The sequence below is a fragment of the Yinghuangia aomiensis genome (assembly GCF_039542225.1).
In the GTDB taxonomy this organism is placed as follows: Bacteria; Actinomycetota; Actinomycetes; order Streptomycetales; family Streptomycetaceae; genus Yinghuangia; species Yinghuangia aomiensis.
Genome location: NZ_BAABHS010000015.1, coordinates 1 through 226,724, shown reverse-complemented (window position 1 = coordinate 226,724; position 226,724 = coordinate 1). Strand labels below are relative to the sequence as shown.

Annotated in this window: 203 protein-coding genes; 104 read left to right on the top strand and 99 right to left on the bottom strand. The window is 72.4% G+C overall.

The features are described from left to right. Positions 1 to 641 precede the first annotated feature (641 nt). Positions 642 to 896, top strand: coding sequence for a hypothetical protein (locus tag ABEA93_RS22140; RefSeq protein WP_345677417.1), 255 nt, complete (start codon positions 642 to 644; stop codon positions 894 to 896). Between the two features lie 298 nt (positions 897 to 1,194). On the opposite strand, the gene treZ is transcribed toward ABEA93_RS22140, so the two are convergent. Both treZ and treY read right to left on the bottom strand, forming a co-directional pair. After that, positions 1,195 to 2,952 (bottom strand): malto-oligosyltrehalose trehalohydrolase, encoded by a 1,758-nt coding sequence (gene treZ / locus ABEA93_RS22135; protein ID WP_345677416.1) that lies wholly within the window; start codon positions 2,950 to 2,952, stop codon positions 1,195 to 1,197. A 108-nt stretch (positions 2,953 to 3,060) separates the two neighbouring features. Beyond that, complete coding sequence (gene treY, locus ABEA93_RS22130) at positions 3,061 to 5,499, bottom strand: malto-oligosyltrehalose synthase (RefSeq protein ID WP_345677415.1); 2,439 nt, start codon at positions 5,497 to 5,499, stop codon at positions 3,061 to 3,063. A gap of 348 nt (positions 5,500 to 5,847) precedes the next feature. On the opposite strand from treY, the gene ABEA93_RS22125 reads away from it, so the two are divergent. Continuing rightward, positions 5,848 to 6,978, top strand: a complete 1,131-nt coding sequence (locus ABEA93_RS22125) for an Rv3169 family protein (RefSeq protein WP_345677414.1) — start codon at positions 5,848 to 5,850, stop codon at positions 6,976 to 6,978. A gap of 89 nt (positions 6,979 to 7,067) precedes the next feature. Here ABEA93_RS22125 and ABEA93_RS22120 read toward each other — a convergent pair whose 3' ends face one another. The 3 genes from ABEA93_RS22120 to ABEA93_RS22110 all read right to left on the bottom strand — a co-directional run bounded on the left by ABEA93_RS22120 (position 7,068) and on the right by ABEA93_RS22110 (position 10,503). After that, positions 7,068 to 7,934 (bottom strand): DUF4189 domain-containing protein, encoded by an 867-nt coding sequence (locus tag ABEA93_RS22120; RefSeq protein ID WP_345677413.1) that lies wholly within the window; start codon positions 7,932 to 7,934, stop codon positions 7,068 to 7,070. Between the two features lie 93 nt (positions 7,935 to 8,027). Further along, positions 8,028 to 10,154 carry a glycogen debranching protein GlgX gene (gene glgX / locus ABEA93_RS22115; protein WP_345677412.1) on the bottom strand — a complete coding sequence of 709 codons (2,127 nt, stop codon included), beginning with the start codon at positions 10,152 to 10,154 and terminating at the stop codon, positions 8,028 to 8,030. Positions 10,155 to 10,284: 130 nt separating this feature from the next. After that, positions 10,285 to 10,503 (bottom strand): hypothetical protein, encoded by a 219-nt coding sequence (locus ABEA93_RS22110; RefSeq protein WP_345677411.1) that lies wholly within the window; start codon positions 10,501 to 10,503, stop codon positions 10,285 to 10,287. A gap of 630 nt (positions 10,504 to 11,133) precedes the next feature. Here ABEA93_RS22110 and ABEA93_RS22105 point away from each other — a divergent pair. After that, positions 11,134 to 12,618 carry an SAV2148 family HEPN domain-containing protein gene (locus ABEA93_RS22105; protein WP_345677410.1) on the top strand — a complete coding sequence of 495 codons (1,485 nt, stop codon included), beginning with the start codon at positions 11,134 to 11,136 and terminating at the stop codon, positions 12,616 to 12,618. 58 nt (positions 12,619 to 12,676) lie between these two features. Here ABEA93_RS22105 and ABEA93_RS22100 read toward each other — a convergent pair whose 3' ends face one another. The 12 genes from ABEA93_RS22100 to ABEA93_RS42155 all read right to left on the bottom strand — a co-directional run bounded on the left by ABEA93_RS22100 (position 12,677) and on the right by ABEA93_RS42155 (position 23,457). After that, complete coding sequence (locus tag ABEA93_RS22100) at positions 12,677 to 13,150, bottom strand: winged helix-turn-helix domain-containing protein (RefSeq protein WP_345677409.1); 474 nt, start codon at positions 13,148 to 13,150, stop codon at positions 12,677 to 12,679. Positions 13,151 to 13,474: 324 nt separating this feature from the next. Beyond that, positions 13,475 to 14,371 carry a phosphotransferase gene (locus ABEA93_RS22095; protein ID WP_345677408.1) on the bottom strand — a complete coding sequence of 299 codons (897 nt, stop codon included), beginning with the start codon at positions 14,369 to 14,371 and terminating at the stop codon, positions 13,475 to 13,477. Between the two features lie 71 nt (positions 14,372 to 14,442). Further along, positions 14,443 to 15,231 (bottom strand): sirohydrochlorin chelatase, encoded by a 789-nt coding sequence (locus ABEA93_RS22090; RefSeq protein ID WP_345677407.1) that lies wholly within the window; start codon positions 15,229 to 15,231, stop codon positions 14,443 to 14,445. 12 nt (positions 15,232 to 15,243) lie between these two features. Beyond that, a complete protein-coding gene (locus tag ABEA93_RS22085) occupies positions 15,244 to 16,179 on the bottom strand; it encodes an ABC transporter permease (RefSeq protein WP_345677406.1) in 936 nt (311 codons plus the stop codon). Beyond that, the gene (locus ABEA93_RS22080) at positions 16,166 to 16,975 is read right to left on the bottom strand and encodes an ABC transporter ATP-binding protein (protein ID WP_345677405.1); all 810 of its coding nucleotides are present in this window, start codon (positions 16,973 to 16,975) and stop codon (positions 16,166 to 16,168) included. The genes ABEA93_RS22085 and ABEA93_RS22080 overlap by 14 nt, the downstream gene beginning before the upstream one ends. Before the next feature lie 86 nt (positions 16,976 to 17,061). After that, positions 17,062 to 18,192 (bottom strand): ABC transporter substrate-binding protein, encoded by a 1,131-nt coding sequence (locus ABEA93_RS22075; protein WP_345677404.1) that lies wholly within the window; start codon positions 18,190 to 18,192, stop codon positions 17,062 to 17,064. Positions 18,193 to 18,286: 94 nt separating this feature from the next. After that, positions 18,287 to 19,642 carry a sulfate adenylyltransferase subunit 1 gene (locus tag ABEA93_RS22070; RefSeq protein ID WP_345677403.1) on the bottom strand — a complete coding sequence of 452 codons (1,356 nt, stop codon included), beginning with the start codon at positions 19,640 to 19,642 and terminating at the stop codon, positions 18,287 to 18,289. Then, positions 19,643 to 20,566 (bottom strand): sulfate adenylyltransferase subunit CysD, encoded by a 924-nt coding sequence (gene cysD / locus ABEA93_RS22065; protein WP_425585041.1) that lies wholly within the window; start codon positions 20,564 to 20,566, stop codon positions 19,643 to 19,645. 85 nt (positions 20,567 to 20,651) lie between these two features. After that, entirely contained in the window at positions 20,652 to 21,350 is a 699-nt protein-coding gene (locus tag ABEA93_RS22060; protein WP_345677402.1) for a phosphoadenylyl-sulfate reductase, read from the bottom strand. Then, entirely contained in the window at positions 21,347 to 21,556 is a 210-nt protein-coding gene (locus tag ABEA93_RS22055; RefSeq protein WP_345677401.1) for a hypothetical protein, read from the bottom strand. Before ABEA93_RS22055 ends, ABEA93_RS22060 begins: the two co-directional genes overlap by 4 nt. Next, entirely contained in the window at positions 21,553 to 23,238 is a 1,686-nt protein-coding gene (locus ABEA93_RS22050; RefSeq protein ID WP_345677400.1) for a nitrite/sulfite reductase, read from the bottom strand. The genes ABEA93_RS22055 and ABEA93_RS22050 overlap by 4 nt, the downstream gene beginning before the upstream one ends. A 135-nt stretch (positions 23,239 to 23,373) precedes the next feature. Then, on the bottom strand, positions 23,374 to 23,457 hold the full coding sequence (locus ABEA93_RS42155; protein WP_358358745.1) for a putative leader peptide: 84 nt from the start codon (positions 23,455 to 23,457) through the stop codon (positions 23,374 to 23,376). Positions 23,458 to 23,683: 226 nt separating this feature from the next. On the opposite strand from ABEA93_RS42155, the gene ABEA93_RS22045 reads away from it, so the two are divergent. Further along, a complete protein-coding gene (locus ABEA93_RS22045; RefSeq protein WP_345677399.1) occupies positions 23,684 to 24,229 on the top strand; it encodes a MarR family winged helix-turn-helix transcriptional regulator in 546 nt (181 codons plus the stop codon). Positions 24,230 to 24,255: 26 nt separating this feature from the next. On the opposite strand, the gene ABEA93_RS22040 is transcribed toward ABEA93_RS22045, so the two are convergent. After that, a complete protein-coding gene (locus ABEA93_RS22040; RefSeq protein ID WP_345677398.1) occupies positions 24,256 to 25,890 on the bottom strand; it encodes an acyl-CoA dehydrogenase family protein in 1,635 nt (544 codons plus the stop codon). Between the two features lie 18 nt (positions 25,891 to 25,908). Here ABEA93_RS22040 and ABEA93_RS22035 point away from each other — a divergent pair, with 18 nt between their 5' ends. Next, positions 25,909 to 27,195: a YihY/virulence factor BrkB family protein gene (locus ABEA93_RS22035; RefSeq protein ID WP_345677397.1), complete on the top strand. Its 1,287-nt coding sequence runs from the start codon at positions 25,909 to 25,911 to the stop codon at positions 27,193 to 27,195. Between the two features lie 404 nt (positions 27,196 to 27,599). Then, positions 27,600 to 28,634: a ribosome small subunit-dependent GTPase A gene (gene rsgA, locus ABEA93_RS22030; protein ID WP_345677396.1), complete on the top strand. Its 1,035-nt coding sequence runs from the start codon at positions 27,600 to 27,602 to the stop codon at positions 28,632 to 28,634. 322 nt (positions 28,635 to 28,956) lie between these two features. On the opposite strand, the gene ABEA93_RS22025 is transcribed toward rsgA, so the two are convergent. Further along, complete coding sequence (locus ABEA93_RS22025) at positions 28,957 to 29,676, bottom strand: hypothetical protein (RefSeq protein WP_345677395.1); 720 nt, start codon at positions 29,674 to 29,676, stop codon at positions 28,957 to 28,959. A gap of 443 nt (positions 29,677 to 30,119) precedes the next feature. On the opposite strand from ABEA93_RS22025, the gene yidD reads away from it, so the two are divergent. The 3 genes from yidD to ABEA93_RS22010 all read left to right on the top strand — a co-directional run bounded on the left by yidD (position 30,120) and on the right by ABEA93_RS22010 (position 34,248). Next, positions 30,120 to 31,019 (top strand): membrane protein insertion efficiency factor YidD, encoded by a 900-nt coding sequence (gene yidD / locus ABEA93_RS22020; protein ID WP_345677394.1) that lies wholly within the window; start codon positions 30,120 to 30,122, stop codon positions 31,017 to 31,019. Positions 31,020 to 31,516: 497 nt separating this feature from the next. Then, on the top strand, positions 31,517 to 32,695 hold the full coding sequence (locus ABEA93_RS22015; RefSeq protein ID WP_345677393.1) for an acyl-CoA dehydrogenase family protein: 1,179 nt from the start codon (positions 31,517 to 31,519) through the stop codon (positions 32,693 to 32,695). Positions 32,696 to 33,009: 314 nt separating this feature from the next. Beyond that, positions 33,010 to 34,248: a cytochrome P450 gene (locus ABEA93_RS22010; RefSeq protein ID WP_345677392.1), complete on the top strand. Its 1,239-nt coding sequence runs from the start codon at positions 33,010 to 33,012 to the stop codon at positions 34,246 to 34,248. Positions 34,249 to 34,303: 55 nt separating this feature from the next. On the opposite strand, the gene ABEA93_RS22005 is transcribed toward ABEA93_RS22010, so the two are convergent. The 3 genes from ABEA93_RS22005 to arfB form a co-directional block, all read right to left on the bottom strand. After that, the gene (locus tag ABEA93_RS22005) at positions 34,304 to 34,846 is read right to left on the bottom strand and encodes an ATP-binding protein (RefSeq protein ID WP_345677391.1); all 543 of its coding nucleotides are present in this window, start codon (positions 34,844 to 34,846) and stop codon (positions 34,304 to 34,306) included. A 268-nt stretch (positions 34,847 to 35,114) separates the two neighbouring features. Beyond that, positions 35,115 to 35,546 carry a DUF6086 family protein gene (locus ABEA93_RS22000; RefSeq protein WP_345677390.1) on the bottom strand — a complete coding sequence of 144 codons (432 nt, stop codon included), beginning with the start codon at positions 35,544 to 35,546 and terminating at the stop codon, positions 35,115 to 35,117. Positions 35,547 to 35,714: 168 nt separating this feature from the next. Continuing rightward, positions 35,715 to 36,137, bottom strand: coding sequence for an alternative ribosome rescue aminoacyl-tRNA hydrolase ArfB (gene arfB / locus ABEA93_RS21995; protein WP_345677389.1), 423 nt, complete (start codon positions 36,135 to 36,137; stop codon positions 35,715 to 35,717). 969 nt (positions 36,138 to 37,106) lie between these two features. Between arfB and ABEA93_RS21990 the strand changes: the two genes are divergently transcribed. The 10 genes from ABEA93_RS21990 (at position 37,107) to ABEA93_RS21945 (ending at position 46,354) form a co-directional block, all read left to right on the top strand. After that, positions 37,107 to 39,218: a S9 family peptidase gene (locus ABEA93_RS21990; RefSeq protein WP_345677388.1), complete on the top strand. Its 2,112-nt coding sequence runs from the start codon at positions 37,107 to 37,109 to the stop codon at positions 39,216 to 39,218. Positions 39,219 to 39,472: 254 nt separating this feature from the next. After that, positions 39,473 to 39,775 carry an urease subunit gamma gene (locus ABEA93_RS21985; protein ID WP_345677387.1) on the top strand — a complete coding sequence of 101 codons (303 nt, stop codon included), beginning with the start codon at positions 39,473 to 39,475 and terminating at the stop codon, positions 39,773 to 39,775. Between the two features lie 122 nt (positions 39,776 to 39,897). Further along, a complete protein-coding gene (locus tag ABEA93_RS21980) occupies positions 39,898 to 40,260 on the top strand; it encodes an urease subunit beta (protein ID WP_345677386.1) in 363 nt (120 codons plus the stop codon). Beyond that, entirely contained in the window at positions 40,257 to 41,972 is a 1,716-nt protein-coding gene (locus ABEA93_RS21975; protein ID WP_345677385.1) for an urease subunit alpha, read from the top strand. The genes ABEA93_RS21980 and ABEA93_RS21975 overlap by 4 nt, the downstream gene beginning before the upstream one ends. 155 nt (positions 41,973 to 42,127) lie before the next feature. After that, the gene (locus ABEA93_RS21970) at positions 42,128 to 42,817 is read left to right on the top strand and encodes an urease accessory protein UreF (protein WP_425585039.1); all 690 of its coding nucleotides are present in this window, start codon (positions 42,128 to 42,130) and stop codon (positions 42,815 to 42,817) included. A 75-nt stretch (positions 42,818 to 42,892) separates the two neighbouring features. After that, the gene (gene ureG, locus ABEA93_RS21965) at positions 42,893 to 43,627 is read left to right on the top strand and encodes an urease accessory protein UreG (protein ID WP_345677384.1); all 735 of its coding nucleotides are present in this window, start codon (positions 42,893 to 42,895) and stop codon (positions 43,625 to 43,627) included. A 69-nt stretch (positions 43,628 to 43,696) separates the two neighbouring features. Continuing rightward, entirely contained in the window at positions 43,697 to 44,512 is an 816-nt protein-coding gene (locus tag ABEA93_RS21960; protein ID WP_345677383.1) for an urease accessory protein UreD, read from the top strand. Between the two features lie 104 nt (positions 44,513 to 44,616). Next, complete coding sequence (galE, locus tag ABEA93_RS21955; RefSeq protein WP_345677382.1) at positions 44,617 to 45,564, top strand: UDP-glucose 4-epimerase GalE; 948 nt, start codon at positions 44,617 to 44,619, stop codon at positions 45,562 to 45,564. Between the two features lie 170 nt (positions 45,565 to 45,734). Further along, the gene (locus ABEA93_RS21950; RefSeq protein ID WP_345677381.1) at positions 45,735 to 45,941 is read left to right on the top strand and encodes a type II toxin-antitoxin system VapB family antitoxin; all 207 of its coding nucleotides are present in this window, start codon (positions 45,735 to 45,737) and stop codon (positions 45,939 to 45,941) included. Further along, entirely contained in the window at positions 45,938 to 46,354 is a 417-nt protein-coding gene (locus ABEA93_RS21945; protein WP_345677380.1) for a PIN domain nuclease, read from the top strand. Before ABEA93_RS21950 ends, ABEA93_RS21945 begins: the two co-directional genes overlap by 4 nt. A gap of 31 nt (positions 46,355 to 46,385) precedes the next feature. On the opposite strand, the gene ABEA93_RS21940 is transcribed toward ABEA93_RS21945, so the two are convergent. Together ABEA93_RS21940 and ABEA93_RS21935 are read right to left on the bottom strand one after the other, a co-directional pair. Next, positions 46,386 to 48,056, bottom strand: a complete 1,671-nt coding sequence (locus tag ABEA93_RS21940) for an N-acyl-D-amino-acid deacylase family protein (RefSeq protein WP_345677379.1) — start codon at positions 48,054 to 48,056, stop codon at positions 46,386 to 46,388. After that, on the bottom strand, positions 48,053 to 49,240 hold the full coding sequence (locus tag ABEA93_RS21935; protein ID WP_345677378.1) for an amidohydrolase family protein: 1,188 nt from the start codon (positions 49,238 to 49,240) through the stop codon (positions 48,053 to 48,055). Before ABEA93_RS21935 ends, ABEA93_RS21940 begins: the two co-directional genes overlap by 4 nt. Positions 49,241 to 49,378: 138 nt before the next feature. Between ABEA93_RS21935 and ABEA93_RS21930 the strand changes: the two genes are divergently transcribed. From ABEA93_RS21930 to ABEA93_RS21920, 3 genes are all read left to right on the top strand, one after another. Continuing rightward, positions 49,379 to 50,008, top strand: coding sequence for a TetR/AcrR family transcriptional regulator (locus tag ABEA93_RS21930; protein ID WP_345677377.1), 630 nt, complete (start codon positions 49,379 to 49,381; stop codon positions 50,006 to 50,008). 168 nt (positions 50,009 to 50,176) lie between these two features. After that, the gene (locus ABEA93_RS21925) at positions 50,177 to 51,343 is read left to right on the top strand and encodes an aromatic ring-hydroxylating oxygenase subunit alpha (RefSeq protein WP_345677376.1); all 1,167 of its coding nucleotides are present in this window, start codon (positions 50,177 to 50,179) and stop codon (positions 51,341 to 51,343) included. Positions 51,344 to 51,553: 210 nt separating this feature from the next. Further along, positions 51,554 to 52,444, top strand: coding sequence for an alpha/beta fold hydrolase (locus ABEA93_RS21920; RefSeq protein WP_345677375.1), 891 nt, complete (start codon positions 51,554 to 51,556; stop codon positions 52,442 to 52,444). Between the two features lie 35 nt (positions 52,445 to 52,479). Here the strand turns inward: ABEA93_RS21920 and ABEA93_RS21915 are convergent, their stop codons facing one another. Beyond that, on the bottom strand, positions 52,480 to 52,890 hold the full coding sequence (locus ABEA93_RS21915) for an ATP-binding protein (RefSeq protein ID WP_345677374.1): 411 nt from the start codon (positions 52,888 to 52,890) through the stop codon (positions 52,480 to 52,482). Between the two features lie 362 nt (positions 52,891 to 53,252). Between ABEA93_RS21915 and ABEA93_RS21910 the strand changes: the two genes are divergently transcribed. The 3 genes from ABEA93_RS21910 (at position 53,253) to ABEA93_RS21900 (ending at position 57,973) form a co-directional block, all read left to right on the top strand. After that, positions 53,253 to 54,128: a helix-turn-helix domain-containing protein gene (locus ABEA93_RS21910; RefSeq protein ID WP_345677373.1), complete on the top strand. Its 876-nt coding sequence runs from the start codon at positions 53,253 to 53,255 to the stop codon at positions 54,126 to 54,128. Further along, entirely contained in the window at positions 54,125 to 54,388 is a 264-nt protein-coding gene (locus ABEA93_RS21905; protein WP_345677372.1) for a DUF397 domain-containing protein, read from the top strand. The genes ABEA93_RS21910 and ABEA93_RS21905 overlap by 4 nt, the downstream gene beginning before the upstream one ends. A 198-nt stretch (positions 54,389 to 54,586) precedes the next feature. Continuing rightward, positions 54,587 to 57,973 (top strand): AfsR/SARP family transcriptional regulator, encoded by a 3,387-nt coding sequence (locus ABEA93_RS21900; protein WP_345677371.1) that lies wholly within the window; start codon positions 54,587 to 54,589, stop codon positions 57,971 to 57,973. 122 nt (positions 57,974 to 58,095) lie between these two features. On the opposite strand, the gene ABEA93_RS21895 is transcribed toward ABEA93_RS21900, so the two are convergent. The 3 genes from ABEA93_RS21895 to ABEA93_RS21885 all read right to left on the bottom strand — a co-directional run bounded on the left by ABEA93_RS21895 (position 58,096) and on the right by ABEA93_RS21885 (position 60,533). Then, entirely contained in the window at positions 58,096 to 58,938 is an 843-nt protein-coding gene (locus tag ABEA93_RS21895) for an ABC transporter permease (RefSeq protein WP_345677370.1), read from the bottom strand. A 48-nt stretch (positions 58,939 to 58,986) separates the two neighbouring features. Next, a complete protein-coding gene (locus ABEA93_RS21890; RefSeq protein ID WP_345677369.1) occupies positions 58,987 to 59,961 on the bottom strand; it encodes an ATP-binding cassette domain-containing protein in 975 nt (324 codons plus the stop codon). Between the two features lie 308 nt (positions 59,962 to 60,269). Further along, entirely contained in the window at positions 60,270 to 60,533 is a 264-nt protein-coding gene (locus tag ABEA93_RS21885; protein WP_345677368.1) for a hypothetical protein, read from the bottom strand. Positions 60,534 to 60,698: 165 nt separating this feature from the next. Between ABEA93_RS21885 and ABEA93_RS21880 the strand changes: the two genes are divergently transcribed. The 8 genes from ABEA93_RS21880 (at position 60,699) to ABEA93_RS21845 (ending at position 72,220) form a co-directional block, all read left to right on the top strand. Continuing rightward, positions 60,699 to 62,051, top strand: a complete 1,353-nt coding sequence (locus ABEA93_RS21880) for a hypothetical protein (RefSeq protein WP_345677367.1) — start codon at positions 60,699 to 60,701, stop codon at positions 62,049 to 62,051. Next, entirely contained in the window at positions 62,048 to 63,094 is a 1,047-nt protein-coding gene (locus ABEA93_RS21875) for a glutamate ABC transporter substrate-binding protein (RefSeq protein WP_345677366.1), read from the top strand. Before ABEA93_RS21880 ends, ABEA93_RS21875 begins: the two co-directional genes overlap by 4 nt. After that, positions 63,091 to 64,440: a hypothetical protein gene (locus ABEA93_RS21870; RefSeq protein WP_345677365.1), complete on the top strand. Its 1,350-nt coding sequence runs from the start codon at positions 63,091 to 63,093 to the stop codon at positions 64,438 to 64,440. Before ABEA93_RS21875 ends, ABEA93_RS21870 begins: the two co-directional genes overlap by 4 nt. Further along, positions 64,427 to 66,679 carry a serine/threonine-protein kinase gene (locus ABEA93_RS21865; RefSeq protein WP_345677364.1) on the top strand — a complete coding sequence of 751 codons (2,253 nt, stop codon included), beginning with the start codon at positions 64,427 to 64,429 and terminating at the stop codon, positions 66,677 to 66,679. Before ABEA93_RS21870 ends, ABEA93_RS21865 begins: the two co-directional genes overlap by 14 nt. A gap of 5 nt (positions 66,680 to 66,684) precedes the next feature. Then, entirely contained in the window at positions 66,685 to 68,031 is a 1,347-nt protein-coding gene (locus ABEA93_RS21860; RefSeq protein ID WP_345677421.1) for a protein phosphatase 2C domain-containing protein, read from the top strand. A gap of 6 nt (positions 68,032 to 68,037) precedes the next feature. Then, positions 68,038 to 69,363 (top strand): VWA domain-containing protein, encoded by a 1,326-nt coding sequence (locus ABEA93_RS21855; RefSeq protein WP_345677363.1) that lies wholly within the window; start codon positions 68,038 to 68,040, stop codon positions 69,361 to 69,363. 135 nt (positions 69,364 to 69,498) lie between these two features. Further along, positions 69,499 to 70,368: a double zinc ribbon and FHA domain-containing protein gene (locus tag ABEA93_RS21850; protein WP_345677362.1), complete on the top strand. Its 870-nt coding sequence runs from the start codon at positions 69,499 to 69,501 to the stop codon at positions 70,366 to 70,368. Positions 70,369 to 70,603: 235 nt separating this feature from the next. Next, the gene (locus ABEA93_RS21845) at positions 70,604 to 72,220 is read left to right on the top strand and encodes a beta-N-acetylhexosaminidase (RefSeq protein WP_345677361.1); all 1,617 of its coding nucleotides are present in this window, start codon (positions 70,604 to 70,606) and stop codon (positions 72,218 to 72,220) included. Between the two features lie 184 nt (positions 72,221 to 72,404). Here ABEA93_RS21845 and ABEA93_RS21840 read toward each other — a convergent pair whose 3' ends face one another. Then, the gene (locus ABEA93_RS21840) at positions 72,405 to 73,130 is read right to left on the bottom strand and encodes a DsbA family oxidoreductase (RefSeq protein WP_345677360.1); all 726 of its coding nucleotides are present in this window, start codon (positions 73,128 to 73,130) and stop codon (positions 72,405 to 72,407) included. 185 nt (positions 73,131 to 73,315) lie between these two features. On the opposite strand from ABEA93_RS21840, the gene ABEA93_RS21835 reads away from it, so the two are divergent. Further along, positions 73,316 to 73,957 carry a methyltransferase domain-containing protein gene (locus ABEA93_RS21835; RefSeq protein ID WP_345677359.1) on the top strand — a complete coding sequence of 214 codons (642 nt, stop codon included), beginning with the start codon at positions 73,316 to 73,318 and terminating at the stop codon, positions 73,955 to 73,957. Here the strand turns inward: ABEA93_RS21835 and ABEA93_RS21830 are convergent. From ABEA93_RS21830 to ABEA93_RS21795, 8 genes are all read right to left on the bottom strand, one after another. Next, a complete protein-coding gene (locus ABEA93_RS21830; protein ID WP_345677358.1) occupies positions 73,932 to 75,185 on the bottom strand; it encodes an MFS transporter in 1,254 nt (417 codons plus the stop codon). The two genes, ABEA93_RS21835 and ABEA93_RS21830, sit on opposite strands and share 26 nt — an antisense overlap. Beyond that, positions 75,182 to 76,342 (bottom strand): PLP-dependent cysteine synthase family protein, encoded by a 1,161-nt coding sequence (locus ABEA93_RS21825; protein WP_345677357.1) that lies wholly within the window; start codon positions 76,340 to 76,342, stop codon positions 75,182 to 75,184. Before ABEA93_RS21825 ends, ABEA93_RS21830 begins: the two co-directional genes overlap by 4 nt. Before the next feature lie 66 nt (positions 76,343 to 76,408). Continuing rightward, the gene (locus ABEA93_RS21820; protein WP_345677356.1) at positions 76,409 to 77,362 is read right to left on the bottom strand and encodes a hypothetical protein; all 954 of its coding nucleotides are present in this window, start codon (positions 77,360 to 77,362) and stop codon (positions 76,409 to 76,411) included. Positions 77,363 to 78,104: 742 nt separating this feature from the next. Continuing rightward, positions 78,105 to 79,250, bottom strand: coding sequence for an RNA polymerase sigma factor (locus ABEA93_RS21815; protein ID WP_345677420.1), 1,146 nt, complete (start codon positions 79,248 to 79,250; stop codon positions 78,105 to 78,107). An 8-nt stretch (positions 79,251 to 79,258) separates the two neighbouring features. Then, positions 79,259 to 79,666 carry a YciI family protein gene (locus tag ABEA93_RS21810; protein ID WP_345677355.1) on the bottom strand — a complete coding sequence of 136 codons (408 nt, stop codon included), beginning with the start codon at positions 79,664 to 79,666 and terminating at the stop codon, positions 79,259 to 79,261. A 137-nt stretch (positions 79,667 to 79,803) separates the two neighbouring features. Further along, positions 79,804 to 80,433 (bottom strand): MarR family winged helix-turn-helix transcriptional regulator, encoded by a 630-nt coding sequence (locus ABEA93_RS21805; RefSeq protein WP_345677354.1) that lies wholly within the window; start codon positions 80,431 to 80,433, stop codon positions 79,804 to 79,806. Positions 80,434 to 80,505: 72 nt separating this feature from the next. Continuing rightward, positions 80,506 to 80,826, bottom strand: a complete 321-nt coding sequence (locus ABEA93_RS21800; RefSeq protein WP_345677353.1) for a type II toxin-antitoxin system PemK/MazF family toxin — start codon at positions 80,824 to 80,826, stop codon at positions 80,506 to 80,508. Positions 80,827 to 80,840: 14 nt separating this feature from the next. Continuing rightward, positions 80,841 to 81,182, bottom strand: coding sequence for a hypothetical protein (locus tag ABEA93_RS21795; RefSeq protein WP_345677352.1), 342 nt, complete (start codon positions 81,180 to 81,182; stop codon positions 80,841 to 80,843). A 289-nt stretch (positions 81,183 to 81,471) separates the two neighbouring features. On the opposite strand from ABEA93_RS21795, the gene ABEA93_RS21790 reads away from it, so the two are divergent. From ABEA93_RS21790 to ABEA93_RS21750, 8 genes are all read left to right on the top strand, one after another. Continuing rightward, positions 81,472 to 82,668 carry a homogentisate 1,2-dioxygenase gene (locus tag ABEA93_RS21790; protein ID WP_345677351.1) on the top strand — a complete coding sequence of 399 codons (1,197 nt, stop codon included), beginning with the start codon at positions 81,472 to 81,474 and terminating at the stop codon, positions 82,666 to 82,668. After that, a complete protein-coding gene (locus tag ABEA93_RS21785) occupies positions 82,665 to 83,600 on the top strand; it encodes a hypothetical protein (protein WP_345677350.1) in 936 nt (311 codons plus the stop codon). The genes ABEA93_RS21790 and ABEA93_RS21785 overlap by 4 nt, the downstream gene beginning before the upstream one ends. Beyond that, positions 83,597 to 84,829: a fumarylacetoacetase gene (gene fahA / locus ABEA93_RS21780; RefSeq protein WP_345677349.1), complete on the top strand. Its 1,233-nt coding sequence runs from the start codon at positions 83,597 to 83,599 to the stop codon at positions 84,827 to 84,829. The genes ABEA93_RS21785 and fahA overlap by 4 nt, the downstream gene beginning before the upstream one ends. 236 nt (positions 84,830 to 85,065) lie before the next feature. After that, positions 85,066 to 85,833, top strand: a complete 768-nt coding sequence (locus ABEA93_RS21775) for a CoA transferase subunit A (RefSeq protein WP_345677348.1) — start codon at positions 85,066 to 85,068, stop codon at positions 85,831 to 85,833. Then, entirely contained in the window at positions 85,833 to 86,474 is a 642-nt protein-coding gene (locus ABEA93_RS21770) for a CoA transferase subunit B (protein WP_345677346.1), read from the top strand. Before ABEA93_RS21775 ends, ABEA93_RS21770 begins: the two co-directional genes overlap by 1 nt. Before the next feature lie 64 nt (positions 86,475 to 86,538). Next, positions 86,539 to 87,042, top strand: a complete 504-nt coding sequence (locus tag ABEA93_RS21765) for a DUF4265 domain-containing protein (protein WP_345677345.1) — start codon at positions 86,539 to 86,541, stop codon at positions 87,040 to 87,042. Positions 87,043 to 87,255: 213 nt separating this feature from the next. Continuing rightward, positions 87,256 to 89,286 (top strand): S9 family peptidase, encoded by a 2,031-nt coding sequence (locus ABEA93_RS21760; RefSeq protein WP_345677344.1) that lies wholly within the window; start codon positions 87,256 to 87,258, stop codon positions 89,284 to 89,286. A 438-nt stretch (positions 89,287 to 89,724) separates the two neighbouring features. Next, a complete protein-coding gene (locus tag ABEA93_RS21750; protein ID WP_345677343.1) occupies positions 89,725 to 90,138 on the top strand; it encodes a hypothetical protein in 414 nt (137 codons plus the stop codon). A 177-nt stretch (positions 90,139 to 90,315) separates the two neighbouring features. Here the strand turns inward: ABEA93_RS21750 and ABEA93_RS21745 are convergent, their stop codons facing one another. Beyond that, positions 90,316 to 91,866 carry a hypothetical protein gene (locus ABEA93_RS21745; RefSeq protein WP_345677342.1) on the bottom strand — a complete coding sequence of 517 codons (1,551 nt, stop codon included), beginning with the start codon at positions 91,864 to 91,866 and terminating at the stop codon, positions 90,316 to 90,318. A 238-nt stretch (positions 91,867 to 92,104) separates the two neighbouring features. Between ABEA93_RS21745 and ABEA93_RS21740 the strand changes: the two genes are divergently transcribed. Continuing rightward, positions 92,105 to 92,608, top strand: coding sequence for a DUF4265 domain-containing protein (locus ABEA93_RS21740; RefSeq protein WP_345677341.1), 504 nt, complete (start codon positions 92,105 to 92,107; stop codon positions 92,606 to 92,608). A 313-nt stretch (positions 92,609 to 92,921) separates the two neighbouring features. Here ABEA93_RS21740 and ABEA93_RS21735 read toward each other — a convergent pair whose 3' ends face one another. Next, positions 92,922 to 93,113 carry a DUF397 domain-containing protein gene (locus tag ABEA93_RS21735; protein ID WP_345677340.1) on the bottom strand — a complete coding sequence of 64 codons (192 nt, stop codon included), beginning with the start codon at positions 93,111 to 93,113 and terminating at the stop codon, positions 92,922 to 92,924. Beyond that, the gene (locus ABEA93_RS21730; protein WP_345677339.1) at positions 93,110 to 93,925 is read right to left on the bottom strand and encodes a helix-turn-helix domain-containing protein; all 816 of its coding nucleotides are present in this window, start codon (positions 93,923 to 93,925) and stop codon (positions 93,110 to 93,112) included. The genes ABEA93_RS21735 and ABEA93_RS21730 overlap by 4 nt, the downstream gene beginning before the upstream one ends. A 164-nt stretch (positions 93,926 to 94,089) precedes the next feature. Between ABEA93_RS21730 and ABEA93_RS21725 the strand changes: the two genes are divergently transcribed. After that, complete coding sequence (locus ABEA93_RS21725) at positions 94,090 to 94,602, top strand: ATP-binding protein (RefSeq protein ID WP_345677338.1); 513 nt, start codon at positions 94,090 to 94,092, stop codon at positions 94,600 to 94,602. Here the strand turns inward: ABEA93_RS21725 and ABEA93_RS21720 are convergent. Beyond that, positions 94,571 to 95,596: a glycoside hydrolase family 113 protein gene (locus ABEA93_RS21720; RefSeq protein WP_345677337.1), complete on the bottom strand. Its 1,026-nt coding sequence runs from the start codon at positions 95,594 to 95,596 to the stop codon at positions 94,571 to 94,573. The two genes, ABEA93_RS21725 and ABEA93_RS21720, sit on opposite strands and share 32 nt — an antisense overlap. Before the next feature lie 121 nt (positions 95,597 to 95,717). On the opposite strand from ABEA93_RS21720, the gene ABEA93_RS21715 reads away from it, so the two are divergent. After that, entirely contained in the window at positions 95,718 to 96,380 is a 663-nt protein-coding gene (locus tag ABEA93_RS21715) for a TetR/AcrR family transcriptional regulator (RefSeq protein ID WP_345677336.1), read from the top strand. Positions 96,381 to 96,582: 202 nt separating this feature from the next. Here the strand turns inward: ABEA93_RS21715 and ABEA93_RS21710 are convergent, their stop codons facing one another. Beyond that, positions 96,583 to 98,904 carry an ArnT family glycosyltransferase gene (locus tag ABEA93_RS21710; RefSeq protein ID WP_345677335.1) on the bottom strand — a complete coding sequence of 774 codons (2,322 nt, stop codon included), beginning with the start codon at positions 98,902 to 98,904 and terminating at the stop codon, positions 96,583 to 96,585. Then, positions 98,904 to 100,187 carry a bifunctional glycosyltransferase family 2/GtrA family protein gene (locus ABEA93_RS21705; protein WP_345677334.1) on the bottom strand — a complete coding sequence of 428 codons (1,284 nt, stop codon included), beginning with the start codon at positions 100,185 to 100,187 and terminating at the stop codon, positions 98,904 to 98,906. Before ABEA93_RS21705 ends, ABEA93_RS21710 begins: the two co-directional genes overlap by 1 nt. A gap of 189 nt (positions 100,188 to 100,376) precedes the next feature. Between ABEA93_RS21705 and ABEA93_RS21700 the strand changes: the two genes are divergently transcribed. After that, on the top strand, positions 100,377 to 101,639 hold the full coding sequence (locus tag ABEA93_RS21700) for a hypothetical protein (RefSeq protein WP_345677333.1): 1,263 nt from the start codon (positions 100,377 to 100,379) through the stop codon (positions 101,637 to 101,639). A 5-nt stretch (positions 101,640 to 101,644) separates the two neighbouring features. Next, complete coding sequence (locus ABEA93_RS21695; protein WP_345677332.1) at positions 101,645 to 103,009, top strand: ABC transporter substrate-binding protein; 1,365 nt, start codon at positions 101,645 to 101,647, stop codon at positions 103,007 to 103,009. Between the two features lie 56 nt (positions 103,010 to 103,065). Here the strand turns inward: ABEA93_RS21695 and ABEA93_RS21690 are convergent, their stop codons facing one another. The 3 genes from ABEA93_RS21690 to ABEA93_RS21680 form a co-directional block, all read right to left on the bottom strand. Next, a complete protein-coding gene (locus ABEA93_RS21690) occupies positions 103,066 to 104,460 on the bottom strand; it encodes a HAMP domain-containing sensor histidine kinase (protein WP_345677331.1) in 1,395 nt (464 codons plus the stop codon). Further along, positions 104,460 to 105,209 (bottom strand): response regulator transcription factor, encoded by a 750-nt coding sequence (locus ABEA93_RS21685; RefSeq protein WP_345677330.1) that lies wholly within the window; start codon positions 105,207 to 105,209, stop codon positions 104,460 to 104,462. Before ABEA93_RS21685 ends, ABEA93_RS21690 begins: the two co-directional genes overlap by 1 nt. 241 nt (positions 105,210 to 105,450) lie before the next feature. After that, positions 105,451 to 106,623: a S1C family serine protease gene (locus ABEA93_RS21680; RefSeq protein WP_345677329.1), complete on the bottom strand. Its 1,173-nt coding sequence runs from the start codon at positions 106,621 to 106,623 to the stop codon at positions 105,451 to 105,453. 225 nt (positions 106,624 to 106,848) lie between these two features. Between ABEA93_RS21680 and ABEA93_RS21675 the strand changes: the two genes are divergently transcribed. The 3 genes from ABEA93_RS21675 (at position 106,849) to ABEA93_RS21665 (ending at position 109,805) form a co-directional block, all read left to right on the top strand. Then, positions 106,849 to 107,955, top strand: a complete 1,107-nt coding sequence (locus ABEA93_RS21675; RefSeq protein WP_345677328.1) for an alcohol dehydrogenase catalytic domain-containing protein — start codon at positions 106,849 to 106,851, stop codon at positions 107,953 to 107,955. Between the two features lie 83 nt (positions 107,956 to 108,038). After that, positions 108,039 to 108,956 (top strand): cyclase family protein, encoded by a 918-nt coding sequence (locus ABEA93_RS21670; protein WP_345677327.1) that lies wholly within the window; start codon positions 108,039 to 108,041, stop codon positions 108,954 to 108,956. Between the two features lie 369 nt (positions 108,957 to 109,325). Further along, positions 109,326 to 109,805, top strand: a complete 480-nt coding sequence (locus ABEA93_RS21665) for a MarR family winged helix-turn-helix transcriptional regulator (protein ID WP_345677326.1) — start codon at positions 109,326 to 109,328, stop codon at positions 109,803 to 109,805. A 72-nt stretch (positions 109,806 to 109,877) separates the two neighbouring features. Here ABEA93_RS21665 and ABEA93_RS21660 read toward each other — a convergent pair whose 3' ends face one another. Next, complete coding sequence (locus ABEA93_RS21660; RefSeq protein WP_345677325.1) at positions 109,878 to 110,693, bottom strand: SDR family oxidoreductase; 816 nt, start codon at positions 110,691 to 110,693, stop codon at positions 109,878 to 109,880. 92 nt (positions 110,694 to 110,785) lie between these two features. Between ABEA93_RS21660 and ABEA93_RS21655 the strand changes: the two genes are divergently transcribed. Together ABEA93_RS21655 and ABEA93_RS21650 are read left to right on the top strand one after the other, a co-directional pair. Next, positions 110,786 to 111,688, top strand: coding sequence for an enoyl-CoA hydratase/isomerase family protein (locus ABEA93_RS21655; protein ID WP_345677324.1), 903 nt, complete (start codon positions 110,786 to 110,788; stop codon positions 111,686 to 111,688). Between the two features lie 49 nt (positions 111,689 to 111,737). Beyond that, the gene (locus ABEA93_RS21650; protein ID WP_345677323.1) at positions 111,738 to 112,778 is read left to right on the top strand and encodes a TIGR03617 family F420-dependent LLM class oxidoreductase; all 1,041 of its coding nucleotides are present in this window, start codon (positions 111,738 to 111,740) and stop codon (positions 112,776 to 112,778) included. Positions 112,779 to 112,844: 66 nt separating this feature from the next. Here ABEA93_RS21650 and ABEA93_RS21645 read toward each other — a convergent pair whose 3' ends face one another. The 10 genes from ABEA93_RS21645 to ABEA93_RS21600 form a co-directional block, all read right to left on the bottom strand. Beyond that, a complete protein-coding gene (locus ABEA93_RS21645) occupies positions 112,845 to 113,045 on the bottom strand; it encodes a hypothetical protein (RefSeq protein WP_345677322.1) in 201 nt (66 codons plus the stop codon). Between the two features lie 141 nt (positions 113,046 to 113,186). After that, positions 113,187 to 113,759 (bottom strand): hypothetical protein, encoded by a 573-nt coding sequence (locus ABEA93_RS21640; protein ID WP_345677321.1) that lies wholly within the window; start codon positions 113,757 to 113,759, stop codon positions 113,187 to 113,189. Beyond that, positions 113,756 to 114,997 carry a hypothetical protein gene (locus ABEA93_RS21635; protein WP_345677320.1) on the bottom strand — a complete coding sequence of 414 codons (1,242 nt, stop codon included), beginning with the start codon at positions 114,995 to 114,997 and terminating at the stop codon, positions 113,756 to 113,758. Before ABEA93_RS21635 ends, ABEA93_RS21640 begins: the two co-directional genes overlap by 4 nt. Further along, a complete protein-coding gene (locus tag ABEA93_RS21630; RefSeq protein ID WP_345677319.1) occupies positions 114,994 to 115,404 on the bottom strand; it encodes a hypothetical protein in 411 nt (136 codons plus the stop codon). Before ABEA93_RS21630 ends, ABEA93_RS21635 begins: the two co-directional genes overlap by 4 nt. 55 nt (positions 115,405 to 115,459) lie before the next feature. Beyond that, a complete protein-coding gene (locus ABEA93_RS21625; RefSeq protein WP_345677318.1) occupies positions 115,460 to 118,462 on the bottom strand; it encodes a GAP1-N2 domain-containing protein in 3,003 nt (1,000 codons plus the stop codon). A 154-nt stretch (positions 118,463 to 118,616) separates the two neighbouring features. Beyond that, positions 118,617 to 119,753, bottom strand: coding sequence for a hypothetical protein (locus ABEA93_RS21620; RefSeq protein ID WP_345677317.1), 1,137 nt, complete (start codon positions 119,751 to 119,753; stop codon positions 118,617 to 118,619). Positions 119,754 to 119,757: 4 nt separating this feature from the next. Continuing rightward, positions 119,758 to 122,415: a SaeA-related protein gene (locus tag ABEA93_RS21615; RefSeq protein WP_345677316.1), complete on the bottom strand. Its 2,658-nt coding sequence runs from the start codon at positions 122,413 to 122,415 to the stop codon at positions 119,758 to 119,760. Between the two features lie 3 nt (positions 122,416 to 122,418). Beyond that, positions 122,419 to 123,948 (bottom strand): Hsp70 family protein, encoded by a 1,530-nt coding sequence (locus ABEA93_RS21610; RefSeq protein WP_345677315.1) that lies wholly within the window; start codon positions 123,946 to 123,948, stop codon positions 122,419 to 122,421. Beyond that, a complete protein-coding gene (gene grpE, locus ABEA93_RS21605) occupies positions 123,945 to 124,523 on the bottom strand; it encodes a nucleotide exchange factor GrpE (RefSeq protein ID WP_345677314.1) in 579 nt (192 codons plus the stop codon). Before grpE ends, ABEA93_RS21610 begins: the two co-directional genes overlap by 4 nt. A 108-nt stretch (positions 124,524 to 124,631) precedes the next feature. After that, the gene (locus ABEA93_RS21600) at positions 124,632 to 125,429 is read right to left on the bottom strand and encodes an SDR family oxidoreductase (protein ID WP_345677313.1); all 798 of its coding nucleotides are present in this window, start codon (positions 125,427 to 125,429) and stop codon (positions 124,632 to 124,634) included. Between the two features lie 420 nt (positions 125,430 to 125,849). Here ABEA93_RS21600 and ABEA93_RS21595 point away from each other — a divergent pair, with 420 nt between their 5' ends. Continuing rightward, a complete protein-coding gene (locus ABEA93_RS21595; protein WP_345677312.1) occupies positions 125,850 to 127,532 on the top strand; it encodes an MFS transporter in 1,683 nt (560 codons plus the stop codon). Positions 127,533 to 127,604: 72 nt separating this feature from the next. Here the strand turns inward: ABEA93_RS21595 and cysC are convergent, their stop codons facing one another. The 5 genes from cysC to ABEA93_RS21570 form a co-directional block, all read right to left on the bottom strand. Beyond that, the gene (gene cysC / locus ABEA93_RS21590) at positions 127,605 to 128,195 is read right to left on the bottom strand and encodes an adenylyl-sulfate kinase (RefSeq protein WP_345677311.1); all 591 of its coding nucleotides are present in this window, start codon (positions 128,193 to 128,195) and stop codon (positions 127,605 to 127,607) included. 106 nt (positions 128,196 to 128,301) lie between these two features. Continuing rightward, positions 128,302 to 128,913 (bottom strand): Uma2 family endonuclease, encoded by a 612-nt coding sequence (locus ABEA93_RS21585; protein ID WP_345677310.1) that lies wholly within the window; start codon positions 128,911 to 128,913, stop codon positions 128,302 to 128,304. 73 nt (positions 128,914 to 128,986) lie between these two features. After that, positions 128,987 to 130,456: an MDR family MFS transporter gene (locus ABEA93_RS21580; RefSeq protein ID WP_345677309.1), complete on the bottom strand. Its 1,470-nt coding sequence runs from the start codon at positions 130,454 to 130,456 to the stop codon at positions 128,987 to 128,989. A gap of 203 nt (positions 130,457 to 130,659) precedes the next feature. Next, entirely contained in the window at positions 130,660 to 130,974 is a 315-nt protein-coding gene (locus tag ABEA93_RS21575) for a DUF2470 domain-containing protein (protein ID WP_345677308.1), read from the bottom strand. 52 nt (positions 130,975 to 131,026) lie between these two features. Then, positions 131,027 to 131,725 (bottom strand): neocarzinostatin apoprotein domain-containing protein, encoded by a 699-nt coding sequence (locus ABEA93_RS21570; protein WP_345677307.1) that lies wholly within the window; start codon positions 131,723 to 131,725, stop codon positions 131,027 to 131,029. A 259-nt stretch (positions 131,726 to 131,984) separates the two neighbouring features. Between ABEA93_RS21570 and ABEA93_RS21565 the strand changes: the two genes are divergently transcribed. The 6 genes from ABEA93_RS21565 to ABEA93_RS21540 all read left to right on the top strand — a co-directional run bounded on the left by ABEA93_RS21565 (position 131,985) and on the right by ABEA93_RS21540 (position 138,575). After that, the gene (locus ABEA93_RS21565) at positions 131,985 to 132,668 is read left to right on the top strand and encodes a biliverdin-producing heme oxygenase (protein ID WP_345677306.1); all 684 of its coding nucleotides are present in this window, start codon (positions 131,985 to 131,987) and stop codon (positions 132,666 to 132,668) included. A 119-nt stretch (positions 132,669 to 132,787) separates the two neighbouring features. Beyond that, positions 132,788 to 133,747 (top strand): ABC transporter permease, encoded by a 960-nt coding sequence (locus ABEA93_RS21560; RefSeq protein WP_345677305.1) that lies wholly within the window; start codon positions 132,788 to 132,790, stop codon positions 133,745 to 133,747. Continuing rightward, positions 133,740 to 134,783, top strand: a complete 1,044-nt coding sequence (locus tag ABEA93_RS21555) for an ABC transporter permease (RefSeq protein WP_345677304.1) — start codon at positions 133,740 to 133,742, stop codon at positions 134,781 to 134,783. The genes ABEA93_RS21560 and ABEA93_RS21555 overlap by 8 nt, the downstream gene beginning before the upstream one ends. Further along, positions 134,780 to 136,414: an ABC transporter substrate-binding protein gene (locus ABEA93_RS21550; protein ID WP_345677303.1), complete on the top strand. Its 1,635-nt coding sequence runs from the start codon at positions 134,780 to 134,782 to the stop codon at positions 136,412 to 136,414. Before ABEA93_RS21555 ends, ABEA93_RS21550 begins: the two co-directional genes overlap by 4 nt. Before the next feature lie 83 nt (positions 136,415 to 136,497). Then, on the top strand, positions 136,498 to 137,541 hold the full coding sequence (locus ABEA93_RS21545) for an ABC transporter ATP-binding protein (protein ID WP_345677302.1): 1,044 nt from the start codon (positions 136,498 to 136,500) through the stop codon (positions 137,539 to 137,541). Then, positions 137,538 to 138,575: an oligopeptide/dipeptide ABC transporter ATP-binding protein gene (locus ABEA93_RS21540; RefSeq protein WP_345677301.1), complete on the top strand. Its 1,038-nt coding sequence runs from the start codon at positions 137,538 to 137,540 to the stop codon at positions 138,573 to 138,575. The genes ABEA93_RS21545 and ABEA93_RS21540 overlap by 4 nt, the downstream gene beginning before the upstream one ends. A 36-nt stretch (positions 138,576 to 138,611) precedes the next feature. Here ABEA93_RS21540 and ABEA93_RS21535 read toward each other — a convergent pair whose 3' ends face one another. Together ABEA93_RS21535 and ABEA93_RS21530 are read right to left on the bottom strand one after the other, a co-directional pair. Then, positions 138,612 to 139,175 (bottom strand): Uma2 family endonuclease, encoded by a 564-nt coding sequence (locus ABEA93_RS21535; protein WP_345677300.1) that lies wholly within the window; start codon positions 139,173 to 139,175, stop codon positions 138,612 to 138,614. 116 nt (positions 139,176 to 139,291) lie between these two features. Next, positions 139,292 to 139,708, bottom strand: a complete 417-nt coding sequence (locus ABEA93_RS21530) for a pyridoxamine 5'-phosphate oxidase family protein (protein WP_345677299.1) — start codon at positions 139,706 to 139,708, stop codon at positions 139,292 to 139,294. A gap of 595 nt (positions 139,709 to 140,303) precedes the next feature. On the opposite strand from ABEA93_RS21530, the gene hpnC reads away from it, so the two are divergent. From hpnC to ABEA93_RS21495, 7 genes are read left to right on the top strand one after another with little or no spacing between them, the layout of a single operon-like run. Then, positions 140,304 to 141,110, top strand: coding sequence for a squalene synthase HpnC (gene hpnC, locus ABEA93_RS21525; RefSeq protein ID WP_345677419.1), 807 nt, complete (start codon positions 140,304 to 140,306; stop codon positions 141,108 to 141,110). A 9-nt stretch (positions 141,111 to 141,119) separates the two neighbouring features. Further along, positions 141,120 to 142,040 carry a presqualene diphosphate synthase HpnD gene (hpnD, locus tag ABEA93_RS21520; protein WP_345677298.1) on the top strand — a complete coding sequence of 307 codons (921 nt, stop codon included), beginning with the start codon at positions 141,120 to 141,122 and terminating at the stop codon, positions 142,038 to 142,040. 35 nt (positions 142,041 to 142,075) lie between these two features. Further along, positions 142,076 to 143,464: a hydroxysqualene dehydroxylase HpnE gene (gene hpnE, locus ABEA93_RS21515; protein ID WP_345677297.1), complete on the top strand. Its 1,389-nt coding sequence runs from the start codon at positions 142,076 to 142,078 to the stop codon at positions 143,462 to 143,464. Beyond that, complete coding sequence (locus tag ABEA93_RS21510; RefSeq protein ID WP_345677296.1) at positions 143,461 to 144,486, top strand: polyprenyl synthetase family protein; 1,026 nt, start codon at positions 143,461 to 143,463, stop codon at positions 144,484 to 144,486. Before hpnE ends, ABEA93_RS21510 begins: the two co-directional genes overlap by 4 nt. A gap of 2 nt (positions 144,487 to 144,488) precedes the next feature. After that, positions 144,489 to 146,393, top strand: coding sequence for a squalene--hopene cyclase (gene shc, locus ABEA93_RS21505; RefSeq protein WP_345677295.1), 1,905 nt, complete (start codon positions 144,489 to 144,491; stop codon positions 146,391 to 146,393). Then, positions 146,390 to 147,187: a phosphorylase family protein gene (locus tag ABEA93_RS21500; protein WP_345677294.1), complete on the top strand. Its 798-nt coding sequence runs from the start codon at positions 146,390 to 146,392 to the stop codon at positions 147,185 to 147,187. The genes shc and ABEA93_RS21500 overlap by 4 nt, the downstream gene beginning before the upstream one ends. Then, positions 147,159 to 148,535 carry an aspartate aminotransferase family protein gene (locus ABEA93_RS21495; RefSeq protein WP_345677293.1) on the top strand — a complete coding sequence of 459 codons (1,377 nt, stop codon included), beginning with the start codon at positions 147,159 to 147,161 and terminating at the stop codon, positions 148,533 to 148,535. The genes ABEA93_RS21500 and ABEA93_RS21495 overlap by 29 nt, the downstream gene beginning before the upstream one ends. Before the next feature lie 100 nt (positions 148,536 to 148,635). Here ABEA93_RS21495 and ABEA93_RS21490 read toward each other — a convergent pair whose 3' ends face one another. Next, entirely contained in the window at positions 148,636 to 149,532 is an 897-nt protein-coding gene (locus ABEA93_RS21490) for a hypothetical protein (RefSeq protein WP_345677292.1), read from the bottom strand. A gap of 23 nt (positions 149,533 to 149,555) precedes the next feature. Further along, positions 149,556 to 150,068 (bottom strand): SigE family RNA polymerase sigma factor, encoded by a 513-nt coding sequence (locus tag ABEA93_RS21485; RefSeq protein ID WP_345677291.1) that lies wholly within the window; start codon positions 150,066 to 150,068, stop codon positions 149,556 to 149,558. A gap of 161 nt (positions 150,069 to 150,229) precedes the next feature. Between ABEA93_RS21485 and ABEA93_RS21480 the strand changes: the two genes are divergently transcribed. The 5 genes from ABEA93_RS21480 to ABEA93_RS21460 all read left to right on the top strand — a co-directional run bounded on the left by ABEA93_RS21480 (position 150,230) and on the right by ABEA93_RS21460 (position 154,357). Beyond that, entirely contained in the window at positions 150,230 to 150,796 is a 567-nt protein-coding gene (locus tag ABEA93_RS21480; protein WP_345677290.1) for a hypothetical protein, read from the top strand. A gap of 59 nt (positions 150,797 to 150,855) precedes the next feature. Continuing rightward, a complete protein-coding gene (locus tag ABEA93_RS21475) occupies positions 150,856 to 151,770 on the top strand; it encodes an amidohydrolase family protein (protein WP_345677289.1) in 915 nt (304 codons plus the stop codon). Further along, positions 151,767 to 152,960, top strand: a complete 1,194-nt coding sequence (locus tag ABEA93_RS21470) for an amidohydrolase family protein (protein WP_345677288.1) — start codon at positions 151,767 to 151,769, stop codon at positions 152,958 to 152,960. Before ABEA93_RS21475 ends, ABEA93_RS21470 begins: the two co-directional genes overlap by 4 nt. Positions 152,961 to 152,971: 11 nt before the next feature. Next, entirely contained in the window at positions 152,972 to 153,787 is an 816-nt protein-coding gene (locus ABEA93_RS21465) for an SDR family NAD(P)-dependent oxidoreductase (RefSeq protein WP_345677287.1), read from the top strand. Between the two features lie 81 nt (positions 153,788 to 153,868). Further along, positions 153,869 to 154,357, top strand: coding sequence for a nitroreductase/quinone reductase family protein (locus ABEA93_RS21460; protein WP_345677286.1), 489 nt, complete (start codon positions 153,869 to 153,871; stop codon positions 154,355 to 154,357). Between the two features lie 148 nt (positions 154,358 to 154,505). Here ABEA93_RS21460 and ABEA93_RS21455 read toward each other — a convergent pair whose 3' ends face one another. Both ABEA93_RS21455 and ABEA93_RS21450 read right to left on the bottom strand, forming a co-directional pair. Beyond that, positions 154,506 to 155,255 (bottom strand): class I SAM-dependent methyltransferase, encoded by a 750-nt coding sequence (locus ABEA93_RS21455; protein ID WP_345677285.1) that lies wholly within the window; start codon positions 155,253 to 155,255, stop codon positions 154,506 to 154,508. 88 nt (positions 155,256 to 155,343) lie between these two features. Next, a complete protein-coding gene (locus tag ABEA93_RS21450; protein WP_345677284.1) occupies positions 155,344 to 155,760 on the bottom strand; it encodes an SRPBCC family protein in 417 nt (138 codons plus the stop codon). Positions 155,761 to 155,952: 192 nt separating this feature from the next. On the opposite strand from ABEA93_RS21450, the gene ABEA93_RS21445 reads away from it, so the two are divergent. Continuing rightward, positions 155,953 to 156,294 carry a VOC family protein gene (locus ABEA93_RS21445; RefSeq protein WP_345677283.1) on the top strand — a complete coding sequence of 114 codons (342 nt, stop codon included), beginning with the start codon at positions 155,953 to 155,955 and terminating at the stop codon, positions 156,292 to 156,294. Positions 156,295 to 156,308: 14 nt separating this feature from the next. Here the strand turns inward: ABEA93_RS21445 and ABEA93_RS21440 are convergent, their stop codons facing one another. Both ABEA93_RS21440 and ABEA93_RS21435 read right to left on the bottom strand, forming a co-directional pair. Beyond that, positions 156,309 to 157,715, bottom strand: a complete 1,407-nt coding sequence (locus ABEA93_RS21440) for an acyl-CoA synthetase (RefSeq protein WP_345677282.1) — start codon at positions 157,713 to 157,715, stop codon at positions 156,309 to 156,311. Between the two features lie 85 nt (positions 157,716 to 157,800). Next, positions 157,801 to 159,396 (bottom strand): MFS transporter, encoded by a 1,596-nt coding sequence (locus ABEA93_RS21435; RefSeq protein ID WP_345677281.1) that lies wholly within the window; start codon positions 159,394 to 159,396, stop codon positions 157,801 to 157,803. A gap of 86 nt (positions 159,397 to 159,482) precedes the next feature. On the opposite strand from ABEA93_RS21435, the gene ABEA93_RS21430 reads away from it, so the two are divergent. Together ABEA93_RS21430 and ABEA93_RS21425 are read left to right on the top strand one after the other, a co-directional pair. Next, positions 159,483 to 160,181, top strand: coding sequence for a TetR/AcrR family transcriptional regulator C-terminal domain-containing protein (locus ABEA93_RS21430; RefSeq protein WP_345677280.1), 699 nt, complete (start codon positions 159,483 to 159,485; stop codon positions 160,179 to 160,181). A gap of 98 nt (positions 160,182 to 160,279) precedes the next feature. Then, positions 160,280 to 161,122, top strand: coding sequence for a hypothetical protein (locus ABEA93_RS21425; protein WP_345677279.1), 843 nt, complete (start codon positions 160,280 to 160,282; stop codon positions 161,120 to 161,122). A 6-nt stretch (positions 161,123 to 161,128) separates the two neighbouring features. On the opposite strand, the gene ABEA93_RS21420 is transcribed toward ABEA93_RS21425, so the two are convergent. Beyond that, the gene (locus tag ABEA93_RS21420; RefSeq protein ID WP_345677278.1) at positions 161,129 to 161,938 is read right to left on the bottom strand and encodes a (2Fe-2S)-binding protein; all 810 of its coding nucleotides are present in this window, start codon (positions 161,936 to 161,938) and stop codon (positions 161,129 to 161,131) included. A 205-nt stretch (positions 161,939 to 162,143) separates the two neighbouring features. Here ABEA93_RS21420 and ABEA93_RS21415 point away from each other — a divergent pair, with 205 nt between their 5' ends. The 4 genes from ABEA93_RS21415 (at position 162,144) to ABEA93_RS21400 (ending at position 170,615) form a co-directional block, all read left to right on the top strand. Then, entirely contained in the window at positions 162,144 to 162,725 is a 582-nt protein-coding gene (locus tag ABEA93_RS21415) for a TerD family protein (protein WP_345677277.1), read from the top strand. Positions 162,726 to 163,011: 286 nt separating this feature from the next. Beyond that, on the top strand, positions 163,012 to 165,582 hold the full coding sequence (locus ABEA93_RS21410; protein WP_345677276.1) for a glutamate--cysteine ligase: 2,571 nt from the start codon (positions 163,012 to 163,014) through the stop codon (positions 165,580 to 165,582). 255 nt (positions 165,583 to 165,837) lie between these two features. Continuing rightward, positions 165,838 to 169,224 carry a pyruvate carboxylase gene (locus tag ABEA93_RS21405; protein ID WP_345677275.1) on the top strand — a complete coding sequence of 1,129 codons (3,387 nt, stop codon included), beginning with the start codon at positions 165,838 to 165,840 and terminating at the stop codon, positions 169,222 to 169,224. Between the two features lie 323 nt (positions 169,225 to 169,547). Beyond that, entirely contained in the window at positions 169,548 to 170,615 is a 1,068-nt protein-coding gene (locus ABEA93_RS21400) for an RNA polymerase sigma factor SigF (protein ID WP_345677274.1), read from the top strand. 89 nt (positions 170,616 to 170,704) lie between these two features. Here the strand turns inward: ABEA93_RS21400 and ABEA93_RS21395 are convergent, their stop codons facing one another. The 11 genes from ABEA93_RS21395 to ABEA93_RS21345 all read right to left on the bottom strand — a co-directional run bounded on the left by ABEA93_RS21395 (position 170,705) and on the right by ABEA93_RS21345 (position 182,650). Then, the gene (locus tag ABEA93_RS21395) at positions 170,705 to 171,565 is read right to left on the bottom strand and encodes a PaaX family transcriptional regulator (protein WP_345677273.1); all 861 of its coding nucleotides are present in this window, start codon (positions 171,563 to 171,565) and stop codon (positions 170,705 to 170,707) included. Positions 171,566 to 171,616: 51 nt separating this feature from the next. Continuing rightward, the gene (locus ABEA93_RS21390) at positions 171,617 to 172,411 is read right to left on the bottom strand and encodes a maleate cis-trans isomerase family protein (protein ID WP_345677272.1); all 795 of its coding nucleotides are present in this window, start codon (positions 172,409 to 172,411) and stop codon (positions 171,617 to 171,619) included. A 16-nt stretch (positions 172,412 to 172,427) separates the two neighbouring features. Next, positions 172,428 to 173,324, bottom strand: coding sequence for a fumarylacetoacetate hydrolase family protein (locus tag ABEA93_RS21385; protein WP_345677271.1), 897 nt, complete (start codon positions 173,322 to 173,324; stop codon positions 172,428 to 172,430). Positions 173,325 to 173,346: 22 nt separating this feature from the next. Continuing rightward, positions 173,347 to 174,468: a cupin domain-containing protein gene (locus ABEA93_RS21380; RefSeq protein WP_345677270.1), complete on the bottom strand. Its 1,122-nt coding sequence runs from the start codon at positions 174,466 to 174,468 to the stop codon at positions 173,347 to 173,349. Further along, on the bottom strand, positions 174,465 to 175,517 hold the full coding sequence (locus ABEA93_RS21375; protein WP_345677269.1) for a carbon-nitrogen hydrolase family protein: 1,053 nt from the start codon (positions 175,515 to 175,517) through the stop codon (positions 174,465 to 174,467). Before ABEA93_RS21375 ends, ABEA93_RS21380 begins: the two co-directional genes overlap by 4 nt. A 37-nt stretch (positions 175,518 to 175,554) precedes the next feature. After that, positions 175,555 to 177,924, bottom strand: a complete 2,370-nt coding sequence (locus ABEA93_RS21370; protein WP_345677268.1) for a bifunctional salicylyl-CoA 5-hydroxylase/oxidoreductase — start codon at positions 177,922 to 177,924, stop codon at positions 175,555 to 175,557. 64 nt (positions 177,925 to 177,988) lie between these two features. Beyond that, entirely contained in the window at positions 177,989 to 178,462 is a 474-nt protein-coding gene (locus ABEA93_RS21365) for an acyl-CoA thioesterase (RefSeq protein ID WP_345677267.1), read from the bottom strand. Positions 178,463 to 178,515: 53 nt separating this feature from the next. Next, positions 178,516 to 180,138, bottom strand: coding sequence for an AMP-binding protein (locus ABEA93_RS21360; RefSeq protein WP_345677266.1), 1,623 nt, complete (start codon positions 180,136 to 180,138; stop codon positions 178,516 to 178,518). Between the two features lie 128 nt (positions 180,139 to 180,266). Further along, on the bottom strand, positions 180,267 to 180,599 hold the full coding sequence (locus ABEA93_RS21355) for a protein kinase family protein (RefSeq protein WP_345677265.1): 333 nt from the start codon (positions 180,597 to 180,599) through the stop codon (positions 180,267 to 180,269). Positions 180,600 to 180,689: 90 nt separating this feature from the next. Then, positions 180,690 to 181,004, bottom strand: a complete 315-nt coding sequence (locus tag ABEA93_RS21350) for a protein kinase family protein (protein ID WP_345677264.1) — start codon at positions 181,002 to 181,004, stop codon at positions 180,690 to 180,692. A 122-nt stretch (positions 181,005 to 181,126) separates the two neighbouring features. After that, the gene (locus ABEA93_RS21345) at positions 181,127 to 182,650 is read right to left on the bottom strand and encodes an MFS transporter (RefSeq protein WP_345677263.1); all 1,524 of its coding nucleotides are present in this window, start codon (positions 182,648 to 182,650) and stop codon (positions 181,127 to 181,129) included. Between the two features lie 258 nt (positions 182,651 to 182,908). Here ABEA93_RS21345 and ABEA93_RS21340 point away from each other — a divergent pair, with 258 nt between their 5' ends. Then, a complete protein-coding gene (locus ABEA93_RS21340; RefSeq protein WP_345677418.1) occupies positions 182,909 to 183,373 on the top strand; it encodes a MarR family winged helix-turn-helix transcriptional regulator in 465 nt (154 codons plus the stop codon). 608 nt (positions 183,374 to 183,981) lie between these two features. Here ABEA93_RS21340 and ABEA93_RS21335 read toward each other — a convergent pair. Continuing rightward, positions 183,982 to 184,548, bottom strand: coding sequence for a hypothetical protein (locus ABEA93_RS21335; RefSeq protein WP_345677262.1), 567 nt, complete (start codon positions 184,546 to 184,548; stop codon positions 183,982 to 183,984). A gap of 317 nt (positions 184,549 to 184,865) precedes the next feature. Here ABEA93_RS21335 and ABEA93_RS21330 point away from each other — a divergent pair, with 317 nt between their 5' ends. The 3 genes from ABEA93_RS21330 (at position 184,866) to ABEA93_RS21320 (ending at position 187,469) form a co-directional block, all read left to right on the top strand. Next, a complete protein-coding gene (locus ABEA93_RS21330; protein ID WP_345677261.1) occupies positions 184,866 to 185,876 on the top strand; it encodes a WD40 repeat domain-containing protein in 1,011 nt (336 codons plus the stop codon). A 158-nt stretch (positions 185,877 to 186,034) separates the two neighbouring features. Beyond that, a complete protein-coding gene (locus ABEA93_RS21325; protein WP_345677260.1) occupies positions 186,035 to 186,580 on the top strand; it encodes a DoxX family protein in 546 nt (181 codons plus the stop codon). Positions 186,581 to 186,794: 214 nt separating this feature from the next. Continuing rightward, positions 186,795 to 187,469 (top strand): uracil-DNA glycosylase, encoded by a 675-nt coding sequence (locus ABEA93_RS21320; RefSeq protein WP_345677259.1) that lies wholly within the window; start codon positions 186,795 to 186,797, stop codon positions 187,467 to 187,469. A gap of 101 nt (positions 187,470 to 187,570) precedes the next feature. On the opposite strand, the gene ABEA93_RS21315 is transcribed toward ABEA93_RS21320, so the two are convergent. Next, positions 187,571 to 188,809, bottom strand: coding sequence for a cytochrome P450 (locus ABEA93_RS21315; protein WP_345677258.1), 1,239 nt, complete (start codon positions 188,807 to 188,809; stop codon positions 187,571 to 187,573). A 435-nt stretch (positions 188,810 to 189,244) separates the two neighbouring features. On the opposite strand from ABEA93_RS21315, the gene ABEA93_RS21310 reads away from it, so the two are divergent. Beyond that, positions 189,245 to 189,439 carry a DUF2304 domain-containing protein gene (locus ABEA93_RS21310; RefSeq protein ID WP_345677257.1) on the top strand — a complete coding sequence of 65 codons (195 nt, stop codon included), beginning with the start codon at positions 189,245 to 189,247 and terminating at the stop codon, positions 189,437 to 189,439. A gap of 99 nt (positions 189,440 to 189,538) precedes the next feature. Here ABEA93_RS21310 and ABEA93_RS21305 read toward each other — a convergent pair whose 3' ends face one another. Together ABEA93_RS21305 and ABEA93_RS21300 are read right to left on the bottom strand one after the other, a co-directional pair. Continuing rightward, the gene (locus tag ABEA93_RS21305; RefSeq protein ID WP_345677256.1) at positions 189,539 to 190,429 is read right to left on the bottom strand and encodes an NAD(+)/NADH kinase; all 891 of its coding nucleotides are present in this window, start codon (positions 190,427 to 190,429) and stop codon (positions 189,539 to 189,541) included. 6 nt (positions 190,430 to 190,435) lie between these two features. Beyond that, positions 190,436 to 191,602: an SPFH domain-containing protein gene (locus ABEA93_RS21300; protein WP_425585042.1), complete on the bottom strand. Its 1,167-nt coding sequence runs from the start codon at positions 191,600 to 191,602 to the stop codon at positions 190,436 to 190,438. Between the two features lie 146 nt (positions 191,603 to 191,748). On the opposite strand from ABEA93_RS21300, the gene ABEA93_RS21295 reads away from it, so the two are divergent. From ABEA93_RS21295 to ABEA93_RS21280, 4 genes are all read left to right on the top strand, one after another. Continuing rightward, entirely contained in the window at positions 191,749 to 192,684 is a 936-nt protein-coding gene (locus ABEA93_RS21295; RefSeq protein WP_345677254.1) for a universal stress protein, read from the top strand. Positions 192,685 to 192,764: 80 nt separating this feature from the next. Then, positions 192,765 to 193,409 carry a TetR/AcrR family transcriptional regulator gene (locus ABEA93_RS21290; RefSeq protein WP_345677253.1) on the top strand — a complete coding sequence of 215 codons (645 nt, stop codon included), beginning with the start codon at positions 192,765 to 192,767 and terminating at the stop codon, positions 193,407 to 193,409. Beyond that, positions 193,406 to 194,614 carry an NADH:flavin oxidoreductase gene (locus tag ABEA93_RS21285; protein WP_345677252.1) on the top strand — a complete coding sequence of 403 codons (1,209 nt, stop codon included), beginning with the start codon at positions 193,406 to 193,408 and terminating at the stop codon, positions 194,612 to 194,614. Before ABEA93_RS21290 ends, ABEA93_RS21285 begins: the two co-directional genes overlap by 4 nt. Before the next feature lie 147 nt (positions 194,615 to 194,761). Next, positions 194,762 to 195,562, top strand: a complete 801-nt coding sequence (locus tag ABEA93_RS21280) for a thioredoxin-like domain-containing protein (RefSeq protein ID WP_345677251.1) — start codon at positions 194,762 to 194,764, stop codon at positions 195,560 to 195,562. Positions 195,563 to 195,635: 73 nt separating this feature from the next. Here the strand turns inward: ABEA93_RS21280 and ABEA93_RS21275 are convergent, their stop codons facing one another. Beyond that, positions 195,636 to 196,094 (bottom strand): MaoC family dehydratase, encoded by a 459-nt coding sequence (locus tag ABEA93_RS21275; RefSeq protein WP_345677250.1) that lies wholly within the window; start codon positions 196,092 to 196,094, stop codon positions 195,636 to 195,638. A gap of 809 nt (positions 196,095 to 196,903) precedes the next feature. Here ABEA93_RS21275 and ABEA93_RS21270 point away from each other — a divergent pair. Beyond that, positions 196,904 to 197,326 (top strand): STAS domain-containing protein, encoded by a 423-nt coding sequence (locus tag ABEA93_RS21270; RefSeq protein ID WP_345677249.1) that lies wholly within the window; start codon positions 196,904 to 196,906, stop codon positions 197,324 to 197,326. On the opposite strand, the gene ABEA93_RS21265 is transcribed toward ABEA93_RS21270, so the two are convergent. After that, positions 197,213 to 198,226: a sigma-70 family RNA polymerase sigma factor gene (locus tag ABEA93_RS21265; RefSeq protein ID WP_345677248.1), complete on the bottom strand. Its 1,014-nt coding sequence runs from the start codon at positions 198,224 to 198,226 to the stop codon at positions 197,213 to 197,215. The two genes, ABEA93_RS21270 and ABEA93_RS21265, sit on opposite strands and share 114 nt — an antisense overlap. A 94-nt stretch (positions 198,227 to 198,320) precedes the next feature. Continuing rightward, the gene (locus ABEA93_RS21260) at positions 198,321 to 199,127 is read right to left on the bottom strand and encodes an SDR family NAD(P)-dependent oxidoreductase (RefSeq protein ID WP_345677247.1); all 807 of its coding nucleotides are present in this window, start codon (positions 199,125 to 199,127) and stop codon (positions 198,321 to 198,323) included. A gap of 188 nt (positions 199,128 to 199,315) precedes the next feature. Between ABEA93_RS21260 and ABEA93_RS21255 the strand changes: the two genes are divergently transcribed. The 4 genes from ABEA93_RS21255 (at position 199,316) to ABEA93_RS21240 (ending at position 202,831) form a co-directional block, all read left to right on the top strand. Beyond that, positions 199,316 to 200,098 carry a FadR/GntR family transcriptional regulator gene (locus tag ABEA93_RS21255; RefSeq protein WP_345677246.1) on the top strand — a complete coding sequence of 261 codons (783 nt, stop codon included), beginning with the start codon at positions 199,316 to 199,318 and terminating at the stop codon, positions 200,096 to 200,098. 88 nt (positions 200,099 to 200,186) lie between these two features. Beyond that, the gene (locus ABEA93_RS21250) at positions 200,187 to 201,098 is read left to right on the top strand and encodes an alpha/beta fold hydrolase (RefSeq protein ID WP_345677245.1); all 912 of its coding nucleotides are present in this window, start codon (positions 200,187 to 200,189) and stop codon (positions 201,096 to 201,098) included. Positions 201,099 to 201,206: 108 nt separating this feature from the next. Beyond that, a complete protein-coding gene (locus tag ABEA93_RS21245; protein ID WP_345677244.1) occupies positions 201,207 to 202,505 on the top strand; it encodes an amidohydrolase family protein in 1,299 nt (432 codons plus the stop codon). Further along, positions 202,502 to 202,831 (top strand): hypothetical protein, encoded by a 330-nt coding sequence (locus ABEA93_RS21240; protein WP_345677243.1) that lies wholly within the window; start codon positions 202,502 to 202,504, stop codon positions 202,829 to 202,831. Before ABEA93_RS21245 ends, ABEA93_RS21240 begins: the two co-directional genes overlap by 4 nt. 103 nt (positions 202,832 to 202,934) lie before the next feature. Here the strand turns inward: ABEA93_RS21240 and ABEA93_RS21235 are convergent, their stop codons facing one another. Then, on the bottom strand, positions 202,935 to 205,196 hold the full coding sequence (locus ABEA93_RS21235) for a beta-propeller domain-containing protein (RefSeq protein WP_345677242.1): 2,262 nt from the start codon (positions 205,194 to 205,196) through the stop codon (positions 202,935 to 202,937). 109 nt (positions 205,197 to 205,305) lie between these two features. On the opposite strand from ABEA93_RS21235, the gene ABEA93_RS21230 reads away from it, so the two are divergent. The 9 genes from ABEA93_RS21230 to ABEA93_RS21190 all read left to right on the top strand — a co-directional run bounded on the left by ABEA93_RS21230 (position 205,306) and on the right by ABEA93_RS21190 (position 215,344). Further along, a complete protein-coding gene (locus tag ABEA93_RS21230) occupies positions 205,306 to 206,457 on the top strand; it encodes an acyl-CoA dehydrogenase family protein (protein ID WP_345677241.1) in 1,152 nt (383 codons plus the stop codon). 74 nt (positions 206,458 to 206,531) lie between these two features. Further along, entirely contained in the window at positions 206,532 to 207,806 is a 1,275-nt protein-coding gene (locus tag ABEA93_RS21225) for an FAS1-like dehydratase domain-containing protein (RefSeq protein ID WP_345677240.1), read from the top strand. Beyond that, complete coding sequence (locus tag ABEA93_RS21220) at positions 207,803 to 208,624, top strand: enoyl-CoA hydratase/isomerase family protein (RefSeq protein WP_345677239.1); 822 nt, start codon at positions 207,803 to 207,805, stop codon at positions 208,622 to 208,624. Before ABEA93_RS21225 ends, ABEA93_RS21220 begins: the two co-directional genes overlap by 4 nt. A 6-nt stretch (positions 208,625 to 208,630) precedes the next feature. Further along, complete coding sequence (locus ABEA93_RS21215) at positions 208,631 to 209,923, top strand: acyl-CoA dehydrogenase family protein (protein WP_345677238.1); 1,293 nt, start codon at positions 208,631 to 208,633, stop codon at positions 209,921 to 209,923. Between the two features lie 5 nt (positions 209,924 to 209,928). After that, positions 209,929 to 210,654: an enoyl-CoA hydratase/isomerase family protein gene (locus tag ABEA93_RS21210; RefSeq protein WP_345677237.1), complete on the top strand. Its 726-nt coding sequence runs from the start codon at positions 209,929 to 209,931 to the stop codon at positions 210,652 to 210,654. Next, positions 210,651 to 211,550, top strand: coding sequence for an enoyl-CoA hydratase/isomerase family protein (locus ABEA93_RS21205; RefSeq protein WP_345677236.1), 900 nt, complete (start codon positions 210,651 to 210,653; stop codon positions 211,548 to 211,550). Before ABEA93_RS21210 ends, ABEA93_RS21205 begins: the two co-directional genes overlap by 4 nt. Further along, complete coding sequence (locus ABEA93_RS21200; RefSeq protein WP_345677235.1) at positions 211,547 to 213,121, top strand: class I adenylate-forming enzyme family protein; 1,575 nt, start codon at positions 211,547 to 211,549, stop codon at positions 213,119 to 213,121. Before ABEA93_RS21205 ends, ABEA93_RS21200 begins: the two co-directional genes overlap by 4 nt. Continuing rightward, positions 213,118 to 214,686 (top strand): FadD3 family acyl-CoA ligase, encoded by a 1,569-nt coding sequence (locus ABEA93_RS21195; protein WP_345677234.1) that lies wholly within the window; start codon positions 213,118 to 213,120, stop codon positions 214,684 to 214,686. The genes ABEA93_RS21200 and ABEA93_RS21195 overlap by 4 nt, the downstream gene beginning before the upstream one ends. Before the next feature lie 250 nt (positions 214,687 to 214,936). After that, entirely contained in the window at positions 214,937 to 215,344 is a 408-nt protein-coding gene (locus tag ABEA93_RS21190) for a DUF3052 family protein (RefSeq protein ID WP_345677233.1), read from the top strand. Positions 215,345 to 215,359: 15 nt separating this feature from the next. Here the strand turns inward: ABEA93_RS21190 and ABEA93_RS21185 are convergent, their stop codons facing one another. Next, positions 215,360 to 216,535: a hypothetical protein gene (locus ABEA93_RS21185; protein ID WP_345677232.1), complete on the bottom strand. Its 1,176-nt coding sequence runs from the start codon at positions 216,533 to 216,535 to the stop codon at positions 215,360 to 215,362. Between the two features lie 503 nt (positions 216,536 to 217,038). Here ABEA93_RS21185 and ABEA93_RS21180 point away from each other — a divergent pair. Next, positions 217,039 to 217,542, top strand: coding sequence for a DUF6891 domain-containing protein (locus ABEA93_RS21180; RefSeq protein WP_345677231.1), 504 nt, complete (start codon positions 217,039 to 217,041; stop codon positions 217,540 to 217,542). Here ABEA93_RS21180 and ABEA93_RS21175 read toward each other — a convergent pair. From ABEA93_RS21175 to ABEA93_RS21165, 3 genes are read right to left on the bottom strand one after another with little or no spacing between them, the layout of a single operon-like run. Next, complete coding sequence (locus tag ABEA93_RS21175; protein WP_345677230.1) at positions 217,521 to 218,174, bottom strand: LuxR C-terminal-related transcriptional regulator; 654 nt, start codon at positions 218,172 to 218,174, stop codon at positions 217,521 to 217,523. The two genes, ABEA93_RS21180 and ABEA93_RS21175, sit on opposite strands and share 22 nt — an antisense overlap. Then, entirely contained in the window at positions 218,159 to 219,493 is a 1,335-nt protein-coding gene (locus ABEA93_RS21170; RefSeq protein ID WP_345677229.1) for a sensor histidine kinase, read from the bottom strand. Before ABEA93_RS21170 ends, ABEA93_RS21175 begins: the two co-directional genes overlap by 16 nt. Positions 219,494 to 219,518: 25 nt before the next feature. Then, positions 219,519 to 219,884 carry a hypothetical protein gene (locus ABEA93_RS21165; protein ID WP_345677228.1) on the bottom strand — a complete coding sequence of 122 codons (366 nt, stop codon included), beginning with the start codon at positions 219,882 to 219,884 and terminating at the stop codon, positions 219,519 to 219,521. 669 nt (positions 219,885 to 220,553) lie between these two features. Between ABEA93_RS21165 and ABEA93_RS21160 the strand changes: the two genes are divergently transcribed. Continuing rightward, complete coding sequence (locus ABEA93_RS21160; RefSeq protein WP_345677227.1) at positions 220,554 to 221,138, top strand: hypothetical protein; 585 nt, start codon at positions 220,554 to 220,556, stop codon at positions 221,136 to 221,138. A gap of 23 nt (positions 221,139 to 221,161) precedes the next feature. Here ABEA93_RS21160 and ABEA93_RS21155 read toward each other — a convergent pair whose 3' ends face one another. Both ABEA93_RS21155 and ABEA93_RS21150 read right to left on the bottom strand, forming a co-directional pair. Further along, positions 221,162 to 221,473: a metal-sensitive transcriptional regulator gene (locus ABEA93_RS21155; protein WP_425585034.1), complete on the bottom strand. Its 312-nt coding sequence runs from the start codon at positions 221,471 to 221,473 to the stop codon at positions 221,162 to 221,164. A 120-nt stretch (positions 221,474 to 221,593) separates the two neighbouring features. Further along, a complete protein-coding gene (locus ABEA93_RS21150) occupies positions 221,594 to 223,399 on the bottom strand; it encodes a glycoside hydrolase family 3 protein (protein ID WP_345677225.1) in 1,806 nt (601 codons plus the stop codon). A 151-nt stretch (positions 223,400 to 223,550) separates the two neighbouring features. Between ABEA93_RS21150 and ABEA93_RS21145 the strand changes: the two genes are divergently transcribed. Continuing rightward, complete coding sequence (locus tag ABEA93_RS21145; protein ID WP_345677224.1) at positions 223,551 to 224,258, top strand: TVP38/TMEM64 family protein; 708 nt, start codon at positions 223,551 to 223,553, stop codon at positions 224,256 to 224,258. On the opposite strand, the gene ABEA93_RS21140 is transcribed toward ABEA93_RS21145, so the two are convergent. From ABEA93_RS21140 to ABEA93_RS21130, 3 genes are all read right to left on the bottom strand, one after another. Continuing rightward, on the bottom strand, positions 224,230 to 224,769 hold the full coding sequence (locus ABEA93_RS21140; RefSeq protein ID WP_345677222.1) for a potassium channel family protein: 540 nt from the start codon (positions 224,767 to 224,769) through the stop codon (positions 224,230 to 224,232). The genes ABEA93_RS21145 and ABEA93_RS21140 overlap by 29 nt on opposite strands. A 118-nt stretch (positions 224,770 to 224,887) precedes the next feature. Then, positions 224,888 to 225,730 (bottom strand): aldo/keto reductase, encoded by an 843-nt coding sequence (locus ABEA93_RS21135; RefSeq protein WP_345677221.1) that lies wholly within the window; start codon positions 225,728 to 225,730, stop codon positions 224,888 to 224,890. 38 nt (positions 225,731 to 225,768) lie between these two features. Further along, positions 225,769 to 226,602 (bottom strand): VWA domain-containing protein, encoded by an 834-nt coding sequence (locus tag ABEA93_RS21130; protein ID WP_345677220.1) that lies wholly within the window; start codon positions 226,600 to 226,602, stop codon positions 225,769 to 225,771. Between the last annotated feature and the right edge of the window lie 122 nt (positions 226,603 to 226,724).

The window sequence follows — 226,724 nt, the reverse complement described above, 5'->3', positions numbered from 1 at the left end:
TCTGCGGACCTTGACCGGCTCTGCCACCGAACCCCCTGTCGCCGGTTGGATGTCCATGACATCCAACCGGCACGCAGACCATCACGACCACCGGCCACCCGGTGAACGTTTCCGGTCACAGCACTAGACGAGGACGGCGCACACCCGGCTCGAACGGCGACCGCTGCGTGAGCCCATGCGCGTCCAGGTGCCGAGAAGGCGCCGTTCGGCCGCGGCCGCAGGCCGACCTCAGGGGCGGTCGGCTTGCGGCACGCCGGCAGTCGGGTACGCATGAAGCGCATGTCGGAGAACCTGGCCGGGATGGTCCGCTTCCGAAGGCGTGGGGCCGGACTATCGGGTCAGCCGGATTCACGGGCGGCGCTCGGCGGCCGGATCACCCGGACCGGGGTTCCGCGTTCGCGGGCGTGGGTGACGATGTCGGCGATTCGCTTTCCGGAAAGGCATCGTCCGGACTTCGGCGGCTCGACTCGGCAATGCGTCGAACTTGGCGCGGTGGCACGAGTGGCGTCGTCGGGAGCTGAATGCATCGGACTGCCTGCCCCTTGCGGTAATCGAACTACCGGGCGTGATCACGGTGCACGTCGCGGCGCCGGTCGCGGGATCACCCGCGCCTGTCGGGCGCGGCCGTCACACTGGCAGGTGTGATGAAGCTGCCTCGTGTGGAGTGCCCGGTCTGCGGCCGGAACGTCGCGGCGTTGCCGCTGCCCGGCCAGGCGGCCAGGGGCCGCGTCTGGCGGCATGACGCCCCCGAAGTCCGCCGCGACGCGGACGGTGCGCTCGTGTCCTGCAAGGGCGCCCTTGAGGTCGTGGACGTGACGGCGGTTGCGGCACAGCTCGCATTTGACGTTGAGACGCTGGAGCGGGACGACGCGGCACCCACTCTGTTTGTGATCTGAAAGCGCTTCCGGCCTGCGGAGTTCGAGTCAAACCCACCGTCGGAGGGCTCTGCCGTCCCCCACTGATCTCGGCCCGACAAGGGATCTACGGCTACCGCTTCATCGCCCTGTAGCGCTTCATGAGCGCGGTCATGGGCCTTGGGCTTCGCGGATCAGCGGCCCGGTTGACCATGGTGAGTCCTTGTCGTTGGTCAAGTCGGGCCGGCGATCCAGACGGCCCACGAATTCTGAGGGTGCGTGGTCGGCATCGACGACGGAGTGGCCTTCGGCCGGTGGCCGCGTTCAAGGGGCCACCCGGTCAGCTGAGCAGGCGTGCCACCGCCGTCGACCTTGGGGCCAGGGTCAGGGTGGTGCCTGCGAGGCCGCGGTCGATGGTGGCGGGGTCCCAGGAGGCGAGGACTTCGGCGTTGGCGGTGCCCATGGGGAGGGTGGCCGGTTCGTCGGCGAGGTTGAGGGCGGTGCGGAAGGGGCCGCGGTGGAGCATGAGCCAGCCGGCTGCTTCGTCGTAGGTGACGTGGACGGCGGACAGGTGGGGGTCGGTGAGTTCGGGGTGGGTGCGGCGTAGGCGGATGAGGGTGCGGTACCACGTGAGGAGGGCGGCGTGGGGGGCGCGGAGGGGTTCCGACCAGTCGAGGCGGGAGGCGCGGACGGTGTCGGGGGACTGAGGGTCGGGGATGTCGCGCTCGGCCCAGCCGTGGGCGGCGAACTCGGCGCGGCGGCCTCGGCGTACCGCGTCGGCGAGGGCCGGGTCGGTGTGGTCGGTGAAGTACTGCCACGGGGTTGAGGCGCCCCATTCCTCGCCCATGAAGAGCATGGGGGTGAAGGGGGAAGTAAGGACGAGGGCGGCTGCGCCGGCGAGGAGGCCGGGGGGCAGGAGCGCCGAGATGCGGTCGCCGGTGGCGCGGTTGCCCACCTGGTCGTGGTCTTGGAGGTAGGCCAGGAAGCGGTGGCCCGGCATGCGGGACGTGTCGACCGGGCGGCCGTGGTGACGGCCGCGGAACGACGACCAGCGGCCGTCGTGCAGCCACACCCGGGTGAGGGTTCTGGCGAGGGTGGACATGGAGCCGAAGTCGACGTAGTAGCCCTGGCGTTCGCCGGTGAGGAGGGCGTGCAGGGCGTGGTGGAAGTCGTCGCTCCATTGGGCGTGGATGCCCAAGCCGCCGCTTTCGCGCGGGGTGACGACGCGCGGGTCGTTGAGGTCGGACTCGGCGATCGTGAAGAGGGGTTTGCCGAGGGTGGTGCCGAGGCGGTCGACGGCGTCGGAGAGTTCTTCGAGGAACGGGACGGCTCGGCGGTCTTCGAGTTCGTGGACGGCGTCGAGGCGCAGGCCGTCGAGGTGGAAGTCGCGGAGCCAGGCGAGGGCGCTGTCGACGAGGAACGCGCGGACTTCGTCGGAGCCGGGGCCGTCGAGGTTGACGGCGCTGCCCCAGGGCGTGTGGTAGCGGTCGGTGAAGTACGGGCCGTACCGCGGAAGGTAGTTGCCGGACGGGCCGAGATGGTTGTGGACGACGTCGAGGATCACCGCGAGGCCGCGGGCGTGGCAGGCGTCGACCAGGCGCTTGAGGCCGTCGGGGCCGCCGTACGGTTCGTGCGCCGCCCACAGGCACACGCCGTCGTAGCCCCAGCCGTGGCGGCCGGGGAAGGCGGCCACCGGAAGGAGTTCGACGTGGGTCACGCCGAGGTCGACGAGGTGGTCGAGGCGGCGGATGGCGGCGTCGAACGTGCCTTCGTCGGTGAAGGTGCCGATGTGGAGTTCGTAGATGACGCCGCCGGGCAGGGGGCGGCCGCGCCAGGCGGTGTCGGTCCACGTGAAGGTGTCGTGGTCGTAGACACGGGACGGGCCGTCGGGGCCGGTGGGCTGCCACGCGGAACGCGGGTCGGGCAGCGGGGGGCCGCCGTCGAGGGAGAAGGCGTAGTCGTCGCCGTGGTGCAGGGATTCGAGGTCGAGGTGCCACCAGCCGGGGCGGCCGCCGGGGTGGAGGGCGCGGGTGGGGGCGCCGGGGGAGACGACGTCGACGGTGGCGGCGGCGGGGGCCCAGACGGACAGGTGGGTCATGGGGTCCTCTCCGGTGGTTTCGGCGGAAGGTGGGGGTGGGTGGTGCGATGACGGGTGCGGCTCCGGGGGGCCCACCCCCCACCCCCTACCCACACCGCCCGGCTGTTGTCAGCGTGTGTGCCCGTCCTCCAGCAACGCCACCGGCAGCCGTTCGAAGACATCACCCACCAAGGCGTCCGCTCGCACCTGCCGCCCCGTCAGCAGGTCCGTCCACACCCCGCCCCCGGGCAGGTCGAGCTGCGTGTCGCCCCAGCCGCCGCGGGCGGCCAGCTGCACCGGCAGGCGCGTCGCCAACGCGACCGTGTGGCCGCGCCGCATGCCGAGCAGGTGCTCCGCGGCGGAGCCGTGCGCGTACACGCCGGCGTAGTGGGCGCCGACACCGTCGGCGAGCCCGACCCCGCCGCCCGGCGCGGCTCCAGCCCGAAGCCCGGCCTCACCCCCGGCACCGTCCCCGACCCCCACGCCGAACTCCCCCGGCTCCCTCCGCCTCCACCGCAGCACCGCCGACGTCACCAGCGTCTTCTCCCCGTCCAACCCCGTCGGCCGACCCGCCGCGTCCAAGTCCGCCAACCGGGCCGCCGCCGCCGCGAAGTCGACCGGCCCCCGGTTGTCCGGGTCCACGAGCGTCCGCAGCACCCCTTCGCCGCCCTGGTACACATCGGGTACTCCGGGCATCGCCAGGTGCACCATTGTGCAGCCCAACGAGACGGTCCGCGCCGGGATTTCCAGCTGTTCGACGAAGGACCCGACAGCTTCGAACAGCTCCCGGTCGGCCAGCACGGCGCGCACGAAATCCTCGGTTGCCTGCTCATACGCGGTGTCCGGACGCGTCCACGACGTCGACCGGTCCGCCTCGCGCATCGCCTTCCGCAGGTAAGAGACCACTCGATCAGGGGAGATCGGCCAGGCCCCCACGAGGGTCTGCCACAGCAGGTACGTGTCGTACCGGTCCGGCCCGCCGCCCTCGCGATGCCGCCGCGCCGCCTTGTCCCACGCCCGCACCGCCGCCGCCCACACGTCCGGCATCTCCGCGAGCACCGCCAGCCGCGCCCGTACGTCCTGGCTGCGCTTGGTGTCGTGCGTCGACAGCGTCGTCATCGTGCGCGGCCACGCCTCGGCCAGGTCGCGGCAGTACGCATGGAAGTCGGCCGGCGCGAGCCCCACCTCGTCCGGCTCGCCGCCCACCTCGTTCAGCGAACTCAGCACGTACCACCGGTAGAACGCCCGGTCCTCCACGCCCTTCGCGGCCACCGCCGACGCCACCTGCGCGAACCGCACCGCGAACTCGGCGTCGTGCCCCAGCGCCGCGTCCGCGATGCGCCGCGCGGTGGCCGCGAGCCGCCCCGGCACCCCCGTCAGCGCCGCCCCCAGCAACCGCACCGCGTCGGCCGGTGCGGGCTCGCCCGCGACCACGTACGGCCGGTACTCCGGCACCGACGCCAGCAGCTCCCGCAGCGCCTCGCCCCGGTCCGGCGCGGTGACGCCCGCCCGGTCCAGCACCCTTTCCAGCCGCGCCACCTCGGCCGCGAGCCCGCCCGCCAGCACCTCGGACTTGCCCGCCCGCGCCACCGGCTCGAAACCCGGCTCGGCGGCGCCCGTGAACTCGTGGTGGAGCGCCCTGAGCGGCTCCGCGGAAGACGGGTCGACGAACACGCCGTCGATGCGCCGCAGCGTGTCGTACCCGGTGGTGCCCGCGCAGTCCCAATCGCCGGGGAGGCGTTCGTCGCCGGTGAGGATCTTCTCCACGACGATCCACGTGTCGTGCGGCGTGGCGGCGCGCAGGCGGCGCAAGTACTCGCGGGGGTCGGCGAGGCCGTCGGGGTGGTCGATGCGGAGACCTTGGACGAGGCCTTCGCGGACGAGCCGCAGGATCACGGCGTGGGTCGCGGCGAAGACCGCCTCGTCTTCCTGGCGCAGCGCGATCAGCGAGGACACGGTGAAGAACCGGCGGTAGTTGCCGCGCAGGTCGCCTTCGTGCCAGTCGGCCAGGCGGTAGTGCTGGGCCTCGACGGCGTCCCGGAGCGGAAGGTCGGCGGTGCCGTGCCGGAGGGGGAAGGTGTGGTCGAAGTAGCGGAGCATGCCGTCGCGGACGGTCAGGTCGGAGAGGGCGTCGTCGAGGGGCGCGCCGAGGACGGGCAGCAGGAGCCGTCCGCCGCCCGCGTCCCAGTCGATGTCGAACCAGCCCGCGTACGGCGACGCGGGCCCTTCCGCGAGGACCGACCACAGCTGCCGGTTGAGCGACTCCGGCACCGGCATCGCCATGTGGTTGGGGACGATGTCGACGACGATCCCGAGCCCGGCGCCGGCGGCCTCCGCGGCGAGCGCCCGGAAGCCGGTTTCGCCGCCGAGTTCGGGGGAGACGAGGCTGTGGTCGATGACGTCGTAGCCGTGGCCGGACCCGGGGACGGCACGCAGGATCGGCGACAGGTACAAGTGGCTCACACCGAGCGACGCCAGGTACGGCACGGCGTCCGCCGCCTCGGCGAATCCGAATCCGGGTTGCAGCTGCAGACGGTACGTGCCGGTGGGGACCACGGGTGGCGTCATGCCGAACGAGTGCCCACCCGCGCCGGAAGGCACGCCCCGTTACGCCATACGGCTGACGATGGCCGGGGCCAACGGCGGTGTTGACGCCGTCCTCCGGGAGAAGCGGCAATACTCCGCGCGCCCGCCGCGGGGTCCCGAGCCGGCCCCGAGAGCGCCGGAGCCCCGCCCGCCCCTGGCAATCTTTATTGCTCCGGTCAACAATCTCCACCCGCAGGGCCGAGACCCCGCCAGAGCCACACCAGAGCCACACCAGAGCCACATCAGAGCCAAGTCAGAGCCACACCAGAGCCACACCAGACACCCGCCGCAGACACGCCACAGCTCAGGGCCGAAAACCGGAGGCGCACCGTGCTCACCAGTTTCGACGACTACCCCGTCCACCAGATTCCGCTGCCGGTCGCCGTTCCGGCGGCGAGCGACCGCAACGCGTACGGGCGGTACTGGTTCGGCGCGGCGCACCAGGACGGCCGGTTCATCGTCGAGGCCGCGTTCGGCCGCTACCCGAACCTCGGTGTGGCGGACGCGCACCTGTCGGTGTCGCGCGGCAACGTCCAGGACGCGTTCCACGTGTCGGGCAGCGCCCCCGCGGATCCGGCGGTGACCGCGGTCGGGCCGTTCACGCTGCGCGTGGCCGATCCGATGCGGCGGCTGCACCTCACGCTCGCGGACAACGCCACGGGCATCACCGCCGATCTCGAATGGCGGGCCCGGGTAGGCGCGTTCGAAGAGGACCACACGGTCATGCACGACGGGGTCGGCCGGGTGATCGTCGACATGGCCCGCTTCCTGCAGTTCGGCACGTGGGCGGGCACCGTCACGGTGGACGGGGAGACGCTGGAGCTGCGCCACGACGAGGTGGTCGGCGTACGCGACCGCTCCTGGGGTGTCCGCCCGGTCGGCGCGCAGCCCGCCGGCAAGCCGGCCGCGCAGATCCCGAACGCGTGGTTGTGGGCGCCGATCCATTTCGCGGGCGAATGCCGGACGCTCGGCTACTTCCAGAAGCCCGGCGGGCAGATCTGGCGCGGCGACGGCTTCGTGCTGCCGGTCGTCGACCCGGTGCCGCGGATCACCGGGCACGACGACCCCGGTGTGCTGCGGGTGGAGCCGTTGGGCGACCGCCTGGAGTTCGCGCCCGGCACGCGGCGGGTGACGCGCGCCGAGTTCGACGTGCGGCTGCCGGACGGCACGGTGTCCACGCTGGAGCTGGAGCCGCTGCGGCACATCATGATGAAGGGCTTGGGCTACACGTCCCCGGAGTGGGCGCACGGGCACTGGAAGGGCGAGGGCGTGGTCGGCCGCGAGACGTGGAAGCTCGACGAGGCCGACCCGCGCGACCCCACCGCGCAGCACCTCCACCACGTGGTGAAGGCGCGCGTAGGGGACCGCGAGGGGGTCGGCTTCCTGGAGCAGATCGTCTTCGGCCCGCACACGCAGTACGGCTTCCGCGACATCCTCGACGGCGCCCCGGAATCCCGCTAGGCCGCGTTCCGCGGGTCGCCGGTTCGGTGAACGGCTCGGTGGACGGTTCGGTGGAGGGTTCGCGAGAGCGCGTCAGTCCCGGGCATGGCTCAGGACGTGTACCGCGTCGTGCACACGACGGCGATCCAGCGTCCGCCACCCGCATTGGATATGGCGTCGTTCTGGGCCTCGGCCTCACTGTCGCCTTTTCCGCCCCAGTACCTGTTGGCGTTGGAGTTGTAGGCGACGGCGCCGCAGCTGTTCACGAACGTCACGAGGACCTTGCAGTTCCCGGGACAGTTGTTCAGCGCGGCGGTCTGGGCGGCACTCGCGGTCGGGTAGTCCCACGCCCTCCCGTTGGCGCCGTTGCTCGCCACGGCGATGGCGCCGTAGTGGTCCGGGCGCCGAGTCGGCGCGGGCGGCGAGGCCCGCCGCGTTGCCGGCACGGGATCGTCGGTTTCCGGGTCGTAACCGGAGCTGCCGGAACTGGAGCTGCCGGAACTTGAGCTGCCCGAACCGGAACTGCCCGAAGTCGAGCTTCCGGAACTGGAACTGCCCGAGCTGGAGCTTCCGGATCCGGAAGTACCCGAACTGGAAGTGCCCGAACTGGAGCTACCCGACAACCCCCCGGAGGTTTGTGCCGTCGATGCGTCAGTCGGCTTCAGGCAGAGGACGTACTTGCTGTCTCCGATCTGATACAGCACATAGAGGTCGGTATACCTGTCCTTGTAGATATCGCACTTGTCCGTGTCGGACGTGTTCGTGAACTTCTGGATGACGAGGTAGTTCGCCGAAGCGTCCGTGCACGCGACCTTCTTCGCGCTGTTCGCGTCGAAGCCGCTGACGTGGACGCAGTCGCCGGCGTTCGCCCTCGCCGGATTGTCGGCGCTGCACGCGGTTGCCGCGACGAGCAGCGGAGCGGCCGCCAGGCTCGCGAAGCGCAGCCGCCCTTTGTTGGTCCTGCTTGCCGTATCCATCGCCTCACCCCGAATTCGGCACGGATTGAGTGCGTAGGGTAAAGGCTCGGATACACGGGTGGGAAGGGCGGCCCCGCCGTGTCCCGGCGGGGGCTACTCCTGTGGACGCCGCAGGATCACCATGGCCCGCGCCGGGACCGGCCACGGGTCGCCCGCGTTCACCACGGGCATGTCCTTGTCGTCCCGGGTGGCGCCGGCCGCGTCGGCCGTCTCCGCGAGGACGGTCCACGACGCGCCGTGGTTGAGCGGGATGCGGAACTCCAGGTCCCGGTGCGAGGCGTTGAACAGCAGCAGGAACGAGTCGTCGGAGATGGCCTGGCCGCGCGGGTCGGGTTCGCTGATGGCCTGGCCGTTGAGGAACACGGCGAGGGACTTCGCGGTCGCTTCGCGCCAGTCCGCGTCCGTCATCTCGTCACCCGCAGGGGTGAACCATGCGATGTCGGTGAGGTCGTCGTGCGTGCCCTGGACGGGGCGGCCGTGGAAGAAGCGGCGGCGGCGGAACACCGGGTGGTCGTGCCGCAGGCGCGTGAGCATCTTGGTGAACGCCAGCAGGTCGCCGTCCGGCTCGCCCTTGTCCGGCCAGCGCACCCACGCGAGTTCGTTGTCCTGGCAGTAGGCGTTGTTGTTGCCGTCCTGCGAGCGGCCGAACTCGTCGCCGTGCGCGATCATCGGCACGCCTTGCGACAGCAGCAGCGTCGCCATCATGTTGCGCTGTTGGCGGGCGCGCAGCGCGAGGATCCCCGGGTCTTCGGTGTCGCCTTCGGCGCCGCAGTTCCACGAGCGGTTGTAGCTTTCGCCGTCGCGGTTGTCTTCGCCGTTGGCCTCGTTGTGCTTGTCGTTGTACGAGACCAGGTCGCGCATCGTGAAGCCGTCGTGGCAGGTCACGAAGTTGATGGAGGCGATGGGGCGGCGCCCGTCGTCCTGGTAGAGGTCGGACGAGCCGGTCAGCCGGGAGGCGAGTTCGGCGAGGGTGCGTTCCTCGCCGCGCCAGAAGTCGCGCACCGTGTCGCGGTACTTGCCGTTCCATTCGGTCCACAGCGGCGGGAAGTTCCCGATCTGGTAGCCGCCTTCGCCGAGGTCCCACGGCTCGGCGATGAGCTTGACCTGCGACACGACCGGGTCTTGCTGCACGACGTCGAAGAACGACGACAGGCGGTCCACCTCGTGGAACTGCCGGGCGAGCGTGGCGGCCAGGTCGAAGCGGAACCCGTCGACATGCATGTCGGTCACCCAGTACCGCAGCGAGTCCATGATCAGCTGGAGCACGTGCGGGCTGCGCATCAGCAGCGAGTTCCCGGTGCCGGTGGTGTCGAGGTAGTACCGCTTGTCGTCGGCGAGCCGGTAGTACGACTGGTTGTCCAGGCCGCGGAACGACAGCGTCGGGCCGAGGTGGTTGCCCTCGGCGGTGTGGTTGTAGACCACGTCGAGGATGACCTCGATGCCTGCCGCGTGCAGGTTCTTCACCATCGACCGGAACTCCTGCACCTGCTGCCCGCGCTCCCCGGTCGAGGAGTACGCGTTGTGCGGGGCGAAGAAGCCGATCGTGTTGTAGCCCCAGTAGTTGCGCATGCCGAGGCGGGTGAGCCGGTGGTCGTGCACGAACTGGTGCACGGGCATCAGTTCGATCGCGGTCACGCCCAGGTCGAGAAGGTGTTCGATGACCAGGGGGTGGCCGATCGCGGCATAGGTGCCGCGGATCTCCTCGGGCAGGCCGGGGTGCAGCTGGGTGAGGCCCTTGACGTGCGCCTCGTAGATGACGGTGTCGTGGTACTCGATGCGCGGCGGCCGGTCGTTGCCCCAGTCGAAGTAGGGGTTCACCACGACGGACGTCATCATGTACGGCCCGGAGTCGGCCTCGTTGGGCAGGTCCGGGTGGTCGAACGAGTAGCTGTACACCGCCTCGTGCCAGCGGACCTCGCCGGAGACCGCCTTCGCGTACGGGTCGAGCAGGAACTTGTTCGGGTTGCAGCGGTTCCCCGCCGCCGGGTCGAACGGACCCTGCACGCGGTAGCCGTACCGCTGCCCGGGCTGGATCCCGGGCAGGTAGGCGTGCCGTACGAAAGCGTCGGTCTCGCGCAGCTCGACCGTGGTCTCGCCGCCGTCCTCGTCGACCAGGCACAGCCACACGCGCTGCGCGGCCTCGGAGAACACCGCGAAGTTCGTGCCGGCGCCGTCGTACGTGGCACCGAGCGGGTAGGGACGTCCGGGCCAGACCTGCATGCGGAACCTGTCGTCTCGGTACGGGTTGCTCGCGGGTGCGAGCTGCGGGCACCTGCCATCCTCGCAAACCCGGCGCCGGGGAAGCGCGCGACGGCGCGCCCCTTCCCCCGGATGGGTGGCGGATCCGGCCTCAGATCCAGTCGAGCAGCTCTGCCGCGAGCGCTTCCTGCGGGCACGGGCCCGCCGCGCCGCAGCTGCACGAGGACGCGCCGACGGCCCGGCGGTGGCCGTCGAAGATCGCCGCGACGACGTGCCGGTAGCGGTCGAAGTCGGCGTCCAGGCCGGCGGCCGGAAGGGTGTCGGCGCCCGCGGCGGGCGCGGGGGCGGTGGTGGTGTGCGTGGCCAACATGGCGACCTCCTGGTGCCACGGATTTCGCGGGGACTTCGCGGGGTTTCCGCTCCGTCTTCTCGCTGGTACCGACGACGCGGGGACCGTCCGCGGTTTCCCGCGGACGCCACTCCGGCGCAGGTCGAGGGAGCACCCTCACGAGATCGGCACGACACCGTGGACGACTGGCAATAGTTGCCCAGAGAGTGCATCACCCCTGGTGGCGAAGTGCCGTCAAAACGCCGTAACGCGCGACGAATTCCCCCGACGGCGCGCATCCGGCCCCGCGGCGCCGCATCGGCAGGGCCGCTACGCCGGTCCGGGGCGGGCCGCGGCACGGCGGTCCGGCCCCGCCGGACCCGCGCCGCCGGACCGGGGCCGCCGGGCCCGGACTGCCGTAACTGCGCGTACCGTTGACGCGCGTATACGGCGGGTCGGCATACCCGGCTGAAGTACGCTCGACCGGTCCCGGGTGATCGCCGCAGCGTGGCCGCGAAGCCGGCGCCGCCGGGTGATGCCGCGGTGCCGCCTGCCGCTCACGGGCGCCGCGCGGCGGAACCGCGGGCATGCGTACGAACGCGCTGCGGAACGCCGTTGCGCACGGGAACCCGCGCGAACTTGCGTGAACCAGAGGATGGGATTGGGGACTCGATGACCGACCTGGGCCCGAACGCGCCCACGCCGGAGCCCGACGACCTGCCGGACCCCGACGCCGACGCGGCGCGGTCGGACGCGGAAGCCGCCTCCGACGCGGACCGCCCGGCGGACGGCGGCCCCGCGGCCGACCTGGACGACCCGACCGCACCGGACGAGCCCGCACCGGCCCGCCGCGCCGCCCCGCTGCCCGACACCGGGCCGCCCGACGACGATCCCGACACCCGGCCCCCGTACGGCGGCACCTCCCGCCTCCCGCTGCCCGCCCCGCGCGCCGCCGCCGACGACGGGTACGTGCCGCTCCTCGACGGCAGCGGCCCGCCGCCCCCGCTCGGCCCCGGCCCGCTCGTGCCGGAGCCCGCCGAACCGGGCGACCTGTCGTGGGCCGAGGACGACTGGGCGGACGCGCTGCTGCGCGCCCGCCGCGCCGGACGCGCGTACGTCTACCTCAACCTCGTCGAGCAGCGCCTGCGCTCGGTCGTTCGCGAAGTGCTGCTGCCCGTCTACGGCACCGTCGAACAAGCCGCCCAGGACGACGGCGCCTGGGTCGTCGCCGCGGCCGGGCCGACGCAGAGCGAATGGGTCGAACGCGCGGAAGCCGTACGGGAGATGAGCCGCCGCCGCGGCTACATCGTGGACCCCGCCGACGACGACCTCGTCGCGTTCCTGACCCTGCCGCAGCTGCGCGAACTCCTGGTCCGAAACTGGTGGTGCTTCGCGCCCTACCTCCCCGACCGGCGCACCCTCGAACGCGCCCTGGAGGAAGTCGAGATCGGCCGCCACATCGTGGCCCGCAACCGCGTCCTGTCGGCCGACGTGCTGCGCCAGGTCGAACGCGCCTGCACCAACGTCCTCGCCGAACTCGACGGCCGCCTCGGCCGGCACGCCGGCGAACGCCTCGCCTTGGACGCTGTCGAGGAACTGTTCGCGGGACGCTACGCCGACCTGGTCGGCGTCTTCCCCGACCGCAGCGCCCTGCAACGGCAGCTCCCGGTCGCCGAACTCGTCGGCGAGGCCGTCGACATCGACGCGATGGGCGTGTCGCTCAACCTGCTGTGCCAGAACTACTCCGGCCGCGACCTGTACCGGCTCGCCGCCGCCGGCTGCCGGATGCGGCTGCTGTTCCTCAACCCGGCCGGCGACGCGATGAAGCAGCGGGAGAAGGACGAGGGCGTCAAGCGCGGCATACTGTCGCGCCTGACCACCCTCAATATCCTGCACGCCCGCAAGATCCGGCAGAAGCTCGCCGAACCCGGGCGCATCGAGATCCGCGTCTACGACGAGACCCCGCGGTTCAACGCCTACCTCGTCGACGGCGACGTGGCCGTCGTCCAGCCCTACCTGCGGCGGGCCCGCGGCGTCGAGTCGCCGTCGTTCGTGCTGCGCGCCGAAGGCGGCGCGTCCGATCCGCGGCGCGGCCTGTTCACGTTGTTCCAGGAGGAGTTCGAGCAACTGTGGGCGGACGGCAAGCGCACTGCTTGACGTGGCACGGCGGCCGGGCCCGACGCCCGGCCGCCGCGGCGTTACCGCCCCGGCCGGATCAGGACGCCGGCAGGTACTTGTAGCCCACGCGGTGCACCGTCGACAGGCGGCGCTTGTGGCGCGCCCCCACCTTGCGGCGCAGCCGTGCCACGTGCACGTCGACGGTGCGGCCTTCGCCCGAGTCCGGGTAGCCCCACACCGCGTCCATCAGCTGGCGGCGCGTGTAGACCCGCCGCGGGTTGCTCAACAGGTGGGCCAGCAGCCCGAATTCCAGGAACGTCAGGTCCAGCGTGCGGTCGTCCACGGTCGCGGTGCGGCCGGCCAGGTCGAGGACGAGGCCGTCGTCTTCCAGCACCACGTCGGCGGGCTCGGCGGGGTGCGGGTCGGGGACGGCGTAGAGGCCGCGGGAGAGGGCCGGCGGGTGCGCGGTGTGCGGGGCGGGCGCGGGGCGCGGGATGTGCGGGGTCTGCTGAGTGTGCGGCGCGTGCGGGGCGAGGCGCGGGGCGGCGGCGTGGACCGAGGCGTACGTCATGACGGAATCCCTTCGGAGCGCGGCCCGGACCGGTCGCGGCGCGCGGCAGGCGCGCCGCGACGGGGCGTCGGACGGCGGAAGTCTCGGGTGGGCGAGCGGAGGAGGAAGACGGCGCGAGGGTGACGAAACGTCAGCAGGCCGGACACACGCAGCTGCACACGCGGCAGAAGTCCACCGCGCGGCGCCGGGTCAGCGTCCTCCGAGTCATACCGCTCATCGTAGTCCAAGCATCCCGATATCTGAACAACCGTTCCAACAGGCGGACATGGGGGTGGCCATCAGCGGACGGGCCGGCCGTGCAGGGCAGTCGGGCCGGTGCGCGACTCAGAAGGAATGCCACCGGGACGTGGTGTCTCCGGTGCGCAAACACCGTACGCGGTGGGCGAATTCGTCTTCCGCGGCGGGATTCCCCGGCACGTGCTGGGCGACCCATGCGGTGGCGGCCAGCTCCCGGACCGCCCGCAATACGGGATAGCCGTCCCAGGATGTGACATCGAAGCCGTACTTGCGGACGAACTTCTCCACCGCGCCGTCCGGCAGCCCGTAGCGTACGGCGGCCATCGGCGTGAGGATCAGGTCGAGTTCGCGCAGGTCGTCGGACACGTTCTCCAGATCGAGGAGCAGCGGGCGGCCGCCGTGCACGCCGACGTTGCGCAGCAGCGCGTCGCCGTGGACGACCCCCGGCTCCAGCACGGGCCGCACCGCGGCGTAGGCGTCCAGGAGTTCGGCTTTGCGGTCGAGGAGGAAGCGCCGGTCGTCGAGGTGGACGGCGGCGTCCGCGGAGTCGAGCCAGGTCTCCACGAGCGCGAGCGGTTCGCGGGCGGGCAGCGCGAACGGCGGCCTGGGCAGGGCGTGCAGGCGTTTGAGCAGCCGGGCGAGGTCTTTGACGTCCGGGTCGCGGTCCGCGGGTTCCAGCAACTCCCAGAAGGTGACCGGCCGTTCGGAGACCGAGACGGGCTGTGCGGGGACCTGCTCGGCGGGGCGCACGGTGGGGAAGTCCTGGTCGCGCAGCCAGCGGGCGACCTCGATTTCCCGGCGGGCCCGGTCGAGCAGGTGGGGGCCGCGGGCGATCCGGGCGACGATGCCGGCTTGGGGGAGCGCGAAGACCGCGTTCTCGCCGTACGCCAGGAGTCCGGCGTTGTCGGCCACTCCCGGGTCGATGCCGACTCTGTTGCAGGCGCGGGCCAGGATCCCGCGTTCGGTCGCCGCTGTGTCGATCACGCGCGCGATCCTACTGGCGCGCGGGACGTCGTCCGGGGCTTCGCGCAGGGTGGCCACAGCGGAGTGCCGGGTCAGGCGGTCCGGCGGGCCGCCGCGGCGGTGCGGGCGGTGGCGGCTTCGTGGCGGCGCAGGACGAGCGCGGCGAGTTCGGGCGTGTCGGCGAGGGTCGTGCTCGTCGCGTCGGCTTCGGCGGCGGCGGCCTGCGCGGCGATGCGGTCCGGCAGGAAGCCGGGGGCGAGGAGGTAGGAGGCGACGGCCACGCGTTCGGCGCCGCCGCGGCGCAGGGCGGCGACCGCGTCGGCGACGGACGGCGACCCGGACGCCGCGTAGGCGGTGGCGACGGCCGCCCAGCCGGTGCGGCGCCACGTGCGGGCGACCCCGGTGAGGGCCGCGTTCGCGGCGGCGTCGGTGGATCCGGCGGAGGCGAGGACGATGCCGTAGCGCGGGTCGCCCGCTGCCACGCCGGCGTCGGCGAGGCGGCGTTCCATGGCGGTGACCAGCAGCGGGTGGGGGCCGAGCGCGGGCGTCTGCCGCACCTCCAGACGGAGCTGGCGGCCGGCCGCCAGCATGGCCGGGACGTCGTGCTTGGCGTGGTAGGCGGACGACAGCAGCAGCGGCACCGCGGCGGCTTCCCGGAACCCGTCGGCGGCGAGCGCGGCCAGCGCGTCGGGCACCCGCGGCCCGCAGTGGTCGAGGTACGCGACCTCGACGCGCAGCCCGGGCCGCAACGCGCGGACCCGGGCGGCGAGCGCGCCGACGGCCTCGGCGTGCCGCGGGTCGCGGCTGCCGTGCGCGATCGCGAGCAGCGCGGGCGGACCGGGCGAGCCGGGGTCGCCGTGTGTGCCGAAGGTGGGGTTCATGGGAGCCGGAGCCTACTTCGTGCTTGCCAGGAGGCCGCGCTGGCGCAGCACGAGCTTCTCCAGCGGGGAGAACACCAGCAGTTCGATGCCGATGCCGACGATGAGGATGAGGAACACGGCGGTGATCATCATGGGCATTTCGCCGAGGTCGCGGCCCTGTTGGAGGAACTGGCCGAGTCCGTAGCCGAGGTCGGGTGAGGCGGCGATGAGTTCGGCGGCCATCAGGGAGCGCCAGGAGAACGCCCAGCCTTGCTTGACGCCGGCGAGGTAGCCGGGCAGTGCCGCGGGCAGCAGGATGTGCCAGACGCCGCGCAGGCCGGTGGCGCCGAGGACGCGTCCGGCGCGGATGAACAGCGGCGGGACCTGGTCGACGCCGGAGATGATGCCTTGGGCGATCGACGGGACGGCGCCGAGCAGCACGACGGCGTAGATGGCGCTGTTGTTGAGGCCGAACCAGATGACGGCGGGCGGCACCCACGCGACCGACGGCAGCGACTGGAGGCCGGACAGCAGCGGGCCGATCGCCGCACGGATCCAGCGGACGCGGGCGACGACCAAGCCGAGCGGGGTGCCGATGGCGAGGGCCATGAGGAAGCCGAGCGCGGCGCGCTTGAGGCTGACCCAGAGGATGTCGAAGACATCGCCCTTGTGCCACTGCACCATGAACGCGTCCCAGACCTGCGCCGGGCTGGGCAGCGCGTACTCGGGCTTGAGGTGCGCCGAGTAGGCGATCTGCCAGATGCCGATCAGGACGGCGATGGCGAGGGTGGGCGGGCCGACCTTGGCGAGCAGGGTGCGCCAGATCGGGGTGCGTTCTTCCTGGTAGGACTCCAGGGCGTCGAGGCCGGCTTCCAGGCCCGCGACGTCCTCGGGCGTCTCGGAAGACACAGAAGACGCGGAGGAGGGACCGTCGGCGTCGACCGGCTTCGTCAGGTCAGTGCTTGCCATGGCGGCGGATCTCCCCTCGCAGATGCTCGGTGATTTCGATGGACAGGGCGGACACGTCGGGGGCTTCGATACGGCGCGGCTGCGGGATGCCGATCGTCCATTCGCGGGCGATGCGGCCGGGCCGCGACGACAGCAGGACGACGCGCTGGCCGAGGCGCACGGCTTCGCGGACGTTGTGGGTCACGAAGACGACGGCGCGGCCCGTGTCCGCCCAGATGCGGGTCAGTTCGTCGTGCAGGACGTCGCGGGTGATGGCGTCGAGCGCGGCGAACGGCTCGTCCATCAGCAGCACGTCGCCGGCCTGCGCGAGCGCGCGGGCGAGTGCGACGCGCTGCCGCATGCCGCCGGACAGTTCGTGGACGCGCTTGTCGTACGCGGTGTCCAGGCGCACCAGCGCGAGCAGGCGCTGTGCTTCGGCCTTGCGCTCCTCGCGCGGCATGCCGCGGAGTTTGAGCGCGAGTTCGATGTTCTTGCCGGCCTTGAGCCACGGGAACAGCGCGTGTTCCTGGAACATCAGCGCGGGTCGGCCGCCGGGCACGTCGATGGCGCCCGCGGACGGCTTGTCGAGGCCCGCGACCAGGTTGAGGAGGGTCGACTTGCCGCAGCCGGACGCGCCGAGGAGGCACACGAACTCGCCCGGCGCGACCGTCAGGTCGATGCCGTCGAGGACGGGGGCGCCGCCGCGGCCGAAGCTCTTGGAGACGCCGGTGAGGCGCACGGCGTGGCCGTCGGCCTGCACCGCGTCGCGCGCGGGCGCGGCCGCGGCGGCCGGCTTCTCGTGCACGGTCTGGGACATCGCGTCGACCCTTCCGGTGGTGGTCTGGTGGGGTGCGGGGCGGAACCGGTCGGGTCCCGCCCCGCGCGCCCGGCTGGTTCGGGGCGCTACTTCTTGGCGCCGAGTCCGGCGTCGGCGACCGTGGGTTGGCCGGCCGCCTGCAGGACCTTGTTCAGCAGGGTCAGGTCGTAGATGCCGTGGATGTCGGCGTCCTTGGTGATGCCGGCTTTCACGCCGTCGTCCTTGAGCTTGAGCAGCGACGTGGCCAGCGGGTCGTTGGTGACCTCGATGTTCTTCCAGGCGTTGTCGATGACGGCCGGCGCCAGGCCCTTCTGGGTGAAGGCGGTCAGCTGGTCGTTGACGTCGGTCTTGGCCTTGTCCGGGTTGGCCTGGATCCACGAGGTGGTGGCGACCTGGCCCTTGATGAGCGCCTCGACGGTGTCGGGGTGCTCGTCGAGGAACTTCTTGCGGACGATCAGGTTCGTGGTGACGAACTTGCCTTCCGGCCACAGCGTGCGCTCGTCGACGAGGACCTTGGCGCCGGCTTCCTGGACGAGGCGGGTCGCCCACGGCTCGGGCAGCCAGCCGCCGTCCAGTTCGCCGCTCTTGAACAGGGCGAGGGTCTGGGCGTTGTCGGTCGGGACGATGCTGACGTCGCCGCCGCCCTTGGTGTCGGTCTTCAGGCCCTGCTGGGCGAGCCAGGAGCGGACCGCGACGTCCTGCGTGCCGCCGAGCTGCGGCGAGGCGATCTTCTTGCCCTTGAGGTCGGCGGCCGAGTTGATGCCCGGCTTGACCACGAGCGAGGCGCCGCCGGACGTGGTGCCCGCGACGATGCGCAGCAGTTCGCCGTTGGTCGAGGTGAACCCGGAGATCGACGGGTTCGGGCCGATGTAGGTGGCGTCGATCGAGCCGCCCTTGAGGGCTTCGATCGCGGCCGGGCCGGCGTTGAACACCTGCGTCTTGACCGACGTCGAGCCGAGTTCCTTCTGGTAGAAGCCTTCCTTCAGGCCGACCAGCGGGGTGGCGTGGGTGACGTTGGCGAAGAAGCCGAGCCGGATTTCGGAGGCGGACGTTCCGGCGCTGCTCTGCCCGCCGGACGCCTGCGCGGCGGGCTTGGCCGTGTCGTCCTTCTTGTCGGAGCCGTAGCCGCATGCGGACAGCACGGCGAAGACGGGCAGGACGGCGAGGGTTATGGCGGTACGTACTGATCTGCGGCGCGAAATGCGGGCAGCAGGCATGAGGGACCTTCCCTGAAACGGCCGTGCAGGGGCACGGAAGACGGTGGTGTCCGGTGACGGAAGTCGGCGGCCAGTCCCCACGAGGGGGAGCCGGCTAGCGACATCGGTCCGTCGCGGAGCCCGTCTCGCCGCCGCGGTCCACGAACGCGGGGCCGGCCATGCCGGCGGTCAGCGTCGAGCCGTCGGCTTCGTCGATGAGGAGGAAGGACCCGGTGCGGCGCCCGGCCGCGTAGGGGTCGAGCGCGAGCGGCTGCGCGGTCCGCAGCACGACGTGCGCGATGTCGTTCGGGTGCAGCTCGCCCGGCGACGGCTGCTTCTCCAGCGTCTGGATGTCGACGCGGTAGGGGATCTCCTTGACGATCGCCTTGACCGTGCGCGTGGTGTGCTTGAGCAGCACCCGGTCGCCCGGCCGCAGCGGCTTGTCCGCGACGTGGCACACCGTCGCCTCGACGTCCTGGGTCGGCTGCGGCGCGGCCTCGGCCGGGGCGATCAGGTCGCCGCGGGACACGTCCACGTCGGTGGCCAGGCGGATCGTCACCGACTCGCCGGCCTGCGCGCGGTCGACGGTCGCGCCGAGCCGGTCGATGCCCGCGATCGTGGACCGCGAACCGGACGGCAGCACCACGACCGGGTCGCCGGCCCGGAACACGCCGGACGCGACCTGGCCCGCGTAGCCGCGGTAATCGCGGTACTCGTCGTCGGACTGCGGGCGCAGCACGTACTGCACGGGGAACCGCGCCGACGCGTGCTCGTCCTGGCCGCCGGTCTCGACGGTCTCCAGGAACTCCAGGAGCGTCGGGCCGCCGTACCAGTCCATGTGCGCGGACGGGTCAACGACGTTGTCGCCGCGCAGTGCCGACACCGGGATCGCGGTGACGTCGGGGACGCCGAGTTCCTTGGCGTAGCCGGTGAACTCGTTGGCGACCGCGGCGAACGCGGCCTCGTCGTAGTCGACCAGGTCCATCTTGTTGACGGCCAGCACGACGTGCGGGACGCGCAGCAGCGCGGCCACCGCGAGGTGCCGGCGGGTCTGCTCGACGACGCCGTTGCGGGCGTCGACCAGGACGACGGCGAGTTCCGCGGTCGACGCGCCGGTCACCATGTTCCGGGTGTACTGCACGTGCCCGGGGGTGTCGGCGAGGATGAACCGCCGCTTCGCGGTGGCGAAGTAGCGGTACGCGACGTCGATCGTGATGCCCTGCTCGCGTTCGGCGCGCAGGCCGTCGGTGAGCAGCGCCAGGTCGGCCTCGTCCATGCCGCGGTCGCGCGAGGCGCGTTCGACGGCTTCGAGCTGGTCGGTCAGCACCGACTTGGAGTCGTGCAACAGGCGGCCGACGAGGGTCGATTTGCCGTCGTCGACCGAGCCCGCGGTGGCCAGGCGCAGCAGCCCGACCGCGGCGTCGGCCGGGGTGGATCCGGCGGCTGCCGTACCGGAGTTCTGGCTGGACATTTAGAAGTATCCCTCGCGCTTGCGGTCTTCCATCGCGGCCTCGGACATCTTGTCGTCCGCGCGCGTGGCGCCCCGTTCGGTCAGTCGGCTCACGGCGATTTCGGCGATGACCTCGGCCACCGTGGCGGCCGGGGAGTCCACCGCTCCGGTACAGCTCATGTCGCCGACGGTGCGGTAGCGGACGACACGGCGCTCGACCTGCTCGTCGCCCTTGGGGCCGCCCCATTCGCCGGGGGCGAGCCACATGCCGTTGCGCAGGAACACGTCGCGCTCGTGCGAGAAGTAGATCTCCGGGAGGGGGATCTCCTCGCGCTCGATGTACTGCCACACGTCCAGCTCGGTCCAGTTGGACAGCGGGAACACGCGGACGTGCTCGCCGACCCGGTGCCGGCCGTTGTAGAGGTTCCACAGTTCGGGGCGCTGGCGGCGCGGGTCCCACTGGCCGAACTCGTCGCGCAGGGAGAAGACGCGCTCCTTGGCGCGGGCCTTCTCCTCGTCGCGGCGGCCGCCGCCGAACACCGCGTCGAAGCGGTTCTTCTCGATCGCGTCGAGGAGCGGCACGGTCTGCAGCGGGTTGCGGGTGCCGTCCGCGCGCTCCTGGAGGCGGCCGTTGTCGATGAACTCCTGCACATGGCCGACGTACAGGCGCAGGCCGTGCTCGGCGACGGTGCGGTCGCGGTACTCGATAACCTCGGGGAAGTTGTGCCCGGTGTCGACGTGCAGCAGCGCGAACGGGATCTGCGCCGGCCAGAACGCCTTGCGGGCCAGGTGCAGCATGACGATCGAGTCCTTGCCGCCGGAGAAGAGGATCACCGGCCGTTCGAACTCGCCCGCGACCTCGCGGAAGATGTGCACGGCCTCGGCTTCGAGCGCGTCGAGGTGGCCGAGCGCGCCGGGCGCGGAAAGCTCCACCGCTGTTGTCACGATCGCCTCCTGGGGCTGTCGACGTCGGGAGATCCCGGGTTGTCCGGGGTGGGGACGGCAGTCGGGTCGGGGTGCGGGCGGGCCATCAGTGGATCCCGCACTCGGTCTTGGCGCGTCCGGCCCAGCGGCCCGCGCGCGCGTCCTCGCCGGGGGCGACGCGGCGGGTGCAGGGGGCGCAGCCGATCGACGCGTAGCCGTCCATCAGCAGGGGGTTGGTGAGGACGCCGTGTTCGAGGATGTAGGCGTCGACCTGGTCCTGCGTCCAGCGGGCGATGGGCGAGATCTTGACCTTGCCCTTCTTGGAATCCCACGCGACGACGGGGGTGTCCGCGCGCTCGGGGGAGTCCTCGCGGCGCAGGCCGGTCGCCCACCCGTCGTAGCCGGCGAGGCCTTCGCCGAGCGGGGCGACCTTGCGGAGCGCGCAGCACAGGTCGGGGTCGCGGTCGTGCAGCGCGGGCCCGTACTCGGCGTCCTGCTCGGCGACGCTCTGGCGCGGGGTCAGCGTGATGACGTTGACCGGGTAGACCGCGGCGACCGCGTCGCGGGTGCCGATGGTCTCGGGGAAGTGGTAGCCGGTGTCGAGGAAGACGACGTCGATGCCGGGCTGGACGCGCGACGCGAGGTGCGCGACGACGGCGTCCTCCATCGACGAGGTGACGCACCACCGGTTGCCGAACGTCTTCGACGCCCACGTGAGGATCTCCTCCGCGGTGGCGTCTTCGAGGTCGCGTCCGGCGTCAAGGGCGAGCTGCTCCAGCGCCTCGGGGGTGTAGGTCGTGGTCATGTCGCCTCCTTCGCGGGAGTGGTTGTGGGGTCGGCTTGAGCGGCGGGGCCGGCGGAGCCGGCTTCGCGGAAGACGAGGCCGAGGTACTTGAGGGAGAACGCGCGGCGACACGCTCCGCAGAGCCACGCGCCGTGGCCTTCCTCGTGCGGACGCAGGTCTTCGTCGCCGCAGTAAGGGCAGTAGAACGGTGCCGCGCGTTCGCTCACGAGAGATCCGCCTCCGAGGCCCGCGCCGCCCACTGCGCGAACCGCTCGCCGTCGGTGCGCTGCTCGTCGAAGCGGCGGACGACGCGCTCGACGTAGTCGGGCAGTCCGGCGGCGGTGACCTTCAGGCCGCGGACCTTGCGGCCGAAGCCGGCGTCGAAGCCGAGGCTGCCGCCCAGGTGGACCTGGTAGCCCTCGACCTGGTTGCCCTCGTCGTCGAGGACGAGCTGGCCCTTGAGGCCGATGTCGCCGACCTGGATGCGCGCGCACGCGTTCGGGCAGCCGTTGATGTTGATGGTGAGCGGCTGGTCGAAGTCCGGCAGGCGCTGCTCGAGTTCCTCGATGAGGGTCTGGCCGCGGCCCTTGGTGTCGACGATCGCGAGCTTGCAGAACTCGATGCCGGTGCAGGCCATCGTGCCGCGCCGGAACGGGCTCGGGTTGACCCGGAGGCCGAGCGCTTCGAGGCCCTCGACGAGCGACGTGACCTTGTCCTCGGCGACGTCCAGGATGAGCATCTTCTGCTCGACCGTGGTGCGGACCCGGTCCGAGCCGTGCGCCTCGGCGAGGTCGGCGATCTTGCCGAGCGTGGCGCCGTCGACGCGGCCGACGCGCGGGGCGAAGCCGACGTAGAAGTTGCCGTCGTTCTGGCGGTGCACGCCGACGTGGTCGCGCCACGCGCTGGCGGGCTCGGCGGGGGCCGGGCCGTCGGTGAGCTTGCGCTTGAGGTACTCGTCTTCGAGGATCTGGCGGAACTTCTCGGCGCCCCAGTCGGCGACGAGGAACTTCAGGCGGGCGCGGTTGCGCAGGCGGCGGTAGCCGTAGTCGCGGAAGATGCCGATGACCCCGGCCCAGACCTCCGGCACCTCGTCCAGCGGCACCCAGGTGCCGAGGCGCTGGGCGAGCTTCGGGTTGGTGGACAGGCCGCCGCCGACCCACACGTCGAAGCCCGGTCCGTGCTCGGGGTGCACGACGCCGACGAACGACACGTCGTTGATCTCGTGCACGACGTCCAGCAGCGGCGAGCCGGAGATCGCGGTCTTGAACTTGCGCGGCAGGTTGGAGAACTCGTGGCTGCCGATGTAGCGGCGGTTGATCTCCTCGACCGCCCAGGTGCCGTCGATGATCTCGTCCTCGGCGATGCCGGCGACAGGCGAGCCGATGACGACGCGCGGGCAGTCGCCGCATGCTTCGGCGGTCGACAGGCCGACGCCTTCGAGGATGTTCCAGATCGCCGGGACGTCCTCGATGCGGATCCAGTGGTACTGCACGTTCTGCCGGTCGGTGATGTCCGCGGTCCCGCGGGCGTACCGCTCGGAGACCTCGGCGACCGCGCGGAGCTGGGCGAGGTTCAGCTGCCCGCCGTCGATGCGGACACGCATCATGAAGTACTCGTCGTCCAGCTCGTGCGGCTCCAGGACACCGGTCTTGCCGCCGTCGATCCCGGGCTTGCGCTGCGTGTACAGGCCCCACCAGCGCATCCGGCCGCGCAGGTCGTTGCTGTCGATCGAGTCGAAGCCGCGGTGCGCGTAGACGTTCTCGATGCGGGCACGGACGTTGAGGCCGTCGTCGTCCTTCTTGAACTGCTCGTTGGCGTTGAGCGGCTCACGGTGGCCCAGCGCCCACTGGCCCTCGCCGCGGTGGCGCGAGGTCTTGCGGGGGCCGGCGGCCGAGGCGGGGGTGGCCATGGGGCGTCCTTTGACGGGGTGTCGTGGACGCGCGCCGCACAGGCGGTCCCGCTCCGCGCCGTTCCGGGCGCATGGACGCAGGCTGCCGGCACGACCGCGCGCCCGGGCAGCGGAAGATGGAGCGGGCGTTGGTCGTCAGACCGGCATACAGAACGCGCTGGACATGCGTCCGAGGTCGACGTGAAGTCGACCGACGAGGGCAATTCCGGCGCGAGACATGCTGATGAGGTTGGCATGGAGTCGCCATGTCGTCCATCGTCGTCCGCGATACGAGCGTGGATCTCAAATAACGGACAGCTCATCTTGTTATATGAGATTCAGGCCCTCGGGTGGGTGCCGCGTGTCGCGGATGCGGTGCGGTTGGTTACCGTACGGAAGGCCGATGGCCGGAGGGGGCCGGTTTTCCGACGGGGGTGGGTACGGGAGTGGTAAGGAGCTGATTCACGTGTCCGGAGATGTCCTCGACCGGCCCGAGTCCCGCCGCGGCGGCCGCGGGGGAACCCGCGACGACGCCGACGGTACCGCGCAAACCCTGGGCGAGAACCGCGACGAGCGCCGGGAAGAGTCCGTCGAGACCCTCCGCTACGCCCTCAACGGCTTCCTCGCCGCGGTCCGCTCCGAACGGGCCGGGCGCTCGGCCGCCGCCGACTCGCCCCAAGTGCGCCGCCACCGCATCCTCGTCACCCTCGCCGACGAACTCGACCTGGACCCGGCGACCCTCGCCACCGTCGTGGGCCTTCCGCTGCCCCAGGTGAGCGCGATGCTCGAAGCGCTCGGCCGGGAGGGCCTGGTGGAAGGCGTCAGGCCCGGGCGCGGTCGCGGCGGCACCGTCGCCCGGCTGACTCCCGCGGGACTGCGCGCGCTCGACGAACTCGACACGGGGTTCCGGCGGCACTGGGAGGCCACGGTCGCCGATCTGCCGGACGAGGACCTGCGGACCGCGGCCCGGGTGATCAGCCGGTTGACGGGGGTCATAGTCCCGGCGCGCTAGGTGTCCGCGCCCGCAGCAGGCGCCCTCTACAGCGGGACCCGGGTGCGCGCGACGATCGACGCGGCGTCGACGCCGCGCGGGAGCGTGCCGAACATCAGGCCGCCTTCGCCGCCCAGCCTTGATGCGCAGAACGCGTCGGCCACCTCCGGCGTCGACCAGCGCAGCAGCACCGACGCCTCCAGCAGCAGCGCCATCCGCTCCACCAGGCGGCGGGCCCGGACCTCGATGCCGTCCAGGTCGGCCAGCTCGGTGAGGAAGTCGCGGACCGCCGCGTCGTAGCGGTGGTCGGTGCCGCGCGCGGTGCCGAGTTCCAGGAGGAAGGCGTCCAGGCAGGCCGGCTCGCGGCGCAGCGCGCGCAGCACGTCGAGCGCCTGCACGTTGCCGGAGCCCTCCCAAATCGCGTTCACCGGGGCCTCGCGGTAGATGCGGGGCATGCCGCCGTCCTCGACGTAGCCGTTGCCGCCCAGGCACTCCATCGCTTCCGCGGCGACCGCGATGCCGCGCTTCGTCGTCCAGTACTTGGACACGGCGACCGCGATGCGGAACAGCGCCTGTTCCTGCGGCTCGCTGCTGCCGTACGCGGCGGCCATCCGGATCGCCAGCGTCGTCGCGGCCTCGGACTCGATCGCCAGGTCCGCCAGCACGTTCGTCATCAGCGGCTGGTCGACGAGGGCCTTCCCGCCGACGTGCCGGTAGGCGGCGTGGTGGACGGCCTCCGTGACCGCGCGCCGCATGAGCGCGGCCGAGCCGATCGTGCAGTCCAGACGCGTCGCCGACACCATGCCGATGATCGTGGACACCCCGCGGCCCTCGTCGCCGAGGCGCCGCGCCCACGTGCCGTCGAACTCGACCTCGGACGAGGCGTTGGACTTGTTGCCCAGCTTGTCCTTGAGGCGCTGCAGCGCGAACACGTTGCGGCTGCCGTCGGGCAGCACCCGCGGCACCAGGAAGCACGTCAGACCGCCCGGCGCCTGCGCCAACACCAGGAACACGTCGCACATGGGGGCCGAGCAGAACCACTTGTGCCCGGTCAGCAGGTATTCGCCGTCCGCGGCGAGCGGCACGGCTTCGGTGGTGTTCGCCCGGACGTCGGTGCCGCCCTGCTTCTCGGTCATGCCCATGCCGGCCAGGCAGCCGGGCTTGGTGCCGGGCTCGCGGAGGAGCTGGTCGCCATAGGCGGTGGAGGCCAGGCGCGGCTCCCACTCGGCGGCGAGCACCGGGTCGGTGCGGATCGCCGGGATCGCGGCGTACGTCATGGAGATCGGGCAGCCGTGCCCGCCCTCGGCCTGACTCCATGTCAGGAACGCGGCGGCGCGCCACACGTGCGGTGCGGGCTCCTTGCTCGTCCACGGCGCGCCCGCGAGGCCGTAGCCGACGGCGGTGCGCATGAGGTCGTGCCAAGCGGGGTGGAACTCGACCTCGTCGATGCGGTTGCCGAAGCGGTCGTGGGTGCGCAGCACCGGCGTGTGGGTGTTGGCGAGCCGGCCCCACTCCTGGGCGGTCTCGCCGCCGGCCAGCCGGCCCAGCTCGCGGAGTCGTCCGAGGTCGGCGCCGGGGGCGTGTCTGGAGACCGCGTCGACGAGCGCCACGTCGGCGCCGAAGACGTCGTATCCGGTGAGCGGAGGAGGCTGGTTGGCGACTACGTGGGTAGGGCGGCCCATGCCCGATACTTTAGAACCGTGGCAGCGGACAAGAAAGAACGGTCGCCGGTCCGCGGTCCCGGCCGCATCCGGTTGCGGAGCGCTCTCTGGCGGATAGTCCGCGAGACGTTCATCTCGTGCTACGAGAACCGGGTGACGGGCCTGGCCGCGGAGGCCGGCTTCTTCATGCTGCTCTCGCTGCCGCCGCTGCTGCTCGGCCTCGCGGGCACCATCGGCTACCTCCAGGGGCTGCTCGGCCAGAGCACGATCGACGGGTTCAAGCAGGACATCATCGACGCGAGCGGCAGCGTGCTGTCGCAGAAGAGCGTCGACCAAGTCGTCGTGCCGCTCGTCAACGACGTCTTCGCGTCGGGGCGCGCGGACATCATCTCGGTCGGCTTCGTGATCGCGTTGTGGTCCGGGTCACGCGCGCTCAACGTGTACATCGACACGATCACGATCATGTACGGGCTCTCCGGGAAGCGCGGCATCGTCCGCACCCGGGTGCTGTCGTTCACGCTCTACACGGTCGGGCTGCTGCTCGGCATGTTCCTGATCCCGCTGCTGCTGGCCGGGCCCGATCTGGTGGTGAAGGCGTTCCCGCACTTCGCGGGGACGGTGCACATCTTGTACTGGCCTGTGCTGGTCGTGCTGTCGGTGTGCTTCCTCACCACGCTCTACCACGTGTCCGTGCCGGTGCGGACGCCGTGGCGCGAGGACATCCCGGGCGCGCTGGTCGCCCTGCTGCTGTGCATCCTCGGCAGCTTCCTGCTGCGCGTGTACCTCGCGACGACCGTCGACGGCCCGACCGTCTACGGGTCGCTCGCGGCACCTGTCGCGGTGCTCATGTGGATGTACTTCGCCGCGATGGCGATCCTCATCGGCGCGGCGATGAACGCCGCCATCGACCAGGTCTGGCCGAGCGAGGAGACCGCGCAGGCGCGCGCCGAGAAGGAGAAGGAAGAGGCCGCCGCGGAGATCGCCCGCGCGATGGCGACCGTCCGCCGCGCGGGCCGGCACCGCGGGCTCCCGGGCGACTGGGACCCGACCGACCCGGCCGACGAGACCGTCGACCTCATCGCGCCGGACGGCGCGGACGCGGACGAACCGCCGTCGGAGTTCCCCGAGCGCTGGGCCAACTACCCGTCGCGCGGCAAGCCGCCCGAGACGCGCAACGGCAACCACCGCATCGACGCGGGGCCGCCGCCGGTGCAGCTTCCGCTGGGGCAGACGCCGCCGGGGCTGTCGCTGGACGAGCAGCTGTGGCCGCCGGTGCGGCCGACGAACGCGGGGCCGGACGACCATGCGCGGCGGGAGAGCCGGTAGGGATCCCGCGGCCGTTTCCGGTCGGCCGCTGCGTGTGCGGCGCTGATGCTCGCTGTGTGCGGTGTGTGCGGTGTGTGCGCTGTGTCGGGCGCTTGCGCGGGGATCGGGAAAAGGAGTGGATCCGGGTCGGGGATCCCCGTAGTCTGTGGGTCGGCTTCGTGCCGTTGACCTGTCGAGCTGTGGAGAGTGGGGAGGTGGAGACCGTGAAGAGCAACGTCGCCTGGACTGTGGCCGTTGTGCGCGGCCCCGCTTTCGCGTCCACCACACACCTCCGGGTCCCGGCCTTCTAGCGGCTCCGTCCGCGTACGGCTTTCGCAGGGACCCGTTTCGAAGGGTCTCCCGACGTGATCTCCGAATTCTCTTTCGGATCTCCTTCTCTTCTGTCCTCGTCGGCTTCCGCCGACATGTCCGCCGGTCCGGCGGCGCTCGTCGCCCTGGGCTGGGACGCCGACCGCGACGCCGAGTTCGCGCCGTACGCGGACCGCGGTCTCGCCGTCGGCCGGGTGTCGCGCGTCGACCGCTCGCTGTGCGAGATCGTCACCGCCGACGGCACCGTGCGCGCCGCGCACGGCACCGGCGGACTGCCGTGCACGGGCGACTGGGCCGTGCTCACCGCCGACGGCACCGCGGTCGAGGCGCTGCTGACCCGACGTACCGCGGTCACGCGGTCGTCGGCGTCCGCCCGCTCCGAAGGCCAGGTGCTCGCGGCGAACGTCGACCTCGTCCTGGTCGTCGTCGGCCTCGACGTCGAACCCGACCTCGGCCGCATCGAACGCCTCCTCACCGTCGCCTGGGACTCCGGCGCCCAGCCGGCCGTCGTCCTCACCAAGGCCGACACGGTGGACGACGCGGACGACGTCCGGGCCGACGTCGAAACGTCCGCCCCGGGCGCGGACGTCCTGGTCGTCAGCGCGGTCGACGGCGTCGGCCTCGACGTCCTGGCCGCGCTGGCGAGCGGCCGCACCGTCGCCCTCATCGGCACCTCGGGCGCCGGCAAGTCGACCCTCGCGGCGGCGTTGACCGGGGCCGACCTCGAAACCGGCGCCGTCCGCCAGGACGGCAAGGGCCGGCACACCACCACCTGGCGCGAACTCGTGCCGCTGCCCGGCGGGGGTGTCCTCGTCGACACCCCGGGCCTGCGCGGCGTCGGCCTCTACGACGTCGAGGACGGCCTGGACCTGGCGTTCGCCGACATCGAGGAGTACGCCGCCGACTGCCGCTTCGCCGACTGCACCCACGTCGCCGAACCCGGTTGCGCGGTCCTCGACGCGGTGGAGACCGGGGCGCTCCCGGAACGCCGTCTGGAGAGCTACCGCAAACTGCGGCGTGAAGCGGAGTGGATCGCTTCGCGGACCGACCAGCGCCTGCGGGCGGAACGGGCGCGGCAGTGGAAGGTGATCCACAAGGAGATGCGGAGGAATCCGTCGCCGAAGAAGTAGGGGCAGGCCGCTGTAGGCGGCGATGCCGGCAGGTGCGGCGGCGGCGCGCGTGGGGTTGTCGGTCGGGACGGAGAGCGTCCCCGGGGCGATGGCCTGCCGCCGTCCGCGCCCTGCGCCCGCCGCGGGGTGCGGTGGGCGTGGGCGTCGGTGGGGACGGTCTCCGTCCCGACCGACGGCCTGCCGCCGTTTGTTCCCTGCTCGTGCGGCGGTCCCGGCGTCGTGCCGCCGCTTACGGCGCGTGTGGTGTGCCCTCTCGCCGACCGTCACCGCGAACATGCTGTGCCGTGACGCGGCCTCCGCGGGTCGGGACGAACGTGTCCGGTCAGCCCGGGGACTTCTCGGCGGTCTTGGCCGGGGCGGGCCCTCGGGAGAGGACCTCGTTCCGGTAGTGCGCGGTGAGCCCGTGCATGTGGGCCTGGATGTTGCCGAGTTGGGCGTGTGCGCGGAGCCGGTCGACAGGGCGGGCACCGGCAGCCGCCCGCTCGGCAAGTGCGGCGGTGGCGGTGCGCACGGTCTCGACGCGTCCCCGCAACGTGGCGAGTTGTGTCGCCGCGCCTCGTGTCACCGTCTGGCGGGCGGCGTCGTAGGCGCCGTAGTGGGGGTTGCTGTACGCGACGTCGATACGGGAGCCCTCGTCCTCGCCGACGTACGGCACGCGCGGCGGCGCGGCGTCCGCGGCCTCGATCGCGGCTTGCGCGTCCCGGTGCGCCAGCACCGTGGCATGGCCGAGCGTCGTCCGGAGACCCGAACGCACCGCCTCGGCGCGGCGTTCCTCATGAGTCGACGGCGCCCGCGGGGCAGGCGGATCGGCCTGCACGATCGCGTGGACCGCCGCCGACAAGTCGGCGGCCGCGGCTGCTCCCACGTCGGGCGAGGGCGCCGTCGGCGCGGAGGCCTGCCGCGCGGCGGCGAGTCGCCCGCGCAGTTCGGCGATTCCCGTGTGGAAGCCGGCCCACCACGGGCCGTCCGTCGCCTGGCGAATGGCGCTCTCCAGCGCGGGGTTCGGCGGCTCCGGGCTGGTCGCGGCGTCGGGCATGCTCATTGCTGTCTCCGTCGTGTCGGCGCCGAGGCGCGCCGACCGTCGTGAACACGCGTCTGTCGAGCGGGCCCGTGAGCGCATGCGTCGGCGGCGTGTCCTGAGGGGGACACGCCGCGGCTACTCCTCCGTGGCTGTTTCGAGGCTAGGAATCACTTGTTGCCGCGATGTTGACGATTCATGTAGTTCGGCCCGGAGTTCGCGACGCGTTGGCGGACAGCGCCGAGGCGCGAACGTCGACCGTACGTGACGGTGCGCTTCTTCTGCCGTTGCGCACCGTTCCGGAGCTGCCGCGGTGCTCGCGTGTTCCGGATCGGTCGGTTGTGTGATCGGGGGGCGTACCCGGCAAAATTCGCGGGGAACCGATGGGCTTGTCGGGGCCTCTGGCAAGGTGTCGGGGCAGGCGGGGTCGCTCGGTGCCGGGTTGACGGGGAGGAAAGGGTCGAGCAATGGCGCACACAGGGAATCCGTTCGGCGGCGGGGCCGCGGGCGGGGGCAATCCGTACGGGGCGGGCGGGCAGCAGCCGGTGCAGCACCGGCGGGACTGCCGTGAGCCGTACCGGAATCCGTGTGCGAACCCGTGCGGGCCCGACGACGACGGCGACGACGCGCTCGACGTGATCCTCGACGAGAGCGGGACCGGGGACGGCCCCGGCTCCTGGCCGGGCGGCGGCGGGCGCGGTGGCCGGGACGGTCGGGACGGTCGGGGTGACTCGGCGCGGGGCGACGGTCCGCTCGGTGGGGGCAGTGGCCAGGGCGGGTCGTCGTCGGGGGCTTCCGACCGCGGTCCGTCCGGCGATGCCAACGTCGGCGGCTCCGGTGGGAACTCCGGCGGAGACAAGGACGGTTGCGGCTGCATGCCCGGCGGCAAGGGCGGCGGTGGCGGCCGTAAAGACGGCGATGGCTGCTTCGGCGGTGGCGGCGGTGGCGGCGGCAGCCGCGGCGGGGGTGGCGGCAGCGGTGACGGCTGCGGGGGCTGCGACCCCTGCCTGCTCCGCATCGTCCTGGTGCTGCCGTTCGTCGTGCTGTGGTCGGCGATCCGCGCGCTGGTCGGCCGCCCGATCCGCACTGCCGCGCACGGCAAGCCGCTGTCGCAGACCGACCGTGTCCTGCCCCAGGGCCGTGCCGCCCGCACGCTCTTCCGCGCGGTGCGCTGGTACCGGCTGTCCCTCAGCCCCCGCAAGCCCGAACCGATATGCCGCTACACCCCCAGCTGTTCGACCTACGCCGCCCAGTCCCTGCAACGCCACGGCGCCTGGCGCGGCACCCGGCTCACCCTCCGCCGCCTGTCCCGCTGCAACCCCGGCCACGAGGGAGGCCACGACCCGGTCCCGCAGCGCGGGCACTGAGCGAAGGACGCTCGGTGGTGCTTCGTTGCGGTTGCACGGTTCGCGACGGCGACCGGGCAGCGCCAGCAATCCCACGCCCACCCGTGCGGTCACAAGCGGCCATAAGCGGTCATATAGGCATTGAACCGGGAGAAAGGCCTGTGAAGCGGTAGCGGATGCGGCGCCACGGCGGCCGGCCGTGCTCGGTCTCGGGACCGGGTGGCGGTCCGCGTCGTCCGGATGCGTCGCCGGTCCTGATCGGAAGGGTCCGCGTGCGTGGGTGACCGGCGGGCCGGATGCCGAAGCGGACGTTGCGGCGGTCCCTCGCAGCGTTCGGGTGTTCCCCGCAGACAGCCGGGTGAACCGGGTGGTAGCAAGGGGCCGTCACTTGTTCTGCCCGGTCGTTTCCGGCCGGGTCGGGTGCGGCGGTTCCGGACGGATGGACGGGCGGAGCGCCGGTGCCGGCCCGGTGCGGTGGTGTGCCGGAAGACCGTTCGACCTGGCCCTGGGAGGCACGTATGGCGCTCGCGCCGATCGATCCGCGCGATCCGCTGGGGATCGACGACTTGTTCGATGCCGAGGAACTGGCTGTCCGGGATACCGTGCGGCGGTTCTGTGCCGACCGGGTCGCGCCGTATGTGGCGGACTGGTTCGAGCGCGGTGAGCTGCCCGGGATCCGGGAGCTCGCCGTCGAGATCGGTCGGATCGGTGCGTTCGGCATGCACCTGGAGGGTTACGGCTGCACCGGTGCGTCGGCCGTGCAGTACGGCCTGGCCTGTCTGGAATTCGAGGCCTGCGATTCGGGGCTGCGGTCGCTGGTGTCGGTGCAGGGGTCGCTGGCGATGTTCGCGATCCACCGGTTCGGGTCCGAGGCACAGAAGGAGGAGTGGCTGCCGCGCATGGCGGCGGGTGAGACGATCGGCTGTTTCGGGCTGACCGAGCCGGACCACGGGTCGGATCCGGCGTCGATGCGGACGTACGCCAAGCGCGACGGCACCGACTGGGTGCTGAACGGCCGCAAGATGTGGATCACCAACGGCTCGGTGGCGTCCGTGGCGGTGGTGTGGGCGCGTACCGACGAGGGCATCCGCGGGTTCGTGGTGCCGACCGGCACCGACGGGTTCTCGGCGCACGACATCCACCACAAGATGTCGCTGCGCGCGTCGGTCACCAGCGAACTGGTGCTGGACGATGTGCGGCTGCCCGCGGATGCGGTGCTGCCGGAGGTGACCGGCATGCGCGGGCCGTTGAGCTGCCTCAACGAGGCGCGCTTCGGGATCGTGTGGGGTTCCCTCGGCGCCGCCCGGACCTGTCTGGAAGCGGCGCTCGACTACAGCCGGACGCGCGAGCAGTTCGGAAAGCCGATCGGCGGGTTCCAGCTCACCCAGGCCAAGTTCGCGGACATGGCACTCGAACTCCACAAGGGCCTGCTGCTCGCCCTGCACATCGGTCGCCGCAAGGACGCCGGGACGCTGCGGCCGGAGCAGGTGAGTTTCGGCAAACTCAACAACGTCCGGGAAGCCATCGAGATCTGTCGGACGTCCCGCACGATCCTGGGCGCCAACGGGATCTCGCTGGAGTATCCGATCATGCGGCATGTGACGAACCTCGAATCGGTGCTGACGTACGAAGGCACGTCCGAGATGCACACGCTGGTGATTGGCAAGGCACTGACGGGATTCGACGCGTTCCGCTGAGCACCGGGGCCGGGAGCGACGGGAGCGACCGGGCGGGAGAAGCCCGGCGAGGAGTAGTCGCGCCGGCAGAAAACCGGGCCGACAGAAGGCAGCGCGGGATAGCAGCGCGGGATAGCAACGCGGGAAAGCACAGCCCAAGGAACGGCCGCGCACCGGGGGCGCCCGGAGGGGTGTCCGGAACAAACCCCTTCTGGCGGCCCCGGAAAGCCATTACCGTGCTCCCAGCGTTCTCCCGGCCTTTGCCCCGCTCTGCTCCTTCCATCGCGCCGGGACGTCTACGGTCCGCCGCCACGGGCCGAGGAAGAAGGTGCGTCGTGACCACGCAGCCTGCCCAGGGGGATACCGCCGAACGCACGCTCGAGGCCGGCCCGGGCGTCGACCCGGGCTTCGCTGCCGCCTTCGACCCGTTCGCGGACGACGTGCTGGCCGACCCGTACCCCGCGTGGGCACGGATCCGGGAAGCCGGTCCCGCGGTGCACCTGCCGCGCCACGACGTATGGGCGATCGGCCGGTACGCGGACGTGCGCGAGGCACTGCGCGACCACGAGACGTTCTCGTCCACGGGCGGCATCGGCCTGCGTCCGATCGCGGACCCGGTCGAGGCCGGGCTGCCGAGCAGCATCGACCCGCCCGACCTGGAGCGGTACCGGCGTTTGATGGGCGCCCAGTTGGGCCCGCGGCACCTGCCGATGCTCGGGGACATGATCCGCGTGCGTGCCGAGGACCTGGTCGCGGACCTGCTGGCGCGCGGCACGTTCGACGCGGTGGCCGACTGGGGCCGCACATTCCCCGTCGACGTGCTCGGCGACCTGGTCGGCCTGCCGGTGCAGGGCCGTGAGCCGCTGCCGCGCTGGGCAGCCGCCGTGTTCGACAACTTCGGTCCGGACAACGAGCGTTCCGCGGCCGCGAAGCCGCTGCTCGCGGACCTCATCACGTACGTGTCCGAGGTCGTCACGCGCGAGAACCTCGACCCGGACGGCATGGGCGCCAAGGTCTTCGAAGCGGCCGACCGCGGGGAGGTGAACGAGGTCGAGGCGATGTCGGTGATCATGACGTTCCTGGTCTCCGGCATGGGGACGGCGTCCGATGCCCTCGCGCAGATGCTCGTGCTCCTCGCCGAACACCCCGACCAGTGGAAGGCGCTGCGGGAGAACCCGGCGCTGATCCCCGGCGTGTTCGAGGAAGTGCTCCGGTACGACGCCCCCGTGCAGGCGTTCTTCCGCACCGTGGTGCGGGACGCGGACGTCGGCGGCGTGCAGGTCCCGGCCGGCTCGCGGGCGATGCTGCTGTTCGGCTCGGCGAACCGCGACGGGCGCAAGTGGGCGGACCCGGACCGGTTCGACGTGGGCCGGAACCCGGTGGACCACCTGGCGTTCGGCTCGGGCGCGCACAGCTGTCCGGGTCAGGCGCTGGCGCGGCTGGAGGCGAAGACGCTGCTCAACGCTTTCGTCCGCAAGGTGGAGCGGATCGAACTCGCGGGGGAGCCGGTGCGGCGCCTCGGCCAGGTGAGCCGGTCGTGGGAGTCGGCGCCGATCCGGGTCGTTCCCGTCTGACCGGTCCGACCCGTTTGCCCTGCCGCCCCGTCCGCCCGGTCCGCCCCGTCCGAAGCTAGAGGGGCACCGGCACGCGGATCCGGATCGTTTTGCCGGTCTCCGAGGCCAGGACGTCGATCACGCCGTTCGCTTCCGCGATCGTCAGCTTGACGATGAACAGCCCGCGGCCGTCCTCCGCGTCCATGCCGGTGTCCATCAACGCGCGCGGCCGAAAGGGGTGGTCGTCGCTGACGTCGAGCCGGATCCGCCCGTGCGCGATCGCGCAGGTCACGCGGACCTGCTCGGTCAGCACCGCGGCGTGTCGGACCGAGTTGGACACCAGTTCGGTCGCGGCCAGCAGCAGGGTGTCGGTCAGGTCGTCGTCGACCCGCCAGCCGCGGAGGAGGTCGCGCAGCCGGTGCCGGACTTCGGGCACCGCGGCGAGCACGGGCGGCAGCGTCCACCGCACCAGCACCGGACCGGGCGGCGCCGCGGACCGCGGCGCGGGGACCGGCACGCCGCCGGACGCGGCGGGTACGTCGGCGGTACGGCGCAGCCGCGCCTCGGCGCGCTCCCGGTGCGCCGCGCGGCGCGATCCGGGGCGCCCCGCGGCGCTCACCACGATCTCCGGCGCCGCACGGGGCGGTCGGCGGCCGGGGGGCCTGCGAGGGGAGCCGCGGCCTGGCGCGCTGTCGAAGCCGACGCATGGCAGGCGGCCGCGAAAGGACGGCGCATCCGGGAAATCCTCTGATGTGCGGAAGGACGTGGACGGCCAGTGTGGGGCGCCCCGCGATGCGGTACGTGCGGTTCTCCGCGGCTGATTGCGAATGACATCCGACGGCGCTTTCCCGGCCGACTTTGACGCAATCCGCCCGGGTTACGGCCTATCAGACCGCCATGAATCGGGACAGCTCTTGAGCTTTGCGGCGCAGCGCGCGATCGGCCGCGACCTGGGAGAGACAGCCGACCGCGGGGCCGGCCTGCACATCGTGAGCTGCCGCGGCCGGGTCCGACTCGGCCGACTCCCACCGCACTCCGACACCCGCACGCTCCGCGAGGACCAGCATCATGGCGGCGAAGCCTTCGGACAGCGCATGAACGACCGCGTGCCTGATCCGCCGATGCCGGTCCACCAGCGCGTCGACGAAGACGCCGAGCGCGGCCGGGTCGACTTCGCACGCGTCGTTCTCCATCGGACCGAGGCCGGACGGGACGCCGAGTTCCGCTTCGAAGACCGCTACTTCGCGCAGGAACAGCCGCGACGCACCGGTGGACGGATTCCAGAGGGTCCGGTCGCCGAGGTCGTAGTACTGGCTCATGCGGGTCCCGGGGCTGGTGTCGTGGGCGGGCGCGTCGGGCGGGTGCGGGGGCCGCGCGACGGGGCTACCGGTGGAGGCCTGGCATGGGGTGCGGGCCGTCGGCGTGGCCCGTCGATGGGGCGGCCGCGGCGCGGCCACCGGACCTTGTCGGCTCCCGGCCGAGCAGCGTCAGTCGTTGGGGGACTTTCGTAGCCGTTTGACCTCGGAGCGTTGGTGTTTCTCCGTCAGCCGGCGTTCTTTCGCGCGGCGGCTGGGGCGGGTCGGGCGGCGGGGCGGCGGGGGCGGTGCGGTGGCGGCGACGAGGAGTTCGGCGAGGCGGCGTTGGGCGGCCTGCCGGTTCATCAGCTGGGAGCGCTGTTCGGACGCGGCGACGGTCAGGACGCCGTCGACGAGCCGGTCGGCGAGGTTGTGCAGTGCCCGCGTCTTCAGCAACTCCGGCAGCGAGGTGGTCGCGGCCAGGTCGAAGGACACTTCGGCGCGGCTGTCCGTCGTGTTGACGGATTGCCCGCCGGGCCCGGAGGAGCGCGAGAAACGCCAGGACAGCTCGGCCGCGGGCACCACCGAGCCGCGGATATCGAGATCTGTCGGCATTCCCCCATTGTCCGCCGCGGGGGCGGGCAGGTGCGAGCGGGTTTTCTTTCTGGCGGCGGGACGGTGCTCGACGCTGCCGGGCCGGTCCGGTCCGAGTCGAGCCGCGCCAAGCCGGGCCGGGTCGGGTCAAGTCGGGGTGGGGGCGCGTCGAGCCGGACGTAGCCGGGCCGAGCCGGGCCGACGCGACCACACGACCCCTCGGCCACGGCAACGGCGGGCAGCTCCGCGACCGGGGAGTTCCGAAGGCGGCCCGCCGCCACCGACGCCGACCCGTGCTACCTGCGCCCGAGCCGACCAGCCTCACCTGCCGGCCCCGACCCGCCGACTTGCCCAGGCCGTGCCGACTGACCCCGCACGCCCTTTGCCTTGGCGACCAGCCAGGCCTGTGCGCGACCAGTCGATACGCCGCCCCGCCGACCAGAGCTGCCCGCGCCCAGCCGACTTGCGTCGCCGACCTGCCCCGACCCGGCCGCGCCTGCTGACCCCACGGGCCCTGTCTTGTCTTGGCGACCAGCCTGGCGCGTGCGCGTCGACCAACCAACTCGCCTCGCCGCCCCGCTGACTGGAGATGCCCGCCCCGAGACCGTCGTCGCCGACCAGCCCCGCGCCGCCCCGGCCGCGCCGACTGACGCCACAGGCCCCGTCCTCCCTTGCCGGCCTGCCCGGCCTGCCCGGCCTGCCCGCGCCGACCAGCCAACTCGCCCCGCCGACGCGTGCGGCCCGCGCGGGAGCCGAGCTGCCCTGCCGACAGGCGCCGACGCACCGTCCAGACCCGGCCGCGCCGACCGACGTCACACGCCCGTCCCGCCCTGCCCAACCGCCAGGCCGGTCCGCCCGGACCAACCAACTCGCGTCCCCGCCCCGCCACCCCAACCCAACCCAACCCAACCCACCCTCCTCATCCCCACCCCGCCGTGTCGTCCGCCCCACGTTTCACCTCTCCGCCCCGGGACGCGACAGAATCACCCCATGACGACACACACCGAACTCCCGTACGGCTCCTGGCCGTCACCGGTCACCGCGGAGTCGCTGGTCGCCGGCGTCGCGGTGCCGCTCGAAGTGCGCGTGGACGGCGCCGACGTGTGGTGGTCCGAGGCGCGTCCGTCCGAGGGCGGGCGTGAGCAGATCGTGCGCCGAACGCCGGACGGCACGCGTACCGACATGCTGGCCGACGGGGTGTCGGCGCGTACCCGGGTGCACGAGTACGGCGGCGACGCCTGGAACGTGCGGGGCGGCGTCCTGGTCTACGCGAACTGGTCCGACCAGCGCGTCTACCGCCTCGACCCGGGTGTCGCGGCCGACGCCGCGGTGCCGGTCACCCCGGAGCCGCCCGTCCCGCACGGGTTCCGCTACGGCGCCGCCGAGATCGTGCCCGCGGGCGTGTGGGGCGACCGGGCATGGGTGGTCGCGGTCCGGGAGAGCCACGCGCCCGACACCGTCGCCGCGCACGGCGAGGCGGTCAACGAGATCGTCGCGTTCCCGCTGGACGGGTCCGCGGCGGCGGACCCGGGCGGGGTCCGGGTGCTGGTGACCGGGCCGGACTTCGTGTCGTCGCCGCAGGTCGCCCCCGACGGTTCGGCGCTCGCCTGGACGCAGTGGAACCACCCGGACATGCCGTGGGACGCCACCGAACTCGTCGTCGCCCCCGTCGGCACCGCCCCCGGAGGCGGCCCGGCGCTCGGCGAAGGCGAGGTCGTCGCGGGCGGTCCCGGCGAGTCGGTCGTCCAGCCGACGTGGGGGCCGGACGGCGCGCTGTGGTTCGCATCGGACCGCCGCGGCGGGTGGTGGAACCTGCACCGGGTGGGCGCGGGCGGGCAGGTCGAGGTCGTAGCGCCGGTCGACGCGGAGATCGGCGGTCCGCAGTGGTCGCTCGGCATGCGGGTGTTCGCGTTCCTGCCGGACGGCCGGATCGCGTGCCGGCTGGTCCGCGACGGCCTGTGCGATCTGGCCGTCGCCGACCCGGCCCGTCCGGAACTCGCCCCGCAGGCTTTGGTCACCGGGCTGACCTGGATGGCCGAGGTCGTCGCGGGCCCGGCGGGCGGCCCGGACGTGGTGCTCGTCGGCGCCGGCCCCGCCGAGCCCGCCGAACCGCTCGGGGTGTCGCTGCCGCAGCCCGCGGCGGAAGCCGGCGGCGTGGCCGCGGAGATCGACGACACGCAGCCGCTCGCCGGCGGCCAGGACGTCGACGGCGCACACGCCCTCCTGGAACGCCTGCGCCCGGCGCAGGAACCGGTGATCGGGCCGGAGTGGGTGGCGGTGCCCGAGCCGATCGCGTTCCCGTCCGCGGGCGGGCGCACGGCCTACGCGATCTTGTACCGGCCCCGGCATGCGGAGGTTCAGGCGCCCGAAGGGACGCTGCCTCCGCTGATCGTGTCGATCCACGGCGGGCCGACGTCGATGACGCGGGCGATGCTGACGCTGAACATCCAGTACTGGACGACCCGCGGGTTCGCGTTCGTCGACGTCAACTACGGCGGCAGCACCGGCTATGGCCGCCCTTACCGGGAACTTCTGGACGGTGCCTGGGGCGTCGTCGACGTCGAGGACTGCCAGGCGGCGGCGCGCCACCTCGCCGACACGGGGGTGGTCGACCCGGGCAAGCTGGCGATCCGCGGCGGTTCCGCGGGCGGGTTCACCACGTTGGCCGCGCTGGCGTTCGGCGACACATTTCAGGCGGGCGCGAGCCATTTCGGCGTCGCGGACCTGGCGGCACTCGCCCGGGACACACACAAGTTCGAATCGCGGTACCTGGACGGGCTGGTCGGGCCGTACCCGGACAAGGCCGGGGTGTACGCGGAGCGTTCGCCGATCAACCACGTCGACGGCATCGACTGCCCGCTCGCGGTGTTCCAGGGCCTCGAAGACGAGGTCGTGCCGCCGTCGCAGGCCGAGATGATCGTGGGCGCGGTGCGCGACAAGGGTCTGCCGTACGTGTACCTGGCCTTCGAGGGCGAGCAGCACGGGTTCCGGAAGGCGGAGAACATCATCCGCGCGCGTGAAGCGGAACTGTGGTTCTACGGGCAAGTGTTCGGATTCGCGCCGGCGGATGTGACCGAGGCGCCGCCGGGCGAAGGGTTCTGACGCCGCGACACCGGCGACAGCGGCAGGCGGAAAGCCGTACCTCACCCGATCGTGATCACCCGTTCGTGCCGGGCGCGTCCGCCGCGCCCGGCACCGCAGTCCGGACAGACTGGGACGTATGCGAACCCGACCGGGAGCGTGAGCAGTTGGATACCTGTCGGTAACAACGGCCGCACCGGAGGGAAACACGGGCCGGGGATTCTCGTGGGCAAGCCAGGAGGCACCGGTCGATCGGAAGAACGGGGGACCCGCGCGTGCTGCTGACACCGCACGAACAAGAGCGGCTGATGCTCTCGTACGCGGCCGACCTGGCGCGTCGGCGCCGAGCCCGCGGCCTGCGGCTCAACTATCCGGAGTCGGTCGCCGTCCTGTCGTCGTTCCTCCTCGAGGGGGCCCGCGACGGGCGCGGTGTGGCGGATCTCCAGGAGGCCGGCCGGCACGTGCTCGGCCGGGACGACGTCATGGACGGCGTCCCCGAGATGCTCGGGGAGGTGCAGGTGGAGGCGACGTTCCCGGACGGCACCAAGCTGGTGACGGTGCACCACCCGATCCCGTGACCGCCGGCCGCGGCGGCGCGTCCCCGAACGGTTCCGGGTCCGCCAACGGCGTCGGACCCGGCTCCGGACCGGCAACCACCCGGCCTCGCGGCCGGGTCCGCCCTCCCGCGTCGCCCGGGCCCGTGGTGCCCGGCGAAGTCCTGCTCGGCGACGGGCCGGTGCCCCTCAACCCGGGCCGCCCGGTCACCGCGCTGCGGGTCCTCAACACGGGGGACCGGCCGGTGCAGATCGGTTCGCATCTGCACTTCCCGGCGGCCAACGACGCGCTCGACTTCGACCGGGCGGCGGCGTGGGGGCGGCGGCTGCACGTCCCCGCGGGCACGGCCGTCCGGTTCGAGCCGGGCGTCGTCCGCGAGGTGCAGCTGGTGCCGATCGCCGGTGCCCGCGTCGTCCCCGGGCTGAAGGACGGCCGCGGGGGCACCCTCGACGCGGTGCCACCGGCACCGCCGACGGAAGCCGATCCCGCCGACGGGGCGGTCGCATGAGCGCCATCGACCGGCACCGCTACGCGCTGCTCTACGGCCCGACCACCGGCGACCGCATCAGGCTCGCCGACACCGACCTGATCGTCGAAGTGACCGAAGACCTGTGCCGTCCGCGCGGTGCGGGCGGCGACGAGGCCATCTTCGGCGGCGGCAAGGTGATCCGCGAGTCGATGGGCCAATCCGCCGTGACCCGTGCGGACGGCGCACCGGACACGGTGGTCACCGGCGCCGTCATCCTCGACCACTGGGGTGTGGTCAAGGCCGACGTCGGCATCCGCGACGGCAGGATCTGCGGCATCGGCAAGGCCGGGAACCCGGACACCATGGACGGCGTGCACCCCGACCTGGTGATCGGCCCGTCCACCGAGGTGATCTCCGGCAATGGGCGGATCCTCACCGCGGGCGCCGTCGACTGCCACGTCCACCTCATCTGCCCGCAGCAGTTCGCCGAGGCGCTCGGTGCGGGCGTGACCACGATGATCGGCGGCGGCACCGGACCCGCGGAAGGCAGCAAGGCGACGACGGTCACGCCCGGCGCGTGGCATCTCGCCCGGATGCTCGAAGCACTGGACGACGTCCCGATCAACTTCGTGCTCCTCGGCAAGGGCAATACGGTCTCGGACGCCGCACTGTGGGAGCAACTGCGCTCCGGCGCGGCCGGGTTCAAGGTGCACGAGGACTGGGGTTCGACCCCCGCGGTGATCGACGCCAGCCTCCGCGTCGCCGAAGCGTCGGGCGTGCAGGTCGCGCTGCACAGCGACACGCTCAACGAAACCGGCTTCGTCGAAGGCACGTTGGCGGCGATCGGCGACCGGACGATCCACGCCTACCACACGGAAGGCGCGGGCGGCGGGCACGCGCCGGACATCATCACCGTCGCGGCGCTGCCGAACATCCTTCCGTCGTCCACGAATCCGACCCGGCCGCACACCGTCAACACGGTCGAGGAACACCTCGACATGCTGATGGTGTGCCACCACCTCAACCCGTCGGTGCCGGAGGATCTGGCCTTCGCGGAATCCCGGATCCGGCCGTCGACGATCGCCGCCGAGGACGTGCTGCACGACCTCGGCGCGATCTCGATGATCGGATCGGACAGCCAGGCCATGGGCCGGGTCGGCGAGACCGTGCTGCGGACGTGGCAGACCGCGCACGTCAACAAGGTGCGGCGCGGCGCGCTCCCCGGTGACGGTGCATCCGACAACCTCCGGGCACGCCGGTACATCGCGAAGTACACGATCTGCCCGGCCGTCGCGCACGGCCTCGACGACGAGATCGGGTCGGTCGCGGTCGGCAAGCTCGCCGATCTGGTGCTGTGGGAGCCCGCGTTCTTCGGTGTGCGCCCGCACCTCGTGCTCAAGGGCGGGGCGATCGCGCACGCCGCGATGGGGGACGCCAACGCGTCCATCCCCACCCCGCAGCCGGTGCTGCCGCGGCCGATGTTCGGCGCCGCGAACGCCCGTGCCACGAGCGTGCATTTCGTCGCGCCGGCGGCGCTCGACGCCGGCCTCGCGGACCGCCTCGCGGTACGCCGCAGACTCGTTCCGGTCGCCGACGTGCGCGCCCGCGGCAAGAGCGCCATGCCGCTCAACGACGCGACCCCGCGCATCGAGGTCGACCCCGGGACGTTCGCCGTGCGCATCGACGGCGAGAAGGTGGAATCGGAGCCCGCTGCCGCTTTGCCGATGGCGCAGCGTTACTTCCTGTTCTGACCCGGCTGCCTTCCGTTAACAAACGACAGGTAGCCTGACCGTGCAGGGCGGGCCCGCAAGGGGCCGCGACACGCATGCAGCCAATCGGCAGCGGTGACCGGCCAGGACCGGAATCGACGGCTTCGAACGGTACTTGAAATTTGGGGTGGTACATCATGGGGGCGGGACTCCTTCTCCTCGGCGACTCACGACTCCCCGCGGGCGGACACGCCCACTCCGGCGGACTGGAAAACGCGGTGGCCCGCGGCGCCGTCCACGACCTCGACACACTCACCGACTTCCTCCTCGGCCGCCTCTACGGCGCGGGCACGGTGCAGGCCGCGTTCGCCGCCTGCGCGGCCCTCGCCGCCGGACCGTACGCGGTGCCGGCCGACGCGCCGTGGACCGAACTCGACGCGGAACTCGACGCCCGCACCCCGTCCGCCCCGGCCCGCGCCTCCTCCCGCGCGCAAGGCCGCGCGCTGCGCCGCATCGCGCGCGCCGCGTGGCCGGAGGACCCGTGGACGGCGCTCGGCGTCTCCCCGCACCACGCGGTGGTGCTCGGCGCGGCGGCGACCCGGGCCCGGCTCGACGCCCACGGCGCGGCCGTCCTCGCGGCGACGCACACCGTCAACGGCCCGGCCTCGGCCGCGGTGAAGCTCCTGTCGTTCGACCCGATCGCGGTCACCGTCGTCCTCGCCGAAATGACCGGGCACTGCGACCAGGTCGCGGCGGAAGCGGTCGCGGCGGCGCGGACGGTGATGGCCGACCGCGACTGGGACCGGCTGCCCGCCTGGTCGACGCCCGGCCTCGACGTGAGCGCGGAGCTGCACGAGCGCGAGGAGGTCGTGCACTTTGCGTCGTGAGGCGGTCGGCTGAGGGACGTCCGCTGGTTATCCCACCTCGGACCGAGCCCTATTGCCCTTCCAGGAGGCGCCGTCATGGCCCACGTCGAACACAACCCCGGCAACGGGGGCCGCGCACACGGCCCCGCGCCCGACGCCCCCGGATCGCGGGCGCTGCGGATCGGGATCGGAGGGCCGGTCGGGTCCGGCAAGACCGCGCTGGTGGCGGCGCTGTGCCGGGCGTTGGCCGGGGACGTGTCGCTGGCGGTCGTGACCAACGACATCTACACCACCGAGGACGCCGACTTCCTGCGGGCGGCCGGCGTCCTCGCGGCGGACCGGATCGCCGCGGTGCGGACCGGCTGCTGCCCGCACACCGCGGTACGCGACGACATCAGCGGCAACCTCGACGCCGTCGAAGACCTCGAAGCGGCGCACAGCGACGTGGAGTTGCTGCTCGTCGAGTCCGGCGGCGACAACCTGACCATGACGTTCAGCCGCGGCCTCGCCGACGTGCAGCTCTTCGTCATCGACGTATCCGGCGGCGACAAGGTGCCGCGCAAGGGCGGGCCCGGGGTGATGCGCTCCGACCTGCTCGTGATCAACAAGACGGACCTGGCGCCGATGGTCGGCGCGGACCTGGGCGTGATGGCCCGCGACGCGGAGCGCATGCGGCCCGGGACACCGGTGGTGTTCCTGTCGCTGCGCGGCGGCGCGGACGGGGCGGCCCCGGTGGTGGCGTGGGTGCGGGCGCAGTTGGCGGCGTGGCAGTCGGGAGTGGCGGTGCCGGTGGTGGCGGACCCGGTCGAGTCCGCGCGATCGGCCGGGTGACGCGTGGAAGCTGTCGCCGTCGTACGGGCGGAAACGGCGCCGAGCGATCGGGGTGCGGGGAGCCGGATCGTGGTGCTGCAGGGGCGGGCGCCGTTGCTGCCCCGGGTCGCGGCGGTGCCGGGTTCCGGCGCGGAGGTCGTGTTCGTCGGCGGGGCGGCGGGGCCGCTCGGCGGTGACGAGCTGGCGGTGCGCATCGAGGTCGGGGCCGGGGCCCGGCTGACGGTGCGCACCGCCGCGGCGTCCGTCGTCCTGCCGGGCACCGGCGCGGCCGCCCGGCAGCGGGTGGAGATCGACGTCGAGGACGGCGGCGAACTGGCGTGGCTGCCGGAGCCGGTGGTGGTGGCCGCGGGGGCGCGCTACGAGTCCGCGGTGCGGGTCACGCTGGGGCGGGCGACCCGGCTGCTGATGCGCGAAACGCTGGTGCTCGGTAGGGCATTCGAACCGTGCGGCGATGCCGTGTCGCGGTGGGACGTGAGCGCCGAGGGCCGGGTGCTGCTGCGCCAGCAGGCGGCGTACGGGCCGGGGGCCAAGCCCGGGTGGCGCGGGCCTGCCGGGACGTGCGGCGGCACGGTGGTCGGGACCGAACTGCGGTACCCGGACGTCCCCGACCTCGCGCCGCGGCTGCCGAGCGTGCCGGGACGCGCGGTGTGCGCGTTGGCGGGCGGGGGACGGCTGACGACGGTGGTGGCGGGGGACGCGTTGACGGCGGAGCGGTTGATGGCGGGGGTGGTCGACACCGAAACGACCGCGTTTGTCGGTGCGATGATCACACCGGCCGAGGGGGGTCCCCCTGACAACAATCCTCGCCTGCCGCGGCCCGCGGAGACAATTTCGTTATCCACAGCCCCGGTCGCGGTGGACGAAACGGGGGCCTTACCGGTCTGACCATCACGTTGCCGCACTGCACCGCGACCGTCCTCACGGTTCTCTCACCTCCTCCCGGCACGATTTACTGTCCTCGAGCCGGGTCGACGAAAGGGAACAAACTGATGCGACTCCTCGTGACCGGTGGCGCCGGATACATCGGCTCGGTGACGACGGCGATGCTCCTCGACGCCGGGCATGACGTGACGGTCCTCGACGACCTGTCCACCGGCCACCGCGACGCGGTGCCGGCCGGGGCGGCGTTCGTCGAGGCGAACATCACGGAGGCCGGGCCGGTGCTGGCCACGGCGGCGTACGACGGCGTGCTGCACTTCGCGGCGAAGTCCCTCGTCGGCGAGTCCGTCGATGCGCCGGCCAAGTACTGGGGCAACAACGTGGCGGGCTCCCTCGCCCTGCTGGACGCCGTCCGCGCGCACAACGTGCCGCGTTTCGTGTTCTCCTCGACGGCCGCGACCTACGGCGACCCCGTCGAGGTGCCGATCGCGGAGACGGCGGAGACCCGGCCGACGAACCCGTACGGCGCGTCCAAGCTGGCCGTGGACCACATGATCGGCTCCTACGCGCAGGCCTACGGCCTCGCCGCGGTGTCGCTGCGCTACTTCAACGTCGCGGGCGCCCACGCCGGCCTCGGCGAACGGCACACCGTCGAGACGCACCTGGTCCCGCTCGTCCTCCAGGTCGCCCAGGGCAAGCGCGACCACGTGTCCGTCTACGGCACCGACTGGCCGACCCCCGACGGCACCTGCATCCGCGACTACATCCACATCGCCGACCTCGCGCGCGCCCACCTGCTCGCCCTGGACGCCGCCACCCCCGGCGTCCACGAGATCTGCAACCTGGGCAACGGCATCGGCTTCTCGGTACGCGAAGTGATCGAGGCCTGCCGCCGCGTCACCGGCCACCCGATCCCCGCCGTCGACGCCCCCCGCCGCGCCGGTGACCCCGCCGTCCTGGTCGCCTCCGCGGACCGCGCCCGCACCCTCCTCGGCTGGAAGCCCGAGCACCCCGACCTCGACCGCATCGTCGCCGACGCCTGGTCCCTGCTCACCTGACGCAGCCGGCCGCAAGAAACACCCGCAAAAAGACGGAGGGCGCCCCGGCCAAAGGGCGCCCTCCATGCGAACTGCACAGTTCGCGAGCAGGGACAGCATACCGCCTCCTTCGACTGATATCGGAACGTCCGGATCAGTCGATATCATTTGGAGAGACGAAGGAGGGTGCCATGTCCCGCACAGTGATAGACCTCGACGACGAGATCGTGGCCGCGGCCATGCGTCTGTACGGCACGAAGACCAAGGCGGCTGCGGTGCGTGCCGCCATGGAGGAAGCCGTGAAGAAGCGGTTGCGCGACGAGTTCTTCGCCGCAATCGACAGCGGCGAGATCGATCTCGCCCACGACGCCCGCAGCGCCGGCACGGGTGCCGCATGACCGACCGCTACTTACTCGACACGTCGGCGCTGCAGCGCAGGGCGAAACCTCAAGCGAGGGTGCTGCTGGACGAGTTGAGCGAGCGTGGCGTGCTGGCCTTGTGCGGCCCGGTCGAGATGGAAGTCATGTACTCGGCGCGGAACGTCGGCGAGGCGCTGCGCATGCGCGAGTGGTTGCGTGGCTTCGACCACCTCCCCATGCCGGACGAGGTCTGGGATCGAGCCATCGAAGTCCAGCATTTCGCCATTGCGAAGGGCCTGCATCGGGCGTTGTCCCTGCCGGATCTGCTGATTGCCGCGACTGCCGAGCGTCACGGCGTGACGGTGCTCCATTACGACGGCGACTACGACATGATCGCCGCCATCACCGATCAGCCGATGCGGTGGATCGCGCCACCGGGCACCGCCGACTGATTCCGTCGGCGGTGCCCCGTGGCACGTGGCCTCACCCCCGCACCGGCACCCGGACCACCTGGCCCGGGAGGCCCGCCTCGTCCTCGCGGGCCCCGTCGACCTGGATCGGGGTGCCGTTGACGATGACGTGGCGGATTCCGGTGGGCTGGTCGGCGGTGAGGCGTTCGCCGTCGGCGGGGAAGTCGCGGACGCGGCGGACCGGGCCCGGCGCGACGGTGGCCGGGTCGAAGACGACGATGTCGGCCCAGCAGTCGGGGCGCAGGTAGCCGCGGTCGGTCAGGCCGAGGAGGTCGGCCTGCACGCCGGTGAGTTTGCGTACGGCCGTTTCGATGGGCATCAGCGACCGTTCGCGGACCCACTTGCCGAGGAAGTCGGTGGCCTGCGGGGCGTCGCACAGCTGGCCGACGTGGGCGCCCGCGTCGGACAGGCCGAGGGTGCAGTGCTCCTCGGTGAGGATGCCGAGCAGGGCGTCGACGTCGTCGTTGGCCAGGATGCAGCGCATGCGCAGGCCCAAGTCCGGCTCCTGCAGGGCCAAGTCGAGGAGGACGTCGAACGGGTCGCCGCCGCGCTCGGCGGCGATCGCGTCGAGGTGCCGTCCGACCAGGTCCGGGTTGGCGGGGGCCTCGTCGACGAGGTAGGTGCCCCAGCGCGGCACCAGGAACGCGCCCTCCTTCTCCCACGCCGCGCGGGCGCGCTTGCGGAACTCCGGGTCGGCGTAAGCGGATCGGCGTTCCGCGACGCCGCCGGCCATCAGTTCGCCGAAGGCCGGGTTGGAGTTGAGGGTGAACGGCTCCACGAGGCTGAAGGAGAACGTCAGCGGCCGCGGGCTGACTTGCGGCCACACCTGCGCGCCCTTCTCCCACCCGGCGCGGTTCAGCGCGACGAGCCGGTTGTGGGAGCCGGCCGGCGTGGTCATCAAGGCCGTGTACGTGAACGGCACTCCGACACCGGGCTGGATGTCGTACAGATCCGGCACCCCGAGCTGTTCGCCGGGCGTGAACTCCACGATCCCGCGCCGCTCTTCGCGGACGACGGCGAGCAGCGCGTCGATCTCGGCACGGTCCGCGAGGCGGCTCGGCACCGGCTTGCCGTCGATGCCGCGGTGGGTGGGGGCGAAGCTGGTCGCGAATCCCGCCGCGCCTGCCCGCAGGGCGGCGCGCAGCACCTCGGACATGCGGGTGATCTCCGCCTCGTCGGCGGCGCGTTCGTAGGCGTCCATGCCCATGACGTACAGCCGCAGGGCGGTGTGGCCGATGTAGGCCGTGTAGTTGAGGCCCACGCCACGGCGTTCCACGGAGTCCAGGTACTCGCCGAAGTCGACGAAGTCCCACGGGATTCCGGCGGCGAGTGTGGCGACGTCCATGTCCTCGACGTTCTCCAGCGTGCGCGCGATCACGTCGTGGTGTTCGGGGCGCGTCGGGGCGATGGAGAAGCCGCAGTTGCCGGCGACGACGGTGGTGACGCCGTGGAAGCAGGACGGAGTGAGGGCCGGGTCCCAGAAAACCTGCGCGTCGTAGTGCGTGTGGATGTCGATGAAGCCCGGTGCGACGACGTGGCCGGTCGCGTCGAGGGTGCGGCGGCCGGTCAGGCCGGTGCCGATCGCGGTGATGCGGCCGCCGGTGACGGCGACGTCCGCCGCGTAGGGCGCGGCGCCGGTGCCGTCCACCACGGTTCCGCCGGTGATCACCAGGTCTGCGGTCATGCGTCGGTGCCCCTTCCTTGCTGTGCTTGCTGTGCTTGCGGTGCCTGCCGTCCGTCGAGCGAGAGCCCGTACAGGTCGGCGCAGTTGCGCCACAGGATGGCGTCGCGGACGTCGTCGCCCAGGTGCGCGGTGTGCTCCGCGAGGACGTCCTGCGAATGCGGGAACGTCGAGTCGGAGTGCGGGTGGTCGCTGGCCCACATCAGGCGCCGGTGGTCCATGAGGTCGGCGACGCGGAACGCGACGGCGTCGTCCTGGAACGTGAGGTGGATGTGGTCGCGCACGTATTCGCTGGGGAGGCGCGCGAGTTCCCGGTCGCCGAGCCAGTTGTGGTGGTACTTGACGGCGTGGTCCGCGCGGTACATCCAGTGCGGCATCCAGCCCGCGTCCGCTTCCACGCACACGACCTTGAGGTCCGGCACGCGGTCGAAGACGCCGCCGAACACCATCGTGCCGATGACGTCCTGGCAGCCGCGCATGATGCCCAGGAAGCTGTTCATCTTCGGACCGCGGTACTGCGCTCCGCCGATCTGGTCGTTGCCGGACGTGAGGATATGGAACGCGACGGGCAGCCCGAGTTCGGCCGCGGCGCGCCACAGCGGGTCCCACGCCGGGTTGTCGTAGTCGCCGATCTCGCTTTCCGCGGCGGCGTGCCCGGGCATCATGACGCCGCGCAGCCCGAGTTCCTTGATGCGCCGGAAGTCCTCGACACCTTCGGCGACGCTGCGCAGCGCGGTCTGGCCCACGCCGATGAGCCGGTCCGGCGCGTGGGCGCAGAACGCCTCGGCCATCCACAGGTTGTAGGCGTCGAAGCAGGCCTTCTTGTAGTCCGCGTCGGGGTGGTTGCACAGCAGCATGCCGACGGACGGGTAGATCACCTCCGCGGCGACGCCGTCGCGGTCCTGCTCGGCGAGGCGCGCGGCCGGGTCCCAGCCGCCGGGGTGGAGCTGCTCCCAGTCGGTGAACTCGAACGGGCCGACGGTCTCGGGCGGGCGTCCGGCGGCGGCGACCATCCCGTAGGGGATGCGGTTGCGGCCGTTGTCGATCTCCATGACGGCGCCCATGCGCGGGTCGGTCGCGGCGACGGGGGCGCGGTCGCGGAAGCGCGGGTCGATGCGGTCGACGTAGCAGTCGCCCGGCTCGGTCACGTGCGAGTCGGCGGATATGGCGAACAGCGGGGTGCCCATGAGGTGGGGTCCTCTCCCGCAGGGCCCTCCTGCGGGAGGGGGCCGTGCGATGGACAAGCGTGCGAGGGATGCGCTGCGGGGAAGCAGCCGCAATTGATGAGTGCACATTAAGAAGGGCGTCCGTTAGTTTCAATGCTCGTGGGACGCAATCCGGAAGCGACGCGGCGCGAGCTGCTCGACAGTGCCGCGCGGCTGTTCGCCGAGCGCGGTATCGCCGCGGTGTCGCTCAACGAGATCAACACGGCCGCGGGGCAGCGCAACGCGTCGGCACTCCAGTACCACTTCCGGTCCCGGGAGGGGCTGCTGCGGGCGCTGCTGGAACGCCATCTCGCGCAGTTGCGGGAGCGCCGCGACGAGCTGCTGGGGGTCGCCGACGCCCATCCGGAGAAGGTGCGGCGCGCGGCCGAGGCGTTCGTGCTGCCGCTCGCCGGGTTCCTGGAGGAGGACTGGCGCGGCCGCGCGTTCCTGCGCATCGTGGCCGAGCTGATGGCGGATCCGTCGCGCAGCGCGCCGGAGGTCCGCGAGCTGCTCGACGCGACGGCGGCCGACGAGGCGTACGCGCGGATCTGGAAGCACGGCCGCGGCGTCCCCGCGGTGCTGCGTCCGGAGCGGATGCGGGTCGGCGGCTCGATGGTGCTGCACGCGCTGGCCGACCGGGCCAGGCTGCTGGAGCACGAGGGCAAGCCCACCCAGATCGCGCCGGAGCTGTTCGTGGGGAACCTCGTGGACATGTTCCTGGCGGCGACGCTGGCACCGGTCGGGCGGTAGCGGCGGCGAGCCCCGCGGCGCGGCCGGGGGCGGCCGGGCGCGGCCGCGCGGAGCGGCCGGCCGGGAAGCTCGTTGACTCGGTCAGCAACCCCTCCACATAATGAGGTCTCATTATTCAGCGCCGGGGCGACCGGACCGGTCGAACCACGCCCACCCAGGGGGTCCGCCATGAAGCACGCCGACGTCGTCGCCACCGCGCGCCGCATCATCGGGCACTTGGAAGCACGCACCCTCGATCTCGGCGAGGCCCCGCTGCGCGTGGACGCGTCGGTGTTCACCGACCCGGAGCGCCTGGCCCGCGAGCGCGAGGTCCTGTTCCGCCGCACGCCGCAGGTGGTGGGCTGGGCGGGCGAGGTCGCCGAGCCCGGCGACTTCCTGGCCCGCGACATCGACGGTGTGCCGGTCCTGGTGACCCGCGACGAGGGCGGGGAACTGCACGCGTTCCTCAACGCCTGCACGCACCGCGGCAAGCCGGTCGCCGACGAGTCCGCCGACCGCGAAGGCACCTCGGGCACCGGCTGCGGCACCGCCCGCCGCTTCCTGTGCAGCTACCACGGCTGGCAGTTCGACGGCCGCGGCGCGCTCGTCGGGCTGCCCGCGCGGCAGCAGTTCCCGGGCATCGACCCGGCCGAGTTCGGCCTCAAGCGGCTGCCGGTGGCGGTGTCCGCGGGCCTGATCGTGGTCGGCCTGCGGCCGGACGTCGAGGTCGAGGGCGCACTGGCCGACGTCGAGGACGCCTTCGCCGGCTTCCCCTACGACCGGACGCGCGCCGTCGTCAGTGAGACCTTCCGGCTGCGCGCCAACTGGAAGCTGACCGTCGACATCAACCTCGAGGGCTACCACATCCCCTTCCTGCACAAGGCGACCATCAACGGCCTCGTGCTCAACCACGGCATCGTCGACACGTTCGGCCCGCACACCCGCTTCGCGGTGCCCATCGCGGGCGGCTTCGAAGGCCTCGCCGTGGTGCCCGAGGAGCAGTGGCCGGCCCGGCTGCCGATGGTCAACGTGCAGACCGTCAGCCCGTCGACCGTGCTGATCGAGAGCCCGCTGAGCACCACGATGCTGCGCGTCTACCCGGGGCAGGTGCCCGGCGAGTCGGTGATCCACATGACCGAGGGCACCTGGGAGCCGCTCGACGAGCGGAGCATCGCGACGGCCCGCATCAACCACGAGACCAACAAGGGCGTGCTGGTCAACGAGGACTTCCCGGGCGCGGAAGCCTGCCAGCGCGGATTCTCCGCCGGCCTGGACACCATGGTCGTCGGGATGGGCGAGTCGGCGGTGGCGCACTGGCACGAGGTGTGGGACAAGGCGCTCGCCGACGCGAGCTGAACCGAGCAGCGCGACCCGCACAGCGCGACCCGAACAGCGCGACCCGAACAGCACGGCTCGAACGGCACGGCCTGAACCGCGCGGCGTGACCGGCGCGGGCCGAACAGGGGAAATCGGCAGGTCGGCGGGCCGGAACCGGGAGCCCCGGGTGAGGTCCCGGCGGGTGATGTGGTGTGATCGACGAGGAAGGAATCATCGGAGGTCACACGCGTGAGCCACGTCGAGACGGTGCGTTTCGAAGTCGCCGGGGTGCACTTGTCGGGGCTGCTCGCGCGCCCGGACGGCGGTGCCGCGCGCGGCACCGTGCTCGCCTTGCACGGCGGCGGGTCGCGCGCCGCGTACTGGCACCGGGACAACGCGCCGGACGCGTCGCTGCCGCTGCTCGGCGCCTCGCTCGGCTGGACCGTGCTGGCCGTCGACCGCCCCGGCTACGGCGAATCCGCCCGCGACGCCCGCGCCCGCGTGAACCTGGACGGCCAAGCCGACCTGCTCTTCGGGCTCCTGGACGTGCTGCCCGCCCACCTCGGCGCGGCCTACGGCGCCGGGGTCTTCCTGGCCGCGCACTCCATGGGCGGGATCCTCGCGCTGCGGATGGGCGCCGCGGACGCCGGGCGCGACCTGCTCGGCATGGCCGTCGGCGGCGTCCCGCTGCGGTACAGCCCCGCGAAAGCCGAGGCGATGGCGCTGGTGCCGACCGACCGGGAATTCGTGCCGCCGATGCGCGCACCCGGGACCGGGCCGGAGACGTTCTTCGGGCCGCCCGGGTCGTACGACCCCGGGCTGCTCAGCCGCGACGGCCGCATCGGGGCGCCCGTCCCGACCGCCGAGTTCGTCGACGCCCGCGACAACCCGCTGACCTTGCCGGGCGTCCTCGGCAAGGTCCGGGTGCCGGTGCACTGGACGGTCGCCGAGTTCGAAAGCTCCAACCAGGCCGGCCCCGCCGTCCTCGACGAAGCCGGGCGGCTGCTCGGCCAGGCGCCGCGCGTGGAACTCCACACCCAGCCCGGCGTCGGGCACAACCTGAGCCTGCATTACGCGGCCCGCGCCTACCACCTCCGGGTGATGGCGTTCGCCGAAGAGTGCCTGCCGCGGGGGAGCTGACACCGCGGGGAGGCGAAGCGGCGCGGGGCCGCGATTCACTCCTGAGAGTGGAACGGGGCGTCGCTCTCCAGGGTGAACCACACGACCTTGCCGCTCGAGGTTTCCTCGGCTCCCCACGCCGCGGCGAGGCACTCGACGAGTGCCAGCCCGCGGCCGAACTCGTCGTCCAGGCCGCCGCCGCGTGCGGCCGGCAGGCGCGGACTGGCGTCCCGCACCTCCACGCGCAGGCGCGCGCCGTCGTGCCGGAGCGTCAGCGAATGCCACGCTCCCGGTCCCACGTGGACCAGCACGTTGGTGAGCAACTCGCTCAATAAGAGGCTTGCGACATCGCCGAGTTCGCCAAGTCCCCAGGTGCGCAAGGTGTGTTCCGCGGCGCGGCGGCTGCGGCTCACCCCTCGGTCCGAGGCGGCGAGCTGGACGCAATAGTGACGGACGTCTTCCGCCATCACCGGCATGGTCTTCCTCCGTGGGGACACGCATGGCGTGCGTGGGATCGGGGGTCCTCAAGGCCGGGCATGAAGCCGTCGGGGCGACCGAGAGTGACCCTGAGACGACGGTGGGTCAGATCGGACATTCAGCGTGCCGTGCGACCACCAACCCTGCAACTCCCATCTTTGGATTGTCGGGTGATTGTTCGTACTGGCCACGAAGCCGCCCATCGTGGTGCACACTGTCCCCCCGCCCACGTTGCCGCGCAACGCGGCCGGCCCGCGCCGGAACGCGGGCGCGGAGCCCGCCGGGCCCGCGGAAAACCAACCGGCACATAGGCACGACCCGGCACGTACGCACAACGCCCTGGAGGTGCATCGTGGCCTTAGCCCCCAACCCCACCGTCCGCCAGCGTCGGCTCGGCACCGAACTCCGGCGCCTGCGCGAAGCCCGAGGCCTCAGCCTCGAACACGTCGCGGCCCGCCTGGAGTGCTCCGACTCCAAAGTCAGCCGCATCGAACTCGGCCGCAGCGGCGTACGGCCGGTGGATCTGCGGATCCTCCTCGACCTGTACGCCGTCGACGACGACGCCGAGCGCGAGTCGCTGCTCACCCTCTCCCGCGAGGCCAAAAAGCGCGGGTGGTGGCGCAGTTACTCGTCGGTGCTGCCGCCGTCGTACACCGAGCTGCTCAGCCTCGAAGCCGATGCTTCGGGCATGCGCGGTTTCGAACTGTCGCTCGTCCCCGGCCTGTTGCAGACCCCCGACTACGCCCGCGCGGTCATCTCGTCGGTCCGCGACGACCTGGCGCCCGACGAGGTCGACACGCTCGTGCGGGTGCGCGCCGCCCGCCAGTCGATCCTCGACCGGACCGGGCCGGACGGCGAACCGGCGTTCCAGCTCACCCTCGTCCTCGGCGAGGCCGTGCTGCGCCAGCACGTCGGCGGGCGCGAGAGCATGCGCGCCCAACTCCTGTACCTGGCCGAGGCCGCGACGCGGCCGAACATCCGCATCCAAGTCCTGCCGTTCGCGTGCGGCGCACACCCCGCCATCGAAGGGGCGTTCGCCGTCATCGATTTCCCCGCACTTTCCGATCTGGACGTGGTGGTTGTCGACACGCGCACGAGTAGCCTCTATCTCGAGGAACCCGAACACGTCCGCGTCTATCACCGGATGTTCGAGGACATCCGCGCTTCCGCGCTCTCGTACGGGGACTCATCGTCCATGATCGAGCACGCTGCAAAGGAATTGTCTTGAGCAACGCACAGCACGATCCCGCACTTTCCGTTCCTTCGGCCGACCCGGCCGCGGCCTCCGTCGCCGCAGTTCACCCCGGGTCGGGCTGGCGCCGCAGCAGCTTCAGCGGCGGCGCGAACAACTGCGTGGAGGCCCGCCCCGACGGCGCCTTCGTCGCCATCCGTGATTCGAAGAAGGTCCGCGGCCCGATCCTCGCCGTCGACCCCGCGGCATGGACCGAATTCCTCGGCGCCCTCGCCCCGCGGGCCCCCGGACACTGAGGCAAATCACCCCGGGAATTCACCACAAAGGGTGATCTGAATTACCCGTGCGGGTGAATTCTCACGATGATCGTTCCGGCCTGAAGCGCGTCCGTGGCACCCCGGTCCCGAGTCCGGGGCGACGCGGCGGGCCCGCGCCGCGCCGCCCCGGCCCCCTTTTTTCACCGGGAAGAGTGGGCCACCTGGAAGAGTGGGGGTGTGCATGTCTCGGTGCTGGGCCCGCTTCAGGTGCGGGACGACGAAGGGGGGCCCCTCGCGGTCTCCGGCGCACGCCTGCGCGTGCTGCTGACCCGCCTCGCCCTCGACGCCGGCCGGCCGGTCCCGGCCGACCGGCTCGTCCACGCGGTCTGGGACGCGGACGAGCCCGGCGGCGCGGCGAACGCGCTGCAGTCGCTCGTGTCCCGGCTGCGGCGCATGCTCGGCACCCACCGGATCCGCTCGGGCCCCGCCGGTTACACGCTGGCCGTCGAACCGGACGCCGTCGACGTGCACCGTTTCGAACGGTCCGCCGCCGACGGACGTACGTTTCTGGCCGCCGGGGACCTCGTCGCCGCCGACCGGCACCTCACCGCCGCACTCGCGCTGTGGCGCGGGCCCGCGCTCGCCGACGCGGCGGGCGCCGCGTGGGCGGTCGGTCCCGCGGCCCGCCTCGAGGAAATGCGGCTGACCGCGGTCGAGGACCGCATCGACGCCCGGCTCCGGCTCGGCCGCGCCCACGAAGCCGTCGCCGAACTCGAACAACTGGCCGCCGAACACCCGCTCCGCGAACGCCTGCACGGACAGCTGGTCGCGGCTCTCGACACGGTCGGCCGCCGCGCCGACGCGCTCTCCGCCTACCAGGCCTTGCGCGACCGCCTCGCGGAGGAACTGGGCATCGACCCGTCGCCGGAACTGGACGCGGTGCACTTGGCGGTACTGCGAGGCGAGCGGACGGTGGTGGCGATATCGGTGCCGCCGGGCGACGAGACGGCCGCGGTGCCGGGTGGCGACACGGGCGAGGGTGCTGCCGAGGCGGCCGAACCGCAGCCGACGGCCGCGGCCGAACCGCCGGTGCCCGAACCCGGCGCACCCGCAGCCCCCGCGCCGCCGGCCGCCCCCACACGCGACCCCGTCGCGGACCGCGGCTCCACCACCCGGTCCACCAACCTCACGCTCCGGCTCACCAGCTTCGTCGGGCGGGTGGACGAGCGGGCGAAGCTGGCCGGGTTGCTGGCCGAGTCGCGGTTGGTGTCGGTCGTCGGGCCCGGGGGCGCGGGGAAGACGCGGATCACCGTGGAGACCGGGCGCGAGCGGCTGCCCGACTACCCCGGCGGCGTGTGGTTCGTGGAACTCGCGTCCGTGCACGACCCGCTCGACATCCCGCATGCGATCGTCTCCGCGCTCGGGCGGCGCGACGTCGGGATCCTCGGCGACCTGCTGGAGACCACCACCGGCAAGACGACGCGCGGCCGCGACGCACTCTCCCAAGTGGTCGAAACCCTCTCCCGGCGCCCGGCGTTGCTGATCCTGGACAACTGCGAGCACCTCGTCGGCGCCACCGCGGAGATCGCCGATCTGCTGCTCGGCGAAGTCCCCTCCCTGCATATCCTCACCTCGACCCGGGAACCACTCGGCGTCCTGGGCGAAACCCTCTACCCGCTCGGCCCGTTGGCGCTGCCGCCGAGCAACGCCGGTGCCGACGAAGCGATGCGCTACCCGGCCGTGCGCCTGTTCGCCGACCGTGCCTCCGCCGTCCGCCCCGGCCTCGCCGTCGACGACGCGAACCTCGCCGCCGTCGTGGAGATCTGCCGCCGCCTCGACGGCATGCCCCTCGCGATCGAACTCGCCGCCGCCCGCACCCGCGCGCTCTCCCCGCAGCAGATCGCCACCCGCCTCGACGACCGCTTCCGGCTGCTGACCGGCGGGAACCGCACCGCGATGCCGCGCCACCAGACGCTCCGCGCCGTCGTCGAATGGAGCTGGGACCTCCTCGACGACCGCGAACGCGCGGTACTGCGCCGCCTGTCCGTGTTCGCCGGCGGCGCCACCCTGGACGCCGCCGAGGAAGTCCTGCCCGACGGCTACGTCGTGCACCGCGACGACGTCCTCGACCTGCTCACCGGGCTCGTCGACAAGTCCCTCGTCGACGTCTTCGGCACCGGCGAACCCCGCTACCGCATGCTGGAGACCATCGCCGCGTTCGCCGCCGAACACCGCGAGCGCGCCGACGAGACCGAGACCACGGGCGCCCGCCACCTCGTCTGGTGCAAGGCGATGCTCGACGCCGTGGAGCCTGAGCTGCGCGGGCGCGGCCAGCTCGCCGGACTCGCCGCGGTCGGCGCCGAACACGACAACATCGCCGCCGCGCTGCGCCATGCCGTCGATCGCGACGACACCGCGTCGGCCCTGGCGATCGTCGGCCGGCTCGGCTGGTACTGGCAGATCCGCGGCTACCACCGCGAGGCCCGCACCTGGATGGCCGAGGCGTTGGCGCTGCCGTACGACGAGGTCACCACCGACCGGGCCAACGCCGAGTGGTTCTACGGCATGACGCTGGCCGTCAGCGGCCGCGAACCCGAGTCGCTGCGCTGGCTCATGCGCGCCCGCTGGCACGTCCGCCACTTCGACCCCGAGGCGATGCCGCCGACGCTCCGCCTCATGCGCGCGCTCACCGCCGCGTTGCGCGACTACCACCTGGGCACCTTCAGCGCCGAGGAACTCGAACCGGACCCGGCGTACTACAACGACCCGTGGACGCGCGGCTTCCACGACCTGATCCGGGGGCACCTCGCCGTCAACGTCGGCATGACCGATGCCGGCCTGCGCTGGCTGCGCGCCGCCCGCGCCCAGTTCGCCGAAATCGGCGAACGCTGGGGGCATTCGTCGGCGGTCGCCGGACTGTCGGAGGTGTACGCGTACACCGGACGCCTCGACGACGCCATCGCGGCGATCGGCGAAGGCCTCGGCCTGGTCCGCGAACTCGGCGCACCCGAGGACATGCCCATGCTCCTCATCCGGCGCAGCCTGCTGCGGGTCATCATCGGCGACCGGGCCGGGGCGCAGGCGGACGTCGACGAGGCCGCGCAAGTGGCGGCGGACGGCGAGACGGCGGGCGGGATGATGCTCGCGTACGCGGGAGCTGCCGACATCGCCCGGCTGATGGGCGATCTCGCGGAGGCCGAACGGCTGTTCGCCAAGGCCCTGCGCGAAATGGAGCGGTCCCACAACCGGCCCGGGCAGGTCTCGGCGCGGATGTTCCTCGGGATCGCCTACATCGCCGACAGCAAGGGCGACCGGACGGGAGCCCGGGACGCGCTCGACCGGGCGACCGTGGTGGCGCTGGACACCCGCGACATGCCGATCATCGCCGGGGTGGCCGAGGGCCTGGCGTGGTGGGCACAGACCGAAGGCGACTCGGAGCGCGCGGCGTTGCTCCTCGGTGCGGCCGTCACCCTGCGCGGGCACACCGATTTGGGGCATCCCGACGTCGTGCGCATCACCGGCGACGTGCGCGCGGCGCTGGCGCCGGAGGTGTTCGACCGGGAGTTCGCCCGCGGGGCGGCGCTGCCGCCGGCCGAGGCGGAAGAGCTGATGCGGCGCAGTTGAGCGCCGACGCCGCGACGGCGGGCCGAGGTCGTCTCGGGCCGCCGTCGCGGGGGTTGTGCGGGTCCGGTGATTCCGTTGGTGCGGGTTCTCCGCCGGGAGCGGGGCATGGGAGGGGCGTCCGGTCAGGACTTGTTGCGGTAGGCGCGGACCGTGAGCGGGGCGAAGACCAGGAACAGGCCGGCCGACCAGCCGAGGGTGATCAGCGCGTGGCTCGCGACCGGGCCGCCGTCCACGAGCAGGTTGCGGATCGCGGTGGTCAGGTGGGTGACCGGGTTGAGCTTGACCCAGGCCTGGAGCCAGCCCGGCATCGTCTCGGTCTTGGCGAAGATGTTCGCGCCGAAGGTCAGCGGGAAGCCGACGAGCATCGCGGTGCCCTGGACGCTGCGAGGGTTGCGCATGACGACGCCGAGCAGCGCGAAGATCCAGGACATCGCGAACGAGAACACCAGCACGAGCCCGATCGCGGCGGCCGTCTCCATCGGGCCGGTCTGCACGCGGAAGCCGATCGCGGAGCCGAAGCCGAACACGACGGCGATCGCCACGATGTACCGGCACAGGTCGCCGACGACGGCGCCGGCGAGGGGTGCCCACCGGGAGATCGGCAGCGACCGGAAGCGGTCGAACACGCCCTTGGAGATGTCCTCGCACAGCCCGACACCGGTGCCGAGCGACGCGAACACGACGGTCTGCACGAGGATGCCCGGCAGCGCGAACTGCAGGTACTCGTGCGTGCTGCCTTCGATCGCGCCGCCGAACAGGTAGACGAACATGACGGTGAAGATCACCGGTTGGAGTGTCAGGTCGATCAGTTGTTCGGGTTGATGCTTGAGTCGTACCAGGTTTCGCCAGGTGAGCGTGAGGGTGTGGCGGACCACCGCGAACGGGTCGGCCCGGTGGCGCGCGGGAGTCGGGGCGGGGGCGACGGGCGCGGGGGTGGCTTCGCGGGTGGGGAGGGTGGTGGTCATGGGGGGACTCCTTCTCGGTGTGCGGCTTGTGGGTGGTCGGGGTGCGGGTCAGGCGGCCTTGTCGGCTTCGGTGCCGTCGGCGTCGTCCGCGCCGCTGCGGTGACCGGTGAGTTCGAGGAAGACCTCGTCCAGGCTCGGCAGCCGCAGGGCGAGTTCGGTGGCCCGGATGCCGGCGTCGTCCAGGCGCCGGACGACGGCCGTGAGGAGCCCCGGGTCCGGGACCGCGACGGTGACCAAGCCGTTGCGGAGGTCGGGCTTGCGGCCGGCCAGCTCGGCGAGGATCGCGGCGGTGTCCTCGGCGCGGGCCGGGTCCTCGGGCCGGATCTCCAGGCTCTGCTCGCCGACCTGCGCCTTGAGCGCGGCCGCGGTGCCGTTGGCGATGACGCGGCCCTGGTCGATGACGGCGATGTCGTCGGCGAGCTGGTCGGCCTCGTCGAGGTACTGCGTGGTGAGCAGCACGGTGACGCCCTCGTCGCGGACCAGCCCGCGCACCAGGTCCCACACGTCGCCGCGGCTGCGCGGGTCGAGACCGGTGGTGGGCTCGTCGAGGTAGAGGAACTGCGGGCGTCCGACGAGGCTCGCGGCCAGGTCGAGACGGCGGCGCATACCGCCCGAGTAGGTGCCGGGCGGGCGGCCGCCGGCCTCGCTGAGCTGGAAGCGTTCGAGCAGCTCGCTCGCCCGCGCCTTGGCGTCGGCCCGCGACAGGTCGAGCAGCCGTCCGAGGAGCAGCAGGTTCTCGAACCCGGTCATCTCCTCGTCGACCGAGGCGTACTGCCCGGTCAGGCCGATCAGCCGCCGCACGTCCGCCGACTGCTTGACGACGTCGAACCCGGCGACCCGGGCGCGGCCCGCGTCGGGGGTGACCAGCGTGGCCAGCACCCGCGTGGTGGTGGTCTTCCCGGCGCCGTTCGGGCCGAGCAGCGACAGCACCGTGCCTTGCTCCGCGACCAGGTCGATCCCGGCCAGTGCGGTGGTCTTCCCGTACCGCTTGACCAGCCCTTCGGCTTCGATGGCGTAGGTCATGTGCTCCTCCGTTCCGTCGGCCGGCGGCCTTGGCGGCCGTCGGCGCTGTTCTTCCGACGAGAACCAAGGTGCCGGGCGGCCCTGATACGGCCCGCACACGCCGCTGACAGCGGCGGAGGGAGCGGAGGACAGCGCTGAGACGGCCCTGACACGGCGCTGACACGACGGCCGCGACGGGGGCTGTCACAGCGGGGCGAGGAGCATCAGTTCACAGGCGAGGGAAGCCGGGACGTCGTGGGGATGCAGGGCTTGGACGAGTTCGACCGGGCCGCGGGCGGCAACGGAAGCCATCGGGATTCCTCGCCGGGTCAGCGGCGGTCCTGGCGGGCGGCGTGGGCGGTGATCTTGATGGTGATGCCGCTGGCGAGGACGGTGGAGGCGAGGGACGTCCACAGGCACACTTGGGCCCACGCGGCGTCGGGCGACAGCGCCTGGGAGAGGAACTCGAGGAACAGGAAGCCGCCGGCCAGGAACAGGACGACCGCGAGCATGATCAGCGGGCCGTGGGAGCGGGGCTCGTCGATGAACTCGCGTTCGGTGCGCTCGCGGTGCCTCGGCAGGTTCGACGTCATGCGGTCACGATGGCGGATCGGCCCGGTGACCGGGATGAGTTGTGGTACTCAACCGGGATTGAGGGAAGACCATCGAAGCAATGGCCAAGGGCCGCGATAGCTTCGGGGTGGGGGCTTCCGGTTCGGTGGGGCAGTCGGCAGGTTGGGGGAGGTCGCAGGGTGGTCATGGCGGTGGCGCAGCCGGAGGCGAGTGCGGTCCAGCCGCGGACGCGGGGCCGGTGGGTGCGGCGGGTCGTGCGCGTGGCGCGTACGACGCCGGGCCGGTTGGCTTCGACCGGGGTGGTGCTCGTCGTGCTGGCGCTGCTGGCCGGGGTGTTCGGGTTCGTGGCGGTCAAGGAGCGGTCGGATGCCGCGGAGCGGGTCGCGACGCGCAGTGAGCCGCTGGCGGTGCGCACACAGGAGCTGTACCGGTCGTTGGCGGACGCCGACGCGACCGCGGCCGCCGCGCTGCTGTCCGGCGGCATCGAGAAGCCCGCGCTGCGCGACCGCTACGAGCAGGACATGGACAGCGCGCAGCGCACCCTGATGGCCGCGTCGTCCGCGGGCGCCACGGGCAACGTCGCCGAGCTGCTGTCCCGGCTGTCGGTCGAGGTGCCGCAGTACCGGGAGGACGTCGCCCGGGCGAAGACCGAGACGCGGCAAGGCCACACGGTCGGTCCGGCGTGGCTGAGGGCCGCGTCGAAGCAGATGCAGGACGTGATCCTGGTCGATGCCGCGGCCCTGCACGAGGAGGCCGGCAAGCAACTGCGCCGGGACCACGACCGGGCCACCGGCATACCCGTGGCGGCGATGGCCGCCGGGGCGCTGGCGCTGGCGGCGCTCGTGGTCGCGCAGGTGTGGTTGGCGCGCCGGACGAAGCGGGTGTTCAACCCGGGGCTGCTGCTGGCCTGCCTGTCGGTGGCGGCGCTGCTGGTGTGGGTGAGTGTCGGATTGTCGAGTGCGCGCGACCGGTTCACGGAGAGCCGGGACGGCGGGTGGCGGCCGGTGGAGGCGTTGTCCGCGGCCCGGTTCGCGGTGCTGCGGGCGCGCGGCGACGAAGGCCAGATCCTGGTGCAGCGCGGTACCGACAACGGCAAGTACGAGGCGGATCTCAACGGCGAGTTCGCGGACCTGTCCGGCAGCACCGGCGACCCGGCACCGGAGAAGCGGCTGCTCGGCGAGGCAGCCCGGCTGTCCGCGGGCGACCCGGTGACGCTCGCCGACATCGACAAGGCGCGCGGCGCCGTCGGGGACTGGCAGACCGCGCACGATGGCGTGAACGTCAAGTACGAGAACGTCGACTACGCGGGCGCGGTGGCCGAGGTCATCGGCGACAAGGGCGGCTCGCAGACGGCGTTCGACCGGGCCGACGGCGCGTTGGCCGACGCGATCAAGAAGGACCAGGCCGACTTCGAGAAGTCGGTCAAGCAAGGCCGGGACGAACTGGCCGGGTTGGGCGTCGGCGTGGTCGTGCTCGCGGTGCTCGCCGCGGTCGGGATCGTCGACGGCATGCGGCGCAGGTTGGGGGAGTACCGATGACCGGGACCGCCGCCGCGCGCGGCCGGAAGCAGACGACCCGCACCCGAGCAGCCCTCGCCTTCGCCGCGACCGCCGCGGTGCTCCTCGCATCCGCCTGCGGAACGTCCACGACAGGTGCTCCCGCGCCCATCGGCGCCGCGCAGGCCGCCCGTCCGCAGGCCGCCGGAACCCCCGAACCCGGCCCGACGCCGAACTGCGGCAACCCCGAACTCAGCCTGAAGCCCCCGACGGTGCTGCCGACCTCGTTCCCGGACGGTTCGCTCTTGCAGCACATCAAGACGCAGGGGTACTTCACCGCGGGCGTCGACCAGAGCACCTACCCGTTCGGGTACGTGGATCCGGCCGACGGCCGTCTCAAGGGCTTCGACGTCGACCTGCTCCGCGAGATCGCCAAGGCGATCTTCGGCGACGCGAACGACGGCCGGATCCGCTTCCGGGTGCTGAAGAACGCCGACCGGGTGCCCATGGTGGCCGACGGGAAGGTCGACATCGTGGCGATGACGATGACCGTGGACTGCTCGCGCCGCCAGAAGGTCGACTTCTCCGACGTGTACTTCCGCGCCGGGCAGGAGGTTCTCGTGCAGAAGGACCCGGCGCTCCCCGCCGCGGTCAAGCGGCAGGGCCTGGCCGGCATGACCGGCCTGCGGGTCTGCGCGCTCGACGGCTCGACGTCGTTCACGCGCATCAAGCAGCCGCCGTTCACCGGCATCGTCCCGGTGACCGGCGACACGTGGGCGGACTGCCTGGTCAAGCTCCAGAAGGGCGAGGCCGACGGGGTCTCGACCGACGACACGATCCTCGCCGGGCTCCAGGCGCAGGACCCGGTGTTCACCGAGGTGATCGGACCCCCGGTCAGCCAAGAGCCATATGCGATGGCGATCGCCAAGGAGAACCCGGACTTCGTGCGGTACGTCAACGGCGTCCTCGCCAAGCTCCGCGCCGACGGCACCTGGAAGGACCTCTACCGGAAGTACATCGGGAACTCGCTCAACGACGCCGACCCGAAGCCGCCCGCGGTGACCTCCTGGCGGGACCAGCCGTGACCGCACCCGACCCGATGTGGACGCGCGACGACATCGACCAGGCCGTCGCCCGGCTGGAGTCCGAGTCCGACGGGATCTCGGCCGGCCTGATGGCGCTCGACGAGCATCCCGGCCGCCGGCTCCTGGAAGGCGCCGCGCTGGACGGCCGCACCCGGGACCGCTGGGCCGCGTGCCGCGCGGACATCGCCCGCCTGTGGGAGCTGTACGCCGCCTACGGCGCCGTCCTCGACGAGGTCCGCACCCTGCGGGCCCGCCGCTCCCGCCCCTCGCGCACCGAACTCGACGAGATGGCACGCCTGCTGACGGGCCCGTCGATCGTGGTGCCCGGGGTCGAGGTGCCGATCGCCCAGCGCGACCTCGTCGATCCCCAGGCGGGGGTGCGGCGGGTGACCTTCGACGCGCTCGTCGCCGAGATGAACCAGGTGTGGCGGCGCGCGACCGAACTCGTGGCCGCCGTCGACGAGGTGTGGACGCAAATCCTGCCGCGCCTGGACCGCGTCGAAGCGTCCGCGACCGAGGCGGCCGCGCTCGTCGACCGCCTCGGCGGTGCCGCGGCGCTCGCCGTCGAGGCCCGCGTGGTCGCCGACGTGCGCAAACGCCTCGACGAGGCGCGGCACTTGGTCGCCGCCGACCCGCTGCGGTTCGCCGGAGCCCGCCCCGACGCCCGCCTCGGCAGCGTCGACCTGGCCGCCCTGGACCGCGACCTGGCGGGCGTCCGCGACGGGCTGCGGCAGCTCAAGCTGCTCCAGGAACGCTACGAGGAACGCATGCAGCGCGTCGCCGGCCTCGTCGACGTGCTCGCCGCCGACGAAGCCGAAGCGCACCGGCGCCGCGCCCACGTCAGCGCCCGGATCGCCCGTGGACTGCCGGAAATCACCCCGCAGTCCCCGCCGTTGCGGTCGCGCGCCGCGCAGGTCGCGGACCTGCGCCGGCGTGACGCGTGGCCGCAGCTGTCCGCGCAGCTCAGCGCGCTGGAACGGGACCTGGTGGGGGCCGCGGAACGCCTCCGTGCGGCCCGCACCGACCTCGACGCGCTGCTGGCGCGCCGCGACGAACTCCGCGGCCTGCTCCAGGCGTACCGCGCCATGGCGGGCGGCCGCGGCCGCGGCGAGGACGCCGCGCTGGAGGTGCTGCACCAGCAGGCGTACGACGCGCTGTGGCGCGCGCCGTGCGACCTCGACCACGCCGCCCGGCTGGTCGCGGATTACCAGGACGCGGTTACCACGGGCGGGGGAACTTCCGCCGCTTCTCGTGGCGTTCGTCCGATACCCGGAGGAAACCGGGACACTGCCGCCGGAATAGTGCGGTCGACGCAGGGGGAGGGCAAGGACCATGGCGATCTGTAACCGGCCCGACTGCGGGACTGGCGAGATCGACGCCGACGGGTACTGCGAGGATTGCGGGCGCGCCCCGCTCCAACCGGCCACCACCGGCGGCGGGACGGGCACGTCCGCGAGCGGGACCCGGTCGGGGACCGCGTCGTCGGGCCGTACCGGCACCGGGCGCACCTCGGGCCGGACGTCGCGGCGCACCGGCGCGGTGCCGACCGGGCGGCGCCTCGGCGCGGGCATCGTGGAGATCCCGGCGGTGCCGGTCCGCGACCCCGCGTCGATACTCATGCGCGACCCGGCGATCCCCGAAGAGCGCCGGTTCTGCCGGAACGAGGCCTGCGGGCGGCCGGTCGGCCGCGGCCGGGACGGCAAGCCGGGCATCGCCAACGGCTTCTGCCCGTACGACCGCACGCCGTATTCGTTCGCACCCAAGCTGGAACCCGGAGATGTGGTCGGAGGCCAGTACGAGGTGGTCGGCTGCCTGGCCCGCGGCGGTTTCGGCTGGGTCTACCTGGCGATCGACAGGGGCGTGCACGACGCCTGGGTCGTGCTCAAGGGCCTGCTCGGCAGCAACGACACGGACGCCCGCGAGGCGGCGGTGGCCGAGCAGCGGGCGCTCGCCCAGATCCAGCACGCCAACATCGTCAACATCCGCAACGTCGTCTCGCATGTGGACAAGTACACCGGCGACCAAGAGCCCTACATCGTCATGGAGTACGTCGGCGGCATGTCCCTCAAGGACCTGCTGGAACGCCGCCGCACCGAGACACAGGACCGGCGCGCGGTGCTGCCGCTCGACCAGGTGCTCGCGTACATGATCGAGATCCTGCCCGCGTTCGGCCACCTGCACGGCCGCGGCCTGGTCTACTGCGACTTCAAGCCGGACAACGTCATCCAGACCGACGACCAGCTCAAGCTGATCGACATGGGCGCCGTGCGGCAGATCGACGACGAGTACGGCGCGATCTACGGCACCGTCGGCTACCAGGCGCCGGAGATCGAACGCGACGGCCCCACCCCGGAGTCCGACCTGTACACGGTCGGGCGGTCGATGGCGGTGCTGAGCTTCCCGTTCGCGAACTTCACCAAGAAGTGGAAGCACGCGCTCCCGCCGGCGAGCGAAGTGCCGCTGTTCCAGGAGTTCGAGTCGTACCACCGGCTGCTGCTGCGCGCCACGCACCCGGACGCGGCGCAGCGGTTCGCGTCCGCGGCGGACATGGCCGAGCAGTGCCTGGGCGTGCTGCGCGAGGTCGTCGCGGCGCGCGGCGGCGAGCCGAAGCCCGCGCTGTCCGGGCTGTTCGGCCCGGAGACGCGGGTCGGGCACCCGGACATGACCGCGTGGGACGATCCCGCCGCGCCCAAGCCGAGCGTGCTCGCCGCGGGCCTGCCCGTGCCGCGCGTCGATCCCTCGGACCCGGCGGCGGGCCTGCTCGCGTCGCTGCCGACCAACGATCCCGACGAGCTGCTGGCCGCGCTGACCGCGGCGGGGGTGAGCACGCCGGAGTCGACGCTGCGGCTGGCGTACGTGTGCATCGAACGCGGCCAGATCGTGCGCGCCGAGGCCTTCCTCGACGACATCGACCCGGACGACTGGCGGCTGCTGTGGTACCGCGGCCTCGCGGCGCTCGCGGAGGGCCGCAACGCGGACGCCCTCGGCGCGTTCGACGCGGTCCGCGCCCTGCTGCCCGGCGAACGCGCCCCGCGCCTGGCCCTCGGGCTGTGCCTGGAACTCGTCGGGCGGCACGCTGATGCGGCCCGCGAGTACGACGGCGTGTGGCGCACCGACCGGTCGTACGTGAGTGCCGCGTTCGGCCTCGCGCGGTGCCGTCAGGCGCTCGCCGACCGCCCCGGCGCGGTCGCCACCCTGGAGTCGGTGCCGGACACGTCCGCCTACCACGTCGCCGCGCAGACCGCCGCGCTGCGCACCCGGGTCTGCGACCGCGACCCGGTGGACCACCTGGAGATCGACCTGGTGCAGGCCTCGGGGCACTTGACGGCGCTGCCGCTGGAGGGCGAGGCGCACGACCGGCTCGCCGCCGTGCTGCTGCGCGCCGCCCTGGACTGGGTCACGCACGGCAGCGCGGGTGCCACGGGGCAGGCCGGCCCGGTCCTGGGCAGCGCGTTGGAGGAGCGGTCGCTGCGGTTCGCGTTGGAACGCACGTACCGCTCGATGGCACGGCACGTCGACAGCATGGAAGAACGGGTGGCACTGGTGGACATGGCCAACGAGGTCCGACCGAGGACATGGGTGTGAGCGCCATGGGATGGGTGCCAGGCGCCCCGCCCCCGGCCTCCCCGGCGTCCGGGTCGCCCGCGGCGTCCGTCGGGCCGACGGTCCCCGCGCAGGCCGTGCCCGACGGGTCGGGCGAGTCCTGCCCGAACTGCGGTGTGGTGCCGCAGCCGGGCCATCTCTTCTGCGAGGCGTGCGGCTACGACCTGCGCCGTGCCGCGCCGGCTCCGCCGGTCGCCGAACGCGCGCCGCGCCGCGGCGAGTTCGCGGGGGCGACGTGCCGGTTCTGCCGGACCGCGTCGATCTCCCCGGACGGCTGGTGCGAGGCGTGCGGCCGGGAGTTCAACCCACGCGACTCGGTCGAGACCGACCTGAAGATCACCGCGGGCGTCAGCGACCGCGGGCTGCGGCACCGGCGCAACGAGGACGCCATGGCCGTCCAGGTCGTGCCGTCCGCGCACGGCGGCGGACCCACGGTCGTGGCGGTGGTCTGCGACGGTGTGTCGTCGTCGCCGCGCCCCGACGAGGCGTCCGCGACCGCGGTCCGGTCGGCCTGCGCCGCGCTCGCGTCGGCGCTGCGCGGCGGAGCGGGGCCCGAGGCGGCCACCGGGTCGGCGGCCGCGGCGGCGGCGCGCGCGGTGGCCCGGCTGGCCGGGCCCGGCGATCCGGACGGCAACGCGCCGGCGTGCACGTACGTCTCGGCGGTCGTCACTCCGTCGTCGGTGACGATCGGCTGGGTCGGCGACAGCCGCGCCTACTGGCTCTCCGCCGACGAACTCCCGGTCGCCGAAGGCGACGCGACGCTGCCCGCCCGCGGCGGGGGCGTTGTCCTGCACCCGGCGCCGGAACCCGACCACGAACCGGTGCGCATCGCCATGCCGGACGCGCCCGGCGGCGGGAACGGCCGCGACGGCGCCCTCGACGAGCCCGCGCCCGTCGAGGACACGCTGCGGCTGCCGACCCCGTCCGTGCTGCTCACCGAGGACGACTCGTGGGCCGCGCGCATGGTGGCGTGCGGCCAGCTCACCGAGGCCCAGGCCTACGCCGACCAACGCGCGCACGCGATCGTGTCGTGGCTCGGCGCCGACGCCGGCGAGGTCCGGGCCCGCGTCATGACCATGCGTCCGAACAACCCCGGCGCGGTGCTGCTCTGCAGCGACGGGCTGTGGAACTACGTGCAGGCCGCCGCGACGCTGTCCGCGTTCGCGCTGCCCTACGGGCTTTCCCAGCCGCTGCGCGCCGCCCGGGCCTTGACCGACTACGCGCTCCAGTCCGGCGGCGCCGACAACATCACGGTGGTGCTGGTGCCCTACCCGCCCGCCGCTCACGTCCCCATCCCGCCCGCCGGTCAGGCCGGGCCGGACCCCAAGGAGTAGCCGCCCATGGCCGCCAATCCGAGCACGCCCGGCGTGCCCGATTTCGACGTCCAGGTCTTCCAGAACGAATACGTGCCGCTCGGCGGCCAGGTCGTCCATGCGATAGCCCAGGTCACCGCGTCCGGCGCGGGCGCGACCGGGGTGCCGGTGACGAGCCAGGCCGCTCAGGTGATCCTCGTCGACACGTCCGGGTCGATGGACTTTCCCGGCACCAAGCTGATCGCCGCCAAGCAGGCCACCAAGGCGGCCATCGACACGATGCGCGACGGCACGCTGTTCGCGGTGGTGTCCGGCACCGGCATGGCGACGATGGTGTACCCGCAGGACGAGCGGCTCGTCGTCCTCGACCAGACCACGCGCGCCGAGGCCAAGCGCGCCGTCGACCGGCTGCGGTCCCGCGGCGGCACCGCCATGGGGCAGTGGCTGATGGCGGCCAAGCGGCTGTTGGAGCCGTATCCGCACACCATCCGGCAGGCGATCCTGCTCACCGACGGCAAGGACGAGAGCGAGACCGAAGCCGACCTGGAGGCCGCGATCCAGGCCTGCCAGGGGGTGTTCACGTGCGACTGCCGCGGCGTGGGCACCGACTGGGTGGTGTCCGAGCTGCGCAAGGTCGCGTCCGGGCTGCTCGGCTCGCTCGACCTGGTCGCCGAACCGGCGAAGCTGGTCGAGGACTTCACCGCGATGATCGAGAACGCGATGGGCAAGGCCGTCGCGGACGTCGCGCTGCGGGTCCGCACCCCCGGCACCGCGAAGGTCCGGTTCGTCAAGCAGGTCCGGCCCACCATCGAGGACCTCACCGACCGCCGCGCCGACGCGGGGACGAACATCGGCGACTACCCGACCGGTTCGTGGGGCGCCGAGAGCCGCGACTACCACATCTGCCTGGAAGTCCGGCCCGCCGACCTCAACGACCGGGTGCGCGTCGCGCTCGTCAGCCTGGTGTCGCGCGGCCCCGACGGCTCCGAGACCGAACTCACCCGGATCGGCGTGTTCGGCGAGTGGACCGACAACGAGGAACTCTCCACCAAGATCAGCCGCGAAGTGGCCATGTACACCGGCCGCGCGGAACTCGCCGCCGCCATCCAGGGCGGCCTCGAAGCCCGCCGCCAGGGCGACGACGACGAGGCCACCGCCAAGCTCGGCCGCGCCTACGCGCTGGCCGCCGAAGCCCAGGACGAGGACACCGCCAAGCTGCTCCGCAACCTGGTCGAGGTGGAGCCGGTGACCGGCACGATCAAGCTCAAGGACCGCAGCAAGGTCTCCGTGGAGGACGAGATGCGGCTGGACACCGACTCCGTCAAGACGTCCCGGCTGCGGCCCAAGACGTGAGCCGGGCGCCGGCGCGGGCCCGGGTACGGGACCGCGCCGGTGGGCCGGTCGGACCCAACCGGCATGATGACCCGAAACGCCCGAACCGGCGGCCCCGTGCCGCGCGTCGTCGTCACGGAAGAAGGAGGCGCTGACATGGCGATTTGCCCGCGCGGCCACCACTCGGTCGCCGACGACGGCTACTGCGACGAGTGCGGCCTCCGGACGGACGACGGCATGGGGCCGCCGCCCGTGCCGCCGTTCACCGAGCACTGCCCGGTGTGCAACACGCCGCGCACCGGCGGCTGGCTGTTCTGCGAAGCATGCGGCCATCAGTTCCAGGAGCAGCCGCCGACCGATCCCGGGCCGGTCTACCCGCCTCCGGTCATGCCGGTGCCGGGGCCGGACCCCTATGTCCCTGTGCACCCTGTGCCGTCGACCGATCCCGGGCCGTACTACCCGTCCCCGGATCCGATGCCGATGCCGGGGCCGGACCCGTACGTCCCTGTGCACCCTGTGCCGTCGACCGACCCTGGGCCCTACTACCCGTCTCCCGATCCGGGGCCGGGCCCGTTTGTCCCCATGCCGCCTTCGCCGCCCACCACCGGCGCGCTGTGGATCGTGACGATCACCGCCGACCACGAGTACTTCCGGCGCGTCGTGGCGCAAGGCGGGCCGGACGCGAGCGGCATGCGGTTCCCGCCGTACCACGAGCCGTGGACGGTGCAGCTCGACGGCACGCGCGTGCGGGTCGGCCGGCGCCGCACCACCGAGACGGCGTCCGGGGGACCGGAGATCGACCTGTCGGGTCCGCCGTCCGACCCGGGGATCTCGCACCTGCATGTGGTGTTCATGAACCAGGACGGCACCGGCTGGACGCTCGTCGACCCGGGTTCGCGCAACGGGACGACGATCAACGGCGGTGAGGAAGCCATCGACGCCAACGTGCCGGTCGTCCTCCGGGACGGGGACCGTGTGCACGTCGGGGCGTGGACGACACTGGAAGTCCACGTCGTGGCGATCTGACCGAGACGGAGCGACGCGCCCGGACCGGGCCGGGATCGCGGGGCGGACGCCCCTGCGGTCCCGGCCCGGTCGGCGTTTCCCCAGGGTCGTGCCCCGCCGGTTCCGGCGAGTTCCGGGCCGCTTCCTCGCCGCTTCCGGGCCACTTCCGGGCCTTGGTGCGGTGGATCACGGGCCCGCCTTCCCCTAGGGTGGTCTGGACCAATTGTGGGTGCCCGTCGGGGGAGGTCCCTTGCGCATGCCGTCGCTGCACGCCTCCATCCTGCTCGCCGTGCTCCTGCTCGCGGCGGCCGGAACGGTGGCCTGCTCGTCGTCCGAGCCGGGGGCGCCCCCGTCCACCCCCGCCGAGCCGGGCAAGGAGAAGTCGAACGTGCCCTCCACCGCCGGATATTCCGCGCTCGTCCCGGTGCCCGTGCGGGCCGCGGCGGCGCCCGGGGCCGCCTGGGTGCTCGCCCCCGGCACCCGCATCCACACCGCACCCGGATCCGCGGAGGCCGCCGGCGTAGGCGAGTTCCTGGCCGGACTGCTGCGCCGCGCCACCGGCTACCCGCTGCCCGTCGAGGCCTCCGACGCGCCCGCCGGGATCACCCTCGCGCTGGAGCCGGGCGCACTCGACCACGACGGCGAGGAGGGCTACCGGCTCGACGTCACCGCGGCAGGCGTCGCCATCCGTGCGGCGCGCCCGGCGGGCTTGTTCTTCGGTGTCGCCACGCTCCGCCAACTGCTGCCCGCCGCGGTCGAGTCCGCGGCCGGCGCGCAGGCCGACGGGTGGACGGTGCCCGGCGGCAGTGTCGCCGACCGGCCGCGCTACGCGTACCGCGGCTTCTCGCTGGACCTCGCGCGGCACTACTTCACGCCCGCGGAAACGCGTCGCTTCGTCGACCACCTGGCGCGCTACAAGTTCAACACCCTGCACCTGCACCTCACCGACGACCAGGGCTGGCGCATCGCGATCGACGGGCGCCCGAACCTGACCGGTGTCGGTGCGGCGACCCAAGTCGGGGGCGGGCCGGGCGGGTTCTGGACGCAGGACGACTACCGGGCGGTCGTCGCCTATGCGGCGGAGCGGTTCGTGACCGTCGTTCCGGAGATCGACATGCCGGGGCACACGAACGCGGCCCTGGTCGCGTATCCCGAACTCGGCTGCGACGGGGGCACATACACGCCGTACACCGGCGTCAAGGTGGGGTTCAGCGCGCTGTGCGTGGACAGCGAGAAGACGTACGCGTTCGTCGACGAGGTCGTCGGGCAGATCGCGGCGCTCACCCCCGGTCCGTACCTGCACATCGGCGGCGACGAGGCCCACACCCTGCCGAAGGACGCGTACGCGCGGTTCATGGCCCGCGCTCAGTCCGTCGTGGAGCGGCACGGCAAACGCGTCATGGCGTGGCATCAGCTCGCGGACGCGGCACCGGTGCCCGGCGCGGTGCTGGAGTACTGGAACCAGTCCGGCAAGGACGCCGACCGGGTCGCCGCGGCGGCCCGGGGCGGGGCGAAGGTCGTCCTGGCGCCCGCCGACCACACCTACCTCGACATGGCGTACGCGGGCGGCGAGCGGCTCGGGCTCACGTGGGCGGGCACCGTCGACGTGCGGCAGTCGTACGAATGGGAGCCCGCGACGCACCTCGACGGCGTTCCCCAGGACGCGGTGCTCGGCGTCGAAGCGGCGCTGTGGGGCGAGACGGTGACCTCGGTGGCCGATGCCGAGTACCTGGTGTTCCCGCGCCTGGCCGGGGTCGCCGAGACCGCGTGGTCGCCGCGGGACGCGCGGGACTGGGACGGCTTCCGCGGCCGGCTGGCCGCGCAGGCCGCGTACTGGGACGCGGCGGGGATCGGCTACGCGAAGCGGCTGTGAACGACGGGTCGTCCGTCAGGCCGCGCGCCGGATCCGGGGCTCAGGGGAGCCGCCCCGGCGCCGGCGCGGGGGCCGCGGGGAGGGTGGCTGAGCACCGTCCGCGCGGCACACCTCGACGGCCCGCCCACCCCGGTGTCGGGTGGACGGGCCGTCGGGGACGCGGTTCTCCGGTTGTCGCCGCGGATCAGACCGCGCAGGCGCCGTCCGCGCAGTCGTCGCCTGCCTCGCCTGCCTCGCCGGGCTTGGCCGCTTCGTCGGCGGCGGGGGCCTCGGCCGCGACCTGCTCGGTGACCTGGGCGAGGACCCGCGCGAACGTCTCGGTCTCCTGTGCGCCCTGCACCGCCCACTTGCCCGCGAACACGAACGTCGGCACGGCCGTCACGCCGATCTGCCGCGCCTCGTCGATCTCCCGGCGGGTCTCCTCGACGCCCGCGTCGGACGCCAGGAACGCCGCGGTGCGGTCGCGGTCCATGCCCGCGTCCACGGCCGCATCCACCAGCTGGGCGTGGTCGCCGACGTTCGCGCCCTCGCTGAAGTAGGCCTTCAGCAGGCGGTCCTTGAGCGCGGCCTGGGTGTCGCGGCCGTACGCGTCGAGCGCGTGCCACAGCAGCCGGTGCCCGGTGAACGTGTTCGCCGACAGCGCCTTGTCGAAGTCGAAGGAGATGCCTTCGCCCATGCCGACCTCGTTCAGCCGCGCGTGCATCGCGGGCAGCGCGTCGGCGCCGAACTTCGCCGCGAGATGCGCGGACAGCGGCGCCGCCTGCTCCGGCGTCGTCGGGTCGAGCTGGTACGGGCGGTAGACCACCTCGATGGCGTCCGCGCCGGCGAACTCGGCCAGCGCCTTCTCGAACCGGCGCTTCCCGACGTAGCACCACGGACACGCTATGTCGCTGTAGACCTCAACCAGCACTTTCGTCCCACTTCCCACGGCACCCGAGCACACGAAACCGGACCCGCGCCGCAGGTCCTTGACCATTCAACCAAGCGCAACGGCGGAATGTTCCGGGTGCCCGGCGCACGCGGGCCCGGGTCCCGGGCCGGGGGGCTTGCACAAGGGCCTCCCGGCAGGGCATGCGGGGGCGTACGTTCGGGGTCATGGCCGACGCAACCACCGCGCGCCCCGTGCGCAGCCACCCCGTCTTCGCCGTCTTCTACCGCCGCCTCTGCGACGTCACCGACCGGGCCGGGTTCGCCAAAGTGCGCGCCGCGCTGCTGGCCGAGGCGACCGGCAACGTGCTGGAGATCGGCGCCGGGACGGGCGGGAACCTGCCGCACTACGTCAACGCCGACCGGCTCAGCGTCGTCGAACCCGACCCGGCCATGCTCAAGGTGCTGCGCACCCGGCTCGACCGCGCGCCGGTGCCGGTCGAGCTGATGCCCGCCCCGGCGGAGCGGATCCCGTACGCCGACGGGCAGTTCGACACCGTCGTGTGCACTCTCGTGCTGTGCTCCGTCGCCGACCTGGACAAGGCCGTGGCCGAGGCCAAGCGGGTGCTGAAGCCGGGTGGCAAGGTGCTGTTCATCGAGCACGTCGGCGCGCCGTCGGCGAAGGCGCGGCGCACGCAGCAGCGCATCGAGCCGGTGTGGAAGCGGCTGTTCGGCGGCTGCCTGCTGACCCGCGACCCGGTGGCCGCGTTCGAGCGGGCCGGATTCACCGAGGTTGCGGCCGAGGACGTGGTCCTCGGCCGCAACCCGGCCCCGGCCAAACCGATCATCCGGGGGAGTGCGCGAGCCTGAGCCGCCCCGACCGGTCCAACGCCGCCACACACACCGCGCACCCGAGGCCCGTCGCCGCCATCAGCAGCCACGGCAGCGCGGTCAGCCCGGCGCGCGCGGACGCGTCCCACAGCGCGCCGGTGCCGATCGTGCCGACGGTGATGCCGATTCCGCACACGGTGTTGTAGAGGCCGTAGTGGGTGGCGACGAGCCGGTCGCCGGACAGCCGCACGACGGTGTCCATCTCGAACGGGTAGGCGAGCGCCGACCCCGCGGCCAGCAGCGCCGTCGTCGCGAGCAACGCCGCCAGGCCGCCGGACAGCAGCAGCGGGACGAACGCGGCGCCCATCAGCGCCGCGCCGTGCGCGATCGCCCGGCCGGGTGACCAGCGGGCGCGGGCATATGCGGTGAGCCGGCCTTGCGCCAGCACGCCGGTCAGTGCGGACACCGCGAACAGCGCGGTCGTGGCGGTGTCCCCGGCATCGCCGAACGCCCGCTCGGCTTGGAGCGGGAGCGCCAGGTAGACCTGGAAGGACAGCACGTAGGTGCCGGTCATCGCCGCGGAGAAGGCCAGGAAGCGGCGGTTGGCGAACACCTCGCGCCAGGAGGCCAGGACCCCGGCGTGCCCGGCCGCGGGCTTCGCGTCGCACGGCAGCAGCAGGATCTGACACACGCTCAGCACCCCGAACAGCAGCGCGGATCCGGCGGCGACCCAACGGAAATCGAAGGCCAGCAGGGCGAGTCCGATGAGCGGCCCGGCGAACATGCCCGCCTGGTAGAAGAGGTTGAAGACGGAGAACGCCTCCACCCGGCGGTCGCCCGCCTGATCCGCCACCGTCGCGCGCACCGCGGGATTGAACAGCGCCCCCGCGAAGCCGGTGGCCGCGGAGGCGACCACCAGCGCGGGCAGCGACGTCGCCACCGCGAGGAGCACGAACCCGGCGGTGCGCAGGAGGCAGCCGGCGACGATCATCGGCTTGCGGCCGTACCGGTCGGCGAGCGCGCCGCCGAGCAGGAACAGCCCCTGCTGGCTCAGGTTGCGCACCCCGAGCACGAAGCCGACCGCCCAGCCGGCCAGCCCGAGCGGGCCCGCGAGATGCGCGGCCAGGTACGGCATCAGCATGTAGAAGCCCGCGTTGATGGTGAATTGGTTGACCGTCAGGAAGCGGAGAGGGGCGGGGAAGCTGCGCCAGGTGGTGGTGAGGGGGAGGGCGGGTTTGGCGTCGGTCTGCGTGCGCGGGGCGGTCATGCCGCGGCCTCCGGGGTGGGGCGGCGGGTCCAGCGGGTCCAGCGCTCGGCGACCTCGGTGCCCGGGTCGTGCAGGGTGAGCGGGGGTTCCGGCGGCGCTGTCGCGGTCAGGCCGCGGGCGGCGCACCAGGCGTCGTCGAAGACGGTGCCGCAGTAGCGGTGCATGCCGTCCGGGAACACCGCGGCGATCCGGGTGTGCGGCGGCAGTTCGCCCGCGAGCCGCCCGGCGACCAAGGCAACGGCGCCGACGCTCCAGCCGCCGCTCGCCCGGTGGTGCCGGGCCAACGCCCGGCACGCCCACACCGCTTCCGCGGGTGCGACCCAGTGCACCTCGTCGAACGCGTCGTGGTCGACGTTGCCCGGATGGATGCTGCTGCCCAGACCGCGCATCAGCCGTGGCCCGGCGGGCTGGCCGAAGATCGTCGAACGGACCGAGTCGACGCCCACCAGCCGCAGCCCCGGGCTGAGCGACCGCAGCGTGCGTGCGGTGCCGGCCGAGTGGCCGCCGGTGCCGACCGCGGCGACCAGCACGTCCACTCGGCCGAGCTGTGCGGCGAGTTCGAGGCCGAGGGCGGTGTAGGCGTCGACGCTGTCCGGGTTGCCGTACTGGTCGGGGCACCACGCGCCCGGTTCGGCGGCGAGCAGTTCGGCGACGCGCTCGCAGCGGGCCCGCTGCCAGCCGCCGTGGTCGTGCGGGCGGTCGACGACCTGGACGTCCGCCCCGTACGCCCGCAACTGGCCCAGCAGCGGCGGCTCCATGCCCGGATCGGTGACCAGCGTGACCGGGTGCCCGTGCGTCAGCCCGGCGAGCGCCAGCCCGAGGCCGAGCGTGCCGGACGTCGACTCGACGATCCGGGCGCCCGACGCCAGCACGCCGCGCGCCCGGGCGCGGGCGACCATGTGCAGTGCGGCGCGGTCCTTGATGCCCCCGGGGTTGGCGCCTTCGAGCTTGGCCCAGAACGACCGACCCGGCGGGGTGAGCGGTGCGCCGATACACAGCACCGGGGTGTTGCCGACCAGGCCGGCGGGGGTGCGGACGGGGGCGGGGAGGCGGCCGGGCTGTTCCGGTGCGTCGTCCGCGGTGGGGGCGGAGGCCGGCGGGGCTGTCGTGGGCACGGTCGTCGCGGGCAGGGCGGAAGACAGGGTGGTGCGGTGCATGGGGTCCTCTGGACGGTGAGCGTGAACGCAGCGGGACGGGTCGGCGGCGCGTGACGGCGCCGCCGGTCAGGTCCGGCTCACGCAGACGAGGTCGAGGACGGGGCGGTGCCCGGGCAACGCCCGCTTCACACAACGCTGCCGGGCCAGCGGGGCGAGCGGCCCCGGATCGCCGGACGGGTCGGCGGCGACGGGCGGCGGCAGGAGCGGCGACGCACCGCCGAGCGGCGGAGCGGCGGTGTTCGGCACGGCTTGGCGGGCGCAGCCGGCCGGGGTGTCGCAGGGGAGTTCGGTGGGCTCGCCGGTGCCCTCGGCCGGGCCGTCGGGCGTCGCGGCGGCCGGGGTGTCGGCCAGGTGCGCCGGGGCGGCGCTGTGCGCGGCCACCCCGGCGACCGCGGCGGCGACGCGGATCGTGTTGGTGGGGGGAACGTACGGCGATCCCGTGCGGGCCTGGGCGCGGTCGGCGGTACGGGGGTTGAGGGCCCGGTCGGCGTCGGAGTCGGTGGTGCGGTCGGTGCCGAGGTCGCCGACGCGGGTGCCGTCGTCCGGGGTGCGGGTGTGGTCGGCCGCGGCGGTGACCGACCAGGGGCCGTCGGCGCCGGTGTCCGGGACGGCCCGGCCGGGCGGGAAGACGTCGGGCGCGAGCGCGTCGCGGGGGACGGCGGCGTCGGGCAACGGGGCGTCGGCGAAGAAGCCGCCGTGCCGGGCCGGGGCGGGCCGCGGATCGACGTGCGCCGTACCGCGCGGTGCGGCATGCGGTGCGATCGGCAGGGCGGCGGAGGCCGGGTTGGCGAGGACGCTCGTGTGATCCGACCCGCCGGAGGCCCCGTGCGGCGCGCACGCCAGACCGTGCGCCAGCGTGAGCAGGGCGAAGGCGGCCAGTGCGACGGCGACGAGGAGGCGGGGGAGGCCGCGCCGGGCACGCTTCGACGCGGAGGCGCCGGCGTCGCTCCGACGCGCCGTGCCCCGGCGAGGGGACAGCTCGGGCGCTGCGGCTTCCGACTGCGCTCGCGCGCGCCCCACCGCGGCGCCACCTCCGGGGATTCCGCCCCGACGAGAGCGCGGCCGAGGGCTGCCCGGACCGGGCAGAGTCGCCGCCATGGCACTGATAGTAAGCACTCGACCGCGAAGAGTCGCGAAGCGCTGCCTCGATCGAGTGAACGGGTGGGGAAGGGAGGACGCGGGCAGAGGCTCGCGGTGGCCGAGTGGGAGGGAGGGACGGCGTGGTGTTGCGTCGGCCGCGTGCGGGGGTGGCCGCTGCGTCGGCCCAGGCTGCGCTGTGGGGTTGCGCGGCTTCGGGCGACGAGGGTGCGGCACCGCGCGGCGTCGCCGGGGCGCGAGTCAGGTCGGGTTCGGGGGTGCGCAGGCGGGAGTGGGGGATCGGTTTGTTCGCCGAGCGACAGGGCGTGGCGGCGTGCGGTCGGGGTGTCCCGGGGCGGCGGGGACCGGGCAGCGGGGGAGCGCGAGTTCGGGCACCCGGAGGGCGCGCGCCGGAGCGGACCGGGACCCTGGCGGTTCACGTGCCGGCGCAGGCGCGGTCAGGGTGGGCTGTGCGGAGCGGGTGCGCGAGACGGGCTCAACCAGCCCGCGCGCTGCCGACCCGCCCGCCTGCGATGGAGCTGCGTCCGGCGCCCGCCGAGGGCGTCGCCGTCCTGTCCGCAGCGCGGATCCGCCCCCGGCCGCACCCGGCGACCCGAAGCCCGCGTCGGCGACCCGTCCGTCTCCGCAGGACACCGAGCGCGACGCCGCCCCGTCGCCCCGTTCCTCAGCCCCGTCCCCGCGTATTCAACCGGGCCGCCTCCCGCGTCAGGTGGTTCCGTTCCGCCAGGTTCGGGGCGTGGAGGGCGGCTTCCGCGTACAGGCGCGCCGCGGTGTCGGCGTCGCCGGCGCGTTCGTGGAGGTAGGCCGACGCCGCCGTGTAGCGGGGGAGCGTGGCGTCCACGGTGGCCAGCTCCGCCAGGCCCGCGCGTGGGCCGTCGGCCTCGCCCACCGCTACCGCGCGGTTGAGGCGGACCACCGGGTTGTCGGTCAGCGCGGCGAGTTCGTCGTACCACTCGACGATCTGGACCCAGTCGGTCTCCTCCGTTCTCGGCGCGTCGGCGTGCAGTGCCGCGATTGCGGCCTGCGCCTGGAACTCGCCGAGACGGTCGCGGGAGAGCGCGGCCTGGAGCACCACCACTCCCTCGGCGATCGCTGCCGTGTCCCAGCGGCTCCGGTCCTGTTCGGCGAGCGGGACCAGGCTGCCGTCCGGCGCCGTGCGGGCCGCGCGCCGGGCATGGTGGAGCAGCATCAGGGCGAGCAGTCCCGCGACTTCCGGGTGGTCGATGCCCGCCGCGAGCTGCCGGGTGAGCCGGATGGCTTCGGCGGCGAGGTCGACGTCCCCGGAGTAGCCCTCGTTGAAGACCAGGTAGAGCACCCGCAGCACGGTGGCGACGTCGCCCGGCTGGTCGAGTCGCGCACCCGACACCGTGCGCTTCGCCCGGCTGATCCGCTGCGCCATCGTCGCCTCGGGCACCAAATACGCCTGGGCGATCTGCCGCGTCGTCAGACCCCCGACGGCACGCAGCGTCAGGGCCACCGCGGACGCCGGGGTCAGTGTCGGGTGCGCGCACAGGAAGTACAGCCGGAGCGTGTCGTCCGCCTCGCGCGCGGGCCCCGGCGCCGGTTCCTCGTCGACGAGGTCCTCGCGGCGCCGCCGGGCGGCGTCGGCCCGGGCCGCGTCGAGGAACTTGCGCCAGGCGACGGTGACCAGCCAGCCCTTGGGGTCCCGAGGCGGGTCCGCCGGCCAGCTCCGTATCGCCTCGATCAGCGCTTCCTGGACGGCGTCCTCGGCCGCCGCGAAGTCTGCTCCGCGGCGGACGAGGATGCCGAGCACGTTCGGCGTGAGGCGCCGGATCAGTGCCTCGTCCATCGGCACGGTCACTCGGTGACCGTGGGGGCCTCGGTGAGGAACGGCCGCAGTTCGAGCCACTCGTGGATCGGCTTGCCGCCCGCGCCGGGTGCCGCGGACAGCTCGCCGGCCAGTTCGACGGCGCGTTCGTAGCTGTCGACGTCGATGACCATCCAGCCCGCGACCAGGTCCTTGGTCTCGGCGAAGGGGCCGTCGGTGGCGGGCGGACGGCCCTCGCCGTCGTAGCTGACCCACGTGCCTTCGGGGGCGAGCGCCTGGGCGTCGACGAACTCGCCGGTGGCTTCGAGCCGGGCCGCGAAGTCGTTCATGTACTGGATATGCGCGGTGACCTCCTCCGGCGTCCACTGGTCCATCGGCACGTTGTTGACCGGGTCCGGAGCGCCGCGGTAGTGCTTCAGCAGCAGGTACTTGGCCATGGTGGTTCTCCTCGGTGCTGGTGCGACCCAGTGTGGCCGCGTTCAGCCCGGGGACGGAGCACGCCGCGCGTTCTCGACATGGCCGGGGAAGTTTTCTCGGAGATTTTTTCGGCCCGGGGAAACCGGCCGTCCCGCGGTCAGTCCCGCCGCCGGACCCAGTCGCTCGTCGCGTGTGCCGCCAGCTTGCCGAGGAGGGCGGTGAGGGTCTCGCACTCGGCCTCGGTGAGGCCGTCGGCCCACCGGCGTTCGCGGGCGTTGTGCTCGCGATAGGCCGCCGACATCGCCGCCTCGCCGGAGGCGGTGAGCCGCAGGGTGACCGCGCGTCCGTCGTGCGCCGCCTGTTCGCGGGTGACGAGCCCCTGCTTCTCCAACGTGTTGGCGAGGCTGGACACCGCGGCACGGCTCATGCCGGACATCGCGGCGATCCGCTTTCCCTCGGTCGGCCCCGCCAGGTACAGCACGTTGAGCAGCCGGAAGCCCGACCACGTCCACCCGTGCGGCCGGTGGACGGCGGATTCGAGGTCGTACGTCACCACGCTCGCCACCCGGTTCAGCAGCAGGATCAGCCGCTGCGCGGCGCCGTCCTGCCCGGGCTGCAGCTCCGCCGCGCGGCGCACCGCGAAGTCGACGAAGGACAGGAAGTCCACGCCCGCGGCCGCATCCGGCCCGTCGGGGCCGCGATCGGGCACAGCGGACGCGACGGACTCGGCAGGGCCGGAAGCAGAGCCGGAAGCAGGTCCGGCAGGGGGAGCGACGGGGTCGGGCACCCGGTCAGGGTACGCGCCCGGTCCGCGACCCACGGGCGCGCCGACGCGGAAGGCCGGCGCGCTTCCTGCGGATCAGTGCTGGAGACCGAGGATCAAGCGCACCGAGTTCTCGACCTGCCGTAGTTCGGCCGGTGCCAGCAAGCCGAGCCGCCGCCCGAGCCTCGGTTTGGCCACGGTGTGGAGGTCCGTGCAGTTGACGTACGACTCGGCGTACTTGGTCAGCCCGGACCCGGCCCCGAGAGGGATGTGCGTGACTGCCGGCCCGGCCGTTCCCGTGACCACCGCGACGGTCACGGCGGACAGCGGCTCGGCGATCCGGTTCACGGTCAGAATGACGACGGGGTGTGGGCCCACGGGTTGGGGCAGCGCGCAGACCCACACTTCGCCGCGCAAGGCGGCACCTGGCGTCACCACTGCATGCGGTCCGCTTCCGCGAGCTCGTCCTCGGTGACGTCGGCCGTCCCCGCGGGCAGGGGTGCGGGCTGTCCGCCGTAGAACGTGCGCAGTTCCCGGGCCGCACCGACTTCGGCGGCCTCGCGGGAGAGCAGCCGAAGCCCCTCACGCAGCGCTTCCGAGGTCGAGCTGAGATCGAGCACGCGCATGACTTCGTGCAGCGCGTCGAGTTCGTCGGGCCGGAGCCGGACCTGGGCCAGCTTGCTCGGGCCCGGTTCGCCCCCGTGCGGCAGCCGGGCGTGCGCCGCGGCCGCCGGTTTCTCGGCCTTCTTCCGGGACGCCGCCGCGGCACTCATTGCTCACCTCCATGCTGTCTTACAAATGTCATACACCCAGAATCGCCCGGCGTTGCCGTCGCGTCAAGCGGGCGCACGGGGCTGGTCGGCAACCACCCCCGGTGCTACGCTCCGAATTAGTAAAAGGTTTTACAGAGTTTCCCGGTTGGATCTCCCGCCACCCGGGAACGGGCACAGGCAGGCGTTCCGCAACCCGGCACGCAAGCACGCATATCGCTCCACTGCCTGGGCACCGCCCCGGCAAGAGCGCACCGCAGCACCGCCGCGCACGAATCGAGGGTGTGAAGTCATGGCCTACTACCGGCGGCTCGGGTCGGTGCCGCACAAACGGCACACCCAGCACCGCACCCCCGACGGCGGCCTTTACTACGAGGAGCTGATGGGCGAGGAAGGCTTCTTCTCCGACTCCTCGCTCCTCTACCACCGCCACATCCCGTCGGCGATCGTCGACGCCGCGGCCTGGGACCTGCCCGACCAGGCCACCACGCCCAACCACCCGCTCAAGCCGCGGCACCTCAAGCTGCACACGCTGTTCGCGGGGCAGGACGGGGCGGACGCCGTCACCGGCCGCCGCCTGGTCCTGGGCAACGCCGACGTCCGGATCTCCTATGTCGTCGCGACCGCCGCGAGCCCGCTCTACCGCAACGCGCTCGGCGACGAATGCGTGTACGTCGAGTCCGGCAACGCCGTCGTCGAGACCGTCTTCGGGGTGCTCACCGTCGGCCAAGGCGACTACGTGCTGCTCCCCCGCGCCACCACGCACCGCTGGGTGCCGACCGGCGAGGAGCCGCTGCGCGCGTACTGCATCGAGGCGAACGGCCACATCAGCCCGGCCAAGCGCTACCTGTCCAAGTACGGCCAGTTCCTCGAACACGCGCCCTACTGCGAACGCGACCTCCGCGGCCCCGACGAGCCCTTCGTCGCCGAAGGCGAGGACGTGGACGTGCTGGTCAAGCACCGCGGCGCGCACGGCGCCCCGGTCGGCACGCGGTACACGTACCCGCATCACCCGTTCGACGTCGTCGGGTGGGACGGCTGCCTCTACCCCTACGCCTTCAACGTCGCCGACTTCGAACCGATCACCGGACGCGTGCACCAGCCGCCGCCCGTGCACCAGGTGTTCGAGGGCGACAACTTCGTGATCTGCAACTTCGTGCCGCGCAAGGTGGACTATCACCCGCTGTCGATCCCGGTGCCGTACTACCACTCGAACGTGGACTCGGACGAAGTCATGTTCTACTGCGGCGGCAACTACGAAGCCCGCAAGGGCTCCGGAATCGGCCAAGGCTCGATCTCCCTGCACCCCGGCGGCCACGCCCACGGCCCGCAGCCGGGCGCGTACGAGCGCAGCATCGGCGTCCACTTCTTCGACGAACTCGCGGTCATGGTGGATACGTTCCGCCCCCTGGAACTCGGCGAAGGCGGCCTCGCCGCGGAAGACCCCGCCTACGCGTGGACCTGGTCGGGACGGGGGCCCGCCGCGTGACCACGGACCCGCTCGCCGCCGCGCCCGGCACCATCCCCGCGCTGTTCCACGGCCTCGTCGACGACGCCGCGATCTTCCCGCCCGGCAACCTCCCGCTCGCGGAGGCCGTCGAAGCCCACCACCGGCACCGCGAGGCCTGGTACGCGGACCTGGTCGGCCCGTTCCTGGTCTCCGCCGCCAAGCTCCCCGGCCTGGTCGCGCTCGCCGACCCGCAACGCCCCCTGCGGGTCGCCGTCGTGGTCCCGGGCGGTGCCGAGGGCGTCGGACCGGCCGTGGCCGCGGTCATCGGCACGCCCGGCCTGGTGCTCGACGGCGTGGAGACCGCGGGCGGCACGCCGGAGGCGATCGTCGCCGCGTACCACGAGCACGTGCCCGAAGACGTGGCCGGCGCCGTCGAGATCCCCGCGGACGCCGACTTGGACGCGGCGCTGGGCGCCCTCGCCGGAACCCGGCACCGGGCGAAGTTCCGCACCGGCGGCACCACCGCCGGAGCCTTCCCGAGCGCGGCCGCGCTCGCCGCGTTCCTCGCCGGATGCGTCGACCGCCGCCTGCCGTTCAAGCTCACCGCCGGCCTGCACAACGCGCTCCGGCACACCGACCCGGACACCGGATTCGTGCACCACGGGTTCCTCAACGTGCTGGTCGCCGCGGCCGGCATGGAGAACGACGAAGGCCCCGAGATCGCCGAAGGACTGCTCCGCAGCGAGGACACCGAACTCGTCGCGCTGCTGCGCGAGCAGACGCCCGCGGCGCTCGCCGCCGCCCGCACCCGGTTCACCGCGTTCGGCTCGTGCAGCATCGAGGACCCCCTCGCCGACCTCGTCGACCTGGGGTTTGTCGCCCCACCGGGGGCAACCGCGCTACGGTCGCCGCGCGTAGACAAGCCGGAATCCGCTGCCCGCCCGTCCCCGGAATCCCTGGAGCACCCGTGACGTCCACTTGGCTGCCGGCCGGTACGGTCGCCGCCGATTCGCCCTTCGGCATCCACAATCTCCCGTACGGCGTCTTCACCACGACCGAGGACCCGTCGCCGCGCATCGGCGTCGCCGTCGGGAACGCGGTCCTCGACGCGGGCGCCGTCGCCCAGGCCACCGGATCGGACCACGCCGCCCTGCTGTCCGCGGCCACGCTCAACCCGCTGATGGCCGCCGGCCGCCCGGTGTGGACGACCGTGCGCGCGGAGATCACCGCCTGGCTCACCGACCCCGGCTACCGGCACGACGTGCTGCCGAACCTGACACCGCTTCAGGACGCGCGCCTGCACCTGCCGTTCGAGGTCGCCGACTACGTCGACTTCTACGCGTCGGAAGACCACGCGACCAACCTCGGCCGGATCTTCCGCCCCGACTCCGAACCGCTCACCCCGAACTGGAAGCACCTGCCGATCGGCTACCACGGCCGCTCCGGCACGGTCGTGGTGTCCGGCACCGACGTCGTCCGCCCGTCCGGGCAGCGCAAGGCCCCCGCGGACGCCGCGCCGACGTTCGGGCCGTCGCAGCGCCTGGACATCGAAGCCGAGGTCGGGTTCGTCGTCGGCACCCCGTCCAAGCTCGGCGAGCCCGTCGCGCTGGCCGACTTCCGCACGCACGTGTTCGGCGTGTGCCTGGTGAACGACTGGTCGGCGCGCGACATCCAGGCCTGGGAGTACGTGCCGCTCGGCCCGTTCCTCGGCAAGTCGTTCGCGACGTCGGTCTCCCCGTGGATCGTCCCGCTCGACGCCCTCGAACACGCCTGGACGGCGCCGCCCGCCCGCGACGTGCCGCTGCTGCCCTACCTCGACGACACGGCCGCCGCACCGGCCGGGCTCGACCTGGACATGGCGGTCGCACTCAACGGGCACGAGGTCTCCCGGCCGCCGTTCAAGGGCATGTACTGGACGGCCGCGCAGCAGCTCGCCCACATGACGGTCAACGGCGCGGCGCTGCGCACCGGCGACCTCTACGCGTCCGGCACGGTCAGCGGCCCCGATCGCGACCGGCGCGGCGCGTTCATCGAGATCACCTGGAACGGACAGGACCCGCTCAAGCTGCCGGACGGCACCACCCGCGGGTTCCTGGAGGACGGCGACGAGGTCGTGATCACGGCCACCGCGCCCGGCCCGGACGGCACCCGGGTCGGCTTCGGCGCGGTGACCGGGCGGATCAGGCCCGCCGTCGGCTGACCCGGCTGACCCGGCCGACCCGGCCGGCCGGGGCGCCCCCCGCCCCGGCCGCCGCGCACCACGGCACGACAGCACCACCGCGCCACAGCACCGCTGCAGGACAGCACCACCGCACTGCTGCACCACCCGCACTGCTGCACCACCGCATGACCGGTGCCGTGCTGCCCCGCCCCCGGACTTCCCGAGGCGGCGCGGTCCCGCCCAGCACACGTCCCCCAGCAAAGGACCCCACCCCCATGGACAAGGTGGTCGAATTGGCGGCAGATGCCGTCGCGGACATACCCGAGGGCGCGACGCTCGCGGTAGGCGGCTTCGGGCTCTGCGGGATCCCGACCGTGCTGCTGGCCGCACTCTACGAACAAGGCGCGGGCGGCCTCGCGATCGTCTCCAACAACTGCGGCGTCGACGGCCTCGGCCTCGGCATGCTGCTCGGCGCGGGCCGCATCGCACGCGCCACGGGCTCGTACGTCGGCGAGAACAAGGAACTGGCGCGGCAGTACCTGGCCGGCGAGATCGAACTCGAACTCGTCCCGCAGGGCACCCTCGCCGAACGGCTGCGCGCGGGCGGCTGCGGCATCCCCGCGTTCTACACCCCGGCGGGCGTCGGCACCCAGGTCGCCGAGGGCGGACTGCCGTGGCGGTACGACGCCGACGGCGGCGTCGCGGTCGCCTCCCCGGCCAAGGAAGTCCGCGACTTCGACGGCACCGAGTACCTCCTCGAACGCGGCATCACCACCGACTACGCGCTGGTGCGCGCCGCCCGCGGCGACCGGCACGGCAACCTCGTCTTCGACCGCTCCGCACGCAACTTCAACCCGCTCGCGGCGATGGCAGGTCGCGTCACGATCGCCGAAGTCGAGGAGATCGTCCGGCCGGGCGAGCTGGACCCCGACGAGATCCACCTGCCGGGCGTGTTCGTGCAGCGCGTGGTGCCGCTGACGTGGGAACAGGCCGCCGACAAGCACATCGAGAAGCGCACGATCCGAGTGGAGGCGGGACGCTGATGGCCTGGACACGCGAACTCATGGCGGCGCGCGCCGCCGCCGAACTCACCGACGGCGCCTACGTCAACCTCGGCATCGGCCTGCCGACCCTGGTCCCCAACCACGTCCCGCCCGGCGTCGAGGTGGTCCTGCAGTCGGAGAACGGCCTGCTCGGCGTGGGCCCGTACCCGCACGTCTACGACGTGGACCCGGACCTGATCAACGCGGGCAAGGAAACCGTCACCCTTCTGCCGGGCGCCAGTTGCTTCGACTCGGCGTTGTCCTTCGGCATGATCCGCGGCGGCCACATCGACATGGCCATCCTCGGTGCCATGCAGGTGTCCGCTTCCGGTGACCTCGCGAACTGGATGATCCCCGGAAAGATGGTCAAAGGCATGGGCGGCGCCATGGACTTGGTCCACGGCGCCCGCCGCGTCGTCGTCCTGATGGAACACACGGCCAAGGACGGCAGCCCGAAAATCGTCGACACCTGCACCCTTCCGCTGACCGGACGGGCCTGCGTGCACCGGATCATCACCGACCTGGCGGTGCTGGACATCACCCCGGACGGCCTGCGCCTGGTCGAACTCGCGCCGTACGTCACGGTGGAGGAGGTCCGCGACAAGACGGGGACGGAGGTATTGGTACCCGTCAGGGTGTGAGGGGGCCGGGGGCCCTCGCAGGCCGGCACACGCTCCCGGTGCCGGCCGCGCGATCATGACGGCCATGAGTGTCCCCGGTGCGGGTGCGTCCGTCGCGGCCGAAGTGCGGCGGATCAAGGTGTGGTTCCGGTTCGTGCCGCGGGAAGGTTGGCTGCCGCACGACCGCGAGGGGTTGTGGGCGGTTCCGGTGGGCGCGGATACGGCACGGATCGAGAACGTGCCGTTCCTGCAGGACGGGGTCGCTCGCGGCGACATCGTGCGGTTCACGACGGATGCCGACGGGGTGCACTGGGCGGTCGGACAGGTCGCGCCGTCGGGCGGCTGCACGATCCGCGTGCTGCCCGTCCCGGACGGCCCGCTCGGGCGGAGTGCCGCGGCGGTGCACGAGCGGATGGCCGAGTTCGGCCTGGGCGGCGAGGCGTTCAGCGAGGAGTTCCCGCTGGTCGCATTCGACGTCCCGGCCGACGCGGACCTGCGGTCGGTCAAGGCGATGCCTGTCCGCGGGCAGGACGCGGGGTGGTGGTACTTCGAGGAGGGGTGCGTCACGGAGGCCTGGCGCGCGGCGTAGGCAGCCCGGTCGGCCCCCCGCTCGCGCCTGCTGCCAGGGGTAAGGTGGCGGTTTCGGTCGGTGACCGTGGCCGGGTCAGTCCTTCCCCGCCGTCTTCGTCACGAGGACGTGCGTCGGGCCGACCCTTTCCGGCTCCGGGGTGTTCGATCGGAAGCGAAGGCGGGAGGGACCGTTGAAGCGGCGTCGCCAGGGGTCTCCGTCCGGGATGCCGTCGTGACCGTGCTGCAAGCCAAGGCCGCACGCGCGGGGACGCCGGTCGTGGTTCGCGTTTCCCTGGCCGGCGGCACGGGTCTTTTCGTCCGCGAACCCGGTTCTCCGGACGGCGAGTTGCGCCGGCTGACGCCGGACGGGGCAGAGGTGGTCCACTACGAGGTGGAGCCCGACGGCCGAGCGGTGTGGTGGTTCCAGGCCGACGGCGCCGAGCGGGGGCGCTGGGTACGCCAGTCCCTGGACGAGGGCGCTGTTCCGGAGGTGGTGCCGGATATGCCCGTCGGGTTGGGCGTCGGCGGCTTCCAGACCACCGGAGAGGTGACCGTCGCCGGAGTCGCCGTCGGTGATTTCACCCGCCTCTACCGGATCGACGCGCAGCTTCGGGCGACGCCGGTCGGCGTCTACCCGGCCGGGCCGTCGATGGTCCAAGCCCTTTCCGCGGACGGTACGCGCGCCGCCGTCGCGTTCGCGACGAAAGACGATCCCTACCTGAAGCGCATGCACGTACGTGACTTGGCGACCGGAGAGACCACCGAGCTTCCCGAGGCCCGGTGGGCGTACTTCCGCCGGGCCCAGTTCTCCCCCTTGGCCGGGGACCAGCGCCTGCTCTACCAGGACCGTTCGCCGCACGGCCACCTCGGGCTGACGGTCGTGGACATGGCGACCGGGCAGTCCCGGCGGATCGACCACCCGTCCCTGCAGGAGGCCGACCTGCTGGGGAGCTGGGTGCCTTCTGTCCCGGATCCGGCCGGTCGTTCGGCACCGCCGCACAAGTTGCTGATCACGGCGCATCGGCGGGGCCGAACGGCCCTGTACGTCCACGACCTCCTCGATCGCACCACGCAACCGCTGCGGATGCCCGAAGGCTTGGGGGTGGAGGAGGCCAAGCTGCCCGGTACCGGCAACCTGGCCACCGACGCGTGCCCCTTGCCGGACGGACGGATGCTCGTCGCCGTCAGTGGCCCGCGCCACCGGCGGGGTTACCTGGCATTCGACCCCGGCAGCAACGCGCTCGGCGCCGATCCGCGGTGGCCGCAGCCGGAAGTGATCCCCGGCGCGTCGGACCGCGACTACGGGGTGACCCCGCCCGGGCCGCGATCCGTCCCGTACTCGGTGAGCGTTCCGCGGGGGCAGCGGCCGGAAGGCGGATGGCCGACGGTATTCCTGATCCACGGAGGGCCGTTCTGGCACGACACCGACGTGTTCAACCCGGAGGAACGGGCGTTGAACGAGGACGGATACGCCGTCGTGCGCCTGAACTACTCGGGATCCACCGGGCAGGGACTCGACTGGATCGAGAAGCGCTTCCAGGATCCCCTCATGGGCCAGCTGGACGACATCGCCGCGGTGCGCGACCATCTCTCGGCCCGCAAGGTGATCGATCCGCAGCGCCTCGGCATCCAGGGCACGTCGTGGGGCGGGCTTCTGGCCCTCTCGGCGGGCATTCACCAGCCCGGGGTGTGGCGGTTCGTCGTCGGGAAGGTGCCGCCGGTCGACGTCCACACGTTGGTGAACGACCCGGACACCTGGCCATCGATCCGGCTCGGTTTCAACCAGACGTTCCTGGTAGGCCGTGACCTGTCCGGGGAGTGGCCGGCACCGAACGCCCACAAGCTCATGGTCCCGACTCTCACCACCGCGGCGACCGACGACAACCGCTGTCCGCCGGGTTCCATCGAGGAATTCGTGAGAAACGCCAGAGCAGCCGGAGCAAGCATCGCGCTGCTCTCGACCGGAGGCGGCCACGGGGTGGAAACGGACGGAGGCATCGATGCCGCCGCCCGAATCGGCCAGGCAACGCGCGACTTCATTGCCAGGCACATGCCGGCGCACCCGACGCCCGGCAGGGTCGTGGACGACGCGATGCTCCGGCTTGCCTCGGTCAGTTCCTCCGGACTCGGCCCGCCCACGGCGAAGCTGTCCAAGGCCACGGCCACGGTCGACCTTCCGCCGGGGCAATCGCCCAATACCGCGCCGACGCGTGCGACTGACCTTGGTCTGGCGCCGAGCCATCCGTTCAAGAACTGGGCTTGACCACCGCTCCGGTACGTTGCCCGGCGATGAGGAGTCCGCGGTGGGGTTGGGTGACTTGGCCCATGGAGCGCGCTGCGTCGTCGTCCTGATGGAGGACGCGGCGAAGGGCGGCAGCCCGAAGATCGTCGACACCTGCACTTCCGCTGACCGGGCGGGCATGCATCCATCCACCTATCGGCTCCCTCGCGGCTGAGCCGGCCGTCGGCATCTGCCGTGTCCGCACGGGCCTTGGTGCAACGCCGCCTGTGTACCACGCGTGTTCGTTTCGCGACCTCGACGACAACACCTGCTGACGGCTGTCCGTTTTGGTTGCTCTCTTGAATGAATTTTGACCATCGTCTCGTGGAGAGCCCTGATCGTTTTTCTGATTTTCTCCCACGTTCTGTCGAGGGGTAGGGGTGATGCAGGAGCTAATTTGCCGGAGGCGCGGAATGCTTCTTGAGTCCGGTGGCCTGTCTTCTCGTCCAAGCGCAGGACGAGGCGGGCGCGGCTCAGCTCTGGGATCAGATGCAGGAGGCTGCGGCGGCTGGTGGGGTCAACGTGCAGCGGTTGCCGGTGGTGGTGGGGTCGGTGGATGAGGCTGTGCCGTATGTGAACAGCCTGGTGGGGCGGAAGTGCCGGCTGGTGGTGGGTGCTGGGGAGCATGTTGCGGGGGCGGTGGATGCGGCTGCGGCGCAGGCTCCGGGGGTTCGATTCGCGGTGGTGGGCGGCGGTGCTGTTCACGCGGCCGGGGTGACGCAACTTCCCGGTGACGAGGGGGCGTTGAAGGCTCAGCTTGGGGCGATGCCGGAGGACCTGCGCCGGGAGGGAGCAGCCGGGGCTGCGGCTGTGAGTGCGGCGCCGCGGTCCTGATCGGATGGTGCTGTCCGGCGGACGACTTGGCGGCGGAGGTTGTGCACGCGTGCCGAGGCCTCGGTCCGGCTTGGGTCTTTCGACGTCGAACTCGCGCCGGACGTCGCGGTGGACGAGGTGCGCGCCAGGACCGGGCCGGAGATCCTGGCGCGCATCGGCGTCTGGCCGCGGCCCCGGTCAGCCGGCCGCGGCGAATGCCTCGGTGCCGAAGGTGTGGCTGCGCAGCGCGGAGACGAGCAGGCGGTTGTCCGCGAAGTCGAGGTGCATGGCCGAGGGCAAGCTCTGCGACGGGTCCTTCAACTCGACCTTGCTGACCGGGGTCACCTGCCCGTCGGCGGCCGCGTAGGTGTCGACGAGGAAGGTCCGCGACGACGTGTTCACCACCAGCAGACGGTCGTCGTCCGCGAGGGCCAGGTGGGGCCGCTCGGAGTCGGCGCCCGGCCGGCTCCAGCGGAGTGCGCCGGTGTTCATGTCGAACGCCACTACTCCGTCGATGCCACCGCCGTCGGACATGGTGAACGTGGTCGTCGCGTACAGCGTGGTGCGGGTCACCCGCAGGTTGAACCACTTGTGCGAGTCCTGGCCCAAGTCGGCGTTGACGTCGATGGGGCCTTGGTCGGCCTTGAGCGGGAACGGGGTGTTCTTCGGCGCACCCGCGCGGTCGAAGACGTGGATCAGCGCCGGGACCCGGGAGAAGCCGCTCTCCGGCTTGGTGATGACCGTCAGCGGGTCCATGGAGAGCAGTTCCGCGTCGTCGGTCGGATCGGTGACCTGGAGCGGGGTGGGTGCGGCACCGATCTGCCGCCCGTTCCGGTCGAGGGTGACCAGCTCGTGCTCCTGCCGCATCGGGGTGGGGCTGGCGTCGGCGAGGACGGCGATGGTGTCCGGCGACGTCGCCATGCTCTTGATCGAGACCAGCGTCTCGGGGGTGGTCCGGTTGCGCCAGGTCCAGGCCTCGCCGCCGTCGGACACCCGGAAGGCGACCACGCTGGTGAGGGTCGTCGCGGCAACGAGGTCGTCCCCGACGAAGCCGAGCTGGGTGTTGTACACGGAGAGCGGGCTGCCGTCCTTCTTCGCGCTCGCGAAGCCCGACGTGGACAGGACTTTGCCGCCGTTGCGGGCATCCACGACGGATAGGTAGCGGCACGCGCCGAACACGTAGTCGGTGGTCTCCTCCCACCAGGCGACGGCGCCGATGCCGTCCTTGTTGAGACCCGGGGTCATGCCGCACGGCTGGAGGCCGGGCTTCGGCGCCGCGACGGTGCCGATGCGCTGCCCGGTGGCGAGCTGGTAGATCTCGACGCCCGTGCCGCGGCCGACGAAGTAGCGGTCCCCGACGGGCCACGCCGCGATCAGCCCGTCGCGGGCTTCCTTGCTGTTCTTGGGATTCCGCGGGTCGAAGTCCTCGGAGGTGAACTTGGCGGCGTCCTTCCCGAGCCGTGGCGTCTTCCACGCGGGCGCCATGACGGGCGGCACGGACGGCAGCGGCGCGGCCTTCGGCGCCTTCGATGCGGGAGCGGAGGCCGCGTTCGACGCGGCGTCCTTGCCGTCGGCCGCTTTCTGCGTGCCGCCGCTGCTGCACGCGGAGAGCACAACGGCGGTCAGGGCGAGCGAGACCGCGGCGTGGAAGCCCCGGTGGCCCCGGATCCGGGGCTCGGAGGACGCAGCCGGGCGCAATGCCGCGCGCCGTCTGAACCGGGACGGGATGTGTTCGGGATTACCGTTCATGGGCAGGGCCTTCGCATGTTCCTCGAACGGGGCCCGCCGACCGCAGCACTCGCCGACAACAGGTCGGCTTGGCCGGGACGCCATGCATGTTAGTCGGCCAATCGGATCAATCGTCGTCCTCGGCGCGATGTGGACATCGAACCGAGGCGGAGGTTCTGGTACCCGTCAGGGTGTGAGGGGGCGGGGCGCTCGCCGGCCGGCACATGCTCCCGGTGCCGGCTGGGCGATCATGACGGCCATGAGTGTCCCCGGTGCAGGTGAGTCCGTCGCGGCCGAAGTGCGGCGGATCAAGGTGTGGTTCCGGTTCGTGCCGCGGGAAGGTTGGCTGCCGCACGACCGCGAGGGGCTGTGGGCGGTCCAGGTGGGACCGGACACGGCACGGATCGAGAACGTGCCGTTCCTGCAGGACGGGGTCGCTTGCGGCGACATCGTGCGGTTCACGACGGACGCCGACGGGGTGCACTGGGCGGTCGGGCAGGTCGCGTCGTCGGGCGGCTGCACGATCCGCGTGCTGCCCGTCCCGGACGGCCCGCTCGGACGGAGTGCCGCGGCGGTGCACGAGCGGCTGGCGGAGTTCGGCCTGGGCGGCGAGGCGTTCAGCGAGGAGTTCCCGTTGGTTGCCTTCGACGTTCCGGTGGGTGCGGATCTGCGAGCGATCAAGGCACTGCTGGTCCGGGGGCAGGGGGAGGGGTGGTGGCACTTCGAGGAGGGAAGCGTGACGGAGGCTTGGCGCGGGGTGTAGCGGGCGCAGGGGGGCGGAGCCGCGGTGGCCTGCGGGTTCACGTGGGAGGGCTCGTTGGGTGGGGTCTGAGGGCTTGGCCCGTGGGGCGTGGAGACCGGCGCGGCCGCGCACCCGCACGTTGCTTCGGGAAATCGCTATGTGGAAAGCAGCTTTGTGCTGAGCGACTTCACGAGCACGTTCTTGCCGACGTTGCGGCGCAACAAGGCGCGAGGTAGAGGGCCGGGGGCCGCGGCTGGCAGACCTCCCCGTGCAGTACCGCCGTATACGTGTAGTTGCGGGCATACATCCGCAACTACACGTCGACTGCGTGGGTTCAGGCCTTCAGCTCGCGTGCTGTTGCGGACAGGAGGGCGTTCCAGGAGCCGGCTCCGATAGCCAGCCGCGGTCCCGCGGTGATCTTGGAATCGCGAAGCAGGATCAGGCCCGGGACGGTCGCCACCTCGACACACTCGCCGCCCTGGTTGTCGCTGTGGCTGGACTTGCGCCACGCCAGTTCGCCGTTCACAGTTGCTCCTCTACCTCAGCGATGAGCCGCGCGGAATCCTCTGCATTGAGGGCCTGCGCCTGGATCATTCCATGGTGCTGAGTCAAGTGGTGGATTGTCTCCGCATCGGAGTAGAGGGCGCTGGTCTCTGGCCCCTCCACGTATGCGAAGTGCTCGTGCTCGCCCGTCTCCAGCAGCACGACCGAGCCGGTGAGGCCGAGCGTCGTGCCGCCGTCCGCCCGGAGCACTTGGATCGACAGGTTGCGGAATCCGCCGACTTCGCGCAGGTGCCGCAACTGGCGCTTCATGACGTCGGGTCCACCGACCAAGGTGCGCAGGGCGGCTTCATAGATGACGAACCCGAAGCGTGCGTAGGGCCTTTGTGTCAGCTTCTCTTGGCGTTGCATGCGCGCTGCTACGCGCTCGTCGATGGTCTCGTCGTCCAAGGGCGGATAAGACTCGCTGATCAACGTGCGCGCGTACTCCTCGGTTTGGAGCAACCCCGGGATCAAGCCCAACTGATACGAGTTGATCGCGATTGCCGACGCCTCCGCGTCCATGAACTCGTGCGTCCGCGCAGGGAACTTCTCCGGCTTCAAGTAATCCTGTGCCGCGAGGAGCAGGCCGTTTGCGCCGCACATCTCGTCGGCGATCGTCAGGACATGCACGGTTGCGCGGCGGCGGCCTTGTTCCATCGACTTGATCGTCTCGGCGCCGTACCCGGCCTCGTCCGCCAGTTGCTCTCGGCTGACGCCCGCGCGGGTGCGCCACAGCTTGACTTGATTTCCGCAGTAGCGCCACGCCATCGGCGGCTGGGAACTCGTCTCCGTCATGCCTTCCTCCCCCTGAACACCGTCGGGACGCCACGCTGCGTACCCGGGTCGCTACTGAGCAGGTTAAGCAGCAAAGCGCAGGCTGGAGGCCAATTGCACGGAACCCACACATTCGGCATCGGCGGCAGCCGGCCCCCGATCGGCCACGAGATCCCTGGACGGCGATGGACGCGCACCCCCTGGCCTTGACCGCCCCCGAACCCTTCGCATGGTCGAAATCCCGCCACCAGACGGAATGGCAGTTCATCCGCGACCCGCGCTGTGCGGGAGGGGCTCGACTGCTGCTCCGCGAGGCGGCCGACGAGTGGGGGATCTCGGCGGACTCCGCGGACACCGCCGTCCTGCTCGTCAGCGAACTGGTCACCAACGCCTTCCGGTACGGAGCCGCCGTATCGGGCAGCACGTCACTGGACTTGATCAGCGTGCGCTGCTTCCTTGCCTTCGGATTGCTCCGCATCGAGGTGTCCGACGGCACGAGCGAACTCCCCTGCCCGCGCTACGCGTCGCCCGAGGATGTGTCCGGCCGCGGCCTCGCCTTGGTGACCGCGCTCGCGGACCGCTGGGGCGCGTACCCCGAACCGGCGGGCGGCGGCGGACACCGGGCCGGCAAGACCGTGTGGTGCGAGCTGACCGTCGCCCTGGTCGTCATCGGCGATACTGCCGCGCCACCGCGTTGAAGGCCGCTTTCGGCTCCCAATCCATGTCGGGGTACGTCTCGCCGCGCCCGGCTTCGAGGAGTTTGACGATGCCGAGGCTTGCCCGGTCCAAGTCGTCCCGGGGGTCGCCGTCGGGACGGTGGGGGTACCCGGGCAGGGAGAACAGGTACACAAAGGCGCTGTCCACGCCCTCGGACTCGAAGATCTCCAGGAGTTCGGCCAAGTAGGCCGCCTGGCCCGGCTCGTCGCGTTCGTAGACGCCGTCCATCCGCAGCGGCGCCTTGGTCTCCGGGTCGTACGCGACGACTTCCAGCACCCGGCCGCCGCGGTCTCCCGCGCCGCGGTAGGCCGCGGTGCCGAAGCCGGTGATGGCGACCGGCTTCGGGCCTTGGGCGAGGATGCGCACCCCCTCCCGAAAGCGGTCGGCGACCTCGGCGGAGCGGATCAGTTCGAACGTCGCGAAGTCGAACGGAGTCCAGTCGACCTGTTCGAACTGGATCGACGCGTAGGTGAGTTTGCCGCGGAAGCAGTCGCGGATCGCGGCCACGGCCTCGCGAAGGAAGGCGTTGATCCGCACGCCTACCGCGCGCATTGCTTCGGCGCGCCGTTCGGGATCGCCCAGCAGCGCTTCCACCCGCTCCTCGACGCTGTCGCCGGGCAGGAATCCGCGGTCCATGACGCTGAGTTCGACGCCGGCGACGAACACGACCTCCGCGCCCTGCCGCCGGAGCCGCTCCGCGCGCTCGGCGCAGTCGCGGAAGAGGGTGAGGATCTGCTCCGGATCCAGCTCCAGCGGGTAGGGCGAGAACCAGACCTCCAAGTCGAGTTCGGACGCGGCAGCGGCGGCCACTTCCAAGCGACCCGGGTCGCCGCCGATGATCTGGACCGCGTTGCAGTGCAAGTCGTCGCGAATGACTGCGAGTTCGCGCCGCACGACGGCCGGGTCGAAGTGTTCCCGGGAGTTCCGGCCGTGCACGAGGAATCCGGTGTCGTAGGTCATGCCTCGTGCTCGCATGGCGGCGTCCCCTTCTGTCGGTCTCGGTAGGCGGCCGAGACTGGCAGAGAAAAGTGCGTGCACGCAAGTTTGCGGTCAGGCAATTTTGCGTGCACGCAGTTTAGTGTGGGAGCCTGGCACCGTGACCACACCACCGCCAGGGCTGCGGGACAGGAAGAAGCAGGCCACCCGCGAGGCACTCCGCGAAGCGGCGCTGCGCCTAGCCCTGGAACGTGGGCCCGACAACGTCCGAGTCGAGGACATCGCCGACGCCGCCGGAGTCTCGCCGCGCACCTACAACAACTACTTCGCGAGCCGCGAGCAGGCGATCGTCTCCGCGGTCACGGCGGACCGCGAAGCGCGGATCGCGGCCGCGGTCGCCGCCCGGCCGACGGGAGTACGCCTGGCGGATGCCGTCACCGAGGCCGTGGTCGGGCAGTACACCGACGCGGACGACCGCGATCCCCGAGCACTTCTGCTCATCACCACCCGCCCCGCGCTGCGCCACGCCTTCCTCGACGCCGCCGCCGCCATCGAGCCCCCGCTGACGGTGGTGCTCGCCGAACGCCTGGGAGGCGACGCCGAAGCGCCCACGGCCCGCGTTCTCGCGGCAAGCGTGGCCGCGGCCGTGCGCATCGCGGTGGAAGGTTGGATCCAGCCGGCCGAGGGCGACGCCGCCGGGGGACTGGTCGTCCCCACCGGATCCCTGCCCGACCGGCTCCGTGCCGCGCTCGCCCCGCTCGCGCCCGCGTTCGACGCCGCCGAAGCCGAAGCAGACGCGGAAACCGCGCCCGACCCGGCGTGAAGCCAGGTCGGGCGCGGTGCAGTGCGGTGCAGTGCGGTGCAGTGCGGTGCAGTGCGGCGCGGTGCGGTCCGGCGGCGAACGGCTCGCCGCCGGGCGCCGGATAGTCCGCAGCGTCGCCCGCCCGAACCGGGGCCAGGTCCACGGCTGGGCCCAGGTCCACGGCTGGGCCAACGCCCCCGACCGGATCAGGCCCGCCGCCGGATCAGGCCTTCGGCTGCGTCAGGTCGTACAGCGTCGCCCCGTCCACCGTCTGCGCCGTGTAGGCGGACTCGACCCACGAAGCGATCTCCGACGAGTACGAGCTGCCGCCCATGCTCCCGCCGAAGTTGCCGCCGCCGATGAAGTAGTGGATCTTGCCGGCGGCGACCAGCTTCTTGAACTCGTCCAGGGTCAGCGACGGGTCGCTGCCGTTGAAGCCGCCGAGGGCCATCACCGGCTTTCCGGTCGCCAGCTGGTAGCCGGACGCGTTGTTCGAGCCGACCGCGGCGGCGACCCACGTGTACTTGCCGGCGTCCTGCTTGAGCTTCGCGGTGACCTCCTTGCCGGCGTTGCTGCCGTTGAGGAGTCCGCCCGCGCCGCCGCCGGGGCCGCCGATCGCGAAGTTCTCGCGGGGGTTGGCGGTGCCGTTCCGGCCGCCCGGCATACCGCCCTGCGTGCTCTGGCCGCCCTGCGTGCCTTGGCCGCCCGGATTGCCCTGGCCGCCCTGACCGGGCATGCCGCCCTGGCCGCCGCCGGGGAACCCGCCCTGTCCGGGCTGCTGCTGACCACCCGGGCCGCCTTGGCCGCCTTGGCCGCCCTGACCACCGGCGAAGCCCTGGCCAGCCTGCCCCCCGGTGTTCCCCTGACCGGCCCCCTGCGGCGGTTGCCCGTTGAAGATCCGCATCCCCCCGCCAGGCCCACCGCGCCCGCCGGGTCCGCCGAAGCCGCCGCCCGACGGCCCCGCCGACGGGATCGAGCCCTCGTGCGGGGTGGTCACGGTCGCCCACGTGTACGCCGCCGGACCCGCCAGCACCGTCGCCAGCGCGATTCCGGACGCCCCCACCGCCACGATCCGCGCGGAGAACCGCGTCGTGGCGAGGATCAGCGCCGCCGCGACCACGCCGCCGACGAGCACCGCGTACCGCAGCCAGCCGTGCCAGTCCGGCGTCCGGTCGAGCAGCCGGTAAGCCCAGTACGCCGACCCGGCGACGACCACCGCCAGCGCGAGAGCCGCCTTCCACGACCGCCGCTTCTCCCACAGCAGCACGCCGCCCATGCCGACCAGCGCACCGATCGCCGGAGCCAGCGCCACGTTGTAGTACGGGTGGAAGATGCCCTTCATGTAGCTGAACACCACGACCGTGGTGAGCAGCCACCCGCCCCACAGCACGAACGCCGCGCGCTGCCCGTCGGCGAGGCGACGCCGCCGGGTGATCCACAGGCCCGCCAGCAGCAGCGCCACGGCGGCCGGGAGCAGCCAGGAGACCTGCCCGCCGTTCTCCGGGTTGAACAGCCGGTTCCAGCCGGTCTCGCCCCACATCCCGCCGCCCGGCCCGCGGCCGCCGCCGGGCGCGCCGCCCGGCAGCTGGCCGAGGGCTTCGGCGGACGTTCCCGGGAGGACCTGCATGCGGCCGCCGCCCCCGACGCTGCCCGTCTCGTCGCCGTTGAGGCGGCCCAAGCCGTTGTAGCCCAGGGTGAGTTCGAGGATCGAGTTGTGCTGCGACCCGCCGATGTAGGGCCGCGACGACGCGGGCCACAGTTCGACGGTGAGGATCCACCACCCGGCCGCGACGACGAGGGCGACACCGGCGTACAGGAGCTGTCGGATGCGCCGCCACCAGCCGGTCGGCGCGAACAGCAGGTAGGTGATCGCGAACGCGGGCAGGATCACGAAGGCTTGGAGCAGCTTCGTGAGGAAGGCGAAGCCGATGAAGACTCCCGCCCACACCAGCCACTTCGTCGCCGCGGTCTCCTGTGCGCGTAGCACCGCGTACGCGGCGGCGACGAGCAGCAGTACCAGCAGCGCGTCCGGGTTGTTGAACCGGAACATCAGCGCCGCGACCGGTGTCAGGGCCATGACCGCGCCCGCGACCAGCCCCGCCGCGGCGCTGAACCGGCGTCGGACGGCCAGGTACAGCAGCCCGACCGCGGCGACGCCTTCCAGCGCCTGCGGCACCAGGATGCTCCACGCGTTGACGCCGAACACCCGGGCGGACAGGTCCATGACCCACAGTGACGCGGGCGGCTTGTCGACGGTGATGAAGTTGGCCGCGTCGGACGAGCCGAAGAACATCGCCTTCCAGCTCTGGCTGCCGGCTTGCACGGCCGCCGAGTAGAAGGAGTTCGCCCAGCCGGATTCGCCGAGGCTGTAGATGTACAGGAAGCCGGTGACGGCGAGCAGCGCGAGCAGCGACGGGCGCACCCAGGCGGCGTCGGTGTCCCGGCCGCGGACGAAGCGGGCCGCCCAGCCGCGGACTCTCCGGGCCTCGTCGCGTGCGGTGGACGCCGGGTCGAGTGCGGCGGATTCGGGATGGATCGCGGTCATCAAGAGACCTCGGTGAGGGTGTCGGAGTCGGATGCGGCGGCGGGTTCGGCCGCCGGTGGTGCGGTGTGCCGGAAGACCCACACCCGGAGGAGCAGGAACCGGACGAGCGTGGCGAGTGCGTTCGCGACGATCAGCGCGGTGAGTTCGACGCCGCGGGAGGCCCCCGGCGCGAACAGGTGCAGCGCACCGAGCGCGAGGCTGGTCACCGCGAGGCCGAGGACGAACGCGATCGCGCCTTGCGCCTGGTGCCGCATCGCATCGGTGCGGCCGCGGACGCCGAAAGTGAACCGGCGGTTGGCCGCGGTGTTGCCGATCGCGGTCACCAGCAGCGCCAGGGCGTTGGCGACGAGCGCGGGCATGGCCTCGCGCAGTAGCGCGTACAGGACGATGTAGGCGAGCGTGCTGACCACGCCTACGAGGGCGAAGCGGGGGAGCTGCTGCCGCATGCCGGTGGGCAGGTGCGCGTCGCGGGTGCGCGGCGACATCGGCACGCGGAACGTGCCGCCGACGATGCGGCGTCCCACGCGCGCCATGCCGCGCAGGTCGTCGAGAGCGGTGCGCAGGACATCGACGCGGCTGTCCGGGTCGTCCACCCAGTCGACCGGGACTTCGTGGATCCGGAGTCCGGAGCGCTGGGCGAGCAGCAGGAGTTCGGTGTCGAAGAACCACGCCTCGTCTTCGACGAGCGGGAGCAGCCGCTGCACGACCTCGGTGCGTGCCGCCTTGAAGCCGCATTGGGCGTCGGAGAAGCGGGCGCGGAGCGTGGCGCGCAGCAGCAGGTTGTACGTCCGCGACACGAACTCCCGCTTGGGGCCGCGCACGACGTCCGACGCGCGGGACAGCCGGGTGCCGATCGCGAGGTCGCTGTGCCCGGTCAGCAGCGGGGCGACCAGGGGGAGGAAGGCGTCGAGGTCGGTGGACAGGTCGACGTCCATGTAGGCGACCACGTCGGCGTCGCTGGCCGCCCAGACCCGGCGCAGCGCGCGGCCGCGGCCCTTGAGGTCGAGGTGGACGGCGCGGACGTGCGGCAGCTCGGCGGCGAGGAACTCGGCGATGTGCCACGTGCGGTCGGTGCTGGCGTTGTCCGCGATGGTGATGCGGAAGGCGAACGGGAACTCGTGCAGAAGGTAGGTGTGCAGGCGCCGGATGCTGCGTTCCAGCACGTGCTGTTCGTTGTAGACCGGGACCACCACGTCGACCAGCCGCTGGCGGCGGTGCTGGGGTGGGGCGCCGGGCGGCTCGGGCGTGTCGGCACTCTTGGCGAGTGCGGGCGATGTGGTCATGGGCCCACGCTGGAGGCGCGTGCTGGGAAGGTTCTGAGCCGCACATGAAGGTCGGATGAGAAACGCGGCGGACAAAGTCGGCGGGCGCTGACTAGCACTGCCGGTCAAGACAAGTCAACAGGGAGTTGCGTGTGGCTTCCCGGCCGGGGCTTCCGTACGGTTGCCGGATCGACGAGGGGAGCGCGCTCCATGAAGCCTCGTACCACCCCCGGCCGATTGCGGTGGCTCGCCGCGCTGTTGGTGGCCGGGATCGCGTTGGTGGCGGCGACGTCGGGTCTGCGGGTCGCCCGGGCCGGGGACGACGCGGACGCCTTGCGGGCCCGCACGGTCCCGGCCGTGCTCGCGCTCGACCAGGTCGCCGCGGCGCTGACCGAGGCCGACCGGGCCGCGTCCCGCGAACTCGCCTCCGGGGCTTTCCCGTTGACGGGTCCCGGAACGGACTACCAGGACGCCGTGAAGACCGCCGGGCAGGCACTCGCCGACGCCCGCGAGCGGATCGGCTCGTCCGGCACGGAGGCCGCGCAACTGCGCGCTGTGGACGGCCTGATCATCGAGTACACCGGGCTCGTCGGCATGGCGCAGTCCGGGCGTGAAGGCCCACTGGCGGTCGCCGGGGTCGCCTACGCGTCCGACCTGCTGCACGCCTCCGACACCGGCATCCTCGCCCGGGTCGGCCAACTCCGCGACGCGGAACTGGCGTCCGTGCGGAAGACCCGCGACGGCTACTGGACGTCGACCGGAGCCGTCCTCCCGTTCGCGATCTCCGTGGGCTTTGCGATCGTCGTCCTCGTCGGCATCCAGATCTATCTGGCGGGGCGCTTCCGGCGCCGTATCAATCCGCAACTTGCCTTTGCCACGGTCCTGTTGCTCGTCCTGGCGGCCTGGCAGTCCAGCAACGCGCTGCGCACCCGGGACCGGATCGACACCGCGGCCGGAAGCGGCACCACCCGCATGGCCGCGCTCTGGGAGGCCCGGACGAACGTGCAACGCGTCGTCGGCGCCGAGTCGTTGGCGCTGGTGTCGCGCGGCGTGGGCGACGACCACCGCGCGGCCTCGGACGCCGCGCTCCGCGCGCTCGCCGACCCGGCGCTGCCCGATGCCCGGGCCCGGCAGGACGCGGCGTCGATCCGGGACGTCGTGGCGCAGATCCGCGGCCGCGGCTTCGGTCCCCCGCCCCCGGCCGGCTCCGCCGACCTGGCGCCGCGGGACGGCGAAACGGTACGCCTGCTGCTCGGCGGCGGCCCCAAAACCCTCACCGGCCTCGCCACCGACGCCGACGCGGCCTTGGCGTCCGCGCTCGCCGCCACCCGGCAGGACACCGAACGCCGCCTCGCCGACGCCGGAGACGCGCAAGGCCTCGGCATCGGCGGCCCGCTGCTGTGCGCCGCCGCGCTGGCGGCCGGCCTGTGGGGGCTGTGGCGACGCTACGACGAGTACCGGACGGGGAGGTGACGGCCATGCGGCCCGGCACGAACACCCGCACCACGACCGCCACGACCGCCACGGCCACCGGCGCGCACACCCGGCGCCCGGCCCGCGGCCTGCGGCGGACCGCCGCCGCCGTGGCGGCCGTACTGTGCGCGGCGCTGCTGACCGGCGGCTGCGGCGGTTCCGGCGACAGCACGACGGTGACGGTGCTGGGCACCTGGACCGGTGCGGAGGCCGACGCGTTCGAGCGCGTCGTGGCCCCGTTCGAACGCGACACCGGCATCGTCGTGCGCTACGAAGGCACCCGCGACGTCGACGCCGTCCTCGCCGCCCGCGTCGACCAGGGCACGCCGCCCGACCTGGCCGCGCTCTCCACACCCGGCGACCTCATCGACTACGCCCGCACCGGCCGCATCGTGCCGCTCGACACCATCCCCGAACTCGCCGCCACCGACGGCTCCTACGCCGCCGACTGGCGCACCCTCGGCCGGGTCGACGGCCGCCGGGTGGCCGTCGTGGTCAAGGCCGCGCTGAAGGGGCTGCTCTGGTACGACCCGAAGACGTTCGCGGCGCACAACCTGAAGCCGCCCGCCACGGCCTCCGAACTCGCCTCCGCCGCGCGGGCGCTGTCCGCGGCCGGCATCCAGCCGTGGTGCTTCGGGCTGGCGTCCAGTTCGGCGTCCGGCTGGCCGGGCACCGACTGGATCGAGAACCTGGTGCTCACCCGGTCGGGACCGCAGGTCTACGACCGCTGGGTGTCCGGCGAACTCGCCTGGACCTCACCGGAGATCACCTCCGCGTGGCAGGCCTGGGGCGACCTGCTCGCGGCCGGTTCGGGCGGCCCCATGGCGTCGCTGCTGACCTCCTACGACCAAGCCGGCACGGGCCTGGTCGCGTCCCCGCCGCGCTGCGGCATGGAGCAGCAGGCGTCGTTCGCCTCCGGCTGGTACGGCGCCGCGCCCGGCAGCCCGCAGCCCGGCGTCGACTTCGCCTTCACCCCGTTCCCGGCCCCCGCGGCGAGCGCCGGTGCCACCGCGGCACCCGCGCGCGAGGTCGCGGGCGACGTGATGGCGATGTTCCGGGACACGCCCGCGGCCCGGAAGCTGCTCACCTACCTCGCCGGGACCGAGGCGCAGACCAGGTGGGCCCGGGAAGGCTCGCTCAGCCCGAACCGCGGCGTCCCGGCGGACGCCTACCCGGTGAACCCGGTGGCGCAGGGCATCGGCCAGGCCTTGCGGGACGCCGACACGATCCGGTTCGACGCGTCCGACCTGATGCCGGGCGCGATGCGCGGCGCGTTCTACCGCGCGGTGCTGGCGTATGTGGCCGACCCGGGACAGCTCCAGGGCATCCTCGCCGACTTGGACCAGGCCCGGCTCGCGGCCTACCCGTGAGCCGGGCTCCGGCCGGCCCGTCGACCGCCCGGCGCCGCTCGACCGCCCGAGGCCGCTCAGCCGCCGGGCGGCGCGCCCGCCGTCCCCGGCAGCCGCATGCGCGCCACCGTGCCGCCGTCGGGTGCCGGTTCGAGCGCGACCGTGCCGCCGCTCTCCTGCACGGTGCGGGCGACGATGGCCAGGCCGAGCCCGGAGCCGGGCAGGGCGCGGGCGGTGTCCGAGCGCCAGAACCGTTCGAAGACGCGCGGGGCGTCGTCGGGGTCGATGCCCGGGCCGTGGTCGCGCACGGTGAGTTCGCCGTCGTGCAGGCGGACCTCGATGGTGCCGTCGGGCGGGCCGAACTTGACCGCGTTGTCGAGCAGGTTGAGGACGGCGCGCTCCATCGACGGCTCGTCGCCGCGCACGTACCAGGGCTCGACGTCGACCGCGAACGTCACGTCCTGGCCGCGCAGCTTGGCACGTTCGACGGCCTGCCCGACCGCGGTGTGCAGCGCGGCGACGCCGGTGACCGGCGTGGACCGGCTGCGTTCCGGGCGCGCGAGTTCCAGCAGGTCGCCGACCAGCCCGGACAGCTCCCGCAGTTGGCTGCGCACATTGCGCAGCAGGCGCTTCTTGTCGTCCGTGGGCAGCGGCCGCCCCTGCTCCTCGCTGCGGAGCAGCAGGTCGGTGTTGGTGCGCAGGCTGGTCAGCGGGGTGCGGAGTTCGTGCCCCGCGTCGGCGATGAGCTGCTGCTGCCGCTCCCGGGACCCCTTCAGCGCGCGCGTCATGGTGTTGAACGACGTGCCCAGCCGGGCGATCTCGTCCTTGCCCTCGACCGGGATCGTGGTGTCGAGGTCCTCGGTGCGGGCGATGTGCTCGACGGCGTCCGCGAACCGGTCGACCGGCTTGAGCGCGGCACGCGCCACCACCAGGCCGAGGCTCGCCGCGGCGAGCACGCCGATGCCGGACACCAGGACGAGCAGCAGCGCGAGGTTGTCGAGCGAGTTGTCGATGTCGGTGAGCGGACGGGCGATGCTGAGCGCGTAGCCCTGGCCGAGCGGGCTCGGCGGCGGCATGCGGGTGATCACCCGCACGTGGGTGCCGTTCGCGTCCGTCGCGCTGTGGATCGACTGGCGCTGCGTCCCTTGGGCGACGGCGATGTCGGAAGCAGTGACCGGGATCGGGTACGAGCCGTCCTGCGTGCACGAGGTGCCGTCCGCGAACACCACCTGGAGGGTCTGCGGGTTGTGGCCCTTCCCGTCGAACGGCGTCGAGTTGTTCAGCGCGTCGCAGATGGTCTGGTTCGGCCGCAGCCGGATCTCGGTGGGCTGCGACGCCAGCGTCCGGTCGGTCTGCGCCATCAGCTGGTCCTTCGTCAGGAACCAGCACGCGGTGGATGCCGCGGCGACCGCGATGGCCACCGCCACCGCGGTGAGGAGCGCGAGCCGGGCACGCAGCGGGAGACGGCGCATCACAAGGCTCCCTCCGTGGCCTTCTCGGGGGCCTTGAGGACGTAGCCGACGCCGCGCACGGTGTGCACGAGCCGCGGCAGGCCCCCGGCCTCGGTCTTGCGCCGCAGGTACATCACGTACACGTCGAGCGAATTCGACGTCGGTTCGAAGTCGAAGCCCCACACGTTGTGCAGGATCTGCTCGCGGGTGAGCACCTGCCGCGGGTGGGAGAGCAGGAGTTCGAGGAGCGTGTACTCGGTGCGGGTGAGTTCCACCGGGTGACCGCCGCGGGTCACCTCGCGCGACCGGGTGTCCATCGTCAGGTCGGCGAACTCCAGGACGCCTTCCCCGGGGCCGGACGCGCCCCCGGGGGCGGCCATCGCGCTGCGCCGCAGCAGGGCCCGAACGCGGGCGAACAGTTCGTCGAGTTCGAACGGTTTGACCAGGTAGTCGTCGGCGCCCGCGTCCAGCCCGGTGACCCGGTCGCCGACCGCGTCGCGCGCGGTGAGCATGAGGATCGGCACGGTCTCGCCGCGGCCGCGCAGCCGGCGGGCGGCGGTCAGGCCGTCCATGCGCGGCATGAGGACGTCGAGGATCACCAGGTCGGGTTCCTCGCGGGCGACCTCGTCGAGGGCGGCGAGCCCGTCCCCGGCGAGGCGTACGTGGTAGCCCTCGTAGCGCAGGCTGCTTTCCAACGCCTCCCGCACCGCGGGCTCGTCGTCGACGACAAGGATCCGCGCGGCCGGTGCCGCGGACGAGGGACTGGTCATGGCGGGCGTGGTCTCCCCTGAGGTGGTCGGTGCGTCGACGACTTCGGTGTGGCGGGCGGCTCGAAAAACGGTGGATCGCATGTCGGTGAAGGCGCCGCCTGCGCGGCGACGCCTTCACGGTGCCACGGCCGCGGGTCCGGTTTCCCGCGCCGCGGCCTTCCGCGGGCCGTGTGTCGTGTCCGGAGCGCCCCCGTGGTGGGAGGACACGGCGCTCCGGGCACGGCGGCCGCGCGGTCCGGGGTCAGGCCGACTGTCCGGACTCCAGGCCCGGCAGGAGGGTCTTGACCTGGTCGATCGGGATGGCGAAGCCGAGGCCGACGTTTCCGGCGTCCGAGCCGCCGGCCGAGGTCGGGGAGTAGATCGCCGAGTTGATGCCGATGACGCGGCCGTTCATGTCGAGCAGCGGGCCGCCGGAGTTGCCCGGGTTGATCGCGGCGTCGGTCTGGATGGCGTGGTAGGTCGTCTGGTTCGAGGACGACGACGAGTCGGTGCCGCGGTTGCCGAACGGGAAGCCGTTCAGGCCGCCGGAGCCGCCTGAACCGCCGGAGCCGCCGGAGCCATTGGAATCGGACACCGTGACCTCGCGGTCGAGCGCGCTGACGATGCCGGACGTGACGGTGCCGGTCAGGCCTTCCGGCGAGCCGATCGCGACGACCTGGTCGCCGACCGCGACCTGCGAGGAGTTGCCGAGCGTGGCGGCCTTGAGGTTGCTCACGCCCTTCGCCTGGATCACCGCGAGGTCGCTCGACGTGTCCTTGCCGACCACGGTGGCGTCGGCGGTCTTGCCGTCCGAGAAGGTGACGGTGAGGGTGGCGCCGCTGCCGGCTCCGTCGACCACGTGCGCGTTGGTGAGGATCTTGCCGTCGGCGGTGAGGATGACGCCGGATCCGGTGCCGGTGCCCTGCCGGGTCTGCACGGTGACCTCGACGACACTCGGCGTCACGGCGCTCGCGACCGCGGCCACGCCGGTCTGGCTCTTGTCGGCCACCGACTGGACGGGTGCCGCGCCGGCCGAATAGGCCGCGGACGGGCTGCCGTGGTCGCCGACCCGGTCGCCGATCACGCCGCCCGCGACCCCGCCGGCCAGTCCGGCGGCGAGCGCGACGGCGGCGACCACGGCCACCGCGCGGCGTTTGCCGCGCGGCCGGGGCGCCGGGTCGCCCGGCGTCAGCACGGTGACCGAGTCGTGCGGCGGCCCGGACGGGTCGCCGGGGGCACCGGCGGCGGCGAGCACCGGCGGGGGCGCGGGGGGCCCGGTGTAGGGGCCGAAGGGCGATCCGCCGGGAGGCGGCGTGCCGGTGCCGCCGCCGGCGGGCGCGGCGAAGGGGTCCGGTCCGGGGTACGGTGCGGGGCCGGCCTGCGGATCGGGCGCGGGGTATTCGGGGTGCTCGGGGTACTGGGGTGTCGTGTCCATGTCCTCAGCGTCCGCCCGCATTCTGAGAATCAACTGAGCGCGGGGTTAATCCCCCCTCTGATATGCCGCGCCGCCCGCGGTGTCCGGACAAGGTGAGAAGAGTCCCACCCGGGCACCGCGACCGGATTGTCAACGTCCCTTGACCCTTGCGGGAGCCGGTGGCTAAATCGGAGCCGGTTGCGTGGGGATCACCCCCGTACCGAGCGGCCTGGAGGAGAAAAGCACATGCGCGCGATCCTGCACACGGACAAGGGTGTCGAGATACGGGACGACGTGGAGATCCGCGAGCCCGAGGCCGGCGAGGTCCTGGTGCGGATCGCCGCCACCGGCGTGTGCCACAGCGACGTGAGCGTGCTGGAAGGCGTCATCGAGTGGCCGGCCCCCGCGGTTCTCGGCCACGAGGGCGCGGGCATCGTCGAGCGGGTCGGCGCGGGCGTCACCGCGGTCAAGCCGGGCGACCACGTCGTCATCACCACGATCGCCGCGTGCGGCATGTGCCGGTACTGCCAGACCGGGCACCCGAACCGCTGCCGCCAGACGCTCGGCAACCGCAGCACCCCGTTCTCCGTCGACGGGCAGCCGGTGTGGAACTTCGCGGGCGCGTCGACCTACGCCGAGCTGACCCTGGTCAAGGAAATCCAGTGCGTCACGATCCCCGAGGACGTGCCGCTCACCTCCGCGTGCCTGGTGCCGTGCGGCGTCGTGACCGGCGCGGGCGCCGTGCTCAACCGCGCCAACATCCTGCCGGGCCAGACCGCCGCGGTCATCGGCCTCGGCGGCGTCGGCCTGGCCGCCGTGCAGGCGCTGCGCCTCAAGGGCGCGGGCCGCGTGGTCGGCGTGGACACCGTGCCCGGCAAGTTCGACCTGGCCCGCAAGTTCGGCGCCACCGACTTCGTGCAGGCCGGCAAGGGCATCGACGTCGCGGACGAGATCCGCACGCTGTTCCCGTACAGCGCGGACCAGAAGGTCGGGACGTTCGGCGCGGGCGGCGTGGACTGGATCTTCGAGTGCACCGGCGTCCCGGCCGTGCTGGAGAACGCGCTGGAGGCGCTGGACTGGGGCGGCACGCTCATCGCCGTCGGCCAGCCGTCGCAGACCGCCACCGCGAACATCCGCATCGCGAACCTGCTGCAGTGCGACCGCGGCATCCTCGGCACCCGGGCCGGCGGCGTCCGCCCGCACGAGGACATCCGGGCGATCGTCGAGCTGTACCGCCAGGGCAAGTTCGACCTGGACGCGCTCGTGTCGAAGGTCTACCCGTCGGACGGCTTCCACGACGTCCTCGACGACATGCACAACGGACGCATCGCGCGAGGCGTCCTCAAGTTCTGAGCCTGTGCCGAACCGGGTCCGGGGGATCCCGGACCCGGGCCGGGCTGCGCGACGTTCATCCGATCCGGTCAGGGGAGAGCCGCATGGAACAGCAGACGCAGGTCGGCAACTGGGGCCGCTGGGGCGCCGAGGACGAGCGGGGCACACTCAACCTCGTCGACCCGAAGGGTGTCGCGGCGGCCGCGCACGAAGTGCGGACCGGCAAGGCGTACGGGCTGGGTCTGCCGATCCAGCGGGAAGGCGCGCCGATCTTCGAATACCGCGGCGCGCCGCAGCGGCTCACCCTGACCAGCCAGACGGACAACGCGTTCCAGGACTTCCCGGGCGGCTCCGAGGTCGGGGCGAACGAGGACGTCCTGGTGATCGCGTCGCACAGCATCACGCACATGGACGCGCTGTGCCACGTCCAGCACCGCGGGAAGTTCTACAACGGATTCGACGCGAACACCTTCCGCTCGCACACCGGGGCGGAACGCTGCGGAATCGAGAAGCTCGGCGCGTTCGCCCTGCGCGCGGTCCTTCTCGATCTGCCGCGGCTGCGCGGCGTGGAATTCCTGGAACCGGGTTACGTGGTCACGCGCGCGGATCTCGACGAGTGCGTCGCCGCACAAGGCGTGGAGATCCGCTCCGGTGACGCGCTTCTGGTGCGCACGGGGCATCTCGACAATTTCAAGAACGAGACCTCGGCGGGCCGGGAGATTCCGTTCGCGCAGGCCGGTCTCGGCGTGGACGCGGTGTCGTTCGTACGCGAGCACGACATTGCGGCGGTCGGCGCGGACAACAGCGCGATCGAAGTGATCCCGTTCGACAACGAGCAGTTCCTTTCCGTGCACATCGCGCTGCTCGTGGAACTCGGCGTGCCGCTGCTGGAGCACCTGTGGCTCACCGAGCTGGCGGAGGGCATGGCGGCGGCCGGGGCGTGGTCGTGCCTGCTCAGCGTGTCGCCGCTGCCGGTGACCGGGGCCACGGGAAGCCCGATCAACCCGATCGCGATTCTCTGATCCGTTCTCCGGCCGCCGTTCGGCCCGTGCGGAATCGCGCGCCGCGGGGCATTGCCCGGAGGATCGGGCGGTGCCATAGTTCGGAGTCGGCCGCGGACACCGTGCGCGTCCGCGGCAATTCCGGTACGGCGGCTGCCTGTTCGGGCGGTCGGAGAACGAAATCGGGACACCCGGCGGGAATGCCCCCGGGGATGTTCCGCCGCTGACCGGCCGCCTCGGTCCCGTTTCCTCCGTCGGGACCGAGGCGGTCGCCCGGAAGTGATGCCCGCTGCGTGGCCTCGGTGATCCCCGTGATCTCTCCGGATGGTCGGACGAGTCGAAATATCGGTTTATTAAGTTGACGAAGTCAAGTACTGATACGATGGGTCGGTGAACTCCACCGACAACGTCGACGCCATCCAGAGGGCCCTCGAAGCCCTCTTCCGCCGGAACGCCAGCCGCCGGGTGTACGCGCGGCAGGCGGCCGTAGCCGGTGCGACCATTTCGCAACCCGCCTACGTCCTGCTCCGCCGGGTCAAGAAAGCCGGTCCGCTGCCCATGGGCGAGCTGGCCCGGCTGACCAACATGGACCCCGGCGCCACCGCCCGCCAGGTCGGCCAGCTCGAGCGGGAGGGCTACGTCAAGCGCTCGCCGAGCCCGGACGACGGCCGCGTCAGCCTGGTCTCCCTCACCCCGCGCGGCGACGCGGTACGGCGCCGGCTCACCTCGGTCATGGACCAGCACCTCAACGAGATGCTGTCGAAGTGGAGCGAGGAGGACCGCGCCGCGTTCGCGACGCTGCTCGGCCGCTTCGTCGAGGACATGGCGGCCACCGAGCTGCACAGCACGGTCGAGGACGAGACGGCCTGACGGTCTTCGGCACACACGCAGGCTCCGGCACTCTCGCGAGTGCCGGAGCCTCCGTCGTCCGCGCTCCGGCCGTTACGCCAGGCCGGAGAAGTCCACGTTGCCGACGGTCAGGCTCGCGTTGAAGCCGCCGTCGAGGTTGATGTTGACACCGTTGATGAAGCCGGACGCCTCCGCACCCAGGAACGCCAGGCCGAGCGCGACGTCGCGGCCGGTGGCCAGGCGGCCGTTGCCCTGCGAGACGTTCCAGTCGATGACCTTGTCGCTCATCGTCTTGCGGAAGTCCGGCAGCAGCGGCGTGTCGATCGGCGACGGGCAGATGCTGTTGACGCGAAGGCCCTTCGAGGCGGCCGTCTTCGCGTAATGCATCGTGTAGACCTGCACGATCTCCTTGGAGTAGGAGTATGCGTCGACCTCGCGGCCGGCCAGCTCGGCCTGCGCCTCGTCCCAGCCCTCGATCGCGATGAGCGCCTTGATGTCCTCCAGGTGCGGCGCCCAGCCGAACCCGGCGATCGAGGCGGTGTTGACGATCGCGCCGCCCGCACGGAGCGTGCCGTTGTCCACCAGCGCCTCGGTGAGGCGGCGCAGGCCCAGGTAGTTGATGCCGAAGACGACCGGCGCGGGGAGCGTGCCGGCGACACCCGCGTTGTTGAACAGGACGTCGACCGGGCCGTCCGCGGTGATGGCGGCGATCGCGGCGTCCACCGACGCCGGGTCGTTGAGGTCGGTCTGCACGAACTTCTGTGCGGCGCCCGTCGGTTCCTTGATGTCCAGGACCGTGATGTGCGCGGCGCCGAGTTCCGCGAGCAGCTCGACGAGCGCGGCGCCCACGCCCGAGTAGCCGCCGGTGACGACAACGCGCTTGCCTTCGTAGCTGAAGGGGCTGGTCATGAAGGGTTTCTCCTCGGGGCGTGGTGCGGTGCGGCAGGTCAACCTATCGAGATTAACTTGACACGGTCAAGAGTGCTGTTTAGCGTCGGCGGGTGGATACCACTCGTTCTTCCTCCCGGTCTTCCTCCCGGTCCGAGCCCCGTCCGGAAGCCGCCGGGACCGCGCCGGCCGGGCCCGCGGTGCGGCTCGACGTCGACGGCGGGGTCGCCGTGATCACCCTGGACCGCCCCGACCGGCTGAACGTGTTCTCCGGGGGGATGGGGGTACTCCTCGGGGAAGCGTATGCCCGCTGCGACGCCGACGACAGCGTTCGCGCGGTCGTCCTGACCGGTGCCGGGCGCGCGTTCTGCGCCGGGGCGGACCTCACGCCCGACGCGGGCAGCTTCGACGCCCCGCGCGAACCGCGCGAGTTCACCGCCGCGCCGGTCGACCCGCCGGCCTGGCAGGTCCGCAAGCCGGTGATCGCCGCGGTGAACGGCCACGCGATCGGCATCGGGTTCACCCTCGCGATGGAATGCGACATCCGCATCGTCGCGGAGGACGCCAAGCTCGCCATCCCGCAGGTCCGCCGTGGCATGGTGCCCGACGCCCGTTCGCATTGGACGGTCGCCCGCGCCGCGTCGCACGCCGTCGCCGCGGACATCCTGCTGACCGGCCGCACGTTCCGCGGCACCGAAGCGCTCGCCCTCGGCCTGGCGTCCCGCGCGCTGCCCGCCGCCGACGTGCTGCCCGCCGCGCTGGAGACCGCGCGCGACATCGCGGCCAACGTCAACCCGCTGTCCGCGGCGCTGAGCAAGCGCCTGCTGTGGCGCGACCGGGCCGATGCGGAGCGGGTGGAGCGGATGGAGACCGCGTACCACCGGCTGCTGATGGGCACCGCAGACGCGAAGGAGGGGCCGCGCGCGTGGATGGAGCGGCGGACCCCGGAGTGGTCGTCGCGGGTCGCGGCGGACTGGCCGCGGGTGGGCGAGATCGAAGAGCGGTACGGGGTCTAGACGTGTTCGGTCATTGGTACATCGGCACCCTCCGGAAGGAACTCGACACGTGACACTCCCTCCCCTCGACGTCATGTCCGCGGGCCGCGGCCTGCGCGAGATGTCGGACACCGCGGCGGCCGCGGAAGGCGCCGGGTTCGACGGCCTGTGGCTGACCGAGGGCGGCCGGACGTCGTTCGGCGCCGCCACCGCCGCCGCGCTCGCCACCTCGACCATGACCGTCGGCACCGGCATCACCGTCGCGTTCGCCCGCAGCCCGATGATCACCGCCGCGGCCGCCCGCGAACTCCAGGACGCCACCGGCGGCCGGTTCGTCCTCGGCCTCGGCACCCAGGTCCGCGCCCACGTCGAACGCCGCTACTCCGCCGACTTCGACCGCCCCGGACCGCGGCTGCGCGAGTACGTCGACGCCGTCCGCGCCATCTGGCGCTCCTTCCGCGGCGAGGAACGACTCCGCCACCAGGGAGAGTTCTACAAGTTCACGCTCATGACGCCGGAATGGTCGCCGGGCCCGTCGGAGTTCCCCGACCCGCCGATCTACCTCGCGGGCGTCAACCCGTGGATGCTCCGCATGATCGGCGAGGTCGCCGACGGCCTCCACGTCCACCCGCTGCACTCGCCGCGCTACCTCGACGAGGTCGTGCGCCCCGAGATCGCCGCCGGCGCGGCCCGCGCCGACCGCGACCCGTCCGCGATCGCCCTGGTCGTCCCGGTCATGACCGCGACCGGCGACACCGACGAGCAACTCGCCGCGGCCCGTGACAAGCTGCGCATGCGGCTCGCCTTCTACGGCTCGACCCCCGGGTACGCGAAGGTCTTCGAGACGCACGGCTGGGACGACCTCCAGCCGCGCCTGAACCGCCTGTTCGCCGCGAAGGACACCGCGGGCATGGCCGCCGCCATCACCGACGACGTCCTCGACGCGCTGACGGTGAGCGCTCCCTGGGAATCCCTCGCCGCGGCCCTCGCCGACCGCTACCGCGACCGCGCCGACCGCCTGATCTGCTACTCCGCGGTCAGCACCTGGACCGACCCGGAAAACGTCGCCCGCTGGAGCACCGTCGTCGCGGACTGGCGCAAGCTCGGCTGATCTTCGCTGCGCGCCGCCGCTCGGTCGGGACCCGGTGTCCCGGCCGGGCGTCGGCCGCGCCCCGGGTCAGACCAGCGGAATCAACTGCTCCGGCCGCACCGTGACCATTACCTGCCGGGTGCCGCCCATCAATCCCGGCACGGTGAACGCCACCGACACTCCGCGGAACCCGACATCCGTCACCACACCTTCCGCGTTCAACGGAACGTATGGTTTGCTCCAACTCTCGATCTCGGTACTGGCGATCACCACATCGCCGATCTTCATGCCGCACTCCTCGACGCCGAGGCGAAAACGAGTCCCCCAGTGAACTCCCGGCGCACGGGGAGCGCGAACGAATATGGCGTTTACACCCGATCGAGTGACGTCAGGGTGTAGGGCGGCGCGCCGCGGCCGTGATCCGCGGGCCTAGCCGTTGAAGGCTTCGAGCCACACGGCGCAGACACCGGTCGGCAGGGTCTGCACCATGGCGGCGGTGGTCCAGTAGCGCGTGTCGTTGAGGGCCGCCGTAGGGCCGTCCTCGGGGCGCCAGCCCACGCGCTTGGCGAATTCCCTGGCCCGGTTCTCAAGGCCGTTCACGGTGACCGGGACGGTGAGGCCCGCTGCTTGTGTCATGGCCGGAACGGCGCTGCACGGCATTGTGTAGAAGAGGCTGAGGCTGGTTCCCATCATGTTGCCGCCCGCGGAAAAACGAACGTCGGCAGCTTCTTTCGGCAGCGTGGTTCCGGTGTACTTCAGTGCGTCCCCGAGAGGCATATCGCCGCTCCCGGGGAGGGCGCGGGGATCTCTGTCCGGGCGGTCCCAGGGGTGTTCGAAATACAGGTACAGCGCCCCGAGCACCAGCATGCCGACGACCAGGGTGCCGGCCAGGAACGCACCGGCCAGAAAAAGGAATCGGCGCACGCCCGCCGTCTCGGCAAGGTCTCCTGCCGTCTTTGCGTCCGAGGGTGCTCCGGACTCCTGAGGACCGGGGTCGTTCACGACGGGCTCGGCATCGCATAGAAGGTCGTGCTGCCCACGATGTCGAAGTCATGGGCCAGGCCGGTCTCGTTGAGGCGCGCCAAGTCGTTCTGCGGGACGCCTTCGATGTCCTTTCGCGGCGCGCCGCCCTCCGGGTTCCCCCAGTTGTACCGCTTGTAGATATCGACCCGGACCTGCCCGACCGGATGCCCGTCGACCATCGTGAAGTCGGTTCCCACGATCCGATACTGGTAGCCATTCATGGTGTAATAGAAGTCTTGCAACTCCTTGGAAGACCCCCCCTTTTGCATGTCGTCGTAAATGTTGCCGGGCTGCCAGCCGGTATCGAAATTCCCTTGAGGGCCTTTCGACTTGATGGTCTCATTCAGTAGCTGTTGGAACGCGGGGTCCGCGTTCACCAGCTCCCTGGCGTCGAACTGGACGTCCCGGCCGTTGCCTTCCAGCCAGTTCTTCATATAGGAAGCCGCCCGGTCGTTCCCGAAGTAGGCGTCCTGGCCGGCCACCATGAACTGGGCGGCCAACCGGGTCGCCTGGTCTTTCGCGGTGGGGTCCGTCACGTTGAACTCGCGCTTGGGGCCCATGTCCTCGGCCTGGGGTGGCGGCTTGGTGAAGTAGGCCGGAATGATGCCGGAGCCTCCGGGAGCCATCGTGTCGCGGGAAGGTATGTGGTCGGCGAAGCCGCGGATCTGACCGCCGAACGCCTTGGCGGATTCGTCGTGCTGCTTCTTCAGGTCCTTTGCGGCGGCCAGAATACCGTCGAGTTGGTCCTCGGCCCGGTCCGCCGCCTGCTTCGCGGCGTCGTAGCGCGCGAAGAAGGACTTCCGTTCCTGATCCGAACCGCTGAAGATCACCGTGGCGTCGATGCTCAGGTCGGGGTTGTCCTTGGCTCGCCCCACCGCCGCGCGGGCCTCCACGGCCTGGGCTTCCAGGCCCGCCCGTGAACGCTGGTAGTCGGCCAGGAGGAACGACCATTCCCCCAGCGTGCGTTCGACCCCGGACACGGCGTCGTGCATGATCCACACGTCCGGGTAGATGTGCTGGACCGCGTCGTGGCACGAACCCCCGGCCGGGCCGGTCCACGCCCCCGGATCCCGCAGCGCCTTCTCCAGCTCCGCGCGTGCGTTGCCGAGTTGCCCGGAGGCCTCGCGTACCTTGGCGGCCAGTTGGTCGATCGACGGCACCAGACCCGGCGCCGGATCGAAACGCAGGCCGGGGAACTCCTTCTCCGCGGAGCTCACCCGAGCACCTCGCGTATCGAACCGTCCGCCGGGGTTGCGAGCGGGGTGCCCGACGGCGGCGAGCCCGATCCGGCGGGGTCGAGGGCGGAGCGGATCGGAGAGTCCGTCGCGGTGGGGGTGATCCGGGACAGGGATGTGGTCAACGCCTGCTCGGTTGCCGCGTAGGCGGTCTTGGAGTCGGCGACGGCCTTGCCGAACTCGCCTATCCGGTCCTGGAAATCCCCGACGCGGTCGTCCCACTTGCCCTTGAAGTGGTCGCACGCCTTGTCCAAGTCCTTGTGGCCGGTCCGGATCGGTCCGGTCTCGTGCAGTGCGTCGAGCGCCGCGTCCGTGGCCCGGGCCGCGCCGTCGAATGCGGCCGTCAGCCGGTCCAGCCACGCGAAATCGACCGTGAAATCGCCTGCCATCACGCCCCCGTTCGTGCAGAAGCGTTCACTGTAGCCCGGCCGGTTGGCTGCGTGCTCAGGCCGGCGGGTCCTGCTTGCCCTTGCGTTTCGGCCAGAGCTTGGGCTTGGCGGACTTGTCGGTGGCGGGGGTGTCCGATTCGGGGGCGGCGGGGGTGTCCGGCGGGGGCGCGGGGGGAGGAGGCGTCTGGCGCTTTCGGGGTTCGTACAGGCGGGTGAGGATCTCCTCGGCGGCTTGGGCGTGCGGATAGGGGGCGTGTGCCTGCCAGTGGCGGGCGGCGGCGGTGGCCTCCCGGGTCTGGCGGGCCGAGCGGCCGAATTTGGCGATGCACTGGGCCACGTCGTTGACGGCGAGGGTGAGTTCGGCGCAGACCTCGGCCACCCGGCGGCCGCCGGGCGGCGCAGGGTCGGTCTCGCTTCGGGTCAACACCCAATGGGCCAGGGCCACTTGGTCCTGATCTCCGGGGTGTTCCAGGCGCAGGGCGCGGTAGACGAGGTCGAGGAGGACGGGGACCGCCGCGGCGTCGGCGGCCGTGGCATCGACCGCGGCGAAGACCTCGCGCGCCGGGCTGCCGCCGCGCCAGACCGTCTCAAGGCCGTCCGCCACGCGGCGGCGCGCCACACCGTGGTCGCCGAGCCAGACCAGCCAGATGGTGGCGAGGCGCCGCATGTCGGTGTCGCGGTGCGGGCGGGAGAAGATCTCGCAGGTGAGGTCCGGGACGTCGCGCCAGAGCTGGAGCTTCTCGCTGGTGAGGAAGCGGGCCAGCAGGCGTGCGGTCGGGGTGTCGACGTCGTGCAGGGCGCGGCGTTCGCCGTGTGCCGTGCGCGCCTCGTCACCGAGCACGTCGACGAAGCCGCGCAGCAGGGCTTCTTCGGCGTCCGTGTGCGCACGGCCGTCCCGGGGGAGCAGGGTGCGCAGCGCGCCGCCGACGCGTTCCGGGTACGCGCGGCCGCAGCGGTCGGCGGCTTCGCGCAGGGCGACGGGGTCGAGCCAGAGCGGGCGGGCTCCGATGGTGGCATCGGCGGGGTACGCGCTTGCGTCACCGCCCGAGCCGCCCCGCACACCACCGCGAACACCACCGCTCAGCCCGTCGGACGCACGACCCCCCGCACCACCACCTGCACCACCGGCCGAACGATGTCCCGCGCTACCGGCAGCACCACCGCCCGCCCCACCGACCGCATGAGCGGGATCACCGGCCCCGCCCGAGTGGTCGAAGGGGTCGGAAGCGCCGGTCGCTCCGGTGTCCACGCCGCTGTCGGACCCGTGGGTAGTGCCCGATCCATGCGAGTCACCCGACCCGTGGGTTCCCCGGTTGCCGCTTGCGCCGGCCCCTCCGCGCGCGCCGTCGGCGTCGCCCGTGCCGCGTGCGGCGTCGGTCGTGCCACCCGACGCGTGACGGCCGTAGGCGCTTCCGGTGCCGCCTCCGCCATGTCGGCCGTGCCCAAAGCCCGTTCCCCGGACACCACTTCCGTCCCCCAGCCCCGGTAGTCCGCCGGCTGCAGCCGCCGCACCGGAGCCGTGCCGGTCATGCGCACCGCCTGCCGGCCCGCGAGCCCCGCCGCCGACCCCGACCGAGCCCCCGCCGGCACCGGCCGCCCGCGCGCCTCCGGCCGGCCGGGAACCGCCGGATGTTCGCGTGGTGCCGCCCCCGTCATTGCCCCCCGAAACCTGCCGGACCAGCCCCACCAAGTCTTCCGGCGTCGTCGCCCCATCGTGCAGCAGCCGCTTCAGCTGCCGGGCCACCGCGAGCGCGGCGCGGGCGTCCGCGGCGTACGCGCCCACACCCGCCAGTTCGACGATCGCGCGGGCCAACGAGGCGGGCAGCGGATCGAGTTCGACGAGTCGGCCGAGGATCTCCGGGTCGAGTGACGGGCCCGCTTGGCCGAGCCACCGGGCCGCGGCACCGGCCGTCGCGGCAGGGACCGGCTGCCCGGCGAGCAGCGTGGCGACGGCGAGGGGCGGCGACCACTCCGGGTCGTGGGTGCCGGACGGGACGTGCCAGGTCGTCAGCAGGTCGACCACGGCGAAGTCGCGGCGCGCCCACGCGTCCGCGACCGCGGCGGCGTACCGGCCGATCCCGTGCGGCGCCAGGATCGCCGACGCCGCGCGGAGCCCCGCGTCCCCCGGCCGCCCCGCCGCCGCGCCGGCCGACTCCGCGCGCCGCGTGCGCTCGTCGGGACTCGCCCACGCATCGCGCCCGGACCACCCGTCCTGCCCGGACATCCCGTCGTGCCCCGACCATCTGTCGGAACCCGGCCACCCCCCGGAACCCGACAGCCCCGCCGGCTCGCCCCACTCCGCGGCTCCGGGTCGCTCCCCGCCGCCCGCCGGCCTTGCCGGCGCGTCCAAGTCCAGCACCGGAATGTCCGGCCCGCCGAGATCCCGCACCTCCGGCACCGTGGCCGCGACATGGACCCCGGCCGATGCCGGCCGTGCCGCGTACGTGGTGAACGTCAACGCCCCGGCGAGCGACTCGGGCAGCGAGAACGACAGCGCGGCCAGCCAGACCACGGCCAGTTCCGTCGACTGCGACACCAGCACAAGCGGCCGGACGAGCGCGTCCGGCTGCCGGAGCACCGCGACCGCGTACTCGACACAAGCCGCCAACGTGTCCCGCGCCGCCGTCCCCCCGTCGGCCACCAGCCGCGCGACGTCCTCGGTCCGGGGCCCGGACCCCGGCTCCAAGCGGCCGACTTCGGCCAGCGCACCGTCGCCGGGCCGGTCCCGCCACAGCGGGGACGCCCACAACTCGATCGGCCGCAGCCCGCCGAGTTCGGCCTCACCCGCCTGCACCACGTGGCCGAACAGATTGCCCGGCCGGCCGGTGTGGTCGAGTCCGAGGTTGACGCACCGGACGAGGCAGCCGTCCCGATACCCGAACGCCACCGGGCCGCCGGGTTCGGCAGCCGCCGCGCGGGTCGGCGTCTCGTACGCGCAGAGGCGCTCCATCCGGCGGAGCGTCTCCGCGTCCAGCGACGGGGACGCGGCCACGGTACGGAAGCCGCCCGGCCGCCCCGGGCGGGGCGCCGCGTTGGTGAAGTGCAGTTGCCCGGCCATCGTTCAGCCTTCCCGGAAGCCGACTTCCGCCGGCAGTTGCAGCAGGGTCTTCGACGCGGTACGGGTTGATGCGCTCGCGGTGGATTCAAGTGGGATGCCGGTCCAATCGGCTCGGGTCCGGCTGGTGAGGAGCCCGAGCCCGACCGTGCCCGGCTCACCCCTCCAAGAACCCCGCCTTAGCCAACAACCACAGCAACGGATCCTCCACCCGGTACGGATGGATCCGCTCCGGATGCCACTCGCCCCGCTTGAGGTCGTTCCCGAGCGCCGAGACGCCGAACAGCTGGTAGTCGCGGTAGGCGTGTTCGATGATCCGCTCGGTCTGCCGCGCTTCCCATTCGCGCAGCCGGGCACGGAGTTCCTGGTGCACGGCGGCCCGGTCGTTCGCCTGGTAGCCCACCGGCGGCCGCGGGCGGCGCAGCATCGAGCCGCGGTCGACGCGGGCGAGGTCGATCTTGGTGAGGACGAGTCCGGCGTCGACGTCGATCTTGTCGTCCCGGCGGCGGCGCGGCCCGCGCAGGAACCGGGTGACCTGCTCGACGACTTCGGCGGAGGTCGTGGCCGCCGAGTCGAGGGACCCGTCCGCGGCGGACCGCGCGCCCGGGATCGCCGCCGTGTCGACCATGAACAGCACGGCGTCCGCCGCGGCCAGGTGCCCCAGCTCGTTCTGGCTGAAGTAGTCCAGGTGGTGCCGGGTCGCGTCGAAGTCCTCGCCTTCGGCGTCGAACAGCACCACGGTGAGCGCCTTCGCGCGCCCCCTGGCGTAGAACCGCCTGCCCGGCTGCGGGGTGCGTTCCAGCCGGATCACGATCTGCATGTGGGTGCCGCCGCCGCGCCGGGTGGCGGCGAGCGGTTCGCCGTCGCCGATGTGGAAGGTCTCCTTGAGCGCGGCGCGGGTGTAGTCGTCGGCGGCGGTCATCGCATAGCCGCATTCGTCGGCGAGCACCCCGTCCAAGCGGCGGAACAGCGCGGCCAGGTAGGTGGTCTTTCCCGAGTTCCGCGGCCCGGCGAGCGCGATGAGCAGCATCGGCGTCTCCAGGTGCCGGTCCGGGAGGTAGCGGTGGCACCGTCCGCATCGCGGCCGGGCCGCCTCCACCCCGCACGTCGGACAGGGGGCGTGGGCGCGGCCGAGCGGCGACGCGAACAGCCCGGCGTCCTGGTGCCGCCCGCCGTCGCAGGAGAAGCGGAGTCCCGCCATGGCGAACGTGGCGAAGCAGTACGGGCACCGGTACGGCCGCTGCCTCGTCACCGGATCCCCCGGGGCACCGAACGGGTTGATCGTCTCCGGCATCCGCTCACTTCCTTCCGCGCAACAGATCGCCGACCGGCGGGTCGACCAACAGCAGGTCCTTGTCCGGCGTCAGGCACAGCACCCAGAACGGCCGGGGCAGATCCGGCGCCGGCACGTCGAACAGCACGACCGGGTCGCCGCCCACCAGCAGCCCCCGGCACCGCGCCAGCACGCGGGTGCCCTCCACCCGCAGCGGCCGCACGTCCCCGGGCGCGGCGACCAGCAGCAACTGGTCGACCCAGACCGGCTTGCCGTGCGGGCTGAGCACCGACACCACGACCCGGCGCTTCCCGGGCATGCCGCGCCAGACGACCGCGTACCGCAGCACCCGCGGCTCCGGTACGTGCACCCGCACCGGCGCGCCCATGACCCGCCGCCCGCCGTACTCGGCGGCCGGCCGCGCCTGGATCGTGGTGCCCGCGTCCGGGCCGACGGGGAGCCGGATGCCGTCCGACCGCTGCCACGCGGCCTGGTCGACGATCCGCGTCAGCGGGTTCCCGTCGGCGTCCTGCCAGACGATCTCCACATCCGACGCGTCCTGCGGCCACCCGAACCGCACCACCAGTTCCGGGCCCCGGTGCTGCGCGGTGACCCGGCCGAGCACCGGCATGGGCAGCCACGGCGCGTGCCCGCCGATCACGCACCGCGCCCCGGCGACGGTGGCGGCGAGGACCGCGCACGCGCCCTCGGGGTGGCGGAACCGCAGGCCGCCGTCGACGGCCTGGGTGTCGAGCCGGACGGCGCGGGCCGCCACGGCGTCCAGATCCAGTTCGTCGCCCGGCTGCCACGGCGGTGCGGCGGGCACCCGGAACAGCGCCACGACGCCTTCCGGCGGCGCCGCGAACCGGGCCACCACCCAGCCCGGGTCGAACGGATCGGCGGCGACGGCCAGATCGCGCACCGGCGCCAGCGGCAGGTGCGGCACGACGGTGCGCACCACGCCCGTGCCGTCCACCGTACGTCCGAAGGCGTCGCGGAACCGTGCACCGATCCGGTAGTGGTACGTCGTGCCGTTGTCCACCGCGGCGTCGACGAAGCCCGACGGGCCCGCCGGGACCGGGGTGCCGTCGTCCGGGTTCCGCGGCGGCCGGTCGGTGCGCCGCACGACCCACGCGCCGACCGCGTCCTGCGGCAGTTGCCAGCCCGCGGAGACGCGGGCCGCGCCGGCCGTGACGTCGAGTCCCCGGAGTTCGGGGCAGAGCAGCACGGTCGGGGCGGCGCACGGCTCGGACGCCGCGTCGCCGCGCATCGCGACCACGGAGTAGGCGAGGAGAGCCACCGGCGGCGCGGAGGTGTCCGTCCAGTTGTCGTGCGCGGTGCCCATCCGCGTTCCGTTGTCCGGCCGCGGATGCGCGCCGGAGACCACGCTGCGGAAGACGACGTGTTCGGTGTCGGCCGCGGGGCTCGGCTGCCAGTGCAGGCGCACCCGGCCCGCCTCCGGGTCCGGTTCGCACACCAGGCAGGTGGGCGGCGGCACCGGGAGCCGGGCCTGGGCCTCCAGGCATTCGGTGAGGCCGTTGTCCAAGGCGTAGGCGCGTTCGTAGAGTTCCCACGCGTCCGGGCTGCCCGCTTCGTCTGCCTCACGGGCCTTGGCCAGCCGCTTGCGGGCCTTCTTCGTCCGGGCCCGGGCCTCGGCCAGCAGCGCCGCCACATCGCCGTCGGCGTCCGCGCCGGGCACCGACTCGGCCAGGTCGACGGCTTCTCCCGGCCGTCCGGCGTCGAGCAACGTGCGGATCCGTGCCGGGAGTTCCGGTACCTGTTCGTGGACGACGGCGAAGGCGGCCCGCCGCGCGTCCGTGTGGTGCAGGCGCAGCGTGTCGGCGGCGAATCCGCGCAGCGCGCCCGGGCTCAGACCGCGGCGGACCTGGCCGCGCAGTTCGGCCGCCACGTCGTACAGCATCAGCGCGTCCAGCGCGTTCGGCCCCCGCGCGGCGACCAGCGTCTCCAGCAGTGCCACCACCGAGTCGGCGGCCTTGGTGTCCTGGCCGCGGGCGCGTTTCCGCCACCGCGCCCGCGCGTCCGCGAGCATCCCGGGGGTCAGCGGGGTGCGGTCCTCGCCCGCGAAGATCCGGTAGGCGTTCGTGTCCGGCAGCAGGAAGGCGCCCAGATGCGGGCAGTCCAGGACGGCGAGTTCCTTGCGGTAGCGGGAGTAGGCGTCGGTCGGCGGCCGCGTCGGCAGCCGGTCCGGCTCGGTGACCAGGATCGACGCGGCCCGCGCCGCCGCCGCGACCTCCACCGGGTCGACCTGGTGGGTCGCCGCGAGGCGCTCCAAGTCCTCCGGCGCGATCGCGCTCAACCCCGCCGCGCGCTCGGCGAGGCTCTCCTTGATGCGCCGCATCGCCGTGCCGTGCTCGGCCTTCTCCGCGGACAGCGCGGCCCGCAGCGGTGCCAGGTCGCCGCGCGCCGCGGCCGTGAACACCGGGTTGAGACGGCTGTCCTCGGCGAGGAACCGGCGCAGCACGTCGCGGTACTTGCTGAGGTTGACGTTGCGCAGCCAGATCTGCACGGCGGCCGCGCGGGCCGCGGTGACCGCGTCCGGGGTCAGTGCTTCCGGCAGCCGGTAGCGCGCGGCGAGGCCGACGTCCGGGCGGCGCCCCCCGTCGCGCAGCGCCGCGTCGACGACCTCGGCCAGGTAGCGGCGGTCGTCCGCGGACGTCGCCACCCGTCACTCCACTTCGTGGTCGAAGGTCAGCTCCCGTCCGGTGCGCGTCTCGACCGCGCGGACCGTGAGGACCCCGTCGGGGCCTATGCCGAAGCTGATGCGCAGCGGCCAGCCGGCCGGGCGCGGCTCGGAGAACACCAGCGTGCGGTCCACGACGGCACGGCAGTCCTCGAGGTCGGCGGACAGGTCCTTGCTGGCCTGCTCGTAGACGCGCACGTCGACGCCGGGCTGCTCGTCGGAGACGGTCGCGTAGTCGTGCTCCTCGGCGAACGGCAGCGCCTCGCCCGCGGTGATGAGGTGGTCGAACCGGAGCTTGTCGCGGCGGCCGCCGAGATAGCAGGCGACGCCGTAGGCGCGGGTGGTCGTGCGGACGACCTTGGCGATCATGATCCGCTCGACCTCGTCGCGGGTCAGGTCGGTCGCCCGCGCGAGTTCCGCGGCGCCGCCCGCGTTGCCCGACGCGTCGAGCCGCCGCAGTTCCTCTTCCAAGGCGAACCGGGCCGCGCCGAACGCGACGGCGAGATCCGGCTTGTAGTGCCGGGCGTCCAGGCCGAGGTCGGCGGCGAGCCGCGCGGCCACCGCGGGCATGCGGGTCGACCCGCCCACCAGCAGCACGTCGTCGACCCTGTCGACGCCGCGGCTGCGGGCCTGGTCGAGGGTCTCGCGGACCAGGTCGACGGTCTGCCGCAGCAGGTCCTCGGTGATGCTCTCGAATTCGTCGCGGGTCAGTTCGACGGTGGTCGTGCGGCCGTCGTGGCGCACCCGGACGGTGTGCGCGACCTTGTCGGACAGCTTGCGCTTGGCCTCCTCGGCGTCCCGCCGCATCTCGGCCTCGGTCTCCGGATCGTCGAACGGATCGGACACGTCCGGGTGTTCGCTGCGGAACCGGTCGCCGAGCAGCTCCACGATCCGCCGGTCCCAGTCGGCGCCCCCGAGTTCGTGGTCGCCGTCGGTGTAGACCTCCTGGAAGCCTTCGGGTCCCATGCGCAGCACGGTGGCGTCGAACGTGCCGCCGCCCAGGTCGTACACGAGGACGGTGCGCTGTCCTTCGGTGTGCACGCCGAACGCGAAGGCGGCCGCAAGGGGCTCGTTGAGGATGTCGATGACGTCGAGCCCGGCCAGCCGCCCGGCCTCGCGGGTGGCTTCGCGTTCCTGCGTACCGAAATACGCGGGCACGGTGATGACGGCCTTCTCCACCTCGTGCCCGCCCTCGCGGCGGGCGTCGTCGACGAGCTTGCGCAGGATCAGCGCGGAGATCGACGCGGGGGAGTGCACCACGCCGTCGAAGTCGTAGGGGACGTCCAGGCCCATCTGCCGCTTGATCAGCGTGACGACCTTGTCCGGCTCGACGATCGCGCTCTCCTGCGCGGTGCGCCCGACGATGGGCTGCCGGCCGGGGCCGCCGAAGTACACCGCGGACGGCGTGGTGTCCTCGCCCTCGCTGTTGCGCAGGGCGACCGGCTGGCCGTTGGCGTCGATCATGGCGAGGACCGAGTAGGTGGTCCCCAGGTCGATCCCGTAGACGGGACTCATGGCGTGTCCTCTCGGGGAGCCGGGGCAGGCGGCGGTTCGGGTGTCTCCGGGGGGACGCGGGCCACCACCACGTCGGCCTTCTTGAGCACCCGTCCGTTTCCGGCCACCGCGAACCCGCCCGCGCGGACCTCGGCGAGGGTGTCGTGGGCGTCCGGGTCGGCGGTGTCGGCGACCGCCGCGGGCTGGTGCCGGGCGGAGTCGAAGGAGTCGCCGGGTGCGGCGTGGACCGCCTCGACGCCGACGCGCTCCAGGATGTCCACGGTGTCGTCGGCGAACCCGGCGAGCAGGTCGGCGGTGCCGGCGTCGCCGCGGGCCGCGGCCTGCCGGGCCTGGCGGCGGAGCTGGTCGTGGTGCCGGATCAGTGCGGTGCGCGCGGCCGAAAAGAAAGCGTCGGCTTCGCCTCGGCGCAGGACCTGGTTCTCGTCGTGCAGCCGCTCGACGGCCCGCCGGTGCTTGTCGGCCGTCCGGGCCGCGGCTTCGACCGCGCCGCGTAACGCGGCGAGTTCGTGCCGTAGCGCGGCGCCGTCGAGGTCGCCCGGCGGGCGCCCTTCGCCGTCGTCGTTTCCCCCGTCCATGGCGTTCCCCTCAGACCGGCCGAGCCGTGCCGTGCGAGTGATCCGCGAACCGGACTCAGCGTAGCGCCAAGTGGCAGGGAGCGATCAGGAATTGGTGGATCTTCGGGGTCAGCCGCGACCTGCGGCCGGATCCCGGAAACCCTCCGGCGGACGCACTCCGCCGGCCGGTCCGGGCACCCCGCGGAACGCATACGGAACGGGTTCGCGCCCCGCCTGCACCACCCACGCGCACCCGGTCTCCTCGGACGCCACACAGCCCAGCACCGCGGCCGCCACGTCGTCCGCGCGCAGCAGCGGCATCCCGGCGGCTTCGAGGACGGCCTTGGCGCCGCCCAGGAGCGGCGTATCGGTCAGTCCCGGGCACACCGCATGAATCGTGATGCCCTGAGCGGCCAGATCGGGCGCGAGAGCCCGCACAAGGCCGATCACCGCGTGCTTGGTCGCCGTGTAGATCGGATCGCGGGGGAGGGGCAGCAAACCGGCCAGCGACGACGTCGCCACCAGACGGCCGCCGCCGCGCCGCGCGAGCGCGGGGAGGAGCGCGCGGGCGCCGAACACCACGCCGTCGACGTTGATCGCCATGATCCGGCGGTACGCCTCGTCGGTCAGGTCCGCGATTCCGGCGCCGCCGGTGTCGACGCCCGCATTCAGGAATCCGATGTCGATCCCGCCGTGCGACGCCTCGACCATGGCAACGGCACGTGTCCAGGCGTCGGAGGACGTCACGTCCAGTTCCACGTAGTCCGCGCCGAGTTCCCCGGCTGCCCGCCGGCCCGCCGCGGCATCGCGGTCGGCGACCACGACCCGCGCGCCCGCGCCCGCAAGGGCCCGGCAGGCGGCGTAGCCGATGCCCGAGGCGCCCCCGGTGACCAGGGCGACCTTGCCGTCGATGGGGTACGGCGCCACGGTGTCTCCTCGCGTCCGGCGCGTCGGCCAACCAGGGATTGTGCTCTATGACCGGCATCACGTCCAGACCTTGACTTACGGCCCTTGCGAGTGGTGCGCTTTCATCTGACGGTACGTCAGCTAGTGGCCGCGGTCACAAGATGAGACGCATCGACAAAGAGTCGCCTGTTGTGTCTTCACAGCGCCGTCACAACATGCTAAACACTGTCAATCACTCGGATCGGATCCCCGCAACCAGGGGTTCGGTTGGCAGCTCCCGGAGCGCTGAACCGGCCGTCCGTCCACTCACGTACGTCAAAAGCGGACACGTGCGCCTTCGCAGCGAAGCGATGGTGACACGTGTCACGTGCACGCCTGGCTTCACACAGTAGGCACACAGCTCCATGTACAGCACTTTGCACAGAGAACGGACAGGCCCTCATGTCTGAGACCGCAGCAAATCCGGCAGGACCTCCACGTCAGGTCTCGGACGACGACACCGGACGCCTCGACGGCGTCTCCAAGGGCCGTCTCTTCGCGATTCTCGCGATCATCGTCATGTTCTCCGAGGTCGTCCCTCTCCAATACGCGATGATCTCCGCGGCGGTTCCCAAGATCGCCCCCTCGTTCCCGTCCGCGGGTGAAGGCATCTCGTGGATGATCGTCATCCTCGGCCTCACCGGCGGCGCCGTGAGCCCGCTCATCGGCAAGCTGTCCGACCTGTACGGGAAGAAGCGCATGCTGCTGGCGTGCAGCGTCGCCTTCCTCGCCGGCACGGTGCTGTGTGCCACCACCAGCACGTGGTCGCTGTTCCTGGTCGGCCGCGCCCTGCAGGCCGTCGCGTTCGGCATGACGGCCATCGTCTACGGCCTCATCCGCGACCTCATGCCGCGCAAGTTCGTGCCGGTCGCCATCGGCGTCTCGGCCACCGGCCTCGGCCTGTCGGCCGCGCTCGCGCCGGTCCTCGGCGGCGTGCTCACCGACCACTACTCGTGGCGGTCGCTGTTCTGGTTCCTCGCGATCTTCATGCTGGTGGCCATCCCGCTGCTGATCGCGTTCGTGCCGGAGACGAAGCTCCGCGTGCAGCAGAAGCTCGACTACGTCGGCGCCGTCGTCCTCGGCATCGGCCTGGCGATGATCCTGCTCTACATCAGCCAGGGCGAGAACTGGGGCTGGGGCAAGCCCACCGCGTGGGGCTACGCGGTCGGCGGCGTCGCGGTGCTCGGCGTGTGGGTGCTGTGGGAGAAGCGCCAGAGCGACCCGCTGATCGACCTCAAGCTGCTCACCGCGCCCAAGGTCGCGGCGGTCCTCGCCATCGCCTTCCTGGCGAACATGATCATCGGCATCCAGAACTACCTGACGTCGTACATGGCGCAGACGCCGAAGGCCGGAGACCTGCACAACCAGGTCATGTCCGGGGCCGCGGCCGCGCAGGGTGTGCCGCCGGAGCAGATCCCGGCCGCGCTCCCGTCGATGGCGGCGATGTTCCACTGGAACGACTCGCTCGACTACGCGCTCGGCTTCTCGATGCTGGCGATGGCGCTGCACCTGGCCCTCTGGCAGTCCATCGGCAGCATGGTCTCCGGCCCGCTCGCGGGCGCCTGGGGCCAGAAGTCCGGGCTGCGCCGGCCGATGATGGCGGGCATGAGCCTGCTGGCGCTCGGCATGGTCATGTACGTCTTCCTGCACAACAACTGGCAGGTCATGCTGATCTGCGGCATCGTCTACGGCCTCGGCTTCGGCATGTACTACGCGGCCGCGCCGAACCTCATGATCGAAGCGGTTCCGCAGGAGCAGCAGGGCATCGCGTCCAGCATGCTGGTCGTCGCCCAGTCGTTCGGCGCCTCGGTCGGCGTCGCGTTCCTGTCGCCGATCTTCACCCGCAACGAGTTCGAGTTCTCGGTCCTGAACCCGGCGACCGGCACGACCATCACCAACCCGATTCCGCAGGTCTACACCGAGAACGCCTACGTGCAGGGCTTCTGGCTCGCCCTCGTCGCGGGCCTCATCGGCCTGGCGATCGCGATCGTCATGAAGCACGGCCGCACCAAGGCCACCGGCGGTATCGGCCACCTGGACGACGCGCCGAGCGGCGAGGCGACGAAGGAAGCCGTCTCCGCCTGACGCACCGCTGACAAGAAGGCGCCCCCGGTAGGGAACTCCCGGGGGCGCCTTCGTTGTTCGGTGTTTGTGGTGTCAGCCGGCCAGCACGCGGTCCAGCTCGGCGATCAGCAACGCCGCCTGCGCCTCGGGGCCGCCGTGGTCGGGGGTGAGCCGGACCTCGGGGGACAGCGGGGCCTCGTAGGGGGCGTCGATGCCGGTGAAGTCGCGGATCTCGCCGGCCCGGGCCTTGGCGTACAGGCCCTTCGGGTCGCGGCGTTCGCATTCCTCGATCGGGGTGTCGACGAAGCACTCCAGGAACGGCAGGCCGTCCTTCGCGTGCAGCTCGCGCGCCCGGTCGCGGTCGGCGCGGTAGGGGCTGATCACGGGGACCAGCACGACCACGCCGGCGTCCGCGAACAGCCGTGCGACCTCGCTCACCCGCCGGATGTTCTCGGTGCGGTCGGCTTCGCCGAAGCCGAGGTCGGCGTTGATCCCGTGCCGCAGGTTGTCGCCGTCCAACCGGTACGCGGTGATCCCGCGCTCCACCAGCAGCCGCTCCGCGACCACCGACACCGTGGACTTGCCGGACCCGGACAGCCCGGTGAACCAGACCGTGGCACCCCGCGCGGGGCGCTCGCCGCGCTCCACCCCGCCGTGCCAGACAACGTTCGTACTACCGGTCATGACGCTCCGTCCCACATAAGCCGCCTCCGAAGCGGGACGTTACCGGCAACGGGCTGTGCACCGGTCGGCCGGATCCGCAAAGCGATCAACGGCACATGGTGCGTGCTTACAGGAGGTTCTTCATGAACTCGGTGTCGATGGTGCAGGAGAAGGGGGAGGGTAGCCAGACCGCTTCGCCGATCTCGTATTCGGTCGGTTCGGGGTAGACCCTCTCCGTGGGTTGTGAGAACAGCAGGACGCGGGCCTTGGCGCGGTCGACGACCAAGTACAGCGGGACTCCGGCCGCGGCATACGCCCCAGGCTTTCCAGGGTCCCCAATGCCGAGATCCGTTCTCCGCGTCGCAGGAGATGTCACTTCCACGAACAGCAGGACTCCGGACACGTCCTGGACGTAGCCGTTTGCCTCGTCGGCCAGGCGCGTGTAGTCGATGACAAAAAGGTCAGGGATCTTGCGCTGCCCCCCGACGATGAACCCGGCGTCGTTGCTGACGTCGAGTTCGCCGGAAGGGAACCGGCTGACCGCCTCCAGAAGTTGTCGGCGCAGACCGTTGATCACGCGACCATGCGCTGCGTCGGCGGGGCTTTTGGCCACGATGCCGGTCGGCGTCGACTCGAATCGCACATCGTCGGTCAGTTCGGGGTGCTCGTCCAGATGCCGGAGGATACGGGCGAACATCTCGGTCTTGTAGACGTCGGAGCCGGGCACATGGGTCGACATGATCACAGACTAGGAGTTTCCAGCCGTGAATCGCGGGCGTCCGCGACCTTGCGGGCTTCTCTCCACGCCATGGTCAGACCGCGACCGCGTCCTCCACCGCCTCCGGCTTCTCCTCCACCGGGACGACCTTGCGCATGGTCGCCTCGGCGTCCTTGTCGCGGATGGTCAGGGCGGCGAGGGCGCCGAGCAGGGCGATGCCCGCGGCGGTCCAGAAGGCCGCGCGGTAGGCGTCCATGTTGGGGACCGGGGCGCCGCCGTGGCCCGCGGTGACGAGGCCGACGCCCGCCATCACGGTGGACAGGACGGCCACGCCGAGCGCCGAGCCGATCTGGCGCTGGGTGCTGAACAGCGTGGACGCGCTGCCGCTGTCCTGCGGGAGCGTCTTGGCGAACGCGGCGGCCTGCATCGGGATCATGTTGAAGGCCAGCGCGATGCCGGTGAAGAAGAGGATGCCGACGAAGACCACCGGCGAGGTGTCCGCGGTGACCCGGGTCAGCATGACCGCGGCGGCCGCGATGCCGACCAGGCCGGCCGCCATCAGGCGGCGCGGGCCGACCTTCGGGTAGATCCGCGACACGACCTGCGACGTGATCATCACGCCGAGCGCCTCGGGGAAGGTCAGCAGGCCGGTCTTGAGCGCCGACCATCCGAACGCGTTCTGGCACATCAGCGGGTACACGAAGAGCAGGCCGAGGAACCCGGCGGCGGCGAGCAGCGACACGATGTTGGTGCTGACGAACAGCCGGTCGGAGAACAGCCGCAGGTTGAGGATCGGCTGCGCGGACCGCAGCCCGTGCCACACCATCGCGACCAGCAGGACCACGCCGCCGATCCCGGCGCCGAGGATGCCGAGCGTGCCCCAGCCCTTGTCCGAGCCCTCGCTGAGCGCGTACATGAGGAGCGCAAGGCCCGCGCCGGACAGCACGAACCCGGCGATGTCGAAGCGTCCGGCGGCCGGCTCGCGGTGGTCCTTCAGGAACAGCGCGCCGAACACCAGCGCGACCGCACCGACCGGCAGGTTGATGAAGAACACCCAGTGCCACGACACCTTGTCGACGAGCAGTCCGCCGAGCACCGGCCCGAGCGCGGGCGCGATGGCCGTCGGGATCATGAGCACGCGGGACGCCCGGACGCGCTCCTCGGGCGGGAACACCCGGAACATCATCGCCATGCCGACCGGGGTGAGCATGCCGCCGCCGACGCCCTGGAGGATGCGGAACAGCACCAGCTGGTCGAGGTTCTGCGCGAGCCCGCACAGCGCCGACGCGCCGGTGAAGATGGCCAGCGCGAGCAGGAAGATCCGCTTCGTGCCGAAGCGGTCGCCGAGCCAGCCGGACGCGGGGATGAACACCGCGAGGCTGACCAGGTAGCCGACCGAGACGGTGCCCAGCTGCGACGCGGCGACGCCGAAGTCCTTGCCGATCGCGGGCAGCGCGACGTTGATGATCGTGATGTCGAGAATGTTGACGAACATCGCGGCGACGAACACGACGCCGACCACGATCTTCTGGTCGAACTTGGGCAATCGACTGGCTATGGCCATGAGGGAGCGGCTCCAGGGGTTCGTGCGGGACGTACGGCGGCGGAGGCGCACGAACCGAATCCCGGGTGCGTACCTGCGCGTCGGTCCGCAACGCCGCGGGCCCTGCGGGAAATTCCCGCAGGGCCCGGTCGACCGGTGGATGTGCGCCGGGTCACGCATGCGCCGCGCGATCCGGACAGCCGCGGACGCGGCCCGGACACGTCCTAGTGCTCGCCCTCCTGGCGCGGCTCCACACCGAGCTTGGCGCACGCCTCCTGGTAGAGCCGGACGACCTCGACGCGCACTTCGCGGCGCTCGGTGAGCGGCTTCGACCAGGGCACCCGCACCTCGGCCTCGGCGCCGCCGACGGCCGCGGCGAAGTCCGCGCCGTCGCCGTCCAGGCCGGTCATCCGCGCCGACGCGGCATCGTCCGGGCCGCCGAAGGCGCGCACGATGAGCAGGTTGTCCTCGGGGTGGTCGACGTTCATGTGCGTGCAGATCGCCGTGACGACGTCGGGCGGGAAGGGGGTCGCGGTCAAGGTCGCCTCCGGGGGCCTGGCAAGACGGGCAGGGACGGTCGGGATCTCTGGTTCAGCTCGCGCTGCGGCGGCGGAAGAAGAACACCCCGGCGCCGCCGGCGACCACGACCACACCCGCCACCACGCCGATGATCAGCCCGGTGTTCGAGTCGGAGTCGTCGTCGGACGACGCGGCGGCGTTGTCGGCCGGAGCCGACGCGGCCCCGGAGGGAGCGGCGGCCGCCGGGGCGCTCGCGGCGCCGGCCGGTGCGCCGGCACCCGGCGCGCCCGCGTTCTCCTGCGGCTTGCTCGGCAGCGTCGGCGCGACACCGCCGGTGAAGCCGATCGCCGCCAAGGCCTCCTGGGTGCGGTCCTTGCCGTTGCCCATCCGGCTGGTCTGCACGGCGCACGGCGTGGCGGTGCAGTCGGTCTGGCCGAACTTGGCCACCAGCTTCACGTCCGCGACGAAGCCGCCGCCCGCGTCGACGGTGGCCATCTTGTAGTTGGCCATGTCACACGCCTTGCCTGCCGGCTGCGCCGGGTCGCACACCGCGACGAACACCTGGATGCCCGGCGCGAAGCCCTTGCCGGTCACCGTCACGTTCTCGCCGGCGGGGTCCAGGCCGGTCGACTTGGACACCGTGAGCGCGGCGCCTTCCGCGTGCGCGGGGGCCGCGCCCAGCACGAGGGCGGCGGCGAGGCACGCCACCGCGAAGGACAAGAAGGCGAAGATCCCCGCGGCGCCGCGGCGCGCGGACAGGATTGTGGTCACGGTGCTAACTCCCAGGTCAACGGCCTGTACTCCGGCGTACGTTCGTTGCAGAGGTTAGGCTACCCTCATCTCCATGGCGAGCTTCCCCGGGGGCCTCGTGCGAGGTCTCCCGGTGCCCCAGGATGCACTGCCGACATCATTCCGACAAGATGTCGGCAAGTTCTTGACGGCACCGTATGGACCCGAACAGACTGCGGAGCGGCAGCTTGTCGCACCGAGGCTGTTTCGCGCCTTTTGTGCCGTTCCAAGGGGACTCACCATGACCACGACCGAAACCACCGAGCAGACCGCCGAGACGTTCTCCGCGGCCATTCGCAGGCGTTCCTGGGCGGGCCATCAAAGCGCCGAGGGCGAGGGCTTCCTCGAGGTCCTGATGAAGGGTCAGCTGACGCGCGACGGCTACACGGCCATGGTCGCGCAGCACTACTGGGCCTACGAGGTCCTGGAAGAGGCCGCCGCGGTCATGCGCGGCAACGCGGTCGCCGCGCCGTTCTGCCCGCCGGTGCTGGACCGCATGGCGGCGCTGGACGCCGACATGGCCCACCTGGCCGGCGACGGCTGGCGGGAGAAGTTCCCGGCGAGCGCGTCCACGGAGCGCTACATCGCCCGCATACGGGAGACGTGCTTCGAATGGCCCGGCGGCTTCGTCGCGCACCACTACACGCGCTACCTCGGCGACATGTCGGGCGGCCAGCACATCGCCAAGCTGATGCGCCGGCACTTCGGCCTGGAAGGCAGCCAGGGCACCGCGTTCTACGACTTCGAGGCGGTCGGCGACCTCGACGCCTTCAAGAACGACTACCGCGCCGCGCTCGACAGCGCGCCGTGGGACGACGACGAAAAGGAACGGATCATCCAGGAAGTGCTGTACGCCTACGAGGTCAACGGCGCCGTGCTGCGCGACCTGGGCGACGAAATGGAACAGTGGCGCAAGACGGGCTGACCCCCGTCGTCCGCGCGCACTGGCCGTGGGGTGGGATACCGGAGTAGACCGGTACCCCGCCCCACACGGTGACCGGGCCCTGTCCCCGGTGCGGAAGCGGCAGACAACAGGAGCGGAACATGGGCACGTACATCCTGCGGCGCGCACTCGGCGTGCTCGTGGTGATGTTCGCCGTCGTCACCGGCATGTTCCTGCTGCTGCACGCATCGCCGGTCTCGCCCGTCAACCAGCTCGCCCCGCAGGTCGCCGCGGACCCCGTCGCGCGCGCCGCGGTCGAGCACCGGATGGGCCTCGACCGGCCGCTGCTCGTGCAGTACGGCGACTACCTCGGCGGACTCCTCACCGGAGACATGGGCGAATCCCTGTACGACGGCTCCTCGGTCGCCGACCAGGTCGGCCGCGCCCTGCCGGTCTCCCTCGAACTCGGCTTCCTGGCCACCGTCCTGGCCGGCATACCCGCGCTGGTCCTCGGCACCTGGTCGGCCCTGCGCCAAGGCCGCGCCGTGGACCGCGCCACCCGGGTCCTCACCGTCCTGGCGATGTCGCTGCCCGGCTACTGGCTGGCGGTCGTCCTCATGGTGATGGTCGACGACCCCGACTTCCTGCCCGGCGCGGGCGGGTTCGTGCACTTCACCGACGACCCCGCGCGCAACCTGCAAGTCCTCTTGCTCCCCGCGCTGGTCCTGGGCCTCGCCGCCTTCGCGATGGTGACCCGGTCGCTGCGCGGCGGACTCGTCGAGGCATACGCCTCCGACCACGTGGCGTTCGCCCGCGCGATGGGCTCCTCCCGCCTCGACGTGCTGCGGCGCGTCGCGCTGCGCGGCGCCGTCGTGCCGACGCTCACCGTCGCGGGCGTGCTGATCGGCGGCCTGCTCTCCGGCACCGTGCTCGTCGAGAACGTGTTCCAGATCCCCGGGCTCGGCCAGCTCATGGTCACCGCCTTCCAACGCCAGGACTACCAGCTCGCGCTCGGCGGGTGCGTCGCGACCGCGGCGATCTTCCTCCTGCTCAACCTGGTCGTCGACCTGCTGTACCTGGTCGTGGACCCGCGCACCCGACAGGGGCTGGCCCGTGCCTGACAGAACCCCGCACCCGCGCCGCATCCCCCGAGGCACCCCGCGCGCGGCCTCCGGCGCGGCCGCACACCTGCGGCGGCTCGGCGTCTCCGGCTGGACCGGCCTCGTCCTGGTCCTCGGCTACCTGCTGATCGCCACCGTCGGCCGACTGCACGGCAGCCCCACCGAACTCGTCACGCTCGGCCCGGAAGCGCCCTCGTCGGCGCACCCGTTCGGCACCGACCACCTGGGGCGCGACCTGCTCGCGCGCACCGCGGAAGGCGCCTGGACGTCGCTGTGGATCTGCGTCACGTCGATCGGCTTCGCGCTGGTCGTCGGCACCGCGATCGGGGTCCTCGCGGGCTACCGGTACGGCGGCCGCCTCGACGGCCTGCTCATGCGCAGCGTGGAAACCGTGCAGGCGCTCCCGCAGTTCATCTTCGTGATGTTCGTCATCGGCCTCATGGGCACCGGCGACATGCACTTCGGGCCGGTGACGGTGGGCAACGGGCTGCGCATCGCGCTGGCGATCGGCGTCGGCTTCGTGCCGTACTTCGCCCGCGTCGCCCGCGCCGCCACGGTCGTGGAGATGGGCGAGGACTACGTGGTCAACCTGCGCGGCCTCGGCGTCCCGCCGCGCGAGATCCTCTTCCGCGAGGTGCTCGTCAACGTCCTGCCGCCGGTCCTCGGCCAGGCGTTCCTGGCGATGGCAATCGCGGTGTTCGCGGAAGGCGGCCTGAGCTTCCTCGGCCTCGGCGTCCCCGCGCCGCACGCCACGCTCGGCAACCTCGTCGCGGACGCGGGCGGGCAGATCCTCGGCGACGCGTGGTGGTACGCCACGCTGCCCGGCGCGGTGCTCGTCCTCGGCATCCTCGGCTTCAACCTGCTCGGCGAGGCGTACGGCGAACGCGGCCGGAACCGGAAGGTCCGACCCGCACGTTCGACCGGCACGCCCGGACAGCCCGGCAACACCGGCGAGCCCGGCGACACCGGCAAGACCAGCGACACCAGCACGATCGGCGGCCGGTCCGCCACGTACGCGACGGAGGAGACCACGTGACGCGGGCCCGCACCAGCACCGCCGGATCCGGCCCCGAAGCCGGTCCCCGATCCGGTCCGAGCCGCCGCGGATTCCTCGGCCTGGGCGCCGCCCTCGCGGTGGGCGGCACCGGCTTCCTGACCGCGTGCTCGAAAGAGGACTCGGCGGGCCGGGTCGCCGACCGGCACAAGGACGGCGTCCTGCGCATCGGCGTCGCCGCCGCGCCCAGCAGCCTCAACCCGCTCGACTCGGGCGCCGAGGTCACACGGTGGATCGCCGAGCCGGTGATGGAGAGCCTGTACGCGTACGACAGCCGGCTGAACTCGGTGCCGCTGCTCGCCGAGGGCGAACCGGAGATCTCCGCCGACAAGCTCACCTGGACGATCCGCCTCAAGCAGGGCGTCCTCTGGCACAACGGCGACCCGTTCACCGCCGACGACGTGGTCGCCACGCTCGCGCACATGCTCGACACGTCCGCCGGCAGCGAGTGGATCACCTACATGCTCGGCTACGTGCAGCGGTTCGAGAAGGCCGACCCGCAGACCGTCCGCATCATCCTCGCCAAGCCCTACGGCCTGCTGCGCTCGCACCTGACGAACCTGCCGGTCACCCACAAGAACTTCGTGGACCGCAAGGACACCATGATGGGGACCGGGCCCTACAAGCTCGACTCCTACGTCGCCGGGCAGAGCTTCACCATGTCGAAGTTCGACCGCTACCACGGCGGCCAGTACCGCGCGCCGTTCGCCGACATGCCCGGCGGCGCGGCGTTCGGCGGCATCCAGTACACGGTCTTCACCGACGCCAACACCCGCGCCGTCAGCCTCAAGCAGGGCAAGGTCGACCTGGTCACCGCCCCGGCCAACACCACGCTGCCGGTGCTCGCCAAGGAGAAGGGGCTCACCCTCGTCTCCACGGTCGCGCCGCTGGACGTGCTGACGTACGTGATGCTCCAGCGCGCGCCGTTCGACAACGCCGACTTCCGCAAGGCCGTCGCCTACTCGATGGACCGCGACGGCGTGCTCCAGCGCGTGTACGGCGGCAAGGGCAGCATCGGCCAAGGCCCGATCGGCCCCGGCGAGGCGGGCTACCAGCCGCTGAGCGTCTTCCCGGCGACGCCCGACCTGGCCAAGGCGAAGGCGTTCCTCGACAGGTCCGGCATCGCCAAGCCGTCGTTCACGCTCACCGTCGGCGCGAGCCAGACCGTCCGCGACATCGCGCAGGTCCTGGTCGCCGGATGGGCGAAGATCGGCATCGACGTCCGCATCGAGCAGCTGCCCGGCGGGCCTTGGTCCAACAAGTGGCTGTCGCGCGACTACGACATGCTCATGAACACCTTCATGTCCGGCTTCACGTCGGGCCCGGCGAACTACCTGACGCTGGCCCCCGCCTCCTCGACGAACGTGCTCGCCTGCGGGTACACCAATCCCGAGGTGGACAAGGCCATCGACACCGTGTGGCAGACCGCCGACCAGAACGAGCGCGTGCAAGCCCTCGCCACCGTCGACCGGGCCCTCGCCGAGGACGCGGTCATCTTCCCGCCGGTCTACCCCGAACTCGTCGTCGCCCAGCGCAACGAACTCAGCCCGCTCAACCGCGACCTGCTCAAGGTCTGCCGCCTCTCGCCGCAGACGCTGCGCTTCACCGGCTGACCCGCCCGAACCGGAGGACCACCCCGCAGTTCACCGGCACCCGAACGCACTCGCCGCACCCCCGCCGACGGACGGATCCACCCATGGCCACGACACTCGGACCGGGCACGCCGCCCGCCGCGGCCGCCCACCCGGACGACGCCGCGCGCCCCGCGCCGCCCGAACCGCTGCTGCGCGTCCGCGACCTCTCCGTCACCTATCCCTCCGCGCGGGGGCCGGTGACCGCCGTCCGCGACGTCTCCTTCGCCGTCCGCCCCGGCGAAATCCTGGGCCTGGTCGGGGAGTCCGGCAGCGGCAAGAGCAGCGTGTGCACGGCCGTCATGGGCCTCCTCCCGGACGGCACCCGCCGCGACGCCGCCGAGATCGCCTTCGAAGGCCGCGACCTCGCCCGGCTCCGCGACCGCGACATGCGGCGCCTCCGCGGCCGCCGTATCGCCCTCGTCCCCCAGCAGCCCATGACCTCGCTGTCGCCCACCACCCCGGTCGGCCGGCAACTGCGCTGGTACCTCGGCGGCCTGCTCGACGACCCCGCGGTGCGCGGCCTGCTCGCCGACATCGGCCTCGGCCCGGTCCTCGACCGCCCCCGCGACCTGCCCGGCGCGTTCTCCGGCGGCCAGCTCCAACGCCTGGTCATCGCCGTGGCCGCGCTGTCCCACCGCCCGGCGCTGCTGCTCGCCGACGAGCCGACCACCACCCTGGACGCCACCGTGCAGGCGCAGGTCCTCAAGCTCCTGCTGACGCTGCGCGAACAGCTCGGCCTGGCAATGCTCTACGTCTCCCACGACCTCGCCGTGGTCGGCCAGATCTGCGACCGCGTCGGCGTGATGTACGGCGGCCGCCTCGTGGAAACCGCCCCTGTCGCGGAGCTGTTCGCGAACCCGCGGCACCCCTACACGCGCGCCCTGGTCGCGTCGATGCCGTCGACCACCCCGGCGGACGAGCCGCTGCGCCCGATCCCGGGCACCGCGGAAGGCGCGAACGCGCTCGCCGGCTGCCCGTTCGCGCCGCGCTGCCCGGACGTCGTGGACGCGTGCCGGACGGCGATGCCGGCCTCCCGCCGGATCGGTGCGGGAACGGTGGGGTGCCACACGGCGGACCACGGGGCGGACGAAGGGGAGGCGACATGACCGGCATTGCCCAGCCGCGCAAGGAGCAGGCCGCGCCCGGCCGCACCCCGATGCTCGCCGCCACGGGCCTGCGGCGCTATTTCCCGGTGCCGCGCGGACTCGGCAAGCGCGGTCCCGCCGCGCAGGTGCACGCCGTCGAGGACGTGTCGTTCGACGTCGCGGCAGGCGAAATCCTCGCGGTGGTGGGGGAGTCCGGGTGCGGCAAGTCGACGGTGGCGCGCATGCTCGCCGGGCTCTCCGAGCCGACCGGCGGCACCGTCGCCCTCGACGGCCGCGACCTGCCGGCCCGGCGCGGCGCCGCCGACCAGCGCCTCGTGCAGTTGGTGACGCAGAACCCGCGCGCCGCCTTCAACCGCCGCCGCGGCATCCGCCACGCGCTCCACCAGCCGCTGCGCGTTCACGGTCTGGCCGCGGGCAAGGACGAGCGGGAGAAGGCGGCGCTGGACGCGATCCGCCGGGTGGGCCTGTCCGAAGAGCACCTCGACCGCATGCCGAGAGACCTGAGCGGCGGCGAGCTGGCCCGCCTGGTGCTCGCCCGGGCGCTGCTGGTCGGGCCGCGCGTGCTGGTGCTCGACGAGCCCACCGCGAGCCTGGACGCGAGCGTGAAGGCCACCGTCGTCAACCTGCTGCTGCGGCTGCGCGACGAGCTGGGCCTGGCGATCGTGCTGATCACCCACGAGATCGACATCGCCCGGCGGCTCGCCGACCGGGCGGCCGTGATGTACCTGGGCCGGATCGCCGAGATCGGGCCCGCTGCCGAGGTCCTGCACGAGCCCGCACACCCGTACGCCCGCATGCTGCTCGCGAGCGTCCCCGAACCGGACCTGACGCGCACCGGTCCCGCCCGGGCCGCCGACACCGGCGCCATCGGCGAGGTGCCCTCGGCGATCGAGCCGCCCCCGGGCTGCGCTTTCCACCCGCGCTGCCCGCTGGCGACCGCGGAGTGCGCCGTGGACGTGCCGGAGCCGCGGCTGCTGGGCGGGGTGACGGTGTCCTGCCACCACGCGGCAGACAATGCGGTTGTGGAGGGTTAGGAGGGCTGCGCCCACCGCCGCCCGGTTGAGTGGGCCTCAGCGGTGCACGAGCCGGGCGGGATCGATGTCGAAGGCAAACGGCTCGGTGGCGGTGGTGGTTTCGCCGGCCTGCACAAGGCGGTCGGCGTAGGTGCCGCGGTCGAGGCTTCCGAGGTAGAGGCGGGGTGCGGGTTCGAGCTCAAGGCACCAGTAATGCGGGATGCCCGCCGCCGCGTACAGCGCGGGCTTCATTTTCCGGTCGGCGACCCGGGTCGACGGAGAAGCGATCTCGACGACCAGCACGACGTCGGCAGCGTGCAGGGTGGCACCGGCGGCTGCGGCGGCCTCCTCGTCGGCGACCACCAGGTCGGGGATGAGCAGGCCGTCCGGGATGACGACGTTGACCGCGTCGAGCACTTCGAGGGGCGCCGAGGCGGCCTCGATGGCGGCGTCCAGGAGGAGGTGGAGGCGATGACCGGCTCGTTGGTGCGGGACGCCGGGGCTGGGGCTCGTCAGGAGGGCTCCCCCGACCAACTCGATGCGGTTCCGGGGGTCTTCGGGCAGGGCCAGGACGTCGTCCAGCGTCCACGGTCCGTGATGCTCGGCTGCTGTAACACTCACCGGTCTCCTTCACCTCCTTGGGTGCTGCCCGCCAGTGTCGCTCTTCGAAGGGGGCGTTGTCGCCTCGGTCACACGTTCGTGTGGCCCGCGCCCGGCGCAGATCTCCGGACGCCCGGCTAGTACCCCACCCGCCGTCCCGTCACGATCTCCGCCTCGACCCGGAACAGGACCGCTTCGGGGCCCCAGGGGCGCGGCAGAAGGCCGTCGAGGCGGGTGATCTCCGCCACGTTGTCGACGCGCGTCGCATGCCCGGTGACGGTCGCCGTCCAGCCGGTTCCGTCCACGGCGTCGTACTCGTCGGCCTCGAAGGCAACCACGGTGTTGTGCAGTGCGGCGGCCAATCGTTGGTCGGCCATGATGCGGAACACCACGTCGGCGCCGTCGAAGAGGAAATGCACCGGGCGAATGGCCGGCAGTGCGCCTTCGGTGAATACCACGCGCCCGACCGGCACGCCGGCCATCAGCCGGAGCGCCGCGTCGGCGGGGAGCTGTTCGACGGTCGGCACAGATGTCGCCACGGGTGTGGTCCTCATGTGTTCCAGCATGGCCTCGCGTGCGGTTCGGCAATTAGGGGCGAAGGTCCCGCTTTGCCGACGGTGAGTTTCCCGAATGGCCGTTTGTCGACCCCGCCGGAATTAACGGAATCCCAACCTCCGGTTGGCCCACGGGCGTGTGCGCCGTGCCGCGATGGGGAAAATCGCGGAAAATCGCAATGCCCCGGTGAAACCGCCGCCGAGGCCCCCGCGTCCTGACTGCCAAGGGGGTGACTACGCGCCCGCGCAGCTGTGGATAGCGGGATCCGATGCCGTGGATTTCGGTGGCGTTTCGGTCGGAATGGTGCGTGGAATCGTACTGACACGCGTCAGCCCGGTGCTTGATCGGCCCATCGCTGATCAGGCAAGCTGAACCGTCAGACCGACCGGGACACGCCGAGTTCCTGGCCAACTGTCGTGTTGGAGCCGTTGCCGACCGCTGCCGTCCGCAGCCGCCGGGGACGCGGTTCACAGCAGTCCAGGGAGAGAGATGGAGCGCAATTCCGGCGGTCATGCAGGTTGCGATGACACCGGAGGCGACCCGGCGGCGGCTGCCGTCGTGCCCGACCGGGCGGTCGTCGACCCGGCGGTGGTCATGGCCCAGGCCAAAGACGAGAACTTCCCCGTCGCCTCGCGCGTGCTGCGCCCCGAGCACCGCCGCCACCTGCTCGCGGTGTACGGCTTCGCGCGGCTCGTCGACGACATCGGCGACGAGGCCCAGGGGGACCGGCTCGCCCAGCTCGACGCGGTCGAGGACGACGTGCGCCGGATCTACGCGGGAAGCGACCCGCGGCTGGACGTGCTGCGCCCACTGCGCGGCACGGTCGAAGCCGTCGGCCTGCCCGCCGACCCGCTGGTCGCGCTGATCGAGGCGAACCGCCAGGACCAGCGCGTGGCGCGCTACGAGACGTTCGACGACCTGGTCGCCTACTGCAGGCTCTCCGCCGACCCCGTCGGCCGGATCGTCCTGTACGTCTTCGGCAAGGCGGACGACTGGCGCTTCGCCCGCAGCGACGAGATCTGCACCGCGCTGCAGATCGCCGAGCACCTGCAGGATGTCGGCGAGGACTTCGGCAAGGGCCGGATCTACCTGCCGGCCGAGGACATGACCCGGTTCGGAGTCGCGGAAGCCGATCTGAAAGCCTCTACCGCGGGTCCCGACCTGCGAAAACTGGTTGCGTTCGAGGCCGGACGCGCGGCTAACCTGCTCCGCGCCGGTGCCCCGCTGGTCCATTCGCTGCGCGGGCGCGAACGCCTCGCGGTCGCGGGGTTCACGGCCGGGGGACGAGCGGCATTGGCGGCCATCGCCGCCGCGGACCACGACGTACTGGGGCAGCGCCCCAGGCCCGGCAAGGCCGGCCTGCTGCGGGAAGTCGTCCGCGTGCTGGCCCGGAAACGGTGAAGGAGCGATATGGATGTAGACGCCTCGTACGCCTACTGCGAGCGGCTTACCCGTAACCAGGCGCGCAACTTCTACTACGGCATCCGGCTGCTGCCCGAACCCAAACGCCTGGCGCTCAGCGCCGTCTACGCGTTCGCCCGCGAAGTGGACGACATCGGCGACGGCGACCTGCCGCTGGAGACCAAGATCTCCGAACTCGCGCGGATGCGCGCCCAGCTCCAGGACCTCGACGCGTACCGGGACCCGGTCTGCGCGGCCCTCGGCGACGCCGCCCGCCGCTACCCCATCCCGCTGTCCGCGCTCGACGAGCTGATCGACGGCGTCGAGATGGACCTGAAGGAGACGCAGTACCACACGTTCGACCAATTGGTCGTGTACTGCCGCTGCGTCGCGGGCGCGGTCGGCCGGCTGTCGCTGGCCATCTTCGGGTCGGCCGATCCGGAGCGCGCCCCCGAGCTGGCCGACACCCTCGGCCTGGCCCTCCAGGTGACCAACATCCTCCGCGACATCAAGGAGGACAAGGAGAACGGCCGGGTCTACCTGCCGCGCGAGGACCTCGCCAAGTTCGGCCTGGAAGGCGCCTGGGAAGCCGACGGAACGTTCGTGCCCGGCGCCGCCTTCGACGACCTGGTGCGCTTCGAGGGCGAGCGCGCCCGCCGGCTGTTCGACGAGGGCCTGCGCCTGCTCCCGCTGCTCGACCGGCGCAGTGCCGCGTGCACGGGTGCGATGGCGGGCATCTACCGGCGCCTTCTCACCCGGATCGTGGCCGAGCCGTCGCTGGTTCTGGAGGGCCGCCAATCGCTGCCCGGCTGGGAGAAAGCGGAGATCGCGGTACGTGGTTTGTCCGGTTTGCCGGTGGGTGGGCGATCCGCCTTCCAGAAAATTCATCGCGTGGGGAACACGAACCGGGGAAAAACACTTCAAGGGTGAGTAGGCCGAGTGATCATCTGGGTACGTGAGGGCTCATGACACGTCGTCTGATCGTGGTGGGAGGGGGACTCGCCGGCATCACCGCCGCGCTGGCCGCGGCTGATGCGGGCATGTCGGTGACCCTGCTGGAAGGCCGCCCCAGACTCGGCGGGGCCACCTTCTCGTTCCGCCGCGACGGCCGCTGGCTGGACAACGGGCAGCACGTGTTCCTGCGCTGCTGCACCGCGTACCGCGGCTTCCTCGACCGGATCGGCACCGCCCACCTCGTCGAACTCCAGGACCGGCTGGACGTCCCGGTGCTGACCCCGTGGGGCACGACCGGACGGCTGCACCGCTCCGGGCTGCCGTCGCCCCTGCACCTGTCCGCCGCGCTCTCCCGCTACCCGTTCCTCACCCTCGCCGGACGCGCCCGGGTCGGCGTCGCCGCGATGGCCCTCAAGCGCCTCGACCCGGACGACCCCAAGCTCGACGAGACCACCTTCGGCGCCTGGCTGGACCGCTTCGGCGTCACCGGCCGCGAACGCGCCGCGATGTGGGACCTGGTCGGCGTCGCCACCCTCAACCTCACCGCCGAGCACGCCTCGCTCGCGATGGCCGTCAAGGTCTTCCGCACCGGGCTGCTCGACACCAACGACGGCGCGGACATCGGCTGGAGCCGCGTCCCCCTGCAGCAGCTGCACGGCGACGCCGCGCAGCGCGCGCTGGAGGACGCCAAGGTCGACGTCCGGCTCCGCACCCGCGTCTCGGCGCTCGACGTGCTGCCCGAGGGCGGCTTCACCGTCGCCGCCGACGGCGCCACGGTGTCCGGCGACGCGGTCGTGCTGGCCGTCCCGCACGAGGACGCCGCCCGCCTGCTGCCTCCGGGCGCCCTCCTCCTCGGCGACCGGCCCGCCGACCCGACCGTGCTGGCCGGGCTGGGCAGTTCGCCCATCGTCAACCTGCACGTCGTCTACGACCGGCCGGTCTTCGACCACGAGTTCGCCGCCGGGCTCGCCAGCCCGGTGCAGTGGGTCTTCGACCGCAGTGCCAACCTCGGCCTGCCGCGCGGCCGCTACCTCGCGGTCTCCCACTCCGCGGCGGACGCCGAGATCGACATGACGCACCAGCAACTGCGCGAGCGGTACCTGCCCGCGCTCGAACGCCTGCTCCCCGCCGCCCGCGACGCGCGCGTCGAGGAGTTCGTCGTGACCAAAGAACGCACGGCGACCTTCCGTGCCGCCCCGGGCTCCGGACGGCTGCGGCCGCACGCGCACACGGCCGTCCCGGGCCTCGCCCTGGCCGGCGCGTGGACCGCCACCGGCTGGCCCGCGACGATGGAAGGCGCCGTCCGCAGCGGCCTGGCCGCTGCCGAAGCCACGATTCCCGGGCGTGTTCTGCCGACGACCCCGCCAGGTGCTTTCCCGGAGAGGACGACGACACCGTGACCGTAGCCGACAGCTCCCTCGCGCCCGTTGTACTGGACCGCGCCCGAGAGGCCACGCAGCCCGCGCTGCGCGCGGCCGTGGCGCGGCTCGAACCGCCGCTCGCCAAGGTGAGCGCGTACCACATGGGCTGGGTGGACGTGCAAGGCCGCCCGGTGCCCGGCAACGGCGGAAAGGCCCTGCGCCCCGCCCTCGCCCTGCTGTCCGCGGAAGCGGTCGGCGCACCGGTCGAGCTGGGCGTGCCCGGCGCGGTCGGCGTCGAACTCGTGCACAACTTCTCGCTGTTGCACGACGACCTGATGGACGGCGACGAGGAACGCAGACATCGCCCCACGGCCTGGAAGGCGTTCGGGCCCGGCCTCGCGGTGCTGGCCGGCGACGGCCTGCTCGTGCTGGCCGAGCAGGTGCTGATGGAGTCCGCCGGGCAGGGCGCCCGCGCCGCCAAGCTGCTCACCGACGCGACCGCGGCGCTCATCGACGGCCAGTCGCAGGACCTGTCGTTCGAGACGCGGATGGACGTCACCGTCGACGAGTGCCTCGCCATGGCGGGCAACAAGACCGGTGCGCTGCTCGCCGCGGCCAGCGCGATCGGCGCCGCGCTCGCGGGCGCGGACCAGGCCGTGGTCGACAAGCTCTACGGCTTCGGCCACAACCTCGGCATCGCGTTCCAGGCGGTCGACGACCTGCTCGGCATCTGGGGCCGTCCCGAGGTGACCGGAAAGTCCGCCTGGAACGACCTGCGGCAGCGGAAGAAGTCCGTCCCGGTCGTCGCCGCCCTCAACTCCGGCCATGCGGAAGCCGGCCGACTTGCCGAACTGTATGTCTCCCCGGGCGAACTGACTGAGAGTCAGCTCGACGCCGCGGCCCGGCTCATCGAAGACGCCGGCGGCCGCGCGCGCACCGAAGCGGAGGCGCAGCGGCACCTGGAACTTGCCCTTGGTTGCCTCGACGGACTCGGTATCCCGGAGGTGACGCGTACCGACCTGGCGGCCTTGGCGGCATTCACTACGACTCGGGAGTTGTGATCATGACGGTGACCGTCCGGACCGAAGCCGGTCACGCCCCGGACCAGGCGAAGGACACGCTGGACCGGGCCGTGGCGCACTTGCTCTCCGTGCAGAGCGACGTGGGCTGGTGGAAGGGCGAGCTGGAAACCAACGTCACGATGGACGCCGAGGACTTGCTGTTCCGCGAGTTCCTCGGCATCCGCTCCGCCGAGCAGACCGAGCAGACCGCCCGCTGGATCCGGTCGAACCAGCGCGAGGACGGGACGTGGGCGTCGTTCCGCGGCGGGCCCGCGGAATTGTCCACGACCGTCGAGGCGTACGTCGCCCTCAAGCTCGCCGGGGACTCCCCCGACGCCGAGCACATGCAGCACGCCGCCGCGTTCATCCGCGAGCACGGCGGTGTGCCGCACACCCGGGTCTTCACCCGGATCTGGCTGGCCCTCTTCGGCTGGGCCTCGTGGGACGAACTCCCGGTCATGCCGCCGGAGTTGATCTACTTCCCCAAGTGGTTCCCGCTCAACGTCTACGACTTCGCGTGCTGGGCGCGGCAGACCATCGTGCCGCTCACGATCGTGAACGCGTTCCGCCCGGTGCGGAAGTCGCCCTTCCCGCTGGACGAGTTGGCGCCGACCGGGTTCGTGCAGCCCAAGCCGGTCGACACCGACCCGTGGTCGAAGTTCTTCCGCACCGCCGACAAGGCGCTGCACGTCTACAGCAAGAAGCCGGTGCAGCCGCTGCGCCGCAACGCGATGCGCCGCGCGACGCAGTGGATCATCCAGCGGCAGGAAGCCGACGGCGGGTGGGGCGGCATCCAGCCGCCGTGGGTCTACTCGCTGATGGCGCTGCACCTGATGGGCTACCCGCTGAACCACCCGGTGATGGCGCAGGGCATCAAGGGCCTGGACGGGTTCACCATCTGGGAGGACACGCCCGAGGGCACCGTGCGCCGGTTCGAGGCGTGCCAGTCGCCGGTGTGGGACACCGGCCTGTCCCTGGTGGCGCTGCGCGACGCGGGTCTCCCGCATGACCACCCGCAGGTGGTCAAGGCCGCCGACTGGCTGCTGGACGAGGAGATCCGCGAGCGCGGGGACTGGGCGGTGCGCCGCCCGAACCTCGAACCGGGCGGCTGGGCCTTCGAGTTCGCCAACGACTACTACCCGGACACGGACGACACCGCCGAGGTGGTCATGGGGCTGCGCTACGCGGACCACCCGGACCCCGAGCGCAAGGCCGCCGTGCTCGGCCGCGCCGAGGTGTGGACCGCGGGCATGCGCAGCAAGGACGGCGGCTGGGGCGCGTTCGACGCGGACAACACCAGCATGCTGCCGTTGAAGCTGCCGTTCTGCGACTTCGGCGCGGTCATCGACCCGCCGTCGGCGGACGTGACGGCGCACATCGTCGAGATGTTCGCCGAGTCCGGGCCGGAGTACCGCGACCAGGTCGTCGAGGGCGTCCGCTGGCTGCTGCGCAACCAGGAGCCGGACGGGTCGTGGTTCGGCCGCTGGGGCGCGAACTACATCTACGGCACCGGTGCGGTCGTTCCGGCCTTGGTGCTCGCGGGTGTCGACCCGCGGCACAGCGCGATCCGGCGCGCGGTGCGGTGGCTGTACAAGGTTCAGAACGAAGACGGCGGCTGGGGCGAGGACTTGAGGTCGTACGTCGACAAGTCCTGGGCGGGCAAGGGGGATTCGACCGCCTCGCAGACCGCCTGGGCGCTGATGGCGCTGCTCGCGGCCGGTGAGCGGGGCCCGGCGGTGGACCGCGGCGCGGCCTGGCTGGCGTCCCGGCAGAACGCCGAAGGCGGGTGGGACGAGCCGCAGTTCACCGGCACGGGCTTCCCCGGCGACTTCTACATCAAGTACCACATGTACCGGATCGTTTTTCCGATCATGGCGCTCGGCCGCTACGTGAAGACGGCCGCGTGACCGACCCGGGGGATCGGCGGGACGCGCGGGACCGAGGGGTCGTCGCCGCCCCGCTGCGGATCGAGGCACACGCCCTCGGCCGCGGCGGGGCGGTCCCCGTGGTGCGCACCGGCATGGGGGAGCGCAAGTCGCGCAACGCCGCGGTGCGGCTGCGGTCGGTGCCCGCGCTGGTGATCGCGGGCATGGGCGCGGGGATGCGCGGGCTCAAGCCCGGCGAGGTGGTCGTGGCCACCGAGGTACGCGATCCGTCCGGCCACGTGCGCGTGTGCCCGTGGGCCGACGAGGTGGCGGCGGCGCTGCGCGAGGCGGCGGCGTCGGCGTCGCTGGGGCCGGTGGTGCACACGGGGCCGGTGGCGACGGTGCGGAAGCTGGTGCGGCCGGCCGAGCGGGAGGCGCTTGCCGCGCGGGGCGTGGTGGCGGCGGACATGGAGTCGTCGTTCCTGCTCGGCGGGAGCGCCGAGGACCGGCCGTGGGCGGTCGTGCGGGTGGTGTCGGACGCGCCGGGGCACGAGCTGCTGCGGCCGGGGATCGTGCGCAACGGGCTCAAGGCCTACACGTCGCTGAAGGTGGTCGCCCCGGTACTGTCCGCGTGGCTGCGCGGCCCATATACGGCGGCGGCGCCCGACGAACCCGCGGACCCGGCGGCGTCGTCCGCGCCGGCCGGGCGGAACGAGGCAGACTTGACCCAGACGCCCGAGGCGCCCGGGTCACAGGCACCCCAGGCACCCCGGGCACCCGGCACGGTGAGCGAACAGGACGGTGGCGATGACGTTCGACCTCGGCGAGACGCTTGAGCAGTACCGCGGGCAGGAGTTCGAGCTGACCGCGAAGCATCTGAACCCGCAGCTGCCGCGCGTCCTGCAGACCATCGGTTTCCACCGCGACTACGTGCGTGCCGAAGGCCCGTACCTGTACGACGAGACCGGCGCCGAATACCTGGACTTCCTGTCCGGCTTCGGCACCTACGGGGTCGGCCGCCACCACCCGGTGGTGCGCAAGGCGATGCAGGACGTGATCGCGCTCGACCTGCCGGACATCGTGCACTTCGCGACGCCGACGCTCGCCGTCGCGCTCGCGGACCGGCTGCTCAAGACGACGCCGCACCTGGACCGCGTGTACTTCTGCAACAGCGGCACCGAAGCGGTCGAGGCGGCGCTGAAGTTCGCCCGCTTCGCGACCGGCCGCAAGCGGATCGTCTACGTCGACCACGCGTTCCACGGCCTGACCACGGGTTCGCTGTCGGTCAACGGCGCGAAGGAGTTCCGCAAGGGCTTCGAGCCGCTGCTGCCGGACTCCGCGATCAAGCTGGGCGACCTGGACGCCCTGGAGCGCGAGCTGAAGCGCGGCGATGTCGCGGCGTTCATCATGGAGCCGATCCAGGGCAAGGGCGTGCTGATCCCGCCGCCCGGCTTCATGGCGGCCGCGCAGAAACTGCTGCGGCAGCACGGCGCGCTGCTGATCGCGGACGAGGTGCAGGTCGGCATGGGGCGCACCGGCAAGTTCTGGGCGTACGAGTGGGAGGACGGTGTCGAGCCGGACATCGTCACGGTCGCCAAGGCGCTGTCCGGCGGCTACGTGCCGATCGGCGCGACGATCACCAAGGACTGGATCTTCAAGAAGGTCTACTCGACGATGGACCGCGTCCTGGTCCACGACTGCACCTTCGGCGGCAACAACCAGGCGATGGCGGCCGGCCTCGCGACGCTCGCGGTCCTGGAGGACGAGGACCTGGTGGGCAACTGCCAACGTATGGGCGACGCGTTCCAGGCGGCGCTGAAGCCGCTGCAGGACAAGTACGAGCTGTTCGCCGACGTGCGCGGCCGCGGCCTCATGGTGGGACTGGAGTTCGGCAAGCCGCGCTCGCTCAAGCTGCGGGCCGGCTGGTCCACGCTGAAGGCGGCGCGGACGGGCTTGTTCGCGCAGATGGTGGTCGTGCCGCTGTTCCAGCGCCACCGGATGCTCACCCAGGTCGCGGGCGACCACATGGACGTCATCAAGCTGCTGCCGCCGTACGTGATCGGGCAGCACGACGTGGACAACTTCACGGCCGCGTTCGTGGACGTCATGGACGACGCGCACAAGGGAACCGGTCTGGTGTGGGACTTCGGGCGGACGCTGATCAAGCAGGCGCTGACCCGCTGACCCGCTGACCCGCTGAACAGTCCTGTGAAGACACGCGTACGGCCCCGGCCTGGAAAGGCCGGGGCCGCACGCGCGTCCGCCGGGGCGGAGCCGGTCGAGGTCAGCGGTGGGCCGGAGGGCTGGAAGCGGGCGGGTGTGAACCCGACGTCAGCGGCGGCAAGTCTACCGTCGCCGGGGGGCTCGGGATCCGGGTCGGGGCGCCCGTCGGTCCCGGGGGCAGCGGGACGTAGGCGGTCAGCAGCGGCCGCCACGCGTCGCTGGTGACGATGCCGATGCCCTGCTCGTCGGTGAGCGGCAGCTGCGGCTGGGTGGGCGTGGCGTTGTCGGAGATCGTGCCGTTCGCGTAGCTGAGCGTGATCATCGTGCCGTCGGACACGGTGTCGAAGCGCCGGTTCTGCAGTCCGGTCTTGGCGTTGGTCCCGCCGTACGTGCCGACGAGCGTGCCGTTGGTCAGCACGCACTGCCCGTAGTTGCCCTCCACCTGCCGGGGTTTCCCGCCGACCAGTTCGCAGCCGAACCACTGCCTGCCGACCAGGCCGACGACGACCTCGACGAGGCCCTGTCCGGTCCGCCAGTCCACGGTGGCGTAGATGCCGCCGTCGCTGCCCGTGTACACCCGGGTGGTCTTCGTGCCGCCGGGAAGCAACTGCTCGATGGCCGGGCGGAGTTGCGCGGCCAGGGGGTTGTCGGGGACCGGCTGTTCCGGGAACCGCGGGTCGCCTTGGAGGGTGGCCGCCTGCGGTGTCGCGGAAGCCGAGGGCCCCGCGGCGGGCCCGGCGACCGACGCCCCGCTCGGGCCCAGCGCCGACACCACGGTGATGCCGCCAGCGAGGATCCCGACGGCGAGCGCGGTGCCCGCCGCCGCGGCGGCCGTGCGGTGCCGGGCCCGGCGGCGGCCGCCCGCCGCGGCGCGGTCCGCGATGCCGGGCATCGGCGGGCCGGGGGAGGCGTCGAGTTCGGCGTTCAGCAGGTCTTTGAAGCGGTCTTCGGTCAGCATGCCGGTTTCTCTTCTCGCGCTCGTCACGACGTCGACAGGGAAGGCAGGTCGGTACCCAGCAGGTCACGCAGCTGCGCGAGGCCGCGTGGTCCCGCGCTCTTGACCGCGGACACCGACATGCCGAGCAACTCGGCGGTGCTCTCCAGGCTTTGGTCTTCCCAATAGCGCAGGATCAGCACCGCGCGGGTGCGCGGTGGAAGCCGCATGAGCGCCGCGCGCAGGGTCAGCCGCAACTCGGCGCTGCCGTCGTCGACGGCGGGCCGGTCGAGTTCGCGGACGTCCAGGCCGGTGACTTCCCCGGAGCTGCGCAATCGCCGTCTGTCCAGATAGGCGTTGAGGACGATGCGTTTCGCGTACGCCTCGGGGTTCTCGGCGCGTTCCACGCGTCGCCACGCCACGTAGACCTTCTCCAGCGCGGTCTGCGTCAGGTCCTCCGCGAGATGCCAGTCGCCGCACACCAGGTACGCGGTCTGCCGCAGGCGTGGCGCGGCGGCCTCGGCGAATTCGGTGAAGCCCTCGCGGGTGCTCCTGCGCATCGCTGCTCCTTCGTGGTGGCCTTCCACAGACGAGACGGGGTGGGCGGCCCGAGAGGTCGCAGACGGAGTCGTGAAGGTTCTGCACGTACCCTGCACATGTTGTGTGACCAGGGGCTTTACCGGTCAGGCGGGGGTGTCCGGCGGGTCTAGCGTCCGGTGCCATGACCACCCACGCGATATCCCCCGCGCACCACATGAGACGCACACGCATCTGGCTCGCCGTCTTCCTGGCCGGCCTCGTCGTCAGCGGCCTGACCGCCTTCCCGCTGGAGACCGAGACGGCGTGGCTGGCCGACCTCGCGCACCGCACGAGCTGGCTGCCGACCGACGTCGTGGCCTGGATCGACCGGACGCGCGAAGGCGTCGCGGTGACGAACGCGCACTATCCCTTCCTGGCGTACGGCACCGACTGGCTGGCCTTCGCCCACCTGACGATCGCCGCCGCCTTCTGGGGCCCGCTGTGCGATCCGGTGCGCAACGTGTGGGTGGTGCAGTGGGGCCTGATCGCGTGCGCGGCGCTCGTCCCCTTGGCGCTGGTCTGCGGGCCGGTGCGCGGCATCCCCGTCTACTGGTCGTTGATCGACATGTCCTTCGGGTTCTTCGGGGCGATCCCGCTGCTGTTCGCACTACACCACATCCGGGCCCTGGAGCGGGCCGCCGGAGCGCCCGCACAGCAAGGCCCGGCGACCCCTCCCGCGGCCAATAGGTTGACAGAGTCAATCAACTAAGTAGAGTGAAACATGTCCCAGTAGCGGCCTGAAACCCAGGCCGGCCAAGGAGGTTTCGCGTGCCCGGTTTCCCCGCCGACGTCGGCGCTGTCGACCTGATGATCGGATTCCCGAGCGCCCAGGCACGCAGCCACTACGACTTCCTCAAGCCACAGCTCAAGGACGCGGACAGCGCCGGCATGGAGTTCCCCGCCGAGTACATGTTCAAGGGCGTGCCCAACCAGCTCGCCGACGACGAGGACCCGATCGCCACCACCGTCGCCAAGATGGACGCGTGCGGCGTCGCGATCGGCCTCGTCGGCCTGAGCGAGACCGCGCTGAAGGCCGCCGAGCGCCACCCGGGCCGGTTCCGGTTCAGCATCGAGGTCGACCCGAACGACATCACCGCCGCGGTCCGCCGCATCCGCACCGCGCACGCCGAGCACGGCATCGCCGCGGTCACCACGTTCCCGGCCGGCTGCAACCCGCAGGTGCCCGTCAGCGACCGCCGCTACTACGCGGTCTACCAGACCTGCATCGACCTGGACATCCCGATCATCTCCAACGCCGGGATCCCCGGGCCGCGCGTGCCCGCCGCCTGCCAGGACGTCATGCACTTCGACCAGGTCTGCTACGACTTCCCCGAGCTGCGCATCGTGATGCGCCACGGCGCCGAGCCGTGGGAGGACCTGGCCGTCAAGCTCATGCTCAAGTGGCCCGGCCTGTACTACATGACCTCCGCCTTCGCCCCGAAGTACTACCCGAAGGCGATCGTCGACTACGCGAACACCCGCGGCGCCGACAAGATCATGTACGCGGGCTACTACCCCATGGGCCTCTCCCTGGACCGCATCTTCCGCGAACTGCCCGACGTGCCGTTCAAGGCCGACGTGTGGCCCAAGTTCCTGCGCGACAACGCTGTGCGCGTCTTCAACCTCGACCCGAAGGCCGCCGAGGCCGCGGGGCAGCCCGAACAGAAGGAGGCGGCGCGATGACCGACCGCTACACCGTCATCTCCGCCGACGGCCACGCCGGCGCGAACATGGAGACCTACCGCAACTACCTCGACTCCGCGTGGCACGAGGAGTTCGACGCCTGGCGCGGCAAGTACCGCAACCCGTTCCGCGACCTGCAGGACGACGGACGCACCCGCAACTGGGACGACTCCCGCCGCATCGCCGAGATGGAAGCCGACGGCGTCGTCGCCGAGGTGGTCTTCCCCAACACCGTCCCGCCGTTCTTCCCGACCGGCCAGCTCATCGCCCGCCCGCCGTCCGCCGAGTCGTACGCCCGCCGCCTCGCCGGCATCCGCGCGCACAACCGCTGGCTCGCCGAGTGGTGCGGCGGCGAGCACAAGCACCGCCGGGCCGGCCTCGCGCAGATCTTCCTCAACGACATCGACGACGCGATCGCCGAAGCCAAGTGGGCCAAGGAGCAAGGCCTCGCCGGCATCCTCGTGCCGACCACCCCGCCGGACGCGGCCGGCATCACGCCGATCTACGCCCCCGACTGGGACCGGCTGTGGGAGGTCTGCCAGGACCTCGACCTGGTCGTCGTCAACCACGGCGGCTCCGGCTCGCCCGACTACGGGCCCTACCCGGCCTCGAAGTTCCTGTGGATCGCCGAAGCCGCGACGTTCTTCCGCCGCCCGCTCACCCACATGCTGGTGTCCGGCGCGTTCGAGCGCTTCCCGCGCCTGAAGTTCGTCATCACCGAGCAGGGCGCCTCGTGGATCCCGCCGCTGCTGCGCCAACTCGACGCCTACCACGCGCAGATGTCGTCCGGCCGCATCGGCGAACTCGCCTACGGCGACGACGACCGGCTGCCGCTCAAGCCGTCCGAGTACTTCGCCCGCAACGTCTGGGTCGGCGTCAGCTTCCCCAGCCCCGTCGAAGCGGACAGCCGCCACGAGATCGGCATCGACCGGTTCATGTGGGGCAGCGACTACCCGCACGACGAAGGCACCTACCCGTACACCCGCGAGGCCCTGCGCCGCGCCTTCCCCGGCACCGACCGGGCCGACCTGCGCCGCATGCTCGCCGGGAACGCCGCCGAGGTGTACGGCTTCGACCTCGACGTCCTGGACCGCTACGCCGCCACCTGCGGGCCCACCTACGACGAGATCGCCACCCCGCTCGGCAGCCTGCCCGCGGACAGCAACAGCCCCGCCTTCACCCGCCCCTGAGGAGCCGACCCATGTCCGAGAAGCGGTTCGCCGGACGCCGCGCCCTGGTCACCGGGGCCAGCCGCGGAATCGGCGCCTCCCTCGCCCGGCGCCTCGCCGCGGAAGGCGCGGACGTCGCCATCACCGCCCGCAGCCTCGACACCTCGGCGAAGCTGCCCGGCACCCTCGCCGAAGTCGGCGAACGCATCGCCGCGCACGGCGGCAAGGTCGCGCTGATCGGCGCCGACCTGGCCAACGAGGACGACCGCGAGCGGATCGTCCCGGAAGCCGCCGAAGCCCTCGGCGGGCCGATCGACATCCTGGTCAACAACGCCGCCATGGGCGTGTACGCGGCCGTCGCGGACTATCCGCTGCGCCGCGCCCGCCTGCACTACGAGATCAACGTCATCGCGCCGCTGCACTTGGCGCAGGCGGCGATCCCGGGGATGCGCGAGCGCGGCGAGGGCTGGATCGTCAACGTCTCCAGCGCGACCGCGAAGCCGTGGCCCGGCCCGCCGTTCGTGCTCGGCGGCACCGGTACCGGCACGACCGTCTACGGCTCGTCCAAGGCGGCCCTCAACCGGCTGACCAACGGCCTCGCCGCGGAACTGCACGGCGCGGGCATCCGGGTGAACACGGTCGAGCCGCGCGCCGCGGTGATGAGCGAGGGCGCGCAGGAGCTGGTCGGGCACATCGTGCGGCCCGACCAGATCGAGACCATGGAGCAGATGGTCGAAGGGGCGCTCGCGCTGTGCGACTGCCCGGCCGACTACACCGGGCGGGTTGGTGTGAGCCTGGACCTGATCGAGGAGTTCGGGCGCACGGTGCGCTCGCTCGACGGGGTCTGACCGGCGCGTGCCGGGGCTCCCGGCACGCGTCACACACCCATTGCATTGCAAGGTCAAGTTTCGGTGATTACGCTCCCCGGCATGTCGACGGATCAGCGCAACGAAGAGTTCATCGAGCCCAGCCCGGACGAGATCGTGGCCTTCACGAAGGAACACGTCAAGGGCATGGAAGGCTCGGACGAGAACGAGTGGTGGGACGTCGCGGGGATGCTCCACGTCCTCATCCAGACGGTCGGCCGCAAGACCGGCAACGTGCACAAGGTCGCGCTCCCGTACTGGGTCGACAAGGACGGCCACCGCATCGTCGTCGCGTCGTTCGCGGGCGCCGACAAGAACCCGTCGTGGTTCGTCAACCTCGCGGACAAGAAGGCCAACCCGCAGATCCTGGTGCGCGTCCAGCGGGCGACGTACTGGAGCGAGGCGGAGGTCCTCGACGGCGACGACTACACCGAGACGTGGGCCGGCCTGACCGCCGACCGCGCCTACTACAACGACTACCAGACCCGTTGCACCCGCCGTATCCCGCTGGTCCGCCTCCCGGAGACCAACCTGGTGGCGACCCGCGACTGACGGCGGCCACGGCCCGGAGACGGGTCGAGGGCGACGTGGTGACCGATCGCGCGCACGGTCCCGGCCCGGGCCCGGTTTCCCCGGGGCCGGGCCGAGCCGTTTCCGGCGCTGCCCCTCGCCGCGACCGCCGCGCTCGAACGAGCTGCCTTCAGCGTCGCTTGCGGCTCACGAGCGTGCCCGTCACATACGGCAGTTCCACCGGATCCGGCAGCTTCGGCAGGTACGCCCGCACCCGCCCGAACAGGGCTGCCCGTTCGTCCTCCGGCATGGCCACCACGTAGCTGAACGTGCCGACGCGTTCCAGTAGTTGCTCGTGTGTCAGCCGGTCCGTCCAGGGGAAGTCGCGGCGCACCGCGGGTTCGTAGCGACCGCTCGCGTCGAGGTCCGTGCCCAGATCGCGGTCGACCAGGTAGGGCCGGAACCCCTCCCAGCGCGTCGCCGCGACCAACTCGGCCGCCCACGGCTCGCTTTGGTCGCGTTCGTTCCACAGCACCGCGAGGGCGCCGCCCGGCCGCAGCACCCGGGCGATCTCGCGCAGCGCGGTCGGCGCGTCGAACCAGTGGAACGCCTGTGCCACCACGACGGCGTCGAACTGGGCGTCGCCGGCCGGGATCTGCTCGGCGGTGCCGTCCACCAGCCGCACGTCGGGCAGTTCGGCGACGAAGGTCTCGCGCATCGCGGGCGCGGGCTCGACGGCCGTCACGTCGGTCCCCAGCGCGACGAGTTCGCGGGTCATGCGGCCGGTGCCGGCGGCCAGGTCGAGCACGTGGGCATCCCGGGCCAGACCCGCGGCCTCGGCCACATAGGCGAGCACCTCGGGGCGGTAGGCGGGGCGGGCGCGGTGGTAGACGTCGGTTCCGGTGGCGAAGCCGCGGCGGGCCAGGTCCTCGTTCGTCATATCGGCATCCTGCCCGATCCGTTTCGTTGGCACCGGAACTCGGCCCGGGGGCGGGGCCGTTCGCGCCCGGGTCCGTACCCCCTGAGGATCACTCGGCCGCGCAGCGGAGCAGCCCCTCCATGGCCTCGGGGAAGTCCTCGGTGATCATCGGTCCGATCTCCGGGCCGGCGGCGTCGGCGCCGGGGCCGTCGATCTCCAGCCGGTGCACGACCCGGGTGCCGCCGGCCGGCAGCGCGACGAGGGTGTGGCTGAAGCGCAGGGTGAGGCCGTTGAACTCGGTCTCGTCCGCGTAGCGCTCGTTCTCCGTGATCTCGCTGATCGTCGACACGATCGCATCCTGCCCGATCGGTGTCATCGACAGCTGCGAACCGACCGCGAACGGGCCGAGCAGCGCGACGGACTCCATCGACGTGTCCCAGCGGGCCCAGTTGTCGATGTCGGCGAGGACCTTCCAGATCGCCTCGCGGGTCAGCGGCGTCTCGGCGGTGTGCTCGTGCGTCCACATGGTGCGGTCTCCGTTCGGAAAGAGTGCGCGCGATCCGTCATATGCTATGCGCGCATACTATGTCGTGCGACGGCGAGTCATCCAGTGCTGACTTGTCCGGGGTCGAGCAGGCGGGCGGAATGGCGGACCGATGAGTTTCCGGCGCCGGTGGAGTCGGTACAGGTGACACGTCGACCGCACCCGGAGGGCAGCATGGGTCCGAGCCTCTTCGCCGGCGTTCCCGTCGCCAGTTACGCCGCGGCGCTGCCGTGGTACGAGCGGTTCTTCGGCGGCCCCCCGGCGTTTCTCCCCAACGACACCGAGGCGGTGTGGGAAGTGGCCGAGCACCGCTACGTCTACATCGTCGAGGACCCGGTACGGGCGGGGAACGCCCTGGTGCTGACGTTCGTCGACGACCTCGACGAGCGGGTGGCCGCGGTCGCGCGGCGGGGCATCGAGCCGGCGCGACGCGAGACATACGACGGCGGCGTGACCAAGGTGGTCTACCGGGACGCGGACGGCAACGAGATCGGCGTCGGCGGCGGCACGGGCTGACGCCGACGGGCCGCTCAGGCTCGCAGCTGCTTCTTCTGCACCTTGCCCATCGCGTTGCGGGGGAGGGCGTCGACGAGCAGGACGCGGCGCGGGCGCTTGTGCACGGACAGCGAGCGCGCCACGAAGTCCGCGAGCTCCGGCCCGGTGACACCGTCCGCCACCACGAACGCCACGATCTCCTGGCCCAGGTCGTCGTGCGGGACGCCGACCACGGCCGCCTCGCGCACCGCGTCGTGCGCGAGCAGCGCGCCCTCGACCTCGCCCGCGCCGACGCGGTAGCCGCCGGACTTGATGAGGTCGGTGGAGGCGCGGCCGACGATCCGGTGCCAGCCGTCCGGGCCGACGGTGGCGACGTCGCCGGTGCGGAACCAGCCGTCGGAGGTGAGGGCTTCGGCGGTGGCGTCGGGGCGGTCGAGGTAGCCGGCGAAGAGCGTCGCGCCGCGGACCTGGAGTTCGCCGACCGTCTCGCCGTCGTACGGAACCGCCGCGCCGTCCTCGCCGGCCAGCCGCGTCTCGACGCCGTCGAGGGGGAGGCCGACGAAGCCCGGGCGGCGTTCGCCGTCCGCGCGGGTGCTCACCGTGATCAGGGTCTCCGTCATGCCGTACCGCTCGACCGGCGCATGCCCGGTCAGCGCGGCCAGCCGGTCGAACACCGGGACCGGCAGCGGGGCGCTGCCCGACACCAGCAGCCGGGCCCCGGCCAGCGCGGCCGCCGCGGCCGGGTCCTCGGCGACGCGCGACCACACCGTCGGCACGCCGAAGTACAGGCTCCCGCCCGCTTTCGCGTAGGCCTCGGGCGTCGGCCGCCCGGTATGCACCAGTCGCGCCCCGGTGCGCAGCGCGCCCAGCACCCCGAGCACCAGTCCGTGCACGTGGAACAGCGGCAGCCCGTGCACCAGCACGTCGTCCGGCGTCCACGCCCAGGCGTCCGCGAGCGCGTCGAGGTCGGCCGCGAGCGCGCCGCGGGAGAGGAGAACTCCCTTGGGTGCCCCGGTCGTTCCGCTGGTGTAGAGGACGAACGCGGTGCTGTCCGGAGCGGGCTCCGGGTAGCTGCTCGCCGCGCGGGCCGCGGTGTCGACCGGGACGACGGGGAGCGTGATGTCGTCCCATGCGCCCGGACCGCCGGGCTCCAGCAGCAGGGCCGCGCCGGAGTCGCCGAGGATGTGCGTGCGCTCGACCGGGCCGGAGTCCGGCGGCACCGGAACGACCGGCACCCCGGCGGTGAGCCCGGCGAGCGTCGCCACGACCGTGCCCAGGCTCGCGGTCGCGCGCACGGCGACCGCCGGGCTGCCCGCGATCTTGTCGGCGAGCGCGGCGGCCGCGCCGAAGAGGTCCTCGCGGCTCACGGACTCCCCGGCGACGGCCACCGCATCGGCGCGATCGGGCACCCCGCCCGCGGACGGCGTCACAAGCGCGGACACAGCAGACCTCCCGGAGACATCCAACGGCGTGCCGCGAGCCTAACCGCGTATCGGCATGGCCAGGCTCGCGGCACCCCGGCGGTGGTCAGGCCGCCACCGGACGGGTGTCCGCCACCGGCCCGGACGGCTCGACGGGCTGCTCGGCCCGCCGCTCCGGGCGCATCAGCCAGGCGACCACCGCGGCGGACAGGGTGAGCACGGCCGCGCCGGTCCACAGCGCCAGGTGCAGGCCGTCCACGAAAGCCGTCTCGGACGCGTGCCGCACCACCGGCGGCGCCTGTCCGAGGTGTCCGACGCCCCCGCCGCCGCCGGCGGTCACCGCGTCGACCGTGTGCCGCACGTCCGCCGCGGGCAGTCCGGCCGCACCCAGCCGGTCGGTCAGGCTGTCCGACAGCCGGGCGGTGAGGACCGCGCCGAGCACCGCGATGCCGAACACGCCGCCGAGTTCGCGCGCCGTGTTGCTGGTGGCCGACGCCATCCCGGCGCGCGCCGGGGCGACCCGGGACATGACGGTGATCGACACCGGCGACATCGCCAGGCCCATGCCGGCACCGAGCACCGGAAGCACCCAGAAGTACGCGGCATACGACGCGCCGACGCCGTACAGCGACAACCCGCCCAACGCCACCGCGCACAGCGTCAGCCCCGCGACCAGCGGCACCCGCGGGTGGTAGCGCGCGGACAGCCGTCCGGCGACCGGCGCGGCCGCCATCAGCGCGATCGTCGCGGGCAGCCCGGTGTATCCGGAGCCGGCCGCCGACCAGCCGTAGATGTCCTGCATCAGCAGGCCGATGAAGAACAGCGCGCCGAACATGCCGAAGCTCACCGCGAATCCGCCCCACACCGCGGCGGCCACGAACCGGTCGCGGAAGAACGTCAGGTCGAGCATCGGCGTCGCCACCCGCAGTTCGACGACGGCGAACACCGCGAACGCGACCGCGGACACCGACGCCGCGGCGAGCACCGGGACCGACGCCCAGCCGCGCGCGGGGCCTTCGACCAGCGCGTACACCAGTGCCCCGATGGCGATCACGCCCAGCACCAGGCCGGCCACGTCCAGACGGCCGCGCCGTTCGGCGAACTCCGGCAGGAACACCGCACCCAGCACGACACCCGCGATGCCGATCGGCACGTTGATCCAGAAGATGCTCGCCCACCCGAACGCGTCGACCATCGGCCCGCCGACGACCGGCCCGAGCGCGAGCCCCGCGCCGGACACCCCGGACCACAGGCCGATCGCCCGGGCGCGCTCCGCGTCGTCGGTGAAGACGTGCCGGATGATCGCCATCGTCCCGGGCATCAGCAGCGCCCCGCCGAGGCCTTGCACGACGCGGCCGCCGACGAGCACGCCGAGCGAACCGGACAGCGCGCACAGCGCCGAGCCCGCGGTGAACAGGCTCAGGCCGACGAGGAACACCCGGCGGCGCCCATAGCGGTCGCCGAGCGTGCCGCCGGTGAGCAGGAACGCCGCGAACACCAGGCTGTACGCCTCCATGACCCACTGCAGGCCGCTGACTCCCGCGCCGAGATCGCGGTCGATGGTCGGCAGCGCGTTCGACACCACGACGTTGTCGAGCATCGCGATGAACAGCGCCACGCACAGGACGCCCAGGATCACGCCCTTGCGCGGCGCGCCCGGCGGTCGCGCCGCGTCCGGCCGGGGTCGTACTTCGGTGGCCACGGCCACTCTCCCTTACAGTGTTAGGGAACACTCTAACGGCGTTAGAGTGGCGGATGGCGACCGATCCGGCAAGTAGATTTCAGGCGATGACACAGCCGCAGGAAGTGAAGAGCGCCGAGCGCGGCTCGGTGACCCGCGACGCGCTGGCCCGCGCCGGACTGGCCGTGCTCCAGCGCGACGGCCTCGACGCGCTGTCGATGCGGGCCGTCGCCGCGGAGCTGGGCGTCCGCGCGCCGTCGCTGTACTGGCATGTGCGCAGCAAGGAAGAACTCCTCGACCTGCTCGGCGACGCGCTGATGCTCGCCGCCGCGCCGGACCTCCCGGTGCGGTCCGGGGACTGGCGCGCCGACCTGGGCGCGATCGCATGGGGCTTCCGGGAGTTCCTGCGCGTCCGCCGCGACGCGGTGCGGGTGCTCGCCGGCCGCTTCCTGCACGGGCCCGGCATGTGGACCGTCATGGAGCAGCAGCTCGAAGTGCTGCACGACGCCGGATTCAGCCGCCAGGACGCCACGTTGGCGAGCTACACGCTGGGGATCACGGTCACCGGCTTCATGCTCAACGAGCAGGCCGCGGTGTCCGCGGCCGAAGCCGAGGGGCGCCTCGGGCGGAGGGCCGCGGTCGACGAGATCGCCGGCCTCATCGAGGGGCTGCCCGCCGACCGGTATCCGCACCTCGTCGCGTCCGCGCGGGCGATGGCCGGTCCCGATATGGACGAACGCTTCCGCTTTGTCGTGGACCGGTTTTTGGACGGACTGGAAGCACTGCCGCGCACCCTTCCAACGTGATCGTTTTTCTCCGTGGCGCACGTCGGCGCCCCGGCGTACGCTTCCGCACGGCACGTCGGGTGGGGCGTGCGCGAACAGCGGGGGGAGAGCGGTTTTCCATGGGTGCTCGACGGGCCGGCGGCCCGGTCATGCGCACGGTCGCGGTCGCGGTGACGGGGGTCGCGCTGCTCACGTCGTGCGGGCGGTTGCAGGCCAAACAGCATCCGTTCCCGGAGGCGGTCGGGCAGTCGTCGGCGTCGCCCAGCACGTCGGCTACCGCGACGCCGCGCGGGAGTGCATCTCCCGTGCCGACGGGATCGCTGCCGCCGGACCGGCTGGCGGAGCTGCCGGCCGACGAACTGCTCAAGCGCGCGCGGAAGGCCGCCGGTTCCGAACCGACGGTGCGGGTCGTCGCGCAGTTCGCCGACGAGGAAGGGACGATCGCCTACGACCTGCTCGTCGACCTGGACACCCGTGACTTCCAAGGCACCATAGCCCTCGGCTCGGCACACGCCGAGGTCCGCAGGATCGACGGCGACGCCTGGATCAAGGGCGACAAGGTGTTCTGGACGCAGTCGGCGAAAGCACCGGCCGCCACGGCCGAGGCGCTCAGCAAGAAGTACGTGCACGTCACCGAATCCTTCGCCGGGTGGGAGGATTTCGTCGGCATCGCCGACGTCGCCAATCCGGCGATGATGCTGAGCGATTTCCGCCCGAAGGAGAAGCTGTCGGTCCGGACCGTCGCCGGGCAGCAGGTCGTCCAGGTGAGCGGGCGCAGCGGTCCCGACACCCTCACGCTGTCGCTGTCCCTGTCCGCGGGGTTGCTGCCGGTGCGCATGGAGGACCCGGAAGGCAGCCACATGGAGTGGGAGTACGGCCGCACGGTCGACGTGGCCGCGCCGCCCGCGAGCGCCACGACGGAGGCGCCCAAGGGGGGCGGCGTGCACCTGCCGGGCGCCTGACCCCGCTCAGCGCCGGCCGTAGCGCTCCGCGAAGTTCCGCAGGTCCGCCTCGCGTTCGGCGGGGCGGCGGCCCGGGCAGCTGGTGCACATCGGCTGGCCCGGGGCACGGTAGAGCAGGCAGCACGACGTGCGGTGCACGAACGTCATGCCGGGGAACGCCGTGAACCGCGGCCGCGGGACCCCGACGCCCGCGGCCCTCCCGGCCGCGGCGACCAACGGCGCGGCCAGGGCCGCCGCGGCGTCCGGTTCGCCGATCGTGGTCCCGGCGCGCAGCAGCGCGCCCGCGATCGTGTCCACCGCGATCGCCCACCCGGCGCGGGGCCGCAGCGGCGCGGCCTCCGCGAGCGCGTCGATGTACGCCGCCACCGCCTCGCCCACCACCGCACCCACGGCGGCCGGGTCCTGTCCGGCCACGCCCGAGGAGCGCGCGCCGGACGGCAGGCCGTCGCGCCGCATGTGCAGCACCGTCGCGGCCGGCCGAGGGTCGACCGCCCAGCGGGTGACCACCAGCGTCGCCAACGCGGGCGTCAGCAGGGCCGTGCTCGCCGAGAACCACCACAGCGTCGCGGCGACCCGCGCGTCGTCGGTGCGGTAGCGGCGGTGCGACGCGGCCACCCGGGCGGCCAGCCACGCCGGATCGGACCAGGCCGCCATGGACACCGGTTCCTCGCCCGGCGACGGCGTCACCAGCGGCCGGTATTCGGGGCACCAGTCGGCCAGCGCCGCCTGGACCGTCTCGGCGTCGGGAGTCCGAGGGGCATCGGAGGCGTCGGAGGCGTCGGGGCCGGCCGCGGGGTCCGGCGGAGCAGTGGGCACGGCCACCGACCGTAGCGGCCCGCTGCACACCGCGCTCACCCGGCACCGGCCTGGTCATGATCGTCCCAACATCCGCCCAAGTCGCCCGTGGCGGCCGATCCCGGGTCCCAGGATTGCAGCTGGACCATGCCCCGCGGATCGCGCGGGTGCGGTACGACGACAGGGGCGCGAAGCGCCCGCGGGGGACTCAGGGAGGGGTTGCGAGATGGCGGTAGTACTCGCCCAGGGCGCGCGCGTCGCGCTCGGCAAGGACGGCGAGGAGCTGGGCCGGGTGCACATGGGCCTGGGGTGGGACCCGGTCAGGCACACGACTCTGCGCCCCGGGCTGCAGGCGCTGACCGGTGTCGACCTGGACGCCGCCTGCCTGCTGTTCGACGCCGACCACCACCTGGTGGACAGCGTGTGGGCGCGGCAGCTCAAGTCGAAGGACGGCGCGGTCTCGCACAGCGGCGACAACGTGACCGGCCAGGGCGACGGCGACGACGAGACGGTCACCGTCGACCTCGCCGCGCTGCCCTCGCGGGTCACCGCGCTGGTGTTCACGGCGAGTTCGTTCTCCGGCGCGGACTTCTCGAAGATCTCCGCGGCGTACTGCCGGCTGATCGAGGACGCCACCGGTGCCGAACTCGCCCGGTACGAAGTCGTCCCGACCGGCACGCACAACGCGAAGATCTTCGCCAAGATCGTCCGGGACGGCGAGGGCGGCTGGACGATGACCGCGATCGGCGCCCCGGCCGTCGCGCACACGATCGACGCGCTGGTCCCGGCCATCCTGCCGCACCTCTGAGCCCAGCCGATCCGGAACCGGTCCCGAGCCGATGGGGGCCGGTTCGGGGTCGGTTCGGAGCCGGTTCGGATCCGTTCCGTGATGCCCGGGGCTCCGCCGAACGCGGAACCCCGGGCGCCGCGGCCGCGGTTCGGACACGGTCCGTCAGCGTGCCGCCGGTTTGCCACGGCACAGTGACACGGACGGTGACAGCACCGCTCAACGGTGCCGAACATTGATCAACACGGACATAACTCGACCACGAAGTAACTGTACGTCGCTTTTTGGGTAACAGTACGCTGTCGAAATGGGCAGCGGCAGTGCTGGGGCGACACGCGCGGTCACCTGCGGGGTCGAAGAGGAGTTCCACCTCGTCGGGCTCGACACCAGGCATCTGGTGCCGGGCGCCCGCGAGGTCCTCGACCGGTTGCCCGCCAAGGGCTTCACGGCCGAACTCCACCAGTCCGAGATCGAGACCAACAGCCACCCGCACACCGAACTCTCGGACCTGCGAGCGGACTTGGTCCGATCGAGACATGAAGTCGCGGACTCCGCCGAACAATCCGGTCTCGCCATCGTCGCGGCCGGCACCGTCCCGCTCGCCCGCGTCGAGGAAATCCCCGTCACGGCCGACGCGCGCTACCTGGGCATGGTCGACTCCTTCCAGCGGCTCGCGCACGAGCAGCTCATCTGCGGCGCGCACGTGCACGTCGGCGTCGCGGACCGCGACCTGGCCGTCGCCGCCCTCCCCTGGCTCGCCCCGTGGCTGCCGGTTCTGCTGGCGCTGTCCGCGAGTTCGCCCTACTGGCTCGGCGGCGACACCGGCTACGCGAGCTGGCGCAGCACCGTGTGGCGGCGCTGGCCCACCTCCGGCCCGGCCGGCACGTTCGCGTCGGCCGCCGAATACGACGAGATGGTCGAAGGCCTGCTGCGGTCCGGCGTGATCGCCGACGCCGGGATGGTCTACTACGACGCCCGCCCGTCCCGGCACCTGCCCACCCTGGAACTCCGCATCACCGACTCGTGCCCGGACGTCGACGACGTCGTGATGCTCGCCGCGCTGTTCCGCGCCCTGGTGGTGCGCGGCTGCCACAAGGCCGTCGACGGCGCCCGGCCGCCGCGGATGCGCGAGGAGTGGCTGCGCGCCGCGACGTGGCGCGCGGCCCGGTCCGGGCTGGAAAGCGAACTCGTCCACCCGATCCGGCTGCACACGGCGCCCGCGGCCGACGTCGTGGACGCGCTGCTGACCACCGTCCGCCCCTACCTGGAAGACCTCGGCGACTGGGACACCGCGTCCGGCTGCGCGATCGCCGCCCTCGGCCGGGGCAGCTCCGCTGCCCGCCAGCGCGCCGCCGTCGCCCGCGGCGGCTCGCTCGCCGACGCCGTCGACCTGGTCGCCGCACAGACCCGGGCCGATACCGCGGTCCGGCTCGCCGGCTCGGTGCCCGCGCCGCGCACCCCCGGCCTGTTCGAGGGCTACCGCGCCGCGTTCGACGAAGCGCTCGGCCCGGACGGCCGGGTCCGCCCCGCCTACGCGGCCCCCGTCGCCGCGCTCACCCGCCTCGGCGCCGCCCGCCTGCGGGTCCGGGCCCGCGCCCGCGACGAACTCCAGCGCGTCGACGGCACCCTGTTCCGCCCCGACGGCGCCGACGAGCCCCGGCTCTACCCCTACGACCTGCTGCCCCGCGTGGTGGCCGGCGACGACTGGGCCCGGCTGCGCGGCGGCCTCGCCCAGCGCGTCGCCGCCCTCGAAGCGTTCCTGCACGACGTGCACGGCGAACGCCAGGTCGTCCGCGACCGGATCGTGCCCGGCTGGGTCGTCGACGGCGCACCCGGCCTGCGCGGTACCGGCGGGCACTTGCCCCCCGACACCGTGCGCATCAGCCTCGCCGGCATCGACCTGGTGCGCGACGGCACGGGGGAGTGGCTCGTCCTCGAAGACAACCTCAACATGCCCGCCGGGCTCGCCTACGCGCTCGCCGCCCGCCGGCTCGCCGCCACCGTGCTGCCCGAACTCGACCCGGGCACCGCCGTCCTGAAACCCGATCAGGTGCCCGCGCTGCTGCACGCCGCGCTCACCGCCGCGGCCCCGCCGCGCACCGCGGGCGACCCCGTCGTCGCGGTGCTCAGTGAAGGACCCGACAGCCCCGCGTGGTTCGAGCACCGCTTCCTCGCCGACGCGCTCGGCGTGCCCGTGGTCACCCCCGGCGACCTGAGGTTCGTCGGCGGACGGGTGGTCGTCACCGGCGGCCGGCACGGCGCCTACCCCGTCGACGTGCTGTACCGGCGCGTCGACGAAGACGTCCTCGCCGCCGCGACCGGCGCCGACCGCCGCCCGATCGGCCCCGGCCTGCTCGCCGCCGTGCGCACCGGGACCCTCGCGATCGCCAACGCGCTCGGCAACGGCGTCGCCGACGACAAGGTGCTGTACGCCTACGTGCCCCGCCTCATCGAGTACTACCTCGGCGAGCGGCCGCTGCTGCCGTCCGTGCGCACCTACCTGTGCGGCGACCCCGACGACTTCGCGTACGTCCTCGACCACCTGCACGAACTGGTCGTCAAACCCGTCGACGGCTACGGCGGCGAAGGCATCGTCATCGGCCCCGACGCGGGTGACCAGGAACTCAAACAGGCCCGCAGCGACATCGCCGCCGACCCCCGGCACTGGGTCGCGCAGGAGACCGTGGCGCTGTCCACCCATCCGACGTTCACCGGCGAACGTTTCGAACCCCGCGCGGTCGACCTGCGCGCCTTCGTCTGCCAGTCCGGCGGCCCCGTCGTGCTGCCCGTCGCCCTCACCCGGTCGGCGCCGTTCCGCAGCCTGCTGGTGCATTCGCTGCGCGGCGGCGGCGCGAAAGACACCTGGATCATGCGGTGAACATTCCGCGGAAATCCCGGTGATCCCGCAAAATCTCCGGCCGCGACGCGCCGCGACACCCTTGAGAGCAAGGTCACAGAACCGCCCGAACCACGGGAAATAACGGCATTCCCGCTGGTCAGAAGCGTTGTCCCATAGTCACACTCGGTGCCCGGCATATGGACCGGGCCTGCGGGGGAGCAGTACTCCTGTCCTAGGGTTCGGGGCATTCCGACCGGAATCCCCGGGCGACCGGGCAAGGAGGGTAGGTAGCACGTGATCCGCAAGTTGCTGGTGGCCAACCGCGGCGAAATCGCCGTGCGAGCGCTGCGTGCCGCAACCGAGCTGGACATCGCCACGGTGGCCGTCTACGCATACGAGGACCGCCACTCCCTGCACCGCCAGAAAGCCGACGAAAGCTACGAGATCGGCGAGCGCGGCCACCCGCTCCGCGCGTACCTGGATGTGGACACCATCGTCAACGCCGCCATCGCGTGCGGAGCCGATGCGATTTACCCGGGCTACGGGTTCCTCTCCGAGAACCCGCTGCTCGCGGAAGCCTGCGAGGCCAACGGCATCACCTTCGTCGGCCCCAACGCCGACGTGCTGTCGCTCGCCGGCAACAAGGTGCGGGCGCTGGAAGCCGCGAAGAGCGCCGGACTGCCGACGCTCCGCACGGCGGACCCGCAGGACGACATCGAGGCGCTGCTCGCCGCCGCCGACGAGATCGGCTTCCCGATCTTCGTCAAGGCCGCGGCCGGCGGCGGCGGCCGCGGCCTGCGCCGGGTCGACCGCCGCGACGACCTGCGCGCCGCCGTCGAGACCGCGATGCGCGAAGCGCAGACCGCGTTCGGCGACCCGACGGTCTTCCTGGAAGAGGCCGTCGTCCGCCCGCGGCACATCGAGGTGCAGGTCCTCGCCGACGCCGACGGCAACGTCGTGCACCTGTACGAGCGCGACTGCTCCGTGCAGCGCCGCCACCAGAAGGTCGTCGAGATCGCCCCGGCACCGCACCTCGACCCCGAGCTGCGCGCCCGCATCTGCGCCGACGCCGTCCGCTTCGCCGAGACCATCGGCTACCGCAACGCGGGCACCGTGGAGTTCCTCCTCGACGAGCGCGGCCGCTACGTGTTCATCGAGATGAACCCGCGCATCCAGGTCGAGCACACGGTCACCGAAGAGGTCACCGGCATCGACCTCGTGCAGTCCCAGCTGCGCATCGCGTCCGGCGCCACGTTCGCCGACCTCGGGCTCGCCCAGGAGAACATCCGGGTGCAGGGCGCCGCGCTGCAGTGCCGCATCACCACCGAGGACCCGTCGCTCGAGTTCCGGCCGGACACCGGCACGGTCTCCGCGTACCGCTCGCCGGGCGGCGCGGGCGTGCGGCTCGACGGCGGCACCTTCACCGGCGCCGAAGTCCTGCCGTACTTCGACTCGATGCTGGTCAAGCTGACCTGCCGGGGCCGCACCTTCGGCGACGCCGTCGCCCGCGCGCGGCGCGCGGTCGCCGAGTTCCGCATCCGCGGCGTGGCCACCAACATCCCGTTCCTCCAGGCCGTCCTCGACGACCCGGAGTTCCGCGACGGCAAGGTCACGACCTCGTTCATCGAGGACCGCCCCGACCTGCTGCGCGCCCGCGCCGGCGCGGACCGCGGCACCCGCCTGCTCGCCTACCTCGCCGACGTCACCGTGAACCGGCCGCACGGGCCCGCGCCCGCGCTCGCCGCCCCGCGCACCAAGCTGCCGGAACTCCCGGCCCCCGCGGCCGACGCGGACGCCCCGTCCGGCTCCCGGCAGCGGCTGCTCGAACTCGGCGCGAAGGGCTTCGCCGACGCGCTGCGCGCCCAGGAGGCGCTCGCCGTCACCGACACCACGTTCCGCGACGCGCACCAGTCGCTGCTCGCGACACGTGTGCGCACCTTCGACCTGGCCGCCGCGGCCCCGCATGTCGCGCGGCTGACGCCGGAGTTGCTGAGCGTCGAGGCGTGGGGCGGCGCGACATACGACGTCGCGCTGCGCTTCCTCACCGAGGACCCGTGGGAGCGGCTCGGCACGCTGCGCACGGCCATGCCGAACCTCAACATCCAGATGCTGCTCCGCGGCCGCAACACCGTCGGGTACACCCCGTACCCGGACAAGGTGTGCGCGAAGTTCGTCGAAGAGGCCGCCGCCACCGGCATCGACATCTTCCGCATCTTCGACGCGCTCAACGACATCGAAGCGATGCGCCCCGCGATCGAAGCGACCCTCGGCACGCACGCCATCGCCGAAGGCACGCTCTGCTACACCGGCGACCTCGCGAACCCGGGCGAGCAGCTCTACACGCTCGACTACTACCTGCGGCTCGCCGAGCAGCTCGTCGAGGCCGGCGTCCATGTGCTGTGCATCAAGGACATGGCCGGCCTGCTCCGCGCGCCCGCCGCCCGGACCCTGGTGTCCGCGCTGCGCGAGCGGTTCGACCTGCCGGTCCACCTGCACACGCACGACACCGCGGGCGGCCAGCTGGCCACCTACCTGGCCGCGATCGAGGCGGGCGTCGACGCGATCGACGGCGCGTCGGCCGCGCTGGCGGGCACCACCAGCCAGCCGCCGCTGTCCGCGATCGTCGCCGCGACCGACCACACGCCGCGGGCCACCGGGCTGTCGCTGGACGCACTGTGCGACCTGGAGCCGTACTGGGCCGCGGTGCGCGAGGTGTACGCGCCGTTCGAGTCCGGCCTGCCCGCGCCGACCGGCCGCGTGTACCGCCACGAGATCCCCGGCGGCCAGCTGTCCAACCTGCGCCAGCAGGCGATCGCGCTCGGCCTCGGCCACAAGTTCGAGCAGATCGAGGACGCCTACGCGGCGTCCAACCGGATCCTCGGCAACATCGTCAAGGTCACCCCGTCGTCCAAGGTCGTCGGCGACCTCGCGCTGCACCTCAGCGCGGTCGGCGCGGACCCGGCCAAGTTCGAGGACGACCCGGCGGCGTTCGACATCCCGGACAGCGTCATCGGCTTCCTGCAGGGCGAACTCGGCACGCCGCCCGGCGGCTGGCCCGAGCCGTTCCGCACCCGCGCGCTGGCCGGCCGCAACACCACCGCGCCGCGCACCGTCGCGCTGACCCCCGAGCAGGACGCCGCCCTCGACGGCGACGACGTGCGCGGGACGCTCAACCGGCTGCTCTTCCCGGGCCCGGCGCGCGACTTCGAGGAAGCCCGCCGCCTCTACGGCGACGTGTCGGTGGTGCCGACCCAGGCGTTCCTGCACGGCCTCAAGCCGGGCGAGGAACTGACCGTCGAGCTGTCCCCGGGCGTCGCGCTCTACCTCGCGGTGGAGGCGATCGGCGAGGCCGACGAGCGCGGCTACCGCACCGTGTACTGCCGGATGAACGGCCAGCCGCGCGTGCTGTCGGTCCGCGACCGGTCGGTCAAGCCGGCCCGCCCGGAGAGCGAGCGCGCCAACCCGGACAACCCGAACCACGTCGCCGCGCCGTTCAGCGGCGTCGTCACCCTCCAGGTGGGCGTCGGCGACGCGGTCGAGACCGGGCAGACGGTGGCCACCATCGAGGCGATGAAGATGGAGGCGTCGATCACCGCGTCGGCGGCCGGGACGGTGCAGCGCCTCGCGATCGACACGGTCGCGTCGGTCGAGGCGGGCGACCTGCTGGTGGTCGTCGGCTAGCCCGTCCACGGTCGCCCGGCTGCGTGCCCGCCGGGTGTGAGACACAGCGCCGCGTGGGGACGTCGGGTCCCGGAGTCGTCCGACTCCGTGGGACCGGACGTCCCCGCGCGGCGTTTTCGTTGCGCCGATCGGGGGGCGTCTCATCGGATTTTTTGCAGCTTTTCGGCCCCGCCGTGGGCGCGTTTTCACCGGTAGCATCCGTTTTTGTGGTGTTTTGGTGGCTTCCGTAACTCTTCAGGGCTCTTGCTCTCGCGTGTCCGACGTCACAGACTCGGGTCCGCTCGGGGTTTCGGTATATGTCCGTCCGGTTTGGGAGACCTTGTATGGCTGTGCGCCTCGACGACGCCGCCGTGACCCGGGGCCAGCGCCCCCGGCTCGCGAAGGCCGAGCCCACGAGCGTGCCCGCTGGTGCCGACCCCCGCGCGCTTGCCGACGACCTCGCCGACGACCTGGCCGAGGAACTCGCCGGAACGCCCGCGGGCGAACCGTCCGAGGGCCTGGCCGACGACCTCGCCGAGCTGCCGCCCGGCGACCTCGCCGACGAGCCGGCCGAAGAGCCGGTCGACGAGCCGGGCGTCAACGTCGACGAACTGCTCGCTTATCCGCAACTGCTCCACCACCTGCCCACCCCGCTCGCCCGGGAGGCCGGCGACGCCTTGCTCGCCCGGCTGGCCCGGCTGGAGCCGGGCACCGCCCAGCACAGTTACGTGCGCGGCCTGCTGGTCGAACTCAACCTGCCGATGGTCCGGCACGCCGCGGGCCGCTACCGGCGCCGCGGCGAACCGGTCGAGGACATCGTCCAGGTCGGCACGATCGGCCTGATCAAGGCCATCGACCGCTACGAAGCCGACCGCGGCAGCAGCTTCATGGCCTACGCCATGCCGACGATCATCGGCGAGATCAAACGTTTCTTCCGCGATACGTCGTGGTCGGTCCGGGTGCCGCGGCGCCTCCGCGAACTCCGCACCGAACTGCTCCGCGCCACCGACGAACTGACCGCGACCCTCGGCCGCACCCCGACCCCGCGCGAACTCGCCGAACGGATCGGGATCACCGAGGAGGAGGTGGTCGAAGGCCTCGACGCGTGCACGGTCTACACCGCGACCTCCCTGGACGAGACGGCCTACGGCGACGCCGAAGGCCAGGAGACGGTGGGCGACCGCCTCGGTGCCGAGGACCACGAGCTGGACCTGGTGGAGTACCGCGAGGCTCTACGGCCGCTGCTCGCCGAGCTGCCCGGGCGTGAGCGGGCGATCCTCGTGATGCGCTTCTACGGCAACCTGACCCAGGCCCAGATCGGGGAGCGGGTCGGGATCTCCCAGATGCACGTGTCGCGGCTGCTGGCCCGGACACTGGCGTCGCTGCGGGAGCGGCTGATGGTGCCGGGGTGAGGCCGGCAAGGCGGCGACCCGGACCGTGAGGCACGTCGACCTGGAGAACCGGGCGGAGCCGGAGGCCTGAGCGCGGCACACGCGCGGGCTCAGGCCCCGGTTTCCGTCCCGCTCTCCGCCCCGGTCTCGGCCAGCCCGGTGACCTTCCGCACGTGCCGGAGGCTCGGCCCGGCGAGGCGTTCGTGCAGCTCCGTGAACACCCGCCGGGCCTCGACCGCGTTCCAGTCGTCCGGCAGCAGCTCGGTGGGCAGGCCCGGGTCGAGGTACGGCAGCCGCCGCCACTCGGTCAGCATCGGCACGTAGTCGCGGAACGCCCGGTCCGGCTCGATCTCCTCGGCGGCGCGCAGCGACGCGGCCATGGGCCCGTAGCGGGCGGTGAAGGACGCGTACTGCTCTTCGATCGCCGGGAAGTCCCACCACGCGCTGACCGCGGCGGGCAGGTCGGCGAACGCGGCGTAGTCGCCGGCGAAGAGATGGACGTAGTCGCTCAGGCCGACCCGCTTCAGCGTCGCGCGGGTGCCGTCGAGGAGACGGCCCGGCGCGACCCACACCCCGGGCGACACCTTGCCGAAACCCAGCCAGGTCAGCCGCGAGCGCAGCTGGTGGCGGTGCGCCCGCTCGCTCTCGGGGACCGAGAAGACCGCGATGACCCAGCCGTCCTCGAGCCGGGCCGGGTCGAGGTTGCCGAAGATCCGCCGGTCGCCTTCGTCGAAGACCGGGCCCATCGCGGGGCTCAGGCGGTAGCCGGTGCCGGTGCGCCGCTCCCCGACGAGCGTGCCGCGCTTCTTCAGGCGGGCGATGGCCGACCGGACCGCCGGCGCGTCGACGTCGAGTTCCGCCATCAAGGTGATCAGGTCGGCGATCGAGACCCACCCGCCGCACGGCCGGACGAACGCGCCGTAGATGGTGTTGATGAGTGAGCTGGGTCGGGTGGTCGCGCTCTCGGCCATGATCGCCTCCAGGACATGTGCGGCGGCGATCTTACCGGCCCCCGGGCCGCCCTACCGTTCGGCCCCGGCCGGGGGAGAGTCGGCGTACACACCCGAGAGCAGGTGTCCGGCGCCGGGTGCCACGGCCGGCAGGTCCAGTGCGCGGAGCATCTGGTGCGCCGTGCAAATGGCCGCCGAGACAACGGGTTTGCCCAGCTTCTGCTCCGCCTCCTCGACCGCGGCGAGCGACGGCATCTGCACGCACGCCGACAGCACGACCGCGTCGGCGTCGGCGTGGTCGAGCGACGCGGCGATGCCCGGGAGCCGCAGCGGATCATGCGCCGCGACGTCGAGGTTGCCGGGGATCTCGAGCGCGGTGAAGTCCAGCACGTCGATGCCTTCGTGGCGCAGGTAGTCCACGACCGTGCGGGTGAGCGGCATCATGTACGGCGCGACCAGGGCCACCTTGGCGGCGCCGAGCGTCCGCAGGCCGTGGACGAGGGCCCCGGCGCTGGTGACCACGGGGGCGGGCGCGCCGTTGGCGGCGGTGCGCGCGTGCAGCCTGGCCTCGGACTCGCGGTGGTAGCCCAGGCCCATGCTCATGATGGCGACCAGGCACGCATATCCGAGCACGTCGACGTGCGCGTCGGACAGTTCGTCGGCGCAGCGGTCGGAGTCCGCGTCCATCGCTTTGAGCTGTTCGGGTGTCACGTGCGTCATGCGCATACGGCTGGAGTGGAAGGTGAACCGTTCGGGCGCGATGCGCTCACGGGCCCGCAGGATCGCGGGTATCTCCGTTTCCATCGTGACGTTGGAACTCGGCACGATCTGGCCGATCCGGTAGGTACGAGGTGCGGTGGGCGGCATGGCGGGCTCCGGATCCTCAGCGGGCGTCGACGACGGGGTTGGCGAGCGTGCCGATGCCCTCGACGGTCGCCTCGACCAGGTCCCCGGGCCACAGGAATTGCGGCGGCACCATGCCCGCGCCGACGCCGGACGGCGACCCGGTCGAGATGACGTCGCCCGGTTCGAGGGTCATGCCGGAGGTGATGTCGGCGATCAGGCGCGGGATCCGGAACAGCATGTGGCGGGTGTTGGACTTCTGCTTGGTCTCGCCGTTGACGCGCAGCGACACGTCGAGGTCGAGCGGGTCGGCGATCTCGTCGGCGGTGACGACGGCGGGACCGAAGGGGCAGTAGGAGTCCTGGCCCTTGGAGAAGAACCACTGGCCCGAGCGGCGCTGGTCGCGGGCGCTGATGTCGTTCATGATCGAGTAGCCGAAAATGTGGTCCCACGCGTCGTCTTCGGCGACCCGGAACGCCGTGCGGCCGATGACGACGGCGAGTTCGCATTCCCAGTCGAGCTGCCGGGTCAGGTCGCCGTTGTGCAGGATCGGCTGCCCGTGGCCGGTGACGGCCGTGGCGGGCTTCCCGAACAGGACCGGCCGGTCCGGGAGTTCCTTGGCGGTGTCGAGGCTGCGGCTGGACTCCTCGACGTGCTCGACGTAGTTGAGGCCGATGCCGACGACCTTGCCGGGGCGGAGCGGGGCGCGCAGGCCGACGTCCGCGAGAGCGTGCGCCGCGTCGGACGGGGAGGCCGAGGCCAGCAAAGTCCGCAGCCGGTCCCAGGTGTCCGGCCCGGCCTGGACGACGGACAGCAAGTCGGAGGGCACGTCCGCGCCGTGGGCGGCGGCCAGGGCCGCGACATCGACGACGCGGTCGCCGGCCACGGCACCGAACCGCGGCGCACCGCCGCCGAGGGTGTAGGTGATCAGTCGCATAGGGGTTCCTTGGTCGTGCCGGTCAGAGGGTCGGCTGGTGTCCGTCGTTGTCGGCATACGCCTCTTCCCGCCGGAAGCCGAGCGAGCGCATGACGGGGAAGTCGTCGAAGGAGAACAGGCAGGCGTCGTCGGAGTCGTCGAGGTTGGCGTGCTCGTGCCACGCCCAGGACGGGACGACGAAGATGTCGCCCTTGCGCCACGGGAAGCGCTGCCCCGCGATCACGGAGACACCCCGCCCCTTGGCGACGGTGTAGACGACCGAGCCGGTGTGGCGGTGGGCGCGCGTGGCCTGTCCGGGGCGGAGCAACTGCATGTGGGCGCCCATCGTGGGCATGACCGAGCCGCCGGTGACGGGGTTGGTGTACTCCGCGATCACACCGTCGTACGGGGAGCCCTCGGCGGCGTCGGCCAAGCCGCGCAGCGCCGCGTAGGTGGCTTCCCACGGCCAGGCGAGCAGGGGCGAGTACGGCCGGGCCCACTTCTCCGCGCCGTACGGCAGCAGGTTGCCGCCGTACGTGGCCACGGATGCGTTGACGACTTTGCCGGGCTGCTGGTGCAGGTCGGGGTGGACTTCGTAGAAGCCGGCGTCGAGCGCGTTGACCAGGGGGATGTCGAGGCCGTCCTGCCAGATGACCGGCCCGTCGTCGCCTTCGTTGCCGTGCTCGTGCCAGGTGCCGTTGGGGGTGATGGCGAAGTCGCCGGGGCCGACGCGGAGTTTCTCGCCGTCGACGATCGTCCACGCGCCGGTGCCTTCGTGCACGAACCGGAGTGCCGCGGCCTGGTGCCGGTGGGCGGTCATCGACTCTCCCGGGCCCATGATCTGCAGGCCGGTGTAGAGCAGTCCCACGGCGGCGCTGACGTCGCGGCGGCCAGGGTTGACCAGCATGACGACACGGCGGCCGGCGTCGTCGGCGGAGACCAGGTCGAGGGCTTTGCGGACCAGTGGGCGCAGTTCGGCGTAGCGCCAGAGCACGGGGGCGGACTGCGGCTGCGGGTACCACGGCTCGATCTTGTTGGCGACGGTCCACAGCGCGCCTGCCTCGCGGTCGGCGAGTTCGGCGTAGTAGGCCTCCAACTCCGGGGTGTCGGACACGCGTGCGCGGCCGAGCACGGTGTCGTCCCGACGGGTTCCCCGCGGTGTCATGACTCCTCCTCTGCGCAGCCGCCGTCCCCGGCAGGGACGGCGGCTGCGGTGTGGGTTTCCGGGTCGACGGCGAAAGTCACCGGGCGGCGCGGCGTGTTGTCGACGTGCAGGCTGAAGATGTCGAAGCGGTTGTAGTGGCCGAGGATGTCGTGCATCTGCTTGGGCTGGACGCAGCGGTTGAGGTCGATGTCGGCGTAGACGATGCCCTCGTCGTCGACGAGCGGTTCGGTGACCGGGCGGCCGTCCGGGCCGAAGATGCCGGACAGCGCGCTGCGGGGGCGGGAGAGCTGCTTGCGGACCTCGTCGTCGTCCCCGGCGACCGCGTCCACGATCTCCGGGGAGATGGTCGAACAGGCGACGACGGTGAAGACCTTGCCTTCGAAGCAGTGCGCGGCGGCGCGGACGGCGATGGCCTCGGCCATGTCGTAGTCGGCGGGTGCCACCGGGAGGGCGATGTAGCTCGCCGCGTGCACGAGTTCGCCTTGGGCCAGCAGGGTGAAGCGGGCCAGGGTGTTCGTGTTCTCGCCGCACGCGAGCACGCCGAGCGGGCCGACGGGCGTGGGGTGGACGCGCAGGGAACTCGCGTCGCCGCCGGTCCAGGTGAGCTTCTCCGCCCAGGTCGGGACGAGTTTGCGGTGGACGCCGAGGACCGTCCCGTCCGCGCCGATGGTGACCATCGTGTTGTACAGCTCGCCGACGCTGTGCGCGCCGCGTTCGTTGACCCCGATGACCACCACGGCGCCGGCCGCGCGCGCCGCGGCGCGGAGCCGGTCGATGTGCGGGCCGGGGATGTCGACCGAGGCGCGGTAGAGCTTCTCGAACCAGGGCGAGCCCTGGACGGGGTTCATCGTCCAGTTCCAGTACGGGTATCCGGGGACGAACACCTCGGGGAAGACGACGAGCCGTGCGCCTCGTCCGGCGGCCTCGTGGATGAGGGCGACGGCCTTGTCGACGGTGGCTGCCGGGTCGAGGAACACCGGCGCGGCCTGTACGGCGGCGGCGGTGAAGCGCGGCAGGTCGTCGCGCTGGTGGTCCATCAGGTTCTGCATGCGGGCTCCTCGGCGGTCCTCGGTCGGGTGGCGGTGGTCACCCGCCCGAGGCGGCGGACAGGACGGGCGGTTGCGGTGTCCAGCGCGCCGGGACGTCTTCGGCGGCGTCGCGGAGCAGGTGCAGCCGCGGCGGCACGCGGTCGGTGCGGGCGCCGGGCGGCTTCCGGCTGCCCGGGCGCCAGGGTTCGGGCCAGGCGGCGCCGGGTCCGGCGTACCCCTGTTCCGCGGCGGCGTGCAGCGTCCACAGCGGGTCGTACATGTGGGCCCGCCCGACCGCGCACAGGTCGGCGCGGCCCGCGAGCAGGATCGAGTTGACGTCGTCGTAGGTGGAGATCGCGCCGACGGCGATGGTCGGGATTCCGCAGGCGTTGCGGATCAGGTCGGCGAAGGGGGTCTGGTAGCTGCGGCCGTAGGCGGGGCGTTCTCCGGCCACGACTTCGCCGGTGGACACGTCCACGGCGTCGGCTCCGGCGGCGGCGAGCGCGCGGCAGATCTCGACGGCGTCGGCCTCGGTCGTTCCGCCGTCGGCCCAGTCGCACGCGGAGATCCGCACCACGAGTGCCTTGTCGGCAGGCCACACGGCGCGTACCGCGTGCAGCACCTCGAGGGGGTAGCGCAGGCGGTGCGGCAGTGAGCCGCCGTATTCGTCGGTGCGCCGGTTGGTGAGCGGCGACAGGAATCCGGAGACGAAGTGGCCGTGCCCGAATTGCAGTTCGAGGACGTCGAAGCCGACCCGGTCGGCGCGGTGGGCGGCGGAGGAGAAGGCGTCGCGGATGCGGTCGAGGTCCGCGCGGGTCGCCTCGGCCGGGGTGCTGCTCGTGTCGTCCCACGCGAGCGGCGAGGCGGCGACGGTCGGGCCGCCGAGGTCCCGCAGGGCGCTGCTGGTGCCGTCGGGGCCGGGGACCGTGCGTGCGGCGCGGCGCCCGGCGTGCGTGAGCTGGATGCCGAGCACGGCGTCGGTCTGCGCGGTGGCGGTGTCGACGATGCGGCGCCAGGCGGCTTCCTGTTCGTCGTTCCACAGTCCCGGGCACTGCGGGGTCGCCCGGCCTTCGGGCGTGACGGCGGTCATGCCGGCGACGACCAGCCCGGCGCCGCCGAACGCGAGGGTGCCCAGATGGGCGGCTTCGAACGTGCCCGGTACACCGCGCGCCGCGGAGTAGGTGGCGAGCGGCGGCACCACCACGCGGTTCGAGAGCGTGATTCCCCCGAGGCGGAAGGGCCGGAACATCGGCGGGGTGGAGCCGTCCGTCCGCCCGCCGAACCAGCGGTCGACCGCACCGACGAAGCCGGCGTCGCGCGCCCGGAGGTTGTCGTAGGTGACCCGGCGGCTGCGCGTCAGCAGGTTGAACGCGAACTGTTCGGCCGGGCGGCCCGTATACCGGTCGATGTTCTCGAACCACTCCAGGCTCGCCTGCGCGGCGCGCTGGGTGGATTCGACGACCGGGCGCCGCTCGGCCTCGTACGCGGCGAGGGCGGTATCGGTGTCCGCGTGCTCGTGCAGGCAGGCCGCGAGGGCGAGGGCGTCCTCCATGGCCAGCTTCGTGCCCGAACCGATGGAGAAGTGCGCGGTGTGCGCGGCGTCGCCGAGCAGGACGACGTTGCCGTGCCGCCAGGTGGCGTTGCGGACGGTCGTGAAGCGGATCCACCGGGAGTTGTTCGGCAGCAGCCGGTGCCCGTCCAAGTGCTCGGCGAGGATGTCCGCGCAGCGGTCGATGCTCGCGGTGTCGCTCTGCCCCACGGGCAGGTCGCGTGCGGCGAGGTCGGCGAATCCCGCCCGGTGCCAAGAGTCTTCGGCCATCTCGACGATGAACGTGCTGCGTGTGGCGTCGAAGGGATACGCGTGGACCTGGAGGACGCCGAAGTCTCCTTCCGTGACGATGAAGGTGAACGCCTCGAAGACTTTGTCGGTCCCCAGCCACATGTAGCGGCAGTTGCGCTCGTCCAGGTCGGGCCGGAACACGTCGGCGTACCGCTCGCGGGCCGCCGAACGCACGCCGTCCGCGGCGACGACGAGGTCGTAGGCGGCGGAGAGTTCGTCGACGGGCGGGGCCGGGGTGCGGTAGCGCACGTCGACGCCCAGCTCGGCGCAGCGTTCCCGGAGGATCCGGAGCAGCCGCTTGCGGCCGAGGGCGGCGAAGCCGTGCCCGCCCGACGTGAGGGTGCGGCCGCCGTAGCGGATGTCGATGTCGGTCCAGCGGGCGAACTCCGCGGACATGGCCGTGTGCACGCGCGGGTCGGCGTCGGCGATGCCGTCGAGGGTCTCGTCGGAGAACACGACGCCGAAGCCGAACGTGTCGTCGGGCGCGTTGCGTTCCCAGACCGTGATGTCCCAGTCCGGGGACAGCTGCTTGGCCAGGACGGCGAAGTACAGCCCGCCCGGTCCACCGCCGATGACTGCTACGCGCACGGTTCCTCCTGGTGGTGCCATGACACGAATCTATCGCGTCATATTGTCGATCGCTATTTTTTCGCTATATATCGGTGGTGGTGTGTGTCGCGTAGGTCTCCGGATCCTGCGGGCCGGCCTGGGTCAGCGCGTCGCGGACCGCCTCCGGCCACGGCGTCGACGCGGTGGCGGTCGCCGGGGAGTTGACGACCACCATGCGCCCGGTCGCGGCGACGCCTTCGCTGCCGCGCACGTCGAAGGCGTAATGCAGCGAACTGGTGCCGACCTTGGTGACGCGCAGCTCGACGCGCACCGTCTCGCCGAACCAAAGGCGCCGCAGGAAGTCGGCTTCGTAGTGCACGCGCGGGGTGCTGCCGAACAGGTTGCGCAGGCCCAGCCTGCCCAGCAGCACGGCCTCGGCGGCTTCGGCCCAGCGCTGGACCGCGGAGAAGTGGTGGTGGCCCGCGGCATCGGTGTCCGACCATTCGACGCGGCGTTCGACGACGACGCTCGCCGGCTCGGCGGCGGTCGGGGCGGGGTTCGGGGTGGGGTCTTCCATCGGTGGTGCCCTTCGGTGCGCGCGGACGGCGCGGGGGCGCGCCGTCCGCCGGATCAGCGGCCTTCGGCGGCCCAGCGGCGCAAGACGGCGCGCTGGAGTTTGCCGTTCGAGGTGCGCGGCAGCGCGTCGACGAACTCGACGGCACGCGGGTACTTGTAGGGCGCGACGGTTTCCTTGACGAAGGTCTGCAGCTCGCCTGCCTTGGCGTCGTCCGGCGCCACGCCTTGGCGCAGCACGACGTACGCCTTGACGATCTTGCCGCGGCGCTCGTCGGGCGCGCCCACCACGCCGCATTCGGCGACGTCGGGGTGCTTGGCCAGGGCGACTTCGACCTCGGGCCCGGCGATGTTGTAGCCCGACGAAACGATCATGTCGTCGCTGCGTGCCTGGTACCAGAAATAGCCGTCGGCGTCGCGGACGTAGGTGTCGCCGGTGATGTTCCAGCCGTGCCGCACGTACTGCGTCTGCCGGGCGTCGTCCAGGTAGCGGCACCCGGTCGGGCCCTTGACGGCCAGCAGGCCGGGCTCGCCGTCGGCGACGGCGTGTCCCGCCTCGTCGAGGACCTCCGCGCGGAATCCGGGAACGGGCTTGCCGGTCGCGCCGGGGCGGATGTCGTCGTCGGCGGCCGAGATGAACACGTGCAGCATCTCGGTCGCGCCTATCCCGTCGATGATGCGCAGCCCGGTCTCGGCGTGGAAGGCATCCCATACCGAGGCGGGCAGCGCTTCGCCCGCCGACACGCAGCGCCGCAGGCCCGACATGCGGTCGGCGAGCCCGCTCGACAGGATCGCCCGGTAGGCGGTCGGCGCGGTGAAGAGCACCGTCGCGCCGTGCGCGGCGATCAGCCCGGCGAGTTGCTCCGGCGTGACTTGTTCCAATAGCAGCGTCGCGGCGCCGACGTGGAGCGGGAAGACCACAAGGCCGCCGAGCCCGAAGGTGAAGCCGATCGGCGGCGTGCCGGTGAACAGGTCGTCGGGCCGCGGTTTGACGATGTGCCTCGCGAATGTGTCCGAGTTGGCGAGCACGTCGCGGTGGAAGTGCATGGTGGCCTTCGGCTTCCCGGTCGTGCCGGAGGTGAAGCCGATCAGTGCGACGTCGTCGGCCGCGGTGTCGACGGCCGTGAAGTCGCCCGTCTTGCCGGCGCAGCGCGCGACCAGGTCGTCCGCGGAGGTGCCGCCGTACGAGATCACCGCGGCTTTGCCGGCGTCGGCGGCCTCCAGCTCGTCGGCGAAGCGGTGGTCGGTGATGGCGACGGCCGGCCGGCTGATCGCGCACAGCGTGCTCAGCTCGTGGGCGCGCAACAGCGGCATGGTGGTCACCACCACACCCCCGGCGCGCAGGATGCCGAACCAACAGGCCACCAGCCAGGGGTTGTTCGGGCCGCGCAGCAGCACGCGGTTGCCCGGCACGAGGCCGAGGTCCTCGGTGAGTACTTGGGCGACTTGCCGGGCGCGGTGCAGCAGCTCGCCGTACGTCCACTCGTCGGTCGGGGTGAGCAGGCATCGTCGGTCCGGGCCGAAGCGCTCGATGACGTCGTCGAGGAGGACGCGGGCGCAGTTGAGCCGCTCGGGGTACGTCAACTCCGGTAGCTCGAAAAGCAGTTCGGGCCAGTGGTCGAAAGGTGGGAGGCGATCCCGGCAGAAAGTGTCCGCGTGGGCGGATGGGGACAGCTCCATGAGCGCCACCTCGTCCTGAGTCAGCGGGGGGTCGTGCCGTCAAGTTATCCAGCGAAAGTGACGACGGTCAATAGAACGCGATATTCGGGGTGGGGTGTCGCCATGCGGGTCCCCCAGTGCGGGGGGATTTACGCCTTGGGGGATGGGGGTGGCCGACCGGGACTGCGAGTTCCGCCGGGTGCCGCGCACCTTGGTCGGCGGTGGCGGCGTTGACCAAGGCGGGTGAGCCGCAGCGGGTGGACGCCGCGCAAGTCCGGTGCCGCTTCGCCGATGCGGAACGGCAGGCCGGGGTCGCCCTTGGGTCCGAACGGCGTCTCGCCGGTCGCCGCGTGGACGAGCGCCGAGGCCGGGGAGAACGGGTCGCCGGGCTGCCCCGCGTGCGGGCCCGCGATCTGCTCGGGAGACATGAACGCGGGTGAACCGATCGTGACACCGGTGCGGGTGAGTGTGGACGCGTCCACGGTGCGGGCGATGCCGAAGTCGATCAGGCGGGGGCCGCCGAGGGCGTGGACGGTGGGGCCGGGGAGGGGGCCGCGCTGCCGTACCGCGAGTTACCGCGACGGGCCCGGCAGGTAGGCGGTGGCGAACCACGGCAGTTCGGCCTCGGGACCGGCGTCGAGCAGGCGGGCGGTCCATCGTCCGTCGACGCGCAGGGCGGCGTCGGCTTCGGCGCGGAAGCGGGTGCGGGCGCGGAACTCGTCGTCGTCGGCCGGTTCGGGGCGGATCACCTGCACGGCGACCAGCCGGCCGCGGGCGCTGCGCGCGCTGCGGGCGAGGAAGACGCGGCCCATGCCGCCCGCGCCGATCCGGCGCGGCAGCCGGTAGCCGCCGAGGTGCCGGGGACCCCCGGTGGTGAGTGGACGCACGTGCGGCAACCCCCGATACGGACACGACGGCGCCCCACCGCCGTGACCCTGTCGGCGACCGACAATGCGGGGTGGGGCGCGGCAAGCGCGGGCCCGGGCGGTATCGGCGCCCGGGCGGCGGCTCAGTTCGCGGCGGCGGTTCCGGCCGCGGTTGCGGCCGTCGTTCCGGCCGGTGTTCCGGCGGGGGCTTCCGCGGCCGGAGCGACGGGCGTGCCCGAGGCCATGGCGGTGTCCGCCTCGCCGGCCGGCTTGCGGGCCGGGATCAGCAGGCTGACCAGCGCGGCCGCCGCGGCGGCGGCGAAGCCGACCCACAGGGCGGTCTTGAAGCCGCCCAGCGACGGGATCGAACGCCCGCCGAGGTCGGAGGTCATGTTGGCGAGGATCATGCTGATGACCGCGGCCGCCGACGACGTGCCGATGGAGCGCATCAGGGTGTTGAGGCCGGTGGCCGAGCCGGTCTGGCGCATCGGGACGGCCTGCATGATCAGCGCGGGCATCGCCGAGTAGGCGAGGGCGCATCCGGCCGCGGAGACGCTGGTGGCGATGACGATCTTCCACACGGCGTCGAGCATGACGAGCGAGATCAGGTAGCCGGCCGCGGTGACGACGGCGCCGACGAACAGCGAGACCTTCGGGCCCTTCGCCGCGGAGAGCTTGGCGGACAGCGGCGAGACCACCATCATCACCAGGCCGGCGGGGGCCATGACGAGGCCGGTGACGACCATCGACTTGCCGAGGCCGTACCCGCTGACCTCGGGGAGCATGAGGACCTGGGGGAAGACCAGCGACTGGGCGTACATCGCGAAGCCGATGACGACGGACGCGAGGTTGGTGAAGAGCACCTGCGGGCGGGCGCTGATGCGCAGGTCGACGAGCGGTTCGCGGGTGCGGAGTTCGCCGAGGCCCCAGAGCGGCAGGATCACCAGGGCGGCGGCGAACATGCCGAGCGTGGTCGGGCTGCCCCAGCCCCAGTCGGCGCCCTTGGACACCGCGAGGAGGAACGCGACGAGGCCCGCGGACAGGCCGAGCGTGCCGAGGAAGTCGAAGCGGGCGGGGGTGCGCACCGGGGACTCCGGCACGAACATCAGCACGAGCACGATGTCGAGCGCGCCGAGCGCGGCGGCGCCCCAGAAGAGCATGTGCCAGTCGGCGTTCTGCGCGACGAGGGCGGCGACCGGGAGGCCGACCGCGCCGCCGATGCCGAGCGTGGCGCTCATCAGCGCGACGGACGGGCCGAGGCGGGCGGGCGGGAGTTCGTCGCGCATCAGGCTCATGCCGAGGGCGATGACGCCGAAGGAGCCGCCCTGCAGGATGCGCCCGATCACCATCGGGAAGAGCGAGTCGCTGAGCCCGCATATCACGGAGCCGAGGGTGAGGAGGGCGAGGCAGAGCGCGAGGATGCGGCGCTTGCCGTACATGTCGCCGAGCCGGCCCATGACCGGGGTGAACACGGCGCCGGAGAGCAGGGTCGCGGTGATGACCCAGCCGGCGTTCGACGCGGAGGTGTGCAGGAGGTTCGGAAGGTCGGTCAGGAGCGGGACGACGAGCGTCTGCATCAGGGAGACGACGATGCCGCAGAAAGCGAGGACGGCGACGATCAGACCGGGACTGCGGTCACGCGTCGCCGGGGGTGCTGCTGCGGTCATGTGGTGCCCTCCGAGGCTGGGTCGGTACCGTATGCACGATACACATGATATGTATCGTGCATATAACGGGGGGTCGGAATAGGCTTTCCGTGCCGGCGCGGCCCGAGCCGGAGCCGGAACCCCGCGCGGTGCGCGGACGTTGGCGGGGCGACAGGGTTGCCGGAGATCCGGCGAACCGATTCGGCAGCCCGCCGCGGAAGACCGGAGGGATGCGACGTGCCGGGAGGCGACGTGACGGAGGACGGCGAGCGGGACGCCATGCTGGCCGGCATCGAGCGCGAGTGCATGCTTCTGGCGCGGCATCAGGTGATGGTCAACCGGCACGTCGACGGGCCGCTGCTGGAGCGGTCGGCGTACCTGCTGATCAGCCGCCTGGAGGCGGCGGGCCCGATGTCGATCGGCCAGCTCGCGGAAGCGTTCCAGTTGGACACGTCGACCGTCAACCGCCAGGTTGCCGCGCTGTTGCGCGGCGGACTGGCGGAACGCATCCCCGACCCGGACGGCGGCCTGGCCCGCAAGCTCCGCGCCACCGACGAAGGCCGCCGCCGCTACGCCGCCGACCGCGAGCGCTACTACCACGGTCTGGAACGCGTGCTCACGGGCTGGACGGACGAGGACCGCGCGGAGCTGTTCGAGATGCTCATGCGGCTGAACCGCTCGATCGAAGACATGCAGGGCAACGCCTGGCCCCGCCCGGAGGCGACGGTGGACGCGGGGCGGTAGAGGCCGCCCGACGGCGCGACGGAGCAAGGGGCGCCGGAGCAAAGGGACGACGGGCGGCGGCGCGGGCCCGGCCGGGTTCGTCGCGCGGCCCGCGGCGGCAGCGCTTGCGCCGGCGCGGCCACGGCGGCCGGGACGCAGGTCGGCCCGGTTGCCGAAGCCGCTGCCGGGCCCGCCGGTGCCGACCCGGCGACCGCGAGGACGTTCGGCGCGTGGCGTGAGCGGCCGGGCGCGGTCGTGGCGCGTCCACGGCGATCGAGGGCGGCAGCGGAGTGCCGGATCGTGTGGGGGGCATTGTGGGCGGCTGCGCCGTCCGCCGAGAAGCCCCCGCGCCCGCCGCCCCCGCCCGGCCCAACTCCGCGTTCCGGCCCAACTCCGCGCGCCGCAGCGAGGACTCGCGCCAGGCGACTTGTCGAGTCAGGGGCGACGTCGTGCCGGGCGCGGGTCACGACGGGTTGTTGCAGCTGCCACCCGAATCCGGCGCCGACCTGTGCACCGCGCGCAAGCGACCGCGTCCGCCGGCTTGTCTGCGGATCGGGTGGGAAGCGGTGCGCGAACCCGGGTGTGCCCCTGTGCGGTGTGGTTCTCGGGGCGCGGGGGAGGGTGTTCGGCTACTTCGCCGACCCGGTCGGTTCCTCCCGGTCCGCGGGCGGTGTCGCGGGGGAGTCCGCCGCAGCCTTCTTCCCCTCCGGGGCCGGGCGTTCCGGTGCCGCGGATGGCTTCGGAGGCGTCGGCTCGGCGGGCGTGGGCGCAGCCGCGGGTGCCTCGGGCGCGGCCGTGTCCGCCGCGGCCTTTCCGGCGGCCGCCGCCTCCGGCCGCCCCTCGGCGCCCGACTCCTCGCCCTGCGACTCCCCGTCCTCCGAGTCCTCGTCGAACTCGTCGAATTCGTCGTCGAACTCCTCGTCCCAGTCCTCGTCTTCGTCCTCCGCGCCGGCCACGCGGTAAGCGCGGTACTTGGCCGCGCCGACGACCACCGCGCCGCCCGCGAGCATGGCGACGCCCACGGTCAGGATCAGTGGTTCGTTGCCGGACGCGCCCGTGTCGGCCAGGACCGGCTGGTCGTCGGACGCTCCGGGCAGGGCGCGTACGCCGACCGGTGCGGCGATCGCGAGGACGCCCGCGATCATCGCTATGACGGCGGCGCGGCGCAGTGTCCGCGCTGACGTGTTCTGCTGCATGCCCTCGCTCTTCGGTCGATGGCCGACGACGTGTCGGACCCCTTCCTAGCAGCCGCGCGCGCCCGGCGGGAGGCCGGGCGGGGTGCCGCGGCCGACGAGCCGGATCCGGGCGTTCCGGTATGCGCCGAGTGGGATGACTTGCGGAGTACGGGAGCGCGTCCGCAGGGGAGTTCGCCGTCCGCCCTCCGTCGTCCCGGAAACCCAACCGAGCGAGGAAATTTTCCTCCCCGTAACACGGCGCCGGGAGGCTTGGCCGCGCGGTAGGCCGCTCCGGGGGCGAGCGCCCGTAGCCGGAGGAGAGGACCACGATGGCTGCCATGGCGACTCGGGCGACCCGGCCCGCACCCGATTGGGAACGGCAAGTCGACGACGTACCTGCCGCGTTGGCGGTCTCCGGCGGCCTGTGCGTGGTTGCGTGTGCGCGCGGCGGCGTGCATCTGCTCGATGTCGTGACCGGTCAGGCGATTGCCAAGCTGTGGCTGCCGGGCGGCGCGCACCGCGTCGGGTTCTCGCCGGACGGTGCGGTGGCCGCGGTCGCGGGGCCGTGCGGGTACGCGTTGTGGCGGGTGGCCGACGGCGCGGTGCTGATGCGTGCCACCGACGACCCGGCCCGGTTCGCGTGGGCGGACGGCAACCTGTGCGCGGTGGCGTACGGCGGCTCCGTGGTCGTCTACGACGCCGCGTCCGGCGTGGAGCGCTGGCGCCCCGTCGACGGCGCGGTGCCGGTGGACGACCTCACGTGGTTCGACCGCGGCCGCTCGGTGGCCGCCGCGGTCGGCGGCGACGTGTACGCATACTCGGCCCGCGGCCGGGTCGCCGCGTGGTCGTACCCGGCTCCGGTGCGCGTGCTCGCGGGCGGCACCGACGGGGCGTGGCTGTGCGCGGCGGGCGACGGGCCCGGGGTGTTCATCCGCGGCGTCGGCGGCACGTCCGAGGACCTGCCGACGCCCACCCCGGCCCTCATCGACGGCTTGGCGCTGGACGAGTCCGGGCAGTGGCTGGCCGCGCAGAGCGACGGCGGCCTCACCGTGTGGGACTTGGCGGCCCGCGGCGGGCGGATGCGCCCGAAACCGCGCCGCCTGGACGCGTCGATCGGCCTGGGCGTCGCCGCGTGGCGGCCCACCGCCCGGGGCGCGGTGATCGCGACGGGCGGGGGCGACGGGGCGGTGGCGGTGTGGGACGCGCGTGCGGGCTCGGTGCGGCGGGCGGCGTCGCCGTCGGTGCGCTGGTACGCGGGGGCGCCGGTGACCGCGCTGGCCTGGGCCGGGTCCGAGGTGCTGGTGTACGCGGACGCCGCGGGGCGGGTCACCGCGCGGGCCCCGGAATGACCCACGCCACGGTGCTTTCGCGTCGCGTCCGGTAAGTTGCCTACGCAATGTGACGGTGGGTCAGATCCGGTCGGTCCGCGGGTCCGCGTGGTGATTTCCCCGGGACCGGTCCGAGGCCGGTGCGATCCGGGAGAACCCGGATGAAAAGGTAGGTGGCGATGTTCGGCAAGAAGAAGGCGGCCGCGGCGGCAGACGGCACGGGCAAGGACGTTGCTGCCCTCGTGCTGCGGGCCACCCTCGGTCCGATGCTCTTCGCACACGGTTACAACAAGGTCGCCGGCCCCGGCGGCCTCAAGGGCACGACCGGCTGGTTCGAGGCGCTCGGCCTGAAGCCGGCCGAGGTGCACGCCAAGATGGCCGCCGGCACCGAGATGGCCGCGGGCGTCGGCCTCACGCTCGGCATCGCGAACCCGCTGCCGGCCGCGGCGACCGTCGGCCTCATGTCCGTGGCGGCGCGTACCGACCACCGCGGCAAGGGCTACTTCGTCTTCAAGGGCGGCTGGGAGTACTGCGCGGTCGTCGGCGGTGCCGCCGTCGCGCTGGCCGGCCTCGGCAACGGCAAGTACTCGGTCGACCGGCTCTTCGGCCGCCAGTCGTCCGGCGTGAAGCCCGCGCTGGTCGCCGCCGGCCTCGGTGTCGCGAACGCCGCGCTGCTCCTCAAGCTCTGCTACAAGCCGGAAGAGAAGCCGGACGAGACGGTCTGATCCGGCCGCTCGCCAAGTACGCCGCCGCGCCCGCACCCGCCGCAAGGCCGGTGCGGGCGCGGCGTTTTCGCACTGTTTCGGACCCGGTGCCGCCTCGGGCCGGAACGCGAGTTCCCGCCCGGCCCCGCGCTTGTCGGCCGCGGCGACTACGTTGGGGCTCACCGGAATCCGCCTGTGCGGGTTTCGCCCGTACCGTCGTCGTGGAGGTTGTGCTGTGCAGACGTTGCCCGAGTCGTGGCGTCCGGTTCTCGCGGAAGAGCTTTCCGCGGACTACTACGCCGCGCTCACCGCGTTCGTCGACGCCGAGCGCGCGGCACACCAGGTGTTCCCGCCCGAGGACGAGGTCTTCGCGGCCCTGGCGGCGACGGCCTACGACGACGTGAAGGTCCTCGTGGTCGGCCAGGACCCGTACCACGACGACAACCAGGCGCACGGCATGTGCTTCTCGGTGCGCCCCGGCGTGAAGGTCCCGCCGTCGCTGCGCAACATCTACAAGGAACTCGGCACCGACCTCGGCCTGACCGTGCCGGACAACGGCTACCTCATGCCGTGGGCCGAGCAGGGCGTGCTGCTCCTCAACACCGTCCTCACGGTGCGCGCGCACGAGGCCGCATCGCACAAGAACCAGGGCTGGGAGAAGTTCACCGACGCGGTCATCAAGTCGGTCAACGACCGCGACAAGCCCGTCGTGTTCGTGCTGTGGGGTGCGCACGCCCGCAAGAAGGCCGCGCTGATCGACGCCTCGCGGCACGTGATAGTCGAGGGCGCGCACCCGTCGCCGCTGTCCGCGAAGAAGTTCTTCGGCAGCAAGCCGTTCTCGCAGATCAACACCGCGCTGGAGGAGATGGGGCACGAGAAGATCGACTGGCAGATCCCGAACCTGGGCTGAGCCTGCCAGGCCTGCCAGGCTGCCAGGCCACCGACGTGCGGAACGGCGGGACCCCGCATCGGGGTTCCGCCGTTCCGCGTGGTCTCGGGGCGTGCCGCGGCTCAGGCCGGGACGATCCGCACCGGCATGTCCTTCACGCCGTTGAGGAAGTTGGACCGCATACGCCGGGCCGGGCCGGTGAGTTCGACCCGGTCGATCTTCTGCGCCAGGGTCCGGAACATGATCTCCAGCTCCAGCTTGGCGAGATGCCGGCCGAGGCAGAAGTGCGGGCCGCCGCCGCCGAACCCGAGCATCGGGTTCGGGTCGCGGCCGATGTCGAACGTGTACGGGTCGGCGAACACCGACTCGTCGCGGTTCGCCGAGCTGTAGAACACGATGACCTTGTCGCCCGCCGCGATCTTCTGTCCGCCCAGCTCGGTCTCCTGGACCGCGGTGCGGCGGAACGCGTTGACGGGGGAGACCCAGCGCACGATCTCGTCCGCCGCGGTGGCCGCGAGGCCCTCCGGGTCGGCCTTCAGCCGGGCCCACTGGTCCGGGTGCTCGATCAGCGTCAGCATGCCGCCGGAAATCGCGTTGCGGGTCGTCTCGTTGCCCGCGACGGCCAGCAGCATGAAGAAGAGGTCGAACTCCAGCGCCGTCAACTCGTTGCCGTCACGGTCCGGTTGGACGAGCTTGGAGACGATGTCGTCGACCGGGCAGGCGCGCTTCTCGGCGCCGAGCTGGTCGGCGTACTGGAACATCTCCATCTGGATGGCGGCGCCGGCCTCCGGGCCTTCGCCCATGTCCGGGTCTTCCGCGCCGACGAGCTTGTTCGACCAGTGGAACAGCCGGTGCCGGTGTTCCTGCGGGACGCCCATCAGGTCCGCGATGACCACGAGCGGGAGTTCCGCCGCGCACATCGTGACGAAGTCGCCCTCGCCCTGCTCGATCGCCGCGTCGACGATCCGCTCGCACGCCGCCTCGACCTTGCCTTCGAGGGTCAGCGTGGTGCGGGGCGTGAAGCCGCGGTTGACGATGTTGCGCAGCCGCGAGTGCTCCGGCGGGTCCATGTTGAGCATCATCATGCGCTGCGTGTCGAGCGAGTCGCCGACGGGCTCCTGGAGCAGCGAGAGGCGCTCGTAGGAGGAGAACAGCTCCGGGTTGCGGGACACCTGGACGACGTCCGCGTGCCGGGTCACCGCCCAGAAGCCGTCCGGGACCTCGGGGTCCGGGTGGCGGTGGACGGGGGATTCGCGGCGCAGCGTCGCGAAGGACTCGTGCGGGATGCCGTCCTCGTACGCGTCGGCGGAGTAGATGTCTATCTCGCCGAGGCCGGCGGTGGTGGGCGCGGGGTGGGACACGGCGTACCAGGACCTTTCATGGACGGAAAAGGTGCGGTTGCGCGTGGCCCCGGCCGGCGAAGCCGGCGGGCAGGGCCTCGTGGCATGGCGCGGTTGTCGGGAGCATGCCATGTGGTTGCCCCGGGCGGAAGACAGACAGCCTGTCGATTTGGCTGCCGGGGGGCGTGTCGGCGTGCCGGTTGACGTACCGGTTGCCGCTGCCCGGGTCGTGCCGGGTTCCGGGTGCGCCGCGGAAGGGGCCGTCCGGGTGATCTCGGCGGACACGCCGCCGCCCGGTGCGTCGGACTCGTCCCGATAGATAACGCTTTGCTACTTTATAGACACTTTCGGTAGCGAAGGTGTTGTGGTGCCACAAGCACTGAAGCCACACATCCCCCTTTCGGCGTGAGCGTGCCGTCCCCTGCGCTTTCTGCGCCCCTTCGAGGAGTCGTCCCCATGGCTTTGAACATCTCCACCGTCGTCCTGCTCGGCGTCATCGTGTTCCTCTTCATCAAGAAAGGCGGCATGAAGATCTGGCATGCGATCGTCTGCGCGCTGCTGGGCTTCTACCTCGCCGGCACGACGATCGCGCCGAGCATCCAGTCGAGCGGGAACAGCGTCGCGAACCTGCTCAGCAACCTGAACTTCTAGCGCCGCGGAGCCCCGTCGGGTGCTCCCCGCCTTCCTCGCGCCGGCTGCCCGGCGCGGGGAAGGTCGTGCGGATCGGACGGATCACCCGGGCCGCAGAGGTCAGACGACGAGGCGCAGCCGCCGTGCAGACGCCCCCAGCTCGACGCGTTCGCCCCAGGACAGCGTCAGGCGGTCGGCTTCGATCCCGTCGCCGAACGCCACCAGGCCCTCGGACTCCACGACCAGCGACAGCCGCGCTCCCACGGCCAGGGTGCCGTGCGTCAGCGTGGTCCCGGTCGACGGGGAGACCCACGCCTCGCGGACGAACCAGCACAGCCGGTCGTCGGCCGGCCCGGGCAGCGCCGGAGCGCCGGGGCGCTCGCGCTGCACCGAGCCGCACCAGCCGGTCGCGCCGGTGCCGGTGCCGACCAAGAGGCCCGAGGACGCCTGCCGTTCGCTGCGTTCGTCGGGCGTGCCGAGGCGGTAGCGGGCGGTCTGGTGGGTCGGGTGGCCGAGGTAGATCTCGTTGAGTGCGGTCAGCGTGCGGCCGTCGTCGGTGCGCGCTTCCGCCATCGTGCGCAGTTCGCACCGTGCCGAACCGGCCTCGACCGCGCGGAAAAGCCGTGCGCAGTCCGCGGGCCGGTGCCGGGTGAGGAGCATGCCGCCGCCCGGGTCGGCGTGCACGCCGATGACCGGCTGGCCGTCGAGGTACTTGGCGGCGTTGGCGACCAGGCCGTCCTGGCCGACGACGACCACGACGTCGTGCTCGTCGAACAGGAACCGGTCCAGGTCGCCGCGCTCCACGGTGCCGCGCCGCCAGTGCGGCGGCACGGCGGCGCCCGCCACGGCCAACGCGTCCTGCACGGCGTCGGCTTGCGTCACCATGCTCTTCGCGCTCAGGCCGCGGTTCTTCAGGAAGAAGCTGCCTTGGTTGTAGGTGCCGTGCCGGTTGATCAGCTCCTGCAGCGGGGGCAGGCGGTGCACGAAGACGGCCCGGGGGACCGGCGCCATGCCGGGTCAGCCTCGGGTGGGGGGTTGGCCGGGGAACATGCTCCCGGGCATGGCCGTGCCGGGCGGGTACGGGCCTCCGGGCGCGGGCATGCCCGGCGGCGGGCCGAATCCGCCGAAGCCCTGCGGCGGCTCGGGCTTGTGCGGGGCCGCGGGGTGTGGGCCCTGCGGCGGTTCGCCGTCGGTCCCGGTGAGCTTGCCCAGGGCCGTGCTCAGCAGGTCGGGAGTGATGTTGAGTGTGCCGATCTGCGGGAACTGCTCCGCGAGTTGCTGGGCGGCGAGGGCGAGGAGCACCGTCGGATTCGCGTCCGCGTAGGCGGCGACGTGTGCCGCGTGCGCTTCGGCCTCGGCGGCGCCGAGGGTGCGGCGGTTCTCCGCGGCGGTCGTCGCCGCGAGCCGGTCGCGTTCCGCGCGGGCTTCGGCCTCGATACGGGCCGCGGCGGCGGCTTCCTCCGCACGGCGGCGCTCGTTGAGGCCTTTGCGCTCCACCAACTGCTCTTCGCGTCGGGCGAGTTCGATCTGGTTCTGCAGCTCGTTCTCGGCGATCGCACGCTCGCGTTCGACGGCGAGGGCGCGGCGTTCGAAGCCGGCCGCGTCGGCGGACTGCTGGACGCGTTCCCGGGCGGGAGCCTGGAGGGCGCGCTCCAGGTCGGCGTCGGGGCGTATCGAGGTGATGCGTACGCCGATCACCGTCACGCCGGTGTCGCCAAGGCGGTTGTCGTCGGCAAGGCCTTCCGCGATACGGGTGCGGACCTCCGTCGGACCGCGGGTCAGCGCTTCGGTGAGGTCGAGCGCGGCGAGCACGTCGACGGCGTGCTGCTGGGCGCTCTCGGTGAGCAGCGACGCGAGCTGGTCGAGGGGCGTCGAGCGCCAGCGGCCGGTGGCCGGATCCACGCCGAAGTCGAGCCGGGACGCGGCCAGCCCCGGATCGGTGACGCGGTAGGTGACGGTGCCCTGCACGGTCGCGTCCTGGAAGTCGCGGGTGCGGACGTGGAACAGCACCGGGAGTTCCCGATCGTCGACCGGCACCTCGCTCAGTGCCGCGGTCAGCGGCCGGAACCAGAAGGCGAGCCCCGCCCCCTCGTGGACCACCGCGCCGCTGCGCTGGTGGCGCACCCACTGCACCGGATCGGCCCGCAGGTGGCTCACGAACGGGCGGCGCTGGATATGGACCATCGGATCCCCCATCGTTATTTCGTCACAATGACGATAAAAGGCGGGCGGCGGTGCCGTCAACGGTTTTCGGTCGCCGCCTCGGGTGGTGACACCGGGCCCCAGCGGGTATCGGGCCCGTGGACCTGCCTTGACCTGTGGAGAAGCACGTGAACACTGCAGTCCAGACCACGCCCCCGCAGCAGTCGCGCACCCGGCGCCCCGGCCCCGGCCTGGTGGTCGCCGGCACGGACGGCTCCGAGCCGGGCACCCGCGCGGTCCTGCGGGCCGCCGCCGAAGCGGTCCGCCGGGGTGCCGCGCTGCGGATCGTGCACGCCGTCCGCGTCCCCACCGCGGCGCCCCCGCAGCGCGGCAACGCCGACCCGGCCCCGGGTGCGCAGGAAGCCGGCGCCCGGCTCGTGGAGGCCGTTGCCGGCCAGGTGCTGAACCGCCACCCGGACCTGTCCGTGGACGGCAAGGTCGTCGTCGGCCTGCCCGGCGACGTCCTGCTGGAGGCCGCCGCCGACGCCGAACTCGTCGTCGTCTCGGCCCGCGGCCGCGGCGGCTTCGCCGACCTGTTGCTCGGCTCCGTCGCCCGCTTCCTCGCCTCCCGCACCACCTGCCCCCTGATGGTCGTCCGCGGTGACCACGGCGCACCCAGCGCCGCCGGCGACCTGGAACTCGACGGCGACCGCGTCGTCGTCGGCATCCAGGGGGAAGGCGACGCCCCCACGGCCCGCGCGGCCTTCGCCGAGGCCCGCCGCTGGCAGCTGCCACTGTATGCCGTACACGCGTTCGACTGGCCCGGTTTCGCCGGACTCTCCGGCCCCAGCCCGGACGACCTCAAAGCCGTCACCGAAGCCCACCAGGTCTGCCTCGACTCGGCCCTCGGCCCGGCCCGCGAGCTGTACCCGGACGTCCTCGGCGCCGAAGACGCCGTGCACGGCGACGCCGCCGGCACCCTGGTCTCCGCCTCCGAAGCCGCCACCGTCGTGGTCGTCGGCGTCCGCCACCACCACGGCCTCCTCCGCCACTGGGTCGGCCACGTAGCCCACTCGGTCATCGAGCACGCGCACTGCCCGGTCTTGGTGGTGCCGCTGAGCTGAACGGGTGGCGGGTCGTGGCCGGATTCCGGCCGCCGGCATTTTTCAATCAGTGATTGAAAAGGTTGGGGAACCGTGCTCTCATGTCCCGCATGGGCAAGGAACGGGTGCCGAATGCCGCATCGCCGGTGACGCGGGGGCGGTTGGTGGCCGAGGCCGAGCGGCTGTTTTTGGCGCAGGGGTACGACAAGGTGTCGGTCCGGGCGGTGAATGCGGCGGCGGGGATGAACCCGGCCGCGGTGCACTACCACTTCGGGTCGAAGGAAGGCCTGGTCGCCGTGGTGCTGCAGCAGCGGCTCGTGCCGCTGTGGGCCGATCGGCTGGGGGAGCTGGGCGAGCGGCGGGATGCCGGGTGGAAGCCCGGGATAACGGAGCTCGCCGACATCATCGTCAGCCCGTTCGACCAGCTCGTCGCGGCCGAGGACGGCCGCATGCTGGTGCACCTGCTGGCCCGTGTCGTCCTCGGCAGCGTGGAAGTGCCCTGGGACAACCCGTGGTTCCGCTACGAACCGTGGTGCGCGCTGCTGCGCGCGACCCGGCCCGACCTGTCCGAACGTGTGGCGGACCAGCGGTGGCGCCTGGCCTTCGCGCTGTTGCTCCAGACCTACGGGCAGCCGCTCGTGCCCGCCGACCGACTCGGGGCCTTGCCGCCCCCCGACCCGCGCCAAGTCGCCGCGTTCATCGCCGCCGGACTCGACGCGCCCGCTCCCGGAGAGGAAGCCTCATGACCACGCCGGACCCCACCCCCGACGTCTTCGCGCCCGCCAAGCTGGGTCCGCTCACGCTGCGGAACCGCATCGTCAAGGCGGCCACGTTCGAAGGCGCCACCCCGGACGCGCTGGTCACCGACTCGCTGATCGAGTACCACCGCAAGCCCGCCGCGGGCGGCATCGGCATGACGACGGTCGCGTACCTCGCCGTCGCGCCGGAAGGCCGCACCGACCGGCACCAGATCTACTGGCGTCCCGAGGCGATCCCGGGCCTGCGCCGCCTCACCGACGCCGTGCACAAGGAAGGCGCCGCGGTGTCCGCGCAGATCGGGCACGCCGGTCCGGTCGCCAACGCGAAGTCCAACGGGCTTCCGGCGCTGGCGCCGTCGCGGTCCTTCAACCCGATCAGCATGAAGGCCACGCGCGCCGCGACCGAAGACGACATCAAGCGCATCGGCGAAGCGCACGCGAACGCCGCCAAGTACGCCATCGAGGCGGGCTTCGACGCGGTCGAGATCCACCTCGGGCACAACTACTTCGCCAGCTCGTTCCTCAGCCCGAAGATCAACAAGCGCAAGGACGGCTACGGCGGCAGCCTCGCCAACCGCGCCAAGGTCGCCCGCGCCGCGGTCCGCGCCGTGCGCGACGCGGTCGGCGACCGCATCGCCGTCACCGCCAAGCTGAACATGTCGGACGGCGTCCCCGGCGGCATCTGGCTCGACGAGAGCCTCCAGACCGCCAAGTGGCTCGAGGAGGACGGCGGCCTCGACGCCCTCGAACTCACCGTCGGCAGCTCGCTGCTCAACCCGATGTACCTGTTCCGCGGCGACGCCCCGATCCCCGAGTTCGCCGCGACCTTCCCGCAGCCGCAGCAGCTCGGCGTGAAGCTGATCGGCAAGAAGTTCCTGCACGCGTACCCGTACCAGGACGCCTTCCTGCTCGACTACGCCCGGCAGTTCCGCGCGGAGCTGAAGATGCCGCTCATCCTCCTCGGCGGCATCACCAACCGCGAAACGATGGACCTCGCGATGCGCGAAGGCTTCGAGTTCGTCGCGATGGGCCGCGCGATCCTCCGTGAGCCCGACCTGATCAACCGGATCGCCGCCGACGAGAGCCGCACCGCGGTCAAGTCGCTGTGCATCCACTGCAACAAGTGCATGCCGACGATCTACAGCGGCACCCGCTGCGTCGTCATCGACCCGGAGCCCCCGGCGACGTTCTGACCCCGTCCGGTCGTTTCGGCGCCGGGTCGACCCGCCACCCCCCGAGCCCCCGACTCGGGGGGTGGCGGGGTCCGCGGCAGGCCGCGCATACCGGTTAATCTCTGCGGACCGCGGCCGCCCGGGCCGGGGCGGGCGGGGAGGAACTCGATGGACGGCATGGCGCGCGGCGGCACCCGGACCCGGATACCCGGGCGGGCCCGGCTCGCCGGGGCGGTCGCGGCGGCGCTGTTCGGGGCGGTGGCGTTGAGCGGCTGCAGCGGCGACAACGAGAAGCTGGGCGCGCCGGGCGGCGACCCGTTCGGCACGTCGGGCCCGCCCGCGGCCCCGACCGGCGACGCGACCCCGACCAAGAAGCCGAAGACGCCGACCACGGAGGCCTCCACGCCGGCCACGACGGGACCGACGGGCGGCGCGACGGGCACCGGCGCGGCCGCCGGGTTCCCGGCCGGCCCGGGCGCGGACGCGCCGAAGCTCACCGCGGACGTCGCGCCCAAGCAGGTGGACAGCCCGATCGCGGGGGTGACCGGGTACACGGCGTCGCAGCAGCACGACAAGACCAGCAACATCGTCTACCCGCAGACGCCGCCGGTGGGCGGGCAGCACGATCCGCGCTGGGCGAACTGCGGGATCTACCGCGGGCCGGTGCCGAACCGGAACGCCGTGCACTCGATGGAGCACGGGGCGGTGTGGGTGACGTACCGGCCCGACCTGCCGCAGGACCAGATCACGGCGCTGGAGACGGCGCTGCGCGGCAAGCCGTACATCCTGCTGAGCCCGTACCCGGGGCTGCCGAGCCCGGTCGTCGCGTCGGCGTGGGGGCTGCAGCTCAAGCTCGACTCGGCGCGGGACCCGCGGCTGGGGCAGTTCGTCACGGCGTACGCGCAGGGGCCGCAGACCCCGGAGCCCGGGGCGGTCTGCGACTCGGGGGTCGGGAAGCCGGTGATGTGAGCCGGCCGGGACATGCCGCGGGGCCCGTACGGTGTCGTACGGGCCCCGCGTCGTTGCCGTCGCGCCGCGCTGCTCAGGCGAGGTAGCGGGTCAGCGACTCGATGATGCAGGCGGGCTTGGCCTCGCCGTCGATCTCGATGGTGATCTTGATGGTGACCTGGATGCCGCCGGGGATGTCGCTCACCGCGGTGATCTCCGCGCCGCCGCGGATCCGCTGGTTCACCTTGACGGGGCTGGGGAACCGGATCTTGTCGACGCCGTAGTTGACGCCCATCGAGATGTTCTGCACCTCGACGATCTGCGGCAGGAACAGGTTGGACAGCGACAGCGTCAGGTAGCCGTGCGCGATCGGCGCGCCGAACGGGCCTTCCTTGGCCTTCTCGACGTCCACGTGGATCCACTGGTGGTCGCCGGTCGCGTCGGCGAACCGGTTGATCCGGTCCTGGGTCACCTCCAGCCACTCGCTGTAGCCGAGGTGCTTGCCCAGCGCGTCCTTGATCTGCTGCAGATCGGTGAACGTCGTGACGGCCATGTGCTCTCCCTGTCGGATTCCGGCAGTCCTTGTATAGCAAGGCCCAAGGATCTGACGGTCCGCCAGGTGGCATATGCCACAGGGGAGATGGGGGCGGCCGACGGGGAACGGCGAGGTGCCCGACCGGTGGGCGGCGGGGCGACGGCGGCTGCGGGGAGGGGGAGGGAGAAGCCGGGCGCGGGCGGCCGCCAGGCGGGGATGACGATACGTCGGGTGGTGGATGCCGGGTGGCCGACGGCGCGTCGGCGGTTCGGGCCCTGGCGGGCGGCGAGCGCGCGGGTCGCCGGGCCCACGGTCCGGTCGCAGGCGGGCAAGCCGGGCATCGGTCTCCGCTGCCGTGCGTGGGTGCCGGGAGTCCCGGCGCGTCACGCCCGAGTACCCACCACTGGCGCGGCCGACTGCCGTGTCGGCGCGGGGGCAGCGGCCGGGTGGCGCGTGGTCGGCTCCGGGACGCGCCGTGCTCGTCGGCGACCCGCCCTCCTGCGCAAACCGTCCCGCTCGGCCCCGGTCGCGGGGCGGCGGCGCGCTCGCGGTCGGGGCGCGGGCCTGGCGACCCTCGTGCGCGGCCGCCGATCCGCCGCACCCCGTCCCGGTCACCCGGCAGGCGTTGGCGGCCCCACGCCCGACCGCAAACCGGCGCCCGCTCCGACTGCGATGAGTTTCGGGGTTCTCGGCGGTCTGTATACACGAGCGGCCCCGAGGTCGCTCGGGGTGTCGTATCCGCCGGTGGGCGCTCCTGGGTGCGGCGGCGCGGCGGCGCGGTTTTGGGGTGGCCGGTGTGTGTCCGGGTGGTAGGAGGGGAGGTGGTCGTGGCGATCGGGCCCCTGGCGCGCGGGGACGTCGCGGGGGTGTGCGCGCGGGTGCGGACGGTGCTGGAAGGCACGCCCGCGGCGCCGCTGGTGTGCGACGTGGGCGCGGTGGTGCGTCCGGACCTCGTCACGGTGGACGTGCTGGCCCGGCTGCGGCTCGCCGCCAAGCGGTACGGGCGCGCGTACCGGATACGCGACGCCCCTCCGGCGCTGCGCGACATGCTCGGCCTGCTCGGCCTCGAGCGCGCCGTCCCGACGGACGACCCCGGCGAGCCGGCCGGCCCCGGGCCGGCCGACCGCGCCCGGGCGTCACCCCGCGGCGGCCTCCTCGGCGACCGGCTCCAGCCGCTCCGGGAGCCCGAACAGCGGGAACAGCTTCTCGGTGTCGAGGAAGGCGTTCATGCCGACGATGCGCCCATCTGAGATCTCGATGACCTGAAGCGCCCACGGCTCGTGCTCGCCGTTCGGCCCCGACGGCCGGTACTGCCCGAACGCGGGCGTCCCGTTCGCCGCGACCACCGGCACCAGCCGCGAGCCGCGGCAGCCGACGCCGATGCCCAGCATCCACGTGGCGATCTCGTCCGCGCCCCGCAGCCACAGCTCCCACGGCGGCATCTGCAGGACGACGTCCTCGGACAGCAGGTTCGCCAGCGCGTCGAGGTCGTAGCTCTCGAACGCCGCGACGTACTTCGCGAGCAGCGCGCGCTGCTCCTCGTCGGACGGTTCGTCCAGGTCGGTGGACGCCACGTCGACCGACGCGAGGGTGGCGCGCGCCCGCTGCAGGGCGCTGTTCACCGACGCGACCGACGTGTCGAGGAGTTCGGCCACCTCGCTCGCCTGCCAGCACAGCACCTCGCGCAGGATCAGCACGGCGCGCTGCCGGGCGGGCAGGTGGTGCAGGGCGGCGACGAACGCCAGCCGCACCGAGTCGCGCGCGATCGCCACGTCGGCCGGGTCGTCGCCGACCAGCACCTTGTGGTCGGGCGTGGGCGCCAGCCAGGTGGTCTCCGGGTGCTGGACGGTGGACGGCGCCGCCGTCGACCCGACCGACGTCAGGTCCATCGGGCGGACCTTGCGCTCCTTGCCGCCCAGCATGTCCAGGCACACGTTGGTCGCGATCCGGTACAGCCAGGACCGCATCGAGGCGCGGCCCTCGAACTTGTCGTAGCCGCGCCACGCGCGCACCATCGTGTCCTGCACGGCGTCCTCGGCCTCGAAGGGAGAGCCGAGCATGCGGTAGCAGTATCCGGTCAGTTCCACGCGATGCTTTTCGAGCGCCTGCTCGAGCGTCGCGGTTCCCGCGGCGGGGCCATCTGCGTCCATTGCCACAGCCTAAGCGGCCCCTCCGACAAACGGCCCGGATCGCTTCCGAAGCTGCGTCAGCGGCCGTTTCCCACCGGGGAGTCGGCGTCGGGAATCAGCTCTTGACACGGTCCTCTTCGGGCATCGGCGCCCAGACGACGCCGTTGATGTGCGAGCCGCCGCCGACGAACAGCGTGTTGCCGGTGACGTACCGCGCGTCGTCGGAGGCCAGGAACACCGCGACCCCGCCGATGTCGCCCTCCGGGTCGCCCATCCGCCCCATCGGGTTGCGTGCCTCGGCGTCCGCGGCGGCTGCCGGGTTGGCCCGCGCGTACGCCTCGAACGCCTCGGTCTTGGCGCCCGGGCAGATGACGTTCGCGCGGATCTGGTGCTGCGCCCACTCGCGTGCCGCGGTCCGGGTGAGCGCGCGCAGCGCCTCCTTCGCGACGTTGTACTCGGCGGTGTACATGTGCGCGTTGACGCCGTTGAGCGAGCAGATGTTGACGATGCTGCCGCGTCCGGCCTCGCGCATGTGCGGGAACGCCTCGCGCATCGTCCACCAGCCCGCCCACAGCCCCATGTGCAGGCCGAACTCGAACTGCTCGTCGGTCTTGTTCTCCAGCCGGTTGACGCGGCCGCCGCCCCACGCGTTGTTCACCAGCGTGTCGATGCGCCCCCAGTGCTCGACCGCGGCCTTGACCAGGCCGGTTGCCTGCTCCTTGTCGGTGACGTCGGCCTCGACGGCGAGCACGTCGGTGCCGAAGTCGCGCGCGATCTCCGCGGCGGCCTGCTCGGCGGCGTCCTTGCGGATGTCGTTGACCAGGACGCGGGCGCCTTCGGCGGCCATCCGCCGGGCGATGCCGCGTCCGATGCCGGCCCCCGAACCCGTGATCACCGCAACGTGGTCCTGCAGCCGTCCCATGGCACGCCTCCCGGTCTCGCAAATACTTGACTGGGTAAAGTTTCTATGACGGTCCGTCACAAACCGCAAGGGGCGCCGGGGCGGCGCAGGGGATTCGGCAACGGCCGCCGACCTTATTATCTTTGTCACGATGGGCAGCTGACGGACGGCTGATGGACCGCCCACGGACACCGGGAGCGCGCCGCCACATGGAGACCACCGACGGGATGCGCCAGCGGCAGATGCGCCAGCCCCGCCTGGCCGAGATGGTGTCCGACGACCTGCGCGAGGAGATCCTCGCCGGGCGGATCGGCCAAGGCGAGAACCTGCCGCGGCAGGAAGACCTCATGGCCCGGTTCAACGTGAGCGGCCCTTCGGTGCGCGAGGCCCTGCGCATTCTGGAGACCGAAGGGCTGGTCACCGTCCGCCGCGGCAACGTCGGCGGCGGCACCGTGCACCTCCCGACCTCGGCGCGCGTCGCCTACACCCTCGCGCTCGTCCTGGAAGCCGAGCGTGCGCCGCTCGCCGACCTCGGCCTGGCGGTGCTGCAACTGGAGCCGATGTGCGCCGCGTTGTGCGCGGAGCGCGAGGACCGGGCGGACACGGTCGTGCCGGAGCTGCGCGAGGTGCTCGCCGAGCAGCGGCAACTCACCGCGGACGCGCCCGCGTTCAACCGCACCGCGCGCCGCTTCCACGAAGTGCTGGTGGCCGGCTGCGGCAGCGCGACACTGGCACTGGTCGTCGGCGGACTCGAACACGTCTGGTCGGCGCACGAAGAGGAATGGATCCGCGACGCGTCCGCGGCCGGGGACGAGCCCGCGCAGGAGGCCTTCGACGCGGGCCTGCGCGACCACGAGAAGCTCGTCGCGGCGATCGCCGCCGGCGACGCCGCCCGGGCGTCCCGCATCGCGGCCAAACACCTGGATGCCACGCAGCGCTACACCGGCCGGGAGGACGCCGCGCGGCGCGTGCGGTCCCGGCTCGTGCGCTGACCGAAACCGGTTTTCGCTCTGGATCATTCGCTCTCCCCGCGCGAGGATGCCCGCGCACCACGGCGTCCTATGTGCGGAGGAGTACGCGATGGCCCCGACACCCCGTCAGGTCCGGTTCGGCAGCGAGGAATACGGCACCCGCAACCCCGCGGGGGAGCCGCTCGGGCTGGCCGCCGACCGCTGGGCACCGGACGGCGACCCGGTCGGCGCGGTCCTGCTGCTGCACGGCGGCGGGCAGGCCCGCGGCTCGTGGACGCGCACCGCGGCCCGCCTCGCCGCCCGCGGCTGGATCGCCTACGCACTCGACCAGCGCGGCCACGGCGACAGCGACTGGGCGGCCGACGGCGACTACACGATCGACGCGTTCGTCGCCGACGTCCGCGCCGTCGCGGCGCGGATCGCCGCCGAGGACGGCCACGTCCCGGTCCTCGTCGGCGCCTCCCTCGGCGGCTGGGTCTCGCTGCTCGCCGAAGGCGAAGAGCAGGGCCACACGCCGGGCCTGGTGCTGGTCGACATCACGCACCGCACCGAACGCGAGGGCGTGGACCGGATCAGCGAATTCATGCTCGCGCACCGGGCCGGTTTCGCGTCGCTGGACGAGGTCGCCGACGCGCTCGCCGGGTACCAGCCGAACCGGCCGCGGCAGTCCGACCCGGAGAAGCTCGCCCGGAACGTGCGGCAGCGCGCCGACGGCCGCTGGTACTGGCACTGGGACCCGGCGTTCATGGGCACCCTCGGCAGCGCGGGCGGCCGCGGGCCCGACGTGACGCCCGAGCGCCTCGCCGACGCGGCGCGCAAGGTCACCGTGCCGACGCTGCTGGTGCGCGGCCGCCAGTCCGACGTGGTGAGCGTGGAAGCGGTCCACGAAATGCTCGCGCTCATCCCCGGGTCGACCTACGCGGACGTCGCCGACGCGGGCCACATGGTCGTCGGCGACGACAACGACGTGTTCACCGAGGCGCTCGCCGGACTCCTCGACTCCGTCGCGGCCAAGGGTTAGCATCGCCCCGCGACCTCTATTCTTATAAAGATAGTCATCAAAGGAATCCGCCACCGAGCCAGCCGATCCCCCAGTTCTCCGTGAACGCCAAGGCCCCGGGAGGGTGCCATGCGCAAGGACGACCTGATCCTCATCAGCGTGGACGACCACATCTGCGAGCCGGCCACGATGTTCGACGCCCACGTCCCGGACCGCTACCGCGACCGCGCACCGCGCGTCGTACTCCGGGACGACGGGGTGCAGCAGTGGATGTACGGCGACGCCCGCGGCCGCGACCTCGGCCTCAACGCGGTGGCCGGCAAACCACCCGAGATGTTCAACATCGACGCCAGCCGCTACGACCAGATGCGTGCGGGCTGCTACGACGTCCACGAACGGGTCCGCGACATGAGCGCGGGCGGCCAGCTCGCCGGGCTCAACTTCCCCAACTTCACCGGCTTCTCCGGGCAGGTGTTGTGGCAGGGGCCGGACCGGGACGTCAACGAGGTGATGATCAAGGCGTACAACGACTGGCACGCCGACGAGTGGTGCGGCGCCTACCCCGACCGGTTCATCCCGTGCGGGATCCTGCCGCTGTTCGACGTCGAGCGGGCCACGGCCGAGCTGCGCCGGCTGGCGGCCAAGGGCGTGCACGCGGTGACGTTCTCGGAGAACCCCGAGGCGCTGCAGCTGCCGAGCATCCACACGCGCTACTGGGACCCGCTGTTCGCGGCGGCGTGCGAGGAAGGCACGGTGCTGTGCCTGCACGTGGGTTCGTCGTCGCGGCGGGCCCCGTCGTCGTCGGACGCGCCGGCGAGCGTCAACATGACGCTGTCGTCGGTGATGTCGACGTTCTCGCTGGTCGAACTCATCTGGGCGGACATCTGGGGGCGCTTCCCCGACCTGCGGTTCTCGCTGACCGAGGGCGACATCGGGTGGATCCCGTACTTCCTGTGGCGCGCCGAGCACGTCCAGCGGCGCCATTCGGGATGGACGAAGGCCGAGTTCCCCGAGGGGCTTTCCGGGCCCGCCGACGTGTTCCGCAAGCACATGCTGTGCTGCTTCATCAGCGACGCGGTCGGCGTCGACCTGCTCGACCACTTCAACACCGACAACGTGTGCTGGGAGTCGGACTACCCGCACTCCGACAGCAGTTGGCCGCACGCGCCGGAGGAACTGGAGACCCTGTTCGCCGGACTGCCGGACGACTTGGTGGACCGCATCACGCACGGAAACGCGATGCGCCACTACCGGTTCGACCCGTTCGCCATCCGTCCGCGGGAGCGCTGCACCGTCGCGGCGCTGCGCGCGGAGGCCGGCGACGTCGACACCGTCACCCGCGTCGGGCGCCCGGCCGACGACCGGGACCTGGCAAGTTGGCAACGACTCACGTCGGCGGGCGCGGCGTCTCCGAGGAGCAGCACGTGACCACCGAGAACACTGCCGTCATCCGTACCGGCGCCCGCCTGCGCAGCCAGGTGTGCGCCACCGAGGTCATCGTCGTCCGCCCGCCCGCGGACGGCGTCGACCTCACGTGCGGCGGGCACCCGATGATCGCTCTGGACGCCGAGGCGGTGGTCGGCCTCGCGTCCGAACCCGAGCTGTCCGGCGGGGCGTTGCTCGGCAAGCGCTACACGCTCGCGGACGACGACACGTTCGAGGTGCTGGTCACCAAGCCGGGCACCGGCACGCTCGGCGACGGCGCGGTGCCGCTGGTCCTCAAGGAGGCCAAGGCGCTGCCGGCCAGCGACTGACCGGTGCAGGCGTGCCCGCCGTCCCGGGGGAGCCGGGACGGCGGGCACGGATGCGGCGAGGTGTCCGCCGCGGCACCCCGCCCGTCGAGGACGGGTCAGGCCGTCACGCGAACGGGATCCAGGCCCGCTCGCCGAGGTCGGCCAAGGCGTTGACCTTGAAGCCGCCGCCGGAGACCGTCCACAGCTCGTCGCCGATGACCAGGGAGCGCCGGACCTGGAGGCCGCCGGGGTGCTCGATCCGGCCGACCGGGGTGAAGGAGCCGTTTTGGAGCTTGAGCACGAGAGCCGCCGGGCCGGAGGTCGGGGCGAACGTCGGGCTCCCGGCCGTGCCGCCGCTGTTCGGCGACGTGGACGGCATCCCGGGCATGACGTACGTGGTGTTCATGGGGATGACCAGCGTCCCGGTCTGCGGCCAGTACAGGAACGCGTGCGGGTCCATTTCGGCCTCCGACGAGGCGTATTGCAGCGCGTAGTTCGCGATGCGCCGCGGGTCGGTGAGGTTCGCGACGTCGAACAGGGAGACCTGGGTGCCGAGTTTGCGGCCGCTGTCGGTGGCGTCCTGGCCGACGCCGATGAGCTTGCCGTCCGCGATCGGGTGCAGGTAGGCGGAGTAGCCGTTGATCTTCAGCTCGCCCATGACCTTGGGCGCCGCCGGGTTGCTCAGGTCGAGCGAGTACAGCGGGTCGGTCTGGCGGAACGTCACCACGAAGCCGACCGCGCCGGTGAACCGCACCGCGTAGATCTTCTCGCCCTTGCCCAGGCCGCCGACCCGGCCGACGACGGGCAGGTTCGCGTTCTTGGCGTCGAGGACGTCCACCGCGCTCTCGGCCGGCGCGGCGACGGGCGACAGCTGCGGCTTGCCGACCACGGACGAGGTCGGACGGCTCGCCGCCGAACCCGGGCCGCTGCCCGGCACCGCGGTCGACCGGTTGTCGGACGAGGTCCCGGGGGTGCCGCGCGTGCTGCCCGCGCCGGTGGTGGCGACCCGCAGGTGGCCTTGGTACTCGGACAGCGAGTACTGGTTGAGGAGTTGCCCGTCGACGTCGCCCGCGCCGGTCTGCCTGGGCGTGCCGTTGCCGGAGATGGCGAACTGGTAGATCGCGGTGCGCGGGGCGTAGACGGCACCGGACGGCATCTTGGTGTTCGCCCGGTACTCGGGGTACTGAGGGTTGTAGCGCGCCGCGATGTAGAGGTTGTCGGACGACGCGTACACGGTCTCCGCGTCCGCGGCGACCGTCACCGGGCTGCCGGTGCCGAGGTCGCCGTTCAGGTCGAACGACAGGACGGACGTGGTGGACGCGCCGGTGTGGCCGTACGAGCCCGGCGCGGTGGCCGGGCGGCTGACGCCGGTGCAGTCGACCAGGCGGCCCGAGGCGGTGCTGCCGTCGGATTTGGCGAGGGTGTAGCCGGGCAGCCAGTCGTCGATGGTGGTCTTGGCGAGGGCGTTCTCGTAGCGGCTCTTGTAGGTGCCGCCGCCGGAGTCGTCCGTCCGCGGGCCGCGCGGCGTGGACTTGACCACGACGCGGGCGGTGGAGCCGACTTGGCGGGCGTCGAGGTAGGAGCCGTCCACGGTCAGTTTGCCGAGCAGCTTGGGTGTGCCGGACAGGTCGACCAGGGCGAGGGTGGACGTTCCGGCGGGAGCGTAGGACTGGGTGGTGCGGGCGCTGCCGGGGCCGGCCCCGTAGGCGTACACGCCGCCCGGGATGACCAGCAGGGCGCGGTTGCCGGACAGCAGCATGTCGGTCGCCGAGCCCGCGTCGCCGAGGTCGAGTCTGCCGGTTTCCTTGTGGGTGGCCGCGTCGACGATGTGCAGCTTGCCGTCCGCGACGGTGTAGACGCGCTTGCCGTCGGTCTTCACCAAGTCCGGTTCGTCAACGCCTTGTTCCTGCACGTTCGTACCGGAAAAGGCGGGGGACTGGGCGGACTGGTCGGCGGGGGCCTGCGGGGCGACGGCCTTCGAGGCGTCCTCGGCGGAGTTCGCGCCGGGCGCGGCGTTCGGTGCGGCGGCGGCTCCGGGAGGTATCGCCCCGGCACCCGCGGCTTCGCGCGTCGTCACATCGGCCCGGGACAGCGCGGCCTTGCGGAAGTCGTCGAGGAGCGTCTCGCACGAATCGAACGTCGTGAGCGTCAGCATCTTGGCGCGGGCTTCGGTGGCCGCCTTGCTGAGACCCTCCACGCCTATGCCGCCGGGCGGGTCGCTCGGTTCTTTGCCGGAGTCGGATCCGGCGGACGTGCAGCCGGACACGGTCAGGCCGGCCGCGAGGAGCAGGCCGGCCACGGCCCGGCCGCGGCGGGCGGCGGGCGCAGCGAGGGACCGGTCGGCGGGAGCCGCCGCCGGTGGCAAGGAGCCGTCGTGGGTTCGCATGGCGGTGTGACGGGACGTCCCCGGATCCGGTTCCCGTGCCGTCCGGACCGTCCGCCCGGCCCTTCCGGCGCGCCCGCGCGGTGCGCCGCCGACCGAGAGGAATCCGCCCGTGGAGGCGAACCCGTCAACCGGCCCCGCGACCACCCCGGCGACCACGGCCGAGGACCGCGAGGCGCTGCGCGGCACCTTGCGCGCGTTCTTCGCCGAACACGGCGCCGAGGACGCGGTACGCCGTCTCATGACCGCCGAGTCCGGCCATGATCTCGCGGTCTGGACCCTGATCACCCGCCAACTCGGCCTCACCGCGCTGGGGTTGCCCGAGGAGTACGGCGGTGTCGGGGGACCCGCCGAGCTGGCCGTCGCCTGTAGGGAGGCGGGCCGGGCGCTGTTGGGTGCGCCGCTGCTGTCCACGCTGCTGGCCGGGCAGGCGGTGCTGGCCGGCGGTGATCCCGCGGCCTGCGCCGACCTGCTGCCGCGTATCGCGGACGGCACGGTGACCGGCACCGTCGCGGTCGCCGAACCGGACGGGCGGTGGCGGTCCGACGCCTATGCCACGGCGGCCCGGCCCGCGGGCGGGGCGTGGGAGCTGCACGGCACCAAGACCTTCGTCCTCGACGCGCTGACCTCGGACCTGATCGTGGCGGTGGCCCGGACCGACGGAGGCCCCGGCCTCTTCGCCGTCGAAAACGCCTCCGCCGCCCCGGGGTTGACGCGCCGCGGTCTGGCCACACTGGATCTGACGCGGCGCCAAGGCCGCCTCGACTTCGCAGGGACCCCCGCGCGGCGGCTCGACCGCGGCGACGGGGCGGCGGCCGTGGGCCGGGTCCTCGACATCGCCGCGGTGCTGCTGGCGGCCGAACAGGTCGGCGGGGCCCGGTACGTGCTCGAGCAGACGGCCGAATACGCCCGCACGCGGGTTCAGTTCGGCCGTCCCATCGGCTCGTTCCAGGCGGTCAAGCACAAGTTGGCCGATGTGCTGATCCGCGTGGAGTCCGCCGATTCGGCCGCCTTCGGGGCGGTGGCGGCGTGGGAAGCCGACGATGCCGAGCTGCCGCTGGTAGCTGCGCTGGCGAAGGCCTATTGCTCCGAGGCATATGTGCATGCCGCGCAGGAAGCCGTCCAGGTGCACGGCGGGATCGGCTTCACCTGGGAGCACTGGGCGCATCTGTATCTCAAGCGGGCCCGGTCGACGCACGAACTGTTCGAGGCGCCACGGGTGCACCGCGAGCGGATGGCGGGGCTCTTGGTGAACACCCCTTGAACTGGTGAACATCCCTTGAACTCTTAATCATTATAAAGATAGCCTCGGGCGACCCGCCCCGGCAGGAGGTAGCGATGCCCGCTCAGCACGGTGTGATCACCGAGGAGGCGATCGCCCGCCTGCGGGCCCGCATCGGGATCCCGGAGCCGCACACCGCGCCGCCGCACTATCTGCGCCCCGGCACGGACGCCTTCCGGCACGTCGCCGAGGCCTACGGCGACGACAACCCGCTGTGGGGCGACCCCGACTACGCGGCTGCCACCCGGTGGAAGGGCGCCATCGCACCGCCCACGCTGGTCGGCGGCGACACGCTGATCGGCGAGGACGAGGTCACCCGGGTCGCCGACGAGCACCGCGACCTGATGAAGGGCGACCCGCTGCGCGGCGTCCACGCCTTCTACTCGGCGAGCCTGCGCGAATGGTGGGCGCCGCTGCACCCCGGCCACCGGGTCTTCCGGCGCAACGCCCTGGTCGGCGTGCACGACAAGTCCAGCGCGTTCGCCGACCGTGCCGTGCACGAGTGGACGGGGCAGGTGTTCGCCGACGACACCGGCAGCCTGCTCAGCGCCCAGTACCGGCTGATGATCCGCGCCGAACGGTCCAAAGCCCGCGGCAAAGCCCGCGAGAAGCACGTCGAGCCGGCGACCTACACCGAGGACGACATCGCCGCCATCGAGGCCCAGTACGCCGCCGAACGCCCGCGCGGCGCGGAGCCCCGCTGGTGGGAGGACGTCGCGGAAGGCGACCCGGTCGGCCCGCTCGTCAAAGGCCCCTTCACCGTCACCGACCTGGTCTGCTGGCACGTCGGCATGGGCATGGGGATGTACGGCGTCAAAGCCCTCCGCCTCGGCGCCGCCAACCGCCGCCGCATCCCGCGCTTCTACCACCGCGACCCGCAAGGCATCCCGGACGTGATGCAACGCATCCACTGGGACCCGGAGTTCGCCAAGCGCTCGGGCAACGCCACCACCTTCGACTACGGCCGCATGCGGGAGAACTGGCTCATCCACCTCTGCACAGACTGGATGGGCGACGACGCCTGGCTGTGGAAACTCGACTGCGAGTTCCGGGCCTTCAACTACACCGGCGACACGCAATGGCTGCGCGGCACGGTGGCCCGCAAGTACCTCGCGGACGACGGACGCCCGGCCGTCGACCTGGACATCGCCGCGGTCAACCAGCGCGGCGAAACCACCACCCCCGGGCACGCCACCATCCTGCTGCCCAGCCGCGAGCACGGGCCGGTGCGGCTGCCGGACCCGCCCGGCGGCGCCACCGACCTCCCCGGGGCGCTGGAAGCCGCCGTCCGGCAGTTCGCCGAGCGCGACGAGAAGGGGGCCGGCCAGTGACCTACCACTCCGTACCGGGCCTGGACGCGGACCTCGACTCCGGCGTGCTGCGCCTCACCCTCGACCGTGCCGCCAAACGCAACGCCCTCGACGACACCATGGTCGCCGGCCTCATCGACGCCCTCGACACCGCCGGACGCGACGAAGCCGTCCGCGCCGTCCTGCTGAGCGCCCGAGGCCCGCACTTCTGCACCGGCGCCGACATCGTGCAGCGCAACGCCGCCGACGAGACCCAAGGCCCCGGCGTGAAGCCGCGCGTCGGCAGCATCCAGCGGCGGCTGCCGTCGCAGGCACACCGGCTGATCCCGCTGATGCTCACCGTCCAGGTGCCGGTGGTGTGCGCGGTGCGCGGCTGGGCCGCGGGCATCGGTCTGGCGCTCGCGGTGGCCGCGGACGTCACGGTGGCCGCCGACGACGCGCGCTTCTGGGCGCCGTTCGCCACCCGCGGGTTCACCCCGGACAGCGGCGTCACCTGGCTGCTGCCGCGCCGCGTCGGCGAGGTCCGGGCCCGGCGCATGCTCCTCTTCGGCGAGCGCGTCCCGGCGGCCCAGGCCGAGGAATGGGGCCTGATCCACCGCACCGTCCCGGAACCCGACCTGGACAAGACGGCCGCCGACCTGGCCGCCGAACTCGCCGCGGGGCCGACGGTCGCCCTCGGCCTCACCAAATGGCTGCTGCACAACGGCAGTTCCGCGACCTTGGAGCAGCAGCTCCGGGACGAGGGGTTCGCCATGGAACTCTCGTCGCGCAGCCGCGACTTCCGCGAAGGCATGGCCGCGTTCCTGGGCAAACGGGCCGCCGACTTCCAGGGGCGGTGAGCCGGGGTGGCCGATCTCGTCGACGCCGACGGCAAACTGCTGCTGCCTTCCGACCGCACGCGCGTCGCGGAGACCGTCGCGGCGTGGGTGGAGCGCTACGTGCCCGCCGCGTGGATCGAGGCGGCGCCGCACGGCCGCGCAGCCATCCGGGAAGTCCGCAGCCGGGCCGCGTACGAGGCCTGGTACCCCGTGTTCGGACGTTCCGGACTGGTCGCCGCGACGTGGGAACCCGAGTACGGCGGGCTCGGCCTCAGCCGCGCCGAAGCCCGCAGCGCCGACGCCGTGCTGCGCCCGTACAACCTCGGCCGCCTGAACCCCCTCGGCCTCGGCAACGCCGCCCCGGCCTTGTTCGCGCACGGCACCGACGCGCAGAAGCTCCGCTTCCTGCCGCCGATCGTGCGCAACGAGGAGTTCTGGTGCCAGCTCTTCAGCGAACCGGGTGCCGGATCCGATCTCGCGTCGCTCGCCACCCGCGCGGAGCGCGACGCGGGCGGGGACTGGCTGGTCACCGGGCAGAAGGTGTGGACGACGTGGGGGTTCCGCGCCGACTTCGGCGTGCTGCTGGCCCGCACCGATCCGGACCGGCCCAAGCGGCGCGGGCTCACGTACTTCCTCCTCGATCTGCGGCAACCCGGAGTCGAGGTAAGGCCGTTGCGGACGATGACCGGCGAATCGGAGTTCTGCGAGGTCTTCCTGGAACGCGCGTTCGTGCCGGACGCGCACCGCATCGGCGCGGTCGGCGACGGCTGGAAGGTCGCCGCCGCGACACTGTCCGGGGAACGCCAGATGGTGTCCGGGGCGGGCTCCGGCGGCGTCGACCGGATCGGCGGCTCCGGCATCGCCCACCTGCTGGCGCTCGCCCGGCGGATCTCCGCCGAAGGACGCCCGGGCGGCTGGGACGAGCCGTCCGTGCGGCAGGAACTCATGCGGCTCTACAGCGAGGAACGCATCCGCGCGTGGACCAACGACCGCGTCCGCGCCGGCTTGCAGGCGGGGCGCCCGCCCGGTCCGGAAAGCTCCATCGGCAAGGTCCACCAGGGCGAACTCAACCAGCGCATGCAGGCGTTGGCCGCGGAGCTGCTGGGCGCCTACGGGCAGGCCTGGGACGCTGCTGCCGAGGCCGGCTATGAGGACACGCTGCCGCACGAGGTCAAAGGCATGCTGCGCAGCCGTGCCAACACCGTCGAGGGCGGTACTTCCGAGGTGAACCGCACGATCCTCGGCGAACGCGTCCTCGGGCTGCCGCGCGAGCCGGATCCGTGGCTCGACAGCGCGTGGCGCGACGTGCCGAGGAGCTGACCGCCATGACCGCTGTTGCGACGGGCTCGCCCCGGGGGTTCGAGACGCTGATCGTGGAGCGCGAGGGCCCGGTCGGCTGGCTGATCTTCGACCGGCCGACGCACGGCAACGCGATGGACGCCGTGATGCTCGCCGAACTCGAGCGGGCTTGGCAGGAGTTGGACGCGGACCCGGACGTGCGGGTCATCGTCAACACCGGCTCGGGACGGTCCTTCCAGACCGGGCTCGACGTGCGGCAACTCGCCCGGGAACCGCAGGCGTTGCGCGAGCAGTCGCGGCGGACCAAGCGCTCCGAACTGCGGCTGACCGCGCACCACAACCGGGTCGCCAAGCCGGTGATCGCCGCGGTCAACGGGGTGTGCGCGGGCGGCGGACTGCACTTCGTCGCGGACGCGGACGTGGTGCTGGCGGCGTCGGACGCGGTGTTCCTCGACCCGCACGTCACCGTGGGGCAGGTGTCGGCCTCCGAAGCGATCACGCTGGCGCGGCGGATGCCGTTCGAGCCGGTGATGCGGATGGTGCTGACCGGGCGGCACGAGCGGATCTCCGCGGCCCGGGCCCGCGAACTGGGCATGGTCGGCGAGGTCGTCGACCCGCCGGACCGGCTCCGCGAGGCGGCCCGCGCGCTCGCGGCGACGATCGCCCGCAATCCCCCCGAGCACCTGGCCGCGGTCAAACGCGCCTTGTGGCAGGCCTTGGAAAGCCCCGGCGTCGGAAGGACGAGCCCGTGACCTACCCCGAGTTGGCGTATCTGAAGCTGGAACGGCGGGGCCCCGTGGGGTGGCTGATCAACAACCGGCCGGACCGGCTGAACGCGATGAACAGCGCGATGCGCGACGAGTTCGCGGTGGCGTGGAAAGCGTTGGACGCCGACCCCGAGGTGCGGGTCATCGTGCACACGGGGGAGGGCCGTGCCTTCCAGACCGGGGTGGACGTCGCGGAGATCGCGGGCGACGGCGTGGGAATGGAGCGGTACCGGCAGTCGATGGAGGACTTCGACGTCCACTTCACGGCGTGGCACCAGGGTGTCGCAAAGCCGGTGATCACCGCGGTGAACGGGTTGTGCGCGGGCGGGGCGTTCCATTGGGTGGCGGACGCGGACATCGTGCTGGCGGCGTCCGACGCGCAGTTCTTCGACCCGCATGTGTCGGTGGGGCAGGTGGTCGCCATCGAGGCGATCGGGCTGCTGCGGAAGATGCCGTTCGAGGCTGTGATGCGGATGGCGCTGACGGGCCGGCACGAGCGGATGACCGCGCAGCGGGCGTACGAGCTGGGCATGGTCGGCGAGGTCGTCGACCCGCCGGAGCGGCTGCGCGAGGTGGCGCAGGAGCTGGCGGAGAAGATCGCCCGCAACTCGCCGGCCGCGATGGCCGCGACGAAGCGCGCGCTGTGGGGCGCGTTGGAGATGGGCCTCACCGACGCCTGCAAGGCGGGCGCGAAGGAACTGGTCTCGATGTGGGGGCATCCGGACCAGGAGGAGGGGCCGAGGGCGTTCGCCGAGAAGCGCGAGCCGCGATGGGTGGCACCGGAAGGGGCAGCGGCCGCGGGCGGCGCAAGCGCACCCCGATCCGCCGCCGCCGACTCCGCACCGCCCGACGGGAGCCGCGCCGCCGGGGAGCCCTCATGAGCGTTGACTCCTCCCAACTCCGGCTCACGGCGCTCCTCGACCCCCGTCCCGGAGATACCGGCACCGTCGCGATCCACTCCGAGGCCCGTGAGGTCACGCGGGCCGAACTGCGCGTCGGGGCCCTCGCGCTCGCCGACCGTCTGCGGGCCGTCGGGGTGCGCCCGGGCCAAGCCGTCGCGGTCATGTCCGCCGACGGGGCGGACACGGTCGCGGCACTGTTCGGCGTGTGGTTCGCCGAGGCCGTGTACGTCCCGCTGAACCCGCGGTTGACCGACCGCGAGCTGGCGCACGTGCTCGGCGAGGTGCGTCCGGCGGCGATCGTCGCGGGCGGTGCGGGGACGGAGCGGTTTCCGGGGCGGCAGGTGATCGAGGCGTGCGGGCGCGGCGGCTCGTACGCGTGGTCGGCGCGTGCGGCGGATTCCACGCGGTCCCCGGACACCGCCGCCCCACCCCACTCCGCCCACACCCCCGATACCGCCCTCATCCAGTTCACCTCCGGGACCACCGGCCCGCCCAAACCCGTCCTCCTCCGCCACTCCGGGATCTCCGCGCTGCTCGAACCCGTGCTCGCCAAGCTCGTCGGGGCCGGCCGCAAGCCCCGGGCCGATCCGATGCCGAATCTGATCCCGACCTCGTTGTCCCTCTGGGCCGGCATCTACAACGTCCTCTTCGCGTTCCGGGTCGGGGCGCCGGTGGTGCTCATGGAGCGGTTCGACACGCGGCGGTTCGCCGGGTACGTGCGCCGGTTCAAGATCCGGTCCGTCGTTCTGCCGCCCGCCGCGATGGTGATGCTCACCGACGACGCGGCCGTCGCCGACCTGGCCCCGCTCGCCTACATCCGCAGCATCACCGCCCCGCTGTCCCCGTTCCAGGCCCGCCGGTTCCGCGACCGGTTCGGCATCACCGTGCTCAACTGCTACGGCCAGACCGAGATCGGCGGCGAGATCGTCGGCTGGAACGCCGCCGACGCACGCGCGCACGGCGAGGCCAAGCTCGGCGCCGTCGGCCGCCCGCACGACGGCGTGGCGCTCGCCATCCGGGACGACGACGGCACCGACCTGCCCCGCGGCGCCTCCGGCGAACTGTGGGTCCGCACCCCCGCAATCGCCGACGGCTACGCGAACGGCTCCGGACTCGCCGACCGCCTCGACCCCGACGGCTGGTTCCGCACCGGCGACATCGGGCGCGTCGACGCCGAGGGCTTCCTGTGGATCGACGGCCGCGCGTCGGACATGATCAATCGCGGTGGCCTCAAGGTGTTCCCGGCCGAGGTCGCCGAGGTCCTCGGAGCCGCGCCCGGGGTCGCCGAGGCCGCGGTGGTCGGCGTACCGGATCCGCGCCTCGGCGAGGTGCCGTGGGCGGTCGTGGTGCCGCGTACCCCGGGCGGAATCGACGCGGTTGTGCTGGATGCCTGGTGCCGGGAACACCTCGCCCCCTTCAAGGTTCCGGTGCGCTATGCCACGGTGGAGGCGCTCCCGCGGACCGAGGCGGGCAAGGTGCGCACCGCGGAACTCGCCGCCCTCGCCCGGGACGCGCCCGACGCCCCCACTCCGGGAGGGACTGCTCCGTGAGACAGACCGTCGCACATCTCGTCCGCGCGGCCGGCGACCGTTACGGCGACGCCGAGGCGGTGGTGGACGGAGAAACGGTCCTGTCGTTCCGCCGGCTGGCCGACGAGGTCCTGGAGTTCGCCCGCGCCGCCGGCGCGCACGGCATCGTGCCGGGCGACCGGGTCGGCATCTGGGCGCCGAACTCGGCCCGCTGGCTCGTCGCATCACTCGGGGCGGTGACGGCGGGCGCGACCGTCGTCCCGATCAACACCCGCTACCGCGGCGGCGAGGCCGCGGACCTGCTGCGCCGATCGCGCGCCGTCGCGGTGTTCGCGGACGACGGCTTCCTCGGCTACGACTACCTCGGGGCCCTGGCCCGCGCCGCCGAGGAAGAGCCGCTGCCCGACCTCCGCCTCACCGTCGACCTCGGCCCCGGCTCCGCTTCCTGGGACGACTTCGTGTCCGGGGCGGACGCCCTGACCGAGGACTACGCCCTCGCGACGATGGACTCGATCCGGCCGAACGACCACTCGCACATCATCTTCACCTCGGGGACCACCGGCACTCCCAAGGGCGTTCTGCTCAACCACCGGGCCCTGGTGCGGTTGTACGCGGCGTACAGCGGCATCTGGGGCATCCGTGAAGGCGACCGCTACCTCGTCCCGCTGCCGTTCTTCCACACGGGCGGCCAGTCGGCGGTGCTGTCGTGCCTGACGCGCGGCGCGACGATCCTGCCGCTCGCCGTGTTCGACCCGGGGAAGGTGCTGGAACTGGTCGACCGGCTCAAGGTGAGCGTGCTGATCGGCGCGCCGACGATCTTCGCGTCGCTGCTCGACCACCCGGACCGCGACGCGTACGACCTGTCGTCGCTGCGACTGGCCGCGACCGGGGCCGCGGTGGTGCCCGTCCGACTCGTCGAACGCTGCCGGGCCGAACTGCCGTTCGAGCGGTTCATCACCGCCTACGGCCTCACCGAATGCCACGGCACCGCGACGATGTGCCGGGAGGACGACGACGCGGCGACCGTGGCGACGACCAACGGCAGCGCGCTGCCGTCCGTCGAGGTCCGCATCGTCGGCCCGGACGGCAGCGACCTGCCGACCGGCGAGCCGGGCGAGGTGTGGGTCCGCGGCTACAACGTGACCGAGGGCTACCTGGACGACCCGGCGTCCACCGCGCAGGCCGTCGACCCGGACGGCTGGCTGCACACCGGCGACATCGGCACGCTCGACATCCGCGGCAACCTGGCGATCACCGACCGGCTCAAGGACATGTTCATCGTCGGCGGGTTCAACGTCTCCCCGGCCGAGGTCGAGCAGGTGCTGACCCGGCATCCGGCGGTGTCGGAGGCCGCGGTGATCGGGGTGCCGGACGGGCGGCTCGGCGAGGTGGGCCAGGCGTACCTGATCCCGAAGCCGGGCGCGGCCGTGCCCGACCCGGCGGAGATCGACGCGTGGTGCCGCGAGCGGATGGCGAATTTCAAGGTGCCGCGGAGCTTCGTCGTGGTGGACGCCCTGCCGCGCAACGCGACGGGCAAGGTGCAGAAGACGGAGCTGCGGGAGGCGGCGGGCCGCGGCGGGGGGTGACGCGCCCGGGTCCGCCCGGTTTCGACCCATCCGCGCTTAGAGTGGCTCCGTGCGGCTCTGCTTCGGCATGCCCGATCCGCCTGCCGGGGTATTGCCGCTCCCCGGCGGCCGCCTCGGGTCGCTCGGCCGGGCCGCGAAGGAAGCAGGGATCTCGCAGCGGGCGGCGAGCGATCGACGCCCGGCTCCCGCCTCGTCCGCCCACCTCGTCCGCTCGCCCCGTTCGCCCGCCGCGCCGCGCAAAGGACCACCCATGGCCGCCGGTTACTCCGGTACTCAGCTCGCCAAGAAGCTCGGTCTCAAACCCGGGCACACGCTGGTCCTGCGGCACGTGCCCCGCGGCTGGCTGCTGCCGGACATCCCCGACGGCGTCCAGACCGTCCGCGACGCCGTCGGCGAGGCGGACGTGGCCTTGGCGTTCTTCCGGGAGAAGGCCGTGCTCGCCGACGAGGCGACGGTGCTCGCCGCGGCGCTCCGCGACACCGCCGCGCTGTGGATCCTGTGGCCCCGCAAGGCCGCCGGGCACGTCAGCGACATCACCGAGAACGACCTGCGCGACCTGTTCCTCCTCACCGGCCTCGTCGACGTGAAGGTGGCGGCGGTGGGGGAGGACTGGTCCGGACTGAAGTTCGTCCGGCGCAAGGAGAACCGGCGGCGCTGACCGCCGGGGCGCGGTTCAGAGCGCCAACGGTCCCTCGCAGCAGGGGCGTCGGGGGGCGTCGTCGTGGTGCGGGTGCGTCTCGACGACGATCGCGCCGGCCGCGTGCAAGGCGTTCGCGACGTCGGCGTCCCGGCCCGGACGTACCTGGGGGACGACGATGTGGTGGGTGCCGGTCGGGCCTTCGTGGGACGAGTAGCCGTGGCGGTGGTTGTGCTGCGAGACGGCTGCGCTCAGCCGGGTGGTCTCGGCGGGCTCGGACGGGAACACAGCGAAGACGTCGGTGAGTTCCTCCACGGGCGTGGCGGTCGTGGTGATGCCGCCCCCGGCCGCGACGAGCGTCGTCACCGTTGTCGTCGTCCCGATGGCGCAGTGCGTGCCGGCGGCGTGGGCGGCTTGGACGAGGCCGCGCGGGCCGGTCGCCTTGGCGATCGCCGTGCCATCCGCATCGAGGAGGCGGACGTCGAAGTTGCCGACGACCCAGATGCGGTCGTCGTCCGCGGGCATCGCCACCGCCCCGTACTCGGCGACGAGCTTCCGCGGTCCGTCCGGGGTGAGTCGGAAGACCAGCGTGTCGCGGGCGGCCCAGCGGGCGGTGGCGAGGACGCCGTGCGCGGTCGCGTAGCCGAGGAGTTCGGTTTCGTCGACGCCGCCCGCGTACCAAAGGCCGAGCAGGTCGAGGCCGGTGCCGAAGTGCGCGACGACCCCGCGCTGCCCGTCCGCGACGACGATGCCGTGTGCGGTGGCGGTGAGTGTCGGGTCGCCGCCGACCTCCCGGGACACGGGCCGGTCGTCGGTCATCGCCATGCCGACGTCGGGGTCGCGGACGTCGTGCAGGTCGGCCAGGACCACCTCGCGCTCCCACGCCCCCGGCAGGCCGACCGCCAGACGGCACGCCTCGCTGCCCGCACGCGGCGGCAGGACGGCGGCGAGCCGCCCGTCGCCGAGCGCGGCAAGACGGAGGACCACGTCGCCGCCGGTCTCCAACGGGGACGCGTCGGCGAACCGGTACGCGTCCGCGTGGCGGCCGGCCCAGATGCGGTCGGCCCCCGGGTCGACGGCGAGCGGGGTCTTCCACGGGAGCGGGCGTTCCGGAGCGGTCCTGCCGACGCGGGCGCCGGACCGGAACACGCGGATCTCGCCGGCGGTGTCGCAGGCCTGCACGATGGTCGTTCCGTCGGTCCAGATCTCCATACGCCCGCCTTGCCTCCGTCGCCTGCCGTGCATGGCCGTGCATGGCCGTGCATGGCCTTGAATGGAGCGGGAGACTAGCGAAGCCGTGGGACAACGCGGTTGGTTCGGTCCGCTGAGCGCTCGGAGCGTTGCGCCGACCGGACTATGCCGGGCGCGGCGCAGACCTTGCGGGCCGCGAACTCGCAGCGGCCCCGTCGACACGCGGACAGCAGTGGACGTCGCCCCGCTGTGCTGCCACGCGCCCTTCAGCGCCTCGAACAGCGGGCTGATCTCGTCCCGGCCTGCGCCCGGCTCGAACCGGCAGTCCGTGGGCATCGGAACTCGGCCGGCACGTTGGCGAAGCCCGTGGATGCCGCTGCCACTGCCATCCGCGAGGTCCCCATCGATGCCGGCCTCCTCGTCGGGGAGCACCAGGCGACTCCGGAGAGGAGTCCGGTCCGGCCGCGCGCTCGATCCGGCGATGACGCCGTCGGCGTCGGGCGGCGGGGCCAGGGTTCCGGCTCATGGTGACCGACGGCAGGGGCGATGCGATCGATCGGGCGTTCGGCGAGCTGATGCGGGCGGGGGTCGTCGCCTTGCGGAATGCCGGAGTCACGCAGTCGGACGGATGGGACGAGGCCGAGCAACGGGCCGAGACGCTGTCCGACGAACTCGAGGACGAGGAACTCGCGTACGGGGATGGTGAATCCGACGAGGACCCGGTCCGCGGTGCGGTCTTCTACCACGCGCAGGACTTGGCCCGGGCGCGGCGTGGCGAAGGGCTGTACCTCACCTACGGGGCGTTCAAGCGGTCCGGGCGCAGCCGTGCCGACCACGACGCCGCCAGTGTCGAGATCGGTGTGCTGGCACGTGAGGCGCTCGCCCGCCACGGCGTCGACGTCGAGTGGAACGGCAGCGTCGACGAGCGGCTGTTCCTGCCGCCGGCCGCGTGGGCGGCGGCGACCCGGCGGGGTGTGGCGGGCGCCGGGCCCGGGGCGCAGCGGCGTCAGGCGTCGGCGCCCAAATAGGTGAGGACGGCCCGTACCCGGCGGTTCGTGTCCTCGCCCGCTTCCGCCAAGCCCAGCTTGGTGAAGAGCGTTGTCGAGTACTTGCTGATCGCGCCCTCGCTCAGCACCAGGCGGCTCGCGATGGCGCCGTTCGACAGCCCTTCGGCCAACAACGCCAAGACCGAGCGCTCCCGTTCGGTGAGTGCTGCCAGCGGGTCTGCGCGCATCGGGCCGCCGAGGAGCTTGGCGACCACGGCCGGGTCGAGGGCCGTGCCGCCGTGTGCGACCCGTTCCAAGGCGTCCATGAACTGGTCGGCATCGAGCACCCGGTCCTTGAGCTGGTAGCCGATGCCGCCTTGGCCGTCGGCGAGCAACTCGCGTGCGTACAACTGCTCGACATGCTGCGACAGGATCAGGATCGGCATCGCGGGGACTTCGCGGCGGGCGGCGAGCGCGGCGCGCAAGCCCTCGTCGGAGAACGTCGGGGGCAGCCGGACGTCGACCACGGCCACGTCCGGGCGTTCGGCCAGCATGGCGTCGAGCGCCGCGGGCCCGGTGTCGACGGCCGCGACCACCGTGTGGCCGAAGGCTTCGAGCAGGCGGACCAGGCCGTCCCGGAGCAGGAACAGGTCTTCGGCTACGACAACACGCATGGCACCGCCACAGTCACTCGCGTCGGACCGCCGACCGGGCTGTCGACGGTGAGGAGGCCGTCGAAGGCGGCCATTCGGCGTTCGATCCCGCGCAGCCCGGAGCCTGCCGAGGCATCGGCCCCGCCCGCGCCGTCGTCGGTCACCGTCGCGGTGAGGACGCCTTCCGCGTAGACCAGTTCGACGGTGGCACGGGTCGCGCGGGCGTGTTTGGCCGTGTTGGCGAGGAGTTCCGCGACGGCGAAGTAGAGCGCCGACTCGACCGGGCGTTCGGGACGGGACGGTACGGAACTGCCGACGGTGACGGTCACCGGCGCGTCCAGCGCCACGGCCCGGACGGCGTCGACGAGACCGCGTTCGGTGAGGACCGGCGGGTTGATCCCGCGGACGAGTGACCGCAGTTCCTCGAGCGCGGCCACCGACGACGCACGGGCGTCGGACAGGATCGCCTTGGCGCGCTCGGGGTCGGCGTCGACGAGGCGTTCGGCGATCTGCACCGACATGCCCATGGCGACGAGGCGGGCTTGGGCGCCGTCGTGCAGTCCGCGTTCGATGCGTTCCAGTTCGGCGGCCTGCGTCTGGGTCATGTCGGCGCGGACGGCCTCGAGTTCGTCCACCCGCCGGCCGAGGCGCGTGCGCGGGATCGGACCGAGGAAGCGCGCGGCGATCGGCCCGAGGATGCGCCACGCGAACGGCGCCGCGGCGAGGCCGCCGAGCACGAGGAGGACGCCGCCGAGCGGGTGCGCGGTGACGAGCAGGGCGATGCCGACGGCGAGTGCCGCCGGGGGCGCCGCCGCCACGGGCAGCACGGTCACGCCCGCGACCAGGATCCATACCCCGTCCCACCGGAACTGGGGGTCGTGGAACCGGGCGTTCATGCGTGCCTTGCGGCGGGCCTCGCGCTCGGACTTGTGGTACTCGTGGCCGTCCCACCAATGCCCGGTGGCCATCCGCGTCACCGGCCGGGGTCCCCGGTACGTGACGTCGAGCCGCAGACCGAGCCAGCGGTGCGCCATGCGCCGCGCGGCGCGGGCGAGGACGCGGCCGAGGGCGGCGTGGACGGTCTGCACCGCGGAGAGGACCCACACGGCGACGAGCAGGGTCTCGCCGAGGCGGGCGAGCGCTCGGAGGACCCAGGGGGCGGACCAGCCGTCGGACCAGCCGTAGGCCAGCACACCTCCGCCCCACGCAGCGGCTCCGCCGGCCGCGGGGACGAGGACGGTCAGCGCGACGAGGACGACGCAGCGGTACAGCCCGGCCGGGACGGCGGCGTACCGGCGCAGGCGGCTGCGGGTCGTCGGTGCGGGCGGGTTCTCGGTCACGGGTTCACCCCCTTGGTTGTGGTGATCATGATGGCGCGGCGGGTGCGGTGGCTTGGGTGCGGGTGCGGGTGCGGGTGTGCGGCGACGGGGGTGAGGGGCATGGACCGCGGCCGCCGCTCTCCAGGCGCGACCGGCCGACGAGCGGCGGCTCCGGCGCGGCGGCCGGTTCGGCCGCCCGGCTCGCCTCGACCGCTGCGGTCCGCCCGCGTCGCTCGCCCCGCAGTGCAAAAGCGGTGATTCCGGCACCGATCACCGCCAACGCGACACCGTGCGGCAGCAAGGCCGCGACCACGGCCGAAGCAGCCACCAGCACCAGCCCGGCGGCCACGCACACGAGACCGGTCACCAGCCGAGCCCGGTGACCCATGCGGCGCAGGAAGAGGAAGATCACGGTCGTCTCCGATCCGGCTCGCGTCGGCCGCACGCTACGGCCGAACACCGAAGACGCTACGAACGCGCCCCACTCCACCGGTATCCCGAAACTCGCCGACCCGGTGTGGGGGAATCCCCACCCCGGGGCGAGGAGGCCACGCCGTGTGTCCTGTCGCCGCAGCGCCTGTCGGGGGTGCCGAGGGAGACCTCGGATCCGTCGCCCAGAGGACTCCCCGGCAAGGCCGCCAGGGGCCGCGGCTGTCCGGCGTCGGCCTGATCCGGACGGCCTCGCGGTTCTCCCGGCCCCGGCAGAACTCGTCGCCGCACGTCGACCGGCCGACACCGCCTCGCGGCCCGACGGCGGGGCGCGGGGTCCTCGTGACGTGTCGGTCCGGGTGCCCCGCTACCGCCGCCGATCGCCCGGTGCCGGCGGCCTGCCGCACGCGCCTCGTCGGCCGAGCGCGGCCCGCCCCCCGATCGCCGTCCCGCCGCCCCGCCGATGCCGCCCCGCCCTGCTCGGCCGCCGTCGGCCCCGTCCGCCCCGCTCCGAATCCCCGCAGGCCGGAGCCGATTTCCCGGTCCCGGCCCGGCCCCGGCCCGGTCCCGCGGCCGCCGTTCCTCGCCCCCGATCCCCCCTCCGGGGCCCGGTCCGGAACGATCTTCCGGAAAGGCTTTAGGCTGGCATGCCATGAGGTCCCTCGTGCCGACGCCGCCTGAGGGATCGGCGTTGGCGGAGCCGGCCACCCGGCGGGCTTTGCGGGGGTACCGGCTCCGCGCCTGCGCGCTGATGCTGGTCGGGGCGATGCTCTACGCCGCCGGGTGGGGCGTGGAACGCTACGCCGACCTGCCCGCCGCCTGGACGCTGCTCCTCATCCTCGTCTCCGGCTGCTGCGTGGTCTTCGGTCTCGTCGCGCACGTGCAGGCCACTCGCATGCGCCGGGTCCTCACCCGGCGCCCCTGGGTCGCCTGCACCTGCCGCTTCCACGAGCCGCCGACCGTGCCCGGCGGCGGGAACCAGTCCGTGCTCGTCCTCATCGACCCGGCAGGCGACGGCGCCCAGCACGTGCTGGCCGTGGTCGCCACCGCCCGCCGGGCCCGGCGGCTCCGCCCCTACGACGGCACCAAGGTCTGGTACGCGGGCAACCCCGCCCGCGGCGGCGTCGTATCGCCCCCCGGCGGCGGCTTCCTGCTGTGGACCCGGCCCATCCTGGTGCGCCCGTGGAGCCGGTACGTCAAGCAGAACGCCACCGGCACCAACCCCGCCGGCGCCTGACGGGCCGAAGGCACCGCCCCGCCCTACGACTTGACCAGCCGCGCGATCGCCGCCGACGCCTCCCGCACCTTCGCGTCCGCGTCCTCCCCGCCCGCGGCGATCGCCTCCGCCACGCAACAGGCCATGTGCTCGTCCAGCAGTGCGAGCGCGAACGACTGCAACGCCCGTGTCACGGCGGACACTTGCGTCAGCACGTCGATGCAGTACGTGTCGTTGTCCACCATCCGCTGAAGCCCGCGTACCTGCCCCTCGATCCGCCGCAGCCGCTTCAGCACGTCGTCTTTGTGGTGGCTGTACCCGCTCATCAGCGTCCCCCTCCGGTCGCGTCCCCCCAAGTGTGCCCGGCCGGCGGAAGAGCCGACGACCCCGGAAACCGGAGTCGCCCCATGACGAACACCCCCGAGGACCGACCGGCGAAGCCGGGCCTCGGGGGTGTCCCCTGCGTCGGATCCGGATCAGTACGACAACCCGTGTCCGAACTCGAAGACCGCGTCCTGGCCGTCGCTCGGCACGTCCGACCGCTGCCGCTCGACGTCCGCCATCGACCGCGGCAGCTGGAACGGCAGCTTGCCCTCCGGCGCCCGGCGCCCGAACAGCACGTCCAGCAGCGGGCCGTCGGCCGCGCCGTAGTTCGCCACCAGGGCGGCCGACCCGTCGGCGATCTCCGGGATGACGGCCGGGCGCTCCAGGTAGATGTCGACCACCGTCGGCACCTTCGCGCACAGGTCGAGGATGCGCGCCAGCTCCGCGTCGCCGAAGGCGAGCGTGCCGGAGTGGAAGAAGCTCTGGAAGAAGCCGGGGCGCTCGTCGTACGGCGTCCGCAGGCGCACGATCGCCACGTCCGCCTCCTCCGGCGTGGCGACGACCGTGCCGTACCCGTCGGCGACGTCCGCGGCGACGCCCTCGACGTAGACGCGGGTGCCTTCGGCCAGCGGCAGGACCGGGCCCGCCGGGGTTTCGGCGTTCTTCAGGAGGGTGATCGACCGGCTCTGCGCGATCCGGCCGGCCTCGAGGCCCTCCGGCGTGCCGACCAGGGCCGCGGTGGCGTCGACGTCGACGAACGGCTCGTCGAACAGGCCGAGCACGAACTTCTCGCGGAGCAGGCGCCGCACCGATTCGTCGATGCGCTCCTCTGCCACCTTGCCGGCCCGCACCAGCCCGACGACCAGCTCGGGGACGTCCTCGCCGCCGAACTGGTCGCAGCCCGCCTCGATGACCTTCTGCACACGCTCGGACTCGCCGAGGTGCTCGACGCCCCACGCGCGCGCCACGTGCACCTCGCCCATGATCGGCGCGTCGCAGATCAGGCCCCAGTCGGTGCACACGATGCCGTCGAAGCCGAGTTCCTCGCGGAGGAGCCCGGTGACGACGCCCTTGTTGAAGCCGAAGCCGACGGGCTCCATGTCGGTGTCCACCGGCATGCCGTAGTACGGCATCATCTGCGACGTGCCGGCCTCCAGGGCCTTGCGGAACGGCGCCAGGTGGTACTCGAAGTTGTCGCCCGGGTAGACCTGTTCGCGGCCGTTCGGGAAATGCGGGTCCTCGCCGTCCTTCTGCGGGCCGCCGCCGGGGAAGTGCTTGGTCATGGTGGCGACCGACTCGGTGCCCAGCTCGTCGCCCTGGAAGCCGCGGATGTACGCGGCGACCATGCGGCCGGTCAGCTCGCCGTCCTCGCCGAAGGTGCCGTTGATCCGCGACCAGCGCGGCTCGGTGGCCAGGTCGATCTGCGGGTGGAGCGCCAGGCGGATGCCGACCGCGAGGTATTCACGGCGGGCGAGGTCGGCGAACTCGCGGACGAGCTTCTCGTCGCCGACCGCGGCAAGACCGCAGGTCTCCGGGAACTGCGAGAAGCCGGTGGCCATGGCCGCCGTGCCGGGGTTGTCGGTGAAATGGTGGCGCGGGTCGGTGGAGAGCGTGATCGGGATGCCGAGGCGCGTGCCGAGCGCGATCTCCTGGATCCGGTTGTGCCAGGCGGCGATCTGCGCGGGTGCCGCGCCGCCGAGCAGGTTGAAGTGCGTCATGTTCAGGTCGTCGACCATCTGACGCACCGTCGGACCCATCCCGGAGGTCGCCGGGTCCTCCGGGTCGTCGAGGAGGGCGCCGTCGGGGCCCATCATCGCGATCGTCTGGAACATCAGTCCGGCCTTCTCCTCCAGCGTCATGCGGCCGAGGAGGTCCTCGACGCGCTCGGCGACGGGGAGCGACGGGTCTTCGTACGGGGCTGCTGCGGGGCCGCGGAAGCGGTGGCGAGCGGTGGTCATGGACGTATCGTGGCATGAAAACCTAGTGGTCGGTAGGTTTTCGTCGGCGGGTGTCCCCACGGCAGCCCCCGCCCCGCCCGTACAATCGCCAGGTCACCCGACCCAACCGCCACCGAATCCCGCCCGCGCCCGGCCTCAGGGGGAACCGGCCATGCCCGATGCCGTCCTCGATGCCTGGCGCGCCGTCACCGGCACCGCCGACGACGTGCTCACCACACTCCGCGACTTCCTCGACCACGGCTTCTGGACGCACTATCCGACGCCGGTCGTCATGCTCTTCTTCGTCGCGATATGCATCGTCGGCGTGGCGTTCTTCATCCCGAAGACGCTGTTCGCGCCCGCCGCCGGCGCCCTCTTCGGGGCGTTCCTCGGCACCATCGTGGCGATGGTCGGCGCGACCCTCGGCAGCCTGCTCGCCCTGGCCGTCGGCCGCCGACTCGGCCGGGCCCGGGTGCGCCGTTGGCTGCACCGCAAGCAAGCCCTCGCCGACCTCGACGCGCGGCTGACCCGGCACGGCGTCGTCCCCGTCATCCTGCTGCGGCTCGTGCCGATCATGCCGGGCTTCGTCGTCAACTACGGCTCGGCGGCCACCGGCATCCGGACCAAGCACTTCGCCGTCGGCACCGTCATCGGGCTGCTGCCCGCGACGATGGTGCAGGTCGCCGCGGGTGCGTCGGTCCGCAACGGCCTGTCGATGCCGGTCGTCCTCACCGCCGCTGTCGGCATGCTCGCCGTGGCCGGCGCGGGGCTGTGGTTCCGGGGCCGCGGCAAGGCCGCCGTAGCGGAGGAGCCGGCGGACAACACGGACGCGGCGGCCGACGACGCGCCGGCTAAGGATGCTCCCGCCTCCGCTGCTTGATCCGGTCCATCGCGACCGAGGCGCCGGCGCCGAGGAACACCAGGTTGAACGCGATGTTGATCATCACGGCGATGCGGGCACCCTGGCCGGACGGATGGATGTCGCCGTAGCCGACCGTCGCCGCCGTGACGAGCGTGAAGTACAGCCCGTCGGTCCGGGTCACCAGGCCGCTGAACTGCCCGGGCTGCTGCGACAGCCGGTAGTACATCGTCGCGAAGAACGCGACCGAGATGAGCGCCGTGATCAGCAGCCCCTCCGCCCGCGCCGGGACGCCCCCGGTCGGCGGCCGCAGGATCAGGTAGACCATCAGCGCGGCCAAGCCGAGCACGCACACGACGAACCCGCCCACCCGGATGCCGTCCGATGCGGAGTGCAGCTCGTCCGGCAGCACGTAATAGGCGACGACCACCAGGACGACCGTCGCCAGCGACCGGAACAACGCCCACGGCCAGGTCGGGGGTAGGCGCGTTTCGGCCGATGCCTCGCCGGAGGGCGCGTCGTTGCTGTCCATTCCGACCCATGCTCGGACAGCAACGCTCCCGCGGCCAGGCGACACGGCGCAGCGGAAAGCGGGAAATGTCCCGGTTTGCCGTGCCGGACTCCGACTCCCGTCGGCTACACCCCGACGGTCACGCCCCGTCGAAGCCCAGGTTGAACGTCTCCGGATCCGGCCCCGTCCGCCGCCCCCGGTCCAGCCCCGCGATCGCCGCCATGTCCGCCTCGTCCAGCGCGAAGTCGAACACCGCGATGTTCTCCCGGATCCGCGCCGGAGTGACCGACTTCGGGATCACGATGGTGCCGAGCTGGAGGTGCCACCGCAGCACCACCTGCGCCGTGCTGCGCCCGTGCTTGGCCGCAATGTCCGCCACCACCGGGTCGGTCAGCAGCGCGCCGCCCTTGGCCAGCGGGCTCCACGCCTCCGTGCGGATGCCGAATTCCTCGTGGAACGCCCGGAGTTCCCTCTGCTGCAAATACGGATGCAATTCGACCTGGTCGACCGCAGGAACCACGCCCGAGCTTTCGAACAGCCGCTCGAGATGCGGAATCTGGAAATTCGACACCCCGATGGCCCGGATCCGCCGGTCGGCGTACAGCTTTTCGAACGCCTGCCACGTGTCGATGTACCGGTCGGCGGCCGGCATCGGCCAGTGGATGAGGTACAGGTCGACATAGTCCAGGCCCAGTTTCGCGAGACTGTCGTCGAACGCGCGCAGCGTCGTCTCGTAGCCCTGGTTCCGGTTCCACAGTTTCGTGGTGACGAACAGGTCCTGGCGCGGGATCCCGGAGTCCGCGAGGGCTTCGCCGACCCCGCTCTCGTTCTCGTACGCCGCCGCGGTGTCGATGCTGCGGTAGCCGGCCTCCAGCGCCGTCCGCACCGCCGCCCGGGTCTCGGCGGGAGGCACCTGCCACACGCCGAAACCCAGCTGCGGAATCGAAACCCCGTTGTTCAGAATGATGTTGGGTACGCTCACGCTCGCACTCTACGCACGGGCCGCGGCTCCCCGCGCGGTCACGGCCGCAGCAATCCCATGCTCCGCGCCCGGTTCAGCCAGTCGGGGTACTCCTCCATCATCAGGTCGAACAGCATCTCGTCGGAGATGTTCGCCGGGTCGGTGACCGCGAAGAACGCCGCGTTGTCGGTGTAGCGGCCGGGCATGTTGTCGAGTTCCTCCAGGAACCCGAAGCCGCCGCCGAGCTTCTCCACGAGCTTGTTCGCCAGGCGCTCGGACAGCTTCATCTTCTTCTTCGGCGCGCCCGGCGCGTCCGCGTCGCCGTCGGCCTTCTGCAGGTCGACCGCCTTCGGCGACGGGCCGATGCCCATGAACTGCCAGAAGAGCGGCTCGTAGCTGGAGTGCATGACCTGCTGGCGGGTGGCCTCCTGCGACGACGTCATGCCGTCCGTGATGAACATGACGTACACCGGCAGCCGGTCCGGCACCGGACCGTGGCGCGGCGCCGACGTCTTGAAATAGCTCTCCCGGACCAGCTGCATCGCCTTCGCGTAGTCCGTGCCGCCTTCCAGCGGGTACTTGCGCAGGATCACGTCGGCCCAGCCCTGGTACTGGCCGAGGCCGAGCGTGCCGGCCTCGTGGCCTTCGACGCCGAACAGGAAGACGTCGACCTCGCCGTTGTCGTCGAACCGCAGCCCGAGCGACAGGACGCGCTCGATCAGCGCCTGCACCTTCCCGCTCTCGAACAGCTTGTGCATCGACGCGGAGATGTCCAGGCACAGTGCCACGCGGGCGGTGTGCTCGCCGAGACCGCGCTTCTCCAGGCTCACCGCGGCCTGCTTGGTGAGGCTCAGCAGACGCGGGTGCCCCTCGTCGGCGAGACGTTTCTCCATGTTGACGAGCTTCTGCTTCTTCAGACTGACCGGCGCCGAGCAGGACGCCGCGGACGCGGCCGCCGGAGCCGCGGCCGGCGGTGCGGCGGCGGGCGCGGGCGGGGCCGTCGTCGGCCGCGGCG

Coding starts and splice junctions, on each gene's coding strand:
- ABEA93_RS21280 (WP_345677251.1), top strand. CDS start 194,762: ATGGACGGCATGGCGCGCGGCGGCACCCGGACCCGGATACCCGGGCGG.
- ABEA93_RS21495 (WP_345677293.1), top strand. CDS start 147,159: ATGACGTTCGACCTCGGCGAGACGCTTGAGCAGTACCGCGGGCAGGAG.
- ABEA93_RS22075 (WP_345677404.1), bottom strand. CDS start 18,192: ATGCCTGCTGCCCGCATTTCGCGCCGCAGATCAGTACGTACCGCCATA.
- galE (WP_345677382.1), top strand. CDS start 44,617: ATGCGACTCCTCGTGACCGGTGGCGCCGGATACATCGGCTCGGTGACG.
- ABEA93_RS22110 (WP_345677411.1), bottom strand. CDS start 10,503: ATGTTGGCCACGCACACCACCACCGCCCCCGCGCCCGCCGCGGGCGCC.
- ABEA93_RS21895 (WP_345677370.1), bottom strand. CDS start 58,938: ATGACCACCACCCTCCCCACCCGCGAAGCCACCCCCGCGCCCGTCGCC.
- ABEA93_RS21340 (WP_345677418.1), top strand. CDS start 182,909: ATGCTGGCCGGCATCGAGCGCGAGTGCATGCTTCTGGCGCGGCATCAG.
- ABEA93_RS21445 (WP_345677283.1), top strand. CDS start 155,953: ATGGGTCCGAGCCTCTTCGCCGGCGTTCCCGTCGCCAGTTACGCCGCG.
- rsgA (WP_345677396.1), top strand. CDS start 27,600: ATGTCCGCCGGTCCGGCGGCGCTCGTCGCCCTGGGCTGGGACGCCGAC.
- ABEA93_RS21835 (WP_345677359.1), top strand. CDS start 73,316: ATGGCCGACGCAACCACCGCGCGCCCCGTGCGCAGCCACCCCGTCTTC.
- ABEA93_RS21690 (WP_345677331.1), bottom strand. CDS start 104,460: ATGCGCCGTCTCCCGCTGCGTGCCCGGCTCGCGCTCCTCACCGCGGTG.
- ABEA93_RS21380 (WP_345677270.1), bottom strand. CDS start 174,468: ATGACACCGCGGGGAACCCGTCGGGACGACACCGTGCTCGGCCGCGCA.
- ABEA93_RS21990 (WP_345677388.1), top strand. CDS start 37,107: ATGACGACACACACCGAACTCCCGTACGGCTCCTGGCCGTCACCGGTC.
- ABEA93_RS21825 (WP_345677357.1), bottom strand. CDS start 76,342: ATGCACCGCACCACCCTGTCTTCCGCCCTGCCCGCGACGACCGTGCCC.
- ABEA93_RS21565 (WP_345677306.1), top strand. CDS start 131,985: ATGACCACGACCGAAACCACCGAGCAGACCGCCGAGACGTTCTCCGCG.
- ABEA93_RS21530 (WP_345677299.1), bottom strand. CDS start 139,708: ATGAGGACCACACCCGTGGCGACATCTGTGCCGACCGTCGAACAGCTC.
- ABEA93_RS21410 (WP_345677276.1), top strand. CDS start 163,012: ATGGGCAGCGGCAGTGCTGGGGCGACACGCGCGGTCACCTGCGGGGTC.
- ABEA93_RS21145 (WP_345677224.1), top strand. CDS start 223,551: ATGCCCGATGCCGTCCTCGATGCCTGGCGCGCCGTCACCGGCACCGCC.
- ABEA93_RS21815 (WP_345677420.1), bottom strand. CDS start 79,250: ATGGACGAGGCACTGATCCGGCGCCTCACGCCGAACGTGCTCGGCATC.
- ABEA93_RS21790 (WP_345677351.1), top strand. CDS start 81,472: ATGGCCTACTACCGGCGGCTCGGGTCGGTGCCGCACAAACGGCACACC.
- ABEA93_RS21185 (WP_345677232.1), bottom strand. CDS start 216,535: ATGGAGATCTGGACCGACGGAACGACCATCGTGCAGGCCTGCGACACC.
- ABEA93_RS22100 (WP_345677409.1), bottom strand. CDS start 13,150: ATGACGTACGCCTCGGTCCACGCCGCCGCCCCGCGCCTCGCCCCGCAC.
- ABEA93_RS21250 (WP_345677245.1), top strand. CDS start 200,187: ATGGCCCCGACACCCCGTCAGGTCCGGTTCGGCAGCGAGGAATACGGC.
- ABEA93_RS21290 (WP_345677253.1), top strand. CDS start 192,765: ATGTCCCGCATGGGCAAGGAACGGGTGCCGAATGCCGCATCGCCGGTG.
- ABEA93_RS22120 (WP_345677413.1), bottom strand. CDS start 7,934: ATGGATACGGCAAGCAGGACCAACAAAGGGCGGCTGCGCTTCGCGAGC.
- ABEA93_RS21345 (WP_345677263.1), bottom strand. CDS start 182,650: ATGACCGCAGCAGCACCCCCGGCGACGCGTGACCGCAGTCCCGGTCTG.
- ABEA93_RS21890 (WP_345677369.1), bottom strand. CDS start 59,961: ATGACCTACGCCATCGAAGCCGAAGGGCTGGTCAAGCGGTACGGGAAG.
- ABEA93_RS21160 (WP_345677227.1), top strand. CDS start 220,554: ATGAGGTCCCTCGTGCCGACGCCGCCTGAGGGATCGGCGTTGGCGGAG.
- ABEA93_RS21425 (WP_345677279.1), top strand. CDS start 160,280: ATGGGTGCTCGACGGGCCGGCGGCCCGGTCATGCGCACGGTCGCGGTC.
- yidD (WP_345677394.1), top strand. CDS start 30,120: ATGGCGCACACAGGGAATCCGTTCGGCGGCGGGGCCGCGGGCGGGGGC.
- ABEA93_RS21365 (WP_345677267.1), bottom strand. CDS start 178,462: ATGGAAGACCCCACCCCGAACCCCGCCCCGACCGCCGCCGAGCCGGCG.
- ABEA93_RS21490 (WP_345677292.1), bottom strand. CDS start 149,532: ATGCTGACCGAAGACCGCTTCAAAGACCTGCTGAACGCCGAACTCGAC.
- ABEA93_RS22070 (WP_345677403.1), bottom strand. CDS start 19,642: ATGTCCAGCCAGAACTCCGGTACGGCAGCCGCCGGATCCACCCCGGCC.
- ABEA93_RS21630 (WP_345677319.1), bottom strand. CDS start 115,404: ATGGCAGGCGATTTCACGGTCGATTTCGCGTGGCTGGACCGGCTGACG.
- ABEA93_RS22050 (WP_345677400.1), bottom strand. CDS start 23,238: ATGGCCACCCCCGCCTCGGCCGCCGGCCCCCGCAAGACCTCGCGCCAC.
- ABEA93_RS21305 (WP_345677256.1), bottom strand. CDS start 190,429: ATGGCGCCGGTCCCCCGGGCCGTCTTCGTGCACCGCCTGCCCCCGCTG.
- hpnC (WP_345677419.1), top strand. CDS start 140,304: ATGGCCCAGGCCAAAGACGAGAACTTCCCCGTCGCCTCGCGCGTGCTG.
- ABEA93_RS21685 (WP_345677330.1), bottom strand. CDS start 105,209: ATGACCAGTCCCTCGTCCGCGGCACCGGCCGCGCGGATCCTTGTCGTC.
- ureG (WP_345677384.1), top strand. CDS start 42,893: ATGGCCCACGTCGAACACAACCCCGGCAACGGGGGCCGCGCACACGGC.
- ABEA93_RS42155 (WP_358358745.1), bottom strand. CDS start 23,457: ATGTCTCGCGCCGGAATTGCCCTCGTCGGTCGACTTCACGTCGACCTC.
- ABEA93_RS21485 (WP_345677291.1), bottom strand. CDS start 150,068: ATGCGCAGGAGCACCCGCGAGGGCTTCACCGAATTCGCCGAGGCCGCC.
- ABEA93_RS21260 (WP_345677247.1), bottom strand. CDS start 199,127: ATGGGACGGCTGCAGGACCACGTTGCGGTGATCACGGGTTCGGGGGCC.
- ABEA93_RS21235 (WP_345677242.1), bottom strand. CDS start 205,196: ATGCGAACCCACGACGGCTCCTTGCCACCGGCGGCGGCTCCCGCCGAC.
- ABEA93_RS21765 (WP_345677345.1), top strand. CDS start 86,539: ATGAGTGTCCCCGGTGCGGGTGCGTCCGTCGCGGCCGAAGTGCGGCGG.
- ABEA93_RS22000 (WP_345677390.1), bottom strand. CDS start 35,546: ATGAGCCAGTACTACGACCTCGGCGACCGGACCCTCTGGAATCCGTCC.
- ABEA93_RS21770 (WP_345677346.1), top strand. CDS start 85,833: ATGGCCTGGACACGCGAACTCATGGCGGCGCGCGCCGCCGCCGAACTC.
- ABEA93_RS21190 (WP_345677233.1), top strand. CDS start 214,937: ATGGCCGCCGGTTACTCCGGTACTCAGCTCGCCAAGAAGCTCGGTCTC.
- ABEA93_RS22085 (WP_345677406.1), bottom strand. CDS start 16,179: ATGGCAAGCACTGACCTGACGAAGCCGGTCGACGCCGACGGTCCCTCC.
- shc (WP_345677295.1), top strand. CDS start 144,489: ATGACGGTGACCGTCCGGACCGAAGCCGGTCACGCCCCGGACCAGGCG.
- ABEA93_RS21545 (WP_345677302.1), top strand. CDS start 136,498: ATGGCCACGACACTCGGACCGGGCACGCCGCCCGCCGCGGCCGCCCAC.
- ABEA93_RS21680 (WP_345677329.1), bottom strand. CDS start 106,623: ATGGACACGACACCCCAGTACCCCGAGCACCCCGAATACCCCGCGCCC.
- ABEA93_RS21375 (WP_345677269.1), bottom strand. CDS start 175,517: ATGCAGAACCTGATGGACCACCAGCGCGACGACCTGCCGCGCTTCACC.
- ABEA93_RS21970 (WP_425585039.1), top strand. CDS start 42,128: ATGGGGGCGGGACTCCTTCTCCTCGGCGACTCACGACTCCCCGCGGGC.
- ABEA93_RS21810 (WP_345677355.1), bottom strand. CDS start 79,666: ATGGCCAAGTACCTGCTGCTGAAGCACTACCGCGGCGCTCCGGACCCG.
- ABEA93_RS21395 (WP_345677273.1), bottom strand. CDS start 171,565: ATGGCCGAGAGCGCGACCACCCGACCCAGCTCACTCATCAACACCATC.
- ABEA93_RS21830 (WP_345677358.1), bottom strand. CDS start 75,185: ATGACCGCCCCGCGCACGCAGACCGACGCCAAACCCGCCCTCCCCCTC.
- ABEA93_RS21625 (WP_345677318.1), bottom strand. CDS start 118,462: ATGGCCGGGCAACTGCACTTCACCAACGCGGCGCCCCGCCCGGGGCGG.
- ABEA93_RS21140 (WP_345677222.1), bottom strand. CDS start 224,769: ATGGACAGCAACGACGCGCCCTCCGGCGAGGCATCGGCCGAAACGCGC.
- ABEA93_RS21880 (WP_345677367.1), top strand. CDS start 60,699: ATGGCGGTGGCGCAGCCGGAGGCGAGTGCGGTCCAGCCGCGGACGCGG.
- ABEA93_RS21310 (WP_345677257.1), top strand. CDS start 189,245: ATGGCTTTGAACATCTCCACCGTCGTCCTGCTCGGCGTCATCGTGTTC.
- ABEA93_RS21875 (WP_345677366.1), top strand. CDS start 62,048: ATGACCGGGACCGCCGCCGCGCGCGGCCGGAAGCAGACGACCCGCACC.
- hpnD (WP_345677298.1), top strand. CDS start 141,120: ATGGATGTAGACGCCTCGTACGCCTACTGCGAGCGGCTTACCCGTAAC.
- ABEA93_RS21945 (WP_345677380.1), top strand. CDS start 45,938: ATGACCGACCGCTACTTACTCGACACGTCGGCGCTGCAGCGCAGGGCG.
- grpE (WP_345677314.1), bottom strand. CDS start 124,523: ATGGACGGGGGAAACGACGACGGCGAAGGGCGCCCGCCGGGCGACCTC.
- ABEA93_RS21865 (WP_345677364.1), top strand. CDS start 64,427: ATGGCGATCTGTAACCGGCCCGACTGCGGGACTGGCGAGATCGACGCC.
- ABEA93_RS21730 (WP_345677339.1), bottom strand. CDS start 93,925: ATGACGGAGACGAGTTCCCAGCCGCCGATGGCGTGGCGCTACTGCGGA.
- ABEA93_RS21580 (WP_345677309.1), bottom strand. CDS start 130,456: ATGGCCATAGCCAGTCGATTGCCCAAGTTCGACCAGAAGATCGTGGTC.
- arfB (WP_345677389.1), bottom strand. CDS start 36,137: ATGCCGACAGATCTCGATATCCGCGGCTCGGTGGTGCCCGCGGCCGAG.
- ABEA93_RS21850 (WP_345677362.1), top strand. CDS start 69,499: ATGGCGATTTGCCCGCGCGGCCACCACTCGGTCGCCGACGACGGCTAC.
- ABEA93_RS21675 (WP_345677328.1), top strand. CDS start 106,849: ATGCGCGCGATCCTGCACACGGACAAGGGTGTCGAGATACGGGACGAC.
- ABEA93_RS21415 (WP_345677277.1), top strand. CDS start 162,144: ATGGCGGTAGTACTCGCCCAGGGCGCGCGCGTCGCGCTCGGCAAGGAC.
- ABEA93_RS21845 (WP_345677361.1), top strand. CDS start 70,604: ATGCCGTCGCTGCACGCCTCCATCCTGCTCGCCGTGCTCCTGCTCGCG.
- ABEA93_RS21695 (WP_345677332.1), top strand. CDS start 101,645: ATGCGGCCCGGCACGAACACCCGCACCACGACCGCCACGACCGCCACG.
- ABEA93_RS21660 (WP_345677325.1), bottom strand. CDS start 110,693: ATGACCAGCCCCTTCAGCTACGAAGGCAAGCGCGTTGTCGTCACCGGC.
- ABEA93_RS21595 (WP_345677312.1), top strand. CDS start 125,850: ATGTCTGAGACCGCAGCAAATCCGGCAGGACCTCCACGTCAGGTCTCG.
- ABEA93_RS22090 (WP_345677407.1), bottom strand. CDS start 15,231: ATGAACCCCACCTTCGGCACACACGGCGACCCCGGCTCGCCCGGTCCG.
- ABEA93_RS21245 (WP_345677244.1), top strand. CDS start 201,207: ATGCGCAAGGACGACCTGATCCTCATCAGCGTGGACGACCACATCTGC.
- ABEA93_RS21300 (WP_425585042.1), bottom strand. CDS start 191,602: ATGGTCCATATCCAGCGCCGCCCGTTCGTGAGCCACCTGCGGGCCGAT.
- ABEA93_RS21700 (WP_345677333.1), top strand. CDS start 100,377: ATGAAGCCTCGTACCACCCCCGGCCGATTGCGGTGGCTCGCCGCGCTG.
- hpnE (WP_345677297.1), top strand. CDS start 142,076: ATGACACGTCGTCTGATCGTGGTGGGAGGGGGACTCGCCGGCATCACC.
- ABEA93_RS21390 (WP_345677272.1), bottom strand. CDS start 172,411: ATGCCGCCCACCGCACCTCGTACCTACCGGATCGGCCAGATCGTGCCG.
- ABEA93_RS21330 (WP_345677261.1), top strand. CDS start 184,866: ATGGCGACTCGGGCGACCCGGCCCGCACCCGATTGGGAACGGCAAGTC.
- ABEA93_RS21470 (WP_345677288.1), top strand. CDS start 151,767: ATGACCGACCGCTACACCGTCATCTCCGCCGACGGCCACGCCGGCGCG.
- ABEA93_RS22060 (WP_345677402.1), bottom strand. CDS start 21,350: ATGACCACGACCTACACCCCCGAGGCGCTGGAGCAGCTCGCCCTTGAC.
- ABEA93_RS21935 (WP_345677378.1), bottom strand. CDS start 49,240: ATGGGCACCCCGCTGTTCGCCATATCCGCCGACTCGCACGTGACCGAG.
- ABEA93_RS21915 (WP_345677374.1), bottom strand. CDS start 52,890: ATGGCGGAAGACGTCCGTCACTATTGCGTCCAGCTCGCCGCCTCGGAC.
- ABEA93_RS21540 (WP_345677301.1), top strand. CDS start 137,538: ATGACCGGCATTGCCCAGCCGCGCAAGGAGCAGGCCGCGCCCGGCCGC.
- ABEA93_RS21775 (WP_345677348.1), top strand. CDS start 85,066: ATGGACAAGGTGGTCGAATTGGCGGCAGATGCCGTCGCGGACATACCC.
- ABEA93_RS21465 (WP_345677287.1), top strand. CDS start 152,972: ATGTCCGAGAAGCGGTTCGCCGGACGCCGCGCCCTGGTCACCGGGGCC.
- ABEA93_RS21860 (WP_345677421.1), top strand. CDS start 66,685: ATGGGATGGGTGCCAGGCGCCCCGCCCCCGGCCTCCCCGGCGTCCGGG.
- ABEA93_RS22105 (WP_345677410.1), top strand. CDS start 11,134: ATGACCGACCTGGGCCCGAACGCGCCCACGCCGGAGCCCGACGACCTG.
- ABEA93_RS21360 (WP_345677266.1), bottom strand. CDS start 180,138: ATGGAGCTGTCCCCATCCGCCCACGCGGACACTTTCTGCCGGGATCGC.
- ABEA93_RS21610 (WP_345677315.1), bottom strand. CDS start 123,948: ATGAGTCCCGTCTACGGGATCGACCTGGGGACCACCTACTCGGTCCTC.
- treZ (WP_345677416.1), bottom strand. CDS start 2,952: ATGACCCACCTGTCCGTCTGGGCCCCCGCCGCCGCCACCGTCGACGTC.
- ABEA93_RS21385 (WP_345677271.1), bottom strand. CDS start 173,324: ATGCGACTGATCACCTACACCCTCGGCGGCGGTGCGCCGCGGTTCGGT.
- ABEA93_RS21975 (WP_345677385.1), top strand. CDS start 40,257: ATGAGCGCCATCGACCGGCACCGCTACGCGCTGCTCTACGGCCCGACC.
- treY (WP_345677415.1), bottom strand. CDS start 5,499: ATGACGCCACCCGTGGTCCCCACCGGCACGTACCGTCTGCAGCTGCAA.
- ABEA93_RS21150 (WP_345677225.1), bottom strand. CDS start 223,399: ATGACCACCGCTCGCCACCGCTTCCGCGGCCCCGCAGCAGCCCCGTAC.
- ABEA93_RS22080 (WP_345677405.1), bottom strand. CDS start 16,975: ATGTCCCAGACCGTGCACGAGAAGCCGGCCGCCGCGGCCGCGCCCGCG.
- ABEA93_RS21725 (WP_345677338.1), top strand. CDS start 94,090: ATGGACGCGCACCCCCTGGCCTTGACCGCCCCCGAACCCTTCGCATGG.
- ABEA93_RS21560 (WP_345677305.1), top strand. CDS start 132,788: ATGGGCACGTACATCCTGCGGCGCGCACTCGGCGTGCTCGTGGTGATG.
- ABEA93_RS21670 (WP_345677327.1), top strand. CDS start 108,039: ATGGAACAGCAGACGCAGGTCGGCAACTGGGGCCGCTGGGGCGCCGAG.
- ABEA93_RS21455 (WP_345677285.1), bottom strand. CDS start 155,255: ATGACGAACGAGGACCTGGCCCGCCGCGGCTTCGCCACCGGAACCGAC.
- ABEA93_RS21255 (WP_345677246.1), top strand. CDS start 199,316: ATGGAGACCACCGACGGGATGCGCCAGCGGCAGATGCGCCAGCCCCGC.
- ABEA93_RS21720 (WP_345677337.1), bottom strand. CDS start 95,596: ATGCGAGCACGAGGCATGACCTACGACACCGGATTCCTCGTGCACGGC.
- ABEA93_RS21885 (WP_345677368.1), bottom strand. CDS start 60,533: ATGACGTCGAACCTGCCGAGGCACCGCGAGCGCACCGAACGCGAGTTC.
- ABEA93_RS21275 (WP_345677250.1), bottom strand. CDS start 196,094: ATGGCCGTCACGACGTTCACCGATCTGCAGCAGATCAAGGACGCGCTG.
- ABEA93_RS21210 (WP_345677237.1), top strand. CDS start 209,929: ATGACCGCTGTTGCGACGGGCTCGCCCCGGGGGTTCGAGACGCTGATC.
- ABEA93_RS21200 (WP_345677235.1), top strand. CDS start 211,547: ATGAGCGTTGACTCCTCCCAACTCCGGCTCACGGCGCTCCTCGACCCC.
- ABEA93_RS21645 (WP_345677322.1), bottom strand. CDS start 113,045: ATGAAGATCGGCGATGTGGTGATCGCCAGTACCGAGATCGAGAGTTGG.
- ABEA93_RS22015 (WP_345677393.1), top strand. CDS start 31,517: ATGGCGCTCGCGCCGATCGATCCGCGCGATCCGCTGGGGATCGACGAC.
- ABEA93_RS22040 (WP_345677398.1), bottom strand. CDS start 25,890: ATGGGCCGCCCTACCCACGTAGTCGCCAACCAGCCTCCTCCGCTCACC.
- ABEA93_RS21325 (WP_345677260.1), top strand. CDS start 186,035: ATGTTCGGCAAGAAGAAGGCGGCCGCGGCGGCAGACGGCACGGGCAAG.
- ABEA93_RS21925 (WP_345677376.1), top strand. CDS start 50,177: ATGAAGCACGCCGACGTCGTCGCCACCGCGCGCCGCATCATCGGGCAC.
- ABEA93_RS21175 (WP_345677230.1), bottom strand. CDS start 218,174: ATGCGTGTTGTCGTAGCCGAAGACCTGTTCCTGCTCCGGGACGGCCTG.
- ABEA93_RS21705 (WP_345677334.1), bottom strand. CDS start 100,187: ATGACCACATCGCCCGCACTCGCCAAGAGTGCCGACACGCCCGAGCCG.
- ABEA93_RS21795 (WP_345677352.1), bottom strand. CDS start 81,182: ATGAGTGCCGCGGCGGCGTCCCGGAAGAAGGCCGAGAAACCGGCGGCC.
- ABEA93_RS21620 (WP_345677317.1), bottom strand. CDS start 119,753: ATGCCGGAGACGATCAACCCGTTCGGTGCCCCGGGGGATCCGGTGACG.
- ABEA93_RS22025 (WP_345677395.1), bottom strand. CDS start 29,676: ATGAGCATGCCCGACGCCGCGACCAGCCCGGAGCCGCCGAACCCCGCG.
- ABEA93_RS21740 (WP_345677341.1), top strand. CDS start 92,105: ATGAGTGTCCCCGGTGCAGGTGAGTCCGTCGCGGCCGAAGTGCGGCGG.
- ABEA93_RS21430 (WP_345677280.1), top strand. CDS start 159,483: ATGACACAGCCGCAGGAAGTGAAGAGCGCCGAGCGCGGCTCGGTGACC.
- glgX (WP_345677412.1), bottom strand. CDS start 10,154: ATGCAGGTCTGGCCCGGACGTCCCTACCCGCTCGGTGCCACGTACGAC.
- ABEA93_RS21585 (WP_345677310.1), bottom strand. CDS start 128,913: ATGTCGACCCATGTGCCCGGCTCCGACGTCTACAAGACCGAGATGTTC.
- cysC (WP_345677311.1), bottom strand. CDS start 128,195: ATGACCGGTAGTACGAACGTTGTCTGGCACGGCGGGGTGGAGCGCGGC.
- ABEA93_RS21710 (WP_345677335.1), bottom strand. CDS start 98,904: ATGACCGCGATCCATCCCGAATCCGCCGCACTCGACCCGGCGTCCACC.
- ABEA93_RS21335 (WP_345677262.1), bottom strand. CDS start 184,548: ATGCAGCAGAACACGTCAGCGCGGACACTGCGCCGCGCCGCCGTCATA.
- ABEA93_RS21480 (WP_345677290.1), top strand. CDS start 150,230: ATGACCACCCACGCGATATCCCCCGCGCACCACATGAGACGCACACGC.
- ABEA93_RS21130 (WP_345677220.1), bottom strand. CDS start 226,602: ATGGAGAAACGTCTCGCCGACGAGGGGCACCCGCGTCTGCTGAGCCTC.
- ABEA93_RS21950 (WP_345677381.1), top strand. CDS start 45,735: ATGTCCCGCACAGTGATAGACCTCGACGACGAGATCGTGGCCGCGGCC.
- ABEA93_RS21180 (WP_345677231.1), top strand. CDS start 217,039: ATGGTGACCGACGGCAGGGGCGATGCGATCGATCGGGCGTTCGGCGAG.
- ABEA93_RS21400 (WP_345677274.1), top strand. CDS start 169,548: ATGGCTGTGCGCCTCGACGACGCCGCCGTGACCCGGGGCCAGCGCCCC.
- ABEA93_RS21265 (WP_345677248.1), bottom strand. CDS start 198,226: ATGGACGCAGATGGCCCCGCCGCGGGAACCGCGACGCTCGAGCAGGCG.
- ABEA93_RS21460 (WP_345677286.1), top strand. CDS start 153,869: ATGTCGACGGATCAGCGCAACGAAGAGTTCATCGAGCCCAGCCCGGAC.
- ABEA93_RS21225 (WP_345677240.1), top strand. CDS start 206,532: ATGCCCGCTCAGCACGGTGTGATCACCGAGGAGGCGATCGCCCGCCTG.
- ABEA93_RS21450 (WP_345677284.1), bottom strand. CDS start 155,760: ATGTGGACGCACGAGCACACCGCCGAGACGCCGCTGACCCGCGAGGCG.
- ABEA93_RS21745 (WP_345677342.1), bottom strand. CDS start 91,866: ATGAACGGTAATCCCGAACACATCCCGTCCCGGTTCAGACGGCGCGCG.
- ABEA93_RS21940 (WP_345677379.1), bottom strand. CDS start 48,056: ATGACCGCAGACCTGGTGATCACCGGCGGAACCGTGGTGGACGGCACC.
- ABEA93_RS21855 (WP_345677363.1), top strand. CDS start 68,038: ATGGCCGCCAATCCGAGCACGCCCGGCGTGCCCGATTTCGACGTCCAG.
- ABEA93_RS21285 (WP_345677252.1), top strand. CDS start 193,406: ATGACCACGCCGGACCCCACCCCCGACGTCTTCGCGCCCGCCAAGCTG.